The 226007-nt window shown below is 71.5% G+C and carries 210 protein-coding genes and 1 pseudogene (1 of these 211 only partly in view); 85 read left to right on the top strand and 126 right to left on the bottom strand.

Annotated elements, in window-relative coordinates:
* Positions 1 to 12 precede the first annotated feature (12 nt).
* Together M6G08_RS13830 and M6G08_RS13825 are read right to left on the bottom strand one after the other, a co-directional pair.
* A complete protein-coding gene (locus tag M6G08_RS13830) occupies positions 13 to 615 on the bottom strand; it encodes a DNA-3-methyladenine glycosylase I (protein WP_272587463.1) in 603 nt (200 codons plus the stop codon).
* Positions 612 to 992, bottom strand: a complete 381-nt coding sequence (locus M6G08_RS13825) for a DivIVA domain-containing protein (RefSeq protein WP_272587462.1) — start codon at positions 990 to 992, stop codon at positions 612 to 614. The genes M6G08_RS13830 and M6G08_RS13825 overlap by 4 nt, the downstream gene beginning before the upstream one ends.
* A 214-nt stretch (positions 993 to 1206) precedes the next feature.
* Here M6G08_RS13825 and folP point away from each other — a divergent pair, with 214 nt between their 5' ends.
* Complete coding sequence (gene folP, locus M6G08_RS13820; protein ID WP_272587461.1) at positions 1207 to 2067, top strand: dihydropteroate synthase; 861 nt, start codon at positions 1207 to 1209, stop codon at positions 2065 to 2067.
* 105 nt (positions 2068 to 2172) lie between these two features.
* Here the strand turns inward: folP and M6G08_RS13815 are convergent, their stop codons facing one another.
* Complete coding sequence (locus M6G08_RS13815) at positions 2173 to 2931, bottom strand: LOG family protein (RefSeq protein WP_272587460.1); 759 nt, start codon at positions 2929 to 2931, stop codon at positions 2173 to 2175.
* Between the two features lie 108 nt (positions 2932 to 3039).
* On the bottom strand, positions 3040 to 4119 hold the full coding sequence (gene dapE / locus M6G08_RS13810; RefSeq protein WP_272587459.1) for a succinyl-diaminopimelate desuccinylase: 1080 nt from the start codon (positions 4117 to 4119) through the stop codon (positions 3040 to 3042).
* An 84-nt stretch (positions 4120 to 4203) separates the two neighbouring features.
* Here dapE and M6G08_RS13805 point away from each other — a divergent pair, with 84 nt between their 5' ends.
* Positions 4204 to 5193, top strand: coding sequence for a VldE C-terminal domain-containing protein (locus M6G08_RS13805; RefSeq protein ID WP_443048796.1), 990 nt, complete (start codon positions 4204 to 4206; stop codon positions 5191 to 5193).
* A 322-nt stretch (positions 5194 to 5515) separates the two neighbouring features.
* Complete coding sequence (locus M6G08_RS13800; RefSeq protein WP_272587458.1) at positions 5516 to 5947, top strand: ATP-binding protein; 432 nt, start codon at positions 5516 to 5518, stop codon at positions 5945 to 5947.
* Between the two features lie 208 nt (positions 5948 to 6155).
* On the opposite strand, the gene M6G08_RS13795 is transcribed toward M6G08_RS13800, so the two are convergent.
* The gene (locus M6G08_RS13795) at positions 6156 to 7253 is read right to left on the bottom strand and encodes a bifunctional succinyldiaminopimelate transaminase/glutamate-prephenate aminotransferase (protein ID WP_272587457.1); all 1098 of its coding nucleotides are present in this window, start codon (positions 7251 to 7253) and stop codon (positions 6156 to 6158) included.
* 97 nt (positions 7254 to 7350) lie between these two features.
* On the bottom strand, positions 7351 to 7668 hold the full coding sequence (gene fdxA, locus M6G08_RS13790; protein WP_005480604.1) for a ferredoxin: 318 nt from the start codon (positions 7666 to 7668) through the stop codon (positions 7351 to 7353).
* Positions 7669 to 7809: 141 nt separating this feature from the next.
* Here fdxA and M6G08_RS13785 point away from each other — a divergent pair, with 141 nt between their 5' ends.
* Together M6G08_RS13785 and M6G08_RS13780 are read left to right on the top strand one after the other, a co-directional pair.
* Positions 7810 to 8817, top strand: a complete 1008-nt coding sequence (locus tag M6G08_RS13785; protein WP_272587455.1) for a GNAT family N-acetyltransferase — start codon at positions 7810 to 7812, stop codon at positions 8815 to 8817.
* Between the two features lie 30 nt (positions 8818 to 8847).
* A complete protein-coding gene (locus M6G08_RS13780; RefSeq protein WP_272587454.1) occupies positions 8848 to 9738 on the top strand; it encodes a transglutaminase family protein in 891 nt (296 codons plus the stop codon).
* 87 nt (positions 9739 to 9825) lie between these two features.
* Here M6G08_RS13780 and M6G08_RS13775 read toward each other — a convergent pair whose 3' ends face one another.
* From M6G08_RS13775 to M6G08_RS13760, 4 genes are all read right to left on the bottom strand, one after another.
* Positions 9826 to 12078: a hypothetical protein gene (locus M6G08_RS13775; RefSeq protein ID WP_272587453.1), complete on the bottom strand. Its 2253-nt coding sequence runs from the start codon at positions 12076 to 12078 to the stop codon at positions 9826 to 9828.
* A gap of 155 nt (positions 12079 to 12233) precedes the next feature.
* Positions 12234 to 12656 (bottom strand): DUF6113 family protein, encoded by a 423-nt coding sequence (locus M6G08_RS13770; RefSeq protein ID WP_272587452.1) that lies wholly within the window; start codon positions 12654 to 12656, stop codon positions 12234 to 12236.
* The gene (mshB, locus tag M6G08_RS13765) at positions 12653 to 13546 is read right to left on the bottom strand and encodes an N-acetyl-1-D-myo-inositol-2-amino-2-deoxy-alpha-D-glucopyranoside deacetylase (protein WP_272587451.1); all 894 of its coding nucleotides are present in this window, start codon (positions 13544 to 13546) and stop codon (positions 12653 to 12655) included. Before mshB ends, M6G08_RS13770 begins: the two co-directional genes overlap by 4 nt.
* 65 nt (positions 13547 to 13611) lie before the next feature.
* Complete coding sequence (locus M6G08_RS13760) at positions 13612 to 13806, bottom strand: hypothetical protein (protein ID WP_029393692.1); 195 nt, start codon at positions 13804 to 13806, stop codon at positions 13612 to 13614.
* Positions 13807 to 13992: 186 nt separating this feature from the next.
* Between M6G08_RS13760 and M6G08_RS13755 the strand changes: the two genes are divergently transcribed.
* A complete protein-coding gene (locus tag M6G08_RS13755) occupies positions 13993 to 16119 on the top strand; it encodes a S9 family peptidase (RefSeq protein WP_272587450.1) in 2127 nt (708 codons plus the stop codon).
* A gap of 128 nt (positions 16120 to 16247) precedes the next feature.
* Here the strand turns inward: M6G08_RS13755 and M6G08_RS13750 are convergent, their stop codons facing one another.
* The 12 genes from M6G08_RS13750 to M6G08_RS13695 form a co-directional block, all read right to left on the bottom strand.
* Entirely contained in the window at positions 16248 to 17315 is a 1068-nt protein-coding gene (locus M6G08_RS13750; protein ID WP_272587449.1) for an ABC transporter ATP-binding protein, read from the bottom strand.
* Positions 17308 to 18291, bottom strand: a complete 984-nt coding sequence (locus M6G08_RS13745) for an ABC transporter ATP-binding protein (RefSeq protein ID WP_272587448.1) — start codon at positions 18289 to 18291, stop codon at positions 17308 to 17310. Before M6G08_RS13745 ends, M6G08_RS13750 begins: the two co-directional genes overlap by 8 nt.
* An 8-nt stretch (positions 18292 to 18299) precedes the next feature.
* A complete protein-coding gene (locus M6G08_RS13740; protein WP_272587447.1) occupies positions 18300 to 19283 on the bottom strand; it encodes an ABC transporter permease in 984 nt (327 codons plus the stop codon).
* A complete protein-coding gene (locus tag M6G08_RS13735) occupies positions 19276 to 20199 on the bottom strand; it encodes an ABC transporter permease (RefSeq protein WP_272587446.1) in 924 nt (307 codons plus the stop codon). Before M6G08_RS13735 ends, M6G08_RS13740 begins: the two co-directional genes overlap by 8 nt.
* A 9-nt stretch (positions 20200 to 20208) precedes the next feature.
* Positions 20209 to 21837, bottom strand: a complete 1629-nt coding sequence (locus M6G08_RS13730) for a peptide ABC transporter substrate-binding protein (protein WP_272587445.1) — start codon at positions 21835 to 21837, stop codon at positions 20209 to 20211.
* A 240-nt stretch (positions 21838 to 22077) separates the two neighbouring features.
* A complete protein-coding gene (locus tag M6G08_RS13725; protein ID WP_272587444.1) occupies positions 22078 to 23217 on the bottom strand; it encodes an ABC transporter ATP-binding protein in 1140 nt (379 codons plus the stop codon).
* A gap of 27 nt (positions 23218 to 23244) precedes the next feature.
* Positions 23245 to 24306, bottom strand: a complete 1062-nt coding sequence (locus M6G08_RS13720; RefSeq protein WP_272587443.1) for an ABC transporter ATP-binding protein — start codon at positions 24304 to 24306, stop codon at positions 23245 to 23247.
* A gap of 10 nt (positions 24307 to 24316) precedes the next feature.
* Positions 24317 to 25294, bottom strand: coding sequence for an ABC transporter permease (locus tag M6G08_RS13715; protein WP_272587442.1), 978 nt, complete (start codon positions 25292 to 25294; stop codon positions 24317 to 24319).
* Positions 25295 to 25407: 113 nt separating this feature from the next.
* A complete protein-coding gene (locus M6G08_RS13710; protein WP_272587441.1) occupies positions 25408 to 27207 on the bottom strand; it encodes an ABC transporter substrate-binding protein in 1800 nt (599 codons plus the stop codon).
* Between the two features lie 112 nt (positions 27208 to 27319).
* Positions 27320 to 28351 (bottom strand): ABC transporter permease, encoded by a 1032-nt coding sequence (locus M6G08_RS13705; protein ID WP_272587440.1) that lies wholly within the window; start codon positions 28349 to 28351, stop codon positions 27320 to 27322.
* Between the two features lie 853 nt (positions 28352 to 29204).
* Positions 29205 to 31121: a translational GTPase TypA gene (typA, locus tag M6G08_RS13700; protein ID WP_272587439.1), complete on the bottom strand. Its 1917-nt coding sequence runs from the start codon at positions 31119 to 31121 to the stop codon at positions 29205 to 29207.
* A gap of 156 nt (positions 31122 to 31277) precedes the next feature.
* A complete protein-coding gene (locus M6G08_RS13695) occupies positions 31278 to 33629 on the bottom strand; it encodes an ABC transporter family substrate-binding protein (RefSeq protein WP_272587438.1) in 2352 nt (783 codons plus the stop codon).
* 306 nt (positions 33630 to 33935) lie between these two features.
* Between M6G08_RS13695 and M6G08_RS13690 the strand changes: the two genes are divergently transcribed.
* From M6G08_RS13690 to M6G08_RS13675, 4 genes are read left to right on the top strand one after another with little or no spacing between them, the layout of a single operon-like run.
* Positions 33936 to 34226 (top strand): Rv0250c family protein, encoded by a 291-nt coding sequence (locus tag M6G08_RS13690; RefSeq protein WP_272587437.1) that lies wholly within the window; start codon positions 33936 to 33938, stop codon positions 34224 to 34226.
* 28 nt (positions 34227 to 34254) lie between these two features.
* The gene (gene sdhC, locus M6G08_RS13685) at positions 34255 to 35091 is read left to right on the top strand and encodes a succinate dehydrogenase subunit SdhC (RefSeq protein WP_272587436.1); all 837 of its coding nucleotides are present in this window, start codon (positions 34255 to 34257) and stop codon (positions 35089 to 35091) included.
* Entirely contained in the window at positions 35091 to 37052 is a 1962-nt protein-coding gene (locus M6G08_RS13680; protein ID WP_272587435.1) for a fumarate reductase/succinate dehydrogenase flavoprotein subunit, read from the top strand. The genes sdhC and M6G08_RS13680 overlap by 1 nt, the downstream gene beginning before the upstream one ends.
* On the top strand, positions 37049 to 37819 hold the full coding sequence (locus tag M6G08_RS13675) for a succinate dehydrogenase/fumarate reductase iron-sulfur subunit (protein WP_272587434.1): 771 nt from the start codon (positions 37049 to 37051) through the stop codon (positions 37817 to 37819). Before M6G08_RS13680 ends, M6G08_RS13675 begins: the two co-directional genes overlap by 4 nt.
* On the opposite strand, the gene M6G08_RS13670 is transcribed toward M6G08_RS13675, so the two are convergent.
* From M6G08_RS13670 to M6G08_RS13640, 7 genes are all read right to left on the bottom strand, one after another.
* Positions 37816 to 38916: a glycoside hydrolase family 18 protein gene (locus M6G08_RS13670; protein WP_272587433.1), complete on the bottom strand. Its 1101-nt coding sequence runs from the start codon at positions 38914 to 38916 to the stop codon at positions 37816 to 37818. The genes M6G08_RS13675 and M6G08_RS13670 overlap by 4 nt on opposite strands.
* Before the next feature lie 241 nt (positions 38917 to 39157).
* Positions 39158 to 41740 carry a SpoIIE family protein phosphatase gene (locus tag M6G08_RS13665; protein WP_272587432.1) on the bottom strand — a complete coding sequence of 861 codons (2583 nt, stop codon included), beginning with the start codon at positions 41738 to 41740 and terminating at the stop codon, positions 39158 to 39160.
* A 270-nt stretch (positions 41741 to 42010) separates the two neighbouring features.
* A complete protein-coding gene (locus M6G08_RS13660) occupies positions 42011 to 42421 on the bottom strand; it encodes an ATP-binding protein (RefSeq protein ID WP_272587431.1) in 411 nt (136 codons plus the stop codon).
* A 137-nt stretch (positions 42422 to 42558) separates the two neighbouring features.
* The gene (locus tag M6G08_RS13655; RefSeq protein ID WP_272587430.1) at positions 42559 to 42981 is read right to left on the bottom strand and encodes a (deoxy)nucleoside triphosphate pyrophosphohydrolase; all 423 of its coding nucleotides are present in this window, start codon (positions 42979 to 42981) and stop codon (positions 42559 to 42561) included.
* Between the two features lie 31 nt (positions 42982 to 43012).
* Complete coding sequence (locus M6G08_RS13650) at positions 43013 to 43204, bottom strand: SPOR domain-containing protein (protein WP_272587429.1); 192 nt, start codon at positions 43202 to 43204, stop codon at positions 43013 to 43015.
* Positions 43205 to 43573: 369 nt separating this feature from the next.
* Entirely contained in the window at positions 43574 to 44326 is a 753-nt protein-coding gene (locus tag M6G08_RS13645; RefSeq protein WP_217246606.1) for a GntR family transcriptional regulator, read from the bottom strand.
* Between the two features lie 147 nt (positions 44327 to 44473).
* Positions 44474 to 45667, bottom strand: coding sequence for a DUF4190 domain-containing protein (locus tag M6G08_RS13640; RefSeq protein ID WP_272587428.1), 1194 nt, complete (start codon positions 45665 to 45667; stop codon positions 44474 to 44476).
* A gap of 120 nt (positions 45668 to 45787) precedes the next feature.
* Between M6G08_RS13640 and M6G08_RS13635 the strand changes: the two genes are divergently transcribed.
* Entirely contained in the window at positions 45788 to 46984 is a 1197-nt protein-coding gene (locus tag M6G08_RS13635; protein ID WP_272587427.1) for a serpin family protein, read from the top strand.
* 7 nt (positions 46985 to 46991) lie between these two features.
* On the opposite strand, the gene M6G08_RS13630 is transcribed toward M6G08_RS13635, so the two are convergent.
* Both M6G08_RS13630 and M6G08_RS13625 read right to left on the bottom strand, forming a co-directional pair.
* Entirely contained in the window at positions 46992 to 48587 is a 1596-nt protein-coding gene (locus tag M6G08_RS13630; protein ID WP_272587426.1) for a S8 family peptidase, read from the bottom strand.
* Between the two features lie 238 nt (positions 48588 to 48825).
* The gene (locus M6G08_RS13625) at positions 48826 to 49656 is read right to left on the bottom strand and encodes an oxidoreductase (protein WP_272587425.1); all 831 of its coding nucleotides are present in this window, start codon (positions 49654 to 49656) and stop codon (positions 48826 to 48828) included.
* A gap of 97 nt (positions 49657 to 49753) precedes the next feature.
* Between M6G08_RS13625 and M6G08_RS13620 the strand changes: the two genes are divergently transcribed.
* The gene (locus M6G08_RS13620) at positions 49754 to 50680 is read left to right on the top strand and encodes a LysR family transcriptional regulator (protein WP_272587424.1); all 927 of its coding nucleotides are present in this window, start codon (positions 49754 to 49756) and stop codon (positions 50678 to 50680) included.
* A gap of 21 nt (positions 50681 to 50701) precedes the next feature.
* On the opposite strand, the gene M6G08_RS13615 is transcribed toward M6G08_RS13620, so the two are convergent.
* Positions 50702 to 51280: a helix-turn-helix domain-containing protein gene (locus M6G08_RS13615; protein ID WP_272587423.1), complete on the bottom strand. Its 579-nt coding sequence runs from the start codon at positions 51278 to 51280 to the stop codon at positions 50702 to 50704.
* A 185-nt stretch (positions 51281 to 51465) separates the two neighbouring features.
* On the opposite strand from M6G08_RS13615, the gene M6G08_RS13610 reads away from it, so the two are divergent.
* The 3 genes from M6G08_RS13610 (at position 51466) to M6G08_RS13600 (ending at position 53470) form a co-directional block, all read left to right on the top strand.
* A complete protein-coding gene (locus M6G08_RS13610) occupies positions 51466 to 52092 on the top strand; it encodes a class I SAM-dependent methyltransferase (RefSeq protein ID WP_272587422.1) in 627 nt (208 codons plus the stop codon).
* Positions 52093 to 52130: 38 nt separating this feature from the next.
* Positions 52131 to 52631, top strand: coding sequence for a DinB family protein (locus M6G08_RS13605; RefSeq protein ID WP_272587421.1), 501 nt, complete (start codon positions 52131 to 52133; stop codon positions 52629 to 52631).
* A 206-nt stretch (positions 52632 to 52837) separates the two neighbouring features.
* Positions 52838 to 53470, top strand: coding sequence for a DUF6000 family protein (locus M6G08_RS13600; RefSeq protein ID WP_272587420.1), 633 nt, complete (start codon positions 52838 to 52840; stop codon positions 53468 to 53470).
* Between the two features lie 275 nt (positions 53471 to 53745).
* On the opposite strand, the gene M6G08_RS13595 is transcribed toward M6G08_RS13600, so the two are convergent.
* Complete coding sequence (locus M6G08_RS13595; protein WP_272587419.1) at positions 53746 to 55926, bottom strand: DEAD/DEAH box helicase; 2181 nt, start codon at positions 55924 to 55926, stop codon at positions 53746 to 53748.
* A gap of 146 nt (positions 55927 to 56072) precedes the next feature.
* On the opposite strand from M6G08_RS13595, the gene M6G08_RS13590 reads away from it, so the two are divergent.
* Entirely contained in the window at positions 56073 to 56324 is a 252-nt protein-coding gene (locus M6G08_RS13590; protein ID WP_164278816.1) for a hypothetical protein, read from the top strand.
* A complete protein-coding gene (locus M6G08_RS13585) occupies positions 56324 to 56716 on the top strand; it encodes a DNA-binding protein (protein WP_272587418.1) in 393 nt (130 codons plus the stop codon). The genes M6G08_RS13590 and M6G08_RS13585 overlap by 1 nt, the downstream gene beginning before the upstream one ends.
* A 127-nt stretch (positions 56717 to 56843) precedes the next feature.
* Here M6G08_RS13585 and ychF read toward each other — a convergent pair whose 3' ends face one another.
* A complete protein-coding gene (ychF, locus tag M6G08_RS13580; RefSeq protein WP_272587417.1) occupies positions 56844 to 57932 on the bottom strand; it encodes a redox-regulated ATPase YchF in 1089 nt (362 codons plus the stop codon).
* 171 nt (positions 57933 to 58103) lie between these two features.
* On the opposite strand from ychF, the gene M6G08_RS13575 reads away from it, so the two are divergent.
* A complete protein-coding gene (locus M6G08_RS13575; protein ID WP_272587416.1) occupies positions 58104 to 58727 on the top strand; it encodes a DUF6542 domain-containing protein in 624 nt (207 codons plus the stop codon).
* A gap of 30 nt (positions 58728 to 58757) precedes the next feature.
* On the opposite strand, the gene ppgK is transcribed toward M6G08_RS13575, so the two are convergent.
* Together ppgK and M6G08_RS13565 are read right to left on the bottom strand one after the other, a co-directional pair.
* Positions 58758 to 59522 carry a polyphosphate--glucose phosphotransferase gene (gene ppgK / locus M6G08_RS13570; RefSeq protein ID WP_272587415.1) on the bottom strand — a complete coding sequence of 255 codons (765 nt, stop codon included), beginning with the start codon at positions 59520 to 59522 and terminating at the stop codon, positions 58758 to 58760.
* Positions 59523 to 59551: 29 nt separating this feature from the next.
* Positions 59552 to 60568, bottom strand: coding sequence for a 4-hydroxy-3-methylbut-2-enyl diphosphate reductase (locus tag M6G08_RS13565; protein WP_272587414.1), 1017 nt, complete (start codon positions 60566 to 60568; stop codon positions 59552 to 59554).
* Positions 60569 to 60696: 128 nt separating this feature from the next.
* On the opposite strand from M6G08_RS13565, the gene M6G08_RS13560 reads away from it, so the two are divergent.
* From M6G08_RS13560 to M6G08_RS13550, 3 genes are all read left to right on the top strand, one after another.
* On the top strand, positions 60697 to 62100 hold the full coding sequence (locus M6G08_RS13560; RefSeq protein WP_272587413.1) for an APC family permease: 1404 nt from the start codon (positions 60697 to 60699) through the stop codon (positions 62098 to 62100).
* A 409-nt stretch (positions 62101 to 62509) separates the two neighbouring features.
* Positions 62510 to 63718, top strand: coding sequence for an exodeoxyribonuclease VII large subunit (gene xseA, locus M6G08_RS13555; RefSeq protein WP_272587412.1), 1209 nt, complete (start codon positions 62510 to 62512; stop codon positions 63716 to 63718).
* 9 nt (positions 63719 to 63727) lie between these two features.
* Entirely contained in the window at positions 63728 to 63979 is a 252-nt protein-coding gene (locus M6G08_RS13550; protein ID WP_272587411.1) for an exodeoxyribonuclease VII small subunit, read from the top strand.
* Between the two features lie 57 nt (positions 63980 to 64036).
* Here the strand turns inward: M6G08_RS13550 and M6G08_RS13545 are convergent, their stop codons facing one another.
* Positions 64037 to 64252 (bottom strand): DUF4287 domain-containing protein, encoded by a 216-nt coding sequence (locus M6G08_RS13545; protein WP_272587410.1) that lies wholly within the window; start codon positions 64250 to 64252, stop codon positions 64037 to 64039.
* A 487-nt stretch (positions 64253 to 64739) separates the two neighbouring features.
* On the opposite strand from M6G08_RS13545, the gene M6G08_RS13540 reads away from it, so the two are divergent.
* Complete coding sequence (locus M6G08_RS13540; protein ID WP_272587409.1) at positions 64740 to 65330, top strand: malonic semialdehyde reductase; 591 nt, start codon at positions 64740 to 64742, stop codon at positions 65328 to 65330.
* Between the two features lie 95 nt (positions 65331 to 65425).
* On the opposite strand, the gene M6G08_RS13535 is transcribed toward M6G08_RS13540, so the two are convergent.
* Entirely contained in the window at positions 65426 to 65962 is a 537-nt protein-coding gene (locus M6G08_RS13535) for a DUF4245 domain-containing protein (protein WP_272587407.1), read from the bottom strand.
* Between the two features lie 125 nt (positions 65963 to 66087).
* Between M6G08_RS13535 and glpX the strand changes: the two genes are divergently transcribed.
* Positions 66088 to 67119, top strand: coding sequence for a class II fructose-bisphosphatase (gene glpX / locus M6G08_RS13530; RefSeq protein ID WP_073724569.1), 1032 nt, complete (start codon positions 66088 to 66090; stop codon positions 67117 to 67119).
* A 240-nt stretch (positions 67120 to 67359) separates the two neighbouring features.
* Here glpX and M6G08_RS13525 read toward each other — a convergent pair whose 3' ends face one another.
* Both M6G08_RS13525 and M6G08_RS13520 read right to left on the bottom strand, forming a co-directional pair.
* A complete protein-coding gene (locus M6G08_RS13525; protein WP_272587405.1) occupies positions 67360 to 67737 on the bottom strand; it encodes a WhiB family transcriptional regulator in 378 nt (125 codons plus the stop codon).
* 103 nt (positions 67738 to 67840) lie between these two features.
* Positions 67841 to 68545, bottom strand: coding sequence for a DUF1707 SHOCT-like domain-containing protein (locus tag M6G08_RS13520; RefSeq protein WP_443048794.1), 705 nt, complete (start codon positions 68543 to 68545; stop codon positions 67841 to 67843).
* A 172-nt stretch (positions 68546 to 68717) separates the two neighbouring features.
* On the opposite strand from M6G08_RS13520, the gene M6G08_RS13515 reads away from it, so the two are divergent.
* From M6G08_RS13515 to M6G08_RS13500, 4 genes are all read left to right on the top strand, one after another.
* On the top strand, positions 68718 to 70385 hold the full coding sequence (locus M6G08_RS13515; RefSeq protein WP_524540347.1) for a fumarate hydratase: 1668 nt from the start codon (positions 68718 to 68720) through the stop codon (positions 70383 to 70385).
* A gap of 78 nt (positions 70386 to 70463) precedes the next feature.
* Positions 70464 to 71867: a class II fumarate hydratase gene (locus tag M6G08_RS13510; RefSeq protein WP_272587403.1), complete on the top strand. Its 1404-nt coding sequence runs from the start codon at positions 70464 to 70466 to the stop codon at positions 71865 to 71867.
* A 123-nt stretch (positions 71868 to 71990) separates the two neighbouring features.
* Complete coding sequence (gene fomD / locus M6G08_RS13505) at positions 71991 to 72692, top strand: cytidylyl-2-hydroxypropylphosphonate hydrolase (RefSeq protein WP_272587402.1); 702 nt, start codon at positions 71991 to 71993, stop codon at positions 72690 to 72692.
* A 279-nt stretch (positions 72693 to 72971) separates the two neighbouring features.
* Entirely contained in the window at positions 72972 to 75059 is a 2088-nt protein-coding gene (locus M6G08_RS13500) for a SpoIIE family protein phosphatase (protein WP_272587401.1), read from the top strand.
* Between the two features lie 75 nt (positions 75060 to 75134).
* On the opposite strand, the gene M6G08_RS13495 is transcribed toward M6G08_RS13500, so the two are convergent.
* Entirely contained in the window at positions 75135 to 77444 is a 2310-nt protein-coding gene (locus M6G08_RS13495) for a transglycosylase domain-containing protein (protein ID WP_272587400.1), read from the bottom strand.
* Positions 77445 to 77727: 283 nt separating this feature from the next.
* Here M6G08_RS13495 and M6G08_RS13490 point away from each other — a divergent pair, with 283 nt between their 5' ends.
* The 5 genes from M6G08_RS13490 to M6G08_RS13470 all read left to right on the top strand — a co-directional run bounded on the left by M6G08_RS13490 (position 77728) and on the right by M6G08_RS13470 (position 82839).
* Positions 77728 to 78699: an SPFH domain-containing protein gene (locus M6G08_RS13490; protein ID WP_443048792.1), complete on the top strand. Its 972-nt coding sequence runs from the start codon at positions 77728 to 77730 to the stop codon at positions 78697 to 78699.
* Positions 78645 to 79022: a type II toxin-antitoxin system antitoxin gene (locus M6G08_RS13485; RefSeq protein WP_272591336.1), complete on the top strand. Its 378-nt coding sequence runs from the start codon at positions 78645 to 78647 to the stop codon at positions 79020 to 79022. Before M6G08_RS13490 ends, M6G08_RS13485 begins: the two co-directional genes overlap by 55 nt.
* A gap of 204 nt (positions 79023 to 79226) precedes the next feature.
* Positions 79227 to 79751 carry a PadR family transcriptional regulator gene (locus M6G08_RS13480; protein WP_272587399.1) on the top strand — a complete coding sequence of 175 codons (525 nt, stop codon included), beginning with the start codon at positions 79227 to 79229 and terminating at the stop codon, positions 79749 to 79751.
* The gene (locus M6G08_RS13475; RefSeq protein ID WP_272587398.1) at positions 79748 to 80437 is read left to right on the top strand and encodes an ABC transporter ATP-binding protein; all 690 of its coding nucleotides are present in this window, start codon (positions 79748 to 79750) and stop codon (positions 80435 to 80437) included. The genes M6G08_RS13480 and M6G08_RS13475 overlap by 4 nt, the downstream gene beginning before the upstream one ends.
* A 92-nt stretch (positions 80438 to 80529) precedes the next feature.
* Positions 80530 to 82839 (top strand): ABC transporter permease, encoded by a 2310-nt coding sequence (locus M6G08_RS13470; RefSeq protein ID WP_272591335.1) that lies wholly within the window; start codon positions 80530 to 80532, stop codon positions 82837 to 82839.
* Between the two features lie 654 nt (positions 82840 to 83493).
* On the opposite strand, the gene M6G08_RS13465 is transcribed toward M6G08_RS13470, so the two are convergent.
* Positions 83494 to 84432 (bottom strand): LysR substrate-binding domain-containing protein, encoded by a 939-nt coding sequence (locus M6G08_RS13465; protein ID WP_272587397.1) that lies wholly within the window; start codon positions 84430 to 84432, stop codon positions 83494 to 83496.
* 138 nt (positions 84433 to 84570) lie between these two features.
* Between M6G08_RS13465 and M6G08_RS13460 the strand changes: the two genes are divergently transcribed.
* Both M6G08_RS13460 and M6G08_RS13455 read left to right on the top strand, forming a co-directional pair.
* On the top strand, positions 84571 to 85125 hold the full coding sequence (locus M6G08_RS13460) for a peroxiredoxin (RefSeq protein WP_100049627.1): 555 nt from the start codon (positions 84571 to 84573) through the stop codon (positions 85123 to 85125).
* A gap of 6 nt (positions 85126 to 85131) precedes the next feature.
* Complete coding sequence (locus tag M6G08_RS13455; RefSeq protein ID WP_217246645.1) at positions 85132 to 85668, top strand: alkyl hydroperoxide reductase; 537 nt, start codon at positions 85132 to 85134, stop codon at positions 85666 to 85668.
* Between the two features lie 96 nt (positions 85669 to 85764).
* On the opposite strand, the gene M6G08_RS13450 is transcribed toward M6G08_RS13455, so the two are convergent.
* From M6G08_RS13450 to M6G08_RS13405, 10 genes are all read right to left on the bottom strand, one after another.
* Positions 85765 to 87234 (bottom strand): AI-2E family transporter, encoded by a 1470-nt coding sequence (locus tag M6G08_RS13450; RefSeq protein WP_272587396.1) that lies wholly within the window; start codon positions 87232 to 87234, stop codon positions 85765 to 85767.
* 185 nt (positions 87235 to 87419) lie between these two features.
* The gene (locus M6G08_RS13445) at positions 87420 to 88115 is read right to left on the bottom strand and encodes an aggregation-promoting factor C-terminal-like domain-containing protein (protein ID WP_272587395.1); all 696 of its coding nucleotides are present in this window, start codon (positions 88113 to 88115) and stop codon (positions 87420 to 87422) included.
* A gap of 402 nt (positions 88116 to 88517) precedes the next feature.
* Positions 88518 to 89843 (bottom strand): RNA 5'-3' helicase PhoH2, encoded by a 1326-nt coding sequence (gene phoH2 / locus M6G08_RS13440; RefSeq protein WP_272587394.1) that lies wholly within the window; start codon positions 89841 to 89843, stop codon positions 88518 to 88520.
* A 1310-nt stretch (positions 89844 to 91153) separates the two neighbouring features.
* Positions 91154 to 91945, bottom strand: coding sequence for a class I SAM-dependent methyltransferase (locus M6G08_RS13435; RefSeq protein ID WP_272587393.1), 792 nt, complete (start codon positions 91943 to 91945; stop codon positions 91154 to 91156).
* Between the two features lie 74 nt (positions 91946 to 92019).
* Positions 92020 to 92904 carry an LLM class flavin-dependent oxidoreductase gene (locus M6G08_RS13430; protein WP_272587392.1) on the bottom strand — a complete coding sequence of 295 codons (885 nt, stop codon included), beginning with the start codon at positions 92902 to 92904 and terminating at the stop codon, positions 92020 to 92022.
* A gap of 59 nt (positions 92905 to 92963) precedes the next feature.
* Positions 92964 to 93632, bottom strand: coding sequence for a hypothetical protein (locus tag M6G08_RS13425; protein ID WP_272587391.1), 669 nt, complete (start codon positions 93630 to 93632; stop codon positions 92964 to 92966).
* 704 nt (positions 93633 to 94336) lie between these two features.
* A complete protein-coding gene (locus tag M6G08_RS13420; protein WP_272587390.1) occupies positions 94337 to 95695 on the bottom strand; it encodes a putative T7SS-secreted protein in 1359 nt (452 codons plus the stop codon).
* Positions 95692 to 96009: a hypothetical protein gene (locus tag M6G08_RS13415; RefSeq protein WP_272587389.1), complete on the bottom strand. Its 318-nt coding sequence runs from the start codon at positions 96007 to 96009 to the stop codon at positions 95692 to 95694. The genes M6G08_RS13420 and M6G08_RS13415 overlap by 4 nt, the downstream gene beginning before the upstream one ends.
* 105 nt (positions 96010 to 96114) lie before the next feature.
* Complete coding sequence (locus M6G08_RS13410) at positions 96115 to 97158, bottom strand: hypothetical protein (RefSeq protein ID WP_443048791.1); 1044 nt, start codon at positions 97156 to 97158, stop codon at positions 96115 to 96117.
* Entirely contained in the window at positions 97146 to 97808 is a 663-nt protein-coding gene (locus M6G08_RS13405) for a hypothetical protein (protein WP_272587388.1), read from the bottom strand. The genes M6G08_RS13410 and M6G08_RS13405 overlap by 13 nt, the downstream gene beginning before the upstream one ends.
* Positions 97809 to 98077: 269 nt before the next feature.
* Here M6G08_RS13405 and M6G08_RS13400 point away from each other — a divergent pair, with 269 nt between their 5' ends.
* Entirely contained in the window at positions 98078 to 98491 is a 414-nt protein-coding gene (locus tag M6G08_RS13400) for a DUF192 domain-containing protein (protein ID WP_272587387.1), read from the top strand.
* A gap of 46 nt (positions 98492 to 98537) precedes the next feature.
* Here the strand turns inward: M6G08_RS13400 and M6G08_RS13395 are convergent, their stop codons facing one another.
* The 17 genes from M6G08_RS13395 to M6G08_RS13315 all read right to left on the bottom strand — a co-directional run bounded on the left by M6G08_RS13395 (position 98538) and on the right by M6G08_RS13315 (position 111924).
* Positions 98538 to 98918, bottom strand: coding sequence for a VOC family protein (locus tag M6G08_RS13395; RefSeq protein WP_272587386.1), 381 nt, complete (start codon positions 98916 to 98918; stop codon positions 98538 to 98540).
* A gap of 30 nt (positions 98919 to 98948) precedes the next feature.
* Positions 98949 to 99710, bottom strand: a complete 762-nt coding sequence (locus M6G08_RS13390) for a hypothetical protein (RefSeq protein WP_272587385.1) — start codon at positions 99708 to 99710, stop codon at positions 98949 to 98951.
* A 49-nt stretch (positions 99711 to 99759) separates the two neighbouring features.
* Positions 99760 to 100314 (bottom strand): hypothetical protein, encoded by a 555-nt coding sequence (locus M6G08_RS13385; protein WP_272587384.1) that lies wholly within the window; start codon positions 100312 to 100314, stop codon positions 99760 to 99762.
* Positions 100315 to 100323: 9 nt separating this feature from the next.
* Entirely contained in the window at positions 100324 to 100950 is a 627-nt protein-coding gene (locus M6G08_RS13380; RefSeq protein WP_272587383.1) for an OmpA family protein, read from the bottom strand.
* An 8-nt stretch (positions 100951 to 100958) separates the two neighbouring features.
* On the bottom strand, positions 100959 to 101537 hold the full coding sequence (locus M6G08_RS13375) for a hypothetical protein (RefSeq protein ID WP_272587382.1): 579 nt from the start codon (positions 101535 to 101537) through the stop codon (positions 100959 to 100961).
* Between the two features lie 34 nt (positions 101538 to 101571).
* A complete protein-coding gene (locus M6G08_RS13370) occupies positions 101572 to 102171 on the bottom strand; it encodes a pilus assembly protein TadG-related protein (protein ID WP_272591333.1) in 600 nt (199 codons plus the stop codon).
* Positions 102171 to 102365, bottom strand: a complete 195-nt coding sequence (locus M6G08_RS13365) for a Flp family type IVb pilin (protein ID WP_272587381.1) — start codon at positions 102363 to 102365, stop codon at positions 102171 to 102173. The genes M6G08_RS13370 and M6G08_RS13365 overlap by 1 nt, the downstream gene beginning before the upstream one ends.
* A 132-nt stretch (positions 102366 to 102497) precedes the next feature.
* Positions 102498 to 103289 carry a response regulator gene (locus tag M6G08_RS13360; protein ID WP_272587379.1) on the bottom strand — a complete coding sequence of 264 codons (792 nt, stop codon included), beginning with the start codon at positions 103287 to 103289 and terminating at the stop codon, positions 102498 to 102500.
* 41 nt (positions 103290 to 103330) lie between these two features.
* The gene (locus tag M6G08_RS13355) at positions 103331 to 104716 is read right to left on the bottom strand and encodes a sensor histidine kinase (RefSeq protein WP_272587378.1); all 1386 of its coding nucleotides are present in this window, start codon (positions 104714 to 104716) and stop codon (positions 103331 to 103333) included.
* 70 nt (positions 104717 to 104786) lie between these two features.
* On the bottom strand, positions 104787 to 105680 hold the full coding sequence (locus M6G08_RS13350) for a DUF5936 domain-containing protein (RefSeq protein WP_272587377.1): 894 nt from the start codon (positions 105678 to 105680) through the stop codon (positions 104787 to 104789).
* Positions 105681 to 105693: 13 nt separating this feature from the next.
* Entirely contained in the window at positions 105694 to 106638 is a 945-nt protein-coding gene (locus M6G08_RS13345; RefSeq protein ID WP_272587376.1) for a type II secretion system F family protein, read from the bottom strand.
* A gap of 56 nt (positions 106639 to 106694) precedes the next feature.
* Complete coding sequence (locus M6G08_RS13340) at positions 106695 to 108032, bottom strand: TadA family conjugal transfer-associated ATPase (protein WP_272587375.1); 1338 nt, start codon at positions 108030 to 108032, stop codon at positions 106695 to 106697.
* A gap of 19 nt (positions 108033 to 108051) precedes the next feature.
* A complete protein-coding gene (locus M6G08_RS13335) occupies positions 108052 to 108501 on the bottom strand; it encodes a TadE/TadG family type IV pilus assembly protein (protein WP_272587374.1) in 450 nt (149 codons plus the stop codon).
* Positions 108502 to 108553: 52 nt separating this feature from the next.
* Complete coding sequence (locus tag M6G08_RS13330; RefSeq protein WP_217246664.1) at positions 108554 to 108949, bottom strand: pilus assembly protein; 396 nt, start codon at positions 108947 to 108949, stop codon at positions 108554 to 108556.
* Complete coding sequence (locus M6G08_RS13325) at positions 108946 to 110205, bottom strand: CpaE/TadZ family protein (protein ID WP_272587373.1); 1260 nt, start codon at positions 110203 to 110205, stop codon at positions 108946 to 108948. The genes M6G08_RS13330 and M6G08_RS13325 overlap by 4 nt, the downstream gene beginning before the upstream one ends.
* Before the next feature lie 7 nt (positions 110206 to 110212).
* The gene (gene cpaB, locus M6G08_RS13320; protein WP_272587372.1) at positions 110213 to 110920 is read right to left on the bottom strand and encodes a Flp pilus assembly protein CpaB; all 708 of its coding nucleotides are present in this window, start codon (positions 110918 to 110920) and stop codon (positions 110213 to 110215) included.
* Positions 110921 to 111012: 92 nt separating this feature from the next.
* Complete coding sequence (locus M6G08_RS13315) at positions 111013 to 111924, bottom strand: eL19 family ribosomal protein (RefSeq protein ID WP_272591332.1); 912 nt, start codon at positions 111922 to 111924, stop codon at positions 111013 to 111015.
* A 372-nt stretch (positions 111925 to 112296) separates the two neighbouring features.
* Between M6G08_RS13315 and M6G08_RS13310 the strand changes: the two genes are divergently transcribed.
* Complete coding sequence (locus M6G08_RS13310) at positions 112297 to 114036, top strand: chitinase (protein ID WP_272587370.1); 1740 nt, start codon at positions 112297 to 112299, stop codon at positions 114034 to 114036.
* 160 nt (positions 114037 to 114196) lie between these two features.
* Positions 114197 to 114829 (top strand): hypothetical protein, encoded by a 633-nt coding sequence (locus M6G08_RS13305; RefSeq protein WP_272587369.1) that lies wholly within the window; start codon positions 114197 to 114199, stop codon positions 114827 to 114829.
* Positions 114830 to 114886: 57 nt separating this feature from the next.
* On the opposite strand, the gene M6G08_RS13300 is transcribed toward M6G08_RS13305, so the two are convergent.
* Positions 114887 to 115375, bottom strand: a complete 489-nt coding sequence (locus M6G08_RS13300; protein WP_272587368.1) for an ATP-binding protein — start codon at positions 115373 to 115375, stop codon at positions 114887 to 114889.
* A 193-nt stretch (positions 115376 to 115568) separates the two neighbouring features.
* On the opposite strand from M6G08_RS13300, the gene M6G08_RS13295 reads away from it, so the two are divergent.
* The 4 genes from M6G08_RS13295 to M6G08_RS13280 all read left to right on the top strand — a co-directional run bounded on the left by M6G08_RS13295 (position 115569) and on the right by M6G08_RS13280 (position 118587).
* Positions 115569 to 116420, top strand: a complete 852-nt coding sequence (locus tag M6G08_RS13295) for a helix-turn-helix domain-containing protein (protein ID WP_272587367.1) — start codon at positions 115569 to 115571, stop codon at positions 116418 to 116420.
* An 11-nt stretch (positions 116421 to 116431) separates the two neighbouring features.
* The gene (locus M6G08_RS13290; protein WP_210957697.1) at positions 116432 to 116623 is read left to right on the top strand and encodes a hypothetical protein; all 192 of its coding nucleotides are present in this window, start codon (positions 116432 to 116434) and stop codon (positions 116621 to 116623) included.
* An 86-nt stretch (positions 116624 to 116709) separates the two neighbouring features.
* The gene (locus M6G08_RS13285; RefSeq protein WP_272587366.1) at positions 116710 to 117219 is read left to right on the top strand and encodes a SigE family RNA polymerase sigma factor; all 510 of its coding nucleotides are present in this window, start codon (positions 116710 to 116712) and stop codon (positions 117217 to 117219) included.
* A gap of 81 nt (positions 117220 to 117300) precedes the next feature.
* Complete coding sequence (locus tag M6G08_RS13280; RefSeq protein ID WP_272587365.1) at positions 117301 to 118587, top strand: hypothetical protein; 1287 nt, start codon at positions 117301 to 117303, stop codon at positions 118585 to 118587.
* A 24-nt stretch (positions 118588 to 118611) separates the two neighbouring features.
* Here M6G08_RS13280 and M6G08_RS13275 read toward each other — a convergent pair whose 3' ends face one another.
* The 7 genes from M6G08_RS13275 to M6G08_RS13245 form a co-directional block, all read right to left on the bottom strand.
* Positions 118612 to 119940 (bottom strand): Nramp family divalent metal transporter, encoded by a 1329-nt coding sequence (locus tag M6G08_RS13275; protein ID WP_272587364.1) that lies wholly within the window; start codon positions 119938 to 119940, stop codon positions 118612 to 118614.
* 80 nt (positions 119941 to 120020) lie between these two features.
* Positions 120021 to 120611, bottom strand: coding sequence for a hypothetical protein (locus M6G08_RS13270; protein ID WP_272587363.1), 591 nt, complete (start codon positions 120609 to 120611; stop codon positions 120021 to 120023).
* Positions 120612 to 120736: 125 nt separating this feature from the next.
* Positions 120737 to 122302 (bottom strand): AAA family ATPase, encoded by a 1566-nt coding sequence (locus tag M6G08_RS13265; RefSeq protein WP_272587361.1) that lies wholly within the window; start codon positions 122300 to 122302, stop codon positions 120737 to 120739.
* Positions 122303 to 122357: 55 nt separating this feature from the next.
* Positions 122358 to 122921: a DUF4588 domain-containing protein gene (locus tag M6G08_RS13260; RefSeq protein WP_272587360.1), complete on the bottom strand. Its 564-nt coding sequence runs from the start codon at positions 122919 to 122921 to the stop codon at positions 122358 to 122360.
* Positions 122918 to 123154 carry a hypothetical protein gene (locus M6G08_RS13255; RefSeq protein ID WP_272587359.1) on the bottom strand — a complete coding sequence of 79 codons (237 nt, stop codon included), beginning with the start codon at positions 123152 to 123154 and terminating at the stop codon, positions 122918 to 122920. The genes M6G08_RS13260 and M6G08_RS13255 overlap by 4 nt, the downstream gene beginning before the upstream one ends.
* Positions 123151 to 124923 (bottom strand): hypothetical protein, encoded by a 1773-nt coding sequence (locus M6G08_RS13250; RefSeq protein ID WP_272587358.1) that lies wholly within the window; start codon positions 124921 to 124923, stop codon positions 123151 to 123153. Before M6G08_RS13250 ends, M6G08_RS13255 begins: the two co-directional genes overlap by 4 nt.
* Before the next feature lie 59 nt (positions 124924 to 124982).
* Positions 124983 to 125504 carry a hypothetical protein gene (locus M6G08_RS13245; protein ID WP_272587357.1) on the bottom strand — a complete coding sequence of 174 codons (522 nt, stop codon included), beginning with the start codon at positions 125502 to 125504 and terminating at the stop codon, positions 124983 to 124985.
* Between the two features lie 187 nt (positions 125505 to 125691).
* Here M6G08_RS13245 and M6G08_RS13240 point away from each other — a divergent pair, with 187 nt between their 5' ends.
* Positions 125692 to 127665, top strand: coding sequence for a caspase family protein (locus M6G08_RS13240; RefSeq protein WP_272587356.1), 1974 nt, complete (start codon positions 125692 to 125694; stop codon positions 127663 to 127665).
* Here the strand turns inward: M6G08_RS13240 and M6G08_RS13235 are convergent.
* The 8 genes from M6G08_RS13235 to M6G08_RS13200 all read right to left on the bottom strand — a co-directional run bounded on the left by M6G08_RS13235 (position 127646) and on the right by M6G08_RS13200 (position 138426).
* Positions 127646 to 131857, bottom strand: a complete 4212-nt coding sequence (locus M6G08_RS13235; protein ID WP_272587355.1) for a CHAT domain-containing protein — start codon at positions 131855 to 131857, stop codon at positions 127646 to 127648. The two genes, M6G08_RS13240 and M6G08_RS13235, sit on opposite strands and share 20 nt — an antisense overlap.
* Positions 131858 to 131894: 37 nt before the next feature.
* Entirely contained in the window at positions 131895 to 132548 is a 654-nt protein-coding gene (locus M6G08_RS13230; protein WP_272587354.1) for an RES family NAD+ phosphorylase, read from the bottom strand.
* A gap of 58 nt (positions 132549 to 132606) precedes the next feature.
* A complete protein-coding gene (locus M6G08_RS13225; RefSeq protein WP_272587353.1) occupies positions 132607 to 133302 on the bottom strand; it encodes a hypothetical protein in 696 nt (231 codons plus the stop codon).
* Positions 133265 to 134413 (bottom strand): macro domain-containing protein, encoded by a 1149-nt coding sequence (locus tag M6G08_RS13220; protein WP_272587352.1) that lies wholly within the window; start codon positions 134411 to 134413, stop codon positions 133265 to 133267. The genes M6G08_RS13225 and M6G08_RS13220 overlap by 38 nt, the downstream gene beginning before the upstream one ends.
* Before the next feature lie 180 nt (positions 134414 to 134593).
* Positions 134594 to 136081, bottom strand: a complete 1488-nt coding sequence (locus M6G08_RS13215) for a GntP family permease (protein WP_272587351.1) — start codon at positions 136079 to 136081, stop codon at positions 134594 to 134596.
* Between the two features lie 136 nt (positions 136082 to 136217).
* Entirely contained in the window at positions 136218 to 136628 is a 411-nt protein-coding gene (locus tag M6G08_RS13210; protein ID WP_272587350.1) for a RidA family protein, read from the bottom strand.
* Positions 136625 to 137389 carry an IclR family transcriptional regulator gene (locus M6G08_RS13205; protein WP_272587349.1) on the bottom strand — a complete coding sequence of 255 codons (765 nt, stop codon included), beginning with the start codon at positions 137387 to 137389 and terminating at the stop codon, positions 136625 to 136627. Before M6G08_RS13205 ends, M6G08_RS13210 begins: the two co-directional genes overlap by 4 nt.
* The gene (locus tag M6G08_RS13200) at positions 137386 to 138426 is read right to left on the bottom strand and encodes a sugar kinase (protein ID WP_272587348.1); all 1041 of its coding nucleotides are present in this window, start codon (positions 138424 to 138426) and stop codon (positions 137386 to 137388) included. The genes M6G08_RS13205 and M6G08_RS13200 overlap by 4 nt, the downstream gene beginning before the upstream one ends.
* 157 nt (positions 138427 to 138583) lie before the next feature.
* Here M6G08_RS13200 and M6G08_RS13195 point away from each other — a divergent pair, with 157 nt between their 5' ends.
* The 4 genes from M6G08_RS13195 to M6G08_RS13180 all read left to right on the top strand — a co-directional run bounded on the left by M6G08_RS13195 (position 138584) and on the right by M6G08_RS13180 (position 143317).
* Positions 138584 to 139885, top strand: coding sequence for an amino acid deaminase (locus M6G08_RS13195; RefSeq protein WP_272587347.1), 1302 nt, complete (start codon positions 138584 to 138586; stop codon positions 139883 to 139885).
* Between the two features lie 11 nt (positions 139886 to 139896).
* A complete protein-coding gene (locus M6G08_RS13190) occupies positions 139897 to 141507 on the top strand; it encodes an N-acyl-D-amino-acid deacylase family protein (protein ID WP_272587346.1) in 1611 nt (536 codons plus the stop codon).
* A 98-nt stretch (positions 141508 to 141605) separates the two neighbouring features.
* On the top strand, positions 141606 to 142817 hold the full coding sequence (locus M6G08_RS13185; RefSeq protein WP_272587345.1) for a pyridoxal phosphate-dependent aminotransferase: 1212 nt from the start codon (positions 141606 to 141608) through the stop codon (positions 142815 to 142817).
* A 77-nt stretch (positions 142818 to 142894) separates the two neighbouring features.
* Positions 142895 to 143317 (top strand): SCO4983 family protein, encoded by a 423-nt coding sequence (locus M6G08_RS13180; RefSeq protein ID WP_272587344.1) that lies wholly within the window; start codon positions 142895 to 142897, stop codon positions 143315 to 143317.
* 379 nt (positions 143318 to 143696) lie between these two features.
* Here M6G08_RS13180 and M6G08_RS13175 read toward each other — a convergent pair whose 3' ends face one another.
* The gene (locus M6G08_RS13175; protein ID WP_272587343.1) at positions 143697 to 145526 is read right to left on the bottom strand and encodes a phosphoenolpyruvate carboxykinase (GTP); all 1830 of its coding nucleotides are present in this window, start codon (positions 145524 to 145526) and stop codon (positions 143697 to 143699) included.
* A 297-nt stretch (positions 145527 to 145823) separates the two neighbouring features.
* On the opposite strand from M6G08_RS13175, the gene trhA reads away from it, so the two are divergent.
* The gene (trhA, locus tag M6G08_RS13170) at positions 145824 to 146528 is read left to right on the top strand and encodes a PAQR family membrane homeostasis protein TrhA (RefSeq protein WP_272587342.1); all 705 of its coding nucleotides are present in this window, start codon (positions 145824 to 145826) and stop codon (positions 146526 to 146528) included.
* A gap of 235 nt (positions 146529 to 146763) precedes the next feature.
* Here trhA and M6G08_RS13165 read toward each other — a convergent pair whose 3' ends face one another.
* Together M6G08_RS13165 and M6G08_RS13160 are read right to left on the bottom strand one after the other, a co-directional pair.
* Entirely contained in the window at positions 146764 to 147327 is a 564-nt protein-coding gene (locus tag M6G08_RS13165) for a Uma2 family endonuclease (RefSeq protein ID WP_272587341.1), read from the bottom strand.
* Between the two features lie 336 nt (positions 147328 to 147663).
* Positions 147664 to 148044 (bottom strand): annotated as a pseudogene (locus tag M6G08_RS13160) (LuxR C-terminal-related transcriptional regulator); the annotation flags it as partial.
* 2 nt (positions 148045 to 148046) lie between these two features.
* Here M6G08_RS13160 and M6G08_RS13155 point away from each other — a divergent pair.
* Positions 148047 to 148334, top strand: coding sequence for a hypothetical protein (locus M6G08_RS13155; RefSeq protein WP_272587340.1), 288 nt, complete (start codon positions 148047 to 148049; stop codon positions 148332 to 148334).
* A 205-nt stretch (positions 148335 to 148539) separates the two neighbouring features.
* Positions 148540 to 149271, top strand: coding sequence for a Mut7-C RNAse domain-containing protein (locus M6G08_RS13150; protein WP_272587339.1), 732 nt, complete (start codon positions 148540 to 148542; stop codon positions 149269 to 149271).
* Here the strand turns inward: M6G08_RS13150 and M6G08_RS13145 are convergent.
* The 5 genes from M6G08_RS13145 to M6G08_RS13125 form a co-directional block, all read right to left on the bottom strand.
* The gene (locus tag M6G08_RS13145) at positions 149268 to 151706 is read right to left on the bottom strand and encodes a galactose oxidase family protein (protein WP_272587338.1); all 2439 of its coding nucleotides are present in this window, start codon (positions 151704 to 151706) and stop codon (positions 149268 to 149270) included. The genes M6G08_RS13150 and M6G08_RS13145 overlap by 4 nt on opposite strands.
* Positions 151703 to 152896: a glycosyltransferase gene (locus tag M6G08_RS13140; RefSeq protein WP_272587337.1), complete on the bottom strand. Its 1194-nt coding sequence runs from the start codon at positions 152894 to 152896 to the stop codon at positions 151703 to 151705. The genes M6G08_RS13145 and M6G08_RS13140 overlap by 4 nt, the downstream gene beginning before the upstream one ends.
* Entirely contained in the window at positions 152893 to 154542 is a 1650-nt protein-coding gene (locus tag M6G08_RS13135) for an ArnT family glycosyltransferase (RefSeq protein ID WP_272587336.1), read from the bottom strand. The genes M6G08_RS13140 and M6G08_RS13135 overlap by 4 nt, the downstream gene beginning before the upstream one ends.
* Positions 154539 to 155801: a glycosyltransferase gene (locus tag M6G08_RS13130; RefSeq protein ID WP_272587335.1), complete on the bottom strand. Its 1263-nt coding sequence runs from the start codon at positions 155799 to 155801 to the stop codon at positions 154539 to 154541. Before M6G08_RS13130 ends, M6G08_RS13135 begins: the two co-directional genes overlap by 4 nt.
* Before the next feature lie 207 nt (positions 155802 to 156008).
* Positions 156009 to 158039: a thioredoxin domain-containing protein gene (locus M6G08_RS13125; RefSeq protein ID WP_272587334.1), complete on the bottom strand. Its 2031-nt coding sequence runs from the start codon at positions 158037 to 158039 to the stop codon at positions 156009 to 156011.
* 205 nt (positions 158040 to 158244) lie between these two features.
* Here M6G08_RS13125 and M6G08_RS13120 point away from each other — a divergent pair, with 205 nt between their 5' ends.
* Complete coding sequence (locus M6G08_RS13120; RefSeq protein ID WP_272587333.1) at positions 158245 to 158793, top strand: DUF1062 domain-containing protein; 549 nt, start codon at positions 158245 to 158247, stop codon at positions 158791 to 158793.
* A gap of 89 nt (positions 158794 to 158882) precedes the next feature.
* On the opposite strand, the gene M6G08_RS13115 is transcribed toward M6G08_RS13120, so the two are convergent.
* The 4 genes from M6G08_RS13115 to M6G08_RS13100 form a co-directional block, all read right to left on the bottom strand.
* Positions 158883 to 159386 carry a nucleoside deaminase gene (locus tag M6G08_RS13115; RefSeq protein ID WP_272587332.1) on the bottom strand — a complete coding sequence of 168 codons (504 nt, stop codon included), beginning with the start codon at positions 159384 to 159386 and terminating at the stop codon, positions 158883 to 158885.
* 244 nt (positions 159387 to 159630) lie between these two features.
* Positions 159631 to 160440 carry a xanthine dehydrogenase accessory protein XdhC gene (xdhC, locus tag M6G08_RS13110; protein WP_272587331.1) on the bottom strand — a complete coding sequence of 270 codons (810 nt, stop codon included), beginning with the start codon at positions 160438 to 160440 and terminating at the stop codon, positions 159631 to 159633.
* A gap of 1 nt (position 160441) precedes the next feature.
* Positions 160442 to 162859 carry a xanthine dehydrogenase molybdopterin binding subunit gene (gene xdhB, locus M6G08_RS13105; protein WP_272587330.1) on the bottom strand — a complete coding sequence of 806 codons (2418 nt, stop codon included), beginning with the start codon at positions 162857 to 162859 and terminating at the stop codon, positions 160442 to 160444.
* Complete coding sequence (locus M6G08_RS13100) at positions 162856 to 164322, bottom strand: xanthine dehydrogenase small subunit (protein WP_272587329.1); 1467 nt, start codon at positions 164320 to 164322, stop codon at positions 162856 to 162858. The genes xdhB and M6G08_RS13100 overlap by 4 nt, the downstream gene beginning before the upstream one ends.
* A 534-nt stretch (positions 164323 to 164856) precedes the next feature.
* Here M6G08_RS13100 and M6G08_RS13095 point away from each other — a divergent pair.
* Positions 164857 to 168066 (top strand): tetratricopeptide repeat protein, encoded by a 3210-nt coding sequence (locus M6G08_RS13095; RefSeq protein ID WP_272587328.1) that lies wholly within the window; start codon positions 164857 to 164859, stop codon positions 168064 to 168066.
* Between the two features lie 18 nt (positions 168067 to 168084).
* On the opposite strand, the gene M6G08_RS13090 is transcribed toward M6G08_RS13095, so the two are convergent.
* Both M6G08_RS13090 and mca read right to left on the bottom strand, forming a co-directional pair.
* Positions 168085 to 168327, bottom strand: a complete 243-nt coding sequence (locus M6G08_RS13090) for a hypothetical protein (RefSeq protein ID WP_272587327.1) — start codon at positions 168325 to 168327, stop codon at positions 168085 to 168087.
* The gene (gene mca, locus M6G08_RS13085; protein WP_272591331.1) at positions 168320 to 169180 is read right to left on the bottom strand and encodes a mycothiol conjugate amidase Mca; all 861 of its coding nucleotides are present in this window, start codon (positions 169178 to 169180) and stop codon (positions 168320 to 168322) included. Before mca ends, M6G08_RS13090 begins: the two co-directional genes overlap by 8 nt.
* Positions 169181 to 169381: 201 nt before the next feature.
* Here mca and M6G08_RS13080 point away from each other — a divergent pair, with 201 nt between their 5' ends.
* Both M6G08_RS13080 and greA read left to right on the top strand, forming a co-directional pair.
* The gene (locus M6G08_RS13080; protein WP_073724708.1) at positions 169382 to 169780 is read left to right on the top strand and encodes a DUF4307 domain-containing protein; all 399 of its coding nucleotides are present in this window, start codon (positions 169382 to 169384) and stop codon (positions 169778 to 169780) included.
* 181 nt (positions 169781 to 169961) lie between these two features.
* A complete protein-coding gene (gene greA, locus M6G08_RS13075; protein ID WP_272587326.1) occupies positions 169962 to 170459 on the top strand; it encodes a transcription elongation factor GreA in 498 nt (165 codons plus the stop codon).
* An 82-nt stretch (positions 170460 to 170541) separates the two neighbouring features.
* On the opposite strand, the gene M6G08_RS13070 is transcribed toward greA, so the two are convergent.
* From M6G08_RS13070 to ilvA, 3 genes are all read right to left on the bottom strand, one after another.
* On the bottom strand, positions 170542 to 171408 hold the full coding sequence (locus tag M6G08_RS13070) for an ABC transporter permease (protein ID WP_272587325.1): 867 nt from the start codon (positions 171406 to 171408) through the stop codon (positions 170542 to 170544).
* Positions 171405 to 172412 (bottom strand): efflux ABC transporter ATPase subunit, DrrA-related, encoded by a 1008-nt coding sequence (locus M6G08_RS13065; RefSeq protein ID WP_272587324.1) that lies wholly within the window; start codon positions 172410 to 172412, stop codon positions 171405 to 171407. Before M6G08_RS13065 ends, M6G08_RS13070 begins: the two co-directional genes overlap by 4 nt.
* 160 nt (positions 172413 to 172572) lie before the next feature.
* Entirely contained in the window at positions 172573 to 173802 is a 1230-nt protein-coding gene (ilvA, locus tag M6G08_RS13060; RefSeq protein ID WP_272587323.1) for a threonine ammonia-lyase, read from the bottom strand.
* A 168-nt stretch (positions 173803 to 173970) separates the two neighbouring features.
* Here ilvA and M6G08_RS13055 point away from each other — a divergent pair, with 168 nt between their 5' ends.
* From M6G08_RS13055 to M6G08_RS13045, 3 genes are all read left to right on the top strand, one after another.
* Positions 173971 to 174474 carry a MarR family winged helix-turn-helix transcriptional regulator gene (locus tag M6G08_RS13055; protein ID WP_272587322.1) on the top strand — a complete coding sequence of 168 codons (504 nt, stop codon included), beginning with the start codon at positions 173971 to 173973 and terminating at the stop codon, positions 174472 to 174474.
* A 183-nt stretch (positions 174475 to 174657) separates the two neighbouring features.
* Positions 174658 to 175164 (top strand): sigma factor-like helix-turn-helix DNA-binding protein, encoded by a 507-nt coding sequence (locus tag M6G08_RS13050; protein WP_272587320.1) that lies wholly within the window; start codon positions 174658 to 174660, stop codon positions 175162 to 175164.
* A 67-nt stretch (positions 175165 to 175231) separates the two neighbouring features.
* Positions 175232 to 175489, top strand: a complete 258-nt coding sequence (locus M6G08_RS13045) for a hypothetical protein (RefSeq protein ID WP_272587319.1) — start codon at positions 175232 to 175234, stop codon at positions 175487 to 175489.
* A gap of 19 nt (positions 175490 to 175508) precedes the next feature.
* Here M6G08_RS13045 and M6G08_RS13040 read toward each other — a convergent pair whose 3' ends face one another.
* Entirely contained in the window at positions 175509 to 176663 is a 1155-nt protein-coding gene (locus tag M6G08_RS13040; RefSeq protein WP_272587318.1) for a cystathionine gamma-synthase, read from the bottom strand.
* Positions 176664 to 176759: 96 nt separating this feature from the next.
* Between M6G08_RS13040 and M6G08_RS13035 the strand changes: the two genes are divergently transcribed.
* Positions 176760 to 177878: a hypothetical protein gene (locus M6G08_RS13035; protein ID WP_272587317.1), complete on the top strand. Its 1119-nt coding sequence runs from the start codon at positions 176760 to 176762 to the stop codon at positions 177876 to 177878.
* Positions 177879 to 177964: 86 nt separating this feature from the next.
* Here M6G08_RS13035 and msrA read toward each other — a convergent pair whose 3' ends face one another.
* Positions 177965 to 178477 carry a peptide-methionine (S)-S-oxide reductase MsrA gene (gene msrA / locus M6G08_RS13030; protein WP_272587316.1) on the bottom strand — a complete coding sequence of 171 codons (513 nt, stop codon included), beginning with the start codon at positions 178475 to 178477 and terminating at the stop codon, positions 177965 to 177967.
* A gap of 169 nt (positions 178478 to 178646) precedes the next feature.
* On the opposite strand from msrA, the gene M6G08_RS13025 reads away from it, so the two are divergent.
* Positions 178647 to 179282 (top strand): hypothetical protein, encoded by a 636-nt coding sequence (locus M6G08_RS13025; RefSeq protein WP_272587315.1) that lies wholly within the window; start codon positions 178647 to 178649, stop codon positions 179280 to 179282.
* A gap of 18 nt (positions 179283 to 179300) precedes the next feature.
* Here the strand turns inward: M6G08_RS13025 and M6G08_RS13020 are convergent, their stop codons facing one another.
* On the bottom strand, positions 179301 to 179891 hold the full coding sequence (locus M6G08_RS13020; RefSeq protein WP_272587314.1) for a TetR/AcrR family transcriptional regulator: 591 nt from the start codon (positions 179889 to 179891) through the stop codon (positions 179301 to 179303).
* A gap of 179 nt (positions 179892 to 180070) precedes the next feature.
* Between M6G08_RS13020 and M6G08_RS13015 the strand changes: the two genes are divergently transcribed.
* Positions 180071 to 181126, top strand: a complete 1056-nt coding sequence (locus M6G08_RS13015) for an aldo/keto reductase (RefSeq protein WP_272587313.1) — start codon at positions 180071 to 180073, stop codon at positions 181124 to 181126.
* On the opposite strand, the gene M6G08_RS13010 is transcribed toward M6G08_RS13015, so the two are convergent.
* Positions 181110 to 181937: an SDR family oxidoreductase gene (locus M6G08_RS13010; protein ID WP_272587312.1), complete on the bottom strand. Its 828-nt coding sequence runs from the start codon at positions 181935 to 181937 to the stop codon at positions 181110 to 181112. The two genes, M6G08_RS13015 and M6G08_RS13010, sit on opposite strands and share 17 nt — an antisense overlap.
* A 176-nt stretch (positions 181938 to 182113) precedes the next feature.
* Positions 182114 to 183154, bottom strand: coding sequence for an NAD(P)-dependent alcohol dehydrogenase (locus M6G08_RS13005; RefSeq protein WP_272587311.1), 1041 nt, complete (start codon positions 183152 to 183154; stop codon positions 182114 to 182116).
* Positions 183155 to 183321: 167 nt separating this feature from the next.
* Between M6G08_RS13005 and M6G08_RS13000 the strand changes: the two genes are divergently transcribed.
* Positions 183322 to 184203 carry a helix-turn-helix domain-containing protein gene (locus M6G08_RS13000; protein ID WP_272587310.1) on the top strand — a complete coding sequence of 294 codons (882 nt, stop codon included), beginning with the start codon at positions 183322 to 183324 and terminating at the stop codon, positions 184201 to 184203.
* A 13-nt stretch (positions 184204 to 184216) separates the two neighbouring features.
* On the opposite strand, the gene M6G08_RS12995 is transcribed toward M6G08_RS13000, so the two are convergent.
* A complete protein-coding gene (locus tag M6G08_RS12995; RefSeq protein WP_272587309.1) occupies positions 184217 to 185116 on the bottom strand; it encodes a LysR family transcriptional regulator in 900 nt (299 codons plus the stop codon).
* A gap of 219 nt (positions 185117 to 185335) precedes the next feature.
* Between M6G08_RS12995 and M6G08_RS12990 the strand changes: the two genes are divergently transcribed.
* The gene (locus M6G08_RS12990; RefSeq protein WP_272587308.1) at positions 185336 to 186274 is read left to right on the top strand and encodes a ketopantoate reductase family protein; all 939 of its coding nucleotides are present in this window, start codon (positions 185336 to 185338) and stop codon (positions 186272 to 186274) included.
* Positions 186275 to 186421: 147 nt separating this feature from the next.
* On the opposite strand, the gene M6G08_RS12985 is transcribed toward M6G08_RS12990, so the two are convergent.
* Together M6G08_RS12985 and M6G08_RS12980 are read right to left on the bottom strand one after the other, a co-directional pair.
* Positions 186422 to 186742 carry a DUF397 domain-containing protein gene (locus M6G08_RS12985; protein ID WP_272587307.1) on the bottom strand — a complete coding sequence of 107 codons (321 nt, stop codon included), beginning with the start codon at positions 186740 to 186742 and terminating at the stop codon, positions 186422 to 186424.
* Positions 186714 to 187559, bottom strand: coding sequence for a helix-turn-helix domain-containing protein (locus M6G08_RS12980; RefSeq protein ID WP_272591330.1), 846 nt, complete (start codon positions 187557 to 187559; stop codon positions 186714 to 186716). The genes M6G08_RS12985 and M6G08_RS12980 overlap by 29 nt, the downstream gene beginning before the upstream one ends.
* A gap of 132 nt (positions 187560 to 187691) precedes the next feature.
* Here M6G08_RS12980 and M6G08_RS12975 point away from each other — a divergent pair, with 132 nt between their 5' ends.
* Together M6G08_RS12975 and M6G08_RS12970 are read left to right on the top strand one after the other, a co-directional pair.
* The gene (locus M6G08_RS12975; protein ID WP_272587306.1) at positions 187692 to 187913 is read left to right on the top strand and encodes a hypothetical protein; all 222 of its coding nucleotides are present in this window, start codon (positions 187692 to 187694) and stop codon (positions 187911 to 187913) included.
* Positions 187910 to 188317 (top strand): ATP-binding protein, encoded by a 408-nt coding sequence (locus tag M6G08_RS12970; RefSeq protein WP_272587305.1) that lies wholly within the window; start codon positions 187910 to 187912, stop codon positions 188315 to 188317. Before M6G08_RS12975 ends, M6G08_RS12970 begins: the two co-directional genes overlap by 4 nt.
* Positions 188318 to 188524: 207 nt before the next feature.
* Here M6G08_RS12970 and M6G08_RS12965 read toward each other — a convergent pair whose 3' ends face one another.
* Together M6G08_RS12965 and M6G08_RS12960 are read right to left on the bottom strand one after the other, a co-directional pair.
* The gene (locus M6G08_RS12965) at positions 188525 to 189772 is read right to left on the bottom strand and encodes a L,D-transpeptidase (RefSeq protein ID WP_272587304.1); all 1248 of its coding nucleotides are present in this window, start codon (positions 189770 to 189772) and stop codon (positions 188525 to 188527) included.
* Between the two features lie 230 nt (positions 189773 to 190002).
* On the bottom strand, positions 190003 to 190356 hold the full coding sequence (locus M6G08_RS12960) for a hypothetical protein (RefSeq protein ID WP_272587303.1): 354 nt from the start codon (positions 190354 to 190356) through the stop codon (positions 190003 to 190005).
* A gap of 109 nt (positions 190357 to 190465) precedes the next feature.
* On the opposite strand from M6G08_RS12960, the gene M6G08_RS12955 reads away from it, so the two are divergent.
* Positions 190466 to 190792, top strand: a complete 327-nt coding sequence (locus M6G08_RS12955) for a hypothetical protein (RefSeq protein WP_272587302.1) — start codon at positions 190466 to 190468, stop codon at positions 190790 to 190792.
* A 119-nt stretch (positions 190793 to 190911) separates the two neighbouring features.
* Here the strand turns inward: M6G08_RS12955 and hutH are convergent, their stop codons facing one another.
* The 3 genes from hutH to M6G08_RS12940 all read right to left on the bottom strand — a co-directional run bounded on the left by hutH (position 190912) and on the right by M6G08_RS12940 (position 194579).
* Positions 190912 to 192450: a histidine ammonia-lyase gene (gene hutH / locus M6G08_RS12950; protein WP_272591329.1), complete on the bottom strand. Its 1539-nt coding sequence runs from the start codon at positions 192448 to 192450 to the stop codon at positions 190912 to 190914.
* Between the two features lie 93 nt (positions 192451 to 192543).
* A complete protein-coding gene (locus tag M6G08_RS12945; protein WP_272587301.1) occupies positions 192544 to 193692 on the bottom strand; it encodes a GGDEF domain-containing protein in 1149 nt (382 codons plus the stop codon).
* A gap of 86 nt (positions 193693 to 193778) precedes the next feature.
* Positions 193779 to 194579 (bottom strand): enoyl-CoA hydratase/isomerase family protein, encoded by an 801-nt coding sequence (locus tag M6G08_RS12940; protein ID WP_272587300.1) that lies wholly within the window; start codon positions 194577 to 194579, stop codon positions 193779 to 193781.
* A gap of 212 nt (positions 194580 to 194791) precedes the next feature.
* On the opposite strand from M6G08_RS12940, the gene M6G08_RS12935 reads away from it, so the two are divergent.
* Positions 194792 to 195475, top strand: coding sequence for a hypothetical protein (locus tag M6G08_RS12935; RefSeq protein WP_272587298.1), 684 nt, complete (start codon positions 194792 to 194794; stop codon positions 195473 to 195475).
* 36 nt (positions 195476 to 195511) lie between these two features.
* On the opposite strand, the gene M6G08_RS12930 is transcribed toward M6G08_RS12935, so the two are convergent.
* Entirely contained in the window at positions 195512 to 196654 is a 1143-nt protein-coding gene (locus M6G08_RS12930) for an adenylate/guanylate cyclase domain-containing protein (RefSeq protein ID WP_272587297.1), read from the bottom strand.
* 329 nt (positions 196655 to 196983) lie between these two features.
* Complete coding sequence (locus M6G08_RS12925; RefSeq protein ID WP_272587296.1) at positions 196984 to 197850, bottom strand: biotin--[acetyl-CoA-carboxylase] ligase; 867 nt, start codon at positions 197848 to 197850, stop codon at positions 196984 to 196986.
* Between the two features lie 110 nt (positions 197851 to 197960).
* On the opposite strand from M6G08_RS12925, the gene M6G08_RS12920 reads away from it, so the two are divergent.
* The 4 genes from M6G08_RS12920 to M6G08_RS12905 all read left to right on the top strand — a co-directional run bounded on the left by M6G08_RS12920 (position 197961) and on the right by M6G08_RS12905 (position 200680).
* On the top strand, positions 197961 to 199562 hold the full coding sequence (locus M6G08_RS12920) for an acyl-CoA carboxylase subunit beta (RefSeq protein WP_272587295.1): 1602 nt from the start codon (positions 197961 to 197963) through the stop codon (positions 199560 to 199562).
* Between the two features lie 18 nt (positions 199563 to 199580).
* Entirely contained in the window at positions 199581 to 199787 is a 207-nt protein-coding gene (locus M6G08_RS12915; RefSeq protein WP_272587294.1) for an acyl-CoA carboxylase epsilon subunit, read from the top strand.
* Between the two features lie 111 nt (positions 199788 to 199898).
* Positions 199899 to 200027: a morphogenic membrane protein MmpB gene (mmpB, locus tag M6G08_RS12910; RefSeq protein ID WP_079187310.1), complete on the top strand. Its 129-nt coding sequence runs from the start codon at positions 199899 to 199901 to the stop codon at positions 200025 to 200027.
* Positions 200028 to 200059: 32 nt separating this feature from the next.
* The gene (locus M6G08_RS12905; RefSeq protein WP_272587293.1) at positions 200060 to 200680 is read left to right on the top strand and encodes a nucleoside triphosphate pyrophosphatase; all 621 of its coding nucleotides are present in this window, start codon (positions 200060 to 200062) and stop codon (positions 200678 to 200680) included.
* Here M6G08_RS12905 and M6G08_RS12900 read toward each other — a convergent pair.
* Complete coding sequence (locus M6G08_RS12900) at positions 200649 to 201128, bottom strand: hypothetical protein (RefSeq protein WP_272587292.1); 480 nt, start codon at positions 201126 to 201128, stop codon at positions 200649 to 200651. The two genes, M6G08_RS12905 and M6G08_RS12900, sit on opposite strands and share 32 nt — an antisense overlap.
* 428 nt (positions 201129 to 201556) lie before the next feature.
* Here M6G08_RS12900 and M6G08_RS12895 point away from each other — a divergent pair, with 428 nt between their 5' ends.
* Positions 201557 to 203329 (top strand): acetyl/propionyl/methylcrotonyl-CoA carboxylase subunit alpha, encoded by a 1773-nt coding sequence (locus M6G08_RS12895; protein WP_272587291.1) that lies wholly within the window; start codon positions 201557 to 201559, stop codon positions 203327 to 203329.
* A gap of 106 nt (positions 203330 to 203435) precedes the next feature.
* Here M6G08_RS12895 and M6G08_RS12890 read toward each other — a convergent pair whose 3' ends face one another.
* Together M6G08_RS12890 and M6G08_RS12885 are read right to left on the bottom strand one after the other, a co-directional pair.
* Positions 203436 to 204410: a DeoR/GlpR family DNA-binding transcription regulator gene (locus M6G08_RS12890; protein WP_272587290.1), complete on the bottom strand. Its 975-nt coding sequence runs from the start codon at positions 204408 to 204410 to the stop codon at positions 203436 to 203438.
* 180 nt (positions 204411 to 204590) lie between these two features.
* On the bottom strand, positions 204591 to 206039 hold the full coding sequence (locus tag M6G08_RS12885) for an NAD(P)H-quinone dehydrogenase (RefSeq protein WP_272587289.1): 1449 nt from the start codon (positions 206037 to 206039) through the stop codon (positions 204591 to 204593).
* Positions 206040 to 206110: 71 nt separating this feature from the next.
* Here M6G08_RS12885 and M6G08_RS12880 point away from each other — a divergent pair, with 71 nt between their 5' ends.
* The 4 genes from M6G08_RS12880 (at position 206111) to M6G08_RS12865 (ending at position 211246) form a co-directional block, all read left to right on the top strand.
* On the top strand, positions 206111 to 206548 hold the full coding sequence (locus tag M6G08_RS12880; RefSeq protein WP_272587288.1) for a gamma-glutamylcyclotransferase family protein: 438 nt from the start codon (positions 206111 to 206113) through the stop codon (positions 206546 to 206548).
* A gap of 94 nt (positions 206549 to 206642) precedes the next feature.
* Positions 206643 to 207467, top strand: a complete 825-nt coding sequence (locus tag M6G08_RS12875; protein WP_272587287.1) for a purine-nucleoside phosphorylase — start codon at positions 206643 to 206645, stop codon at positions 207465 to 207467.
* A 688-nt stretch (positions 207468 to 208155) separates the two neighbouring features.
* Entirely contained in the window at positions 208156 to 209829 is a 1674-nt protein-coding gene (locus M6G08_RS12870) for a phospho-sugar mutase (RefSeq protein ID WP_272591328.1), read from the top strand.
* 181 nt (positions 209830 to 210010) lie between these two features.
* The gene (locus tag M6G08_RS12865) at positions 210011 to 211246 is read left to right on the top strand and encodes a hypothetical protein (protein ID WP_272587286.1); all 1236 of its coding nucleotides are present in this window, start codon (positions 210011 to 210013) and stop codon (positions 211244 to 211246) included.
* Positions 211247 to 211261: 15 nt separating this feature from the next.
* On the opposite strand, the gene M6G08_RS12860 is transcribed toward M6G08_RS12865, so the two are convergent.
* Positions 211262 to 211963 carry a PH domain-containing protein gene (locus M6G08_RS12860; protein WP_272587285.1) on the bottom strand — a complete coding sequence of 234 codons (702 nt, stop codon included), beginning with the start codon at positions 211961 to 211963 and terminating at the stop codon, positions 211262 to 211264.
* A gap of 170 nt (positions 211964 to 212133) precedes the next feature.
* Between M6G08_RS12860 and deoC the strand changes: the two genes are divergently transcribed.
* The 3 genes from deoC to M6G08_RS12845 are packed head-to-tail and all read left to right on the top strand — an operon-like array spanning position 212134 to position 215427.
* Positions 212134 to 213099 carry a deoxyribose-phosphate aldolase gene (deoC, locus tag M6G08_RS12855; RefSeq protein ID WP_272587284.1) on the top strand — a complete coding sequence of 322 codons (966 nt, stop codon included), beginning with the start codon at positions 212134 to 212136 and terminating at the stop codon, positions 213097 to 213099.
* Positions 213100 to 213104: 5 nt separating this feature from the next.
* Positions 213105 to 214541 carry an aldehyde dehydrogenase family protein gene (locus M6G08_RS12850; protein WP_272587283.1) on the top strand — a complete coding sequence of 479 codons (1437 nt, stop codon included), beginning with the start codon at positions 213105 to 213107 and terminating at the stop codon, positions 214539 to 214541.
* Positions 214534 to 215427 carry an aldehyde dehydrogenase family protein gene (locus tag M6G08_RS12845; protein ID WP_272587282.1) on the top strand — a complete coding sequence of 298 codons (894 nt, stop codon included), beginning with the start codon at positions 214534 to 214536 and terminating at the stop codon, positions 215425 to 215427. The genes M6G08_RS12850 and M6G08_RS12845 overlap by 8 nt, the downstream gene beginning before the upstream one ends.
* A gap of 61 nt (positions 215428 to 215488) precedes the next feature.
* Here M6G08_RS12845 and M6G08_RS12840 read toward each other — a convergent pair whose 3' ends face one another.
* A complete protein-coding gene (locus tag M6G08_RS12840) occupies positions 215489 to 217480 on the bottom strand; it encodes a bifunctional serine/threonine-protein kinase/glutamate ABC transporter substrate-binding protein (protein WP_272587281.1) in 1992 nt (663 codons plus the stop codon).
* 206 nt (positions 217481 to 217686) lie between these two features.
* Between M6G08_RS12840 and M6G08_RS12835 the strand changes: the two genes are divergently transcribed.
* Together M6G08_RS12835 and M6G08_RS12830 are read left to right on the top strand one after the other, a co-directional pair.
* The gene (locus tag M6G08_RS12835) at positions 217687 to 217941 is read left to right on the top strand and encodes a type II toxin-antitoxin system Phd/YefM family antitoxin (protein WP_217161759.1); all 255 of its coding nucleotides are present in this window, start codon (positions 217687 to 217689) and stop codon (positions 217939 to 217941) included.
* Entirely contained in the window at positions 217938 to 218189 is a 252-nt protein-coding gene (locus M6G08_RS12830) for a type II toxin-antitoxin system RelE family toxin (protein WP_272587280.1), read from the top strand. Before M6G08_RS12835 ends, M6G08_RS12830 begins: the two co-directional genes overlap by 4 nt.
* 20 nt (positions 218190 to 218209) lie before the next feature.
* Here the strand turns inward: M6G08_RS12830 and M6G08_RS12825 are convergent, their stop codons facing one another.
* Positions 218210 to 218620 carry a hypothetical protein gene (locus M6G08_RS12825; RefSeq protein ID WP_272587279.1) on the bottom strand — a complete coding sequence of 137 codons (411 nt, stop codon included), beginning with the start codon at positions 218618 to 218620 and terminating at the stop codon, positions 218210 to 218212.
* A 158-nt stretch (positions 218621 to 218778) separates the two neighbouring features.
* On the opposite strand from M6G08_RS12825, the gene M6G08_RS12820 reads away from it, so the two are divergent.
* Positions 218779 to 219414 (top strand): nucleoside/nucleotide kinase family protein, encoded by a 636-nt coding sequence (locus M6G08_RS12820; RefSeq protein ID WP_272587278.1) that lies wholly within the window; start codon positions 218779 to 218781, stop codon positions 219412 to 219414.
* Between the two features lie 258 nt (positions 219415 to 219672).
* Here the strand turns inward: M6G08_RS12820 and M6G08_RS12815 are convergent, their stop codons facing one another.
* The gene (locus M6G08_RS12815; RefSeq protein WP_272587277.1) at positions 219673 to 220425 is read right to left on the bottom strand and encodes a SigE family RNA polymerase sigma factor; all 753 of its coding nucleotides are present in this window, start codon (positions 220423 to 220425) and stop codon (positions 219673 to 219675) included.
* 211 nt (positions 220426 to 220636) lie between these two features.
* Here M6G08_RS12815 and afsQ1 point away from each other — a divergent pair, with 211 nt between their 5' ends.
* From afsQ1 to M6G08_RS12790, 5 genes are all read left to right on the top strand, one after another.
* Positions 220637 to 221314, top strand: a complete 678-nt coding sequence (gene afsQ1 / locus M6G08_RS12810) for a two-component system response regulator AfsQ1 (RefSeq protein ID WP_029394402.1) — start codon at positions 220637 to 220639, stop codon at positions 221312 to 221314.
* Positions 221311 to 222909, top strand: coding sequence for an ATP-binding protein (locus M6G08_RS12805; protein ID WP_272587276.1), 1599 nt, complete (start codon positions 221311 to 221313; stop codon positions 222907 to 222909). Before afsQ1 ends, M6G08_RS12805 begins: the two co-directional genes overlap by 4 nt.
* Complete coding sequence (locus M6G08_RS12800) at positions 222909 to 223529, top strand: hypothetical protein (RefSeq protein WP_272587275.1); 621 nt, start codon at positions 222909 to 222911, stop codon at positions 223527 to 223529. The genes M6G08_RS12805 and M6G08_RS12800 overlap by 1 nt, the downstream gene beginning before the upstream one ends.
* A 240-nt stretch (positions 223530 to 223769) precedes the next feature.
* Positions 223770 to 224321, top strand: coding sequence for a VanZ family protein (locus M6G08_RS12795; RefSeq protein WP_272587274.1), 552 nt, complete (start codon positions 223770 to 223772; stop codon positions 224319 to 224321).
* Positions 224322 to 224417: 96 nt separating this feature from the next.
* The gene (locus tag M6G08_RS12790) at positions 224418 to 224621 is read left to right on the top strand and encodes a PspC domain-containing protein (protein ID WP_064729508.1); all 204 of its coding nucleotides are present in this window, start codon (positions 224418 to 224420) and stop codon (positions 224619 to 224621) included.
* Between the two features lie 114 nt (positions 224622 to 224735).
* On the opposite strand, the gene M6G08_RS12785 is transcribed toward M6G08_RS12790, so the two are convergent.
* Together M6G08_RS12785 and M6G08_RS12780 are read right to left on the bottom strand one after the other, a co-directional pair.
* On the bottom strand, positions 224736 to 225104 hold the full coding sequence (locus M6G08_RS12785; protein WP_073724784.1) for an ATP-binding protein: 369 nt from the start codon (positions 225102 to 225104) through the stop codon (positions 224736 to 224738).
* 138 nt (positions 225105 to 225242) lie between these two features.
* Positions 225243 to 226007 carry the 3' portion of an adenosine deaminase gene (locus M6G08_RS12780; protein WP_272587272.1) on the bottom strand. 405 nt of this gene lie beyond the right edge of the window, so the window shows 765 of its 1170 coding nt (coding positions 406-1170); its start codon lies beyond the right edge, outside the window — the gene reads right to left on this strand; its stop codon occupies positions 225243 to 225245.

Here is a 226007-nt window from a genome sequence, read left to right as displayed (position 1 = left end):
CCGCTCCGGGGGCTACCGCACGCCCCCGGACGGGTTACCGCGCGCCACACACGTCTCCAGGTGGTCGTCCACCAGCCCGCACGCCTGCATCAGCGCGTACGCCGTCGTCGGGCCGACGAAGCGCAGGCCGCGTTTCTTCAGCGCCTTGGACAGCGCCGTGGACTGAGGGGTGACGGCCGGGACGTCGGCGAGGGTCTTCGGGGCCGGGCGGCCGGCGGGGTCCGGGGCGTGGGACCAGATCAGCCCGTCCAGCTCGCCGGGGGCCCAGTCGGCCAGCACGCGCGCGTTGGCGAGGGTCGCATCGATCTTGGCGCGGTTGCGGATGATGCCGGCGTCGGCGAGCAGGCGGTCGCGGTCCTCGTCGGTGAAGGCCGCCACCTCGGCGATCTCGAAACCGGCGAAGGCGGCGCGGAAGCCGGGGCGGCGGCGCAGGATGGTGATCCAGGACAGGCCGGACTGGAAGGCCTCCAGGCTGAGGCGTTCGAAGAGGGCGTCGTCACCGTGGACCGGGCGGCCCCACTCCTCGTCGTGGTACGCCACGTAGTCCGCGGTGGACAGGGCCCAGGGGCAGCGCGGCGCCCCGTCGGACCCGGCGATCGCCTCCCCGGCGCTCACTGCTGCTCCTCGGGGCCCGGCTTCTCCATGGAGACGTGCTGATGACTCTCCATGGAGACGTGCTGGTGGGCGGCGGCCCGGGCGCCGGCCAGCGCCCCCTCCAGGTCGGCGATGCGGGCGTCGCGCTCGGCCAGCTCGGCGCCGAGGCGGCCGAGGGCGTCGTCGACGTCCGCCATGTGGTAGCCGCGGGCGACGAGCGGGAAGCGGAGCCGCTCCACGTCCGCGCGGCCGACCGGGCGGTCCGGGGGCAGGGAGTCCCGCAGCCGCTCGGGCGCGGCGTCGGGCAGCGGCCCGCTGTCGCCGCCGCTCACCACGGCGAGCGTCACCGCGGCGACCACGACGGCCAGCGCGACGACGAGGAACAGGAACATGACCATCGCTGGGCCCCCATGGTCGGGTAGTCGGATCGGGTCCCGGTCCGGTGCGGGTCCGGGTGGACTCGAAGCCGGAGTCGGTTGTGCCGGGTCCGATCGTGCCATGCGAGTCTGACAGTCGGGGCCGCAGGCGGTCCAAGACCAGGTGTCCGGTTCGGTTCGCCGCGCTCGGTTCAGTGGACGTGAGAAGGATGTGGACGAGGAGATGTCACAGGGGATGCTCAGACTGGGCAGGCGTGAATTCGCGGCGCACGAGCCGGTGATCATGGCGATCGTGAACCGGACCCCGGATTCCTTCTACGACCAGGGGGCTACCTTCCGCGACGAGCCCGCCCTCGCACGCGTGGAGCAGGCGGTGGCCGAGGGCGCCGCGATCATCGACATCGGCGGGGTGAAGGCGGGCCCCGGGGACGAGGTCTCGGCGGAGGAGGAGGCGCGGCGGACGGTGGGGTTCGTCGCTCAGGTGCGGCGGCGGTTCCCGGACGTCGTGATCAGTGTGGACACCTGGCGGCACGAGGTCGGCGAGGCCGTGTGCGAGGTGGGGGCGGACCTGCTGAACGACGCGTGGGGCGGCGTCGACCCCAAGCTCGCGGAGGTCGCCGCGCGGTACGGGGTGGGGCTGGTGTGCACGCACGCCGGCGGCGCTCAGCCGCGGACGCGGCCGCACCGGGTGACGTACGACGACGTCATGGCCGACATCCTGCAGGTGACGGTGGGGCTGGCCGAGCGGGCGGTGGCGCTCGGGGTGCCGCGGGAGTCGGTGATGATCGATCCCGGGCACGACTTCGGGAAGAACACGCGGCACAGCCTGGAGGCGACGCGGCGGCTCGGGGAGATGGTGGAGACGGGGTGGCCGGTGCTGGTGTCCCTGTCGAACAAGGACTTCGTCGGGGAGACGCTGGACCGGCCGGTGAAGGAACGGGTGCTGGGGACGCTGGCGACGACGGCGGTGTCGGCGTGGCTGGGGGCGCGGGTGTACCGGGTGCACGAGGTGGCGGAAACGCGGCAGGTGCTGGACATGGTGGCGACGATCGCCGGGCACCGCGAGCCGGCGGTGGCCCGGAGGGGGCTGGCGTAGCGCCGGGGCGCGGTGGCGGGGCTGGGCGGGAGTGCGGGCGGGCGAGAGGGGTTGCTCGCCCCCGCCGCCCTTACCCGCTCCCGTCCCCGGGGGGCTTCGCCCCTTCTAGCGCCCCGCCTCCTTGGAGACCAGGGCCACCGCCTCGTCCACGTCGTCCGTGACGTGGAAGAGCATGAGGTCCTTCTCCGCGGCCTTGCCCTGCGCCACCAGGGTGCCGCGCAGCCAGTCGACCAGGCCGCCCCAGTACTCGGAGCCGAAGAGGACGATGGGGAAGCGGGTCACCTTCTGGGTCTGCACCAGGGTGAGCGCCTCGAAGAGCTCGTCGAGGGTGCCGAGGCCGCCGGGCAGGACGACGAAGCCCTGCGCGTACTTCACGAACATCATCTTGCGGACGAAGAAGTAGCGGAAGTTCAGGCCGATGTCGACGTACGGGTTGAGCCCCTGCTCGAAGGGCAGCTCGATGCCGAGGCCGACCGACGTGCCCTTCGCCTCCAGGGCGCCCTTGTTCGCCGCCTCCATGGCACCCGGACCACCGCCGGTGATGACCGCGAAGCCCGCCTCGACCAGGCCCCGGCCCAGCCGGACGCCGGCGTCGTACTCCGGTGAGTCGACCGGTGTCCGGGCGGAGCCGAAGACGCTGATGGCGGGCGGGAGTTCGGCGAGCGTGCCGAAGCCCTCGATGAACTCCGACTGGATGCGCAGGACGCGCCAGGGGTCGGTGTGCACCCAGTCGGTCGGAGCGCGCTCGTCCAGCAGGCGCTGGTCCGTGGTGCCCTCCTGGACCTGACCCCGCCGCCGGAGGACAGGGCCCAGGCGCTGCTCCTCCGGTGGCCGCTTCTTGCCCTCGGGGTTGCCGGTAGCCATGCGCGCTCCCTCCAGTTGCAGGTTCTTCCACCTCAGCGTAGATCTACGCGGGTTACGTACGAGGGACCTCAGCATGTCCGCCACGCAGCGGGCTAAACCCGCGCTGGATCACGCCGTCAGCCAGGACCGCAGACGCTCCTCCCCCGCGAGGATCTTCGCCGTCTCCACCCGTTCGTCCCGCTTGTGCGCCAAGTGGGGGTTGCCGGGGCCGTAGTTGACGGCCGGGACGCCGAGCGCCGAGAAGCGGGACACGTCCGTCCAGCCGTACTTGGGCTGCGGGGCGCCGCCCACCGCCTCGATGAAGGCCGCCGCGGCCGGGTGGGACAGACCGGGCAGGGCCGCGCCGCTGTGGTCGTCGACGACGAACTCCGTCACCCCGCAGTCCGCGAAGACCTCCCGCACGTGGGCGAGGGCGTCCTCGGGGCCGCGGTCGGGGGCGTAGCGGAAGTTGACCGTGACCACGCACTCGTCGGGGATGACGTTGCCCGCGACCCCGCCCGTGATGCCGACCGCGTTCAGGCCCTCGCGGTACTCCAGGCCGTCGATCACCGGACAGCGCGGCTCGTACGCCGCCAGGCGGGCGAGGATCGGGGCGGCGGCGTGGATGGCGTTGGAGCCCATCCAGGAGCGCGCCGAGTGCGCCCGCTCGCCCGTCGTCTTCAGCAGCACCCGCAGCGTGCCCTGGCAGCCGCCCTCCACCTGGCCGTCGGACGGTTCGAGGAGCACCGCGAAGTCGCCCTCCAGCCACTCGGGGTGCGCCTCGGCGACGTGCTTCAGGCCGTTCAGCTCGGCGGCGACCTCCTCGTTGTCGTAGAAGACGAAGGTCAGATCGCGGTTGGGGGCCGGGACGGTGGCGGCGATGCGCAGCTGCACGGCGACGCCCGCCTTCATGTCGCAGGTGCCGCAGCCCCACAGCACACCGTCCTCGTCCAGCCGGGAGGGCACGTTGCCGGCGATCGGGACGGTGTCGATGTGACCCGCCAGGATCACGCGCTCCGCCCGCCCCAGGTCCGTGCGGGCCACCACGTTGTTGCCGTACCGCTCGACCGACAGGTGCGGCAGGGCGCGCAGGGCGCTCTCGATCGCGTCCGCCAAGGGCTCCTCGGTGCCGCTCTCGGAGGGGAAGTCGACGAGCCGCGCGGTAAGCTCCGCGGCGTCCAGCGTGAGGTCAAGCGGGGTATCGGCCATGGCTCCGACCCTAGCGCCCCCGCCCTTTCGGGCATTGCCCGTACCTGGCGGACACCGATGGCTACCCTCCAGTACCTTGTACGCGTGCTTCAGCCGTCACCCGCCCGCAAACGCCGTGGCCGCCTTCTCCGTTCGGGGGCGGCCTCCATGGTCCTGCTCTCGGTCGCCGGTTACCTGGCGGTGCAGTACGTCACCGGGGGCGGGGGCGCTCCCGGATGCAAGGTGGTCTCCGCCGAGGACGGCGGGGCGACCTACGAGTTCACGCCGGAGCAGGCGGTGAACGCGGCGACGATCACCGCGGTGGGCACCGCGCGCGGCCTGCCCGAGCGGGCGGTGACGATCGCGCTGGCGACCGCGCTGCAGGAGTCGACGCTGCGCAACATCGACCACGGCGACCGCGACTCGCTCGGCCTGTTCCAGCAGCGCCCCTCGCAGGGCTGGGGCACTCCGGCGGAGATCATGGACCCGGCGTACTCGGCGGGCATGTTCTACGACCACCTGGTCGAGGTGCCCGGCTACACGAGTCTCCCGCTGACGGTCGCCGCCCAGCGCGTGCAGCGCAGCGGCTTCCCCGACGCGTACGCCAAGCACGAACCGGACGCCACGCTCCTGGCCGCCGCGCTGACCGGGCGGTCCGCGGCGACGCTGACCTGCCAGGGCCGCCCGGGCGCCACCCGGGACAAGGGGCCCGCCGCGGTCCGCGCGGCGCTCGTACGGGACTTCGGTCAGGATGTGCTCCAGCCGGCCGGCGCGGTGGCGGGCAGCGGCGACGCCGCCACCCCGGAGCCCACGTCCTCGCCGGCCGCCGGCGGCTCCGCCGACGCCGACCGGACCGTGACGCTGCCGGTCGCCGCGGCCGGTTCGGGCACGGAGGCGAGCCCGGAGCGGCGCGGGTGGCAACTGGCGCACTGGGCGGTGGCCAACGCCTCCTCGCTGCACATCCAGCGGGTCTCCTACGCGGGCCGGCAGTGGACGGCGGGGAACACCGACAGCAAGTGGCACCCGACGGGCGAGGGCGGCGCGCGGGGCGCCGAGCGGGCCGCGGGCTCGGTCCGTATCACCACCGCGCGGTAGCGCCCGCCCGTACGACTCGTCACCCGTGGGGGTTACTCGCGGCGGCACCGTGTCGACGTGGCGCCCGCACTTCCGGAGCCTCGGCGCCCCATCCGCCGGAGCCCAGGAAAATCAAGGGCTGTAAGGATTCGGCAGACTTTCCGACCGGCTCCCTTTTGCCCGTTTTTATGGGCACCCGATAATGCGACGCATTACCAACTCTTTACGTTGTGCGTCCGCAACCTTCGCCGTCCTCGAGCGGTAGTCACTGCGTCCGGGCCCGGTCGATCACTCGCCGGGCACGGTCGGATCACCCATCGTTGACTTCCGTCTAAGGAGCATCATGTCCCTCCCCCTGACCCGCCGGATCGCCCGTGCCGCGCTGCTCGTCGCTGCGGGAGCGGCCGCCGGGGTCGGTGCGGCCGGCTCCGCCAGCGCGGCTCCCGAACTGCCCGCCACCCCGAACCTCGGGGGACTGACCGCGCTGGACGGGGCGAACGTCGGCAACACCGTCGACGCCGCGGCCCAGAACGTCACCGAGACCGCGGGCGACACCGGCAGCAAGGCCGTCAAGAAGACGGTGCCGGCCGCGGGCAAGACCGGCGGCTCGCTCGTCAAGAAGACCACGCCGGTGGCCCAGAAGGCCGCCGGGGACGCGGCGGGCTCCGCCGGGGACGTCGTCGGTGACACGGCGAAGACGGCCACCGGGAGCGGGCTGCCGACGGACGCGCTGGGCAAGGGCGGGCTGCCGGTGCAGGGTCTGCCGGTCGGCTAGCGCCGGGTTTGTACGGCGCCGGGTCCCCAGGGGTGCTTCCCTGGGGACCCGGCGTTTTGCGTGCCTACGCCCGTACGGTGGGCGTTTGTTGGCCGGGTGCCCGGCGTTGGGGGCTGTGCCCGCCCTCCCCCGTTGCCTCAAGGGCATGGGAGGTGCCCCCATCGCCCTGCGGAACGACTGCCCACAGCCGGGCCGGGCCGTCAGGCCGTCAGGCCGTCAGGCGGGATACGGCTGCCTGGACTCGCTCATCCGTGGCTGTGAAGGCGACGCGGATGTGGTTGGCGCCCGCGGGGCCGTAGAAGTCGCCGGGGGCGACCAGGATGCCGTGGCCGGCCAGGTGGGCCACCGTGTCCCAGCAGGACTCGTCGCGGGTCGCCCAGAGGTAGAGGCTGGCCTCGCTGTGCTCGATGCGGAAGCCGTGGCCGAGGAGCGCCTCGCGCAGGGCCGTGCGGCGTGCCGCGTAGCGCTCGCGCTGGACGCGGACGTGCTCGTCGTCGCCGAGGGCCGCCACGACCGCCGCCTGCGTCGGCGCGGACGTCATCATGCCGCCGTGCTTGCGGATCTCCAGGAGGGGCCCCAGGACGCCCGGATCGCCCGCCAGGAAGGCCGCGCGGTAGCCCGCGAGGTTGGAGCGCTTGGAGAGCGAGTGGACGGCGACCAGGCCGCCGTACGAGCCGCCGTTGACGTCCGGGTGCAGGACGGAGACCGGATCGGCCTCCCAGCCCAGCTCCAGGTAGCACTCGTCGGAGACGACGAGGACGCCGTGCTCGCGGGCCCAGGCCACGATGCGGGTCAGGTCTGCCTTGGACAGGACCTTGCCGGTCGGGTTCGACGGGGAGTTGAGCCACAGGAGCCTCAGGCCCGCCGGGTCCAGGTCCGTGGGGTCGTCGTACGCCTCGTACTCCGCGCGGGCCAGGCGCGCGCCGACCTCGTACGTCGGGTAGGCCAGGCGTGGGAAGGCCACCCTGTCGCCCGGGCCGAGACCCAGCTGGGTCGGGAGCCAGGCGACGAGTTCCTTGGAGCCGACGATCGGCAGGACGTGGCGGTGGGTGACGTCGCGGGCGCCGAGGCGGCGCCCGACCCAGCCGGTGATCGCGTCGCGCAGTGCCGGGGTGCCCCAGACAGTCGGGTAGCCCGGAGAGTCCGCCGCGTCGACCAGGGCCTTCTGGATCAGGTCGGGGACCGGGTCGACCGGGGTGCCGACGGAGAGGTCGACGATGCCGTCCGGATGCGCGGCGGCCGTCTTCTTGTACGGCGCCAGCTTGTCCCAGGGGAAGGCGGGAAGGCGGTCGGAGACTGCGGACACGGTTGGTGGCTCACTTTCGACGGTACGGCGAACGCCTCGGTCCCGTACGGCGCCGATCGGGTGACCGGGACGTACGGGACCGAGGCGGCGCGGGTGCTTACGCCTGCGGCGGCAGCGCGGCGACGAAGGGGTGGTCGCGTTCGATCAGCCCCAGCTTGCTGGCGCCGCCGGGCGAGCCCAGCTCGTCGAAGAACTCGACGTTCGCCTTGTAGTAGTCCTTCCACTCCTCCGGAGTGTCGTCCTCGTAGAAGATCGCCTCGACCGGGCAGACCGGCTCACAGGCGCCGCAGTCGACGCATTCGTCCGGATGGATGTACAAGGACCGCTGGCCCTCGTAGATGCAGTCGACCGGGCACTCCTCGATGCACGCCTTGTCCTTGACGTCGACACAAGGCTGCGCGATGACGTAGGTCACGCTGTCGTTCCTCCTCGATACGGGCGCTGGCGGGCCTCCTCAGGCTCCGCCGCCTGGCGCGCGGGAGCGCGGCGTCGTCGATGCCCACCCCTAGTATCTCCGTTCTTGGGCATGATCCGAACAGGAGGGGTGCACCGACCCGTGGAAATCTCTGCCGCAGGCCGTCTCGAAGTCCGCATCACCGCTGCTGACGTGGGCAAACGAGTCTCCGTACGACGCTTGAACGATGCTGGTGACGCGGCGGAGAAGTTCACCGACACGGTCGGTGTTCTCACATCATGGGACGATGGTGTGCTGCTGATCACACGGAAGAGTGGCGAGAGCGTCCGCATACCCGAATCCTCGCTGGTCGCGGGGAAGGTCGCGCCGTCCGCCCCGGCGCGTCGGCGCGGTCCCGCCGCCTCCTACGAGGAGCTGGCGCGGGTCGCCTCGCGGGCCTGGCGGCCGGTGGAGAGCGAGTGGCTCGGCGAGTGGGAGCTGCGGGCGGCCGGCGGGTTCACGCGGCGGGCCAACTCCGTGCTGCCGCTCGGTGATCCGGGGATGCCGCTCGACGAGGCGCTGACGGCCGTACGCCGCTGGTACGGCGAGCGCGGCCTGCCCGCGTACGTCCAGACCGCCACCGGTGCCGAGGGCACGCAGGAGCTGCTGTGCGCGGAGCTGGAGCGGCGGGGCTGGGTGCGGGAGGTGACGGCCGAGGTGTGGACCGGCGGGCTCGCGCCGGTCGCCGACCGGGCGGAGGGCGCCGGCGTGGTCCTGTCCCGGGGGGCGGACGAGGCGTGGCTGTCGCGCTATCAGCGCAAGGGCGTGAGCGACGTGGCCCTGCGGGTGCTGGGCTCCGGGCCGTCGGTGTGGTTCGCGACGGTGCCCGGTGCCGACTCACCCGCGGCCATCGGGCGCTGTGTCGTGGACGGGCGGTGGGCCTCCTTCGCGGCCGTCGAGGTCGATCCCGCGCAGCGGCGCCGGGGGCTCGCCACCGCCGTGATGGCCGCGCTGGCCCGGCGGGCGCTCGACGAGGGCGCGTCGGCGGCGTGGCTCCAGGTGGAGGCCGACAACCCGGCGGCGCGGGCGCTGTACACCGGAATGGGCTTCGCGGCGCACCACGCCTACCACCACTACCGGGAACCGGCGGACGCCGGTACGGGCCGGTAACCGATCGCCGTGGAAGGGCACGAGCCAGTCATGCGTCATCCTCGTTCTCCGCAGCCCCCGTCGCCGGAACGCTCCGCCGAGGTGCGGCGGCGGTTCGCCGAAGAGGCGCGTTCCGAGCGGCCCGACCTGTCGGCACTGTGCCTGCTGGTGGGCGCGGAGGCGGACAGGGCGCTGGAGGACGCGGGTCTGGACGCCGCTCAGGTGGAGCTGGACCGGCTGGCCGGGGAGCTGCCGTTCCGGCCGGGTTCGCCGCGGGCCTGGGCGATGGCGCTGCGGGACCTGCTGGGCGAGCGGTACGGGTTCCACGGGGTCGCCGCGGACTACCAGCGGCTGGAGTCGTCGCTGCTGCACGAGGTGCTGCGGCGCCGGCGCGGGCTGCCGATCCTGCTGTCGGTGGTGTGGCTGGAGGTGGCCCGGCGGGCCGGGGCGCCGGTCTACGGGGTCGCGCTGCCGGGGCACTTCGTGGTCGGCTTCGGGTCGGAGCTGGGCCCGGCGTTCGGGTCGGAGGAGGGCGAGGGGCGGGTGCTCGCCGATCCGTTCGACGGGGGCCGGCTGCTCGAGGGGAACGACGCGGAGGTGCTGGTCGCCGGGGCGACGGGGGCGGCGCTGCGGCCGTCGATGCTGGAGCCCGCGGCGCCGCTGGACGTGGTGGCGCGGGTCCTGAACAACATCCGGGCGTGGGCGGCGGGGCGGCCGGAGCAGTCGGCGGCCGGGCTGTGGGCGATCGAGCTGGCGCTGCTGCTGCCGGCGCACCCGGCGCGGCTGCGGTACGAGCGGGCGCGGCTGCTGGTGCAGCGGGGGGAGTTCTCGGCGGGGGCCGGGGAGCTGGAGGCGTACGCGGAGGTCGTGGCGGCGGTGGACGAGGAGGCCGCCGAACGGGTCCGGGAAGAGGCGCGGGGGGCTCGGGCGATGCTGAACTGAACGCCGGGCGGGCCCCGGGGGCGGCAGCCGTACGACGCGAGGGGCGCCCGGCGGGTGCCGGGCGCCCCTCCTCCGCGCGGTGGGCCGTCAGCTGGGGTTGGTCTCGATGACCGCGACGCGGTCGGTCTTGCTCTTCAGGGCCTGGCGCAGGGCGCCGTAGACGTCCTGGGGGGTGACGGGCGTCTTCTCACCGTTGGCGCGGGTGATGAGCACGCCGTCGAACGCCCCGCCGTAGAGCTCTTCGAGGGCGTTCAAGTCGGGCTTGTCGACAAGCTTGCCGTTGACGGCCGTGACCCTGAGGAACTTCCACAGCGACTTCTCCGGGCTCATCGGGACGGAGTGCGCCGGGTCCGTCTGCACGGTCACCTTCGCCGACATCGCCGGCTCGGCGAACTCCTTCATCATCCGGTCGACCTCGGCCTTGGAGACCGTGGGCTGCTGGGTGGTCGTCGGCACGTCCACCGGGGCGGCGGTGCCCGTCTCGACCTGGGCGCGGTACGCCTCCCGCACGGCCTCGGCGGACTTGGCGACGTCGATGCCCTTGCCCGGCTTGCCGTACACGGGGACGGCCTTGCCGGACTCGAACTCGATCGTGCCCTCGGTCACCGATCCGGCGCCGCCCGCGGCGTCCTCCAGGGCGGCGTGCAGCTTCTCCTCGTCGACGGGCATCTCCGGCTCGACGACCCGCTCCTGGCCGAAGAGCGAGCCGATCACGGAGACCGGGTTGTAGTCGCTGGTCGCCGCGTTGCTGGCCGTGGCCTGCGTGTCGAGCTGGAGCCCCGCCTGGTCCGGCTTCAGGGAGACGGTTTCGCCGCCCACCTCGAGCTTGAGCGGCTTGGCCGCACGGGCCCCGAGGGCCTCGTCCAGCTTCTCGACGGCGTCGTCGCGCGTACTGCCGCCGATGTCGACGCCGAGCACCGTGGTGCCCTTCGGCACGTCGGAGCGGTTCATGAGCAGGCCGGCGCCGTAGGTGACACCGGCGACGACGACCAGGCCGCCGACGAGCAGCGGGAGCTTCCCGCGTCCCTTCTTCTTGGCGGGCTTGGCGGAGCTCGCCGGGGGCGCGGAGACCGGCTCGGGCAGCTTCGGGGGCGTGTGCGGCGACGTCCCGCCGACGGGCGCGCCCCGGAACGGCGCGCCGTGGTCCGACGGTACGACGGGGATGCCACTGGTGACGGTGTTGCCGGAGACGTTGTCCGGGTTGCCGTGGCCGCGGGTGCCGGGCTCGGGGGCGGGCTTCTGCGGGGTGAGGATGGCGGTGTCGTCGCTGAGTCCGCCGCCGGGAGCGGGCCGGGCGGTGCCGGGGCCGGCGCCGGGGCCCTGCGGCCCGCCCGGGCCACCGGGGCCCTGCGGCCCGCCGGGGCGCAGGCCGTTGGGCTCGGGACCGCGCTGTCCGCCCGGCACGCCGGGGCCACCGGGCACGCCGGGACCGCCGGCCGGCGGTGCCAGCGGGCTGTCGCCGGTGACCGGGCCGCCCGTCGGGCCCGCGGGGCCCCGGGGGGCGCCGTAGGGGGACTGCCCGTTCGGTCCGTGCTGCCCCTCGCGGGGCCCGGGGGCCCGGCCGCCCTGCCCGTCACCCGGGAAGTACGGCAGGTCGTCGCCGTCCGGACGGGTGCCGTTGCCGTTGCCCAGGGGTCCCGTCGCCAGCGCCTCGGTGACGTCGAAGGAGCCGGTGCCGCCGCCGTGGCCGGGCGCCACCGGTCCGCCGGTCGCACCGGAACGGCCCGCGCCGCCCCCGGAACCGGACCGGGAGCCGCCCGGGGCGTTCATGGAACCGACGACACCACCGGGACGGCCGCTCTCGCCGCCCGGCCGCGCGCCCGCACCGGAAGCACCCGCACCCGGGCCGGAGGCGCCCGGCGCACCGGGCGCGGCCCCCGAACCACCGGCCGTACCGGCGCCGTTGGCGGAGCCGCCGCCCTGAACACCCTTGGCCGGGCCCGACTTGCGCGGGGCGAACCAGTCGCTGGCCGGCTTGTCCTCGGCGGGCCTGGCGTGCTGCTCGGGCTCCGCGGGAGCCTCCGCGGCGCCGGGGGCCGGCCTGGAAGCGCTCGGCTCGGTCCGCCCGGCCGTCTCCGTGTCAGCGGCGTCGTCCTCGGCGCCCGCGACGGGCTTGCGCACGACGACCGGCGGGATGGGACGCGACCCGGGGATGTTGATTTTGATGCGGGTCGTCAGCGTCGTCTCGGTCTTGCGCTCCTCGGGCCGCGGGGCCGAACGGCCCGCGTCCGCACCGGCGTCGGAAGCCGTGGGTGTCCCGTAGGGCGGGGTGCCCGACGGGTAGGCGGCTCCGCCGCGCCCGTGGGGCCCGGAGGACGAACTGTCAGTTTCACGACTCAAGGCAGGTTCTCCCGGTTGGCTCCGCCGCCCGTCACACCTTCAGCGGGCGGCTCGGCGGCGCGCACCACCATACTGGCCGCCTCTCGCGTGTATCCCGGGACCGCTGGGGAAACCCACACCGGACTCGCACGCCGACGCCACGGCGAAGCGGTACGTCACTTGCGAAGTCGGACGGCGTCGCCGTCCGGTTGCCGCACCGGCGCGAGGGTGGCACACATCACAGCGATGGCGATGCCGCCGAGCAGGAAGAGATAGGAGCCGCTGCCGGCGGCGAAGAGGAAGTCGCCCTCCGGCCGGCTGGTGGTGAGCAGGACCACGGCGAGCGCCCAGCCGGCCGCGGGCGCGACGGCTGCGCCCCGGCGTCCCACGGCCCGGCCCGCGCCGAGGCAGAGGCCCGCCTCGGCGGCCAGCGCGAGCAGCAGCCCGCCCGGGAACCACGCCGGCTGCACCAGCGCGCCGGCCACGCCGACCACGGCACCGAGCACGAAGAGCCCGAGGTAGAGGGCGGCCCGCCCGAGGGACGGCGGACGCAGCGGCTGGGCCAAGGCGGAGTTCGTCGGTTCGGTACGGCCGCTCACGACGCCTCCTGGATGCCGGTGCCGTTCTCGATTCCGGCGAAGAGGTCACTCTCGCGCCCGTCGTCACCGTCGCCCGAGCCGCGCTCGCCGCGCACCAGTTCGTAGTACTCGGTGGTGAACAGCGGCTGGGCCAGTTCGTTGGAGAGGACGAAGTACGGCCCGTCCACGGTGATCTGCGTGGCGTGCGCGCGCATGGCGGCGGCCTTGGCCGCGTGCGTGAAGCCCTCGCCGCGGATCTCGGTGGTGATCAGCTCGTCGTCCACGACGCCCGGTACGTCCCCGACGCCGGCCGCCTTCTCGAAGGGCAGGAGCGGCAGCTCCTCGTCCAGGCGGGCGAAGGCGTCCTCGGCGACGGAGCGCGGCACGCGGTTCCAGTAGACCTTGGCGACGGGGCACCCGGCGTCGGCCGCCAGCTCCACCGCCCGCATGGCGATGCGGTGGGCCTGGATGTGGTCGGGGTGGCCGTAGCCGCCGTCCGGGTCGTAGGTGACGAGGACCTGCGGCCGGACCTCGCGGATCACCTCGACGAGCAGTTCGGCGGCCCGGTCGACGTCGGCCTGCCACAGGCAGCCGGGGTCGTCGTTGTCGGGCAGGCCCAGCATCCCGGAGTCCGCGAACCGGCCCGGCCCGCCGAGCAGCCGGAAGTCCTCGACGCCGAGCGCACGCATGGCGGCGGCCAGCTCCTCGCGGCGGTGCCCGCCGAGGGCGGCGCCGGTCAGGTGCGCGAGCCCGGGCGGGATGACCTCGCCCCGCTCACCGAGGGTGCAGGTCACCAGCGTCACGTGGGCGCCCTCGGCCGCGTACCTGGCCATGGTGACGCCGTTGTTGATCGACTCGTCGTCCGGGTGCGCGTGCACCAGCAGCAGACGCCGGGAGGGCAGTTCCGTCATGGGCTCCACCCTATGAGGCCGCCGCCCCGACCACGACACGCCCCGACCGCCGCCGGAGCCGGCCGTCAGAAGTTGATGCTCCCGATCATCCCCGCGATGTTCGTCGTCAGCTCACTGATCGTGGGCGCGACGGTCGAGGAGGCCAGGTAGAAGCCCAGCAGCATGCAGACGACCGCATGCCCCGCCTTCAGACCTGACTTCTTGACCAGCAGGAAGACGATGATCGCCAGCAGCACAACCGCCGAAATCGAGAGTGCCACGGCGGCTCACCTCCAATAGGCCCAGGGACATGGGGAGTCGGACGCAGTCGAACCTCGGGACAGATAAATCCACGCAGCGGGTACCTGGTTGATACCCACTGTGCGCTAGTGATCATAACTATCCGTGCGCGCGCATCTCTCGGCGCACGGCCGCACAAGGGGGCGCATGGCCAATATGGTCGAGGCATGACGACCGAGTCCGACTCCTTCCCCAAACGGCACGCCCGCACCCAGCGGTTCACGCTCGGCGCGCCGCGTTCGTTCACCGTGGCGCCCGACGGTTCACGGGTCGCCTTCCTGCGCTCCGGCTCCGGCACGGACCGGGCCAACTCGCTGTGGATCCTCGACGTCGAGGAGGGCGGGGAGCGCGTCGCCGCCGACCCGCGCGCCCTCCTGGGCGGCGCCGAGGAGCATCTGCCGCCCGAGGAACGGGCGCGGCGGGAGCGCAGCCGCGAGGGCGGCGCCGGCATCGTCGGCTACGCCACCGACTCGGCCCTGGAGCTGGCCTCCTTCGCCTTGTCCGGGCGCCTCTTCGCGGCCGAGCTGCGGGCCGGGACCGCCCGGGAACTGCCCGCCCCCGGGCCGGTGATCGACCCGCGCCCCTCCCCCGACGGCCGGTACATCGCCTACGTCGCCCGGGGTGCCCTGCGGGTCGTCGGCGCCGAGGGCGACGACGACCGGGCGCTGGCCGAGGCGGACGCCAAGGGCGTCACGTACGGGCTCGCCGAGTTCATCGCCGCCGAGGAGATGGGGCGCAGCCGGGGCTTCTGGTGGGGGCCGGAGTCGGACCGGCTGCTCGTGGCGCGCGTGGACGACACGCCGGTGCGGCGGTGGTGGATCTCCGATCCCGCTCATCCCGACCGTGATCCACACCACGTGCCGTATCCGGCGGCGGGCACGGCCAACGCGGACGTACGGCTGTTCGTGGTCGGGCTGGACGGGGGGCGCACGGAGGTCCTGTGGGACCGGGCGCGGTACCCGTATCTGGCGCGAGTGCACTGGTCAGCGGCGGGTGCCCCGCTCCTTCTCGTACAGGCGCGCGACCAGCGCAGCCAGTTGTTCCTGGCGGTGGACACCGAGTCCGGGGCGACCCGGATGGTGCACGCCGACGAAGATCCAGTTTGGCTGGAACTCTTCCCCGGCGTGCCCTGCTGGAGCCCTTCCGGACAGCTCGTGCGGATCGCCGACGAGGGTGGCGCGCGGGTCCTGGCGGTCGGTGAACGCCCGCTCACCGGTGCGCAGTTGCATCTGCGGGCCGTACTCGACGTGTCCGGCGACGACGTGCTGGTCTCCGCGTCGGCCGGTGAGGAGGCGGAGGGCCCCGAGACGGGCGAGGTGCACGTCTACCGGGTGAACGAACTCGGCGTGGAGCGCGTCTCCCAGGAGCCCGGGGTGCACTCCGCGGTGCGCGCCGGGAACGTGACCGTTCTGGTCTCGGCGACGCTCGACCGGCCGGGGGCCCGGGTGCAGGTCCTGCGCGACGGGAAGCCGGCCGCGACCGTCGCCTCGTACGCCGAAGACCCCGGTTTGTCCCCGCGCGTGACGCTCACCCAGGGGGGCGCACGCCGTGTCCCGTGCGCCGTGCTTATGCCAAGGGACTACCACGGTGACACCCCCCTCCCCGTCCTCCTGGACCCGTACGGTGGCCCGCACGGCCAGCGCGTGGTGGCCGCGCACAACGCCCACCTCACCTCGCAGTGGTTCGCCGACCAGGGGTTCGCGGTGGTCGTCGCCGACGGACGGGGCACCCCGGGCCGCTCCCCCGCCTGGGAGAAGGCCGTCAAGGACGACATCGCCGCCGTCGTCCTCCAGGACCAGGTGGACTCCCTGCACGCCCTCGCCGCCGACTTCCCGCTGGACCTGAACCGGGTGGCCATCCGGGGCTGGTCCTTCGGCGGCTACCTGGCGGCGCTGGCCGCGCTGCGCCGGCCGGACGTCTTCCACGCCGCCGTCGTCGGAGCCCCGGTCACCGACCTGCGGCTCTACGACACCCACTACCAGGAGCGCTACGTCGGCCACCCCGACGAGCAGCCGGAGGTCTACCGCCGCAACTCGGTCATCGACGACGCGGGACTCGTCGACGCCGCCGAGCCGCACCGGCCCATGATGGTCGTCCACGGGCTGGTGGACGACAACGTCGTGGTCGCCCACTCCCTGCGGCTGTCCTCGGCCCTGCTGGCCGCGGGGCGTCCGCACGAGGTGCTGCCGCTGTCCGGCGTCACGCACATGACCCCGCAGGAGTCGGTCGCAGAGAACCTGCTGCTGCTCCAGGTGGACTTCCTCAAGCGGTCGCTGAACATGCCGCGGGCCTGACGTCACCCGTGTGCGCCAACCGCTTTAACACGCGGGCAACTTCACCGACGCGGTCCCGATATACGGACGCGGCACGCTGATCGGCGTACGGCCGTGCGGGTGCCGTAAGCGGGCCGGGGAGCGCCATGTCACCCCGGCCCGCTGCCGTCTCCGCCGTCCTCCGTCTCCGGCACCACCTGCTTCTCCTCGGCGAAGTGGCACGCCGAGTCGTGGGCGGCGGGGCCCTGGACGCCCCGGAACTCGGCCGGCACCGCCAGCGCCGGCACCTCAAGGGCGCAGCGCTCCCGCGCCTTCCAGCAGCGGGTGCGGAAGCGGCAGCCGGACGGGATGTTGGTGGGCGACGGGACGTCACCGGCCAGGATGATGCGCTCGCGGTGCTCCCGGGCCTCCGGGTCCGGTACGGGCACGGCGGACAGCAGCGCCTGGGTGTAGGGGTGCGTCGGGTGGTCGTAGATCTCGGCGTCGCGGCCGGTCTCCACGATGCGGCCCAGGTACATCACGCCGACCCGGTCGGAGATGTGCCGGACGATCGACAGGTCGTGGGCGATGAAGATGTAGGAGAGGTCGAACTCGTCCTGGAGGCGGCCCAGCAGGTTGATCACCTGGGCCTGGACGGAGACGTCGAGGGCCGAGACCGGCTCGTCGGCGACGATGATCTCGGGGCGCAACGCGAGGCCGCGCGCGATGCCGATGCGCTGGCGCTGGCCGCCGGAGAACTGGTGGGGGTAGCGGTTGATGTACTCCGGGTTGAGGCCGACCACGTCCAGCAGGTGCTGCACGCGCCCGCGCCGGTCGCCCTTGGGGGCCACCTCGGGGTGGATGTCGTAGGCCTCCCCGATGATGTCGCCGACCGTCATGCGCGGGTTGAGGGAGGTGTAGGGGTCCTGGAAGACCATCTGGATGTTGCGGCGTACGGCCTTCAGGGCCTTGCCCGACAGCCGGGTGATGTCCTCGCCCTTGTAGCGGATCTCGCCGGCCGTCGGCCTCTCCAGGTTGACCAGCATCTTGGCGACCGTGGACTTGCCGCAGCCGGACTCGCCGACGATGCCCAGGGTCTCCCCGCGGGCCAGCGTGAAGTCGACGCCGTCGACGGCCTTCACCGCGCCGACCTGCTTCTTGAAGAGGATGCCGGAGGTCAGCGGATAGTGCTTGACCAGGCCGCGGACTTCGAGGATCGGCTCGGTGGTCTCAGCCATGCAGGCACTCCCTCCAGAAGTGGCAGGCGCTGCCCCGCTCGGCGTCGGACTCGGTCACGTCGTACAGGGGCGGTACGTCGGTGCGGCAGACGTCCTGGGCCATCGGGCAGCGAGGGTGGAAGGCGCAGCCGGGCGGGATGCGGGTGAGGTTGGGCGGCAGGCCCTTGATGGCGTACAGCTCCTGGCCCTTCTGGTCCAGGCGCGGGATCGACTCCAGCAGGCCGCGGGTGTAGGGGTGGGCGGGCGCCTTGTAGATGTCGTGGACGGGGGCGGTCTCGACGATCCGGCCCGCGTACATCACCGCGATCTTGTCGGCGACGTCGGCGACGACGCCGAGATCGTGGGTGATGAGGATCAGGCCCATGTGCAGCTCGCGCTGGAGCTCCGCGAGCAGGTCCATGACCTGGGCCTGGACGGTAACGTCGAGGGCGGTGGTGGGCTCGTCGGCGATGATGAGCTTCGGCTCCAGGGCCATCGCCATGGCGATCATGATGCGCTGGCGCATGCCGCCGGAGAACTGGTGCGGGTACTGCCGCACCCGCTCCTTCGCGGCCGGGATGCGGACGCGGTCCATCAGCTCGACGGCCTTGGCGCGGGCGTCCTTGCGCGACATGCCCCGGTGGACGGTGAACATCTCGCCGAGCTGGTCGCCGACGGTGAGGACGGGGTTGAGCGAGGACAGCGCGTCCTGGAAGATCATCGCCATCTCGGCGCCGCGGACCTTCCGGCGCTCCTCCTCCTTCAGCTGCAGCAGGTCCCGGCCCTCGAAGAGGACCTCGCCGGCGGTGATCCGGCCGGGCGGCGTGTCGAGGATGCCCATGACCGTCTGGGCGGTGACGGACTTGCCGGAGCCCGACTCGCCGAGGACCGCCAGGGTCTCCCCCGCGTCGACCCCGTAGCTGACGCCGTTGACGGCCTTGGCGACGCCGTCCCGGGTGTGGAACTCCACGTGCAGGTCGCGCACTTCGAGCAGCATGCGGCGGCTCACCTCAGCTTCGGGTCGAGGGCGTCGCGCACCGCGTCGCCGAGCATGATGAACGCGAGGACGGTGACGGCGAGGGCCCCGGAGGGCCAGAGCAGGGCGTGCGGGGCGTTGCGTACGTAGGGGGCGGCGGCGGAGATGTCGATGCCCCAGGAGACGCTGGGCGGTTTGAGGCCGACGCCGAGGAAGGACAGGGTCGCCTCCAGGGAGATGTAGGTGCCGAGCGCGATGGTGGCGACGACGATGACCGGGGCGATCGCGTTGGGCGCGATGTGGCGCAGCAGGAGGCGGGAGTTGGAGGCGCCGAGCGCGCGGGCCGCCTGGACGTAGTCGTTCTGCTTGGCGGTGATGACGGAGCCGCGGGCGATGCGGGAGATCTGCGGCCAGCCGAGCAGCACGATGAAGCCGATGACCGGCCAGACGGTGTTGCTGGTGATGACGGAGAGCAGGACCAGGCCGCCGAGGACCACCGGGATCGCGAAGAAGACGTCGGTGATCCGGGAGAGGATCGCGTCGCCGGCGCCGCCGAAGAACCCGGCGAGTCCGCCCAGCACACTGCCGAGGACGGCGACCCCCAGCGTGGCGAGGACGCCGACCGCCACCGACGTGCGGGCGCCGTAGACGGTGCGGGTGTAGACGTCGCAGCCCTGGCCGTTGAAGCCGAAGGGGTGGCCGGACTGGGAGCCCTCCTGGGCCTTGGCCAGGTCGCACTTGAGGGGGCTGCCGGAGGCGATCAGGGACGGCCAGATGGAGATGACGATCAGGAAGAGGATCACCAGGGCCGAGATGATGAAGACGGGGTTGCGGCGCAGGTCGTGCCAGGCGTCGGACCAGAGGCTGCGGGGCTTGTCGCGCGGGTCCGCCCCGTCCGGTCCCGGCGGCTGCTCCAGGGTGACCGCCTCGCTCGCGCCCAGGTCCATCTGCCCGCCCATGCCGGTGCCGGCGACGGCGCGCTCGGGCTCGTAGGGCTGCTGGTGGTCAGGCATAGCGGATCCTCGGGTCGAGTACGGCGTACAGGAGGTCGACGAGGAGGTTGGCGACGAGGAAGACGAGGACCAGGACGGTGACGAAGCCGACGACGGTCTGGGTGTTCTGGCGCAGGATGCCCTGGTAGAGCTGGTAGCCGACGCCGTGGATGTTGAAGATCCGCTCGGTGACGATGGCGCCGCCCATCAGGGCGCCGATGTCGGTGCCGATGAAGGTGACGACGGGGATGAGGGAGTTGCGCAGCAGGTGCCGGGTGATGACCCGGTGGCGCGGCAGGCCCTTGGCGACGGCGGTGCGCACGTAGTCGGAGCGCCGGTTCTCCGCGATGGAGGTGCGGGTCAGGCGGGTGACGTACGCCAGGGAGACCGAGGCGAGGACCAGGCCGGGGACGATCAGCTCGCGGAAGGGCGCCTCGGTGGAGACGGCCGGGTCGATCCAGCCCCACTTGACGCCGAGCAGGAGCTGGAGGAGGAGGCCGGTGACGAAGGTGGGGACGGAGATCACGACGAGGGTCAGGAGCAGCACCCCGGTGTCGACGGGGCGGCCGCGGCGCAGACCGGTGACGACACCCAGGACGATGCCGACGACGATCTCGAAGAGGATCGCCACGACGGTCAGCCGGATGGTGACCGGGAAGGCGGTGCCCATCAGCTCGGTGACCGGCTGGCCGTTGAAGGCGGTGCCGAAGTCGCCGGTGAAGAGGTTGCCCATGTAGGTGGCGTACTGCTGCCACACGGGCTGGTCGAGGCCGAACTCGTGCCGCAGCTGCGCGGCCGTCGCCGGGTCGCACTCCCGGTCGCCGCACAGGCCCGCGATGGGGTCGCCCATCACGTTGACCATCAGGAAGATCAGCAGCGTGGCCCCGATGAAGACCGGGATCATCTGGAGCAGCCGCCGGACGACGTAGCGTCCCATGGCGCCCCCTCAGCCGACCTTGATCTCGTTGTAGACCGGGACGCTGAACGGGTTGAGCTCCACGTCGGACAGCCGCTGCGAGTAGCCGGCGCTGCCGTTCTGGTACCAGAGCGGGATGGCGCCCATCTCGTCCCGCAGGACCTCCTCGGCCTGCTGGAAGAGGTCGATGGCCTTGGCGGTGTCGGTCTCGGCGTTGGCCCGGTCGACGAGGTCGTCGAACTTCTCGTTGGACCACTTGCCGTCGTTGGAGGAGGCGCCCGTGTAGTAGAGCGGCTGGAGGAAGTTCTGGATGAGCGGGTAGTCCATCTGCCAGCCGGCGCGGAAGGGGCCGCTCATCTTCTGGTCGGTGATCTGGTTGCGGAAATCGGCGAAGGTGCCGACCGGGTTGCCGACGCAGGCGCGGTCGTTGTCCAGGGCGTTGTTGATGGAGTTGCAGACCGCGTCGACCCACTGCTTGTGGGAGCCGGTGTCGGCGTTGTACGTGATCTTGACCTGGCCGCCGGGGAGGCCGCCGCCCTCCTCGATCAGCTTCTTGGCCTCGTCCGGATTGAACTCGCACCACTTGCCGCACAGTCCGGCCTTGTAGCCGCCGTCCTCACCGAGGACGGGCGAGGTCCAGTCGGTGGCCGGGGTGCGGGTCTGCTGGAAGATCGTGTCGGTGATCTGCTTGCGGTCGATCGCCATGGACAGACCCTTGCGGACCTTCTCGGAGCCGGGCTTGCTCCAGTCGTTGTCGTAGAACGGGAAGGCGATGGTCTGGATGATGCCGGCCGGGGTGTTGATGTACCGGTCGCCGAGGTCGCTCTTGACGTTCTTGAGCTGGGCGGCGGGGATGTCGTCGACGAGGTCGAGGTTGCCGGCCATCAGGTCGGTGTAGGCGGTGTTGTTGTCGGTGTAGACCTTGAGGTCGACGCCGCCGTTCTGCGCCTTGTCCGGGCCGGGGTACTCCTCCCACTTGCGCAGGGACATCTGGGAGCCGCGGGTGTAGTTGTCCACCATGTACGGCCCGTTGCCGACGGGCTTCTTCAGCCAGGCGTCGTGGTCGTCGAAGAAGGCCCGGGGCAGCGGGGCGAAGGCCGGGTAGCCGAGGGTGTCGGGGAAGGTGGAGAACTTCTGGCTGAGCTTCACGGTGAAGGTGAGCGGCCCGGTGACCTTCAGCCCGGAGAGGGTGTCGGCGCTCTGCTCACCGCTTTCGGGGTGCACCTTGTCGTAGCCGTCGATGTACGCGAAGAAGTACGCGTTGCGCTGGTTGTTCTTCAGGCTCGCGCCGTAGTTCCAGGCGTCCACGAAGGACTGGGCGGTGACCTTCTCGCCGTTGGAGAAGGTCCAGCCGTCCTTGACGGTGACGGTGAAGTTCTGCGAGTCGGAGGTCTCGATCTTCTCGGCGAGCATGTTCTGCGCCTCGCCGGTCTCCGGGTCGTACTTCTTCAGTCCCCGGAAGATCATGTCGAGGACCTTGCCGCCCTGCACCTCGTTGGTGTTGGCCGGCTCCAGCGGGTTCTGCGGGTCGCCCCAGGAGGAGCTGAGCACGGCGCCCGCGTCTCCCCCGCCGCTCCCGCCCCCGCCACCGCAGCCCGCCGTCGCGAGGACTGCCGCCGCCGCGCAAACGGCCCATCTGGCGTGCCCGACTCCGCGCATGGGGTGCCTCCTCGTGCCCTGACCCGTCCGGCTCGTTCCCCGACGCGTCCACTGATCTCTCCGCTGATCCATTACCGGCCAGCATCAGGGGGCGGGCACGAAAACGCCCGTTCGTCCGGTCCGTACGGGTACGGCACTGCTCCGGACGGGGGGTACAGAACACACGGGGACACACGAGAACCGGGGCGGGAGCCCGTGCTCCCGCCCCGGTTCCGGGGTGCCGTGCCGGTGGGCGGCGGCTCAGTCCTTGGCGAGCTTCGCGCCGTCGCCGTCCTCCAGGGCCTTCAGTCCCCGGTCCATCACGACGTCCTCGGCCCGCGCCTCGATGGTGGGCTCCTCCGGGAAGTGACAGGCGGTCAGGTGACCAGCCTTGCTGCCCTCGATGCGGACCAGCGGCGGCTCCTCGGTCGCGCACTTGTCCTGCGCCTTCCAGCACCGGGTGCGGAACCGGCAGCCGGACGGCGGGGCGATCGGCGAGGGGACGTCGCCCTCCAGGCGGATGCGCTCCCTCTTGTCGCCGTCGATGTCGGCTTCGGGCACCGCGGAGAGCAGCGCGTGGGTGTACGGGTGCCGGGGCCGGGTGTAGATCGACTCGCGGTCCGCGATCTCCACGATCTTGCCGAGGTACATCACCGCGACGCGCTGCGAGAAGTGGCGCACGATCGCCAGGTCGTGGGCGATGAAGACGAAGGCGATGCCCATCTCCCGCTGCACTTCCTGCAGCAGGTTCACCACCTGGGCCTGGATCGACACGTCCAGCGCCGAGACCGGCTCGTCCGCGACGATCAGCTTCGGCTCCAGGGCGACGGCGCGCGCGACGCCGATGCGCTGGCGCTGACCGCCGGAGAACTCGTGCGGGAAGCGGTTGTAGTGCTCCGGGTTGAGACCGACGATCTCCAGGAGCTCCCGGACGCGCTTCTCACGGCCGCCGGGCGGGTTGATCCCGTTGATCTCCATCGGGCCCGAGATGATCGTGCCGACCGTCTGCCGCGGGTTCAGCGAGGCGTACGGGTCCTGGAAGATCATCTGGATCTCGGACCTGATCGGTGCCAGCTGCCGCCGGTTGGCGCGGGTGATGTCCCGGCCCTTGTACTGAATCGTGCCCTGGCTGGGCTCGTAGAGCCGGGTCAGCAGCCGGCCGGTGGTCGACTTGCCGCAGCCCGACTCGCCGACCAGGCCGAGGCTCTCGCCCGGGTAGACCTCGAAGTCGACGCCGTCGACGGCCTTGACGTGGCCGACGGTGCGCTTGATCGGGAAGCCGCCCTTGATCGGGAAGTGCTTCGTCAGGCCGCTGACCTTGAGGAGCGGTCCGCCGTCGCCGTCCCGCTGCTGCGGGATCGGGTCGGCCACCGCCGTGGTCGTCTTGCTGTTGTCGCTCATGGTGATGCCCCAGTCGCCGGTTTCCGCTCAGCCCAGCCGGGGCTGAATCTTCTCGATGAACGCCTGCTGCCGCTGTTCCCCCGTCAGATGACAGGCCGCGGCCCGCCCGGCGGCGAGCGTCGGCCGCTCACCGGAGCAACGCTCCCCGGACACCTTGTCGGTGAAGGCGCACCGCGGGTGGAACGCGCAGCCCGAGGGCGGGTTGAGCAGCGAGGGCGGCGACCCGGGGATGGGCAGCAGCGGCTCGTCCACGTCGGACGCGAGCCTCGGCATGGAGCCCAGCAGCCCCCAGGTGTACGGGTGCTGAGGCGTCTTGAGCACCTCGCGCACCGACCCGCGCTCCACGGCCCGGCCCGCGTACATCACGAGGATGTCGTCGGCCATGTTGGCGACCACGCCGAGGTCGTGGGTGATCATGATGATGGCGGAGCCGAACTCCTGCTGCAGGTCCTTGAGCAGGTCGAGGATCTGCGCCTGCACCGTCACGTCGAGGGCCGTGGTCGGCTCGTCGGCGATGAGCAGGTCCGGGTCGCAGGCGAGCGCCATGGCGATCATGGCGCGCTGCCGCATACCGCCGGAGAACTGGTGCGGGTAGTCGTCGACCCGCTTCTGCGGGTGCGGGATGCCGACCTTCTCCAGCAGGTCGATGGCGCGCACCCGGGCGTCCTTCTTGGAGGCGCCGGTGTGCTTCATGAACGGCTCGCCGATCTGCCGGCCGACCGTGTAGTACGGCGACAGCGCGGTCAGCGCGTCCTGGAAGATCATCGCCATCTTCTTGCCGCGCAGCGACTCCAGCTGCTTCTCACCGGCGCCGGTCAGCTCCTGGCCGTCCAGCGTGATCGACCCGTCGATGGCGGTCTTCCGGCGGTCGTGCAGGCCGAGGACGGCCAGGTTGGTCACCGACTTGCCGGAGCCGGACTCGCCCACGATGCCGAGGGTCTTGCCGCGCTCCAGGTCGAAGGAGAGCCCGTCCACCGCCTTGACGACGCCGCCCTCGGTGGAGAAGTGGACCTTGAGGTCGCGCACCGAGAGGAAGGCGTCCCCCGAGGCGGCGGCAGCGGCCTCTTCGGGCTTGGTCTGAGTGGTCACGGTGGTTCTCCTAGGACAGGCGCACGCGCGGGTCGATGACGGCGTACAGGGCGTCCACGATCAGGTTGAAGACGATGATGAGCGCGGCACTGACGAGCATGACGCCCATCAGCATCGGCAGGTCCTTGTTGGTGACGGAGTCCAGCGCGAGCCGGCCGACGCCGGCCAGATCGAACGTCATCTCCGTGACCATGCCACCGCCCATGAGCGCCGACAGGTCGATGCCGAGGATGGTGACGATGGGGATGAGGGAGCCGCGCCAGGCGTAGCGGAAGAAGGTGTAGTTGCCCGACATGCCCTTGGCGCGGGCCGCTCTCACATGCTCTTCCTGCAGCTGCTCGATCATCGACGAGCGGCTCATCCGGGTGTAGTTGGCGGTGAAGATGGTCGCCATGACCAGCCAGGGGATCAGCAGACCCATGAACCAGCCGCCGAGGTCCTCGGAGAAGGGCACGTACTTCGGCTTCTCCAGCCAGCCCGTGCTGTACACGAGCGCCAGCATCACGAGCGGGCCGAGGAAGTAGATCTGCAGGGAGCTGACGACCAGCGAGCTGGAGCTGAAGGTCTTGTCGATCCAGGTGCCGCGGAACTTGGCGGCCAGCATGCCGGCGCCGAGACCGACGATGAGGAAGACGATCATGCTGCCGACGGTCAGCGAGACGGTCAGCGGGAAGCGATCCATGATCGTGTCCCAGACGTTCTGGTCGTTGGCGAAGGAGACACCGAAGCAGGGGGCCGGGCAGTGCCCGACGGCGAAGTCGCGGCCGGCGAAGATCCCGACCATGAAGTCCCAGTACTGGAGCGTGACCGGCTTGTCGAGGCCCAGGTTCTTGTGGATGATCGCCAGCGCGTCCGGAGTGCAGTTCTTGCCACAGGCCAGCATGGCCGGGTCCTGCGGGATCGCGAAGAACATGAAGAACGTGAACGCACTGATCAGCAGGAGGATCAGCGCCGCGCCGAACGTCCGGCGAATGAGGAATTGAAGCATGGCAGACAGCTGCTCTCAGGACGGCGGCAGTCGGGTGGGAGGTCTGGGAGGGGTCCGGGGCCGGTGGTGGGCGCTCCGCCGCGCACCCACCACCGGACTCCCGACCGAGCGGGCTACTTCTTCAGGAAGATCCGCGTGACGTCCACGTAGCTGGTGTCGTGGCTGTAGCGGATGCCGCCGATGTTCGAACCGAAGATCTGGAAGACCTTGGTGTAGTACAGCGGGGCGGCCGGGTTGATCTCCGTGGAGATGTACTTGGCCAGCTCGGCCCACGCCTTGGTGGCCTCGGCCGTGTCCGTGATCTTCTCGATGCGCTTGATCTCGGAGTTCACGTGGTCGTCGTTGATGTGCGAGTAGTTCGACGCGCCGTCCTGGATCTGCGTGCCGTCGTACACCGGCGGGATGACCGTGGAGGCGGACGGCCAGTCCTGGCCCCAGCCGGTCATGTACAGGTCGTAGCCGTTCTTGACCTTACCGACCTGCTCGTACCAGGTGGCGGAGTCGATCTCCTTCTTCTGGATGTCCAGGCCGATCTTCTCCAGCGCGTCGGCGATCAGAACGGCCTGCTTCTGACGGGTCGGCGTGTTGGCGTAGGCGTAGACGAGGCTCTTGCCCTCGAAGCCGCCTTCCTTGATCAGCTTCTTGGCGGCCTCGATGTCGCCGTTGGCCTTCTTCAGCCGGTTGAACGGGTCGAACTCCGCGTCGTAGCCCGGAGTGGTGGGCGAGATCAGCGAGTTGGCGACCTCACCGCCGTAGGCACCGCCGTCGGCCTTGAAGACGGAGTCGGAGGGCATCGCCAGGGTGATGGCGTCACGGAGCTTCTTGTCCTTGACGCGGTCCATGTTGAAGTTGAGCTGCCACACGTAGGGCGCGTAACCCTGGATGGTGCGCTTCATCGCCTCCTTGTCGCTCACCACCTTCTGGAGCTGGGTGGTGGCGACCTGACCCGTGAACATCATGGCGTTCTTGGCGTCGCCCTGGTCGGCGAGGAGGGTCTTGGTCTGGCTCTCGTCGTCGGAGTTCATCGAGATGTTGAAGCCGTCGACGTACTGGTGGCGCACGGAGTCGGACTTCGCGGACCACTGGTCGTTCTTGACCAGCTTCATGGACTTGCCCGGCTTGAACTCGGCGATCTTGTACGGACCGACGGCGACCGGGTCGGAGTCGTACTTCTCCTTGGTGTCCGTCTCCTCCGGGACGACGCTGTAACCGGGCATGGTCAGCATCTGCGGGAGGTCGGGGCGCGGGGTCTTGAAGTGGAAAACGATCGTCTTGTCGTCCGGCGTCTCCAGGACGCTGTCGGGCAGGTGCTTGCCCTTGTCCGGGCCCTGGTACGCGTCGCGGTAGCTGGTGCCGGCGCCGGACAGCCACTGCTGCAGGTAGATCGGACCGTCGGTGATGTAGTTCGAGTACAGGCGCTCGACCGTGTTGCGGATGTCCGCCGAGTTGATCGGGTTGCCGTTCTCGTCCTTCAGGTCGTCCTTCAGGGTGTACGTCCAGGTCTTGCCGCCGTCCGACGACTTGCCCGCGTCGGTGGCGAGGTCGCCCACGACGGTCAGGTTGCCCTGGTCGTCCTCGTCGTACTGGGTCAGGCCGCGGAAGATGAGGCGGCTGAGCAGCTTGCCGTCCGAGACGTAGATCTGGCCCGGGTCCAGGTGCGAGAAGTCCGCCTCCTGGTAGACCGTCACGGTGCCACCCGGCTTGGCGCCCGGCACCTCGGGGGCCGGACCGGTCGACGCCTGCGCATCACCGATCTGGACCGGCTTCGACTGCGACTTGGCGTCCTCCTTGGTCTTGCTCTTGTCCTTGGAGGAGCTGTCGCTGCCGCCACCACCGCAGGCGGTGAGGGTGAGTGCGCCGGCCGCGACCGCGACTATCGCGGCCGTGGCGGTGCGGTTACGGAAGATGCTCATAGGGACGAATCCACCTGCCTGTGAGTAGTGAACACTGCTGGTACGTGGCCGGGGGCCGGGCTGAGCGGCGCCGGGCCGGCCGGGCGGGGTGTGGGGGGATTCCCCTGGGGGATCAGCGGCTCGACTTGGGATCGAAGGCGTCCCGCACCGAGTCGCCGAGGAGGTTGAAGGCCACCATGAAGACCACCATGGCCACTCCGGGGAAGAGCATGTAGTACGGGTCCTGCTCGACGATGTTGGCGCCGATGGCGAACATCCGTCCCCAGTCCGGCGTGGGTTCGACGTAGCCGACGCCCACGAAGGAGAGGAACGCGATGCTCAGGATGGTGCTGGGCAGCGTCAGCGTCGCCTGTACCAGCGTCGGGGTGACGATGTTGGGCAGCAGTTCCTTGCGGATGATGCGCCAGGGCGAGGCCCCGGAGATGCGCGCCGCCTCGACGAACTCCCGGTCGCGCAGGGAGAGGGTGGCACCGCGGACGATGCGGGCCATGCTCATCCAGCCCAGGAAGGACAGGACGATGATGATGGCGGAGGCCCGCACGTAGGTGGGCGTCTCCTTGTCCGGGGCGACGAAGACCGTGGTGATGACGGGCATCGCGGCGACGAAGAACAGCTGGCTGGGCAGGGCCATGAAGAAGTCGGTCACCCGGCCGAGCCAGTAGTCGATCTTCCCGCCGAAGTAGCCGCCGGTGAGACCGATCAGCACGCCCAGGAGCGTCATGATCAGGGTCGCGGCCAGGGCGGTGGCGATCGAGTTGCGCATGCCGTACAGCAGCTGCGTGAACACGTCGCGGCCCAGGCCCGGTTCGATGCCGAACCAGAACTCCCCGGTGATGCCGCCGAACGGGGCCGCCGGCATCGTGAACATGTCCAGCAGCTCGGGCCGCTCCTGCCCGTAGAGCGTGTACGGGTCCTTGCCGTAGACCTTCGAGATCAGGGGCGCCGCGGCGGAGATCACGAAGAAGAAGAGGACGACGCATGCCGAGATGACACCGGCCCGGTCGCGCTTGAAGCGCGCCCACATCAACTGCCCGGGCTTCTGCCCCGCCGGCTCCTTCGGCTTGTCGGCGTCGCCCTTGGGCACGCTCTCCTTGTCCAAGACGGAAGAGGCTTCAGCACCCTCAAGCTCGATTGGACTCGTCATGATTCGTCCGTTTCACAGGTTGGAGGTCGTCGGGGATGCACTGCGGTCCGACGGCCTTCGCACGGCGTACGTCATTCGCAGCGCGCGAGGGGAACAACGACGGAGGGGCGTCACCACCCCTGGGGAACCCTGGCTCGCGGTCGGGGGCTACCGACCGACGTAACGAGTCGTCAAGGGAGTTCGCGACGTCGCGTCGCTACCGCAACCACCGTGACGGCACAGGACGCGCCCGCGGGGCCTTCAGCCGCCATCGGGGACGATGCGACCCATATGGCGCTTGTGGCACCTCGCATGGGTTCCTCCTCATGAATCCGCTGGTTCACCGCAAAGGGGAGCACACGACACATCCCGGCCACCTCGTGGTGCCTGAATTCGTCTGGTGCCCCCGCGCTCGCGAGCCTTCGCCGTCAGCGCGTGACCCGTTTATCCGAGCTCTACGCGCCTAACTATCTGCCATCCGCAGGGGAACGAACCACACTCTTGAGGTCTCGGTTCGATCACAGATAGGGGCTAGATCTTTCAAAATCCGGACAAAGGGTTTGGTGAGAGATCACTGCGAAACGGACTTGTTACACATCTGGCGGTGGTCACTGTCCGCATAGCGAACACCGGTGTGACGAAAAGTGATTGCGCGTAACGCGTCCGCAGTGCAGAGTCCCGTACAGGTCTGTCCTGCGCCCGGCGCACACCGCGACGGCCGGCGTGCCGGGCGGAATGCTTCCGCGGAGGTTAGTGCGGTTCCGGCCGCCCGACGGTGTTTCGCCGCCGAATCGAGGGTTTTCCCTAAAGTTGACCCGAAAACGGCGCCGGGCCCCACGTGAACACGTGGGGCCCGGCGTTTCGGAACGGGATGTCAGCCGTGCTTGGCGCGGCTCGCGGCGCGGGCGCGCTCGCGGGCATCCAGGTTCACCTTGCGGATGCGGACGGCCTCCGGGGTGACCTCGACGCACTCGTCGTCGCGGCAGAACTCCAGCGACTGCTCCAGCGAGAGCTTGCGCGGCGGGACGATCGACTCGGTCACATCGGCCGTGGACGACCGCATGTTGGTGAGCTTCTTCTCCTTGGTGATGTTGACGTCCATGTCGTCGGCGCGGGAGTTCTCACCGACGATCATGCCCTCGTACACCTCGGTGCCGGGCTCGGTGAAGAGCACGCCGCGCTCCTGGAGGTTGGTCATCGCGAACGCGGTGACGGCACCGGAGCGGTCGGCGACCAGCGAGCCGTTGTTGCGGGTCTGCAGCGTGCCGAACCAGGGCTCGTGGCCCTCGTGGATGGAGTGGGCGATGCCGGTGCCGCGGGTCTGGGTCAGGAACTCCGTCCGGAATCCGATCAGACCGCGGGACGGCACCACGAACTCCATGCGGACCCAGCCCGAGCCGTGGTTGGACATGTTGTCCATCCGGCCCTTGCGCACGCCCATGAGCTGGGTGACCGCGCCCATGTGCTCCTCGGGCACGTCGATCGTCATCCGCTCGACGGGCTCGTACGTCTTGCCCTCGACCTCCTTGGTGACGACCTGCGGCTTGCCGATGGTCAGCTCGAAGCCCTCGCGGCGCATCTGCTCGACCAGGATGGCCAGCGCCAGCTCGCCGCGGCCCTGCACCTCCCAGGCGTCCGGGCGGTCGGTGTCCAGGACGCGGAGCGAGACGTTGCCGATCAGCTCGCGGTCCAGGCGGTCCTTGACCTGGCGGGCGGTGACCTTGCGGTCCTTGACGGCCGCCTTGTTGTCCGCGCCCTTGCCGGTGGCGCCGCGGCCGACCAGCGGGGAGGTGTTGGTGCCGATCACCATGGAGATCGCGGGCTCGTCCACCGTGATCAGCGGCAGCGGGACCGGGTTCTCCTGGTCGGCCAGGGTCTCGCCGATCATGATGTCCGGGATGCCGGCGACGGCGCAGATGTCACCGGGGCCGGCCTTCTCGGCGGGCTTGCGGGTGAGCGCCTCGGTCATCATCAGCTCGGAGATGCGCACGTTGCTGACCGAGCCGTCGCGCTTCATCCAGGCGACCGTCTGGCCCTTCTTCAGCTCGCCCTGGTGGACGCGGAGCAGGGCGATGCGGCCGAGGAAGTTGTCGGCGTCGAGGTTGGTGACGTGCGCCTGGAGCGGGGCGTCCGCGTCGTAGGTCGGCGCCGGGATGTGCTCCAGGATGGTGGAGAAGAACGGCTCCAGGTTGGTGGAGTCCGAGGGGACCGTGCCGTCGTCGGGCTTGGTGAGGGAGGCGACGCCGTCCCGGCCGCAGGCGTAGACGATCGGGAACTCGATCTGCTCCTCGTCGGCGTCCAGGTCGAGGAAGAGGTCGTAGGTCTCGTTGACGACCTCGTCGATCCGGGCGTCGGGACGGTCCGTCTTGTTGATGCACAGGATGATCGGCAGCCGCTGGTGCAGCGCCTTGCGCAGCACGAAGCGGGTCTGCGGCAGCGGACCCTCGGAGGCGTCCACGAGCAGCACGACCCCGTCGACCATCGACAGCCCGCGCTCGACCTCGCCGCCGAAGTCGGCGTGGCCGGGGGTGTCGATGATGTTGATCGTGATCGGGTCCCCGCCGTCCTTCGGGTGGTACTTCACCGCGGTGTTCTTGGCGAGGATCGTGATGCCCTTCTCACGCTCCAGGTCGTTCGAGTCCATCATGCGGTCGTCGACGGAGTCGAGCTGGTGCGCGGCGAAGGCACCGGCCTGCTTGAGCATTCCGTCGACGATGGTGGTCTTGCCGTGGTCGACGTGGGCGACGATGGCGACGTTGCGGATGTCGTGACGCGTTGTAGACGCGGCCATATGAGGCTTACTCCCGGAGGGTGTGAGATGGGCCCTCGCGTACGTCCGTGTCACGCGGGCCTGCCGGGCGGTACATGCCACGGCCTCACCCCATCGTACGGGGCCCCGGGGGCTGCGGCTTGCCGGGGCGGGGGCGCACGGGCCGGGGACGCCCGCTCACCTCGACGGACTCGGCTGGGCCTCGGCGCCCCGGGTGCCCTTCTCCAGGTAGCCCATGTCCTCGTAGACCGGGGTCTCGAAGCCGAAGGCGCCGGCGTTGGCGAGGTTCTCGCGGGCCGCCACGAGCTGGGGACGCTGGTAGAGGGGGATCGAGCCGGCCGCCGCCCAGATCCGCGAGTCGGCCTTGCGCAGCAGGTCCCGTGCCTTGTCCTGGTCCAGGGTGCCCAGGGCCTGGTCGAAGAGCTGGTCGACCTGGTCGGTGCCGACCCGGGTGTAGTTCTGCGCCACGTTCAGGGAACCGTCGGCGGCCGGGACGGGCTTGGCGTAGATGGGGCGGGCGTCGGTGGCGGGGAAGGCGGAGGCGGGCCAGGAGTAGAGCGCCAGGTCGTACTCGCCGGAGGCGACGTGGTCCTGGAAGTAGCTCTCGTCCGGGACCTTGGTGATCTCGGTGCCGATGCCGATCTTCTCCAGCATGTCCGAGATGCGGTCGGCCACGGTGCGCAGGGCCTGGGAGCCGGGGCCGGAGGGGACCACGAAGCTGAGGGTGAGCGCCTTGCCGTCCTTGGCGACGGGGGCCCCCGCGGCGCCGGCCGGGGCGGCGGTGCCCTTGGGGGCGTAGGCGCCGGGGGCACCGCCCTGCGCGGTGTTCTTGCCGCTGCTGTGCCTCTCGCCTGTCTCCTGGTCGCTGTCGCCGCTCTCGTCGCCGTCCTTGCCGTCGGCGGCGTCGGCGTCGGCGTCCTTCTCGTCCGTGTTCTTGCCGTCCGTGTTCTCGCCGTCCGGGTTCTTGCCGTCCGCGGCCTTGTCGTCCTCGCCGACGATGTACGTGCCGTCGTCGCCGCCGTCGGACTTCTCCTCGTCCTTCCCGTCCGCGGACTTCTCCTCGTCCTTCCCGTCCGCGGACTTCTCCGCGCCGGCCGCCTTCTCGCCGTCCTCGGTCTTCTTCACCGGCCCGCCGGGGACCCATCCCGCGTCCGCCAGGAGCGCCCGCGCCTCCTTGGCGTCCACGTCCCCGAGGGCGCCGCTGCCGTCGGCGTAGACCGGCTGGCCGGACAGCGCGAGGTGACTGCCCACCGGCTCGGCGGGCAGGCCCAGCGGCTTCAGCACCGCCTCCGCCAGCTTCTCCCGGTCCAGGGCCCGGGCCACGGCGCGGCGGACGCGTTCGTCGGCGAGCGGGCCGTCGGCGCCGTTGAGGGCGAGCTGGGTGTAGGCGGGCTCCAGTGACTTGCGGACCTCGAAGCCGCTCAGGGCCTTGCGCCGCCGTTCCGCCTTGGCCTCGGCCTCGCGCCGCTTCTCCCTGGCGAGGACCTCCTCCTCGGCCGCCTCCTCGTCGGAGCCGTTGGCGATCGCCCAGGAGCGCAGCGCCTCGGCGGCGGACCTGCCCTGCGGGCCGGGGAGCGCGGAGCTGCCCGAGCCCGGGGCCGGGGTGCCGTCCGGGCCCATGAGCGGGGTGCCGGTGCCGGCGTCCCGGGGGCCCGCGGCCACGGCGACCTGTTCGGCGGTGTCCGGGTCGACCTCGGCCAGGTCGAGCTCGCCGGCGACCAGCTCGGAGACCCGGTCCTCGCGCGGCACGGCACGCAGGACGATCTTGTCCAGCTTGGCCGGCTCTCCCCACCAGCGGGGGTTGCCGGTCAGGACCACCTCGTCCGCCTTGGTGTCGACCTTCTTGACGGTGAAGGGGCCGGCGGTGACCTCGAGCTCTCGCCGGGCGCCGTCGTTGAAGGCGTCGGGGGTGCCCGTGACGTCCTTCGGGTACAGCGGCGTGAACAGCGACTTCCAGTCGGCGTAGGGCCGGTCGAAGGTGACCCTGACCTCCAGGTCGTTCGCCCCGCGCTCGATCTTCTCGATGCGGTCGTAGCCGGCGTTGCGGGCGGTCCAGTAGGCGGTGTCCTTGCCGGACAGGGCGCGCCACTGGGCGGCGAAGTCGGCGGCGCCGATCTCCCGGCCGTCGCTCCAGACGGCCTGCTGGTTGAGCTTGTAGACGACGACCTGCTTGGGCTCGGTCTCGACGACCTCGGCCGACTCCAGGTAGTCGGGGTTGCGCACCGGGCGGCCCCGCTCGTCCGTCCGGTACATGGAGGGCAGGACGGCCTGGGCGACGCGGGTGGTGGTGGCGTCGGCGTCGGACTGGAAGGTGTTCAGCGTCTCCGGCACGGAGTCGACGGCCCAGCGCAGGGTGCCGCCGTCGGCGATCCGGGCCCGGGCCGCGGCGGCGACGTCCTGTTCGGCGAGTGGCTTGCCCGCCGGGTCCTCGGAGGTGCAGCCGGCCAGCGCGGGGAGGGCGAGCGCACCCGCGGTGAGGAAGGCGACCGAGCGCATGACCGCTCGCGGTCCGACGCGGACGTGGGACATCACTGCTACCTCCGGAAGGCCGCGGGCGTGGTGGTCGCTTTTGGCGGTATTTGGAGTTGATCATTTGTATTCGGGCGGGGATGCGGCCACTGAAGAGGAAACGGTTCGGCCACGCCGGGAGACACGGCGGTGACGGTGCGTAAGCCCACCCGTGCGGCGCAACACCACCCGCGGTGCACCGACACGCCCCGGCCAATCGGTGCACGTCCCTTCCCAGCGGCGGGTGTGACGCGCGACACTCTCAGGCGCATGAACGTCACCACCCAGGCCGTTCCGCGTCGCGGTCGGCGGAAGCGAGGTCACGTCATGTCCGTGCACGACGACCTGTCATCGATCCAACGCAGTCTCGACGACCTCTCCCGGTCGGTGGCCCGGCTGGAGCAGCGGCTGGGCAGCGGCGGCCTGGAGGTCCGCCGGGTCCGCACCGACACCGACCACCTGCGCGACAGTGTCGCGCTGCTGCGGGCGGCGGCGGCCTCCCCGGACGCGCCCAGGCGTCCGGACCTCGTCACGATCCCCGACACGCCGTACGACGGCTCGCTGTGGACGGACTCGGACGACGAGGGCCTCGGGGCCCGCGACCGCCGCGCCCCCTGAACCCGACCCGACCGACCGGAGTCGCCCAGTGGCCACTGGTACGGAACCCCCAGCCACCGACCCCCATCCCCCGGGCGGCGGCGTCCACGCCCCGACGCGCGCCGCCATCCGCGCCCCGCACCTGCGCACCGACCGCTGGTGGCTGGCACCGGCCGCCACCGCCGCCGGACTGCTGGCCTTCGTCGTCTACTCGACCTGGCGGGCGTTCGCGGGCGCGGATTACTACGCGGCCCCCTATGTCTCGCCCTTCTACTCCCCCTGCCTGGCGGAGAACTGCGAGCCGATGCGCGCGGGGCCCAACTGGGAGGTCTTCGGCAGCTGGTGGGGCATCTCCCCCGCGATCATCATCCTGGTCTTCCCGCTCGGCTTCCGCCTGACCTGCTACTACTACCGCAAGGCCTACTACCGGGCCTTCTGGGCGTCCCCGCCGGCCTGCGCGGTGGCCGAGCCGCACAAGAGGTACTCCGGCGAGACCCGCTTCCCGCTGATCCTGCAGAACGTCCACCGGTACTTCTTCTACGCGGCCCTCCTGGTCGCGCTGATCCTCACCTACGACACGGTGCTCGCCTTCCGCGACGAGGACTACGCGTGGGGCCACATGGGCCTGGGCACCCTGGTGTTCCTCGTCAACATCGTGCTGATCTGGGCGTACACCCTCTCCTGCCACTCCTGCCGGCACATCGTCGGCGGCAAGCTCAAGCACTTCTCCCGGCACCCCGTGCGCTACCGGATGTGGCAGTGGGCCGGGAAGCTCAACGCCCGCCACATGCAGCTCGCCTGGGCGTCGCTGGTGAGCGTGGCGCTCGCCGACTTCTACGTGTATCTCGTCGCGTCCGGTGCCTTCGACGATCCGAGGTTGTTCTGATGTCCGTGGTCGACCGGCAGGAATGGGACGTCGTCGTGGTGGGCGCGGGCGGCGCCGGGCTGCGCGCCGCCATCGAGGCCCGCGAGCGGGGCGCCCGTACGGCCGTGATCTGCAAGTCGCTGTTCGGCAAGGCGCACACCGTGATGGCCGAGGGCGGCATCGCGGCCGCCATGGGCAACGCCAACTCCGGTGACGACTGGCAGGTCCACTTCCGCGACACCATGCGCGGCGGCAAGTTCCTCAACCAGTGGCGGATGGCCGAGCTGCACGCCCAGGAGGCGCCGCAGCGGGTGTGGGAGCTGGAGACCTGGGGCGCGCTGTTCGACCGTACGGACGACGGCCGGATCTCGCAGCGCAACTTCGGCGGCCACGAGTACCCGCGCCTCGCCCACGTCGGCGACCGCACCGGCCTGGAGCTGATCCGCACCCTCCAGCAGAAGATCGTCTCGCTCCAGCAGGAGGACTTCCGGGAAACCGGCGACTACGAGTCCCGGCTGAAGGTCTATCAGGAGTGCACGGTCACCCGTGTCCTCCAGGAGGGCCGCCAGGTCTGCGGCGTCTTCGGCTACGAGCGCGAGTCGGGCCGCTTCTTCGTGCTCCAGGCGCCCTCGGTGGTGATCGCCACGGGCGGCATCGGCAAGTCCTTCAAGGTGACGTCGAACTCGTGGGAGTACACCGGCGACGGCCACGCCCTGGCGCTGCTGGCCGGGGCGCCGCTGCTCAACATGGAGTTCGTGCAGTTCCACCCGACGGGCATGGTCTGGCCGCCGTCGGTGAAGGGCATCCTCGTCACCGAGTCGGTGCGCGGCGACGGCGGCGTACTGAGGAACGCGGACGGCAAGCGGTTCATGTTCGACTACGTCCCGGACGTCTTCAAGGACAAGTACGCGGTGACGGAGGACGAGGCCGACCGGTGGTACGACGACCCGGACCACAACCGGCGGCCCCCGGAGCTGCTCCCCCGGGACGAGGTGGCGCGGGCCATCAACGCCGAGGTGAAGGAGGGCCGGGGCTCCCCGCACGGCGGCGTCTTCCTGGACGTGTCGACCCGGATGCCCGCCGAGGTGATCAGGCGCCGGCTGCCGTCCATGTACCACCAGTTCAAGGAGCTGGCCGACGTCGACATCACGGCCGAGCCGATGGAGGTCGGGCCCACCTGCCACTACGTGATGGGCGGCATCGCCGTCGACTCCGACACGGCCGCCGCACGCGGGGTGCCGGGGCTGTACGCGGCCGGTGAGGTGGCCGGCGGCATGCACGGCTCCAACCGGCTCGGCGGCAACTCGCTCTCCGACCTGCTGGTGTTCGGACGCCGGGCGGGCCGGCACGCGGCCGAGTACGCGGCGGGGCGGGACGACGGGGCGCGGCCGCGGGTGGCCGACGCCCAGGTCGACGCCGCCGCCGCGGAGGCCCTGCGGCCGTTCTCGGCGGAGGTGTCCACGGAGGCGGAGGCGGGGGCGGCGGAACCCGACGACGGCCCGCCCGAGAACCCGTACACCCTCCACCAGGAACTCCAGCAGACCATGAACGACCTGGTCGGCATCATCCGCCGCGAGCCGGAGATGAAGCAGGCCCTGGAGAAGCTGGCCGAGCTGCGGCTGCGGGCCCGCCGGGCGGGGGTGGAGGGGCACCGGCAGTTCAACCCGGGCTGGCACCTCGCCCTGGACCTTCGCAACATGCTGCTGGTCAGCGAGTGCGTGGCGCGGGCGGCGCTGGAGCGCACCGAGTCGCGCGGCGGACACACCCGTGAGGACCACGCGGCGATGGACCGCGCCTGGCGGGGCGTCAACCTGCTGTGCGCCCTCACCGACCCGACCGGCGGTCTGGCGGCCACCGACCCGGTGCGCGGCCAGATCACCCTGACCCGCGAGGCCACCGAGCCCATCCGTCCCGACCTGCTCGCCCTCTTCGAGAAGGAAGAGCTGGTCAAGTACCTCGCCGAAGAGGAGCTGTCCGAATGAGCGGCTACGAGGCCCGCTTCAGGGTGTGGCGGGGTGACGTGGAGGGCGGCGGCCTGGAGGACTTCCGTGTCGAGGTGAACGACGGCGAGGTGGTCCTCGACATCATCCACCGCCTCCAGGCCACCCAGGCCCCCGACCTCGCCGTACGGTGGAACTGCAAGGCGGGCAAGTGCGGTTCGTGCTCGGCGGAGATCAACGGGCGTCCGCGACTGCTGTGCATGACACGCATGTCCGTCTTCACCCGAGAGGAGACGATCACCGTCACACCGCTGCGGGCCTTCCCGGTGATCCGGGACCTGGTGACGGACGTCGGCTTCAACTACACCAAGGCCCGGGAGGTCCCGTCATTCGTCCCGCCCGCCGACCTGGGGCCGGGCGAGTACCGGATGATGCAGGAGGACGTGGACCGCTCGCAGGAGTTCCGCAAGTGCATCGAGTGCTTCCTGTGCCAGGACACCTGCCACGTCGTCCGTGACCACGAGGAGAACAAGCCGGCCTTCGCGGGCCCGCGTTTCCTGATGCGCGTCGCGGAGCTGGACATGCATCCGCTGGACGCGGCCGGGGAGACCGGCCTGGACCGTGGTCGCACGGCCCAGGACGAGCACGGCCTCGGCTACTGCAACATCACCAAGTGCTGTACGGAGGTCTGCCCCGAGGGCATCAAGATCACGGACAACGCGCTGATCCCGCTGAAGGAACGGGCCGTGGACCGCAAGTACGACCCGCTGGTGTGGCTGGGGTCGAAGATCCGGCGCCGGTCGTCCTAGTTCTCGTCCTGGCGGACCCAGCCCTCCCGGTACTCCTTCCAGTTCGTCTCCGTCGCCGCGAAGTCGATGTACGGGGCGACGCCGAAGAGCTCGCGGTCGGCGTCCGTCCGGGAGAGGCCGAGGCGGGCGCCGCGGACGGCGGCTTCGACGGTCTCCGCGTGACCCCAGTGGTCGAAGTTGCTCTCGTGGTAGAAGGGCAGGCCGATCAGCAGGTGGGTGGTGGGAGGGGTGACCTCCAGCGCGAGGGACGTCTGCTGGGCCACGTAGCCGCCGTAGGTGCCCTCCAGGGGCTGCGCGGTGTCGTACGACATCACCGCGATCTGGTCGACGCGGCGGGCGACCTGGCCGAAGAACTCCTGCGACCACCACTTGGGGTTCTCGGTGAAGACACCGAAGACCTCGTGCAGGGCGGGCAGCGGGTCGATCTGGTGGGCGGCGACCGACAGCTGGGCGCCCTCCGCGCGGGTGACGGCGCGCAGGTCGTCCAGGAGGGAGAGGTAGTTCCGGTCGTCCGAGTGCAGGGGCTCCAGGTCGAGGTGGACGCCGTCGTAGCCGGCGGCCAGGACCTGGCGGGCGGAGTCGACGACGGCGGCGCGGGTGTCGGCGCGGTCCAGGTGCATGCCGTCGGGGCCCTCGGTGACGAGTACGTCGCCCAGGAAGGCCTGGACGCGGACGCCGGGCAGTTCGCGGTGCACGGCGTCGATCAGCCAGCGGGCCTTGGGGTAGCGGGCCTCAGGCAGGGTGCCGTCGTGTTCCAGCGGGCCGGTGTGGACGTACAGGTCGCGGATGCCGGTGGTCTTCAGACGGGCGGCGAAGGCGGCGAGGTCCGCGTCGTCCTTGCGGCCGTCGACCCAGGCGTGACCGAGCCACATCGCGTCGCGGTTACGGGTGTGGGTGCCGTCGGCCGGGTCGCCCATGTAGTTGACGCGGAGCGCGGTCTCGGCGGTGAGGAGGGGGAGGAGCAGGACGAGGAGGGCGGCCAGGACGATACGGCGTGTGCGACGCAGTCGCCCCCTCCTCTGCTGTGGGGGCTGATCGCCGTCGGCGGCTTTCCCGTCTGCTTGCTGGTCGGTGTTTCTCGGCTCCGTGTCCTCCACGGTGTCCCCTCCCTGTGGCCCGTCCCCGGTCGCGGTGGCCGGTTCACGTGCATACGCTCGCTGGGTGTTGCCAGCGGGGACGACTCGAACCGGTGTTCCGGTTGCGGTCGGGGGTGCGTGGCGGTGATCTCCGCCGATCTGGTGCCGCCCCTGGTCGCGGCCGGGGCGGCCCTGCTGCTGGCCGGCTACGGCCGTGCGCGCCGCACCCGGCGGGCCCGCAACCGTACGACTCCGGGCCGGGTCAGAACAGGCTCAGCAACGCCTCCGCCGGGTCGGTGAGCCGGGTGTCGTCGCCCGGCAGGGGCAGCTCGAACCAGACCGTCTTGCCGTGCGGCGTACGGCGTGAGCCCCAGGCCGCGCTGAGCAGGCCGACCAGTTGCAGGCCCCGGCCGCCCTCGTCGGTGTCGCGGGCGCGGCGCCTGCGGGGCTGGACCAGGCCCGAGTCCCAGACCTCGCAGACCAGGGTGCGGTCGAGGAGGAGCCGGAGCCTGATCTCGCCCTCGCCGTACCTGAGGGCGTTGGTGACCAGTTCGCTGACGAGCAGTTCCGTGGTGTCGACCAGCGGTTCCATGTCCCAGTCGAGCAGCTTGGCGCGGGCCAGTTCGCGGGCCCGGCCGACGCTGCGCGGCTCGCGGGGCAGGGTCCAGTCGCCGACGGACTCGCTGGGCAGCCCCTGGACGCGGGCCATGAGCAGGGCGATGTCGTCCTCGCCGTGGTGGCTGCCGAGGGTGTTGAGGACCTGGTCGCAGACGTCCTCCAGGGGGCGGGCGGGGTCGGTGAGCGCGCCGACGAAGGCCTGGAGCCCCTCGTCGAGGGGGTGGTCGCGGCTCTCGACCAGGCCGTCGGTGTAGAGGGCGAGCAGGGCGCCCTCGGGCAGTTCGACCTCCACCTCCTCGAAGGGCTCCCCGCCGACGCCGAGCGGCAGGCCCGGCGGTACGTCCAGCATCAGCGCGGGCTCGCCGGGCTCGACGAGGACGGGCGGCAGGTGGCCGGCGTTGGCGAAGGTGCAGCGCCGGGTCACGGAGTCGTAGACGGCGTAGACGCAGGTCGCCAGGTAGACCTCGGAGAGGTCGGCCTCGCGGGGGCGGCGGGCGGCCCGGGTGGCCTGCTGGACGCCTCCGGGCGCGCCGAGACCGCGGGCGATCTCGTCGAGCTGGGAGAGCACTTCGGCCGGTTCGAGGTCGAGTCCGGCGAGAGTGCGGACGGCGGTGCGGAGTTCGCCCATGGCGACGGCGGCGCGCAGGCCGCGGCCCATGACGTCGCCGACGACCAGCGCGGTGCGGTGGCCGGGCAGTTCGATGACGTCGAACCAGTCGCCGCCGACCTCGCTGGGCCGGCCGGTGGCCGCGTTGCCGGGCAGGTAGCGGCAGGCGATGTCGAGGCCGGACGCCTCGGGGTCGCCGGGCGGGAGCAGGGACCGTTGCAGTATCAGCGCGCGTTCGTGCTCGCGCCGGTAGAGGCGGGCGTTGTCGATGCAGACGGCGGCGCGCGCGGCGAGTTCCACGGCGAGGTCGCGGTCCCGGTCGCCGAACGGCTCGCTGCCCTTGGCGCGGGCGAACTGGGCGAGCCCCACGACGGTGTCGTGGGCGACCATCGGGACGGCGAGCGTGGACTGCACGAGACCGCCGTCCTCGGCGGGGACCGTGCGCGGCCGGGCGGTGCGCAAGGCGTCCGCGCAGGGCGAGTTGAACGGGTAGTGGTGGACGGCACCGAGCTTGACCCGCTCACCGGTGCCGTGGAAGGGCACCTCGGAGACGGCGCTGGAGAAGGCGACGCGGCGCAGTTCCGCGCTGCCGTCGGCGAGGCCCGGCGGGGTCTCGTCGCCCACCAGCAGGCCCTGGTAGAGGTCGACGGTGGCCAGGTCGCAGAAGCCGGGGACGACGACGTCGAGGAGTTCGCGGGCGGTGGTCTCCAGGTCGAGGGAGTTGCCGATGCGGGCGCCCGCCTCGTTGAGGAGGGCGAGGTTGCGCCGGGCGGCGGCGGCCTCGCGGGCGGCCTCGCGGCGGGCGGTGACGTCGGTGCCGAGCCAGGCGACGCCGATGGGACGGCCGGAACCGCTGTGCACGCGGTAGAGGTTGACCGACCAGTGGCGGCGGTCCTCGGTGCCCGGCGTGAAGCCGGTGACGTGCATGTCGGTGATGGATTCGCCGGTCTCCAGCACCCGGCGCAGGGTGGCGGAGACCCGGTCGGCCTCGGCGCGCGGCAGGTAGTCGTGGACGCCCTTGCCCCGGTGGGCGTCCGGTGTGCCGCCGAAGACGGAGGCGAACCGCTCGTTGGCGCGGCGCACCCTGAGGTCCGGGTCGATCAGGAGGAAGCCGAACGGAGACTGGCCGAATATGGCCTGCGAGGCGGCGAGGTCGGTCTCGATGCTGCGCAGCACGCGGACGTCGACGACGATGCAGACGGCGGCCTTCTCCCCGTCCTCCGTCCGCGTCGGCATGACGTACACCTCGGCGAGCCCGCGTTGTCCGCGGCGGCCGCCGTCTCCGGCGCGGCCGTCCGGCACCCGGAAGGGGACCACGCCGGTCCACTCCCGCCCGTCGAGGATCTCGGCCATCTTGCGCTGGCCCCGCTCCCGCAGGTCGGGGTCGATGAAGGCCTCGATGGGGTCGGTGCCGACGGCCTGCTCGGCCCGGATGCCGAGCAGTTGCTCGGCGCGCAGGCTCCACTGGTCGACGAGACCGTCGGGGCCGATGGAGAAGGACGCGACCTTGATGTAGTCGTAGATGGAGCCGGGCGGGCTGCTCTGCCACACCGCGTCACCGAACGGCCCGCCGTCCGACGGGCCCTCGGACCCCGTGGCCCTCGCTGGTATCTCGCTCACGCGAACCGTCCCCTCCAGCTCACCGCGTCCGGCACCGGTCACCGGCAGCGGCTGCCCGCAGTATCCAGCACTACGGCGCCGCACGGCACGGTGTTCACGATCACAGCACGGTCCCGATGGTTTTCGGTCCGGACCGTGACAACACTTCCAGTCTTCTAACCAGCGGACACGGCATCGAATCACCCAGTTCGACAACTGCCACTGGCCTGAACCGGTTGGTGGGCGGAAAACGGAGCGTCACCCGGTCGTTCGGTACCCCGGGCCGTTCGGTCACCCGGGCACGGCGAGTTCGAACCAGACCGTCTTGCCCGCCTCTCCGGGCCGGGTCCCCCAGCGGCGCGCGGAGGAGGCCACGAGTTGCAGGCCGCGGCCGTCCTCGTCGCCGGGCCGGGCGACGCGGGCGCGGGGCGGGTCCGGAAGCGGGTCGGAGACCTCCACCAGCAGGACCCCGTCCGGCCCGGCCCGGTGGCGCACCAGGCGGACGCCGATGGGCCCGGTGGCGTGCCGCAGGGCGTTGGTGACCAGCTCGCTGACCAGGAGGGCGGCGACGTCACCGAGGTCGTCGAGGCCCCATGCGCGAAGGGTGCCGCGGACGCGGGAGCGGGCGGTCCGCACGGCGTCCGGTGCCGCGGGAAAGACCCACTCGGCACAGCCGTCCTCGCTGTCGATCACGCCGATCACTTCCCCGGCCGGCGACCCCCACTCATGTCCGGTTTCGTGGGGTTAATGGGCACATACCCGATTCACGGGCGCCGGTACCGTCGGAGAGGGCGCACAGTTGCACTCACGGCGTACGAGGCGCTCGCACCGGGCCGTTCTCACGCGCCGCGCGCGTCCGGTGCCCCCAGTCCGAGGTGGGCGAGCGCCCGCTCGACGGCCGGTACGTCCTGGTCGAGCCACGGCACGTCCCAGACCTCGGCGGGGGTGAGCCAGCGCAGGTCGTCGTGGTCCTCGAGCGGTACGGGGGCCGCGGAACCGGGGAGCAGACGCGCGGTCCACACGTGCAGCACGAACGGGGCTCGCAGGGGCCACTGCCCCGGGACCCGTTCACCGGGCTCCGCCGTCACACCCAGCTCCTCGCGCAGCTCGCGCACGAGGGCCGCCTCCGGCGCCTCGCCCGCCTCGACCTTGCCGCCGGGAAGCTCCCAGCGTCCGGCCAGCTCGGCCGGTGCGCTGCGGCGCGCGGCGAGCAGGCGCCCGCCGTCGACCAGGGCGGCGCCCACCACGATCCGTTCCGTCATGTGCGGGAGCCTACGGCTCTTTCCGGGGCGGTCAGTCCGCCGAGCCCGTGCCGCCCGCGCCGAGCTTCTCGACCCAGTAGAGCTGCTGATGGCCGCGACCGTCGAGGGTGTCCGCGATCCTCTGGGCCTCGGCCCGGGTCGCGTACCTGCCCACGCGGTAGCGGTTGCCGTTGTCGTCCTGCCGGAAGACCAGCCAGGGAAGAGTGCCCGTGCCGTCGTTCATCGCGCCCCTCCACTTCCCGTCCACGGCCGGCGCCGTGCCCCGCCTGCTAAGGAAACCGCAGTCCGCATATGCCCGAGCCTACGCCTAACCTTCACGCAGCGAATACGGCTTTACACAAAGAGGTACCCAACCGGCCAGATTGGAGGGAGCGCACAATTCGGAGTGCGCCGGGCACGCGCCGATGCTTCGGGTCGGAGCCATGCCGAGCACGCGGAGACGACCTGCGGGAACGGCCGGATCGCCGCATCACGCGGACGCCGGCGAGGGGCGGGACGCCTGCGCGGACACGGAAAAGGGGCGCGGGAGGCGCACGAGAGGCGTGCGCCATCTCACACCACCGGGGACGCGCGAAGTCCCCCGGCGGCGCCGCTACTTGACGGGCAAGTGGTACGCCACCCGGTAACGGTCGGCGGGGACCACCACGTCGGCCGTCTCGACGGCCCGGCCCGAGGCGTAGAAGGTGCGCTGGACGACCAGCACCACGTGCCCGGGGACGCCGCCGAGCGCGAGCAGCTCCTCGGCGAGGCCGGGGCGGGCGCCGACCTCCTCCGTCACGTTGTCGACGACCACGTCGATGGCGGCCATCCGCTCGACCACGCCCATGCCGCCGAGCGGCCCCTCCTCGGGCAGCATCACCGGTGTGCGGCCGGTGAGGTCCAGCGGCTCCCAGGAGGTGGAGAGCATCATGGCCTCGCCGCCGTCCCGGAAGACGTACCGCGTGCACATCACCCGGTCCCCGGGTTTGATCCCGAGCCGCTCGGCGACGGCGCCGCTCGCCTCGGCCTGCTCGCTGCGCGACTCCCACGTGCCACGCGCCTCACCGTCGGCCTGCTCCTGCCTGAAGGGCGTGGCACCGCCCGCCGGCCGGAACCCGGACCGGGCGACGCGCCGGGGCACCGGCCGCTCCCGCACATACGTCCCGGAGCCGGAGCGGCCCTCGACCAGCCCCTCGGCCATCAGCACCTTGCGCGCCTCGAGCGCGACGGTGTCCGAGACGCCGTACTCCTCGCGGATGCGCGCCTGTGACGGAAGGCGGGTGTGGGGCGGCAGCAGTCCGTCGGTGATCTTCTTGCGGAGATCACCCGCGACGCGGAGATACGCCGGCTGCTCACCGAATGTCACTGGCCGCTCCCATCAGGTTGTACAGACAGCAACAGCGTGGCAACCGTAGGTTGTGCCAGGCAAGCAAAGGCCAGAGAATCACTCGAAGTGATGACTTGTGCCGTCGGAGGGCTTTACGCAGGCACTTTCTCCCCGCTATAGCCGCCGTCACACCTCCTTGCCGGGGCTCTCTCCCCCGCCGTCACCGGACTCGTCGTAGACCGGCGGCGTGGTGTCCAGGCCCAGGGACTCGCGAGCGGTCACCGTGCTGTCGCCCTCGATGAGCGAGAGGGCCTTGTCGAGGTGGAGGTAGTACGTGCCGGCGTCGGCCGCCCCGGAGGCGAGGCCGAACTCCTCCCGGGCGGTCTCCAGGTCCTCGACCAGGCCGGCGACCGGCTGCTCGGCGCCGGCGTGCCAGCTGTGCCCGCGAAGCATCCCGGTCTCCCGTTCGAGCGCCGCCGACATGCGCGCCGCCCAGTGCTTGTATCCCGCGAGGTCCTGCTCGACCGCCCGGGTCACGGGCATTTCGTCCATCGCCAGGTTGAGCTGGGACTCCGCCGACAGATAGGTGTGCTGGTCGGGGTCGAGCGTCGTACCGTCGTTGCGCAGGGAGCCGGTCAGCGTGCCCCGCTCGTCCGTGCTCCCGAACAGGCAGGTGACCTCCCGGTCGCCGCCGCGCCAGCTCCGCGCGGTCGGCGTCAGGTAGTACACGTCCACGTCGGCCGGCAGGGCCCAGCGGTCCATGGCGTAGGAGTCCTGGAGGGCGTAGCACCGTTCGTCGGCGACCCGGGTGATCTCCGCGTCGCCGGGGTAGGCGCCGCCCGGCAGGTCGAAGGCGGCGAACACCTCGCCGTCGTGCTCCCGCGCGCACGGCACCTGGTCGACGTCGTACGTCACCCCTTGAAGGGAGCCGCTGGGGGTGGTGAAGCACTCGCCCTTCTCGAGCGCGTACGCGGTGCCCTCGCCCCGCGCGGCGTCCCGGAAGCCGTCCCAGAAGTCGGCGGCGGCACCAGTGGAGAGCGTCACCGCCCACAGGACCAGCCCCACGGAGGACAGCACGGAACCGGCCACCGCGAAGCCCTTGCCCCGCTCGCCCCGCTTCCTGATGCGGGCCAGCGCGACCAGGCCCAGCACCAGCCCGACCGCGGGCACGCAGCACAGGACGCCCAGCACGAACGCGGCGATGGCGAAGCCGTTGACGGGCGGCTGCCGGGGGTGGGCCCCGTAGGGCTGGCCCCAGGCTCCGCCCGGGTACTGCGGCTGGCGCGGCGGGTACGCGTACGGGCCCTGGTGGTACCGCTGCTGCGGGTACTGCCCCTGGGAGAAGGGATCTTGGGGGCCGGGCGGCGGCGGTATGGACACGTGTACCGTGCTCCTGTTTCGGGCGGTGACGCTGAGGCGCCGCGAGGCTGGGGGCGGGCCTCCCTCGGGTGGCCGGCCGATCACTGAGCGCATGGTAAGCGCGCGGAGGGCGGGGACTGCATGCGGGTGAGGAGCACGACGGTCCGGGCGGTGAACGGGCTCACGGCACGCTGGGCGGCCGGCACCGGCGGGGGCACGGTGTTCTCGGCGGTGGGCGTGTGGCCCCTGCTGGCCCTGCTCGCCGACGGCGCGGCGGGCGCGGCCCGGTCGGAGCTGGAGGAGGCGGTGGGCGTGCCCGCCGGCCGGGCGGCCCCGGCGGCCCGCGAACTGCTCACCGGCCTCGGCTCCGTACGCGGCCTGGAGAGCGCCCTGGGACTGTGGACCAAGCGCACGCTCGAGCTGCGCGAGCGGTGGGAGGCCGGGCTGCCCGCCGACGCGCACGGCGTGCTCACCGGTGACGCGGAGGCCGACGGGGCGGCGCTGGACGCCTGGGCGGCGAAACGCACGGGCGGGCTGATCGAGCGCATGCCGGTGCGGACGACGCGGGACACCGAGATGGTGCTGGCGAGCGCGCTGGCGCTGCGCACCCGGTGGCTGAAACCCTTCGACGAAGGGTCGCTCACCCCGGAGAGCGGCCCCTGGGAGGGGCGTGAGCTGGCGGGCCTGTGGCGCCGCAGCGCCCTGCTCGACCGGATCGGCGTGGCGGACACGCCGGCCGGCCACGTCACCGAGCTGAAGGTACTGGGCGACACCGCGGTGGACGTCCATCTGCTGCTCGGCGAGGAGGGCATGACGCCCGGACAGGTGCTCGGGGCGGGGATCGGCGTCCTCGCGCGCCGGCACCCGGTGACGCCGGGTTCACGTCTGCCGTACGGGGACGCGGGCCCGGGGGTCGAGGTCGTGCGGGAGCGCACGATGGAGCCCGAGCCGCCGGCGCTGGACGTGACGCTGCCGCCGTACGCGGTCACGTCCGAGCACGACCTGCTGGATGGCCCGGAGCTGTTCGGACTGACGACGGCCGTGCGGCGCGTGCCCGGTCACTTCCCCGGCGTCAGCTCGTACCCGCTGTGTGTCGAGTCGGCCCGGCAGGCCGCGCTGGCCCGGTTCGGCGCCCGGGGGTTCGAGGCCGCCGCGGTCACGGCGATGGGCGCGGCGGGCGCCGGGATGCCCGAGCTGCGCTGGCTGCACACCACCGTACAGGCCGTCTTCGACCGCCCCTTCGGCTTCCTCGCCGTCCACCGGCACACGCGCCTCGTCCTCGCGGCGGGCTGGGTCACCGACCCGGAGCCGTTCCGCGAGGACGAGGATCAATACTGACCGGAGGTCAGAACTGCAGGGCCCAGGCGTCGATCCGTCCGGTGTCCCACGACGCGTTGTCGCTGACGCGCAGCTTCCACGTGCCGTTGGCGCTCTCCGAGGAGGCGTTGACGGTGTACGTGGTGTTGATGTCGTTGGCGCTGCCGCCGGTGCCGTACGCCTTGAGCGTGTACGCCGTGCCGTCCGGGGCGACCAGTTGGACCCGGAGGTCGCCGATGTAGCTGTGGACGATGTTCACGTCGACGGAGAGCGCGGAGGGGGCGTTGCCCGAGACCCCGGAGACCGTCACCGGGGACTCGACGGTGGCGTGGTCCCGGATGGTGTAGTCACCGGTGTTCTCGAAGCGGTCGCCGGTGGGCGGGGGCGTGGTGCCGCCGTCGCCGACGTTCAGCAGCCGGTTGGGCGAGCCGCTGCCCGGGTCCGAGACGACGCCGCTGGTGGCGGCGGACGTCAGCGCGGAGGCGACCTGGGCGGGGGTGGCCGAGGGGTTGTCGGCCAGGTGCAGGGCGGCGGCCCCGGCGACGTGCGGGCTCGCCATGGACGTACCGGAGATGGTGTTGGTGGCCGAGTCGCCGCTGTTCCAGGCCGAGGTGATGGACGAGCCGGGCGCGAACAGGTCGAGGACCGAGCCGTAGTTGGAGTAGTAGGCGCGGGCGTCGCTCGAGGTGGTGGCGCCGACCGTGATCGCCTCCGTCACCCGGGCCGGGGACTTGGTGGAGGCGTTGGTGGACTCGTTGCCGGCCGCGACGACGAAGGTGACGCCGGAGGAGATGGCGTTGCGGACGGCCGTGTCCAGGGCGCTGTCGGCGCCACCGCCGAGGGACATGTTGGCGACGGCGGGCTTCACGGCGTTGCGGGCGACCCAGTCGATGCCGGCGACGACCTGCGCGGTGGTGCCGGAACCGGAGTTGTCGAGGACCCGGACGCCGACGATGTCGGCCTGCTTGGCGACGCCGTACGCACCGCCCGCGACGGTTCCGGCGACGTGGGTGCCGTGGCCGTGGCCGTCCTGGGCGGTGTTGTCGTTGTCGATGGCGTCGTAGCCGTAGGAGGCGCGGCCGCCGAAGTCGTTGTGGGTGATGCGGACGCCGGTGTCGATGACGTACGCCGTCACGCCCTGTCCGGCGCTGTCCGGGTAGGTGTAGGAGTCGTCCAGCGGGAGGTTCCGCTGGTCGATGCGGTCCAGGCCCCAGGAGGGCGGGTTGGGCTGGGTGCCGGTGACGTGGAAGGTGCGGTTCTGGACGACGGAGGCGACGGCCGGGTCGGCGGCGAGACGTTTCGCCTCCGTCTCCGAGGCCTCGACCGCGTAGCCGTTGAGGGCCTTGGTGTAGGTGCGCTCGATGTCGGCGCCGTACTTCTTCGCGACGGCGCGGCCCTCGGCGGAACCGGACCTCGCCTCGTCGGCCTTCAGGGTCACGATGTAGCTGCCGGCGACCGCGTTCGCCGCGCCCTGGTACTGGATGCGGCCCTCCGCGGCGGCCGGGGCGGCACCCGCGGGGAGCGCGGAAACGAGGCTCGCGGCGAGGGCCGCGGTGGCCGCGGCGCTGACGGCGGCCAGTCTTCGCCGGGTGGTGCGGTGGGGGTCGTGACGCAGCACTGCCATGTGAGGGGTCCTCCTCGGTGGGGGTGGTGCATGGTGGGGTTCGTGCACGCCGAGCAGGCCGCCCGCGGGACACGGACAGGACACGGGTAAGTCATGCCCATGACAACGCGAGGCGGCTTTTGTGCGTCAGCCGAAAGATTGAGGCTTCCAGAGGAATTACACAAGGGCCCTGCACGGATGTGCGGGCCCTTGGCCGTTTGAGCGGGCCGCCTCACGCCCCCTCTTGCTGACCCGCCGTTCAGTCCCCGAAGGCGGTGGCCCGGGCGCGCTTCTCCCACGCCTCGACGTCCTCTCGGACCTGGTCGAGATGGCCGAGAACCGCGCTGACGCCGTCGTCGCCGAGGGGCAGGCGCAAGGGGGTGCGCTCGGCCGCCAGGGCCGCGAGGACGAGGGCCGCCGCCTTGGCGGGGTCGCCCGGCTGGTTCCCGTCGCCGCCGGCGACGAGCCCGCGGGTTTCGGCCACCTTGGCGTACACGCCGCTGTCCGCGCTCATCCCGGCGCTGCCGGCCCCGAACAGTCCGGTCCGGAAGGCCCCCGGCTCGACGATCAGCACCTTGATACCGAACTCCCGCACCTCGTCCGCGAGCCCCTCGGACATCCCCTCCAGCGCGAACTTCGTCCCGCTGTACGCCGAGAAGCCCGCGAAGGACAGCTGCCCGCCCATGCTGCTCATCTGCACGATGGCCCCCGAGCGCCGCTCCCGCATATGCGGCAGCACGGCCCGGGTCAGCGCGGCCGGCCCGAAGACGTGCACGTCGAACAGGGCGCGCAGTTCGTCCTCGCCGGTCTCCTCGAAGGCACCGACGTGCGTGCGACCCGCGTTGTTGACCAGGACGTCGATCCGCCCGTGCCGCGCGACCACGTCCCGCACCGCGTCACCCGCGGCGGCCGTGTCGGCGACGTCCAGGTGCAGCGCCTCCATCTGGTCGGGGTGCGCGGCCACGAGGCCGTCGAGCGCCTCGGGCCGGCGCGCCGCACCGACGACCACGTCGCCGTCGGCGAGGGCCGCCTCGGCGATCGCCCTCCCGAAGCCGCTGCTGGCACCGGTGATCAGCCACACCTTGTTCATGCCGACTCCCTCGTCCTCGCCTCTGCGTCCGTATCGTCAACTACCTTTCCCAACAGCTGGGTTGCGGGTCCAAGACCCGTGGTGATAGCCAGCGGTTATGACGACGACGGACGTACACGTGCGGGAGTTGCGGTACTTCGTGGCGGTGGCCGAGGACCTGCACTTCACGCGGGCGGCCGAGCGGCTGTACGTGTCCCAGCCCGCGCTGAGCAAACAGGTCCGGGCGCTGGAGAGGCAGTTGGGCACTGACCTGTTCCGGCGTGGGCCGCGGGGCGTGACGCTCACCGGGGCGGGCGCTGCCCTGCTGCCGCACGCTCGTCAGGTGCTCGCCGAGTGGGCCGCGGGCGCGGCGGCCCTGGACGCCGTGCTGGCCGAACGGCGCGGCACGCTGACCGTCGGCATGAGCACCAGCCCGGGGCGCGGAGGCCTGCTGCCCGCGATCCGTTCCCGCTTCACGGCCGCCCACCCCGACACGGTCGTCCGGCTGCGGCAGATGAGCTGGGAGGACCCGACGGCCGGGCTGGCCGACGAGACGTCCGACCTCGCCTACGTGTGGCTCCCGCTGCCCGGGGCCGACCGCTACGCGTGGACCGTGGTCGCCGAGGAACCGCGCCTGGTCGCCCTCCCCGACACCCACCCCCTGACCGCCCGCCCGGAGGTCGACTTCGCCGACCTGGCCGACGAGCCGTTCCTCGCCCTGCCGCCGGAGGCGGGCGTCCTGCGCGACTTCTGGCTGGCGCTGGACGAACGGCGCGCACTGGGCGGCCCCGCGGCGGTCCCACCGCGCGTCGGCGCGGAGATCGCCGGTACGGAGGAGACGTACGAGGCCCTCGTCGCCGGCCTCGGCGTTTGCTTCGTGGCCACGGGCAACGCCCCGCTGATCACCCTGGGCGGCGTGACCACCCGTCCGGTCCGCGGCCTGAGCCCCAGCCGCTACGCCCTGGCCTGGCGCCGGCGCGACGAGGGGCGGGCGCTGGTGCGGGGGTACGCGGAGGCCTGCCGGCGGGTGGTGGAGCAGGGGTGACGCGGGAGACGACGTCCCCGCTCAGCCGCCGCCGCGCACATGCGCCCGTACCCCTTGCAGCCCAAAGAGGACGAGCAGTTCGACCGCGCCACCGTCGGCGCTGCCCAGCCAGTGCGGCAGGGAGGTGTCGAACTCGGCCGCCTCACCGGGCGACAGGGTCAGATCCCGCTCCCCGACCAGCAACCGCAGCCGGCCGCTGAGCACGTAGAGCCATTCGAAGCCCTCGTGGGTCTGCGGGGTCGGTTCGAGCGGTGCCGGGCGGCTCGGAATGATCATTTTGAAGGCCTGCGTGCCGCCCGGCCGCCGGGACAACGGCACGAAGACCATCCCGAACCGCCGGATCGGCTTCAGGTGGATCCGGGGATCGCCGGTGCGCGGGGCGCCCACGAGGTCGTCCAGCGGGACGTCGTAGATCCTGGCCAGCGGCAGCAGCAGTTCCAGGGTCGCCCGGCGCTGTCCGCTCTCCAGCCGGGACAGGGTGCTCTCGGACACGCCGGTCGCCGCCGAGAGGTGGGCGAGGGTGATGCCCCGCTCCCGGCGCAGGGCACGCAGACGCGGGCCCACGGCATCGAGTACGTCGTCCGTTCCGGCGTCGCCCATGGGGCCAGCTTGCCACAACGGCAAGTTCGCGTGCCGGGATCCGGGGCGGGTGGTGAGACTGGCCGCGTCTCCTCCCCCCTGCCCCCGCCTTCTCCCTCCCTCTCTTCTCCCCTTCCTCCCTTCCTCCCTTCCTCCCTTTCTTCCCTTCTCCCTTTCTTCCCTTCCATCCTTCCGAAGGAGTTCCGATGAGCGCGACGGACGCGATCGCCTTCTGGGACGGCCTGTACGCGGCCCGCCCGACGGCCACCGACCCCCGCCCCAACGCCCGGCTCGTCGAGACCATCGCGGACCTGCCGCCCGGCGAGGTGCTGGACCTCGGCTGCGGCGACGGCGGCGACGCGCTGTGGCTCGCCCGCCGCGGCTGGCGCGTCACCGCCGTCGACATCTCACCGGTGGCGGCCGAGCGGCTGGCCGGACGGGCCCGCGCACACGGTCTCGGCGACCTGATCGACGCCGCACCGCACGACCTGCGCACCTCCTTCCCCGGGGGCCGCTTCGACCTGATCTGCGCGCACTACCTCCACACCCCCTTCGAGCTCGACCGGCCGGCGGTCCTGCGCACGGCCGCGCACGCCCTGCGCCCCGGCGGGCGACTGCTGGTCGTCGACCACGGCTCGACCGCGCCGTGGTCGTGGGACCAGGACCCGGACGCCCGGTACCCCACCGCGCGGGAGGTCGCGGCGGACCTCGGTCTCGACCCGGCGACGTGGCCGGTAGAGCGGGCGGACGCACCGCGGAGGACCGCGACCGGCCCGGGCGGACGCACCGCGGAGGTCATCGACCACGTCCTGATCGTCCGCCGCGACGGCTGACGCGTACGCCCCGCCGCCCGCCCCGCAAGGAGGCCACCATGCCCAGCACGCCCCGTCCCGCCAGCCGCCGGGACACCCCTCCGCCCCGCACCGGCAGCAGCGAGGCCGAGACCCTGCGCGGGTTCCTCGACTACCTCCGGGACTCGATCGCCGCCAAGGTCGACGGCGCCCCGGAACCGCGGGTCCGCACGGCCGCGGTGCCGTCCGGCACGAATCTGCTCGGGCTGCTCAACCACCTGACCCATGTCGAGCGCGCGGTCTTCCTCGGGGCGGAGGTGCGGGACTGGCCGGCGACGTTCCGCGCGGCGCCGGACGACACCGTGGCCGAGGTCGTCGCCCGCTACCGGGAGACCGTCGAGCACGCGAACCGGGCACTCGACACGTGCGCCGACCTCGGCGCACCGCTCCCCCGCCCACGCCCGGGCCGCCCCGCCCCCAGCGTCCGCTGGGCCCTCACCCACCTGATCGAGGAAACCGGCCGCCACGCGGGCCACGCGGACATCCTGCGCGAACTGATCGACGGGACGACGGGACGGTGACTGCGCGGCTACGGCACGGTACCCACGTCGGCCGCCCGCGACATGCCGACGTTCGCCTGGGGAAGTTCCCGCGCCGGGTGACGGAGGGCGGCCGGCTCCCGGCACGGCGCTGGACGGGGTGGCGGCGTACCTGAGCTAGTGAGAGGGTGCGGTTTCCTTGATACCGCTGTTCACGGGTGTCCGACCTGCACCCGGAGAGGTGATCCATGCCGTCCCGGCACCCCGCGGAAGTCGGCCACGGCCACGTGGTCGAGACCTACGTGACGAGGACGTACGGCGGCCTCCCGCGCTATTTCGTCCTGAATGCCGGGCGGTTCCTGGGCCCCCGGTGGTGGTGGCACACCGCACGCTTCACCCGGCACCTGATCGCTGACGCCGCCGCGATCAACGACGAGGAACTGGAAGCCCTGCTCGGGTACGAATGGCGCTCGCGTCTCACCGCCGGCTGGCTGATCGGCGTCGACCGCCGCGAACGGTTCCGAGCACGCGTCGGCGACCTGCTCCTGGCCAGCGAGGTCTGCTACTCCGGCGGCGCCTACTGCTTCGCCCTGGCCCGATTCGGCACCCACGCCGACGCCGAGATCCTCACCGCCTACCTCGACCGCTACCTCCCCCGCACCGACCTCCACTACGACCAGCCCGCCGCCCTGGGCGCCCTCCTCCGCCTCGACGCCCTCCTCGGTACCCGCCAGGCCGACCGCTTCACGGAGCCCGACGGCCTCTGGGACGAGTGGACCAAAGGTGTGGGACGCCTCGGTTACCCTGCCCGCACCCCCACCGAGCAGCGCCGCCGGACGGACCTCGCATGCGACTTCGCCAACGGCTGGACCCTGCCCTAGCCCGCACGACACGCCGCTCCCCCACGTGCTGACCGAAGTCAGCTCGCTGCGGACTCCGGTACGCACCGCAGAGGCCTCCCAACCCACTCCCTCGCAGGTCAGACGGCCTCTCGCCGGACGTGTCAGACGTTGAAGCGGAATGTCTGGCGCCAGATCCTGACCTGCGGCGGAGCCCCGCGCAGGGGACTTACCTGGGGTTTCCTGGTTGGCGTGCGTTGGCTCCCGACGGCCGTTTACGGGTGTCCTGCGGACTGGCCGCGGACCGGAGGGCACCCTCACTCGGCCGACATGAGCCTCTCGTCCGTCATACCCAGACGTGCCTGTTCCTCCTCGACGATCCGACGTGCCAGCTCGGTGTCCGACACGTCGACCGCGTCCGGGGTGGCTTCTGCCACGGCGCTGCGGCGGGCATAGGCATCGAACAGGTGCGTCTTGGCTTCCAGCATCTTCACCATGCGTTCGTCCACGCCTCCGGTGGCGAGGAGACGGTGCACGCAGACCGGCCTGACCTGGCCCATACGGTGAGCCCGGGCCACCGCCTGATGCTCGACGGTCGGCTTGATCTGGGGTTCGCAGATCACGACTACGGAGGCAGCCTGCATGTTGAGGCCGACGCCCGCTGCCTGGATCTGCCCCAGGAGCACGGCCGGGCCCTGGACACCGGCGAAGTCGTCGACGATCTCTTGGCGACGCTGGGCCGGAACGCCGCCGGTCAGCGGGCCGAACACCGGAGTGGCCCTGGCGGTTCCGGCCGCGAGGGCCCCTTGCACCACGCCCAGTACGTCCTTGAAGTTGGAGAAGATCACCGTCTTCTGCCCGTTCTCGCCGGCCTCCTGAACGATCTCCCGGAGCCGGTCCAACTTGGCCGACTTCTCGGGGCGCATGTACGCGGCCCTGCGCATGGCCATGAAGTTGCCCGCGCGCACGGCTTCGCGGTACGCCTCCTCGTCCGAAGCGCTCAGCTCCTCCCACTCGTCGGTCTGCTGGAGGCTCGGGAGTTCCGTCAGCACGTCCTCCTGGTTGCGCCGCAGGTAGACCGGGGCCACCGCCTTGCGGAAGGCGACCGATCCGGCCAACGCGTCCCGTTCACCGAGGGAGTCCGCGACGTTGCCGTCGAGCATCTGGACCAGGTTGCGGAACTCCACGACCCGGTTCTCCATCGGGGTTCCGGTCATGAAGAGGCTGCGCTCACAACGCTCCGTCCACAGGGCGACCGACTGAGACCGCTTGGTCTTCGGGTTCTTCACGGAGTGCGCTTCGTCGACTACCAGCAGCCCGACCTCCCGGCCGCCCGGTACCGGAAAGCCGCGCAGCGCGTCGAACGTGGTCACCCCAACGCCGCCCCGCTCTTTCCAGTCGGTGAACGCGTAGTGCCGGTCGGAACCATGGAGCACCATGACGCGCAGGGCGCTGCGGGCCTCGATCTCCCGTGTCCAGTTCACGAGGACGCTCGCCGGGCAGACGACCATGAAGTGACTCTGCCCCTCGGCGGCCAGGTGCGCGAGGACGGCGATCGCCTGGATGGTCTTCCCGAGGCCCATCTCGTCGCCGAGTATCACCTTGCGCTGCGCAAGCGCGAACCGTGCGCCGAACGACTGGTAACCGCGCAGGGAGACCCGCCGGTGCGTGTCGTCGAGGTGCTGGGTCCGTACCCGCTCCGCAATCTCGTCCGGCAGAAAGCCCTCTGCGGCAGCCGCATCCGGCAGCCGCCCGGAAATCTCGGCGAGCAGGCTGTAGTACTCGGCGGAGCGGAGTTCGAAGTCCACCCAGGCCGCGACGTCGGACGAGAGCCCCCGGAGCAGGTCCACCGACGCCTGGGCGAGCAGCTCTGGCAGGCCGGCCCGCTCCGCCTCGTCCACCAGCGACCGGGTCTCGGCGACCGCCGCCCACGCGCGAGCCTTCTTCTCCCGGCCGGCCAGCAGCATCCGGACCCTTCCGGCGGCGGGCCCAGCGTCGGCCAGCAGCGGACCGAGCCGTTCCGCCAGGATGGTGGCCTTGTCGACCGCACGCCGGGCGTCCGGGCCGGCCTCCACCAGGACATGCAGGGCCATGACGAGCGCAGTGGTGCTCGGTTCCGGCCGGTCCACGTCGATGTGGACGGCCACGGTCTCGTGCACGGCCTCGGAGAGCCGGCGGGCGGCGGCGAGCATCTGGTCGACGGTGCGCTGCCCTACACCCGGAATCTGCCGCAGCCGGTAGGGGCCCGCTTCGAGAACACCGCCCACGGTGCGCAGTCCGCTCCTCTCGACGCTCCCCAGCCGCAGCCGTCCTTCGGTGACGTCCTGCAGCCGGGCGACGGGAATGGCGTCGAGCTCCCGCTTCACCACCGCATCATGGATCGGCTTCAGTGCCGCCCGTACCGCCTCCACTGCCCGTCCATGGTCACCGACCACTGCCTGCGCCGCCTCGTACAGTCGCGTTCCCCTCGCGACTGTGTCCCGCTCGCCACGCCCCACGCGTCCCGCCCCTCTCTGGCCCTCCCCGTATCTTTCCACCGCCCACACGGGACCTCGACGGGCATTCGCAGCTCCACGCTGATCAACCGAACCACGGGGCAGTCATTCACACCCCCAGACTTACGACCACCGGTAGGATCGGCACCATGAGCGGTAGTAGGAAGTATTCGATCAGCCTGCCCGAGGATCTCGCCGAGGCCGTACGCGCCCATGTCGGGCCCGGCAGTTTCTCCGCCTACGTCGCCGAGGCTCTCGAACAGAGGGTCGCCATGGACAAGCTGCGGGAGATCGTCGCCGACTTCGAGACCGACAACGAAGCTCTCACCCGCGAGGAGGTCGAGGCCGCCCGGGCGCTGCTTCGCCACGACCACCGGCAGGCCGGCGGGGCTGCCGCCTGATGCCCGGTACCCTCCTGCTCGACAGCGAAGGACTCTCGAAGCTCTACCGCAAGGACCGCACGGTGGTGGCCCTGGTCCAGGCGGCGTCGGAGGAGAACGTCCGAGTCGCCACCAGCGCCATGACCACGCTTGAGGCCGACTACGAGCGCATTCACCCGGCCCGCATCAAGTGGGTCCTCTCCCGCGTCGACGTCCACGACGTCACCAAGGAGATCACCGACCGGGCCGCCGTCCTCCTTCGCACTCATCACCTTCACGGCCACAAGTACGCCATCGATGCCGCTCTCGCCGCCATCGCCCGCAACGCACCCCAACCGGTCACCGTCCTCACCTCCGACCCCGAGGATCTGACACTCCTGTGCGGCCCTTCCGCGGGGGTCGTCAAGGTCTAAGACCGCGTCGCTGCCACGCCGCCCCGCCAAACGCTGTCACCGCATCGCGGGATCGGGGACTCACTGCGGACACACAGCTGTGCCCGACCCACCAACAGGAGGATCGGGCACAGGTATTGACACAGCGTCAGACGTTGAAGCGGAACTCCACCACGTCCCCGTCCCGCATCACATAGTCCTTGCCCTCCATGCGCGCCTTGCCCTTCGCGCGGGCCTCGGCGACCGAGCCCGTCTCGACCAGGTCGTCGAAGGAGATGACCTCGGCCTTGATGAAGCCCTTCTGGAAGTCGGTGTGGATGACACCGGCGGCCTCGGGGGCGGTGGCGTCCTTCTTGATGGTCCAGGCGCGGGATTCCTTGGGGCCGGCCGTCAGGTAGGTCTGCAGGCCGAGGGTGCGGAAGCCGACGTGGGCGAGGGTGGCGAGGCCGGGCTCGTCCTGGCCGACGGACTGGAGGAGTTCGAGGGCCTCGTCCTCGTCCAGCTCGGCGAGGTCCGCCTCGAGCTTGGCGTTGAGGAAGATCGCCTCGGCGGGGGCGACCAGGGCGCGCTGCTCGTTCTTGAAGTCCTCGTCGGTCAGCTCGTCCTCGTCGACGTTGAAGACGTAGAGGAAGGGCTTCGTCGTGAGGAGGTGGAGGTCGTGGAGGAGCTCGTTGCGCTCGGTGCCCTGGACGATGCCGTGGGCGAAGAGCGTGTCGCCCTTCTCCAGGATCTCCTTGGCCTCCTCGACCGCCTTGACCTTCGGCGCGACGTCCTTCTTGATGCGCGACTCCTTCTGGAGGCGCGGGAGGACCTTCTCGATGGTCTGGAGGTCGGCGAGGATCAGCTCGGTGTTGATCGTCTCGATGTCGTCCTTGGGCGAGACCTTGCCGTCGACGTGGACGACGTTCTCGTCCTTGAAGGCGCGGATGACCTGGCAGATCGCGTCGGACTCGCGGATGTTGGCCAGGAACTTGTTGCCCAGGCCCTCGCCCTCGCTCGCGCCGCGCACGATGCCCGCGATGTCGACGAAGTCGACGGTGGCCGGGAGGACCTTCTCGGAGGAGAAAATCTCGGCCAGCTTCGCCAGGCGGGGGTCGGGGACGCCGACCACGCCGACGTTGGGCTCGATCGTGGCGAACGGGTAGTTGGCCGCGAGCACGTCGTTCTTGGTCAGGGCGTTGAACAGGGTCGACTTGCCGACATTCGGCAGACCGACGATTCCGATCGTGAGCGACACGTTGCGACTTCCCGTACGTGAGGGTGCGGAGGGGGCGGGCCAGGCGGGCCGATCCACCAGTCTACGGGGTGGCCGGTACGGCCGGTGCGCCCTGTCGAACGCTTGGCCAAGCTCTCCCCCACGGCGTGTCTGTCGGCCTATTCGGCACATAAACCGACCTAAGTTGGTCCAGTGGAGCAACACAGGACGCGACCTGCGCAGTACGGACCGCGACGGGGCCGGACGCCGCTGCCCCCGCAGGGGCGGGGGCCGGCGCGCGGCGGGGTGCGCAGGCAGACCTCCGCGCGTCCGGTCCCGGCACGCCCCGTGCCGGCACGTGGGCCGGCGGCGCGGTCGGCACCGCGGCCGGGTCCACCGGTGGCGCGGGCGGTGCGGGCCCTGCGCCGGATGCCCAATCCGCGGCTGACCGGACTGGGCAGCGGACTGTTCTGCGCGGCGGTGATGCTGGTGCTCGGGTTCCTCGACCAGGTTCTGTTCGGTGGGTCCCTGACGGTCTACGGCGTGTTGTTCCTGCCGGTGTGCCTGCTCACCGCGCTCTGGGTGCGGCGGGGGGACCTGCTCACCGCGCCCGTCGTGGTGCCGATCGCCTTCGCCGTGGGGCTGGTGGCCGTCGCCGAGAGCGGCAAGGGGGTGGGCGGGCGCCTGATGGGGCTGGTGACCGCCCTGGCCACCGAGGCCGGCTGGCTGTACGGCGGGACCCTGGTCGCCGGGTCGACGGTGCTGGTGCGCCGGGTGCGGATGCTGCGGCGGCGCCGAGCCGCCGCCCTCGCCGCCCGGGGTCGTACGCCCGCGTGACGGCGGGGCCACGGCGCCGGCGCGGCCGGCTCAGTCGGCGGCGGGACGGCCGGCTCTCTCCGCGGCGCGCATCGCCGCGCCCACGATCCCCGCGTTGTTCTGCAGCTCGGCGGGGACGATCTCCGCACGGATGCCCTCGATGTGGTGCAGGAACTTGTGGGACTTGCGGCTCACCCCGCCGCCGATGATGAAGAGCCGCGGTGAGAACAGCATCTCGACGTGGGCGAGGTACTTCTGCACGCGGTGCGCCCACTGCTCCCAGGACAGGTCCTGGTCCTCCTTGACCTTGCTGGAGGCGCGCTTCTCCGCGTCGTGGCCGTCCAGCTCAAGGTGGCCCAGCTCGCTGTTGGGGACGAGGACGCCGTCGGTGAAGACGGCGCTGCCGATGCCGGTGCCGAAGGTGAGCAGGACGACGGTGCCCTCGCGGCCGCGGCCGGCGCCGAAGTGCATCTCGGCGACGCCCGCCGCGTCCGCGTCGTTGACGACCGTCACGTCGAGCCCGCCCAGCCGCTCGCCGAACAGGGCTCTCGCGTCGGTGTCCACCCAGCTCTTGTCGACGTTGGCCGCCGTGCGGACCGTGGCACCGTCCGTCACCACGCCCGGGAAGGTCAGCCCCACCGGCCCGGTCCAGCCGAAGTGCCCGACGACCTGCCTGACGCCGTCGGCCACGCCGTCGGGGGTCGCCGGGTGCGGGGTCAGTACCTTGCAGCGCTCCTGGGCCAGGTCGCCCCTGTCGAGGTCCACAGGGGCGCCCTTGATCCCGGATCCGCCGATGTCCACGCCGAAGATCTGCATGGCACCACGTTACGGCCTGCGACTGACAGTCACGCCCCGGCCGTACCGGAGCCGCCCCGCTCCGCCACCAGGGACGCGGCCTCCTCGCGGAGGTCCCGCCGGAGTTCCTTGGGCAGCGAGAAGACGATCGACTCCTCGGCGGCCTTGACGATCTCCACGTCCTCGAAGCCACGCGGCGACAGCCACTCCAGGACCTGCTCGACCAGCACGTCCGGGACGGAGGCGCCGGAGGTGACGCCGACCGTGGTCACGCCCTCCAGCCAGGCCTCGTCGATCTCGTCGGCGAAGTCCACCAGGTAGGCGTCACGCGCGCCCGCCTGCTTGGCGACCTCGACCAGGCGCTTGGAGTTCGAGGAGTTGCGGGAGCCGACGACGATCACCAGGTCGGCCTCGGCGCCCATCTGCTTGACCGCGAGCTGGCGGTTCTGCGTGGCGTAGCAGATGTCGTCGCTCGGCGGGGAGATGAGCTGCGGGAACTTGTCCTTGAGGGCGTCGACGGTCTCCATGGTCTCGTCGACGGAGAGGGTGGTCTGGGAGAGCCAGACCACCTTGGACGGGTCGCGGACCTCGACCTTCGCCACGTCCTCGGGGCCGTCGACGAGCTGGATGTGGTCGGGGGCCTCGCCGGAGGTGCCGATGACCTCTTCGTGGCCCTCGTGGCCGATCAGAAGGATGTCGTAGTCGTCGCTTGCGAAGCGGACGGCTTCCTTGTGCACCTTGGTGACGAGCGGGCAGGTGGCGTCGATGGTGGCGAGCCTGCCGCGCTCGGCCTCCTCGTGGACGACGGGGGCCACGCCGTGCGCGGAGAACATGACGATGTTGCCCGGGGGGACCTCCTCCGTCTGCTCGACGAAGATGGCGCCCTTCTTCTCCAGGGTCTGGACGACGTACTTGTTGTGGACGATCTCGTGGCGGACGTACACCGGAGCACCGTACTGCTCCAGGGCTTTCTCGACGGCGATCACGGCGCGGTCCACACCCGCGCAGTAACCACGGGGGGCGGCGAGCAGGACACGGCGGCCAGGCGAAGCAGTCATGGCACCCATCGTAAGGCCGCGTTCGGCGGGTCAGAGATCGCGTGGGTGCGGGTTCACCGGAGAGACTGACGGGGACGTGGACGGGAACGTTCCGAGGCGGAGTCCGGGGCGGAGTCCGAGGCGCTGGCGGAGGCACGATGTCCGAGACCGGTACGGCGGCCCAGGGGCCCGGCGGCGAGCATGACGGGCGCCGGGAGCCCCAGCAGGAACAGCGGCTGAAGCGCAGCCTGGGCTTCAGGGACCTGGTCGTCTACGGGCTGCTCTTCATCGCGCCCATGGCCCCGGTGGGCGTCTTCGGCACCCTGGACGCCAAGTCGCACGGCGCGGTGGCGCTCGTCTACGTCGTCGCCACGATCGCGATGGCGTTCACCGCGTTCAGCTACGCCCAGATGGTACGGGTGGTCCCCCAGGCGGGGTCGGTGTTCGCGTACGCGCGCGCGGGGCTCGGGAACGGGGCCGGGTTCGTCGCCGGCTGGATGGCGATGCTGGACTACGTCCTCATCCCGGCCGTGGCCTACCTCTTCTCCGGCATCGCGATGGAGGCGCTGGTCCCCGAGGTGTCACGGTGGGTGTGGACGGCGCTCGCGGTGGTCGTCACCACCCTGCTGAACCTGTGGGGGGTCCGCGCGGCGGCGCGAGTGGGCTTCCTGGTGCTCGCCATGGAGATCGTGGTCCTCGTCGTCTTCGTGGTGGCGGCGATCGTGGTCCTCGCGCGGGACGGGGCGGCGCGCGACTGGCTGTCGCCGCTGACCGGGGACGGCACGCAGGGGGCGTTCGCGCTGTCGGCGGTGGTCGGCGCTGTGTCGGTGGCGGTGCTGTCGTACCTGGGCTTCGACGCGATCGCGACCTTCGCGGAGGAGGTCACCGGCGGCTCGGCGAAGGTCGCGCGGGCGCTGCTGTTCTGCCTGGCGCTGGCGGGCGTGCTCTTCGTGGCGCAGACGTATCTGGTGGCGCTGCTGGAGCCGGTGTCGTCGGCGCAGCTGGCGGCGGAGCCGGAGCGGCAGGGCTCGGCGTTCTACGACGCCGTGGACGCGTCGGTCGGGACATGGCTGCACGACCTGGTGGCGGTGAGCAAGGCGATCGGCGCGGCGTTCGCGGCGCTGGCCGGGCAGGCGGCCGCCGGGCGGCTCCTGTTCGCGATGGGCCGCGACCGGCGGCTGCCGAGGGTGCTGTCGCGGACGGATTCCGGGGTGCCGCGCGTGGCGCTGCTGGTCTCGGCGGTGATCACGATGGCGGCGGCGGTGTGGGCGGCCCGCCGGGACGACGGCCTCGACCACCTCGTGTCGGTCGTCGACGTCGGCGCGCTGACCGCGTTCACACTGCTCCACGCGAGCGTGGTGGGCTGGTTCGTGGTCCGGCGCGGCGGGGGCCCGGTGAGCTGGTGGCGCCACGCGCTGGTGCCCGTGCTCGGCGCGGCGATCACCGTCGCCGTGATCGTGGAGGCGTCGGGTACGGCCCAGGTGGTGGGGGCGATCTGGCTGGCGGTGGGGCTGGCGGTACTGGCGGCGCAGGCACGTGGGAGGCGGACGGCGGGGGTGTGAGGCGGGGTTGGGACCGGCGGGGCCGGTGGGCGCGTCCGGCGGGGCGGGACGGGGCCCGGCGGGCGGCGTGGGAACCCTCCGGGCGGGTGCAGGAGGGCACGCGGCCACCCACCGCGCGGAGAGACGGCCACCGAGGCGAAGCAGGCCCCGGTCCGACCGGGCGCGCACGGCGGAACAGGCGAGGCCCCTCCGAGCGGGTTGCAGGAGGCCGCGCGGTCGCGCACTGCGTGGGAAGGGAAAGGAGCGGCGGGCGACCGCGCGTCGCCGTGTTCCGGGCCGTGCCTTGCGGCGGCCCCGGCCACGGGATGCGGGACGCGGGACGCTGCGAGCGCGTACGGCACGGTGCGCGGGCGGTGGCGTCGCGGCCGGCCGGCCGGGGTTGTCGTACCCGGCCGTTACGCTCGGGCGCATGGCTGTTAACTCGACTCCCGAAAGCCCGCTGCCCGTGGGTGAGGTGTCACGGCTGATCGGGGGCTGGATCGACCGGCTCGGCGCGGTGTGGGTCGAGGGGCAGATCACCCAGTTGTCGCGGCGGCCGGGCGCCGGGGTCGTGTTCCTGACGCTGCGCGACCCGTCGTACGACGTCTCCGTGAGCGTGACCTGCTACCGGCAGGTGTTCGACGCGGTGGCGGACGTGGTCGGCGAGGGTGCGCGGGTCGTCGTGCACGCCAAGCCGGAGTGGTACGCCCCGCGCGGGCAGCTGTCGCTGCGGGCGGCCGCGATCAAGCCGGTGGGCGTCGGGGAGCTGCTGGCGCGGCTGGAGCAGCTGAAGAAGGCACTCACGCGGGAGGGGCTGTTCGCGGCGGAACGGAAGAAGCCGCTGCCGTTCCTGCCGCAGCTGATCGGGCTGGTGTGCGGGCGGGCCTCGGCGGCCGAGCGGGACGTCCTGGAGAACGCCCGGCACCGCTGGCCCGCCGTCCGCTTCGAGGTGCGTAACGTCCCCGTGCAGGGCGTGCACGCGGTGCCGCAGGTGGTGCAGGCGGTGAAGGAGCTGGACGCGATCGACGACGTGGACGTGATCGTCGTCGCCCGCGGTGGGGGCAGCGTGGAGGATCTGCTGCCGTTCTCCGACGAGCAGCTGGTGCGGGCGGTCGCCGCCTGCCGTACGCCGGTCGTCTCGGCGATCGGCCACGAGCCGGACAGCCCCCTGCTGGACCTGGTCGCCGACCTGCGCGCCTCCACGCCGACCGACGCCGCGAAGAAGGTCGTGCCGGACGTCGGCGAGGAGTACGAGCGGGTGCGGCAGCTGCGGGACCGGGCGCGGCGGTGCGTGGCCGCGTTCGTCGACCGGGAGGAGCGGGGGCTGGCCCACGCGCTCGCCCGGCCGTCGATACAGGACCCGCACCGGATGATCGACGAGCGGGCCGAGCAGGTGACGGCCCTGCTGGAGCGGGGCCGCCGCACGCTGCGGCACCATCTCGACCGGGCCGACTCCGAGCTGACGCACACGCACGCGCGCGTGGTGGCCCTCTCCCCCGCCGCGACCCTGAAGCGCGGGTACGCCGTGCTGCAGCGGGCCGACGGGCACGCCGTCCGTGACCCCGGCGAGGTGGAGCCGGGCGAGGCCCTGCGCGCCCGCGTGTCCGAGGGTGATTTCTCCGTACGAGTCGATGCGTAAGGTGAGTGGATGACCAGCGAGGTGGAGCAGCCGACGGCCGTGTCCGAGGCGCTCGGGTACGAGCAGGCGCGGGACGAGCTGATCGAGGTCGTACGGCGGCTGGAGGCCGGCGGTACGACGCTGGAGGAGTCCCTCGCCCTGTGGGAGCGGGGCGAGGAACTGGCGAAGGTCTGCCGCCGCTGGCTGGACGGCGCCCGCGCCCGCCTGGACGCGGCGCTGGCCGAGGAGGCGGAAGCCGAGGCGGAGGCGGACACCCGCTAGCCTCCTGGCCTCCTGGCCTCCTGGCCTCCTGATTCTCCCTGGCCGCGCGGGGCGCGGTCACTTCCCGCTGTTCTCGGCGAGCGTGTGCGCGACCAGCGCGTTGGCGTGTCCGTGACCCAGGCCGTGCTCGGTCTTGAGCCAGGAGACGAGCTCCATGTGCTTGGCGAGCGGTGAGGAGCGGATCAGTTCCTTCCATTCCGCGATCGGGCGGCCGTACTTCTTCTCGATCGACGGGAAGTAGGAGGCGGGGCCCTTGGCGGCGCTGCTGGTCATGTTCCGTCTGCTCCCTCGGTGCCGTTGACGGTGTGCTGCCCATTACGACCGCGCCTCTCGGGAGAAGTGATCGCCCGGAGCGGGTGACCTGCGTCACTACTCAGGTCGGCGGCGGGGTGACGTTCCGCATGGCCTCCAAGCGCTGGATCCTCCCGTCCAGCCCGATCGCGGGCCCGACGGCCGCGGCCGGTCCGCGCCGTCGGGGAGGGCCGCGGTGAAGCGTTCGCGCGGCAGCGCGCGGAGGGCGGGCACTGGCCAGGCGCAGTGCCCACGCGCACCACCAATCACTGGAGGCGGGAGTGGGGACCTGCGGCACCGGCTGCCGCTGCCACGTCACGGCCGCCGTCACGCGGGCGGTCCTGTGAAGCGGATCACCGCATCTCTCGTTTGGTTGAAGCTTGAACTTCTTTGGCGTAGCGTCGTCCCCGTCAACGGCTCCCCGCCGACCGGTGCGGAGCCGACGCACACCCCCCGAGGAAGATCACGTATGTCTCTCGTCCTTGACCCCGCCGCCCAGAACCTGCTGTTCCGCGAGGCCCGCACCGCGAACACCTTCACCGACGAGCCGGTGACCGACGAGCAGGTGCAGGCGATCTACGACCTGGTCAAGTACGGCCCGACCGCCTTCAACCAGTCGCCGCTGCGCATCACCCTGGTCCGCTCCCCCGAGGCCCGCGAGCGCCTGGTCCAGCACATGGCCGAGGGCAACCGGCCCAAGACGGCCGCCGCCCCGCTGGTCGCGATCCTGTCGGCGGACAACGAGTTCCACGAGGAGCTGCCGCAGCTCTTCCCGCACTTCCCGCAGGCCAAGGACGCCTTCTTCAGCGAGCGCCCGGTGCGCGAGGGTGCCGCGACCCTGAACGCCGCCCTTCAGGCCGCCTACTTCATCGTCGGCGTCCGCGCCGCCGGGCTGGCCGCCGGCCCGATGACGGGACTGGACTTCGAGGGCGTCCGCAAGGAGTTCCTGGACGACGACCACACCCCGCTGATGGTCGTCAACATCGGCCGTCCCGGCCCGGACGCCTGGTTCCCGCGTTCCCCGCGCCTGGCGTTCGAGCAGGTCGTCACCACGGTCTGAGCCCGGCCCCGGCCCGGCGCGGACACGACGAAGCCCCCGGTACTCCACCGGGGGCTTCGCCGTGTCCGCGCGGTCGTGCGGAGTACGGCGTCGGCTCAGGCCAGCTTCAGCGCCGCCGCCATCCTGCCCAGCTGCTCGAAGGATCCCGTGCCGGCCACGACCGTCGTCGCGCCCTTCACGCCGTCGGTGTCGTGCAGCACCAGCGCCTCGTACCGGCCGCCCGTGTACCGGGTCCACGTCCGGCCGCCGATCTCCTCGGTGGCCTCGGTCTTCCGGGCACCCTGGCTGGCCTCCTCGATGAACTCGGCCGGCTTCCCCGTCGACTGCTCGACCGCCACGTACTCACCGTCGGGGGCGTGGTAACCCAGGTGCCAGGCGTTGTCCTCGGCGCCGCGGTAGCGGACGGAGGTGGGCTTCCACTCCTGGGACAGCCCCTCGGGCGCCGCCACCGGGTACGGTGCGGCGCGGCGTGCGGTGGTCAGCTCGACCGTGTAGTCGACCCGCTTGAGGTCGGGACCGCCGTCGTCGTCGTGCGGGATGAAGAGATACATGACCAGTCCCGCGAGAACGATGACGCCCAGGGAGAGCACCATGTCCCGGGCCGTCTTCTGCTTGCCGTTCGTACCTGCCACGCCCCTATCGTCGCAGGTCCCCGATGTGCTCATACGTGGGGTCCCCTGCTCATTTTGTCGGACTGACGATAGAGTCATGGCCACACCCTCATCCGGCCGTCGTCGTATCAGAAAGGTGCGTTCCGATGACCGAGCATCATCTGCCCTCCGAGCTGGACGTTCCCTCGGAGGCCCCTGACCGCAACCTCGCCATGGAACTGGTGCGGGTGACCGAAGCCGCTGCGATGGCCGCCGGCCGCTGGGTCGGGCGCGGAGACAAGAACGGCGCCGACGGTGCCGCGGTGCGCGCCATGCGGACCCTCGTCCACACCGTCTCGATGAACGGCGTCGTCGTCATCGGCGAGGGCGAGAAGGACGAGGCCCCGATGCTCTTCAACGGGGAGCGGGTCGGCGACGGCACCGGCGCCGAGGTGGACATCGCCGTGGACCCGATCGACGGGACCACGCTGACGGCCAACGGCATGACCAACGCCATCGCGGTGCTGGCCGCGGCCGAGCGGGGCTCCATGTTCGACCCGTCGGCCGTCTTCTACATGGACAAGCTGGTCACCGGCCCGGAGGCCGCCGACTTCGTCGACATCAACGCCCCCGTGTCCGTGAACATCCGCCGGATCGCCAAGGCCAAGCGGCGCACCCCCGAGGACGTCACCGTCGTCATCCTCGACCGGCCCCGCCACCAGGGCCTGATCAAGGAGGTCCGGGAGACCGGCGCCCGCATCAAGCTGATCTCCGACGGCGACGTGGCCGGCTCCATCCTGGCGCTGCGCGAGGGCACCGGCATCGACCTGCTTCTCGGGGTCGGCGGCACGCCGGAGGGCATCATCTCGGCCTGCGCGGTGAAGTGCCTGGGCGGCACCATCCAGGGCAAGCTGTGGCCCAAGGACGACGAGGAGCGGCAGCGCGCGATCGACGCCGGGCACGACCTGGACCGGGTGCTGACCACCGACGACCTGGTCTCCGGGGACAACGTGTTCTTCGTCGCGACCGGCATCACCGACGGTGAGCTGCTGCGCGGGGTGCGGTACCGGTCCGAGACGGCGACGACCGACTCGATCGTGATGCGGTCGAAGTCGGGGACGGTGCGGCGGATCGACTCCGAGCACCGGCTGAGCAAGCTGCGGGCGTACAGCGCGATTGATTTCGACCGGGCGAAGTGACTCCGTCGGTCGTGCGGGGCGCCCTCTGAAGCGGGGGTGACCGTTGTTCGGCGGGTGCGGGCGCGTCGTGGCTGGTCGCGCCCTCGCGGCGGAGCCGCAAATTGGACACAGCCCCGCGCCCCTGGGTTGGCTGTAGCGACCGGCATGAGACAGACGCCGCAGATCGGAAACAGCCCCGCGCCGCCCGTGCGAAAAGGGCACCCTCTGTGCGGAGAGGGTGCCCTTTCGTCTGCCTTGGTGTCAGCCGGCCGCCGCTATGCGGCCCGTGGCGCTGGCGGCCTTCTTCAGTTCCAGGTCGCGGCGGCGGCGGCGTGCCAGGACCACGCGGCGTTCGGCGGCGGTGAGGCCGCCCCAGACGCCGTAGGGCTCGGGCTGCAGGAGGGCGTGCTCGCGGCACTCGACCATGACCGGGCAGCGTGCGCAGACCCGCTTGGCCGCCTCCTCGCGGGAGAGGCGGGCCGCGGTGGGTTCCTTGGAAGGGGCGAAGAACAGTCCGGCCTCGTCGCGCCGACACACCGCCTCGGTGTGCCAAGGAGCGTCCTGGTCCCTGTGCCGCACAGGCACCCGCTGGGCCGGAACGGCAGCTACCTGCAGGGACGAAGGCGGCGGTTGCAGCACGGTCTACTCCTGACGACGGCTTCGCGAGCGAGAGACGATGCGTCAGGCTTACCCGTTGTACGCGCGCCTATGCACAGGGTCCTCAACCGGCGCGCGAGTCGCGTTACAGGTGCTTGCCCAAACCCTTTTCGACCTTGCGGTGCACCCGGCCGAGGATGTCCGCGACGAGCTTGCCCCGCTTCGGCCGGGCCTCGACGCTGCCCAGCACCGCCCAGCCGTCCACGTACACGACGGGGGCGTCGGTCTCGGCGGAGTCCAGGGCGTCCACCTCGAAGCTGCCGAGCACGCCGCCCCCGGCTCCGCGCAACGACGCGTTCTCCGGGACCCGCACCTCGACGCTGCCGAAGACGGAGAACGCCTTGATCACGACCTGCTGGTGTTCGAAGATCGCCTCGCTGAGGTCGATCTCGACGCTGCCGAAGACCGCGTACGCGTGGATGCGGCGGCCCGCCCGCCAGCGGCCCTTGCGGACGGCGCCGCTGAAGACCGCGACCACGTTCTCGTCGGGGTCCGCCGGGACGGTGCCGGCGGCGGGGCGGTGGGGAGCCGGAGCGGCGCTGGGCCGGCCCGCGTGCGCGGCGGGCAGGTCGCGCACGAAGGCGTCCAGCTCGCCGACCGTTCTGGCGGCCAGCACGCGCTCGACGCGCTCGGCGTGCTCCTCGGCGGTCAGCCGCCCCTCGGCGACGGCGTCGCGGAGGATGTCGGCGATACGGTCGCGGTCGGCGTCCGAGGCGCGCATCTCGGAGACACTCGGCGCGGTGCCGCGCGGTACCGCGTCCTGCGTTGGGGCGTGCTTGTGAAGGTCCACGGCAACAGGGTAGCGAAACGCGATAGATCGCGACTAGCCCTGTGGGCAACCTTCTCGTGGCACGGTCGCGGACCTACTGAGCCTTACCTCACAGGCTCGGCGCCGCGGGCAGGTTTTACGCTGGTTGGCGCTGCCAACGGAGGCCAGCCATGTCTAGTGAGGAATGGGCGAGATGCCTGAGTTCGCGTACACCGATCTGCTCCCCCAGGGTGAGGACACCACTCCGTACCGGCTGGTGACCGCCGAGGGTGTGTCCACCTTCGAGGCCGACGGGCGGACGTTCCTCAAGGTCGAGCCGGAGGCGCTGCGCAAGCTGGCCGAGGAGGCCGTCCACGACATCCAGCACTACCTGCGCCCGGCCCACCTGGCGCAGCTGCGCCGCATCATCGACGACCCCGAGGCGTCGGGCAACGACAAGTTCGTGGCGCTGGACCTGCTGAAGAACGCGAACATCGCGGCCGCGGGCGTGCTGCCGATGTGCCAGGACACCGGCACGGCGATCGTCATGGGCAAGCGCGGGCAGAACGTGCTGACGGCGGGCGGTGACGAGGAGGCCCTGAGCCGGGGCATCTACGACGCCTACAAGAACCTGAACCTGCGCTACTCGCAGATGGCCCCGCTCACCATGTGGGAGGAGAAGAACACCGGCTCCAACCTCCCGGCCCAGATCGAGCTGTACGCGACCGACGGCGGTGCCTACAAGTTCCTCTTCATGGCCAAGGGCGGCGGCTCGGCCAACAAGTCCTTCCTCTACCAGGAGACGAAGGCCGTCCTGAACGAGTCCTCCATGATGAAGTTCCTGGAGGAGAAGATCCGCTCGCTGGGCACGGCCGCCTGCCCGCCGTACCACCTGGCGATCGTGGTCGGCGGCACCTCCGCCGAGTACGCGCTGAAGACCGCGAAGTACGCCTCCGCGCACTACCTGGACGAGATCCCCGCCGAGGGCTCGGAGCTCGGGCACGGCTTCCGGGACAAGGAGCTGGAGGAGAAGGTCTTCGAGCTGACGCAGAAGATCGGCATCGGCGCGCAGTTCGGCGGCAAGTACTTCTGCCACGACGTGCGCGTGGTGCGCCTGCCGAGGCACGGGGCGTCCTGCCCGGTCGCCATCGCCGTGTCCTGCTCGGCGGACCGGCAGGCGGTCGCGAAGATCACCGCCGAGGGCGTCTTCCTGGAGCAGCTGGAGACCGACCCGGCGCGGTTCCTGCCGGAGACCACGGACGAGCAGCTCGACGAGTCCGGCGACGTCGTCAGGATCGACCTCAACCAGCCGATGGACGCCATCCTCGCCGAGCTGACCAGGCACCCGGTCAAGACCCGGCTGTCCCTGACCGGCCCGCTGGTCGTGGCCCGCGACATCGCGCACGCCAAGATCAAGGAGCGGCTGGACGCGGGCGAGGAGATGCCGCAGTACCTGAAGGACCACCCCGTGTACTACGCGGGTCCGGCCAAGACGCCGGAAGGGTACGCCTCCGGGTCCTTCGGACCGACCACCGCCGGGCGCATGGACTCCTACGTGGAGCAGTTCCAGGCGGCGGGCGGCTCGAAGGTGATGCTGGCCAAGGGCAACCGGAGCAAGCAGGTCACCGACGCGTGCGACACGCACGGCGGCTTCTACCTCGGCTCGATCGGCGGTCCGGCGGCGCGCCTCGCCCAGGACTGCATCAAGAAGGTCGAGGTCGTCGAGTACGAGGAGCTCGGCATGGAGGCGGTCTGGAAGATCGAGGTCGAGGACTTCCCGGCGTTCATCGTGGTGGACGACAAGGGCAACGACTTCTTCCAGGACCCGGCTCCGGCGCCCACCTTCACGTCCATTCCGGTGCGCGGTCCCGGACTCGCCTGAGCCCCGGCCGTGACGATCCGCCTCCACGGGGAACAGTGGTCCCGGCGCGGACGCTGTGACACGTGGAGGTGATCGTCGATGGCCGACGAGCAGGACAGGACCGAATACCGCACCGAGCACGACTCCATGGGCGAGGTGCGGGTGCCCGCCCACGCCAAGTGGCGGGCCCAGACGCAGCGGGCGGTGGAGAACTTCCCCGTCTCCGGGCAGCGCATCGAGCGCGCGCACATCGAGGCGCTCGCCCGGATCAAGGGCGCGGCGGCCAAGGTCAACGCCGAGCTGGGCGTCCTGGACGAGGACGTCGCGGCCGCGATCCAGGAGGCGGCCGGCGAGGTCGCGGAGGGGAAGTGGGACGCGCACTTCCCGGTGGACGTGTTCCAGACGGGCTCGGGCACCTCGTCCAACATGAACACCAACGAGGTCGTCGCCACCCTCGCCAGTGAGCGGCTCGGCCGCGACGTGCACCCCAACGACCACGTCAACGCCTCGCAGTCCTCCAACGACGTCTTCCCGTCCTCCATCCACATCGCCGCCACCGCCGCCGTCACCCGTGACCTGATCCCGGCCCTCGACCACCTCGCCGGCGCCCTGGAGCGCAAGGCGGAGGAGTTCGCCGACGTGGTGAAGTCGGGGCGCACGCACCTCATGGACGCCACGCCGGTCACGCTGGGGCAGGAGTTCGGCGGGTACGCCGCCCAGGTGCGGTACGGCGTCGAGCGGCTTCAGGCGTCGCTCCCCCGGCTCGCCGAGCTGCCGCTGGGCGGCACCGCGGTGGGCACCGGCATCAACACCCCGCCCGGCTTCTCCGCCGCCGTCATCGCGGAGGTGGCCCGCGTCACGGGGCTGCCGCTGACCGAGGCGCGCGACCACTTCGAGGCGCAGGGCGCCCGGGACGGCGTCGTCGAGACCAGCGGACAGCTGCGGACCATCGCGGTCGGCCTGACGAAGATCGCCAACGACCTGCGGTGGATGGCGTCCGGGCCGCGCACCGGGCTCGCGGAGATCTCGCTGCCCGACCTTCAGCCCGGGTCGTCCATCATGCCCGGCAAGGTCAACCCGGTGATCCCGGAGGCCGTGCTCATGGTCGCCGCCCAGGTCACCGGCAACGACGCGACCGTCGCCGCCGCCGGAGCGGCCGGCAACTTCGAGCTGAACGTGATGCTTCCGGTCATCGCCAAGAACGTGCTGGAGTCGGTGCGGCTGCTCGCCAACGTCTCCCGGCTGCTCGCCGACCGGACCGTCGACGGCGTCGTCGCGCACCGGGACCGGGCCCGGGAGTACGCCGAGTCGTCGCCCTCCGTCGTCACGCCGCTGAACAAGTACATCGGGTACGAGGAGGCCGCCAAGGTCGCCAAGAAGGCGCTCGCGGAACGGAAGACGATCCGTCAGGTCGTACTGGAGGGCGGGTACGTCGAGCGCGGCGACCTCACGCACGAGCAGCTGGACGAGGCGCTGGACGTGCTGCGGATGACCCACCCGTGACCGGACGGGCCCGGCGGGCCCGGCGAACCTGAACGGTCCGGACGGGCCCGGCGGCCGTCCCGCGCGGGGGTGCTCCTCGCGATCACCGGCGCGTCGGATGGCCGGGGCACCTAATATCTGCCCATGGCAGACGGTGAGACGGTGAGCGCGGCGGAGGCGGACGGGCCGGCGGCCCCCACGGAGTTCTGGACGCCCGGGAGCCACATCCTGTGGCGGTACCGGGAGAACGGCGGCCCGCACGTGCACATCGCGCGCCCCGTCACCGTCGTACGGGACGACGCGGACCTGCTCGCGGTCTGGCTGGCGCCCGGCACCGAGTGCGTGAAGCCGGTCATGGCCGACGGCACGCCCGTGCACCTGGAACCGCTGGTGACGCGCTACACCAAGCCGCGCACCGTGCAGCGCGACCGGTGGTTCGGCACGGGCGTGCTGAAGCTGGCGCGGCCCGGTGCCCCCTGGTCGGTGTGGCTGTTCTGGGACCCGGGCTGGCGGTTCAAGAACTGGTACGTGAACCTGGAGGAGCCGCTCGCCCGCTGGGAGGGCGGCGTCGACTCCGAGGACCACTTCCTGGACATCTCCGTGCACCCGGACCGCGGCTGGCACTGGCGGGACGAGGACGAGTTCGCGCAGGCCCAGCGGGACCGGCTGATGGACGCCCGACTGGCCGAGCGGGTGCGGCAGGCGGGGCGGGCGGCGGTGGCGGAGATCCGCGCCTGGGGGTCCCCGTACGCGGACGGCTGGGAACACTGGCGACCGGATCCGTCCTGGGAGGTACCGTCGCTCCCCGGAGACTGGGACCGCACACCCGAGCATGTGTCCTCATGAGACCCTTGATGCGCCCCCGGGCAGGAAACGTAGGATCGTCCTCCGCAACCAGCAGGGCAGCAACCAGCGGGGCGTGCACCGTGCTTGACCGATCGTCACCGAGGGGCGGCAGGACGTGAGCGAGAGGTACGCAGACAACACGGGCACGGGCCGCGGACGGTCCGCCGGTGACACAGGAACAGCCTCTGACCACGCGGGAATCCCGTTCCCGGGGCACGTATTGCGGGTATCGGGATTTCTGCGGGACGAACTGCACGCGCCGCGCGCAGTCCCGGACGGATGGATTCGACACGCGTGACGGAGCACCCGACCTCCTTCGACCGCCCGACGGCGGGCGGTGACCCCGCGGACCCCCGCGGGGCGCTCCTGCGTACCCCCGTGCCGCCGCGCGCCTCCGGGTCCGCGTTATCGGCACAGGGGCGCGCCGGCCAGACGCCGCCGACCTCCGGCACGGGCGCCTTCGAGCACTCCCAGCCCGGCACCGGACCGGCCACCCATTCCGACACCCACCGCCCCCGGCCCACGCCCGACGGCGTCCCGGTGCAGCCGGGCGGCGCGCAGACCGGTGCGGGAGCCGGGCCCGAGCCCGACGGTGCCGGGGCACCGGCGCGGGCCGAGCGCCGTACCGGGCAGGTCACCTCGCCCGGCCGGCCCACGCCCATGCGGCGGGACGGGGACCGGCTGCGCTTCGTGGGGGCCGCGACCCGGCGGATCGCGCGGGGCATGGACCTCGACGAGATCGTGATGGGGCTGTGCCGGGCCACCGTGCCGACCTTCGCGGACGCGATCCTCGTCTACCTGCGCGAGCCGCTGCCGGTCGGCGACGAACGGCCCACCGGCCCGCTGGTGCTGCGGCTGCGGCGCACCGACCGCATACCGGCCGAGCGGGACACCGAGAGCGGGTTCACACCCGCGGTCCAGCCCGAACCGTCGGAGCTGGAGGCGGTCGGCTCCGAGCTGTGCGAGGTGCGGCCGGGCAGCGCCCTCGCCGAAGTGCTGCGCGGGGTGCGGCCGGTCTTCACGGACACCCCCGCGGCCCGCGCCGCCCTGCCCGAGCTGCTCGGGGACGGCGGCGGCTTCGCCGTGCCCGACGGGCAGCGGGCGATCCTCGCGCCGCTGCGCGGCCGGCGCCGGGTGATCGGGGCCGCCCTCTTCCTGCGCGGCCCCGAGCGCATCGCCTTCGAGGCCGACGACCTGCTGGTCGCCGCCCAGCTGGCCACGCACAGCGCGCTCGGCATCGACAAGGCGGTGCTGTACGGCCGTGAGGCGTACATCGCCGACGAGCTGCAGCGCACCATGCTCCCGGAGAACCTGCCGCACTGCACCGGCGTGCGGCTCGCCTCCCGCTACCTCCCGGCCGCCGAGACCGCGCGGGTCGGCGGCGACTGGTACGACGCGATCCCGCTGCCCGGCAGCCGCGTCGCACTGGTCGTCGGCGACGTGATGGGCCACTCCATGACGTCGGCGGCGATCATGGGCCAGCTGCGTACCACCGCGCAGACCCTGGCCGGGCTCGACCTGCCGCCGCAGGAGGTGCTGCACCACCTCGACGAGCAGGCCCAGCGCCTGGGCACCGACCGCATGGCGACCTGTCTGTACGCCGTGTACGACCCGGTCACGCACCGCATCACCGTCGCCAACGCCGGCCACCCGCCGCCCGTACTGCTCCACCTCGGCGGTCACGCGGAGGTGCTGCGGGTGCCCGCGGGCGCCCCGATCGGCGTGGGCGGCGTGGACTTCGAGGCCGTGGAGCTGGACGCGCCGGCGGGCGCCACGCTGCTGCTCTACACCGACGGGCTGGTCGAGTCCCGCCTGCGCGACGTGTGGACCGGCATAGAGCAGCTGCGGGAGCGCCTCGCCGTCACCGCGCAGCTCACCGGCCCCGACCATCCGCCGCCCCTGGAAGCCCTGTGCGACGAGGTGCTGGACATGCTCGGGCCGGGCGACCGGGACGACGACATCGCGCTGCTCGCCGCCCGCTTCGACGGCATCGCGCCCAGCGACGTGGCGTACTGGTTCCTGGAGCCCGACGACACCGCTCCGGGACGGGCCAGGCGGCTGGCCCGCCGCGCCCTCGGCCGCTGGGGCATGGAGGACCTGACCGACTCCGTGGAGCTGCTGGTCAGCGAGGTCGTCACCAACGCCGTGCGGTACGCCACCAAGCCGGTCACCCTGCGGCTGCTGCGCACGGACGTGCTGCGCTGCGAGGTCGGCGACGAGGTGCCCCAGTTGCCGCGGCTGCGGCAGGCGCGGGCCACCGACGAGGGCGGGCGCGGACTGTACCTGGTCAACCGGCTGGCCCGGCGCTGGGGAGCGACCCGGCTGAGCACCGGAAAGGTGGTCTGGTTCGAGCTGAACCGGGGCTGAGCCCGCGTTCACGTGGAAGGGCGCCCGGTGCTCGCCGGGCGCCCTTCCACGTACCTGCTTCCGCCGCCTGCGTCCCTACCGCTCCTGCCGGTCCCCGTCCGGGAAGAGCGGGTTCTCCGGATCCGTGGGCTCCCCGCCGGTGGGCGGTGCCTCCGACGACGGGCTGCCGGACGGCGACTCGGACACCGACTCCGACGGCGACTCGCTCACCGGCGGCTCGGACGTCGGGTCCTCCGTCTCCGGCTCCTCGCTCTCCGGCGGCTCGGGCGACTCCTGCTGGGACGGCGACTGGGACGGCGACTGGCTCGGCGACGGGGTGGTGCTCGGCTTCACCGCGTTGCCCTGCTTGGTCTCCAGGTCGAACTCGGTCACCTCGTCCATGACGCCGAAGGTGTACGCGGCCCAGATCTCCGCCGGGAAGCCACCGCCGTTGACGCGGTAGTCGACGCCGCCGGCCTTGTACATCGGGACCTGGGCGTGGGTCTTCGGGTCCTCGCCGAACAGGCCGACCGAGGTGACCAGCTCGGGCGTGTAGCCACTGAACCAGGCCGACTTGTTGTCGTCGGACGTGCCGGTCTTGCCGGCGACCGTCTGGCCGTCGCGCAGCGGGTTGTTCCGCACGGACGTCCTGGCCGTACCGTCGTCAACGACGCCGGTGAGCACGGAGGTCACCGTGTCGGCGGCCTCGCGGCTGATGACCTGCTCGCCGGTCGGCTCGGGGAACTCCACCGTGCGGTCCTTGTGCTCGACCGACTTCACGACGGCCGGGGTGACCTTCTTGCCGTGGTTTTCGAGGGTGGCGTAGACGCCGGCCATCTCCAGCGGGCTGGCGCCCATACTGCCCAGGGTCTGGGCGGGCACGGCCTGGTCGCCCTCGGTGTTCATTCCGAGGTCGCCGGCGACCTTCATGACCTGGTCCATGCCGACGTCGATGCCCATCTGCGCGAAGACGGAGTTGACGGACTTGTTCATCGCCTCCTGGACGGTGATGTCCCCGTAGCTCCTGTCGTCCTCGTTGGGCGGTGCGAAGCCGACCTCACGGCCACCGTCCACGACCGGGCGCTCGCTGGTGCCGTCGTAGATCGTGTTGGCCGTGATGGGCTCGCCGTCCTGGGTCTCGGCGTCCTGCTCGACGGCCGCGGCGAAGACCACCGGCTTGAAGGTGGAGGCGGGCTGGTAGTCGTCGCGGGTGGCGTTGTTCGTGTAGTGCTTCACGTAGTCCACGCCGCCGTACATCGCCACGACGCCGCCCGTCTTCGGGTCGACGGAGACCGCGCCGGCCTGGACGTCGGCGTCGACGTCGCGCTTCTCGGGGTCGAGCTTGCTGGTGAGCTTGGCCTTGACGGCCTTCTCCAGCTCCGCCTGCTTCTTCTTGTCGATGTTGAGAGTGACGGTGTAGCCACCGAGGTCCAGGAGGGCCTTGGCCTGCTCCATGTCCTCGGCCGCGCCCTGCTCGACGAGCTGCTTCTTGATCTCGTAGTCGGCCGCGGTCACCAGGTACCCGGTCTGGCCCTGCATTCCCGCTGCGGCCTTGGGCTCCTTCGGCACCGGGAACTTCATGCCCTGGCGTTCGGACTGGTTCAGCCAGTCCTCCTCGACCATGTTGTCCAGGACGTAGTTCCAGCGCTCCTGGACGAGCTTCTTGCCGGTGTCGCTGGCGATCGCCCAGTCGTACTGGTTCGGCGCCTGGAGCAGCGCCGCGAGGTACGCGCCCTGCTCGACCGTCAGGTCCTCGGCGTCGACGCGGTAGTAGGCCTGCGCCGCGGCCTGGATGCCGTAGGCGCCGCGGCCGTAGTAGCTGGTGTTGATGTAGCCGGCCAGGATGTAGTCCTTGGACTTCTCCCGGTCCAGCTTCAGGGAGATGACCAGCTCCTTGAGCTTGCGCGTGACCGTCTGTTCCTGGGACAGGTAGTAGTTCTTGACGTACTGCTGGGTGATGGTCGAGCCGCCCTGCGCACCCTTGCCGGAGAGCGTGTTGAGCAGGCCGCGCGCGGTGCCCTTGAGGTCGACGCCGGAGTCCTTGTAGAAGGTCTTGTTCTCGGCGGCCACGAAGGTGCGCTGGACCTCCTTGGGCACCCTGGCCAGGTCGACGATCTCGCGGTTGCGGTCGCCGGTGCGGGTCATGATGCTGCCGTCGCTGTACTTGTAGACGTTGCTCTGCAGCTCGGCCTCGGGGTTGCCCTCGGGGATGTCGATCACCATGTACAGCACGATGAAGGCGCCCATGCCGAGCAGGCAGAGGCCGAAGAACGTGCCGAGGATCTTTTTCCAGGTGAAGAACCTGCGTATGCCGCTCTTCTGGCCGGCCCCCGACGAACGGCGGGTTCTCGGCGCCGCGCGGCGGCCACCGCGCTGTCGCGCTCTTCTCTCATCCGCTCGTCCCATGGGTCCGATCCGCTCCGCTTCCTTCATCTGTGGGCACGCTCTGCTCAGGTGTCACACAGGTTCGTCGCTCAGGTCAGCTCAGAAAGCTAACACCGGGAGATAAGACAAACGCGTGCCGATCCGGCCTTGTACGGACGTGAGAATCAGCACCTGTTCCCTTGGAACCGACGTACGAGAGGGGTTAAGGGTTGCAGTTCGGGGGTAAAGTGCTATCACTTAGATAGGTCGATGATAGACAGACGGGCGCACTCGGGAGCGGCCCGGCGAGAACGGGGGACCCACCGTGTCCACACACGACGCACAGAAGACTCCGCAGGTCACGGCAGACGTACGGGCGGACGTACGGGCGGACGTACCGGAGATGCCGGTGCCACGGGTGCGCGAGACGCAGGCGCACAGCATCGGTGGCGGGATGGCGCTGCTGCTGGGCCTGGCGGGGCTGGTGGCCGGAGCCGGACTGATCGCGGCCGCCACCGCGGTCTCGTCGGCCGGGGGCAAGGCGGCGCTGATCGTCGCGGGGATCGTGATCGCCCTGGCCGCCTTCCTCGCGATGTGCGGGCTGAACATGGTGGCACCGGGCGAGGCCCGGGTGGTGCAGCTCTTCGGGCGGTACCGGGGGACGATCCGGCAGGACGGGCTGCGCTGGGTCAATCCGCTGACCACGCGCACCAAGATCTCGACGCGGGTGCGGAACCACGAGACGGCCGTCCTGAAGGTCAACGACGCCTACGGCAATCCCATCGAGCTGGCGGCCGTGGTGGTCTGGCGGGTGGAGGACACCGCGCAGGCCACCTTCGAGGTGGACGACTACGTCGAGTTCGTCTCCACCCAGACCGAGGCGGCCGTGCGGCACATCGCGATCGAGTACCCGTACGACGCCCACGAGGAGAACGGCCTCTCCCTGCGGGGCAACGCCGAGGAGATCACCGAGAAGCTCGCCGTCGAGCTGCACGCGCGCGTGGAGGCGGCCGGCGTGCAGATCGTCGAGTCCCGCTTCACGCACCTCGCGTACGCGCCGGAGATCGCCTCGGCCATGCTCCAGCGGCAGCAGGCCGGCGCGGTGGTCGCCGCGCGGCGGCAGATCGTGGACGGGGCGGTCGGCATGGTCGAGGCGGCGCTCGCCCGGATCAGCGAGCAGGGCATCGTGGAGCTGGACGACGAGCGCAAGGCGGCGATGGTGTCCAACCTGATGGTCGTGCTCTGCGGGGACCGCGCCGCCCAGCCGGTCCTGAACACCGGGACGCTCTACCAGTGACGGCCCGGTCCGAGGGCACGCCGCCCGAGCCGCCCGGGGAAGCCCCGCCCGAGGGGCCCGGCCCCGGCGGCCCGGCCGCCCCGAAGCGCAGGCCGCCGCAGCAGCGCAAGCAGGTGCTGCTGCGGCTGGACCCCCAGGTGTACGAGGCGCTGGCCCGGTGGGCGGGCGACGAGCTGCGCTCGGCCAACGCCCAGATCGAGTTCCTGCTCCGCCGGGCCCTGGCGGAGGCGGGCCGGCTGCCCGGCGACGCCGGACCGCTGCCCCGGCGGGGGCGCCCGCCGCGACGCCCTGGCCCGGGGTCCACGCCACCGCCACCGCCGTAGAGAAGTCGGCGAAGCCGCGTCACACCTGTCCCGAAGCCGCGTCACACCTGTCGCGAAGCCGCGTCACCGCACACTGCGGAGGCGCGGCTTCCGTCGTAGCGGAACCGTGACAAACGCCTCCGACCAGGGCTCCCGTACGCGCGGCCACGATCTCTGCACCGCGCGTATACATGGCGCGTATACACCGTGTGTAGAGTGCTCGGCATGTCCATCGGTCACACCCTCCTCGGGCTCCTGGAGTCCGGGCCGCGCCACGGTTACGACCTCAAGCGCGCCTTCGACGAGAAGTTCGGTCACGACCGGCCGCTCCACTACGGCCAGGTCTATTCCACGATGTCCCGCCTGCTGAAGAACGGCCTCGTCGTCGTCGACGGCATCGAGACCGGCGGCGGCCCCGAGCGGAAGCGGTACGCGATCACCGACGCGGGGATCACCGACGTACAGCGGTGGCTCGCCACGCCCGAGAAGCCCGAGCCGTACCTCCAGTCGACGCTCTACACGAAAGTCGTCCTCGCGCTGCTCACCCGGCGCGACGCCGCCGACGTCCTCGACACCCAGCGTTCGGAACACCTGCGCAGCATGCGCATCCTGACCGACCGCAAGCGCAAGGGCGACCTCGCGGACCAGCTGATCTGCGACCACGCCCTGTTCCATCTGGAGGCCGACCTGCGGTGGCTGGAACTCACCGCCGCGCGCCTCGACAAGCTCCGTGAGGCGGTGGCCCGATGACTCCTCCCGCAGGTTCGCTGCTCTCGGCCGAGCAGCTGCGCAAGGCCTACGGCCCGACCCTCGCCCTCGACGGCGCCGAGTTCTCCATCCACCCCGGCGAGGTCGTCGCCGTGATGGGACCCTCCGGGTCGGGCAAGTCGACGCTGCTGCACTGCCTCGCCGGAATCGTCACGCCCGACTCGGGCACGATCATGTACGGCGGGCGGGAGCTGTCCGCCATGGGCGACGCCGAGCGCAGTGCGCTGCGCCGCTCCGACTTCGGGTTCGTGTTCCAGTTCGGGCAGCTGGTGCCGGAGCTGACGTGCGTGGAGAACGTCGCCCTGCCGCTGCGGCTGAACGGCACCTCCCGCAAGGCGGCCGAGCGGGCCGCGCTGGCCTGGATGGAGCGGCTGGAGGTCGACGACCTGAGGAAGAAGCGGCCCGGTGAGGTCTCCGGCGGCCAGGGGCAGCGGGTCGCGGTGGCACGGTCGCTGGTCACCGACCCGCGTGTGCTCTTCGCCGACGAGCCGACCGGCGCGCTGGACTCCCTCAACGGCGAGCGCGTGATGGAACTCCTCACGGACGCCGCCCGCTCCACCAACGCCGCCGTCGTGCTGGTGACGCACGAGGCACGGGTGGCCGCCTATTCCGACCGCGAGATCGTCGTGCGGGACGGCAGGTCCCGGGACATGGAGCGGGTCGTATGAGCGCGCCCACGCGCGAGCGGCCGCCGAGCCTGTCCACCGGAGAGGTCCGGCGCGAGCGGGGCCGGGGCCGGGCAGCCGCCGCCGACCTGGCCATGGGGGTCCGCTTCGCCTTCACCGGCGGGCGCGAGGGGTGGACCCGGGCGGTGCTGACGGCGGTCGGCGTCGGGCTCGGCGTGGCGCTGCTGCTGCTGACGACGGCGATCCCCAACGCGCTCGACGTCCGGCACGAGCGGGAGGCCGCGCGCACCGACATCACCTTCACCGACGAGCAGCCGGCCAAGGCGGACGACACCCTCGTGGTCGCCAACGTCGGTACGGACTTCCGCGACGACACCGTCCGGGGCCGGGCCCTGGAACCCGAGGGGCCGCGGGCGCCGCTGCCGCCGGGGGTGGAGAGGTTCCCGGCGAAGGGCGAGATGGTGGTCTCGCCGGCGCTGAAGGAGCTGCTGGAGTCGGACTCCGGCGCGCTGCTGCGCGAGCGGCTGCCGGACCGGATCATCGGCACCATCGGGGAGGAGGGGCTGATCGGCTCGGCCGAACTCGCCTACTACCAGGGCGCCGAAGGGCTCGCGCCGCACATCGACGGCGGCCGGGTCGCCCGCATCGACGGGTACGGCAACCCGAACGCCACCTCCGAGCGGTCCGACCCGGTGCTGCTCCTGCTGATCCTCGTCGTCTTCGTGGTGCTGCTGATGCCGGTCGCGGTCTTCATCGCGGCGGCCGTGCGGTTCGGCGGGGAGCGGCGGGACCGGCGGCTGGCGGCGCTGCGGCTGGTGGGCTCCGACAGCGGGATGACCCGGCGGATCGCCGCCGGTGAGGCGCTGGCGGGGGCGGTGCTGGGGCTGGTCTTCGGTGCCGGGTTCTTCATGATCGGGCGGCAGCTCGCGGGAACCGCCGAGGTGTTCCGCATCAGCGTGTTCCCGAGTTACCTCAACCCCTCGCCGCTGCTCGCCCTGCTGGTCGCGGTGGCCGTGCCGGCGGCGGCGGTGCTGGTGACGCTGTTCGCGCTGCGCGGGGTCGTCATCGAGCCGCTCGGCGTGGTGCGCGCGGGCCGGCCGCCCCGGCGCCGGCTGTGGTGGCGGCTGCTGCTGCCGCTGGCCGGCCTGGTGATGCTCTACCCGATGATCGGCAACGGGCGGGACAACGGGGAATTCAACCAGTACCTGGTGACGGGCGGCGTCGTCCTGCTCCTGGTCGGCGTGACCGCGCTGCTGCCGTGGATCGTGGAGGCCGTCGTCGCCCGGCTCGGTGCCGGTGGCGTGGCCTGGCAGCTGGCCGTGCGCAGGCTGCAGCTGAGCAGCGGTACGGCGGCACGCATGGTCAACGGCATCGCGGTGGCCGTCGCGGGCGCGATCGCGCTGCAGATGCTCTTCGCGGGCGTGGAGGACGACTACACCCGGCCCACCGGGCAGGACGTGTCGTTGGCGCAGATGGAGGTGGCCCTGCCGGACGGGATGCCGGTGACGCGGGTGGCCGACAAGCTCCGTGACACCGAGGGCGTGAAGGCGGTCTACGGCTACTCCGAGGGCTACCTCGGCGACCGCGCCCTGGAACCGGAGGCGATGACGTCCGTGACGGTGGGCGACTGCGCCGCGCTGCGGGAGATGGCCGACCTGCCCTCGTGCACCGACGGGGACGTGTTCGCCGTCCGCGGCGCCGAGTGGGACACCGGAGTCGACATGGCGAAGCTGGCCGAGCCGGGACGGAAGCTGTACCTCGACCCGTCGTACGAGGGCAGCCCGAGGAGCCTGGAGATCCCCTGGACGGTGCCGCAGGGCGTGAAGGCGGCCGAGCCGCGCCGCGGTCTGCTGGCCGGGATCGACCGGGGCGGTTTCCTGATCACGCCGGAGGCGATGCCGGACACGCTGGTGCCGGCCCTGGCCGGGCACGCCTACCTCAGGCTGGACGAGTCGGTGCCGGACGTGCACGACCGGGTACGGAACACCACGGCGGCCGTCCACCCGCTGGCGGACGCCATGGTGTGGGCGGCGACGGAGCGCACCGGCCGGTTCGACGCCATCCGCACCGGTCTGTTCGTCGGGGCGGCGTGCGTGCTGGCGCTGATCGGGGCGAGCCTGCTCGTCTCACAGCTGGAGCAGCTCCGCGAGCGGAAGAAGCTCCTGTCGGCCCTGGTCGCCTTCGGCACCCGGCGCCGCACGCTGAGCCTGTCGGTGCTGTGGCAGACGGCCATCCCCATCGCGCTGGGCCTGCTGCTGGCCATGGTGGTGGGCCTGACGCTGGGCACGGTCCTGCTGAAGATGACGAACACCCCGGTCGGCGTCGACTGGACCGGCGTCCTCGCCATGACCGGCATCGGCGCGGCGGTCGTCCTGGTGGTGACCCTGCTGAGCCTGCCCCCACTGCTGCGGCTGATGCGACCGGAGGGGCTGCGCACGGAGTAGGGCCGGGCCCGGGGCGGGGCTTCCCGTCCGGGGCCGCCTGCCCGGGGTCGGCAGTCCGGGGGCGGGCAGTCCGGGGCGGAGGCTCCGAGGCTGACGGTCCGGGGCGCACGGCCCGAAACTGACGGTGGCGGGCGATCCGGGGCGGGCAGCCGGAGCCGGGCGCTCCCAGCCGTCCGCCCCGGGGCGGACGGCTGGGGCGCACGATCCGAATCGGACAACCCGAGGCGGGCCCTCGGGGCAGGCGCCCCGAGGCGGACGGCCCGATGCGCACGGCCCGGTGCGCACGGCCCGAGACGCACGACCCGAGGCAGGCGGTCGTAGGCGGACACCCTCGATCGCCCGACCCACATCGGACAGCCCGGAACACACAAACCCAGGCAGACAACCCGAAACCGACGACCCAGGACGCACGAACCGATACGAGCAACCCTGGGCAGGCAGCCCCACACACAACCCGACACACGACCCGCCCCAGGCGATCGCAGGCAGACACCCCCGATCGCCCGACCCACATCGGACAGCCCGGAACACACAAGCCCAGGCAGACAACCCGAAACCGACGACCCAGGACGCACGAACCGATACGAGCAACCCTGGGCAGGCAGCCCCACGCACACGACCCGAGACGCACGACCCGAGGCGGGCGGGGCCGGTTCAGGCCCCGAGTGTCCGCACCGGCAGGTCCGTCATCGCCTCCCGCAGCGCCGCCGCCAACTCCTCGTACTCCGCGGAGCGGGCCGCGCCCGTGCGCATGGCGAGGGCGATGCGGCGGGTGGGGGCCGGGTCGGCGAAGGAGCCGGTGAGGAGCTGGCTGGAACGGGAGGTCTCCACGCGGACCGCCGTGCGCGGCAGCAGCGTCACGCCCAGGCCTCCCGCCACCAGTTGCACCAGCGTCGCCAGCCCGGCGGCCGTCGTGGTCGCGGGGACGTCCGCGCGGCCGGCCTCCCGGCAGATGTCGAGCGCCTGGTCGCGCAGGCAGTGTCCCTCGTCGAGGAGCAGCAGGTGCAGCTCGCGCAGCACCGAGCGCTCGATGCCCTCTCGCCCGCCGAGCCGGTGGTCGAGCGGCGTGACGAGCACGAAGTCCTCGTCGAAGAGGGGGAGTTCCGTGACGCCGGGGACACCGAGCGGCACCGCCAGCAGGAGCAGGTCGAGGCGCCCGGTGGACAGCCCCTCCAGCAGGCTCGCCGTCTGTTCCTCGTGGACCTGGAGGTCCAGGTCCGGGTAGCGGCCCTGGACCAGGCGCAGCACGGTGGGCAGCAGGTACGGCGCGACGGTCGGGATGACGCCGAGCCGCAGCGCGCCGGTGAACGGCGCACGGACCGCCTCCGCCTCCTCCAGCAGCGCGCCCACCTCCGCCAGTACCGCCTTCGTCCGCACCGCGAGGCGTTCCCCCGCCGGAGAGAGCAGCACCTTGCGCGTCGTACGCTCCAGGAGGGTGACACCCAGTGCCTCCTCCAGGGCGGAGACGGCGCCCGAGAGCGCCGGCTGGCTCATGCCGATCGCGGCGGCGGCGTCGCGGAAGTGCAGATGCTCCGCGACCGCCGCGAAAGCCCGCAGCTGGGCGAGACTGGGCTGCCTCTTCCTGCCCGACATTAATAGCCACCTCCGATCAACTCGACCGAGTGTAGCTATTTCCGTAATCAATGCACGCTGTGCCAACATCAACACCGTCCAACCCATGGGAAACACTCGCAAAACGGGTGTTTTCTCGCTGCGTTTTTTGGAGAGCGTGTGCTCACTGTCGGTGACAAGTTCCCCGAGTTCGATCTGACTGCCTGTGTCTCGCTGGAGAAGGGCAAGGAGTTCGAGCAGATCAACCACAAGACCTACGAGGGCAAGTGGAAGGTCGTCTTCGCCTGGCCCAAGGACTTCACCTTCGTGTGCCCGACCGAGATCGCCGCCTTCGGCAAGCTGAACGACGAGTTCGCCGACCGTGACGCGCAGATCCTCGGCTTCTCCGGCGACTCCGAGTTCGTGCACCACGCCTGGCGCAAGGACCACCCGGACCTGACCGACCTGCCCTTCCCGATGATGGCCGACTCGAAGCACGAGCTCATGCGTGACCTCGGCATCGAGGGCGAGGACGGCTTCGCGCAGCGCGCGGTCTTCATCGTGGACCAGAACAACGAGATCCAGTTCACGATGGTCACCGCCGGCTCCGTCGGCCGTAACCCCAAGGAGGTCCTGCGGGTCCTCGACGCCCTGCAGACCGACGAGCTCTGCCCGTGCAACTGGAGCAAGGGCGACGAGACCCTGGACCCGGTCGCGCTGCTGTCGGGGGAGTGAGCTGACGTGTCCCTCGACTCCCTGAAGTCCGCCGTACCGGACTACGCCAAGGACCTGAAGCTCAACCTGGGCTCGGTCATCGGCAACTCCGACCTCCCGGCGCAGCAGCTGTGGGGCACCGTGCTGGCGACCGCCATCGCCTCGCGCTCCCCCATCGTCCTGCGCGAGCTGGAGCCGGAGGCGAAGGCGAACCTCACGCCCGAGGCGTACTCGGCCGCCAAGTCGGCCGCCGCCATCATGGCGATGAACAACGTCTTCTACCGCACCCGGCACCTGCTGTCGGACCACGAGTACGGCACCCTGCGCGCCGGACTGCGGATGAACGTCATCGGCAACCCGGGTGTCGACAAGGTCGACTTCGAGCTGTGGTCGTTCGCGGTGTCCGCCATCAACGGCTGCGGCATGTGCCTGGACTCGCACGAGCAGGTGCTCCGCAAGGCCGGTGTGGACCGCGAGACGATCCAGGAGGCGTTCAAGATCGCCGCCGTGGTCGAGGCCGTCGGCGCCACGCTGGACGCGGAGGCCGTGCTGGCCGCGCAGTAGTCCCCGTGCGGGCCGCCTCCCCCAGCGGGAGGCGGCCGCGCGCACGACGACGGGCCCCGCTCACCGAGTCGGTGAGCGGGGCCCGTCGCGTCGCCGCTAGCCGGGTGAGGCGCCCGCGGGCGGCCCGTCTCCCGTGTCCCTCGCCGTGTCGTTCGCCGTGTCCTTCGTCATGGTCCTCGACACGTCCTTCACCGGCGCTTCCGTGCCCGCGCCCGCCGCGGCCCCGGAGCCCCCGGACCCCCCCGACGTCGCCGGGGACGTGTGCGTGGACGTCGCGCCGTGCGGCTTCGGCGCCTGTCGTACCGCGGCCTCCCGGGAGTACGCCCGCAGATAGCCGACGACCGTGTTCGTCACCGCCACCAGCGGTACGGCGACCACCGCGCCGCCGATGCCGGCCACCATGCCGCCCGTGGCCACCGACAGCACCACCGCCAGCGGATGGACCCGCACCGCGCGCCCCAGGATGAACGGCTGGAGGATGTGCCCCTCGATCTGCTGCACCGCCAGCACCACGACGAGCGTCATGACGGCCGCGAACACGCCCTGCGTCACCAGCGCCACGACCACCGCGAGCGCTCCCGAGATCACCGCGCCGACCAGCGGGATGAAGGCGAACAGGAAGATGAACACGGCCAGCGGGACGGCCATCGGCACGTCCAGGAAGTAGATGCCGAGACCGATGAAGATGGCGTCGATCAGCGCCACGATCACCGTGCCGCGCACGTACGCGGTCAGCGTCCGCCACGCGCGCGGGCCGGCACCGGCCACGCCCGGCCGGGCCGCCGCCGGCACCAGCTTCAGCGTCCACTGCCAGATGCGCTTGCCGTCGTAGAGCAGGAAGAGCGTCGAGAACGCGGCCAGCAGGATGCCGGTGAGCGCCTCGACGACGACCGTGACGCCCTCCAGACCGGCGGACGTTATCTGGTCGGTGTTGGCGCCGACCGCCTCGCGCAGGTTCTTGGCGATCTCGTTGATCTGCTTGTCGGTGACGTGGAAGGGGCTGTTCAGCAGCCAGTTGCGCAGCTCGTCGATGCCGTCCTGGACCTGGTCGGAGAGGTTGTCGATGTTCTCCATGACCTGCCAGGTCACGAACCAGCCGATCAGCCCCATCACCACGAACCCGAGGATCGCGGTGAGCGCGGTGGCCGGCCCCCGCGGCACCCCGAGCCGCCGCAGCCGTGCCACGGTCGGCTGGAGCAGCGCCGTGATCAGCAGCGCGGCCACGAACGCCAGCACCACCAGCTGGACCGCGCTGATCACCCGCATCAGCACCCACACGGTCCCCGCCAGGACCAACAGCCGCCACCCGGCCTCCGCCGCGACCCGTACGCCCCAGGGGACGGCCTGCGCGGGATCGGGACGGCTCTGGGCCACGAGCTGGTGCTGCGGTGCGGTGGCGTGCTCCGGGGACGGGTCCTGCCGCGACGTCGGCGCGTGGTGGGCGGCCGGTGACGGTTCGCCGTCGGGGCCCTCTCCCCGCGCCTCCTCGCGGCGCTGCTCCAACCGCTCGCTCATCTGCGTCAGTCCGGCGCCGAGCCGGCCGAGCCACCCTGGCACTCGCGACATGATCCGTCCTCTTCCCCCGTCTTTCCCCACCACTCCCCCCTGGAGTCGTTTCGGTCCGACCGTACCTCGCGGGCACGCGAAAGCCCCTCACCGAAGGACGGTGAGGGGCTTCGCGAGGTTGAGCGACGGGGCAACCGGTCTGTGCCGGGCGGTGCCGGACGGAACCGGACGGAACCGGGCGGGACTCAGTACCAGTGGTTGGCCTGCCAGAAGGCCCAGGCGTCGCACGGGCTGCCGTAGCGGTTGTCCATGTAGTTGAGGCCCCACTTGATCTGGGTGGCCGGGTTGGTCCGCCAGTCGGCGCCCGCCGAGGCGTACTTGCCGGCCGGGAGGGCCTGGAAGAGGCCGTAGGCACCGGAGGAGGGGTTGACGGCCTTGTAGTTCCAGCTGGACTCGTGGTCCACGATGTTGCTGAAGCACTGCCACTGGCCGCTCGGCACCATCTGACGGGCCATCGCCTGGATCTGGCTGATGCTGTAGGAGCTCTGGACGGAGAAGCTGGTGGCCTCGCGCTGGGCGTCGCGGCTGGCCGCTTCCTTCTCCGCCTCGCGCTTCTTGGCCTCCTCGGCCGCCTTCTTGGCCTTCTCCTGCTTGGCCACGGCGGTCTCGGCGGCTGCCTTGCGGGCCGCTTCCTCCGCGTCCTTCTTGGCGCTCGCGTCCGCGGCGATGGCCTGCACGTCGGCCTGCTGCGTCAGTGACGCGGTCTGCACCTGCGCCTGCTCGCCCATGGGGATGTCCGCAAGCAGCGTCGTGCCGGCTGCGGTGGCTTCCGCGTCGTTGTTCTGCGCGGTGCTGCCCGAGGCAACGCCGACGACACTTCCGACAGCGGTGACCGCCGTGGCCGAGGCCACTGCGAATCCCCGGACCGAGATCCGGCTCACACGGTTTCCTTCCAGCATCGCCCGCTTCGGTGACCCTCGCGGACGCAATCGTGCCCCTGACACTGGCCTCCCCAACTACGGGTCACGGGAGGCACGGGCCCGGTGGACAACTCCCCGTGGAGGGAGCGCCGCGTGGTGCTCGGGCGGCATACGACGCTGCTATGGAGTTGAGACTGGTGCTTCTGTCGTGCTGCCGTACCGCTGGGGATACAGCTGTGTCGTATGCGGGGCCTGACAGGAACGAGACTCTGCCGTAACCCGACGGGGTGAGGCAATTCTGTGTTGCGTGTGAAAGCTCACATCTCGTTTGGCCCAGGGGATTCTCGGAAAGCCACACACGCCGAGGCGCCGCCCGGCTAGGCTCTTCGCCTTCCGGACGGCGCCCACGTCACGCGTCATGCCTCAGATGTGGCCGTCCTCCAGCATTTCGGTCACGAGTGCCGCGATCTGCGACCGCTCGGACCGGGTCAGGGTGACGTGCGCGAAGAGCGGATGCCCCTTCAGCTTCTCGACGACGGCGACGACACCGTCGTACCGCCCCACCCGCAGGTTGTCCCGCTGTGCGACGTCGTGGGTCAGCACGACCCGCGAGTTGGCCCCGACGCGGGAGAGCACGGTCAGCAGGACGTTCCGCTCCAGCGACTGGGCCTCGTCCACGATCACGAACGCGTCGTGCAGCGAGCGCCCCCGGATGTGGGTGAGCGGCAACACCTCCAGCATCCCGCGCGCGGTCACCTCCTCGATGACCTCCCGGCTGGTGACCGCCGACAGCGTGTCGAAGACCGCCTGCGCCCAGGGGCTCATCTTCTCGGCCTCGGAGCCGGGCAGGTAGCCGAGTTCCTGCCCGCCCACCGCGTACAGCGGCCGGAAGACCATCACCTTCTGGTGCTGCCGCCGCTCAAGCACCGCCTCCAGCCCCGCGCACAGCGCCAGCGCCGACTTGCCGGTGCCGGCCCGGCCGCCCATCGACACGATCCCGACGTCCGGATCGAGGAGCAGGTCGAGCGCGATCCGCTGCTCGGCGCTGCGGCCCTTGATGCCGAACGCCTCGCGGTCGCCGCGCACCACGCGGACGCTGCCGTCGGGCGTGACCCGGCCGAGGGCCTTGCCGCGCTCCGACTGGATGGTCAGCCCGGTGTGCACGGGCAGCTCGGCGGCCTCGGGGACGTAGACCCGCCCCTCCTCGAAGAGGATGTCCACCTGCTCGCCGGGCAGCGTCAGTTCGGACATGCCGGTCCAGCCGGAGGCGTCCGTGATGGCGAGCTCGGCGCGGTACTCCTCGGCGAGCAGGCCGACGGAGGACGCCTTGATCCTCAGGGGGAGGTCCTTGGACACGACGGTGACGTCGTATCCCTCCGCCTGGAGGTTTCGGGCGACCGCGAGGATGCGGGAGTCGTTGTCCCCCAGGCGGTAGCCGGTGGGCAGCACGCTGGGGTCCGAGTGGTTGAGCTCGACACGGACGGTCCCGCCGAGATCACCGATCGGGATGGGGGCGTCGAGGCGACCGTGCCGCACCCGGAACTCGTCGAGCAGGCGCAGGGCCTGCCGGGCGAAGTAACCGAGTTCGGGATGGTGCCGCTTGGCCTCCAGCTCCGTCACCACGACGATGGGGAGCACGACCTCGTGCTCGTCGAAGCGGTTCAGGGCGTTCGGGTCGGCCAGCAGGACGCTGGTGTCGAGTACGTAGGTGCGCCTGTCTGGCTTGTGGCGCTTTGCGCTGGTCACCACGGAAGGACGTACCCCCTCGGATGAGGTCGGGGAGCGACGGAGTGGACGCTGGGCCGGGAGAGCGGGAACGAACCGGCCGGCCGACGGCCGCCCTGCACTGACGAGTCGGCCGGTCGACGGCCGCCCCGGACGGGCGCGGGCCGCGAACCGGCCCTCCGCCGCGTCTTCCGTGCCGTGACCGCACGGTGGGGCTGGTGCAAAGGGCCTCCCGGGCGGACGGCTCCGTGCCGTCCGCTGAGATACGACACCCGTGGTTCGGGCGTCGACCTGCTTGGTTTATGCCCTCGAACAAGCGCCGCCATGCCCCGGCACAGGACGACGCACCGGTGAACTCCTCATGACGCGCGCCCCTCGGGCGTCCGCCGGGCGACCCCGCCGGGAGACCCCGCCGAATGCGGGCAGAAAAAACGGGCCGGTCCGTGGGGGGGGGGAGACGGACCGGCCCGAGGGGGGGTTTCCACCATAACCCTTCGTAAGGGATGTCGTGTGCATCGGCATGCCACAACTACTCTCCGAAATCGCCCGGCAACGCCCGGGTAGGCATGGAAGCACTCATTCCGCCGTGAATCATGGCCGGAACAGAGCGGACGGGAGACAGAAAACCGCGCCCCGGCGCACCGGAGGGGCGACCTGGCAACGCCCCGCGCACACCGGCGCCCGCACGGCGGACCGCCCGCGCTTCCCCCCACCGGGTGACCTCACCGGCGAACCCTCGCTTGACCAGGCACCGCGCAGCCCCCTCCACTGCGCGGTGCCACACGCGCAGCTTTGCTCACGCGAACTACCTGGCACCGAACTTACGTGATCGGACCGGGCAGATTCGACGCGGTAAGGGCAACGATGAATAACGATGTGGAAACCCCGTGAGGATCGCCGGAGGATTCCGCACCCTCCCTCCAGGCACAGAATATTCACGGATATTTGCGAAGGTGCGCCATGTATGCCCAGAAGATCCCGCACAACCCCGCCCCCGCGGAAGCCACCGCCGATTCCGTCGAGGCCGCTCACTGGCCTACCGCTCCCCTGACGCTGCCTCATGACGAAGAGGGCGGCGATCGCTTGGGAGGCAGCGGGCGCACGATGCCTCGAACGGCAGTTCCTCGCCAACTCCGCCCGAACGGGCGCGCCGGTCGCCGAAGCGGCCGGCGCGCTGCCCGGCGTCCACACCCGGGTCCCCTCCGCGGCGGAGTCGTGGGTCGGCATCCGGGTCGACGGCCCGCCCCTGACGGACGTACGGACCATCGGCGACGCCGGGGACTCCCCGTCGCTCCTCTCCGTCGCTCCTCCCCGTCGCTCCTCCCCGTGGCTCCCTACTGCCGCGGCTTCCGGACCTCGAAGAGGTGCCGTGCGCTGTGGGCCACGAAGGGCCCCTCCGCCTCGATGCGCTCGTGCATCTCCAGCAGCCGGTCCCGGTAGGCCTCGACGGTGAACCCCGGGACCATCCACACGACCTTGCGCAGGAAGTGGACGACGGCCCCGACGTCATGGAACTCCATCCGCAACCGCTCCACCCGCAGATCGACGACCTCCAGCCCGGCCCCCTCGGCGCCGGCCCGTTCGCGGTCAGGGTGGCGATGGTTCCGGTTCTCCTCCGGCTGCGGCCCGAGAAAGAACTCGATGACCTCGAACACGCTGGCCGGACCGACGTGCTGGGCGAAGTACGTACCGCCGGGCGCGAGGACCCGGGCGATCTCCGACCAGTGCGGCACGACGGGATGCCGGCTCACGACGAGGTCGAAAGCCCCGTCGGCGAAGGGGAAGGGCTCGTCGTCGGGCGAGGCGACCACGGGGACGCCGCGGGGGCGGAGCAGTTCGGTGGCCTTCGCGACGTTGGGCGGCCACCCTTCGGTGGCGACGAGGAGGCCGGGCCGCGCGGGCGCCGCTGCCCCGAGGGCGAAGTCCAGCACCTCCCCTCCCCCGGTCTGCACGTCCAGCACGGCACCGGCCCCGGCGAGCCGCCCGCCCATGGCACGGGCGTACCCCCAGGAAGGCCGCGCCTCGGTGGCCCGCCCCTCGAACCAGGAGAAGTCCCACCCTTCGGTGGGGACGGCGGCGCCTTCGGTCACGAGGTCGTCGAAGGCGCGGGAGGCTGGGGGTGCCATGGGGGTCCTATCGGTGTGTCGGTGCGAGCGGGGAACGGCCGAGGGGAGGAGAGGGGAGGGGAGGGCGACGATGTCTACGCCACCAAGGGGCGGACCTCTTCGGCGGCGAACCGTACGAAGCCCTCCGGGTCCGGCTCGTCGCCCGTCGGCTGGAGAATCACGGAGTCCGCGCCAGCCTCGGCCAACCGCCGTACGGCCGCGGCAACGGCCTCCGCGTCCCCGGCCACACCAAGCCCCGGAACCCCGTCGTCCCCCTCGGCGACCAGCTCGGCCCGCAACCGCTCGTGGGCGCCGGCCCCGGTGGCGGCGAGTAGATAGACGACCACCTTGTGCGCCTGTGTCCGCCCGGCCGCCGCACGCCCCTCGTCGATCAGCCGCCGGGCCCGGCGTACGCCGTCCGGCGGGGTCGACGCGGTGAGAACGGTCCCGTCGGCGGCCTCACCGGCCAGCCGCAGCGAACGGGGGCCGGTGGCCCCGGCGAGTACCTCGACGCCCTCTCCCGGCGGCCAGTCCAGCGCCACGCCGTCGAGCCGGACGTACCGCCCCTCGGTCGTCACCCGCTCCCCCGCCAACAGGGCCCGCAGGGCGAGAAGATGCTCCCTCAGCAAGGTGACGGGCGACTCCACCCGCGCCCCGACCTGCCCCATCCAGTCCTGTACACCGTGGCCGACGCCGAGGATCGCGCGGCCGGGGAACATCCGGTGCAGAGTGGCAGCCTCCATCGCGGTGATCGCCACGTTCCGCAGGGGCACGGGCAACAGCCCGACCCCGACCCGCACCCTCTCGGTCCACGCGAGCGCGGCGGCGGCGGTGGAGATCCCACCCTCACGGAAACAGTCCTCCCAGAGCCACAACTCCTCCAGCCCCGCCTCGTCGGCGACACGAGCGACGGCACGCAGCCGCTCGGGGGCAAGCTGGGGGCGGAACACGGCGCCGAGGGCGGTCGTCTTGGGCGTCATGGGAGGCATGGGGGTCATGGAGGTCTTCCTACCTGCGCCTCCGGCGGGGGACAACCGCTTTACGGGGCGTTCCCCAAGGGCTTCTCGAAACGGACCGTCTCCACCACTTGGCGCAGGATCGCCCGGTACTCCTCCCTCCGGGCGGTGGCTGTGGTGCTGAGGGTGAGGACGGCGAGGCGGGTGCAGTCGGGGTGGGGGAGGTGGGCGTGGATCTGGAGGAGGGGAAGCGGCGGGAGGCCACTTCCTTCGGCACATTTCAGCGTGGTCTCGCTCAGAACACCCGGCCCGCATGGCAGTTCGAGGAGGGTGACATGTGTGCGCCCCTTATCCGACGTGACCACCCGCGCCGCTGTGACACCGCGCGGAGCCACGCTCGATTCACGCCATGAGATGGTGAAGAGGGAGAGCAGCGGGGAACCCGCCTTGGTTGAATCGACGTCGTCGAGATGCAAGCCCAGCGAGCAAAAGACGGTGCCTGCTTCGCATAGGGCTGCCAACATCTGCTGTCCCGCCGCGAACTGCGCGATGAACCGTTGGCGCTCTGCGCCATCCGACATCGATTCGAGCAAGGGAGCGACAGTCTCTTGCATCATCACGGCGGCAGACGAATCAGGCTCGGCAAGCAGGACGTCCAATGGCAGTGCCATGAAACCGGCTGGTTCGGCAAACCACAGCTCTGCGCAGAGGTCTTCGACGGACTCGTGAAGGACGATTGGCGGGGTGCTCACGGCAACCTTCTCTCCGCGGTGCGAGGAGCGACCGGGCGTACGCCCGCGCGTCGGCCCCGCTCGATGTCATCTGCCGTCGCGCACCAGTCACTGAACCGCTGACCACTCCGCTCACCGATTCGCTGCTCGACAATGTGCAGGCGTCGCGGTGTGGTGCCCTTCCCAGCGGGAGCAGCCACAACCCCAACGAAACGACAGTCACCGGCAAACCAAACAGTTTCGATTTCCGCCTTCGAGCGAGAGTTCGCATGAGGAACCATGCGTCTGACCCACCACCGAGTGCGGAGGTGTGTCGAGAAAACCATGGGAAGCCACTGATCCTCACGCGCCGGATTGGGGAACTCAAACCATCCGAATTGACTACCCTCCACCTCTGGTCGATCGATAATACCCCGCGGCACGTCACACATGATTCGCCAGGAGTACGTACGAAGAATTCGCCGCATCATCAACGCTTCGAGGACGTTCTTCACCTGGGCGGCCACTCGATAAGGACCATAGATAAAGTACGGCATGAAAACCCACACCACCCATTGAGGCGTGTAGGTAGAGATACTCAGTAGCAGAATCCAACAGGCTGCCCAACCTGAAGCTGCGAGGACACTACTCATGACGTGCCAGGCCCAGAACCGTCGCGTCGGAGGGTGGTCCCAAGCAGAAGGGTAGAGGGCAGCGTGCACAGTTTGGTTCTCCACTCAATGACCTCAGAAGACGTGTCGGACCAGACCAATGATCCCGCCGCTATCGAGGATGAGACGAGATCCGTCGATTCCCGCGACAGTGCCACTCTTGATACCGTCTTCCTCTGCATCAAGCGCCTTGCCGTACAACCCAAAACCGCCAGTGACTACGCCGGTCACAGCCGACGTCGCGACTACGGCGTTTGCCGCCTTAGCAGGATCACTGAACCCACTTACGGCTCGCGCAACGAGCGGATTTCCCAGTCCAGCAATGTGTCTCGCCTCCTCAAAGGACTCCGATCCGTAAGTGGCCGCCTTCTGCCAGAACCCGATCGACTGACTGCCCGTCCGGACGGTGCGAGTAGCCTTGATGCTGCCGTTCAGCACCGCCCCCAGCCCTGGCAACGCGCCCACAGAATCCGCCCCCACGGAGACAGCGTTGCTCCAGAAGTCGGCATCGAACTCTCCCTTAGTGAAACCATCCAGGAGCGAAGCTCGGATCTCCGGATCGCTCAACCGAAGAACAAGTGCTGTGATGCTCAACCCCGAAGCCGTGAGCATCAGCGCCGCTGCGGTCGCCAGGCCCCACCCCAGTGGTCCCGACAAGAGAAGAGCCACCACACCGATAAGTCCCGCCGTGAAGCTCAGGATGTCCGGCAGGTTGTCGCCCAGCCAGTCCAGTGCCTCGTCGAACCACCCAGGCTCCTGTGGCGCCAGCTTCTCCGTGGCGTCGCGGATCTTGCCGGCCCGGTACCCGGCCTTCTCCTCGTGCTCTTCGGCCAGACTCTTCGCCTTGCCGATGATCTTCCGAAGTTCGGCCTCGGCGTCGTCCAGGTCACCGTTCGCGCGTGTCAGCGCCTTCTGCGCGGCCTCACGGTCGGCACCCCCCGCTTTGAGGTCGGGGTCCTCACCCGCCTCGTCCGCCAGCCCCCGTGCACGGTCGACCGCGGCCCGGGCTTCCTTCGCGTCCTCCTCCAGCCTCTTGGCACGCCGCTGGAAGTCGTCGAGTTCGCCCTCCCACCGGCTCAGCTGCGTGGCAGCCTTGCGGATGGAGTGTGCCGCGTTCTTGAGGTTGAGCGGCAGTGGGCCGCCCTCGAGCTGCTCGCGGAAGGCGACCGCGGCATCGCCCTTCCAGTAGCTGCCGTCCAGCAGCTTGGTGACCGTGTCGTAGGTGTCCTGAAGGACCTTGGCGCAACCGCTGAGCTTCTTCTGCAAACCCCGCACGGTCTCCGTGTCGCCCGGTACGGGGTTGAAGCCGAGGTGCGGGTAGTCGGGGTTGGGGATGCGCGGGGCCGACTTGAGGCCCTGCGGCTTGCCCAGATCGGCTCGGGAACGCGGGTCCAGGGCGGCCCCGTCCTGGTCCTGCCCGGCGATGGCGGTCACTTCTTGCCGCCGCCCTCGGCCTCGCGCGACTTCCGCACCGCCTCCTCGAGCGCCTTGTCGACCTCGAGGTAGCTGTCCTTGCTCTTGCCGATGATGTCGGCGAGATCCTCCGTCTGCTTGCCGATCTCCTCCGACCCGTACTTCCAGTCCTCCTGGAAGGCCTCGCACGCCGAGTCGAGATCGTCGGTGCCGAGGCCGGTGATGCTCGCGTCCGACAGCGCTTTGCGGACCCCCTTGAGCGATGTCGACGAATTCCTCAGCGACTTCATGAAGCGCCCGAGCTCGTCACCGTCAACGGCAAGCCGCCCCGCCATGTGTCCGCTCCCTCTCCGGTCCATCTACACCGAAGAGGGGAACGACAGCATCCGGTTTTCGTGGCGTGCGCAGGGGCGCTTACGCACAGAGGGCTGGCGCCGACGTCAGCGGTTGACGGCCTGGATCTCCTGGACGACGACGTCCTGGGTGGCACCGAACGTGCCGTCGGGAAGGTCGCCGCCCGCGCCGCCGCTACCGGTCCAGTGGATCTCCCAGGTGACCGTCGCCTCGAGCGGGAACGAGCCGTCACCCGAGGACCGGAGGTACTTCACTCCGCACGGCGGTGTGTCATTCGCCCTGCCCTTCTCGTACGGCTCACCGATACGGCCATCATGGATCTGGCAGACACCCGAGGCCGGGTAAACCTCCGCGTCCGGGGTGCCCGGCTCGATCTCCAGCGAGACCGGCTCTGCCGTAGCCGTCGCCTCGACACCGATCTCTTCCACGGACGCGGTGACGGAGACCGGCTTGAACTCGGCACCGTCGAGCCATGCCCATGTCGGAAGGTTCACTTTGGTTGCTTCCTCGGGGGCCAGCGTCACCTCCGTGCCGGGGACACGGATCTCCGCGTAGGCGAGTTCCGCGAGGACCTCGGGTGTCACCGCATTCTCGATGTCGGCGGGAGGGGCGTCACCCGTGTCCACCCAGAAGTAGTCCTTGTCGCAAGAGTCCCAGCCTGGTGGGTAGTTCTTGTTGACGTACGAGCCCCACCAGTAGCCTTCGCCGGTCTTGTCCTTGTTGAAGCCCTTTTCCTCGTCGCCGGCGTTGTACTTCTCCCGCTGCTCGGCGTCCCACTGGTACCCCGTGGAGCCGGCTTCCCAGATGGGCTCCAGGTACTTCTGCAACTGTTCCGGGGTGTACTTGGGGGCGTACCAACAGGGAGGTGGGCTCCAGGACGTGGATGACGTCAAGGACCCGGCGGAGTCTCCGCTGCCGTTCTTCGAGTGATCGAATACAACGCCACCAACGGTCACAGACACCGTGCCGTCGTCGCTCGCATCCGCACGCTGTTCTGTGCCCGAGTTCTGCGTATTTCCGTCCAAGATGTCATCGGCGCGTGCCGTGCCAGGGCATACAAGAAGTGACAAGCAAGCGCCGACCAAGACGGCAACCGGCAGCCCGTTCACCGCACGTGTCAGGGTTGGCACTTGGGACTCCCGCTCTGCGACGTGATCTTCTGGATCTCCCACACACCTTCGCTGTTCTTCTTCAGCGACGTGTGGTAGATGACATAACTCTTCTCAGTCACCTCGGTCTTTCGAACCTTGTTGGTTTTGAGGTACTTCACGTACGCCTTCCCTTGATCCTCACAGTAAGTGAAGGAAGCAGTTCCGTATTTGTCTACGGCTACTTCGGGAGCGTAAAATCGATACTTTCCGGTGATGCCGGCCTTCTGATCAACGTAGTTCTGAATGAACTCCTGTGTACCGGCAGCGGCCTCACCCTCGTAGTAGTAGAGATACGCCTCGTCGAGAGCGTCCTGGTTGGTGATCGCCAGGTCCACCGCCTTGATCGATTCCTTCGTATCTGCAAGTACAGCGTCCTTTTCCTTGTCGCCCGTCTTAGGCCACTCAAAGGTGTAGGAGAGATCGGAGGGCAACTCGATCTTGGGGCGATCGGTCTGCTGTGCCCCCGTCTCGGCCGGGGCAGCCGACGGCGTGGAACTGCCCGTGTCCGCTCCCGCGATCTTGTCATTGTCGCCGGAGGCGCTGTCGTCGCTTCCGCACGCGGACAGCGTCAGCGCCGCTGCGGCGGTCAGCGTGAACGCTGTGAGGAGGGTGGGGTGGCGGCGATTCACGGTCGACTCCTGGTGGGACGTGGCTTCTCTCGAGCGAAGCCACGCTATCCAGGGGGATCGGGCGGCACCAGGGTGGTGCCTGTCTCCCCACGGGGTTCACGGGACTCAATCAGCCTTACGTGTGGCCTTTTGAGCAGCAACGGTTGCGTAACGCGTGAGCGTTGCCGCAAAGGAGCCACGTGGTCGGGTCGTGACCGATACGTTCGGTCGGTTGGTCGGCCGGCCGGCCGACCGGGGTAACCAGCTGTGGGGTACGGGAGGAGTTCGGTATGGGGCGGCGGTGGCGGGACGGGGCGGCAGAGTTGGTGGTGGGCGGGGAGACCGGGGGCAGCGGTGTCCGCGTCCCGTTGGAGATCGCCGGGTCGTACCGTGCCCGTAGGCGAGGGCTGTTGGGGCGCGGCTCGCTCGACGGGGCGATGCTCCTGTCTCCCGCCAACAGCATCCACACCTTCCGGATGCGGATGCCCATCGACGTCGCCTACCTCGACCGGCGACTGGTCGTTATCGCGGTGCGCACCATGCGGCCGGGCAGGCTCGGGCTTCCCCGGGTGCGTTCCCGGCATGTTCTGGAGGCGGAGGCCGGGGTGATGGCCGGGTGGGGTATCCGGGTCGGCGTGCGGGTGGGAGTAGAGATCGCGGGGGCCGGCGAAGCACACGCGGAGGCTGGTGCGGGGGGCGGGTGAGGCGGTGGGGTCGGACGTGTGAGCACGCCCGGAGACAACCGCGCCCTCACGGCCAGACGGTGGCCCGCGCCGCGAAGACTTCCCGCGCGCTCTCCACTGGCAGGACGCAGACCAGGTGGCCGCCCGGTACACGCAGGACGCGGCACTCCTCCCACTGCGAGACCTGCTCCGCGCCCAGGGCGGTCAGACGCGCGGTCTCGGCGTCGGGATCGTCGGTCTCGATGTCCAGGTGGATACGCGGTACGTCGTCGACTGCCTGCACCGCGGTGACCAGCCCGGGCAGTGCCTGGTGAAGCGTGGTGAACTGCGGTTGTGGAGGGAAAGGGGCGGCCTCCACGCCGGGGGCCCCTGCCCAGAACCGCGCCGCCCGCGCGGCCTCCGCTTCCGGCGCGTCGATCAGAAGGGCGTACACACGGCTTCGGTGCATGCTTTGCCTCTCTCCATATGACGGGTCGTGTCACGGGCGCGGGCGCATCAAGCGCAGGTCCTCGCCCCAGTCGTCCAGGACCGGCCCATGACCTGCCTCTCGTGCCACCGCCTCGACCTGGCCGAACAGACGTCGTTGCAGGTCCGTGTCGCTGTCTGCCGCGATTCGGCCGATCGTGGCCAGAAGTCCGGCGGCGTCCCAGCGCGGTAGCGGGAACCTTTCGAGTTCCCAGGTCAGGTACTTGTTGTACGGGCGGGGGCGACGGTAGAGGGCGAACAGGAACTCCAGCAGGAAGCCGCTGCTGTCGGCCGCGTCGAGGTGGGCGGCGAGCAGGTGGCCGTCCCGGGCGTTCTTCACCGACCGGTAGTGCGAGTTCGCGTAGGCGTCGAGCCAGCCGGTGGCTGCACGGGACGCCTCACCGGCTTCCAGGTGGCCCTTCGCGGCGACGATCGACGCGATCTCACCGTCCAGCCGGTCGAGCAGGACTCGGCCCCGAGCGATTCCGTAGCGTTCCAGGCCGTCGAGCCGTCGGAAACCCTCCACCGTCACGACGACGAGATCCAGATCGGCGGTACGGCAGTCCGCGAAGCCTTCGAGGGCGGCTTCCCGTTCGTCGGAGACGATGGCGTACACGTCGTGGTCGGAGTGCTGGGTGGCCGTGCCGTCGTGTGCGTGGGAGCCCTTGAGGACGAGGCCCAGGACGGTGGGGGCCGTGGAGGCGTGCGCCAACAACGCGTCGTAGGTGGGGAGGGTTCGTGGAGTGGGGGCCGTGTTCTCCGGAAGGTTCGGCACCTCCGGGACGCTATCCGCTTCGGTCGGTCGCGGCAGCTCGTTTTCGGCGTCAGGGAGTGACCACGTGCAGGAGTGCCGTGCCGTCCGGGCCGGTCGATGCCTGGATGACGACCGCACCGGGCCGAGCGCTCGGTCGGGTACCGCTCATACCGCCGCAGGAGGTGCCGCTGCCGTTCTCCCGAAGCGCGGTGACGCAGCCCTGACCTGCGCCGGTCGTGCCACCCTTCGTCTGGCCGTTGCCCGACTTCACCTCGTACTCGATCTTCTCCTGGCCGACCTCGGCGATGGACAGCGCCACCGTGCCGCCTGGTGCCTGGAAGCGGACGGTCGCGGGCCTGGTCACCGCGACCTCGCAGTTCCCGTCGGCGCAGGCGCCGATGTCCGCTCCGTCCGCCGCCGAGATGGAGGGTCCGGGCGCTTCGGTGCGTGGCTGCGGGGTCGCCGGGGACGCCGGGGACGCCGGGGACGCCGGGGACGCCGGTGAATCGTCGGCCGGGTGGGAACTGCCGCACGCGGTCAGGCTCAGGGTGGCCGTCAGCGCCGCGAGGAGGGTGGCAAGGGTCGGCCGGTGCCGTTCGCCGTTTCGGGTGGTCCTGTTCGGCATCGCTCTCCGTCAGTCCTCCGTGCGCGGGAAGGAGACTTCCACCCTGCGGTTCTTCTTGCGGCCGGCTTCGGTGGAGTTGTCGGCGATGGGGTACTGCTCGCCGTAGCCGCGGACCTCGTAGGTGATGCCGGCGTCGTTCAGGGTCTCGGTGAGGATGTCGTGTACGGCGTTGGCCCGCTTCTTGGAGAGTACGTCGCCGTGTGCCGAGGAGCCGAGGTTGTCGGTGAAGCCGAAGACGCGGATGCGGGTGGCGTTCTGGGTCTTGATCTCCTCGGCGATACCGGTGATCCGGGACTTGGCCTCGGCGCCGAGCTTCGCGCTGTCCTTGCCGAACAGCACCTCTGCCTGTAGCGCGAAGGTCACGCTGGTGTTGGTGTCCTCGCGACGCTCGTCGCCGCTCTGGTCCTCGACGACCGACTTGATGTCCAGCACCTTCGCCTGCGCGAGCGTGGCGCCGTCGGGGAGTTTGAGGTCCGGGTCGGCGGGGTCGACCTTTACGGGGGCGGCTGCGGAGGGGTCGGTGCCTGGGGGGTCGTTCGGGTCGTCGTCGGCGGCGTGGGCCGACGTTGTTCCCACGATGCCCGTTGCGATGAATAGGGAGGCAGTGACGAGCACTGTCAGGCGGTTGTGGGTCATCGGTGGCCTCACCCGGAGATCTCAATGGGAGCGGCCGCGAAGGTCGGAAGCTGGAAGGTGACCTTCGTCGTATCGGCAGGTGGTGCCGGGAACTGCATGAAGACGGGGATGGAAGCGCCGGGTTTGATTCGGGGCATATCCGTGGTCGTCAGAGGGCGGCCGTCGGTGTCACGCAAGACGTAGTAGCGCTTCTTATTGCCGGAGTCTACGAGGGTTGCTCCACCGAGCGATCCGCCATGCCGCATGATCTCCGTCTCGTCACCTCTGGTCTGAATCGGGACACGAGCCGCTTCTGCACCGTCGTTTTTGATCTCGCCACTCACGGTCACGAATCCGCCCGCGTCTCGTGCTGCAGAGCTGATCGTTAGGACCAAACCATCCTCTCCCTTAACCTCGGCCAGGGAATCGTCAGTGCCCTGCTGGGCACTAGGGCCCGACTCGCCGCCTGATGACGCAGACGACGATGCCTCTGGCTTCTTGTCGTCGTTGCCGCCACCACCGCAGCCAGCAACACCGAGGGCCAGCCCAGCGACAACGGTCAACGCGGCCATCCCCCTGCGGGTCTTCGCTGTGCACCGAATGCTCATGACTCCGCTTCCTTCGTCTCTCGTCGCAGGCTTGTCAGTCGGTCAGGTGTACGTCGAACAGATCCTGAGGCTCTGGCAACTCAGGAAGATCGTCCAGGTCCAGGTCCCAGGCCTGCTCCTTGCAGGTGAGCCGCGGGAGCGCATCATCAGCTTCCGCACCCTCTTCGGGAAGCTCGAACGTGCAGTTTGACTCGATCACCGCGACGGCTGACGCCTGCGCGTAGTCGTCCTCCGTACCCGGCACAATCGAGTCCCCGACCGGCTCGTCCGACGTGACCTCGATCGAGTAGCGGAGCGGACCGTCCATCGTGCAGTCGTCGATGTGTGCCGCGTTCTGCGCTGCAAGTTGATCCGCTCGCCAGCATGAATCATCGAGACCGGTCACTGCTCCGTCGAAGATGGCGTCCCAAGAGGCCGGATCTCCAACGTTCTCCGCCCACTCACCAGCCAGCTGATCCCTGGTTTCCTGTGCCGCCGCGAGCGCCGCCGCATCAGCCGCCGTTTGCGCTCCGTTACGGTTTGTTGCGGCTTGCCCGACCGCGAGATACGCGAACGCGAGAAAGAGCAGACCTGCCACCACCGTGATGTAGATGGGGAAGGCCTGCCCTACGTCATTACGGTGAGGCTGCGAGATCAGCCGATGAGTTCGTCGATCTGGTCCGTGATGGCGTTGTAAATGGTCTCCCCGATATCCGTCCCCGTAATAGCCAACACAATCGCCACCACCACCGCGATGATCCCCAGGTACTCCACCGCCGTCTGCCCCTCGTCGTCGCGGGCGGTGCGGGACTGAAGGTGGGCGGCGATGGTGTGGAGCCAGTTGGTCATGGTGTTCCCCTCCAGGGTGGGCGGTGCCGCGGTGGTCGTCTGGAAGGTACGGCTGGAGGGTGTTGGGGGCCGAGGGTCCGTGGGCCCAATCGGGGGCCCAATCGCGGGGCGGGCGTCGGTTGTTCATCGCGGTCACCCCAGGCCCAGCCACTTGGCGGTGGCCTCTGAGCGGCTGGTGCTGTGGAGCTTGGCGAAGATGCGGTTGATGTGGTTCTTGACCGTCTTCTCGCTGATGAAGCAGGTGCCGGCGATCTGCTGGTTGTTCATGCCGGACGCGATCAGATCCATGATCTCCCGCTCCCTCGCGCTCAGTTGGAACCTCGACCTGTCGGGCGTACCTGAGGATGACTGTGCCATAGATGGTTGCAGTTGCGAAAGGTTTTGGGGCGAAGAGGGCCGTCTGAGCTCACTCTCGGGGGGTGTTGACGCGTTGCGTGCGTGTGCTGTCGCGTTTGCTTTAGGCGTCCCCCGCAACTGCTCCAGCAGGGCCCCCGCAGCCGCCGGAGTGAAGTGGGCCCTGCCCAGTCTCACGTCCCGCACCGCCGTCACCAGCTGCTCCGCCGTGAACTCGCCGTGGACCAGGTAACCGCCCGCCCCGCGTCGCAGGGCCTCCTGGATGATGTCCGACTCCCTGCTGTACGTCAGCATCATCACCGGAGCGATGTCCACCAGGTACGGGAGGGCCGAGATGCCGTCCACGCCGGGCATGCGTACGTCCAGCAGGACCACGTCGGGCCGGTGCCGCCGGGCGGCCTCGCAGGCCGCGCGGCCGTCGGCGGCCTCTGCCACGACCGTGATGTCCGCGCGTCCGGAGAGCAGGGCGGTGAGGCCGGCGCGGACGACCGGGTTGTCGTCCGCCACGACGACCCGTAGCGGTGCAGGGGGGTCGGGGGTGGTGGTGGCCGGTAGGGGCTCGTCGCGCATTGGGGGCCTCCCTTCGGGCGTGTGGGGTGGTGCGGTGGTGGTCACGGGATGCTCCCGGCCGGTGTCAGCGCGGCCAGGGGCAGGTCCACCCGTACCTCCGTGCCGTGCGCGTGCTCGCCCCGGCCGATGCGGATACGGGCGCCCACTGAGGCGGCCCGCTCGACCATGCCGACCAGGCCGAAGTGGCCTTCCTTGCCCAGCTTTTCCAGGCTCGTTGCCTCGGGGAGGCCCCTGCCGTCGTCGTACACGCTGATGCGCAGGTGACCGCCGTGGACGCCCGCGCGCACCTCGACGCGGGTCGGTGAGGCGTGGCGGTGGGCGTTCTCCATCGCCTCCGAGGCGATCGTGAGGAGTTGGCGGGCCACGGAGGGAGGGATGGGGGGTACGGGTACAGCTTCCGTGTGTGCGAACGTGGCAGGGACGCCCGTGCGGGTCGTGAAGTCGGCTGTGCGCGCGGCCAGTTCCGCCCGTACGTCCGTGCCGTGGGCCGGGTCCGTCTCGCGGCGCAGGTCGGTCAGGAGTTCCCGGGACTCGGCGGCCGCCCTGCGGGCCGAGCGTGCGATCAGTTCGGCCTGGCGGCGTGCGAGTGCCGGGTCCATGGCGTCGGTGCTCGCCGTGGCGGCCAGGCCCTCGGCCGCCAGGGCGACGCCGTGCAGGGTCTTGGCCACGGAGTCGTGCAGCTCCCGGGCGAGACGGGCGCGTTCCGCGCTCACCGCCTCCGTGACGGCCAGGCGGGCCTGGACCTCGGTCAGGGCCCGGGTGGCGGCGCCGAAGCGGAGCAGCAGGTTGCGGAGGGTGGAGCCGATGGCTCCGGTGATGACGCACAGGCCCGGAAGCAGGAGGGACTCCGCGGGGCCGGGGTGCGGGTGGTCGTCGTTCAGGGTCGCGTGGACCAGGAGCAGGAGGAGCATCTGGAGGGAGGCGAAGAACGCCGCGCCGCGCCAGCCGTAGGCCAGGCCCGCCAGGAGCGGGGTGCAGACGCTGACGTACGCCAGCGTGGTGTCCGGGCCCGCCGAGATGAGGAGCAGGAAGCCGAAGAGGGTGTCCACCGCCAGGAGGGTGGGGTGGCGCAGGAGCAGGGGGCCGAATCGCTCCCAGTCCCGGAAGAGGACGTACGAGCCCATGAAGGTGACGACCACCGCGGCGCCGACCAGCTTGACGCCCAGGCCGGGCCCCGCGTTGAGGAGGGCGGCGGGGGCGGCGACAGCGATCATGGCCAGGCGGAAGCCGAAGACCTGTCGGCACAGGGCCTGCAGGGCGTTCACCTGGAGGGGGATGGCCGGGGGCGCCTGCCCCGCGATCGGGGAGCTGCGTGGGGCGCTGCCCGGCGAGGGGTGTGCCGCCGGGGTGGGGGTCGGCGGCTGCGGTGCGGCTTCCCATCCCGGTGGGAGAGTCGGGAGTGCCATCGGTGGGTTCGTGATCGTCATGCCGTCCTCGTCCTCCTTCCCTGCTCACCCGTGTCCCGTGTCCGTCGTTCGTGTCGTTCGTTGCGGGCGGTTACTCGCCCGTGATCGTTCCGAAGTCCGTTCCCGAGCCCAGGATCAGGCCCGCGCCGAGGAGGAGCATCGTGGCCGGGACCATGAACGTCGTGATCATCATCGTGGCCTTGGGGACGGCGCGGGCCGCCTTGCGGCGGGCGTTCTGGGCGTCGGTGCGGCGCATGTCCTTGGCCAGGGAGACCAGGGTGTCGACGATGGGGGCGCCCAGATCCTCGCCCTGCTGGAGTGCGGTCACGAACATCGCCACCTGTTCGGAGTCGTTGCGCCGGCGCAGTTCCGCGAAGGCCTGGCGGCGGCCCATGCCGAGGTCCATCTGGCGCAGGGTGATGCGCAGTTCGTCGGCCCAGGGACCCTCGTAGCGCGTCGCCACGCGGTCCAGGGCCTGGCGGAAGCCGAGGCCGGCGCTGACCACCACCGCCAGGACGTCCAGGAAGTCGGGGAGCGTGCGCTCGATCTCGTCCTTGCGGATGCGGATCGCCGACCAGATGCCGACCTCGGTCCAGAAGGCGCCGAAGGCCAGCAGGAGCAGGGCGACGATGAACTGGCCGCGCAGGAGGAAGACCAGGAAGCCGACCGCGCCCAGGAAGCCGTAGACCGCTCGGCGGGCGGCGTAGCGGTCGATGGTGAGGCCGCCGGGGTTGCCTGCCAGGTCGATCCTGCGGCGGTACTTGGCAACCAGGGCGGGGCCCATGACGCGCAGTACGGCGGGGGCGTAGCGCATGCCCATGCGGTCGACCAGGGAGTCGACGGCGCCGGTGCGGGTGGAGCCGACCTCCAGGGCGAGGGCGAGGTCGCCGGGGAGCTTCGCCTCCGCCCGGTACATGCGGATGCCGGCGAAGACGCCCCACACGCTCAGGGCCGCCAGCAGTGCGAGGAGCGGTCCGATACCCATTGCGGCTCCCTTCTCAGACGTCGATGCGGGACAGGCGGCGGATGAGGACGAAGCCGACGGCGTAGAGCGCGAAGGCGACGACGACGGCGACCTGGCCGGCCGGGGAGCCGGTCATGCGTTCCAGGGCGCCGTCCTTCACCCCGTTCATGAGGAACAACGAGCCGATGCCGAGGGCGGGGACGGCGTACGAGGTCATGCTGACCTGGGAGAGTTGGGTGCGGACCTCGCGCCGGGTCTCCTTGCGCTCCTCCAGGGTCTCCGTGAGGTTGCGCAGGGCGCTGACGACCTGGCCGCCCGCCCGGTTGGAGAGGACGAGTGTGGTGACCAGGACGACGAGTTCGCGGGAGGGGAGGCGGTCGGCGAGTTCGCCGAGGGCGTCGTCCATCGAGGCGCCGATGGCGAGCTGGTCGGCGACCTTGCCCAGTTCCTCACCGGCGGGGGCCTCCAGCTCCTCCGCCGCCATGCCGATGGCGGTGCGCAGGGCGAGGCCGGCCTGGGTGGCGTTGGCGAGGATGCGGGCGAGTTCGGGGAGCTGGCTGATGAACTTCTCGATGCGTTTCTGGCGTTGCCAGTTGAGGAACTGGATCGCCGCTCCGATGCCCAGCAGGCCGGCGAGGGGGCCGAAGAAGGGGGCCAGGGCGGCCTGGCCGATCAGCCAGAGGCCGGCGACGGTGGCGACCATGTAGGCGAAGAACTCGCCGGGGGTGAGGTCCAGGCCGGTCGCCGCCAGGCGCAGTTCCAGCCTGCGGCCGAGCTTGGTGCGGCGCAGACGGCGGTCCAGGGCGCGGAAGCGGCGTCTGCGGCCGGCGGGTGGGAGCTGGCCGGTGGCGGAGAGGCGGTCGACCAGGGCCTGGCGCTGGGCCTTGCCGGCGGCGTAGGAGTGCACGCCGGCGACCGCGAGGGCGCAGGTCAGCAGCGTGATGCCGGTGGTGAGGGTGACGAGGGTGTCGAGTTCCATCGGGCGGTCCTACCTGGTTTCCGTCTCGTTGCGCTGCCTGGTTGTCATCGGCGGTCCTACCTGGCTTCCCGGGTGGCGAGCTGGTCGGTGGTGTGGGCGACGCCGAAGGCCTGGGGGACGGGCTGGTTCGCCATGTGGAGGCGCTCGGCGGTGCGGCGCGGGAGGGGGTGGTACTCGAAGGCGCCGTGGATACGGCCGTCGGGGGTCATCGGGCGGGCGCCGAAGCGGGCGACCGTGGCCAGGCGGTACGGCTCGCCGCCGTGGCTGTCGAGCAGCGCGATCTCGGTGATGCGGCGGGCGCCGTCGGCGAAGCGGGTGAGCTGGACGATGACGTCGACCGCGCTGTTGATCTGGTCGTGCAGGGCGACGAAGGGGACCTCGACGTCCGACATGGAGGCGAGGGTCTGGAGCCGCATCAGGGCGTCCTCGGCGCTGTTGGCGTGGACGGTGGCGAGGGAGCCGTCGTGGCCGGTCGACATGGCCTGGAGCATGTCCAGGGACTCGCCGCCGCGGACCTCGCCGACGACGATGCGGTCGGGGCGCATGCGCAGGGAGTTGCGGACGAGGTCGCGGATGGTGACGCGGCCCTGGCCCTCGACGTTCGGCGGGCGGGACTCCAGGCGGATCACGTGGGCCTGCTGGAGCTGGAGTTCCGCCGAGTCCTCGATGGTGATGATGCGCTCGTGTTCCGGGATGAGGCCGGAGAGGGCGTTGAGGAGGGTCGTCTTCCCGGTGCCGGTCGCGCCGGAGACGATGATGTTGAAGCGGGCCTGCACCAGGCCGGCCAGCAGGTACAGCATGTGGTCGTCGAGCGAACCGAGGCCGATCAGTTCGTGGAGGGTGAAGGAGCGCGGGAAGCGGCGGATGGTGAGGGTCGCGCCGGTGAGGGAGAGCGGGGGGATGATGACGTTGACGCGTTCGCCGGAGGGGAGGCGGGCGTCGACCATCGGGTTGGACTCGTCCACGCGGCGGTTGACCGTCGAGACGATGCGCTCGATGGTCTGCATCAGCTGGTCGTTGGAGGCGAAGCGGAGGGGGAGCTGTTCGACCCGGCCGCCGCGTTCGACGAAGATCGCGTCGGGGCCGTTGACCATGATCTCGGTGATCGACGCGTCTTCGAGCAGGGGTTCCAGGATGCCGAGGCCCAGGGCCTCGTCGACGACCCGGCGGATGAGCTGGGAGCGTTCGACGGTCGACAGGACCGGGCCCTCGCGGCTGATGATGTGGCCGAGGACGCGTTCCAGGCGGGCCCGGCGCTCGGCCGTCGCCAGCGAGCTCATCTCGGCGAGGTCGATCTCCTCGAGGAGCTTGGCCCGGTAGGAGGCGACGAGGTGTCCGTCCTCGCCCCGGCTGCCGTGCTCCTCGGGGGAGTGGATGCGTGCGCGCAGGCTCATGCGTCCTCGGGCTCCTCGGTCAGTGGTCGATCGGCATGGTGGCGGTCTTGGTGGCGTTCCCGAAGTCCCAGCCGGGGACGATCGACGGGATGTCGACGGTGGCCGTGACGGTGACCTCGTCGCCGCCCTCCGCCGCCCCGCAGTCCGTGCCGTCGGCCAGCCAGTCGCTCACCGCCGCGTCGCAGGCCTGCCCGGCGCCCTCGTCGAGGGAGGCGCTGCGGGCCCCGGCGCGGGCGGCGGTGCCGGCCTGCTGAGCGGTGTAGGCGATCAGGCCGAGCTGTACGGCGGCCAGGGCGACGATGATCAGGATCGGGAGGAAGCCGAGGTACTCGATGGCTGCCTGGCCACGTTCTCGGTCGGCCCGGCCACGTTCTCGGTCGACCCCGCCACATGCTCGGTCAGCCCCGCCACGTTCTCGGTCGGCCCCGCCCCGGCCCCGGTCCCGGTCCCGGTCCCGGTCCCGAGTCATGCGATCCCGGCCCCGTTCCCCCGCGCGGCACTTCCGTGAGGAGTACGGCATCTCAGTCGGTCTCCTCCTCCACGGCCCCCGCGTGACCCCGCACGTCGAAGGGGAAGCTGACCGTGCCCGGGAAGAGGATCGGGACCCTGATCTCGACGTCGGCCGTGACGAAGCCGCCCGCCGTGCCGCAGTCCACACCGGCGCCCCCCTCCCACGCGCCCGGCAGCTTGTCGCGGCCCGCCTCCTCGCAGGCGCCCTGCCGTGCCCCCCGTTCGGCGGCCGTCGCCGCCCGTACCGCCTCGTCGGCAGCATTACCCGCGAGCGTGAACGTGTATCCCACGAGTACGAGCTGCCACAGCACCACCAGCGTGACGATGATCGTCGGCAGCATGCCGAGGAACTCGACGGTGACCTGACCCGAGTCCCGCGCCCTCCCCCGTCCCGGTAACGCGCTCATCCCGCACCGTCCTTCCGCCGCCGGAAGCTCACCGACCCCCGGTCGCCGCGGAACCGGCCGCCGCCCTTCCTGTGGTCGGCCTCCGGCGCCTTGACCAGGCGCAGTTCGCCCGCGAGGGCCCACAGGGCCTGCTTCACCGTGCTCTTGGCGTCCAGTTCGTGGACGCGGCCGGCGTCCACGGCGCCCTGGAGTTCCTTGAAGTTGGCGGGGACGGTGGTCCCGGCGACCGGCGTGCCGGTGATCTTCTCGATCAGGGCGGGCTGGATCTCGGTGCCCCGTGTGTGCCGGTTGACGACCACGGTCGTCTCCTCGGCCTTGCGGATCTGCAGCCGGTCCCACATCCGCACCGCCCGCTTGGCGCCCCGTACGGCGACCACGTCGGGGGTGGTGACCAGCAGCGCGGCGTCGGCCATCTCCACGGCCGCCGCGCCGGCCCCGCCGAGTTGGGCGCCGCAGTCGATGACGACGACCTCGTAGCGGGAGCGCAGGGCGCTGACGATCTGGCGGGCGGCGCGGTCGGTGACCTCCTCGCCGCGTTCGCCCTCGCCGGGGGCGAGCAGCAGGGCCAGACCCGTGTCGTGGCGGAAGACCGCGTCGGCCAGTACGCGCGGGGAGATGTCGTTGATGGTGGCCAGGTCGGCCACCGAGCGGCGGAACTGGACGTCCAGGTAGGAGGCGACGTCACCGGCCTGGAGGTCCATGTCGACCAGGGCGCTGGGTCGGCCCGACGCCTGTGCGGCCAGCGCCAGCTGGATGGCCGTCAGGGTGGCCCCCACCCCGCCCTTCGCGCCGCCGACCGTGACGACGGTGCCGCCGACGCCGGTGAAGACGTCGCCGCCGCTGCCCAGGTGCCGGCGTACCCCGACCGACCACTGGGCGACCGCCTGGACGCGGCTGGCGAGTTCCTCGTAGCTGAGCGGCAGGGCGACCAGGCCGCGGGCGCCGTAGTCCATGGCGGCCTGGAAGAGGCCGGGGCCGGGGTCGGAGGTGACGAGGATGACGCCGACGGCGGGGAAGCGGAGCGCGACCTCGCGGATCAGCTCCAGGGCCGGGACCGGGCCGATGCGCTCGTGGACGACGACGACCTCGGGCAGTTCGTCGACGGACTCGGCGGCGAGGCGGGCGAGGGTGTCGACGAGCTGGGTGGAGTCGACGACCGGGGCGACGGGTTCGGCGTCCGGGAGCTGGCTGAGCAGGGTCGTGATGGACCGTACGGCGTCCGCGTCGCCGACCGCCGGGAGAATCCTCGTGGGCATACGGGGCTCACTTGTCCTTCGCGAGTTCGTACGTCCGGTCCTCGTCCGGGACCGTGGTGTCGCTGCCGGGCGCCACCAGCGCGAGCCGGACCCGCTGGGCGAACGACTCGGCGTAGGTGATGCGCTGGGCGTCGATGGTGGACAGGGCGAAGGTGATCGGGACGGCGTCGGTGGGTTCGCGGTCGCGGCTGTTCGCGTCGGGCTGCAGCGAGGTGAGGTCGCCGACGTCGATGACCTTGGCGTTCGTCACGATGATCTTGGACTGGGCGGGATCACCCTCCCGCTGCCCCTCGAAGGTGGCGTACACGTTGACGGAGGAGCCCGGTGTGATCTTGCCGGCGACGCCGGTCGCCGCGTCGATCATGATGGCGACCTCCTGCTGCCCCGGCTGCAGGGCGGGCTGCTTGACGATCATGTCGCTCTGCAGCAGTGAGCCCGCCTTCAGCTTCGTCACGGCGATCTTGCCGCGGACCTGGCCGAGATCCGTGACGGCGTTCTCCGACAGCCAGCGCTCGGGCATCTCGATCTTCTCGAACTGCCGCGCGTTCAGCGGCGTGTAGGGCTCGACGTCGTCCTTGAGCCGGTACGCGGTGACCTCGGGTCCGACCTTCGACTTCACGTCGTTGACGACGGACAGCACGCCGGCGAAGACGCCGAGGGCGCAGAGGACCGACAGGATCAGCAGGATGATGCCGCGGCGCTGACGGGAGTTCATGTGCCGTGCAACCTCATTGGGGGAATCGGTCGAGCCGGATCGGATGGCGGGGCGGGCGGGGCGGTACGGGCCTACCCCGGTGGCGGTACGGCCTACCCCGTGAGGGCGCGTCTCTCACGGCGCCGGCCGAGCGCGGGGCCACGGCGCTCACCGGGGCCCCCACGCTCACCGAGGGCGCGGCGCTCGCCGAGAGCCCGACCCCGGCCCGGGTCGGCGTCGTACTCCGGCGGCGTCGCGGAGCAGAACACGCACCGGTCGCCGATGACGTCGATGCCGCACCAGTGGCACCTGCTCTGCCGCACGGACGCGACCAACTGGTAGAGGACCGACAGGTCGGGCAGGTAGGCGCAGAACTCGGTCAGCTTGCCGGTCCCCCACCAGCCCGGGGAGTCGGCGGGCAGCGGCAGCTCGCGCAGGCCCTGCACCCGCCAGGACGGGGCGAGGGTGCCGGTGACCCAGTCGGGGGCGAGCTGCCCCTTGGCGACCAGCAGCCACGTCCCGAACTCGGGTCCGTCGAGGGCGGCGTCCGGCCCGATCCGCACCAGCTGCGGGACGGGGTGGGCGACGACGCCGAACTGGCTTCCCGGCATCCACGACCGGGCGTGCGACTTGAGCCCCACGGGGACGTGGTCGAGCCGGGCGACCGAGCCGAGGAGCGCGCCGGCGTGGATGTAGTGGGTGAGGAGGCGGCCGGCCGAGGCGAGGACGCCGGGGCTGAGGTCGCAGGAGGCGAGCTGGCGCAACTGGCGGGCCAGCACCGCGAGTCCGAGCGGGGGCAGCGGCGGCCGGAACAGGGCGATCCGGTCGGTCTCCAGGAGGGCGCGGACGGTGTGCAGCCGGCGTTCCACACTCTCCGGGAGGACCTGCGAGCACACCACGATCACGTGGCCGTGCTGCTCGACCAGCCCCTGCAACTCGGCCAGCACCTGCTCCAGCGGACGCTGGTCGACGTCCTGGAGCACGATCGCGGGCAGCGTCCGGTCGTCCTGCGGCGGCAGTGCCATGTCGGCACTGGTCACGGCAATGGCAGTTGGCACGCGCGGCTCCCCGTCTCCCCATGCCCGTCGGCGTGCCGGTGTTACTCCGACACACCCGGATGACTTCACTGCGTGACTACCTGAGCACTGTATCCACGCGTCTGTGACCGGAGAACAGCGTTTCTGTAGCTGTGGAACAACTTGTGTGGCACAAGTTGCGCCAAAACGGGACAGGTTGAGCATTTCTCGGTCACAGCTCGGGCGGCGCGCGGCCTCATCCCGGACGTCGCCAAGTCCGCGAGACGGTACAGAACTTGGTCCGTACCTACCTCTTGACACCTTCAATTGGTCTGGACCACCTTGTACCTCACTGCCCCCATCTCCCCACCGGAGGCCCCCATGGACCCCGTACGCCGACGCACCGGCAGACAGATCGGCAGACAGTTCGGCAGGCGGACGAAGTTCTGGGCGGGTGCCGTCACCGCCGCGCTCGCCCTGTCCGTCACCGCCGTCGGCCAGGCGTCCGCCGCCGACGTCAACAACGCGAAGAACGCCGGCTTCGAGGCCGGGCTGACCGGCTGGACCTGCTCGGCGAACAGCGGTACGACCGTCTCCTCCCCGGCACACGGCGGCTCCGCCGCGCTGAAGGCGACGCCGAACGGCCACGACAACGCCCGCTGCTCCCAGACGGTGAAGGTCAAGCCCGGCTCGACGTACGACCTGAGCGCCTGGGTGCAGGGCGGGTACGCCTACCTGGGCGTGACCGGCACGGGCACCACGGACGTCTCGACGTGGACCCCGGACTCGGCGTCCTGGAAGCAGCTGCGGACGACCTTCACCACCGGCTCCTCCACCACCTCCGTGACGGTCTACACGCACGGCTGGTACGGGCAGTCCGCCTACTACGCCGACGACCTGTCCGTCTTCGGCCCGGACGGGGGCGGCGGCGACGACGGCGGCCCCGAGCCCACGGTGCCGGCCGCCCCGGCCGGCCTGAGCGTCTCCGGTACGACCTCCTCCTCGGCGTCCCTCGCCTGGAACACGGTCTCCGGCGCCACCGGCTACAACGTCTACCGCGACGGCACGAAGGTGACGGCGGTGACCGGCACGTCGGCGACCGTGACCGGCCTCGCGGCCTCGACGTCGTACTCCTTCCAGGTCACGGCCACCAACGCGGCCGGTGAGTCGGCGAAGTCGGCGGCGGTCACGGCCCGCACCACGGCGCCGGACGACGGCGGCGGCGACGGCGGCGACCTGCCCAAGCACGCGGTGACCGGCTACTGGCAGAACTTCGACAACGGCGCGGCGGTCCAGCGGATCTCGGACGTCTCCTCCCAGTACGACATCATCGCGGTGGCCTTCGCGGACGCGACCGGCACCCCGGGCGCGGTGGACTTCAACCTCGACACGGCCGGCCTCGACGGCTACACGGTCGACCAGTTCAAGGCGGACGTCCGGGCCAAGCAGGCGGCCGGCAAGAAGGTCATCATCTCGGTGGGCGGCGAGAAGGGCACCGTCTCGGTGAACGACGCGGCCTCCGCCACCAACTTCGCGAACTCCGTGTACGCGGTGATGCAGGAGTACGGCTTCGACGGCGTCGACATCGACCTGGAGAACGGCCTCAACGCGACCTACATGACGCAGGCCCTGCGCGCCCTGTCGGCGAAGGCGGGCCCGGACATGATCCTCACGATGGCGCCGCAGACCATCGACATGCAGTCGACGTCGGGGTCGTACTTCCGCACGGCGCTGAACGTGAAGGACATCCTCACCGTCGTCAACATGCAGTACTACAACAGCGGCACGATGCTGGGCTGCGACGGCAAGGTGTACGCGCAGGGCACGGTCGACTTCCTCACCGCCCTGGCCTGCATCCAGCTGGAGAACGGCCTCGACCCGTCCCAGGTGGGCCTCGGCCTCCCGGCCTCCACCCGCGCGGCCGGCGGCGGCTACGTCGCCCCGTCGGTGGTCAACGCCGCCCTGGACTGCCTCACCAAGGGCACGAACTGCGGCTCCTTCAAGCCGTCGAGGACGTACCCCGACCTGCGGGGCGCGATGACCTGGTCCACGAACTGGGACGCGACGTCGGGCAACGCGTGGTCCAACGTGGTGGGTCCGCACGTGGACGCGCTGCCGTAGTTCAGGCCGACATGCCGTTCCCCTCGCCCCCGGAAGACGGGCGAGGGGAACGGCATGTCGCCGTCACCCCACCCGGGCCCGGCCTCTGCGGACGGCCCCTGCACCGCTCTTCCGCCCTGCTCACTAAAGTCGGACCCCTCGGCGAGTCAGGGGGAGCAACGTGACGTTGGCTGTGGGCATCTTCGACCTGTTCACCTACGGGATACCCGGCGCTCTGCACCTGTCCCTCATCCTTTACCTGCTCGCACGCTTGGAGATCCTTGACCTCGCGAGTCTGGCCTCGGCTCCGTCGGCACTGCAGTTGGTCGCGGCCGCCGTTGCCAGCTACCTTCTGGGCCACCTCACCTATCCATTGAGCGCCCTCCTGGACAAGCTGGCACCGAGCTGGAACTGGAGCGCCGACCACGCTCGGTCGGCCTTCGTGACCGCGGTACCCGAGGCCCGGGACCGACCCTTCGTGCACTCCGACATGCCGCTCCTGCTCGCGGCGGCGGAACTCCACGACAAGGAGGCAGCGAGCGAGATCACCCGGCTGCAAGGGGTCGCGTTGATGCTGCGGAACTCCGCCCTCGCCCTGACGTTCGCCTGCGTCGCGGCGCTGGCAGAACTCGCCGTGGGACCCGAGCGCGTATGGGCGGCGGTCTCCTCGGCACTGCTGCTCGCCGCTCTGATCGCCGCGGTCAGGCACGGGCGCCGCGTCCGGCACTGGGACCGCCTGAAGACGTTGGAGATCTGCTTCTGGATCCCGGGCATCGACGACAGCTTCGCCACCCGTCGGCCGGGACCCGGCTGAAGACGGCTCCCATACGGCCGGAGGCCGGTGGACACACGGGCCGTCGGCACGGTTCCCTCAAGGCGCCCCGTACGCCGCCGCGCTCGCCCTCGGCAGGGTCGCCCACATGCGTGTGCCGCCGCCGGGCTCCCTCGCCTCGCCGAAGCCCCACGTGCCGTCGCAGGCGCGGCAGACGCAGGCCAGGAGGCGGAGGGCGGCGCGGCGGCGGGTGTCGCAGGCGGTGGCCAGGTGGGGGCTGGTGTGGCGGGGGTGGCTGTCGTAGGCGATGACCCGGAGGGTGGAGAAGCGGTAGCGGAGGGTCAGGTAGTAGTCCACCGACTCCGTGAACCGGCACGCGACGGCGGTGAGTTCGCCGACCGCTTGCAGCGCCGGGTCCAGCATGTCGGTCAGGCCGTGCGTCCGGAGCACGTGGCGTGCGGTTGCCCTTGCCAGGGCGGGGCTGGAGAGGGCGGCGGGGAGGGTGAAGCTGTAGGCCAGGGTTTCGGGGATGGGGGGTGTCGGGTCCGCCGGGTAGGCGGGGGCGACGGGGCAGTGGGACGGGGGCATGGCGACTCCTTTGTCGGGGGCGGTCGGTGGCTCCGTCGCGCGGGCAGGCTTGCGCGATGCACTTCCAATCGCCGTGTGTAGCGTGTGCGGTACCGAATGTATCGACGCGAGTGCCTAATTTGGCACCATGAAGTGAAAAGTGCGCTCGATCGTGGGTGGCAGGCTGCTCACGACGGCAGGCGGAGGGAGCGGTGTGGGAGCGAGGACGTCAGCCACAGCACGTCAGAAACGGCTCGGGATCGAGGTCCGTCGCATGCGTACGTCGGCGGGGATGTCCGCGGAGTCCGCCGCGGGGCTGCTGGGGGTCGACCGTGGCACGATCTCGCACATCGAGTCGGGGGTACGGGCGGTCAGCCCGGAGCGGGTGCGCACCCTCGCCTGCAACTGCGAATGCCCGGACACCGAGTATGTCGAGGCCCTGGTGAGCATGGCAGCAGGCGGCCGGCGCGGGTGGTGGGAGAGGTATCGGGGATCCCTTCCCCAAGGGATGCTGGACATCGCGGAGTTGGAGGCGCACGCAGTTCGCATGCGGGCCGCCTACTCCATGCACATTCCAGGGCTGTTGCAGACCTCCGACCACGCGATGGCGGTCTTCCGTGTCGTCATTCCGCAATTGCCCGACCACGAGGTCGCCCTGCGCCTGGCACACCGCGTGGAGCGTCAGCAGGTGCTGGACGGCAAGGATGCGACGCCGTTCGTCGCCGTCGTGCACGAGGCGGCGCTCCGCATGCAGTTCGGTGGACGCCACGTCGCCAAGGCGCAGTTGCATCACGTCCTGGAGAAGTCGGAGCAGGAGAACGTGACCGTCCTGGTCATCCCCTTCGCCGCCGGCGCCTTCCCGGGGGCCGGACAGACCGTGCTGTACGCGGAGGGTCCCGTTGCCCAACTGGACACGGTGCAGATCGACAGCTCGCACGGGCCGGACTTCCTCCACGCCGACGCCCAGCTGGCGAAGTACCGTGCCCACCTGGACTGGATGGAGCGCATCGCCCTGTCGTCGGCGGCATCACGCGACTTCATCCGCGAGATCGCCAACGACCTCTGAGGAGATGCCTGATGAGCGACATCACGTGGGAAGACCCCTTCTGCGGCGAGGGGAACTCCTGCTTCCGCCTCGGCACAGACACCACCGGCAACGCCTACATCGCCATAGCCGGCGAGGAGGACACCCCCCTCACCGACAGCCGGGACGCCCTGCGCCGCATGATCCTCGACATCAAGGCGGGCAAGGCCGACCACCTCCTGTGAAGTCCGTATGAAACATTTCCCGGGGCCCACCGCATCAGTGAGGTGAAGGCAGTACACGACAGCGGTGAGTACGGGGGAACGCGGGTATGAGACAGGCGCGGGCGGACGAGTACGCCGAGTTCGCGGTGGCGCGGGCCGGCCACCTGTACCGGTCCGCCTGTCTGCTCACCGCCGGGGACACGCACCTGGCCGAGGACCTCGTCCAGGAGACCTTCGGGCGGCTGTACGTCCGCTGGGGACGCGTCTCCCGGGTGGGGAACCCCGCCGGGTACGCGCAGACCGTGCTCACCCGGGCCTTCCTCGCCCACCAGCGGCGGCGCAGCAGCCGGGAGCGGGCCACGGACGTGTTCCCGGACCTGCCCGGCGCCGGGGACGGCGACGCCTCGCTGCGGCTGACGCTGCTGGACGCGCTGGCGCGGCTGCCCGCCAAGGACCGGGCCGTGGTCGTCCTGCGGTACTGGGAGGACCGGTCGATCGAGGAGACCGCCGACGTCATGAACGTCAGCTCGGCGGCCGTGCGGACCCGGTGCTCCCGGGCGCTGGGCCGGCTGCGTGAACTGCTCGGCGAGGATCTCGCGGAGTACGCCAGATACTGACGTAACCGATCTCGTTCCCCCGTTCCCACTCCCCCACTTCGGCTCTCACTTCTCCCATCCATGCGGAAAGGGTGGTTCGCCATGCCCGAAAACCAGGACCAGGAAATCTTCGAGGAGCGGCTCTCCGCCGCCCTGCACCAGACCGGCGGGGGTTTCCACGCCGACGGTTCGGCCCTCGTCACCGGCGGGCGGGCCCGCGGGCGGCGGGCGCTGACGCGGCGCCGGGCCGGGGTGCTGGGCGGGGTGGCCGGGGTCGCGCTGGTCGGGGTGGGCGGGGCGATGCTGCTGCCGCAGGGGAACTCCGGCGGGCGGGACGTCTCCTCCGCGACCACCGGGGCCACGTCACAGCCCTCGGCCTCCGCCACGACGCCCGCTCCGCCTCCCGTCTCCGGCGACACCGTCCTCGGTCAGCTCAAGGAGCTGCTTCCCGAGGGCGAGTTCAGCCAGGAGGACGCCCGGGGGTCGGCCGACCAGCCCTCGCCGTACGCGTATGTCGTGTACGACGACGGGGAGGGGGCCGCCGCGATCAGCATGGGCCTGTATCGGGTGGAGCCGGGCAGTGCTCAGGTCCGCCAGCTGATGGAGTGTCCCGACGAGACGTTCGTCCCGCACGACTCCTGTTCCTCCACCCGCCTGCCCGACGGCTCGCTGCTGCGGCTGTTCAAGGGCTACGAGTATGCGGACAAGCGTGTCGACACCAAGCTCTGGTCCGCCGACCTGGTCACGGACCAGGGGCAGCACGTCAGCCTGAGCGAGTGGAACGCGCCCGCGCAGAAGGGCGCGCCCGTCTCCCGTGCGGAGCCTCCGTTGTCGGCCGAGCAGCTGAAGGAGGTCGTCACGGCCGAGGTGTGGCGCCAGGTCGTGGACGCGATCCCCCCGAACCCGAAGTCCGCCGCGCCCACCAAGGCCGCCCCGCCCGCCGACGAACCGCCTGCCCCCGTCTCCGGCAAGGACGCCAACGAGACGCTGGTCGGGCTGCTCCCGGAGGGGCTGGACGTGGTCAAGGAGGGTGGGCAGGAGAGCGGGTTCACCTACGTCGTCGTCGATGACGGGCAGGGTGAGAGCCTCGTCCAGGTCAACGTCCAGTACGGGATGGACGACGTCGCCGACCAGCTCTACGGCGGTGGGGAGGAGCTTCCCGACGGCACCCTGGTCAAGACCCGGCAGGGAATCGGCGACGACCGTGTCCCGGGGGTGCTCATGTGGACCGCCGACACCCTGCGGCCCGGCAAGGACGGCTTCCGTGTGGTGATCAGCGCCTTCAACAACGGGGCCGCGCACGCAGAGCCGTCCCGTGCCACTCCCGCGCTGACCATCGATCAGCTGCGGGAGATGGCGCTCAGCCCGGAGTGGGACAAGCTTCGGTAAGGACGGCGACGGTCCGGGCGGCGGTCAGAAGAAGCTGGCCCAAGGCTGGTCCCAGATCTCCTTCACGCACAGCACCAGGAACAGCAGGCCCGCGATCGTGAGCATGCCGTTGCTGAGCCAGCCGTTGCGCCACTCGGCCGGTGTGCGGGAGGAGTTGAGGAGCCAGACCAGGGTCAGGGCCAGGAAGGGCATGAAGGCCGCGCCCAGGACGCCGTAGATGATGACCAGGCGGAAGGGTTCGCCCTGGAAGAGCAGGACGATGGGCGGGAAGGTCAGCCACAGGAGGTACGCGCGGAAGGGCCAGGAGCGCTCGTGCTCACCGGTGGCGATCTCCTTGGCCTTCCCCGCCCGCTTGTCCCGCAGCCGGGACACGAAGTCGGCGAACATCAGGCTCACGCCGTGCCACACGCCGATGAGCGAGGTGAACGACGTGGCGAAGAAGCCGATCAGGAAGAACTTGGCCGTCACCGTGCCGTACTCGTCCTCCAGGATGTCGCCGAGCTGCACCAGGCCCTTGCCGCCGCCGGAGAGCGCGATGTTCGCGGCGTGCAGCAGCTCCGCGCCGACGAAGAGCATGGCGACGACGAAGACGCCGGTGGTGATGTAGGCGACCCGGTTGTCCAGCCGCATCACCTTCATCCAGCCGGTATTGGCCCAGCCCTTGGCGTTGACCCAGTAGCCGTAGGCGGCGAGCGTGATCGTGCCGCCCACGCCGCCGATCAGGCCGAGGGTGTTGAGGACGGAGTCCTCGCCGTCGGGGATGACGGGGAGGAGGCCGGCGAAGGCGTCGCCCAGGTTGGGGGCGACCCGGATCGCCAGGTAGACCGTCACCACGAACATGACGCCGACCAGGACCGTCATGACCTTCTCGAAGACGGCGTACTTGTTGAACCAGACGAAGACCAGGCCGACCACGCCGCAGGCCACGCCCCACCATTCGAGGTCCATCACGCCGGGGAAGAGGGCCTGCAGGGGCAGGGCGCTGGACGACATCGCCGCCGCGCCGTAGGAGAAGCCCCAGATCACGACGTAGACCGCGAAGAACCACGTCGTCCAGCGGCCCAGGCTGGCCCAGCCGTCGAAGAGGGTGCGGCCGGTGGAGAGGTGCCAGCGGCCCGCCGCCTCGGCCAGGGAGATCTTGACCAGGCAGCCGAGGACCGCCGCCCACAGCAGGGTGTAGCCGAAGTTGCTGCCCGCGATCAGGGTGGCCACGAGGTCGCCGGCGCCGACCCCGGTCGCCGCGACGACGATGCCGGGGCCGATGTAGCGCCAACTGGATTTGCGGGGTGCCGAGTCGGAGCCGTGGGGTGTCCCCGTGGCCCTGTCACTGGTGTTGCCCGTGGTGTCCGCCATGCGGGCCAAGAAAGCCCATGCCGGGCGACGGGACAAGAGGGCGTGCGGGGATCTTCACCCGAAGGTGCCCAACCCAGGCCCTACTTCGCGTCGGCTGCTTCCTGCTCCTCGGTCGTGTCCCGTTCCTCGGTCGTGTCCTGTTCCTCGGTCGCCTCGACCTCCGCCTCGCCGTCCTCGAAGTACGCGTCCAGGACCTCGTCCAGGGCGGCTTCCCACTCCTTGAAGCGGCTCCGGGACGTCGCCTCGATCTCGATCGGGTACCAGCGGCGGTCCGGCGTGTGCACCGTGACGGTGAACCGCTTGCCGAAGCGGCCGGTCTCCGTCTCGACGGCGCCGACCTCGTCCCAGCGGAACTCGCAGCTCTGGTCGTCGAGGGCGAGGCGTACGCCCTTGTGGTCGGCGACGATCCGGGCGCGGCGGTCGGCGGCCTCGAAGACGGGGCCGTCGGGGGCCTCGTCCTCTTCCTCCTCCGCTTCCTCCTCCGCGTCCCCGGCCTGGTCGACAGGTTCCGCCGTGGTCTCGTCCGCGTCGCGGACGGCCTCGGTCTCCTCCTCCGCCGGTCTCGCGTCCTCCGGCTCACCGGTCACGGGCGCGGTGAGCCCGGGGATGAATGCCGGGTCGAATCCGGCGCCTTCCAGGGGCTGGCTCGTCGATCCTCTGCGCTGCTCCACACCGCAGGAGTATGGTCGACAAACCTGTGCCCGACACAGCCAGCCCCCAACTTTGTTATAAGACGCCAACACGGGTCCCACGGCTCACAAGCTCACGGGCTCACGGGCTCACGGGCTCGCCCAGTTCACTCGTCCATGAACACGATCCTTCGCGACGGCGTCGCCACGCCCGCGCCCGCCGTCGTCGCCGCGCGGCCGGCCGGCACCGCGCGCTCGCGGCCCCAGGCGCGGATCTCCTCGATCTGCTCCGGGTTGACCCGGCTCAGGGGCACCGTGTTGGCGAAGGTGTCCAGGAGGAAGGACGGCCTGAGGCGCTCGGCGCCGCCGCAGCGGTACGCCTCCTCGCCCACGTCGTGCAGGGTCGACTCGATGTCGGAGCCCGCGAAGCCCTCGGAGAGATCGACGAGCCGGTCCACCTGCTCGGGCTCGGGGCCGACCTTCAGGTAGCGGCGGTAGTAGAGCTCGATGATCTCCCTGCGGTCCTGGCTGTCGGGCAGGTCGACGAAGAACAGTTCGTCGAAGCGGCCTTTGCGCAACAGCTCGGGCGGCAGGCTGCGGACGTCGTTGGCGGTGGCCACGACGAACGCCCGCGACCGTGACTCCTGGAGCCAGAACAGGAACTGCCCGATGATCCGCTGCGGTACACCGGACATGTCGTCCTTGCCCGCGAGGCCCTTCTCGATCTCATCGATCCACAGGATGCAGGGGGCCACCCGGTCCGCCATCGCCAGGGCCTCCCGGAACCGGCCCTCGGACTCACCCAGGTACTTGCCGTGGATGCTGGCCATGTCGAGCCGGTAGAGCGGGAGCTGCCACTCGTGGGCGACGGCCTTGGCGGAGAGGGACTTCCCGCAGCCGGGCACCCCCACCAGCAGGACGCCCCTGGGCGGCCGCAGCTCGGAGTCGCGCAGGTCGGCGTGCATCATGTCGTGCTTGCGGTTCAGCCACTCCCGCAGGCTGGTCAGTCCGCCGACGGTGTAGTCGCTCTCCTTCAGCTGGACACGTTCGAGGCCGGTCAGATTGCTGAAGATGCGGTCCTTGGCCTGGGCGAGGCCGAGGACGTCGGCCTTCCCGATCGAGCCCTTGGCCGTGATGGTGGCCATCAGGTTGATGCACTCGGCCTCGGTGACACCGCTCAGGAACTCGGCGGCGCGGCGGGTGTCGTTCTCGTCCCACTCGATGGGGATGTGCCCCCGGTGGTCGGCCAGGAAGCCGGCGAGGGTGCCGTACATCTCCTCGGCGTTCGGCAGGTCCAGCTGCAGGCTCATGCCGAGCCGCTGCAGCCCGCTCCAGATGGGCGCGTCCGTGATCAGGACGATGCTGCCCATGTTGTTGTCGGCGAGCCGGGCGAGTTCGGCGATGTGCCGGGTGACGGGGGTGTCGTCCTCCAGGTGGTCGGGGTCGACGAAGACGACGGTCGCGTTGGCGCGGCTGCTGAACTGGGCGGCGGCGAAGTCCATGGCCCCGGTCAGTGACCGGTCGTCCTGTACGGGTGCGTTGGTGCGCAGGTCACGCAGGCCGGTGGCCCTGGTGTAGATCCAGAACGGCATGCTGCTGCGGCGGTGCTGAAGGGCCGCGTCCCTCAGGAGGCGAAGAGCCCGCTGCTGCTCGATGGTGCGCATGCCGATCACTGGGACACGGGCGGAGATGTAGCTGTCCAGGTGATGCAGGCTTTCGTTGTAATTCGACATACGGGCCTTCGGATCGGTTTTCGGATGCCTCTGGTGCCTGCCCGGTCGCGGTTCTTCAGTCCGTGACGACGCGACGGCGGGGACGGTCTGCGGTGTGTGTCCGCGCCCATGGATCGGCCGTGCCGGTGTTCAAGGGCGAGAGCGTTGCGGTGAGGGCGTTGTCGCGGACCGTGCGGCGGCGTTGTTCCACCCAGCGGGGATCGGAGCCGTTCGCGGCGGCAAGGTCGTCCAGCCGGCGTTCCAGTTGCTGTTGGAGGTCCGTGATCTGGCCGTCGACGAGTTCACGGAACCTCGTCCTCAGTGTTTCGGGCAGGCCGGGGTGCCCCGCCACCGCCCGTACCGTCAGGAGTCCTGTCCGCGCCTGGGCCAGTTCGCGGCCCGCGGAGAATTCGTCCGGGGCGGCGAGGACCGCCTCGGTGAGCCGGTCGGCCCAGGACTTCAGCCGGGTGTCGAGGGCCTCGCCGAGATGGAGGGCGAAGCGCTCCCAGGTCTCGCCCGGGAAGTCCTCCTGGGCCAGCGGCGGCAGGGCAGCGGGGTCGGGGTTCTCCTCGGCGGCCCAGCGGCGCAGGAAGTCCACCCAGGTCTCGTAGGGGCCGCCGTGCCCCCAGTACGTGCTCACGTCACGCCGCCCGGCCTGCGGACGACGGTTTCACCGGGGGGCAGGGGTTCCCAGTCGGGCAGCCCTTCGGCGATCTTGCGCACCCGGCTGGTGGCGCGCTCTCCGGTGGGCCTGCGCGAAGCGCCCCAGGGCGAGTCCTCGGCGGGGGTGCCGGGCGTGGACCACTGGGGGTCTCCCGGGGGTCTGCGAGGCGGTGGCGGGACCGCCGGGTGCTGACCGGGTGCGGTGCTCATGACGCGGTTTCCTCCTTGGCCACGGTCCGGCCCTCGAACGGCGAGCCGCCCCGGGAGGCGGTGCCGAGGGATTTGATCAGCTCCCGGCACTGGGGCTCGACGGCGTCGGCGGCGCGCTGCTTGGTGTTCCAGTCGGTGAGTTCGGCGGAGGCCGCGCGCAGATGGTGCAGGGACTCCAGCTTGGCCTGCTGCAGGATCTGGCGGGCATTGTCCTGGAGGCGTTGCGCGGCCTGTGCGCCGTTGCGCAGGACGAGTGCCCAGACGCCTCCGACGACCGCGGCGGTGACCAGCGCGGTGGCGATGGAGAAGGCCCCGATGATCACCAGGATGCCGACCAGGACCAGGGCGGGCAGCGCCAGCTTCTTCCCCCAGGGGAAGGCGTATCCGGCGATGAACGGCTCCATGTGCTGGTCCCAGTGGGCGGACAGCGACACCTCGAGTTCGGTCAGCGGCCGAGTGAACGACCCGTGCCAGGGCGGCAGCTGGAAGGTCTGGGCGGCAACCGTGTACGCGGTACCGAACCGGGCCTGCACGTCCTGCGGCACGCCGGCCCGGTAGTCGCGGGTGAACCCGGCGTGCGCCTGCAGGAACCACTCCTGGCAGGCGGCGACGGAGAGCCGCTGGGTGGCGGGCGAGGTGCCGATGGCGGCCGGGTTGAGGGCGGCCGTGGTCTGCACGGTCAGGTAGTCGAGGGTCTCCTCGTACGAGGCGGAGTCCGCGTCGGCGGCGTGGCGGGCGGCGTCCAGGTCACCGCCGTGGTCGATCACCGCGTGGTTGAACGCCAGGTCGCGGCGGAGCGGCAGCTCCTCGTTGTCGTACTCGGAGACAAGCCGGTCGAGGATGTCGTCGACCGCGTCCTCCAGCCGGTCCGAGGGCTGGAACTCGCGGTCCATGAGCGCCCGGTACTTGTCGAGCACCACCTGCTGGGTGCGGGCCCGGGCCAGCACCCAGTCGAGTTGCAGCCACTGCGGGCAGACCTGGACGAGGCGCGGAAACTCGGCGGCCGCGGAGGGCTGCACGAGGGAGTCGATCTCCTCGCGCCAGCGGGTGATCTGCTTCTGCTGGCCCTCGGCGCTGTCCATGAGCGTCTCGCGCCAGCCGGCCAGGGTGTTGTTCAGCAGCTCACGTCCGGCGAGCCCGAAGGCGCCCTGGGCGATGGACTCCAGGATGACCGCGAACTCCCGGCCGAGCGCCGCCGGGTCCTGGGCGAGCAGGTAGTGGCGCAGCCAGCGCACGGACGCCTCCCTGCGGTTCTGGCGGCGCAGCACCAGGGCGAAGAACAGAGAGGTGCGGTCCGGTGAGCGGCGGAACGCCTCCTCCACCGCCTTCTCGCACAGCGTGCGGTCGTCGGCCGACCAGGACGCGAGTGCCACCAGGGCGGGTGCCAGCCAGTAGCGGGGCGTCTGGATCATCAGCTGGTCGCCGACCGTGCGGACGTTGTCCTCGGACACCAGCCCAAGGTCGAAGGCCTGGAGCATGCCGACGGCGGTGCGCCGTACGGTCTTGTGGTGGCCGAACTCGTGGTCGACCTGGTCCTGGATCACGCCGACGCGGGTCTCGGCGCGCTGGACGTTGGCGGTGAGCTGCGCGGTCCGGACGAACGCGAGGAACTCGTCGCGCAGATCCTTCAGTTCACTGCGGGTCTGCTGCTGGTTGACCTCGACGGCCTGTACCTGGCCGGACACGGAGCCGACCTGCTCGCTGAGTCGGACCACGAGGTTGCTGACCTGCTGCATTTTCTGGTGCAGCGCGTAGTCCACCTCGGACATTCGCTTCTCCGATCACATGGGTCTGTGGCGTGGTCACGCGGGTGTGGGATGTGCGGGGCTCAGGGGCGTACGACCGTCCCGTCGTCGAGGACCGGCAGGAGCAGGCCTCCGGAATAGACCTCGACGAAGGCGTAGCCGCCGGAGCGCACCAGCATCCGGGCGCCCGAGAACGGCTCGGGGACCGGGTCGGACGGGGCGAAGTGGCGGACGATAACCTGGAACAGGTTGAGTTGGTGGTCCACGTAGGGCGGGCCCAGGTAACAGCGGGCGAAGAAGCCGAGCGGGGTCTCGCCGTAGTTGGCCCGGTACTCCTCGCCGATCCACTGGGCCAGTTGCCTGCGGGCGTGCTCGTCCAAACCCGCGTCGAGGCGGCCCACCGCGTCGCGCAGGCCCTGCGGGCGCGGGGCGAGGCGCTCGCGGCGCAGTGGTGCGGCCGGGCCGGGCGCGCCGACGGTGCGGCGGGAGCCGGCCCCGGCGGTGGGGCCCTGGTCCGTGCGGCGCAGGGCGTCCGAGGAGGTGGACGGCGTCCCGGCCGGTCCGCCCGGCTGCACGATGCGACGAGGCCGCTCCAAGTGGCTCATGTGTCCCCCGACGTGAGTGCAGCGTTCCGCGAGAAGTGAAGAGTAATGACGTCGAGTCAATACTGCGAGTATTCACGCCACTTGTGATCCGAAAAACCCGCTTCGGACCCGAACTCGCCCCGCACTCGCCCCGTTCCCGCCCGGTTCACCCATGTCACGGCCCGGTACGGCTGACACACTGCCCGGCATGGGGTCGATCTACACGTTCATGGCGGGCATCAACAACTACCGGTCGGAGATCGCGACGCCGCTGGCGGGGTGCGTCAACGACGTCACCGAGGCCCAACGGCTGGTGACGGACCGGACGGCGGGCGGAGCGAAGGTGCGGACCGTGCTGAACGGCGCGGCGACCGTGGCCGCGGTCGAGGAGGGGATCCGCACGTTTCTGGGGGCTGCCGGGCCCGGTGACACGGCGATGTTCTGGTTCTCCGGGCACGGCTCGCAGTCGGCCGCCTCGGGCCCGGACCTGCTGGTCGAGGCCACCGGGTGGAACCAGGCGCTGGTGTGCGCGGACGGTCCGCTGCCGGACAAGCGGCTGGGCGCGCTGCTCGACGCGGTGGCCGCGGGCGGGGCCCACGTGGTGGCGGTGCTCGACTGCTGCTATTCCGGGGGCGCCACCCGGGGGGAGGCCCCCGAGGGGCTGACCGCGCGGTTCGCGCCGCCGCTGCCCGGCTGGCGGCCGGTGAGCGGGCGGGACCTCGCGCTGCCCGAAGGGCCCCCGCGGCATGTGCTGCTGGCGGCCAGCCGGCTCGACCAGTTGTCGTACGAGGGAGTCTTCGAAGGCCGGCGGCACGGGGCGTTCACGCACGCGCTGCTGGGCTCGGTGCAGGCGGCCGGGCCGGACGCCACCTACCGGCAGCTGCTGTCCGCGGCCGGTGCGCGGGTGCAGCGCTCCGGCAGCCGGCAGCGGCCGGTGCTGTTTCCCGAGGTGCCGGGCGGCACCGCGGATCTGCCGTTCCTCGGGGGCGCGGTCGCGGGAGTCGCCGGTGAGCATCTGCTGCGCTTCGCGGCGGACGGCTGGGAGGTGGACTGCGGCAGCGGTCACGGCCTGCGCGGCGGGGACGGTGCCGAGAGCACGGAGTTCGGCGTGGTCGGGCCGCGGGGGGCGGCGCCGGGTGCCGTCGTGCGGGCCCGCGTGGTGGGGGCCGACCGGACGCTGGTGGATCCGGTCGGCTGGGCTCCGGACACCGAGCGGGTGTACCCGGTGAGCCTGACCGCGCTGACCACCCCGCTCGCGACGGTGACTGTGGACGACACCGGCCGGCCCGGGGCGGCGGCCCGGCTGCGGGCGGCGGTGGCGTCGTACGGCCCCGGGGGCGGGCCCGCGCCGCTGGTACGGGTCGTGACGACGGCCGAGGAGTACGGGGACCTGCACGTCAGAGTGGTGGTGCGGGACACCACCGCGCGGGTTCTGGGGCGGGACGGGACCGAGTTCGTGAGGCCGCTGCCGTTCGCCACGGACGCCGACGCCCGGCGGGTCGTGGACTGCCTGTCGCATCTGGCCCGCTGGTACCAGCTGCGGGACCTCACCTCGCGGCCCTCGGTGCTGGACAACCTGGTGCAGGTGGAGGTCGTCCCCTGGGACGCGGCCGACGACCGGGCCCTCCTGCCGGACGGGAGCGGTGACCTGGTCTGCTCGTACGCGCCCGACGGCGCACGCGGGCCGCGGGAGCCGTGGGTTTCCATCCGGCTGCACAACCGTTCGCCGCACCGCTCGCTGTGGTGCGTGCTGCTCGACCTCACCGACCGCTACGCCGCCGACCCCGCGCTCTTCCCCGGCCACTTCATCGGCCCCGGCAGCACCGGCTACGCCCTGGACGGCGACCCCGTGCAGCTGTCGCTGCCGGTGGGCCGGGCGGCCGTACCGGGGGCCGAGTGCCGGGACTGGCTCAAACTCATCGTCGCCGAGGGCGAGCTGAGTACGGCGCCGTTCCGGCTGCCGGCATGGGACCCGGACGGCTCGGGGAGCCGGGAGGCCGACACGGCGGGCGGTCCGGACGCCGAGGGGGTGCTACGGTTCGAAGCCCCCGCGACACCGGCCGGGGATCGTGAGGCCGGCGCGGTGACGCAGGGTGCGCCCGGACGGTGGGCGACCCGCACGATCGCGGTGCGGACGGTCGTACCACCGCTGCCGACGGCGGCTACTGGCCGAGGTGTGTGAACCCGGCCCAGGCACTCAAGTCGTCCGGGTCGATGTGCCGTGCCCGTTCGGCGAGCCGGGCGGGCAGGCCGGGGGGCAGTTCGCGCTCGGGGTCCAGCATCCACAGCTGGGCCCGGCGCAGCGCCTTGGCGGGCGGTTCGTCCTCGGTGCGCAGGAAGTGATGGGTCAGGAACATCAGGACCGAGGTCGCGTCGTCCGGGACCGGCCACAGCGAGCCGACGACCGAGCGGGCGCCGGCCACCAGGAAGGAGGTCGCGAGGCTGTACGCCTCGTTGTGCCCGCGCCCCGACACATGGCTGCGGCATGCGGCGAGCAGCACCAGCCCGAGCCTGCCGCGCCCCCCGCCGACCGCGTCGGTCAGCTCTTCGGCCGACAGCTCACCGCCGTGCAGGGAGAGATGGGCGGTTCGCCCGGCGGTGCGCGCGACGGAGGCGTGACAGGCGAGGTGCAGCACGCCGCCCTCCACCGCGTGGTCCGGGTCGTCCGGGTCCGCGCCGGTCAGCCAGGACAGCACCTCCTGCGGGGTACCGGGCCCGTCGGCGGCGCCGTCCTCGCGCCGCCCGAGGAACCGGCCGCGCGGGTAGAAGGCCCGCTGTACGGCGTCGGCCTCCGCGCCCGCCCACCCGAGATCTCCGGTGGGGTTGCCCACGACGAGCGCGGCCCCCGAGTGCGCGGCCTCCGGCCGGTCGGCCACGTCGCACAGCAGGCGCGCGGAGGCGGCGTACGAGATTTCCGCCTCGTGCAGCGCGTAGTGGCGCCGTCCGCCCGGCTCCAGCTCCCAGGCCGCGTGCCAGGGCACCAGACCCAGTGTCCCCATCGGTACGAACACCAGCCGGGGCGCCCGCCCGCTCCGGGTGGCGAAGACGTCGAGCAGCGGCCGCATCCCGGCGTACCAGGCCCATCCGCACAGCCGGTCGAGCCGCTGCCGCAACGACGGGGTTCCCGGCCGGGCGGTCGCCTGGGCCCATCCGGGGACGGGCCCCATGTCCCGCCCGTCCGGCCCGGGCTCGCCGAGCCGGAGGGCGCCGGGTGCCGGTGCGTGGACGTACTCGCGCAGTGGTGCCGCGTGCTCGGTGAGGGTCGGCAGGGGCACGGAGTGCACGGCGCCGGTGGTGGTGACGACGACGGCCGTGCCCGGGGTGTCGTCGCCGGCCGGGACCAGGTAGACGAGGGCGTCCTTGCGCAGGGTGCGCAGCGCGGCGGCGATCTCGTCCGGCGCCGGAGGTTGCAGGAGGCGGTCGTGCAGCAGGTCACCGCCCGTGAGGGCGGCCAGGACCCGGCGGCGCAAGGCGCTCGGGACGGCCAGCGGCGCCTGCACGGAGGCGAGCGGGTCGGCGGGTGCGGCGGCGAGACCCGCGGCCCGCCACTCCTCGGCCAGGGCGTCGTGGCCCGCCGCGACGAGACGTTCGGGCACCGTACGGGACGTGGTCGCCGCGTGCAGGAGAAGGCCGCGGCAGGCGTCGAGGGCCTGGACGGCCTCGTCCAGGGCGTGGTCGCGCAGACACCAGCCGACGATCTCCAGGGCCGTCGTGGTGGCCTGCTTCACGGCCTGCGCGGCGTGCTCGGTGCCGGACTGCAGCAGCGCCGCCCAGGCGAGCCCGCGCAGCGCGTCGAGCCCGGTGCGGCGGCCCGTGCCCTTGTCGTCGCGGCGCAGTTCCCCCCGGGCGCGGTAGGCACGGCCGAGGGCGAGCCCGGCGGCCGCGTAGAGCCGGTGCTCGGGGCCCCCGGCGGCCCCGAAGGCGGACTCCAGCAGGGTGATGCCCTGAGCGAGGTGGCGGGCGCGGGCCGTGGGGAATCGCTGCACCTCGGCCAGTGCGCAGTGGCCCGAGCCGAGGCAGTAGGCATAGCGCAGCCAGCTGTCACTGCCCTCGTCGACCAGGTCGTAGGCCTCTTGGAGCAGCTCCATGGCCTCCGTGAGCCCGCTCGCGTCCCGGGCCCGCAGGAACCGGGTGATGCCGTTGTCGCCGAGTACCCAGGCCCGGTGGTCGCGCGGCAGTTCACGTGCCGCCCGTCGCAACTGGGCCGTCGAGGGACGCCCGGTCAGGGGTGGTGCGGGCGACGCGCCCAGTTCGTCGGCGAGGCGGTCGCGGGCCGAGCGGGCGTTCTCCAGCAGCGTCCACAGCTCGATGCGTGTCGAGTCGTCGGGGTCGAGGTCCGCGTGCACGGCTTGCAGCTGGGCGATGTGGTCGTCGGCCGCCGCGAGGTCGCCGCGCTGGACGGCGGTCTGGGCGTCGAAACCGGCCTGCTGGGCGGACATGACCCGGCGGTGATAAGGAGTCAGGCGGGGGTCGTCGCGCAGCTCGCGCCACAGTGCGCCGGCCGCCTCCATGTCGTCGGCGGCACCGGCGGTCTGCCCGCGGTAGGACATGGCGGCGAACCGGAGAAGGCCCACGCCGTGCCCGAGACCGTCGTCCGCGCCCCCCGCCGCACCCGCCGCCTCGGCCTGCGTGAGGTGGTCGAGGACCGCGTCCATGCCGCGGCCCGAGCCGCTCAGCTCCTCGCGCAGCCGGGCCTGGGCGACGACGGCGTGCGCCTTGCGCTGCCAGGCCGGATCGTCCTTTCTGTGGGACAGGACGAAATCGATCAGTTCCGCCCTCTGCGCCTCGGTGACGTGCGTGCCGTGCGGGTCGAGGAGCAGGCCGTGGGAGAGCAGGTTGAGGGCGAAGAACGCGCGTTCGCTCCCCTCTTCCAGGGCCGCGAAGCGCTCGTACCCCAGGTCGAAGGCCTCCGCCCCCCGGGCGATGCCGTCGATGCCCTTCATGATGCCGGGCAAGTCGTCGTCGGTGTCGCTGAAGTCCAGGAAACCGCGCCCCTCAACGATGTCGTCGAGCATCCCGAGGTAGGTGCTCCTTGCGTTCTCGACGCGCATCGCTTCCGGGATGTCCTCCGGGGTTCCAGGAGAGATGCCATGGTCCTGCTCCAGAGTGAGCCAGGCCCAACCGCCCATCCCCTGGGCCATCTTGTGCATACTGCCGGTGACGTCCTCTTCCTGGAGGATCAGCGCGCAGGCCTCGGTGACGTCGTGGAGCCGCAGCGGATCGGGGTCCTCCCGGTACCGGCTCAGCTGGAAGACCGCGAGGAACATGGCGGTGACGGTGACCACGCCGTCGCGTTCCGGCGTCCAGATGTCCATCGCCCGCCGGATCAGCCCGATCGCCCGGTCCTGAGCTGCGCCGTCGCCCCGCGCACTCGCCCGCTCGTACAGCAGGCGCCCGAAGCTGTCGAGGAAGACCGGGGTGAGCCGCTCGACATCGGCAGGGTCGGCGAGCAGTCCGGTCAGCTCCACCTCGGCCGCGGCGGCGTGTGCCTGGTCCTTCCAGTGGGCCCAGATGAGAAAGCGGATGAGGGCGCTGCGGATCCCGACCTCCCAGGCCCAGGACGGCTGCTGTCCGGTCACCTGCCGCGCCTCGAGCAGCGCGGTGCCGAACTCCTCTCGGGCCCGCTCCAGTTCATCCCGGTCGGTCCGCGCCCTGCCGTGCACCATGAGGGCGACGCCCAGGCTGTAGCGGACGAGGGGGAGATCGCTGGTGGGCAGCCCGGCGTCGAGCACGGCCCGGTAGTGGACTGCCGCGGCCTCGGCGTCCGCCGGGTCGCGCAGCAACTCGCTGCGTTCCAGGTGGAGATAGCCCCGCGCCTCCGTCAGGTCGACGGCCTCCTCGCTGCCGGGCTCCAGCATCCCGGCCACCGCCTCGTGCCGACGCAGGGCCTCGTCGACAAGCCCGACACGCTGCGGGACGGGCCCGTCGCAGTGCAGGTAGCGCTGCTTGGCGCAGGCCGCGAGCAGTTGCCGCCCCAGTCCCCTCACGAGGTCGTGCTCGGCATCGTCCTCGGGCAGCGCCGCCATCCCTGCGGTGAGCAGCTCCCACACCGCCTCGAGGAGTTCCGCACCGGGTTCGCTGTCGTACTGGAAGGCCCGGACGTGCCCGAACATGATCCGCCAGGCTGCCCAGTCCCCGCCGTCTCCGGGTGCCTTGAAGGCGAGTTCGAACGCCTGGGCCGCCAACCGGAGGTCGTCCTCGTCGCCCTCCGTGACCAGGTGCAGCCGGTAACTGAGTTCGCCCGCCAGTGCGCACAGCGCGGGCGTCTCCGGGTCGCCGGACTCCATCGTGGCGAGGGTGTCGAGGAGCTCTTCGCGCCTGCCACGGAGTTCGGCGACGACGGCGTCGTCCGGGTTCGGGGCTTCAACGGTCACGGGGCGAGCTTTCCAGGTTTCTCGTGAACGCACGCCGTCAGGGCGCGAGTTGGACGTAGTAGGGCAGCAGCACCGAGTTGAGCCAGTCCCGCCCCTCGGCCGTGTCGAAGTCCACGGCGCCGTCCTCCTCGCAGAGCAGCGCCCCGTCCCGGCAGCGGTCGCCGAACAACACCACCGTCCGGTCCGCCGGTTCCCGCTTGGACGACCACACCAGTCCCTGCGCCCACGGCTCGGTGTGACGGCGGATCCAGTGCGCCCAGTCGCGGGTGTACGGGTATTCCTGGGCCTCCGTGTGCACGAGCCAGGTGTCCTGGTGCACCGCGGCCAGGTCCCGCGCGCTCATCAGGGGCAGCACGCACAGGTCGGCGGTGAGCCGCAGCGTGCTCAGGCGGCGCCCCTCGACGGCGGCGCGTTGCAGCAGCCGGGGCCCGCCGAGGGGGTCGAAGGGCAGCGAACGCAGCAGCGTCTCGCACACGGCGGCGGCCGCACTCAGCCCCGTGTACAGGTAGCCGTAGGGATCGTGCGTGGTGGCGTCGAAGCGGCCGCCTCCGTACAGACAGTGCGAGGGCTTCGGGTTGAAGTCGGCGGCGCCCCGGTGGGAGCCGTGGACGCGGTACAGCAGGGTGCCGCGGGCCAGCGTGACCTTGCCGGGGTCGCCGGTGAGCTCCTCGGGCGGCCGGTAGTTGGGCACGGCTACTCACTCTCCCCTGAGCACGGCACGGCTAGTAGTCACTCTCCATACGGCACGGCTAATAGTCACTCTCCATCAGGAACCGTGCGGTCTCGACGAGCTGGGCGTCCCGCCCGGTGCCGAGCAGCCGGACGGGGCTGGTGCCGAGCCAGGCGTTGGCCGACAGCCACCAGTCGGCCGCGCCCCAGGGATCGTGGTCGGCGTCCAGCAGCGCGTTGACCTCCAGGACGGCCAGCCAGGGCAGGGCGTCCTCGGAGAACTGGAAGCTCGGCAGCCGAAGCCGGCCACCGGTGCCGCGCAGCCGGATCAGGTCGGGCGCGTAGGGGGAGCCGCCCTGCCGCTCGACCGTCTCAGGGGCCAGCGCGGGCTCCACCAGCAGCCGTTCGCGCACCGGGCGGAGGAGAGGCCCGACCATGCGGTGCCCGTCGATCAGCAGCACGGCCAGATCCTCGGTGGCGAACCCCTCCACGGTCGGCGGTCCGCCCGGGGTCTCGTGGACGGCGACGAGCCGCGCCTGCCGGCCCTCCCCGAACTCGTCGGGCAGTCGCTCCCGCAGCAGCCGGGCGGCCCGGTCCGCCGCGCGACGGGCCTGTTCGTCCTGCTCCGGGGCACGGACGAGGGCGAGCAGCTCGGCCAGCAGGGCACGGAGCTCCGGCCCCAGCCGCCCCGAGAGACGGTCCCAGCGTGCCGCGGCGGCGGCCAGGACGACGTGCGGATCAGACGGGTCCTCCCGGCCCGGCCGAAGCGATGCCATCACTCCTCCTCCCTGCGGTGGCCAGCAGCCGTTCCAGCAGATCGGCGCGGGCGTGGCGGCGTACGACGAAGTGGATGTCCCAGTCGGCGCCGCGCGCCAGTTCCGCCTCCACGGCCGTCCACAGCGCGCCGAAGCTCTCCAGGGCCGGCAGGCCGCCGCGGCCTGCCCCCAGCAGGGGCAGGCAGATGGAGGTGAGCGGCGGATCGTGGCGCCCGGACTCCTCGGCGAGCAGCCGGAAGGCCCGGTCGACGGCGCGGGTGATGTCGGCGGACTGGACGTCGTAGTCGTTGGTGCCGGGGCGGGGCACGGCCACGGCGAGGTGGTAGATGCGGCGCACGCCCTGGTCGGCGAGGGCGCCGGCGGAGGTGACGGCGACCGTGCCGGGCAGGGCCGCCCGGCCGGGGACGCCGTGGCGCGCGGCCCAGTCGCGCAGTTCGTCGTGTACCCGGTCCTCGACGACTCCCCCGGTCGCGTCAGTGCGGGCCCCGGCCCGGCGCAGCGTCGCCGCGACGGAGGCCTTGTAGGGCGCGGGGAGCGCGAAGTACGTGTTGGAGGGGGAGATCACGACGTCGACGTCCCGCAGGAGGTCCACCGAGTGGACGTGCAGGGTGACCGGGACGACGCGGCCGTGGACGCGGGGCTTGACCACGCGGTGGGCGGCGGCGAGTCCGGGCCGTCCGGCGGCCACCGGGCCCTCGTCGAGCGACACGACCGCGGGAGTGTGGCCGGCCAGGCCGAGGATCTGCTCGGTGACCTGGTCCAGCACCATCAACTCGTGGTGCTTGCGGAACCGTTCGACGCTGACGCCGTACACCTCGGCGGCCCGGCGCCGCCGGTCGGCCGGGGGCCAGTCGCGGGTGCCCTGGGCGAGTCCGAGGGTGTACTCGGCGGCCGCCTGCAGGGTGCCTCCGCCGATGCCGGTGACCGCGTCTCGGAGTAACCGCTCGACCGCCGGACCGGTCGACTCCCCCAGGGCTCCCGGGCGTTCGCGGGCGATGCGGAGAAGTTCCGGGACGGCGAGCCCGCGGAGCCGGACGACTCCGGCCCGTCGCACCGCTCTCACCTCGGCGAGCACCGCCGCGTGATCGGGCTGGTGAGGGGGATGCGGCATGGCGTCAAGAATCCCATTGCCGCCTCCCTCCTCACAAGCCCGATCCGGTGCTCCCCCCGGTCCTTCCATTGCACCGCACGGCCCGGTCGCGGCCGGGTCTCTTTCCGGGCGGTTCCGGGTCGGCGCCCCGAGAGCACCGGAATACCCGTGCCGAGCCCTGCACGACACCCGTGCCGGGACCTACACGAACAGGCTCAGTACCGCCGCGACCACGAACCCGGCGACCGACAGCACGCTCTCCAGCACGGTCCACGTCTTGAGCGTGTCCCGTTCGCTGATGCCGAAGTACTTGGCGACCATCCAGAAGCCGCCGTCGTTGACGTGCGAGGCGAAGATGGAGCCCGCCGAGATGGCCATGATGACCAGGGCGACGAACGCCTGCGAGTGGTCGCCCTCGGCGAGCAGCGGCGCCACGATGCCCGCCGTCGTCACGATGGCCACCGTCGCCGAGCCCTGCGCGACCCGCAGCACCAGGGAGATCAGGTAGGACAGGACGATCACCGGCAGGCCGACGTCGTTGAAGGTGTCGGAGAGTGCCTGGGCGACGCCGCTGGCACTGAGGACGGCACCGAAGACGCCGCCCGCGCCGACCACCAGCAGGATGTTGCCGACCGGCTTCAGCGAGGCCGTCGAGACGGTCTCCAGGGACTTGCGGGACCAGCCGCGCCGGATGCCGAGCAGGTAGTAGGCGAGCAGCAGGGCGATGGTCAGGGCCACGAACGGGTTGCCGAAGAACTCGATCACCGAGCGCAGCGTGGACTCGTCCAGGGCGATGGAGGAGAAGGTCGCGGCGAGGATCAGGACCAGCGGGGTGCCGATGATGCCGAGGACCGTGCCGAGCGCCACGGGGCTCTCGTGCGGTGCGACGCCGGCCTTGGACTGCTCGTCGACGACGGCCTGCTTGGCCTCCTCGGCGGCCTCGACCATGTCCTGCGGCACGGGCACGAAGATGCGGCGGCCGATCCAGGCGGAGAACGCCCAGGCGGCGAGCACGGCGGGGATGCCGCAGACGATGCCCATGAGGATGACCCAGCCGAGGTCCACCTTCAGCAGTCCGGCGGCGGCCACCGGGCCGGGGTGCGGCGGCAGGAAGGCGTGGGTCATCGACAGGCCGGCCAGCAGCGGCAGGCAGTAGAGCAGGACCGACTTGCCGGAGCGCTTGGCGGCGGCGTAGACGATCGGCGCGAGGACGAAGATGCCGACGTCGAAGAAGACCGGGATGCCGAAGATGAGGCCGGTGAGGCCCATCGCGAGCGGGGCGCGCTTCTCGCCGAAGAGGCCCAGCAGGCGGGAGGCCAGCACCTGGGCGCCGCCGCTGACTTCGAGGATGGCGCCGAGCATGGTGCCCAGGCCGATGATGATGGCGACGTGGCCGAGGATGCCGCCCATGCCGGACTCGATGGTGGAGACGGCGTCGGACTTCTGGACGGTGCCGAAGAGTTCGGTGACCGAGAGGCCGGCGAGCAGGCCGACGGCTATGGAGACGGCGAGCAGCGCGACGAAGGGCTGCAGCCGGACCTTGATGATCAGGAAGAGCAGGAGCGCGATGCCGATCGCGGCGACGGTGAGCAGGCCGGCCGTGCCGTCGATCAGGGTGAGCAGGCCGCCGGTGTGCGGTGGGGTCTGTGGGGCGGGGGAGGCGGCGAGCTGGAGGGATGGAAAGGACATACGGGGGTCCTCTGGGTAAACACATACTGCTTTCGGGCAGGGCGGGGCGCGGCACGGCACCCGGGTCCCGATCGGGGGAGGGCGCCGTGCCGTGCGACAGGTGAAGAAGAGAGAAGGTGCGGCCGGGGGGGGCGGGTCAGCCCAGGACGGCCAGCGCGTCGATCTCGATGAGGAGGCCGGCGGGCAGACCGACGTAGACCGTCGTGCGGGCCGCCGGGGGCTGGGTGAGGCCCTGCTCCTCGAAGTAGGCGTTGTAGATCTCGTTCATCTCCGCGAAGTGGTCCACGTCGGTGAGGTAGACGCGGAGCATCATCACGTCGTCCCAACAGGCGCCGCCCTCCTCCAGGATCGCCTTGACGTTGGCGAGGGTCTGGAGGGTCTGCTCGCGCAGGGTCGGGCCGGCCGGGGTGGGGGCCTTGCCGTCCTCGTGGGGGAGGAAGCCGACCTGGCCGGCGACCTGGAGGATGTTGCCCTTCTTGACGCCGTGGCTGAACTTCGCCGGGGGGACGGTGTGGGTGGCGGGGGTGAGAGCGATCTTGTCGGTCATGCGGTGACTTCCTTGACTGGGGTCCTGCCGGAGTACTCGCCGCTGATCGCGTCCGCCGTACGGCGCACCAGCGGGAGCAGGGTGAGGAGTTCGTCCGCGGTGACGACCACGTTCGGCGCGGAGACCGACATCGCGGCGACCACCCGGCCGTCGGCGCCCCGGATGGGCGCGGCGACGCAGTTGATGGACTCCTCGTGGCCACCGAGGTCGGTGGCCCAGCCCTGTTCGCGCACCTTGGCCAGCTCCGCGAGGAAGCCGTCGGCGTTGGGTGTCGAACGGGCCGTGTACATGGGGTAGTCGAGCTTCTCGACGACGGCTCGGCGTTCGCTCTCGGGGAGGTCGGCGAGGAGCAGCTTGGCCACGGCCGCCACCGTGATGGCGACGGGCTTGCCGATCCGCGAGTACATGCGGACCGGGTAGCGGCTCTCCACCTTGTCGATGTAGAGGACCTCGTTCTCCTCGTACACGGCGAGGTGGACGGTGTGGCCGCACTGCTCGTTGACGCGTACGAGGTGGGGGTGGGCGATCTCGCGGACGTCCAGGTTCTCCATCGCCTCCTGGGCGAGGGCGATGAGGCGGGCGCCGAGGCGGTAGCGCTGGTCCTCCTGGCGGTAGACGAAGCCGTGTTCGTGGAGGGTGCGCAGCAGGCGCAGGGCCGTGGACTTGTGGACGCCGAGACGGTCGGCGACCCGGCCCAGGTCGGCGGGGCCCTCGGCGAGCAGCGGCAGGATGCTCAGCGCGCGGTCGACGGTCTGGCTCATGGGGTGCGTACCTCCTCCTCGGCCCTCGCGTCGGCCTGTGTCCAGCCGGGGCCGAGTCGAAGTGTCCCCCACGCGTCGTCGTCGAGGGCGGCCAGGCGGTCGGCGTGGCCGCGGGCCGGGGGTGTGGCGAGGTCGCCGGGGACGGTGAGGGTGGCGGCGGCCATCAGGTGGCCGTGGCGCAGGCGCTCGCGCACGGGCAGGTCGCGCAGGGTGGCGGAGAGGAACCCGGCGGCGAAGGCGTCGCCCGCGCCGACGGCGGCGACGACGTCGACGGTGAGGGCGGGGACGGAGACGGCCTTCGGCCCGTGGAAGGCGGTGGCGCCGCTCGCGCCCTGCTTGACGACCAGCACCTCGGGTTCGGGCAGCGCGGCGCGCACGGCTTCCGGTCCGCCCAGGTCCCAGGCCTCGTCCTCGCCGACGAAGACGAGGTCGGCGCCCCGGGCCAGCTCCAGCAGCACCCGCGCGCCGTCGGTGTCGCCGCGCCACAGGCCGGGGCGGTGGTTGACGTCGAAGGAGACGAGGGGCCGGCCGGGGCGGCGGGCGGTCAGCTCCCGCATCAGCTCCAGGCAGTCGGCGGAGAGCGCGGGGGTGATGCCGGAGAGGTGGAGCACGCGGCCGGAGCGGATCGCGTCGAGGTCCATGGTGCGGACCGACATCGCGGAGGCGGCGGAGCCCGCGCGGTAGTAGGCGACCTCGTGGGCGTCGGTGGCGCGGTCCCCGGCGGTGCGGAAGTAGACGCCGGTGGGGCGGGCGGGGTCGCGGCGCACGGCGGAGACGTCGACCCCGTAGGCGCCGATCGCCTCGACGAGGTGGTCGCCGAAGCCGTCCGCGCCGACCCGGCTGATCCAGCGGGCGGTGTGTCCGGCGGCGGCGAGCACGCAGGCCACGTTGGACTCGGCGCCGCCGATGGCGCGGTCGAAGGAGGGGACGTCGGCGAGGCGGCCGGGTACGGAGGGGAGGAAGGTGACCATGGACTCGCCGAGCGCGACGACGTCCACGACGTCGGGGGTGGTGCCACGGGGTCGTTCGACGGTCACGATGGTCTCGGCTCCTGGTCGCGTCGCTCGGGCGGGGGCTCCGTTGACCCCGCGTTCGCCGAGATGTTAGACAGCAGTAAGCGATATGCGCAACGGTCGTTGCAGATACTGCAACGCGTCCGCGACGCTTCAGATCAGGTTCAGATCAGGAGGCTCCATGGCCCTCGACACCGGCTCCGCGAACGGCAGCGAAGCCCTCGCCCGACTGGCCGAGGAGCACGTCGACCACCGCTTCAAGGGCCTCCCGCCGGACGCGTACGGCCTGACCGTCGCCGAGCTGGCCGGACAGCGCCGCAGCCTCTTCACCGGCGGCTTCACCACGCCCGTGCTGGCCCTGTCCGCCGAACGCCTGGAGCACAACCTGAGGCTCATGGAGACGTACTCCGCCCGGCACGGCCTCGCCTTCGCGCCGCACGGCAAGACCTCCATGGCCCCGCAGCTCTTCCACCGCCAGATCGAGCACGGCGCCTGGGGCATCACCCTCGCCGTGCCGCACCAGGTACGGGTGGCGCGGGCCTTCGGCATCCAGCGGGTCTTCCTCGCCAACGAGCTGGTCGACGCCGCCGCCCTCAGCTGGATCTCCGCCGAGCTGGACGCCGACCCGGACTTCCGCTTCGTCTGCTGCGTCGACTCCGTGCGGGGCGTCCAGCTGATGGACGCGGCGCTGGCAAAGGCGGGCGCCTCCCGCCCGGTGGACGTCGTGGTGGAGCTGGCCGCCGGTGCGGGCGCGCGGACCGGCGTGCGCACCGAGGCCGAGTGCGCGGCGGTCGCCGACGCCGTGGCCGGGGCGCGCACGCTGCGGCTCGCCGGTGTCGCCGGGTACGAGGGCGAGGTGCCGGACGCCGACCCCGAGAAGGTGCACGCCTGGCTGCGGCGGCTGGTCGCGCTCGCCGTCGACTTCGACAAGGGCGGGCGGTTCGACGGGCTGGAGGAGATCGTGGTGAGCGCGGGCGGCAGCGCCTGGTTCGACGCGGTGGCCGACGTGTTCGCCGAGGTCCCCGGTCTGTCCCGGCCCGTGCTGAAGCTGCTGCGCTCGGGCGCCTACGTCTCCCACGACGACGGGCACTACCGCGAGCTGACCCCCTTCAACCGGGTTCCCGAGGAGGGCGCCCTGGAGCCCGCCTTCCGCCTGTGGAGCCAGGTCGTCTCCCGCCCCTCCCCCGAGCAGGCCTTCACCAACGCGGGCAAGCGGGACGCGGCCTACGACCTCCACCTGCCCTTCGCCCAGGTCGTGCGACCCGCCGACGGCGGCCCGGAGCGCCCGGCGGCCGGCATCACGGTGACCGGCCTGTCCGACCAGCACGCCTGGCTGCGCACGAGCGCCGAGGCGGACCTGGAGGTGGGCGACTGGCTCGGGACCGGCCTGTCGCACCCGTGCACGTCCTTCGACAAGTGGCAGCTCATCCCGGTCGCCGAGGCGGACGGGACGGTCGTCGACTACATCCGCACGTTCTTCTAGAGGAGGCTCCGGTGGAAGAGCTGGTCATCAGGGACGCGGACGTCGTCGACGGCTCCGGCGCGGACGCGTACCGCGCCGATGTCGTGGTCGACGGCGGCCGGATCGTCTCGATCGTCAAGGAGGCGGCGGCCGCCGGCTGCCAGCGCCCCAAGGCGCGCCGCGAGCTGGACGCCGAGGGCCTGGTCCTCTCGCCCGGCTTCGTCGACATGCACGCCCACAGCGACCTGGCGCTGCTGCGGGACCCCGACCACAGCGCCAAGGCCGCGCAGGGCGTCACCCTGGAGGTCATCGGCCAGGACGGGCTGTCGTACGCGCCGGTCGACGACCGCACCCTGGCCGAGGTGCGCCGCGCGATCGCCGGGTGGAACGGTCCCGGCGACGACGTCGACTTCGACTGGCGGTCGGTCGGCGAGTACCTGGACCGGCTCGACGCGGGCATCGCGGTCAACGCCGCCTACCTGATCCCGCAGGGCACGGTGCGCGCCCTCGCGGTCGGCTGGGACGACCGGGAGGCGACCGAGGCGGAGCTGGAGCACATGCGGCGGCTGGTCGCCGAGGGCATGGAGCAGGGCGCCGTCGGCATGTCGTCCGGGCTGACCTACACGCCGGGCATGTACGCCAAGGACGCCGAGCTGACCGAGCTGTGCCGGGTGGTGGCGTCGTACGGCGGCTACTACTGCCCGCACCACCGCTCGTACGGGGCCGGCGCGCTCCAGGCGTACGAGGAGATGGTGGAGCTGACGCGGGAGGCGGACTGCCCGCTGCACCTCGCGCACGCCACCATGAACTTCGGCGTCAACAAGGGCAGGGCCCCCGAGCTGCTGACGCTGCTGGACGGCGCGCTCGCCGCCGGCGCCGACATCACGCTCGACACGTACCCGTACACCCCCGGCTGCACCACCCTCGTGGCGCTGCTGCCGAGCTGGGCGAGCGAGGGCGGCCCGGAGCAGATCATGAAGCGGCTGGCGGACGACGACACCGCCGAACGCATCCGCCACCACGTCGAGGAGATCGGCTCCGACGGCTGCCACGGCGTGCCCATGGAGTGGGAGACGATCGAGATCTCCGGCACGGGCGACCCGGCGCTCGGCGAATACGTCGGCCGTACGGTCCTGGAGTCGGCGCGGCTGCGCGGCGAGACTCCGTGGACGGTCGCCCGGCACCTGCTGCTGGCCGACCGGCTGGCGCCGACCATCCTCCAGCACGTCGGCCACGAGGAGAACGTCCGCGCGATCATGCGCCACCGCGTCCACACCGGCGGCTCGGACGGCATCCTCCAGGGCGCCAAGCCGCACCCGCGCGCCTACGGCACCTTCCCGCACTACCTCGGGCACTACGTGCGCGAGCTGGGCGTGCTGTCGTTGGAGGAGTGCGTCGCGCACCTCACCTCCCGCGCGGCGGCCCGGCTGCGGCTGCCGGACCGGGGGCTGGTCCGCGAGGGGTACCGGGCCGACCTCGTGCTCTTCGACCCGGCGACGGTCGCGGCGGGCAGCACGTACGAGAACCCGCGCGTGCTGCCGACGGGCATCCCGTACGTGCTGGTCGACGGGCGGTTCGTGATGGAGGACGGGCGGCGCACGGACGTGCTGGCGGGCCGGTCGGTGCGGCGCGCTCCCCGGTAGCGCGGACCGCGCGGGGTGACGAAACCCACCCAAAGCACACGTCTCAAGTGGCGGATACCACCACCCATGGAACGTAACCGGGCCGTAAGCTCACGCACATGCAGGTGATCCAGTCGACCAAGCTCGCCAACGTCTGTTACGAGATCCGGGGCCCGGTGCTCGAGGAGGCGATGCGGCTGGAAGCGGCCGGGCACCGCATCCTGAAGCTGAACACCGGCAACCCGGCCGCCTTCGGGTTCGAGTGCCCGCCGGAGATCCTGGAGGACATCCTCCGCAACGTGTCCACGGCCCACGGCTACGGCGACGCGAAGGGCCTGCTGGCGGCGCGCCGGGCCGTGGTCATGCACAACCAGACCCTCGGCATCGAGACGGACGTCGAGCACGTCTTCATCGGCAACGGCGTCTCCGAGCTGATCGTGATGGCGATGCAGGGCCTGCTGGACGACGGCGACGAGGTCCTCGTCCCGGCGCCCGACTACCCGCTGTGGACGGCCGCCGTGTCGCTCTCCGGCGGCACGGCGGTGCACTACCGCTGCGACGAGCAGTCCGACTGGATGCCCGACCTCGCGGACGTCGAGCGGAAGATCACCGACCGCACCAAGGCGCTCGTGATCATCAACCCGAACAACCCGACGGGCGCGGTCTACGACGAGGCCATGGTGCGCGCGCTGACCGACATCGCCCGCCGCCACAACCTCCTGGTCTGCTCCGACGAGATCTACGACAAGATCCTGTACGACGAGGCCACGCACACCCCGACCGCCGCGGTCGCCCCGGACCTGCTCACCCTCACCTTCAACGGCATGTCGAAGGCGTACCGGGTGGCCGGCTACCGCGTCGGCTGGATGTCGATCTCCGGGCCCCGGGCGCACGCCGAGTCCTACATCGAGGGCCTGACGGTCCTGGCCAACATGCGGCTGTGCGCCAACATGCCGGGCCAGCACGGTGTGGTCGCCGCGCTCAGCGGGCGGCAGACCATCAACGAGCTGGTCCTGCCGGGCGGGCGGCTGCGGGAGCAGCGGGACGCCGCGCACGAGGCGTTGACCAGCATCCCGGGCGTGACGTGCGTGAAGCCGAAGGGGGCGCTGTACCTCTTCCCCCGGCTCGACGCCAAGGTGTTCAAGATCAAGGACGACCGGCGGATGGTCCTGGACCTGCTGCGCCAGGAGAAGATCATGGTCGTCCAGGGCACCGGCTTCAACTGGCCCGAGCCCGACCACTTCCGCGTGGTGACCCTGCCGACGGCGAGCGACCTGCGCGAGGCCGTGGGACGGATCGGGAACTTCCTGGACGGGTACGGCCAGCCCTGAGCCCATCTCCGACGATCGTCAACTTTAGATTCAATCTAATGTAGGATGGTTTCCTGAAGCGCTCAGGAGGCCGTCCCATGTACGAACCGATCCGCACCAGGTCCGTCCACAGCACGACGGCCGGCGACACCTCGGACTTCCCCCACCGGTCCCGGGAGGAAGAGCTGGACATCCAGCTCGCGGGCCACCTCGCGGCACTGCTCGCCGTCACGGACGAGCTGCGCACACTGGCGCCCGACACCGATCTGGACACCGCCGCCGACCGGCTCGCCGCGCAGGTGGCCCGGCTGCGGCAAGGCCAGGCGCCGGTCCGCGTGCCGGTGACCGCGGCCCGCCCCTCGCCCCACCTGGCGGCCCTGCACCGCCGGGCGCACACCCTGGCGGGACGTGCCCTGGTGGTGGCGGCCTCCCGCGCCGACACGGCGGCCGCGATCCTGACCGCCGAGCGCATGGACGCGCACGCCGCGGCCGTCGAGCCGCGCGAACTCGCCTCCCACTGAGCCCTCCGGGCTCCCCCCGTACGGCCCCGGCCCGCGCGCACCCGCAGCGACGCGCGGGCCGGGTGCCATTCACTGCGTTGGCCTTGGCTGGATCGCTACGGCGCCGTGGGGCGGCCGGCGGTTGGCGGCTTTCCGTTGCGGGTGGTTGCTCGCGCCGTTCCCCGCGCCCCTTGGGGCGCGAATCCCGCCGGCGTTTTGAAATGGTGAAGGGCCGGGTCGTCCGCACGCCGTTGTGCGGGGACCCGGCCCGGGTGGGAGCTCCCCGTGCTCCGGGCACTGCTGAGCTACTGGAGCGTGGGGAGGTCCCCTCGTGGCCGGCCTTCGTGACGACTTCGCGGGTCAGGGCTAGTCGGACCGGCCACGGAGACTGCGGGGGACGTCAGCCCAGGCGCTTCACCAGGGCCCGGTACTGGTCCCACAGCTCGGCGGGGGTGTGGTCGCCGAAGGTGTTCAGGTGCTCGGGGACGAGCGCCGCCTCCTCGCGCCACACCTCCTTGTCGACGCTGAGCAGGAACTCCAGGTCGGCGTCGGCGAGGTCGAGGCCGTCGGTGTCCAGGGACTCCTTGGTCGGCAGCACGCCGATCGGGGTCTCGACACCGTCCGCCTTGCCCTCCAGGCGCTCCACGATCCACTTCAGGACGCGGCCGTTCTCACCGAAGCCGGGCCAGACGAACTTGCCGTCGTCGTCCTTGCGGAACCAGTTGACGTAGTAGATCTTCGGCAGCTTGGACTGGTCCTTGTCCTTGGCCACGTCGACCCAGTGCCCCATGTAGTCGCCCATGTTGTAGCCGCAGAACGGCAGCATGGCGAAGGGGTCGCGGCGCAGCTCGCCGACCTTGCCCTCGGCGGCGGCGGTCTTCTCGGAGGCCACGTTGGCGCCGAGGAAGACGCCGTGGTTCCAGTCGAAGGACTCGGTGACCAGCGGTACGGCGGTGGCGCGGCGGCCGCCGAAGAGGATCGCCGAGATCGGCACGCCCTTGGGGTCCTCCCACTCCGGCGCGATGATCGGGCACTGCGCGGCGGGGGTGGTGAAACGGGCGTTGGGGTGCGCGGCCGGGGTGCCCGACTCGGGCGTCCAGTCGTTGCCCTTCCAGTCCGTGAGGTGGGCCGGGGTCTCCTCGGTCATGCCCTCCCACCACACGTCGCCGTCGTCGGTGAGGGCGACGTTGGTGAAGACGGAGTTGCCCCACAGGGTCTTCATCGCGTTGGCGTTGGTGTGCTCACCGGTGCCGGGCGCGACGCCGAAGAAGCCGGCCTCGGGGTTGATGGCGTACAGGCGGCCGTCCTCGCCGAAGCGCATCCAGGCGATGTCGTCGCCGATGGTCTCCACGGTCCAGCCGGAGATCGTGGGCTCCAGCATGGCGAGGTTGGTCTTGCCGCAGGCCGACGGGAAGGCGGCGGCGACGTACTTGGGCTCACCGGTGGGCGGGGTCAGCTTCAGCACCAGCATGTGCTCGGCGAGCCAGCCCTCGTCGCGGGCCATGACGGAGGCGATGCGCAGGGCGTAGCACTTCTTGCCGAGCAGGGCGTTGCCGCCGTAGCCGGAGCCGTAGGACCAGATCTCGCGGTCCTCGGGGAAGTGCGAGATGTACTTGGTGCTGTTGCACGGCCACGGAACGTCCTCCTGGCCCTCCTCCAGCGGGGCGCCCAGGGTGTGCACGGCCTTGACGAAGAAGCCCTCGTCGCCCAGCTCGTCCAGGACCGGCTGCCCCATGCGGGTCATGGTGCGCATGGAGACGGCGACGTACGCGGAGTCGGTGATCTCGACGCCGAGCGCGGAGAGCGGGGAGCCGAGCGGGCCCATGCAGAAGGGCACGACGTACATGGTGCGGCCGCGCATGGAGCCGCGGAACAGGCCGCCTTCGCCCTTCTCACCGGTGAAGATCTCCCGCATCTCGGCGGGGTCCTTCCAGTGGTTGGTCGGGCCGGCGTCCTCCTCCTTCGCGGAGCAGATGAAGGTCCGGTCCTCGACGCGCGCGACGTCGGAGGGGTCGGAGGCCGCGTAGTAGGAGTTGGGGCGCTTGATGGGGTCGAGCTTGCGGAAGGTGCCCTTCTCGACGAGCTCCCCGCACAGGCGCTCGTACTCGGCCTCGGATCCGTCACACCAGACCACTTCGTCCGGCTGGGTCAGTTCGGCGATCTCGTTCACCCACGAGATCAGCTCCTGGTGGTCGGTGGGGACGGGGGGAGCAGCGATGTCGCGCGCCACGATTGCTCCTAGATGAGGGGTTTTTTGTTTGGGGGCCCCGTGGGGGCTGCGACCCGGATGCGTGACGTTGTCCTCTTGGGCGCTCATCCGGTGTCGACCGCACTCATTTGATCATCCGACGTAAGCGCCCATCTGTCCAGAGGGCGTCACACCTGAGCGGCGTGAGGATCGCCACGTGTCCACATCGGGGATTTTGGGGGGATGCGCGGCCGGGTACCCCGTGAGACGATGACCACTCAGGAACGTCCAGGCTCCGTACTGACACGTAACTTACGGTCCCGTAGGTACGATGCGCCCATGACTGCGTCCGTCCCCGACGCGCCCGAGGACACGCCGGCCGCCGGCCGCGGTCCCGTGGCGCTCTCCCTGCCGCATCCGGTCAAGCCCAAGCTGCGCGGCTGGCTGCACCTCGGCATGTTCCCGGCCGTGCTGGTCGCGGGCCTGGTGCTCACCGCCCTCGCCGAGTCCCCCGAGGGCCGCATCGCCTGCGGGATCTACGTCCTGACGGCCTGCCTGCTGTTCGGCGTCAGCGCCCTCTACCACCGGGGCAACTGGAGCCCGCGCATGGACGGCGTCCTGCGCCGTCTCGACCACGCCAACATCTTCCTGATCATCGCGGGCACCTACACACCCCTCACGATGCTCCTGCTGCCCGAGGCCAAGGGCCAGTGGCTGCTGTGGGGCATCTGGGCGGCCGCGGCGGCGGGCATAGTCTTCCGCGTCTTCTGGGTCGGCGCCCCACGCTGGCTCTACACCCCCTGCTACCTCGCGATGGGCTGGGCGGCCGTCTTCTACCTCCCCGAGTTCATGCGGGCGGGCGGCATCGCCGTCCTGGTCCTGGTGGTCGTGGGCGGTCTGCTCTACAGCGCGGGCGGCGTCATCTACGGCATCAAGCGCCCCAACCCCTCACCCCGCTGGTTCGGCTTCCACGAGGTCTTCCACTCCTTCACGCTGGCCGCCTTCATCGCGCACTACGTGGGGATCTCGCTGGTCGCGTACTGATCCGTCGCCGCAGGTCGGGACGGCACGGCGGGGGAGCTGCCGCCCCGTGGCCGTGCTTCGCGCAGGCGAGCGGAACGCCGCTATGGCCCGGTCCGTGAGCAGGACCGGCGGAACGCCGTGCGCCTCCAGGCGGTGCTGCGGGTTGGCCGCCGGCGCGCCCAGTCACGCGGCCATCATGCGGACCGGCAGCAGGCCGGGCGCTTCGGTTGCCGTCAGCGTTGCCGTCATGCGACATCTACTGGCGAGAGAGTCCGGCCGGATCGATCGCAACAGGGAACGGGGTGTCCAGGTCAGTGGTCGCGCCTGCGAGTGCGGTCGCCCGCTCCACGTACCGGCCGCCTTCCAGCTCGTAGACCACGAGCATGGGCGCGGGGTCGAATTCGAGTCGCCAGAAGTGCGGGATGGCTGCCTCGGCGTAGAGCATCGGCTTGAACTTGCGGTCCACGGTGCGGTTGCCGGGAGAGACAAGCTCGACCACGAGCTGCACACCGTCGGCATCGACACCGACGCCGTCCTCGGCGGTCGCGCCGGCGTCGGTCACCACGAGGTCGGGGACGACAAGACCGGAGGGCAGGATGACGTTGATGGCTTCCAGCACCTCGACCGGGGCCTTGGCGGCCTGGGCCGCCGCATGGAGGATCATGGCGAGGCGGAGCGAGGCCCGCTGGTGACGGATGCCGGGCGCGGGGGACATTACGAGGGACTCCCCCAGCAATTCGTACCGCATGGTGCGGTCTTCGGGCAGGGCGAGGACGTCGGCGACGGTCCAGGGCCCTGTGTGGTCGATGGCAACGCTCATTCCCTTTCACCTCCTCGTCCGCCCGCAGCCGTAGAAGGCCAGGCAGGCGGCACACGGCCAGCATACGGGCGCTCTCACCTGCTGACATCGGTTTCGTCACCCTGAGCGATCCCACGGACGCACGTGCCGGGAATCCTCTGGCAGTGGTGGCGCCGACACGGGTCTCGCATGGCTGCCCCTGGGTGCCGGGTCCTGACGCACGTCAGTGGCTCCTGCGGTCGACTGCTGATCCCGGGGGCCCGCCGTGCCCGACCAGGGGCCGGTCCGGGCGGCGGGTCCACAGGCTGCGGGGCGTAGCCCCAGGCACCGGCACTGACACTCGTCTTGGTCGGAGCCCTAACCGCGCGTCGTCGGCGTCACCAGCCCCAGCTCATACGCCAAGATGACCAACTGCACCCGGTCTCGCGCGTCCAGTTTTGTCAGCAGTCTGCTCACATGGGCCTTGGCGGTGGCCACACTGATGTGCAGCCGCGTGGCGATCTCCGCGTTGGACAGTCCACGACCGACGAGGGTGAGCACTTCCCGTTCGCGGACGGTGATGCCCTCCACCGGTCGCGGGGGCGGCGGTGTGGCATCGGGGCGGGCCGAGAACTCCGCGATCAGGCGGCGTGTCACGCTCGGTGCGATGAGGGCGTCGCCCGCGGCTACGACCTCGATCGCGGTGAGGATCTGGTCCATGTCCATGTCCTTGACGAGGAAGCCGCTCGCCCCTGCACGACATGGCGCGCGACCTGCCTGTGCTGATCGACGAGTCGGTGCAGGCGGTGCACACCAGTACCGGGGAAGGGCAGCGGCTGGCCTACGAGTGCCTGGCGGAGACGTTCCGGTGTGTGTTCACCGTGGTGCATGCGGTAGCCATCGCCTCGGAGGCTGACGACTTCGGGCGGGCGATCGAACTCGCGGACAAGGTGCGAATCCCGCGCGGCTCGTGGATCGCATGCAGACACGCGGCTGGACCCCCGACGGCCCCGTCGAGTCCTTCGACAACGAGCCTGCCGGGAACATGAGCATGACTACGTCGAGTCCGGCAAGTACCGCGTTCTGCTGGGAACGGCCCCCGTCCCCCGGAGGTCAAGGAAGCGTACGCCCCGAACCAGGGAACGATCACCCTCAGCGCCAACTGGTCCTGCCGCAAGAACTGAACGAATCGTTCCACCCCCACGTACGGAAACCTCCAGGCCCGAGCCCCACGCCCCGTGGCATCCTGACCGGGTGAACGGACCCGAGATCCACGTCGAATTCGCTCCCGAACTGCACCTGTTCGTCCCGCGGGCCCGCCCCACCGGCGCCACCCGCGCCGCCACCGACGGCGTCTCCACCCTCGGCCACGTCGTCGAGTCCCTCGGCGTCCCGCTGACCGAGGTCGGCACGCTCCTCGTCGACGGCCGTGAGGTGGCCCCCGGACACGTGCCGGCCGGCGGCGAGTCGGTGAGCGTCCGTGCCGTCGAGCGCCCGCAGCGGGTGCCGGGCGCTCCCCTGCGTTTCCTGCTCGACGTGCACCTGGGCACCCTCGCCCGTCGGCTGCGACTGCTCGGCGTGGACACGTCCTACGAGTCCACCGACCTCGGCGACCCGGCGCTCGCCGCGCTGTCGGCGGCCGAGAAACGGGTCATGCTCAGCCGCGACCGGGGCCTGTTGCGCCGCCGCGAGCTGTGGGCCGGCGGTTATGTCTACAGCACCCGGCCCGAGGACCAGCTCCGCGAGGTGCTGGACCGGTTCCGGCCCGAGCTGCGCCCGTGGACGCGGTGCACCGCCTGCAACGGACTGCTGAGGAAGGCGACCAAGGACGAGGTGGCCGACCAGCTCAAGGGCGGCACCCAGCGGTCGTACGACGTGTTCGCGCAGTGCCGGGAGTGCGGGCGGGCGTACTGGAAGGGCGCGCACCACGAGCAGCTGGAGGCCATCGTGGAGCGCGCCCTCACCGAATCGCGGCGCGAGCCCTAGCGCTTGCCGCGCACGTCGCCCTTTCCGCAGGCCACGCCGTCGCGGTCGCGGTCCAGCTTCAGCGGGTCGTCCTTGCCGTTGACCTTCAGGGGGCCGTAGTCGTGCTCCTTCAGCCAGGTGCAGCGGTCGGCCGTGGTCGCCTTCACCTCCTCGGGGAAGGCGGTCGGCACGCACACGTTGGCGGAGCCGTAGTGCCGGTCGCAGCCGGAGACGGAGGGGCTGACCGGCTGCGAGGACCGCTTCTTGCCCGCCTCGGTCACCTTGCCCTTCGGGGCGTCGGCGAAGGAGTGGACGTGGGCGGAGGCGTCCTTGGTGCTGAGCGCCTGCGGACCGTCGAGGTGCACCCACTCGGCCACCGAGGGCACGCCGGCCGCGTCGACCGCGAAGAGCATGTACCAGCCGGGCGGGGCCAGGTTGGGGTTGCTCGTGACGTTGAGGTCGACGTTGTCGCCGTCGACGGACAGCGGCAGGTCGACGAAGCGCTGGTTCGGGTCGGAGGAGTGGGTGACGGCGGCGGGGCGGATCAGCTCGGCCTTGGCGATCGGCCGGTCGACGGTGATCCGCTGGGTGTCGCCGTAGTTCCACTCGGTGTCGATGACCGAGGTGATCGTCGGACGCTCGCCCTTGAGCAGGTAGGGCGGGGTGTAGATCGACACGTCGTGGTTCCAGGAGCCGTTGCCCGGGTTGTCACCGGTGGTCATCACGCGGCCGTCGGGGAGGAGGAACGCCGAGGAGTGGTAGCCGCGGGCCTCCGGGTCGACGGCCACCGGGTCGAAGGTCTCGGTCGCCGGGTCGAAGATCGACGTCTCGTACACCGGGTTGGCCCGGTTGTGCAGGGCGCCGCCGGTCTCCAGGACCTTGCCGTCGGGCAGCAGCACCGCGGAGACGTACATCTTGCCCTGGTCACCGGTCTGCGGGACGGGACCGTTGCCGAGGTCGACGGTGCCCTGCGGGAGCGGCGGGCCGGCGACGTACGCGGGGTCGGGCTGCTTGAGGTCGATGATGTCGGTGAGGCGGTTGGCGTCCGGGTTGGAGTCGATGTTGCCGCCGCCGATGGTCAGCACCTTCTGGTCCTGCGCCGGGGGCAGCAGCACGCTCATCGACTGGTCCCGCTCGTCCTTGCGCTGGAGGCCGGGGACCTCGGTGATGGTGTTGGCCTCGTAGTCGTAGATCGCCGAGCCGGTGCCGGGGATGTTGTTGCCGAAGACGTGGCTGCCGGAGTAGAAGAGGCGGCCGTCCTGCATGAGGATCATCGACGGGTACAGGCCCCAGTACGACCAGGTCTGGTTGACCTGCCAGGTCGGCAGCCACTTCTGCTGCTCGTCCGACCACAGCTCCGCCGTCACCGAACCGGTGGAGTCCTCGCGCAGGCCGCCGAAGGAGATCACGTCGCCGTTGCCGAGGATGGTCGCCGACGGGTACCAGTGGCCGTCGTTCATGTCGTTGGTCTTGGTGTAGGTCTCGGTCTCCGGGTCGAAGACGTACGAGTCCTTGTAGCCCTGGTAGCCGATCGTGCCGTCCGCCGACGGGTAACCGGCGTTGCCGCTCATCACGAGGACGCGGCCGTCCTTGAGCTGGACGTGCCCGGCGCAGAACATGTCCTTCGGCGTCGGGATGGTCTTGTAGTCGCCGGTCCGCGGGTCGTAGACCGCCGAGGTGAAGGTGCCCGCCTCGAACATCTCCGGGTCGTTGCCGGAGCCCGCGATCAGCAGCACCTTGCCGTTGTGCAGGACGACGGAGTGCATGGAGCGGACCGGGTTCTCGGTGGGCAGCACGTCCCAGCGTCCGTTGGCGCACTCCTCGGCGGTGGCCGCGCACTCCGGGTCCGGGACCGGGTCGGCGACCTGCTCCATCGTGTAGTCGTCGGTGGTCACCGAGCCGGTGCCGTAGACGGAGACGCCCCAGCTGATGCGGTCGGTGCCGGCCGGGACCTCGGGGGTGCGGACGCCCGTCTGCGTCCAGCCGGCCGCCATGTCCAGGGTCTTGAGGTCGGTCCAGTACTGCCAGCCCGCGGTGGTGTCGTGCCGGAAGAGGGTGAGGGAGGCGTCCGGGGTCGTCGACTTGTACCAGAGGGACAGGTCGTACTGCTTGCCCTCCGTCACCACCGGCGCGCACTCGGCGGACTCGGTGATCAGCGCCTTGCGGTCGCCGTCGGTCCGGCGGGTCAGCCCGACCTTCATCGCCTTGGTGCCGGAGTGGGCGTCGGCGACCGTCTCGAAGGTGAAGTCGTTGTCGCCCCAGCCGGACTTCTCCCAGCAGTACGGCATGTCGCCGGTGCCCGCGGTCTCGAAGCCGGGGTTGGTGATCAGGTTGGCGGCGGAGGCGGACTGCGGCGCGGTCAGGAGGAGGCCGCCGGTGAGGGCGGACACCGCCAGGAGGGCGGAGGTCCGGCGTCCAGGGGTCCGGCGCGCGAATCTTCGCGGTCTGCTTCTCATGCGTCACTCCTTGCTGTGCGGGCGGCCGTACGGCGTCGGCGCGGCAGGTACACGAGCGCTTCGGTCCCGGCGAAACGCAGGACGAAGGTGATGACGAGGGCCAGCGCGGTGGCCGGCAGCACCGCCAGCCCGAACTGGCCGACGAGCAGGGCGATGAGCGGGATGCGCAGCACCAGGTCGGCGTTGGCGATCAGCGCGAACCGCGCGGTGCGGTCGGCCCAGTGCCGGTGCCGGCGCCGGTCGCGGAAGAGCAGCCGCTCCAGGAGCAGGAAGTTCCAGGCCACGCCGAACTGGTTGGCGGCGATCTCGGCAGGCAGGTAGTGCACGCCCGCCTCGGTGAACGCCCACAGGGCGGCCAGGTTCGGTATGAAGCCGCTCAGCCCGATCAGCCCGAAGGCCACCATGCGGGCCAGCGGGGAGGCGGTGCGCAGTCCGGCCAGGTGGCGCAGGAAGCGCACGCCCTCCCGCGCCGTGGACTTGGACTCGCCCGCGAAGCGCTCCTCGAAGACGAACGGCACCTCCGTGACGGTCTGCGGACGGCTGCGGACGGCCAGTTCGAGGAGGATCTTGTAGCCGAGCGGCTTGAGCACGTCGGCGGTGACCTCGCTGCGGCGGATGGCGAAGAAGCCGCTCATCGGGTCGCTGATGCCGCGCAGGCGGCGCGGGAAGAGCGCCTTGGTCAGCCAGGTCGCCGCGCGCGAGACGGCGATCCGGTAGCCGCCCGCGAGTCCGGCGCGGCTGCCGCCCTTGACGTAGCGGGAGGCGACGACGAGCCCGGCGTTCGCCCGCTCCCCGGTGGCGACCAGCTCCGGGACCAGGGACGGCGGGTGCTGGCAGTCGCCGTCCATGACGACGATCCAGTCCGACCCGGCCGCCCGCATGCCCTCGACGACGGCGCCGCCGAGCCCGCCGGAGGGTTCGTCGCGGTGCAGGACGGTGACCGGGAAGGGGCAGTCGGGGGCCGCCGCGCGGATCACGTCCGGGGTGTCGTCGGTGGAGTCGTCCACGAAGACGACCTCGCAGGGCAGCCGAGCGGGCACCGACTCGGTGATCAGGCCCAGCAGCCGCCGTACGTTGCCGGACTCGTTGAAGGTCGGTACGACGATGGTGACGGCGCCCGGCTCGGGCACCTCCGAGGCGTCGACGGCCGGGTTCCCCAGCTCGCCGGGGACGGTGGACTCGTGGCTCATCGGGCGGCTCCGGCAGGCTGGACGCGGCGGATCTCGATACGGTCCGCACCGGTGCCGAAGACGGCGACCGGAGCCGAGTGGTTCATGGCGGCCTTCACGTTGGGCAGGTCGACCGCGTCGCGCCGCACCGTCGGGGAGGCGACCACGTAATCGATGTCCCGCCAGCCGCCCGGCATCGTCTCGGTGACGGCCGGGTCGAGGTCCGCCTTGTAGAACCAGATGACGCCGAGCCCGGGTTCGTACCCGGCGTGCACGAGGTCCAGCCAGAGCGCGTCGTCCACGAGGACCCGGGTGTCCTCCGGGTTCTCCACCTCGGTCGCCATCCAGTCGGCGGCGGCCTCGTAGGGCGCGTTGGCGTCGGCGGTGACGGCGGTGCGGTCGCCGTCGTACCAGCGGGGTACGACGTAGGCGCCGGCCGCGAGCACCAAGGCCGCGGCGAGGGCGTACCGGCCGAGGGTGACGCCCCGTTTCTCGGCCTGAGTGCGCCATCTGCGCAAGACGGCGTGGGCGACGCTCGCGGCGCCGCCGGCCAGCACCAGGGCGAGGAAGGGCAGGGCCTGGATGACGTACATGGCGGGCAGGTAGCCGGTGGGGCGCAGGGCGAGGGCGGCGAGGATCGCGACGGTCAGGGCCGGTCCGGCCAGGGCGCGGGCGGTGACCGACCAGCGCCAGGTGGCGAGCAGCAGCAGCGCGCCCGCGAGGCCGCCGAGCGGGAGGACCCGGTCGTAGTACAGCCAGGACTGGAGGACGCCCCACGAGCCGGAGCCCTCGTCGAGGATGAAGCCGGAGCCTGGGCGGGTGAGCTGGTACTCGATGCCCTCCCACAGGGACACGTGCCCGCTGCCCGGCAGCAGCTCGCCCTTGAGCAGGGCGAACAGCGGGTACGAGAACCCGATGAGCGCGCAGGCCGTGACGGCTCCGGTCAGCGCGAACTTGCGGGTGTCCTGGTGGCTGTGGCGCCAGGCGGTGACGAAGAGGGCGGGCAGGACGACGAGCATCGTCTCCTTGGTGAGCACGGCCGTGGCGGCGGCGACGCCCGCGCCGAAGTGGTGCCACAGGTGCTTGCTCGGGGAGGCGGCCAGCGCGAAGGCCAGCAGCGTCCACATCACCGCGAGGTTGTCGAGGAAGATCTCCCGCTGGAGGACCACGGACAGCGGGGAGAGGCCGAAAAGGGCCATGGCCAGCCCGGCCGCCCAGCGGGGCAGGGACATGCGGCGGGCGATGACGTAGACGAGGACCGCGGAGACGGCGCTGATCAGCAGCATGACGCCGCGCATGGTGCCGACGGTCATCGACTCCGGGCTGAGCAGCGCGGGTATCCAGGTCAGCACGGCTATCTGGATCCAGCCGAGCGGCGGATGGTCGTACCAGTAGGTGTAGTGGGCCAGGCCCTCGCCCTGCTGGACGGCCCAGGCCTGGGCGAGGTAGGTGCCCTCGTCGTCGCTGAGGGTGGGGTAGGCGGAGATGTTCCAGCCCTGCACGAGCATGATCGCGGCCAGGAGCGCGCCGCAGAGCAGGAGGTCGGAGCGCGAGGAGCGCAGCCGGCCCGGTGGTGCCGCCCGCCGGGCGGGCGGGTCGGTGTCGTGGGCAGGCCGGCGCTGCGCGGGGACCTGGGTGCCGGTCGCCGCGGGAAGGGTGGAGGTCACGCGGGAACGTCCTCTCGGTCCACCGGCGCGAGATGGGCGCCGACATGGCTGGTCAACTCCCAGTCGGTGCGGCCGCGCTGCTCGCGCCACACGGCGCGGACGGCGGCCCCGGCGAGGAGGACCTGGTAGAAGGGGCCGCCGACGATCAGCTTCACGTAGTGCGTGAAGCGGACGCGCAGGCCGTACTGCTTGCCGAAGTCGTGCAGGCCGACGACCTCGAAGACGAAGGTGACCAGGGCGGTCACGGCCGGCAGGAAGGTCACGAAGGCGATGCCGACGGGCACGTCCAGCAGCAGCGCGACGGCCACGTTGAGCGGGATGATCACGCCGCTGAACGCCTGGAAGAACGGCGTCATCAGGGTGTAGCGGGCCAGCAGCCGCTGGGTGAAGGTGGGGAGCTGCTTCCAGTCCTTCTTCCGGTACACCTGGAGGAAGCCCTGGTTCCAGCGGGTGCGCTGCTTCAGCAGGGAGACCAGCGAACCCGGGGTCTCCTCACGGGTGACCATGTCGGAGTCGTAGGCGACGACGACCTTCTTGCCGGTGCTGGAGAGCCGGACGCCGAGGTCGCAGTCCTCGGCCAGGCACTCGGGGTCCCAGCCGTCGGCCGCCCGCAGCACGTCCGTGCGGACGAAGACGGTGTTGCCGCCGAGCGGGATGAACCCCTTCTGCGCGTGCAGGTGCAGCCGCGAGCGGAACCAGAAGAAGTACTCCAGGCAGTTGCGCAGGCTGTACCAGCTGGAGTGGAAGTTGATCAGCTGGACGCCGCCCTGCACGACGTCGGCGCCGGTGGTGCGGAAGGCGTGGTCGACGTGGGCGAGCAGCTCCGGGTGGACCTGGTCCTCCGCGTCGAAGACTCCGACGACGTCGCCGCGGCAGTGCGGCAGCGCCGTGTTCATGGCCTTCGGCTTGTTCTTCTTCTCGTGGGTGTCGACGACGACCCGCACGCGCGGGTCACGGTCGGCGGCCCGCTCGGCGACGGCGGTGGTCTCCGGATCGTCGTGCCCGACGATCACGATGATCTCGAAGTCGGTGTGGGACGAGGTCAGCAGCCGCTGGATGGTGTGGTCCAGCACCGCCTGCTCGTGCCGCGCGGGCACGAGCAGCGAGAACGACACGTGCTCGTCCCCGTCCGGCGGGCTGAACCGGGTGGAGGCGAGAACCTCCGGCGTACGCCAGGCGTGCATCTGCCACCACAGCGTGAACGCCGCCATCCAGAAGAGCGCCAGTGAAACGGCAGCGATGAACACGGACGTCAGCAAAAGATCCCCCCAGATCCTTGAACTCCCCCTGCCGCGGCGGCGCGCCCGAACCCGGGCGACCGCTCAGCCGCGACACGGTGAAGAGGTTAGGGGTAATCCGTGAAACACATAAGGTGGTTGGGTGAAGAGCGTGTTTCCTCACAACGCGGACCGGGTCTGAACATTTCACCCACCGGTCTCGTTCCCGTTCTTTCTCCTTATGTCGTTTCAGCTGTTCAGGCGGGCACGCAGCCGTTCCGGATCGGTGGTCGGCGCGTCACAGGTGAAGTTCCGGCAGACGTACGCCGCCGGCGCCCCGCCCACCAGCGGTCGGCCGGCGAGCAGGGGGAACTCGTCGCTCCCCTCGACACCGAAGGCGACCACCGCACCGGGCGCCGTGCCGAGGAGCGCCGTACGGTGCAGCCCCCGGGTGGCGGCGTCGCCCGGCTCCGGCCCCACGACGGCCACTTCGCGGGGACCGTCGAGCAGCGCCTCGGCGGCGGCCAGACCCCAGCCGATGAAGCGCGGGACCCGCGGTCCGAGCGCCTTCACCACGCCGAGCGCGTGCTCGGCCGCGCTGCGGTGGGCCTCGGAGCCGGTCTGGGCGGCGTAGGAGAGCAGGGCGTTCGCGGCGGCGGTCCAGCCGGACGGGGTGGCGTTGTCGGTGGGGTCCTGGGGGCGCCGGATCAGCCGCTCGGCGTCGGAGGCGGTGTCGTAGAGGGAGCCGGAGTCGTCCCGGAAGCGGGTGAGGACGTGGTCGAGCAGCAGCCCGGCGAAGTCCAGCCAGACTCCCTCCCCGGTGACCGACGCCAGCGCGAGGAACCCCTCCGCCACGTCGGCGTAGTCCTCCAGCACCCCGGCGTGGGCGCCCGCGCGGCCGTCCTTGCTGGTGCGGAAGAGCCGGCCGTGGTCGTCGAGGTGAAGCCGCACCAGCAGGTCGGCCGCGCCGACGGCGGCGTCCACCAGATCGGGGCGCTCGAAGTAGGCGCCGGTCTCGGCGAGCGCGGCGATCGCGAGCCCGTTCCAGGCGGCGACCACCTTGTCGTCGCGGCCGGGTGCCGGGCGGCCGTCCCGGGCGGCCAGCAACCGCTCCCTGACCGAAGCGGTCCGGGCGGCGTCGAAGACACCCTCCTGCTGCGGCAGTTGCAGCACGGAGGACCCGTGCTCGAAGGTGCCCTCCACGGTCACGCCGAAGTACTGCGCGGCGAGCTCGGCGTCCTCGGCCCCCAGCACCTCGGTGAGCTGCGCGGGCGTCCACACGTAGTAGGCGCCCTCGACGTGCCGGCCCGTCCCGTCGTCGCTGTCGGCGTCCAGCGCGGAGGCGAAGCCGCCCTCGGCGGTGCGCAGTTCGCGGACCATGAAGTCGGCGGTCTCCAGGGCGACCCGGCGGGCCAGGTCGGAGCCCGTGGCCCGCCAGAGGTGGGCGTAGACGCGGCACAGCAGGGCGTTGTCGTACAGCATCTTCTCGAAGTGCGGCACGACCCACTCGCGGTCGACGGAGTAGCGGGCGAAGCCGCCGCCGAGCTGGTCGTAGATGCCGCCGCGCGCCATCCGCTCGCAGGTGTCGGCCGCCATCTGGAGCGCGCCCTCGGCGCCGGTGCGGGCGTGGTGGCGCAGCAGGAACTCGACCACCATGGACGGCGGGAACTTCGGTGCCCCGCCGAAGCCGCCGCGCTGCGGGTCGTACTCCCGGGTCAGTCCGAGCAGCGCCTGCCCCAGCTCCGCCTCGCCGGGCGCCTGCGCGTCGCCGTAGGAGATCTCCCGCCCTGCGAGGTCCCGCACGATCTTCCCCGCGACCTCGGTGACCTCGCCGCGCCGCTCCGCCCATGCCTGGTGGACGCCCTGGAGCACCTGCCGGAAGGAGGGCATGCCGTGGCGGGGCTCGGGCGGGTAGTAGGTGCCGAAGTAGAAGGGCTCGGCGTCCGGGGTGAGGAAGACGGTCATGGGCCAGCCGCCCTGCCCGGTGGCCGCCTGTACGGCCTCCATGTAGACGGCGTCCACGTCGGGCCGCTCCTCGCGGTCGACCTTGACGGACACGAAGTGCCCGTTCATGAACGTGGCGGTGTCCTCGTCCTCGAAGGACTCGTGCGCCATGACGTGGCACCAGTGGCACGCGCTGTAGCCGACGCTCAGGAGGACGGGCACGTCGCGCCGCCGGGCCTCCTCGAACGCTTCGGCCTCCCACGGCCACCAGTCGACGGGATTCTCCGCGTGCTGGAGGAGGTACGGGGACGTCGCCTGCGCAAGTCGGTTGGCCATGCCTCCATCCTCGCGCACGTGCCCGCGAAAACCGGTGGAAGGGCGCCGCCGCGCCCCCTTACCGTGCTGGCTGACCGAGTCGTCTGAGTGAGGACGTGCCGTTGTACACCGTGTGAGACCTCCCGAGCGCTGATCTGTCGCGCGTCGCGCCTGCGCGCCGCGCTCCTTTTTGCTGCGGATTTCTCACTGAAACCGGTGTACTCCTGTGCTCAACGAATGGGCCGTCGTGCCCACCTGCCCGCCACTCGTCCGCCGCCGTTGCCGCACGTGCGCGTCCGGCCGCTTCCGGGCGAACGGCAAGTTCCGCGTCAACGCCAACCACAAGCTCATCGACGCGTGGCTCCTCGTCCTCTGCACCGCTTGCGGGAACACCGCGAAGCTCACGGTGCTGGAGCGGGCGAACGTGCGTTCCGTACGGCCCGGACTGCTGGACCGGATGCACGACAACGACTCCGCTCTGGCGGCCGAGCTGCTCCGGGAGCCGGTCCTGCTGCGCCGCAATCGCGTCGCCCTCGACTGGGACGGCGCCTGGCGCCTCGACACCGGGGGGTCGGATCACCTGGACCGCGAGGTGATCGACGTGGCGGTCCGCTTCGGGGCGCCGATACCCGTACGGCCGGTGCGGCTGATCGCTGAAGGGTGCGGTCTCTCACGAGCCGCGGTGGAGCGGCTGGTCACGGAGGGGAGACTCGTGTCGGCGGTCCGGCTGAGCGGCCGGATCCGCGGGGACTTCACGTTCACGCTGAAGCGCTGACGTGCTGAAGCTCTGAGTCCCGGCTCGGCGACCGGTGGCCGCACGTGGCAGGACGTGCGGCCATCGCTCCGTGCGAGGGGGACGGCCGGTCAGTAGTCGATCCGGTCCGTCTTCGCGATCCAGGCGTCGAACGGCTGGGTGCGGTGGGGCAGGTCGAGGTGCTCGACGGACATCGGCCACAGCTCCTGGGGCCGCTTCTCGAACAGGTCGTAGAACTTGCGGTCGTCGAAGCCGGCCACGGCGGCGTCGTGGCGGTCGGCGGAGTAGATCAGCCGGTCGACGCGCGCCCACAGGGAGGACGACAGGCACATCGGGCAGGGCTCGCAGGACGTGACGAGGGTGCAGCCCTCCAGGCTGAAGGTGCCGAGCGTCTGGCAGGCGGCGCGGATGGCGCTGACCTCGGCGTGCGCGGTGGGGTCCAGGCTGGAGGTGACCTTGTTGTTGGCGAGCGCCACGATGTCGCCGTCCTTGGCGATGAGCGCGCCGAAGGGGCCGCCGCCGTTCGCGACGCTGGTGGTGGCCAGCTCGATCGCCTGGTTCATCCAGGCGCGCTCGTCCTCGCGGATGCCGGTCTCGGCGATGTGGGTGGTCATGGCGGCTCCTCGGCTGGTGTGTGGTGGACCTGCGGCTGCAACCCGTACGGGGAGTACACAGGCTGCGGGCCAATACCGGCCAGGGACCGAAGGCACGAACAACGAGCGGGCTGCCGTCAGCGCTTCGTAGGTTCACACAAAGGCTATTCATGCTTGCGGCGCCGGCCCCCGAGGACGCCGAAGGGGTGCCCCGCCCGCACGGTGCACGCGGGCGGGGCACCCCCTGAAGACCGGCCGGGGGGGGTCAGTCCCCCGTCGACTCGAAGGTGCGCAGCAGGTCGGCCGCGACGCTCACGGCGATGGTCGCGGGCTCCTTGCCGTTGATGTCGGACAGCCCGATCGGGGTCTTGATCCGGTCGATGGCGGCGTCGTCGTGACCGCCCTCGGTGGACAGGCGCTTGCGGAACCGCGTCCACTTCGCCGCCGACCCGATCAGCCCGATGGAACCGAGGTGGCCGGTGCGCAGGGCGGCGTCGCACAGGGCGGCGTCCTCGGCGTGGTCGTGGGTCATGATCAGGACGTGGGTGCCGGGCGGCAGCTCGGCCAGCACCTCCTCCGGCAGCAGCGGCGTGTGGTGCACGTGCACCTGCGCCACCGCGTCCGCCAGCACGCCGAGCCGTTCCTCGGCCAGGAGGTCGGCGCGGCTGTCGACCAGGTGGAGGTCGAGGTCCTGGCGGGCCAGGATGCGGGCCAGTTCCAGCCCGACGTGCCCGACCCCGAAGACGGCCACCGCCCGGACCACCGGCAGCGGTTCCAGCAGCACCGACACCGTGCCGCCGCAGCACTGCACGCCGTGCTGGTTGGTCACCTTGTCGTTCAGCGCGAAGTCCATCAGCTCGGGCTTCGGATCGGACGCGTCGATCATCTCCCGGGCCCGGTCGATCGCGACGGCCTCGACGTTGCCGCCGCCGATCGAGCCCCACGCCCCGGTCCGCCCCACGACGAGTTTCGCACCGGCGTCGCGCGGGGCGTGGCCGCGCACGGTCGCGACGGTCACCAGCACGCCGGGTTCCCGGCGTGCCCGCAACCGCGCGACCGCGGCGATCCACGTCATGTCAGGCACCGCTCAGCGCTTCCGCGCCGGTGCGGACACCGCCGGCGCCGGCGGCCGCGCTCCGGGTCCCGTCGTCACCGGCCGTGCCGGCCTGCCGGGCCGCCTCGATCGCCCAGTACACCGCCTCCGGCGTCGCGGGCGAGGCCAGCTCCACGCTCACCCCGCTCGGCCCGAACGCGGCGGCGGCCTGCCGCAGCGCCTCCCGCACCGAGAACGCCAGCATCAGCGGGGGCTCGCCGACCGCCTTGGAGCCGTAGACCGCGCCCTCCTCGGTGGCGTTCTCCAGCAGGTGGACGTTGAACTCCTCGGGCATCTCCGAGAAGCTCGGCAGCTTGTAGGTGCTGGCGGCCTGGGTGAGCAGCCGGCCGCGGTGGGGGCCGTCGCCGGTGTCCCAGCGCAGGTCCTCCAGGGTCAGCCAGCCCGCGCCCTGCACGAAGCCGCCCTCGACCTGACCGATGTCGATCATCGGGGAGAGGCTGTCGCCGACGTCGTGGACGATGTCGACCCGCCGGATGCGGTACGCGCCGGTGAAGCCGTCCACCTCCACCTCGGTCGCCGCGGCGCCGATCGCGAAGTACTTGAACGGGGAGCCCTGGAAGCTCTTCGCGTCCCAGTGCAGCCCCTCGGTCCGGTAGTAGCCGGCCGCCGAGAGCTGGACCCGCTGGAAGTACGCGGTGTGCACCAGGTCGTCCCAGGCCAGCTCCTTGTCGCTGCCCAGGGCGCGGGCGACGCCCTCGACGATGCGCACGTCGGAGGCGTTGGCGCCGAGCTGCGAGGCGGCCACCTGGAGGAGCCGCTCGCGCAGCTGCTCGCAGGCGTTCTTGATCGCTCCGCCGTTCAGGTCCGCGCCGGAACTGGCCGCGGTGGCCGAGGTGTTGGGCACCTTGTCGGTGCGGGTCGGGGCGAGGCGCACCTTGTGCAGGGGGATGCCCAGGGTGGTCGCGGCCACCTGGAGCATCTTGGTGTGCAGGCCCTGGCCCATCTCGGTGCCGCCGTGGTTGATCAGGACGGAGCCGTCCTTGTAGATCAGGACCAGTGCGCCGCCCTGGTTGAAGGCGGTGAGGTTGAACGAGATGCCGAACTTCACGCCGGTGACCGCCAGGGCCCGCTTGGTGTGCGGGTGCGCGGCGTTGAAGGCGGCGATCTCGCGCTTGCGGTCGGCGATGCCGCCGTTGTCCCGGACCTGCTGCCAGACGGTGGAGATCCGCTCGGGCTGGGTGACCGGCTGCCCGTACGGCGTGGTCTGGCCCTGACCCGGGCGGTAGAAGTTGCGCTCGCGCAGCTCCATGGGGTCCAGGCCGAGCCGCGGCGCGCAGCGGCCGAGGATGTCCTCGATCACCAGCATGCCCTGCGGTCCGCCGAAGCCGCGGAAGGCGGTGTTGGAGACCGTGTTGGTCTTGGCGATGCGGCCGGCGACGCGCGCGTTGGGGATCCAGTACGTGTTGTCGATGTGGCACAGCGCCCGGGCCAGCACCGGCTCGGACAGGTCCAGGCTCCAGCCGCCGTCCGCGGTCAGCGTGGCGTCCAGGGCCTGGATGCGGCCCTCGGCGTCGAAGCCGATCTTCCATGTGGCGTGGAACCCGTGCCGCTTGCCGGACATGGTCAGGTCCTGGGTCCGGTTGAGCCGGAACCGGACCGGGCGGCCGGTCAGCCTGGCACCGAGCGCGGCGACGGCCGCGAAGCCGTGCGGCTGCATCTCCTTGCCGCCGAAGCCGCCGCCCATCCGCAGGCACTGCACGGTCACCTCGTGGGAGGGCACGCCGAGCACGTGCGCGACGATCTCCTGGGTCTCCGACGGGTGCTGGGTGCTGGACTGGATGAACAGCTGCCCGTTCTCGTCGACCTGGGCCAGCGCCGCGTGCGTCTCCAGGTAGAAGTGCTCCTGGCCGGAGAACTGGAACTCGCCGGTGAACACGTGCGCGGAGTCGGCGAAGCCGGCGTCGGTGTCGCCGTGCGTCATGAGGGGACGGGCACCGTGGTAGCTGTCCGCCGCGATCGCGTCCTGCAGCGTGATCACGGAGGGCAGTTCGTCGAGCTCCACCTCGACGGCCGCCGCACCGAGCCGGGCCGCCTCCAGGGTCTCGCCGAGCACCCAGGCGACGGCGTGGCCGTGGAACATGACCTCGTCGGGGAAGAGCGGCTCGTCGTGCTTCATCCCGGCGTCGTTGAGACCGGGCACGTCGGCGCCGGTCAGGACGCGGACCACGCCGGGCACGGCGAGCGCGGGGGCGGTGCGCAGCGCGGTGACCCGGCCGCGGGCCTTCATCACCTGGACCGGATAGGCGTGCAGCACGTCCTTGGTGCGCTGGACGAGGTCGTCGGTGTAGAGCGCGGTGCCCGTGACGTGCTGGTAGGCGCTCTCGTGGGGCAGCGAGACGCCGACGGCCGGCTTCTCGGGACGCTCGGACAGGTGGCTCATGACGGCACCGCCTCGGTGGTCTGGGCGTACAGCTTCAGCAGGCTCTGGCCGAGCATCGCGGAACGGTAGAGGGAGCTGGCGCGATGGTCGTCCATCGGGGTGCCCTCTCCCCGCAGCACCCGGGCCGCGGCCTCGGCGGTCTCCGCCGTCCACGGCCTGCCCTCCAGGGCCGCCTCGGTGGCGAGCGCGCGGACCGGGGTGGCTGCCACGCCGCCCAGGCCGATCCGGGCCTTGCGGACGACGCCGTCCTCGACGTCGAGGGCGAAGGCGACGGCGACGCTGGAGATGTCGTCGAAGCGCCGCTTGGCGATCTTGTGGAAGGCGGTGACCGGCGACAGCGGCAGCGGGAGGCGCACCGCGCGGATCAGCTCACCGGGACGGCGCACGCTCTGCCGGTAGCCGGTGAAGTACTCGGCCAGCGGGACCTCGCGCTCACCGTCGGCGTCGGCGAGGACCAGCGACGCCTCCAGCGCGAGCAGCACCGGCGGGCTGTCACCGATGGGCGAGCCGGTACCGAGGTTGCCGCCCAGGGTGGCGCCGTTGCGGATCAGCCGGGACGCGAACTGCGGGAACAGCTCCGCCAGCAGCGGTACGGTGCCGTCGAGGCGGCGTTCGATCTCGGTGAGCGTGAGGGCCGCGCCGATCTCGACGCGGTCGTCCTCGACCCGCAGTTCCCGCAGTTCGGGCAGCCGGTCGACGGCGACCACGCAGTCCGCGCGGCGGGAGCGGATGTTGACCTCCACGCCCCAGTCGGTGCTGCCGGCGACCACCACCGCGTCGGGCCGCTCACGCAGCAGCCGCAGGGTCTCGGCCAGGGTGTCCCGGCGCAGGAACGCGGTGTCGTCCTGGGTGTACTCGGTGGCCACGGCTGCCGGCGGGGCCTGCTCGCGGCGCTGGGCCAGCGGGTCCTCGTCGGTGGGCGCGCCGACGGCGAAGGCGGCGTCGCGGATCGGACGGTAGCCGGTGCAGCGGCACAGGTTGCCGCTGAGCGCGTGCAGGTCGAAACCGTTGGGGCCGTGCTCGGCGTCGGCCGTCTCCTCGGCGGCGCCCGTGTGCTCGCAGCGGCCGGGCCGGTAGTACTCGGCGGCCATGCTGCACACGAACCCCGGTGTGCAGTAGCCGCACTGGGAGCCACCGCGGACCGCCATCTCCTCCTGCACCGGGTGCAGGGCGGCCGGCGCACCCGGCTCGCCGGCGGTGGCCAGGCCCTCGGAGGTGACGACCTCCTGGCCGTCGAGCGCCGCGACCGGGACCAGGCAGGCGTTGACCGCGACCCAGTCGGTGGGCTTGTTCACGCCGGGGCGGGCCACCAGGACGGAACAGGCACCGCACTCGCCCTCGGCGCAGCCCTCCTTGGTGCCGGTGAGACCGCGCTCGCGCAGGAAGTCCAGCACCGTGGTGTGGGGCGCGACGGGAGCGATCGGTTCTTCTTTCCCGTTGACGGTGATGCGTGCCGCTACCATGCCAGGCCTTCATTTCGGTTTCGGGCAGGTCGATTCATCATGTTCGCCAATTCAGGCAGCTTTCTGTGTTCGGAACGCGCCGCGTCAGGGCGCGGGCGCACACCGGCACGCGACGGGGGCATGCCGTGAAGTGAAGAAGGGGAAAACCCGAAATGTGCCACGCGGAGGCACAGCGGAACGGCTACTCAGCAGCCGTGCGCGACCCGACCGGAAACCCAGACCGTACGGCGGGCGAGGCGACCGAGATCAGAGTTGATGTACATCTGCCCGTCGCCTCCTTTCGATGAATATGGGTCTGCTTCCTTCGCAAATTAGTGGCTGCGGTCACCCGGGTCAAGGGGTGCGGAACAACACGGGACAACGGGACACCGGGACGCCCGAACAATCGGGACGACGCGGGGTCTCCCCGCGGCCTCCCCCGCGCAGGACACTTGACCGGCGCACAACCGGGGAAGGACCCGGGATGGGCCGGGAGAGCTCCCCAGTGGTCCGGGGGCACCCGGGTGACACCGATGCCGCCGGAGGGGGCGCGACATGCGGGACAGTCATCGGTCGGAGGCCGAGCGGCTACTGGGGCGGGCCGTGGAGGAGGAGGTACGGCGCTCGGGCGGGCGCACGGACGGCAAGGTGCTGCTGTCCCGGGCCCGAGCCGCCCTGGACGCGATGGCGGGCACGGCCGCCGAGGAGTACGAGGCCTACACCCGCGCACTGGACGAGGCGGCGGCCGGCCAGCTCACCTTCCGGCAGCGGTACGCCCGGGAGGGCGCCGGCACTCCCCTGCTGGTGGCCGCCGTGGCGGCGGTCGCCGCGGCGGTGGCCGACATGGCCCTGGGCACCGGTGCGGGCACCGCGGTGGGCGCGGGCGTGACCGTCGGGGTCGTCGGTGCCGCGGCGACGGTGGTGAAGGTCGTCGGGTCCCACGTGCCGGCCGCCCACCACCGCGCCGGTGCCGTCAGCCAGCCCGGCGGGCCCGAGCAGCTGCGGTTGCAGTGGCTGACGGCGCTGGAGGTACGGGGCATCCGGCCGTTCCTGGACCAGCAGCGGATGCTCGCCGCGTCGACCGGCCCCAAGAAGGCCGGGCCCAGGCTGCGGGGCGCCGACAAGAGCGCGGCGGCCCGTGGACGCAGCGCGCTGGAGCAGTCGTTCGCGCAGCTGCCGGAACCGGAGCCCACCTTCGCGGGCCGGCGGCAGGAGATGGCCCGGCTGCGGCAGTGGGTGCAGGCGGCCCGCGCGAGCGCGCAGACGCAGCCGACGGTGGTGGTGCTGCACGGGACGCCGGACAGCGGCCGCACGACGCTCGCCGTACGCGCCGCCCACGAGCTGCGGGACTACTTCCGCGGGGCCTGTGTGGTCGACCTGCGCGGGGACGGCCCGGTCTCGGGCGGCGAGTCCCCGCTGAGCACCCGGGACGCCCTGCTGCACCTGCTGAACCGGCTCGGGGCGCCCCGCGAGCAGCTGCTGTTCCGGGAGCGTTCCTCGGCGGCCCAGCAGGTCAAGCGGCTCAGCGAGCTGTACCACCAGCACCTGACGGACGTACCGGTCACCATCGTGCTGAACGACGCCTCGGACCCCGAGCAGGTGCGCACCCTGGTGCCGGAGCGGTCGGACAGCCTGGTGCTGGTCACCGCGCGGGAGCCGCTCCGGCTGCCGCCCGACCTGCCGGCGCGGGTGTACGACCTGCCCGTCGGGGCGCTGGACGCGGCCGGCGCGGAGGAGCTGCTGTCCGCCTGCGCGCAGGACGGCTCGGGGCCCTACGACGCCGACTCCAGCGACCGCGTCCGGGAGCTGTGCGGCGGGCTGCCGCTGGCGCTGCGTGTCGCGGGGTCGTCGCTGGGCCCGCGTTCGCCGCGCGCCCTGGCGACCGACCTGGGCGCGTACGGGCCGGTGGAACCGGCGGAACGGGCCCTGTGGCTGCGCTACACCGACCAGCCGGAGCCCGCCCGGCGGCTGCTGCGCCGGCTGGCGCTGGCCGGGCGGACCTCGCTGGGTGCCCCGGCCGCCGCCGCGCTGCTGGCCACGGACGAGACGGAGGCGGCCCGGCAGCTCGCGGAACTGTCGCGGGCGGGCCTGCTGGACCACGTCCGGGGCAACCGCTACCGGCTGCACGACGTCGTGCGGGCCTTCGCCCTGGCCCGGCTCGCCGACGAGGAGGAGCCCGGCGAGCGGGCCGCCGCGCAGGAACGGCTGATCGCTAACTACGCCGAGCTGGCCGACTCGGTGCTGCGCATGGTCGACGGCAACATGTCGACCCGCTCGGACCGGTTCGGGCAGTACGGCTTCACGTCCCTGGACGAGGCGCTGCGCTGGCTGGACGACGAGTCGAGCTTTATCACGGCCGCGCTGCGGCACGCGGAGGGCGTCGACCAGGGCGCGGTGCTGAACCTGCTGGGCGCGCTGTGCGACTACTGCCTGCTGCGCGGCGACCTGTACCGGCTCGGTGAGATCAGCGAGCTGGCGCAGTCCGTGGACCAGGGGCTGCTGGTGCGTTCGGTGCAATGGCGTACCGGTATCGCGGCGCGGCAGCTGGGCGAGCTGGACACGGCGCGGACGACCCTCAGTTCCGTGGTCGACCTGTACATGGAGGCCCACCACGACGCCGGGGCGGCCCGTGCCCTGTGCTCGCTGGGCATCACGCTGCACCACCAGGGCAACCTGACCGAGGCGGCGGCGAAACTGCGGGAGGCGCTGGACCTCCAGGCCCCGCCCGGGCTGGCCACGGACCGGGCGTGGACGCTGCACGCGCTGGCGGCGGTGGAGCGGGACCGGGCGCGGCTCGCGGAGGCCATGGACCTGCTCACCCAGTCCCTGGTGCTGCACCGCGCGGGCGAGTCGGTGCACGGCCAGGCGTGGGCCCACTTCCAGCTCGGCCAGCTGCACCTGCGCATGGGGGACGTGCCGCGGGCCGAGACGGACCTGCGTACGGCCCTGGATCTGTACGGCCGCACCCAGGACGCCCGCGGCGAGGCCTGGGCACTGACCCAGCTGGCGCGGGCCCGGCTGGTGGCCGGTGACGTGTCCGCGGCGGTGGAGGAGCTGCGGCGGGCGGCGACCCGGCACCGCGAGAACGAGGACGCGCGCGGCAAGGCGTGGAGCTTCTACTACCTGGGCCAGGCGCTGGAGGAGACGGGCGCCCTGGACCAGTCGGTGCGTGCGCTGGAACGCTCCCGCACGATGTTCTCGCGGATGCGGGACGCGTACGGCCTGGCCTGCGCCCGGCACCACTCGGCGCGGGTGACCCGTGACCAGCGCGCCGCCCAGACGGGCTCGCTGCGCAACTCCGGTTTCGCCCGGCAGCTCCTGGTGGACGCGCGCGCCGACTTCCAGCGCATCGGCGTCGGCCACGGCGAGGCGTGGACCTGCCTGGAGCTGGCGGTCGTGGACGCGGGCAACGCCCGTACGCCGCAGGCACTCGCCCTGTGCGACGAGGCGGCGGCGCTCTTCTCGGCGTACGGCGACCGGCGGGGCGACGACTGGGCCCGCTTCCTGCGCTGCACGCTGCTGCCGTACGCCGCTGCGGGGGGCGTGGAGATCGGCACGGCGGTGGCGCAGGAGGAGCTGGCCCAGCTGTCCCGCGCCCGCCATCCGGCCCGGGACACCAAGCTGGACGACTACATCGAGGCCTACCAGCTGCTCCTGGAACGCGGCGTCCAACTGGAGTCCGGCTGGCAGGCCTGGCGCCTGGGCATGGTCCCGGACCGGCAGGCCCGGGAGGTGATGGGGGTGGCGGTCACGGCGACGCCGTGACCGCGGGCCGGCCCCGGGTCACCCCTTCTGCGGCTCCGCCCGGCCGGAGGTCCCGGCCTCGGCGCCCGGCTCCGGCGACTCCTTGAAGTCGACCTTCCCCATGTGCCGGCTCATGGAGCGCATCAGCCCCCACACCGCCAGGGCCATCACCGCGAAGACGATGAACCCGAGGACACCCGGCGTGACCTTGTCCTCGTCCAGCTCGGCGAGAGTGACGAGGTGCGTCATTGCCATGCTTGCGCTTGCACTCATGTCAGGCATTGTCCCGGACGCCCGCGAAGAGGTCGTCCTCGGGGAGGGAGGTTTCCACGAGGGACTTCGCGAGCTCGTACTCCTCGGTGGGCCAGACCTCCTTCTGGATCTCCATCGGGACCCGGAACCAGCCCCCGTCGGGGTCGATCTGCGTGGCGTGCGCGATCAGCGCCTTGTCGCGGATCTCGAAGAAGTCGGCGCAGGGCACGTGCGTGGTGAGCGTGCGCTCCTTGCGCTCGAACTCCGACCACCGCTTGAGCCAGTCCTCGTAGGGCGACTCCAGCCCGCGCTCCAGCAGAGCGTTGTGCAGCGCCTCGGTACGGGGGCGGTTGAAGCCCTGGTTGTAGTAGACCTTCACCGGCTGGTACGCCGCCCCGTACTCCGCCTCCGGGTACTTCTCGGTGTCGGCCGCGCCCTCGAAGGCCACCATCGTGATCTTGTGGGTCATGATGTGGTCGGGGTGCGGGTAGCCGCCGTTCTCGTCGTAGGTGGTGATCACCTGGGGACGGAAGGAGCGGATCTTCCGCACCAGCTCGCCGGCCGCCTTGTCGACGTCCTCCAGGGCGAAGCAGCCGTCCGGCAGCGGCGGCAGCGGGTCGCCCTCGGGCAGGCCGGAATCGACGAAGCCGAGCCACTCCTGCCTCACGCCCAGGATCTCCCGGGCCTCGTCCATCTCCTTCTTGCGCACCTCGTGGATGTGCTCCTCGATGTACGCGTCGCCCTGGAGCTTGGGGTTGAGGATGGAGCCGCGTTCCCCGCCCGTGCAGGTCACCACCAGCACGTCCACCCCCTCGGACACGTACTTCGCCATGGTGGCCGCGCCCTTGCTCGACTCGTCGTCGGGGTGGGCGTGGACGGCCATCAGTCGCAGCTGGTCAGTCAAGACTCAATCCTCGGTCAGTCGGCGCCCTCATACAGCGGCGCAATCCAATAGGTGCCGCCCCGGAGGGGCGTCCGTAAGGGGCGGCGGTCGGGAGGCGGGTGGGAGGCTTCTATAGTGACCGAATCGGGGGCGGAATAATTCCGCGACCCGGGAGGACCGGCGTCTGCCGAGAGGACGATCATGAGTACGGCGAGCACACGAGCGCCCGAGAGCCGCTACGGCCGCTCCTCGGACGAACGGGCCGACCGCACCCTCAAGATCGTCGGTGCCGTCCTCGGCGCGGTCCTGCTCGCCGTCATCGGCTGGTTCGGCTACCACTACGTCGGCCAGAACAAGATCAGCGGTGAGCTGATCGGCTTCGAGCTGGCGGAGGACTCGGTGCAGGTGCACCTGGAGGTCCGCAAGGATGCCGGAGTCAGCGGCTACTGCACGGTCCGCTCCCAGGCCGAGGACGGCGGCGAGGTCGGCCGGGCCGACTTCCGCTTCGACGGGGACGGCACCCGCATCGACAAGGTGGTCACCCTGCGCACCAAGGCCGCGGGCACCACGGCCGAGCTCCTCGGCTGCCACGCCGACTGACCCCACAGGCCCCGCCCGCCGCCAATCCGTCGGCTCTGACCTGCGGTGTCATGAATCTGGTGGCTTATGTCCTCCCCCTTTGGCCACTCAATTGTTAGGCTCGTGGTTTCGCCCTTCCGTGAAGGAACATCCTTCTGGGTAGGGCGTTGATTTGTATTCCCAGTACCAACGAGGAGCACCCGTGACCCAGACCAGCGAGAACGTCACCTGGCTGACCCAGGAGGCGTACAACAAGCTCAAGGAGGAGCTTGAATACCTTACTGGTCCTGCGCGCACCGAGATCTCTGCCAAGATCGCCGCGGCGCGTGAGGAGGGGGACCTGCGTGAGAACGGCGGGTACCACGCGGCGAAGGAGGAGCAGGGCAAGCAGGAGCTCCGCGTGCGCCAGCTGACCCAGCTGCTCGAGAGCGCCAAGGTGGGTGAGGCCCCGGCCGCCGGCGGCGAGGTGGCGCCCGGCATGGTGGTCACGATCGCCTTCGACGGTGACGAGGACGACACGCTGACCTTCCTGCTCGCCTCGCGCGAGTACGCGAGTTCGGACATCGAGACCTACTCGCCGCAGTCCCCGCTGGGCTCGGGCGTCATCGGCCACAAGGTCGGCGAGGACGCGGAGTACGAGCTGCCGAACGGCAAGATGGCCTCCGTGAGGATCCTCAAGGCCGAGCCCTACAACGGCTGACCCGGCGAGCGGCGCGGGCCGGTGCGCCCGGCCATCCGCTTCCGTACGAGCCCCCGGCGTCCTGGTGACGCCGGGGGTTTCGTCATGCGGCGGCCGAGCGGTACTTGCGCACCGCCAGCGTGCGGAAGACCGCGATGATCAGCACGGACCAGATGATCGACGCCCAGACGGGATGCTGCATCGGCCAGGCGTCGGACTGCACGACGCCCGGGTTGCCGAACAGTTCGCGTGTGGCCTGCACGGTCGCGCTGAACGGGTTCCACTCGGCGATGTGGCGCAGCCAGGGAGTCATCTTGCTGGAGTCCACGAAGGCGTTGGACACGAACGTCACCGGGAACAGCCAGATGATCCCGCCCGAGGTCGCCGCCTCGGGGGTGCGCACGGACAGGCCGATGAGTGCCCCGATCCAGGTGAAGGCGTAGCCGAGCAGGAGGAGCAGGAGGAAGGCGCCCAGGACCTTCCCGGCGTTGGTCGGCTCGGCGGATCCGGTCCGCCAGCCGACGAGCAGCGCGACGATCGCGAGGACGAGCACGGTGATGCACGTCTGCACGAGGTCGGCGACGGTCCGGCCTGTCAGCACCGCACCGCGCGCCATGGGCAGTGACCGGAACCGGTCGACGAGCCCCTTCTGCATGTCGTCGGCGATGCCGGCGGCGGACCCGGCGGTGGCGAAGGTGACGGTCTGGGCGAAGATGCCCGCCATCAGGAAGTCCTTGTAGACGTCCGGGTCGGTGCTGTTCCCGATCTGCATCGAGCCACCGAAGACGTAGGTGAACAGGACGACGAACATCACCGGCTGGATGACCCCGAAGAGGACCATCTCGGGGATCCGGGTCATCCGGATCAGGTTTCTGCGGGCGATGACCAGCGAGTCCCGCAGGGACTGGCCGACGGAACTGCCGGAACCGGCGGGCGCCGCGGTCTGGGCGGCTTCGGTGGCGGCGCTCACTTGGCGGCCTCCTTCTCGGGCTGGTGACCGGCGTCCGCCTCGGTGTCGCCCTCTTCGGCCCGGGTCTCGGCCGCGTGGCCGGTCAGGGAGAGGAAGACGTCGTCGAGGGTGGGGCGGCGCAGGCCGATGTCGTCGATCTCGATGCCGCGTATGTCGAGCTCGCGGATGACCTCGGCGAGCAGCTTGGCGCCGCCGGTGACGGGGACGGTGAGTTTGCGGGTGTGCTCCTCGACGGTGGTGGAGCCCTTCCCGAAGCCGGCGAGCACTTCGGCGGCCGTCGCCATGTGCTCGCGCTCGTGGACGACGACTTCGACGCGCTCCCCGCCGGTGCGGGCCTTGAGCTGGTCGGAGGTGCCGCGGGCGATGACGTGGCCGCGGTCGACGACCGCGATGTCGTGCGCGAGGTGGTCGGCCTCCTCCAAATACTGCGTGGTCAGCAGCAGGGTCGTGCCGCCGGAGACCAGCTGCTTGATGACTTCCCAGAGCTGCTGGCGGTTGCGCGGGTCGAGGCCGGTCGTCGGTTCGTCCATGAACATCACGGGCGGGGAGACGACCAGGGCGGCGGCCAGGTCGAGCCGTCGGCGCATGCCTCCGGAGTAGGTCTTGGCGGGACGGTCGGCGGCGTCCGAGAGGTGGAACTGCTCGAGCAGCTCGACGGCGCGGGCCTTCGCCGCCTTGGCCCGCATCTGGTAGAGCTGGCCGACCATCTGGAGGTTCTCCCGGCCGGTCAGATACTCGTCGACCGCGGCGAACTGGCCGGAGAGGCCGATCGAGCGCCGGACCTCGTTGGGGTGTTTGAGTACGTCGATGCCCGCGACGACGGCCTTGCCGCTGTCCGGGCGCAGCAGGGTCGTCAGGCAGCGGACGGCGGTGGTCTTGCCCGCGCCGTTCGGCCCGAGCAGGCCGAGGACGGTGCCCTCGGGAACGTCGAGGTCGACGCCGTCCAGAGCCCTTACGTCACCGAAGGTCTTCACCAGGCCTTCGGCATAGATGGCGCCTGGCATATGAGTCTCCACGTCGTCGGGGAATCTTCGAAAAGCCTAGGTTTGTGCATTTCGCTCGGCTCAGCGAGCGATTTACCGAACACCATAACGCGATGTATCGCGTCTCACAATGCGATTGCCCGCACTGTTACTCGAACGAGTGACGAAGCGGTGGCCCGGCTCAGCCGATGACGGGATACCCCGCCTCGTGCAGCGCCCGGCCGACCTCGGCACAGTGCTCCGGGCCCTTCGTCTCCAGGTGCAGCTCGACCTCCGCCTCCGTGAGCCCGAGCCGTGGGTCGGTCCGCACGTGGCTCACGTCGAGGACGTTAGCGTCCACCACTGACAACACCCCGAGAAGCGTGGCGAGGGCACCGGGACGGTCCGTCAGCCGCAGCCGGACCGCCAGGTAGCGGCCCTGCGCGGCCATGCCGTGCCGCAGCACGCCCTGCATCAGCACCGGGTCCACGTTCCCGCCGGACAGCACCGCCACGACCGGCCCCGCGAAGGCGCCGGGATCGCTGAGCAGCGCCGCCACCGGGCTCGCCCCGGCCGGCTCCACGACCAGCTTGGCCCGCTCCAGGCACAGCAGCAGGGCCGTGGACAACTCGTCCTCGGACACCGTGCGCACCTCGTCCACCAGATCGCCGACGATCCCGAACGGCACGTCACCGGGCCGCCCCACCTTGATGCCGTCGGCCATGGTCGACGGGTTCTCGACGGCCACCGGGCGCCCGGCGGCCAGCGAGGGCGGGTACGCCGCCGCTCCCTCGGCCTGCACGCCCACGATCCGCACGTCCGGCCGCAGCGCCTTCACCGCGACCGCGATCCCGGCCACCAGCCCTCCCCCGCCGATGCCGACCACGACGGTCCGCACCTCGGGGCACTGCTCCAGGATCTCCAGCCCGACCGTGCCCTGCCCCGCGATGATGTCGGGGTGGTCGAAGGGGTGGATGAACACCGCGCCCGTCCGCTCCGCGTACTCCTGCGCCGCGGCCAGCGTCTCGTCGACCACCTGGCCGTGCAGCCGCACCTGAGCGCCGTACTCCCGGGTCGCGCTGATCTTGGGCAGCGGCGCGCCCTTCGGCATGAAGACCGTCGAGTCCACCCCGAGCAGCGACGACGCCAGCGCCACCCCCTGGGCGTGGTTCCCCGCGCTCGCCGCGACCACGCCGGCGGCCCGCTGCTCGGGCAGCAGACCGGCGATACGGACGTAGGCGCCGCGCAGCTTGAACGAACCGGTCCGCTGAAGGTTCTCGCACTTGAAGTGCACCGGCGCGCCGACCAGCTGCGTCAGGTGCCTGCTGCCCTCCATCGCGGTCACCCGCGCCACTCCCGAGAGCATCTTCTGCGCCCCGCGCACGTCGTCGAGGGTGACGGGCGCGGCAGGGGTGACCGTGCGGTAGCTCATGTCTCCAGCATCGCAGTTCACCGGCGTCCGGGTCCGTTGTGACCAACCTCCGAGACCCGCTTTGCCCGGCGCAGGTACGGCTCACCGCCCGGCCGCGTACCCTGTCCCCCAATTAGCAGCCCTCCACGAAGTGAGCCCCCGGCCATGCCCACAACACCTGGAATGTCGATGGACATGACGACCGCCGGTGAGACCGGTCTTCTCGAGACGCTCCAGCACGAGGTCGCACTCTTCGCCCGTCGTGCCGAACAGACCCGGCTCGGCGGCGTCGGGCAGGTGCGCAACTCCATGGACCGAGCCGCCTACCTGCTGCTCAACCGCCTCGACAAAGAGGGCCCGATGGGCGTGAAGGCGCTCGCCGCGAGCATGGGGATCGACTCGTCGACGGTCACCCGGCAGGTGGCCCCGCTCGTCGACACCGGCCTCGTCAAGCGGACCTCGCACCCCGAGGACGGCCGTGCGGTGGTCCTCCAGCTGTCCCCGCGCGGCGTGTCGCGCCTGGAGGAGGTCCGCTCCTCCAGGCGTCAGCTCATGGCCGAGCTGACCCACGACTGGGCGCCGGAGGAGCGCGAGGCGTTCTGCGCGCTCCTCGCGCGCTTCAACGGCGCCCTGTCCGCCCGTATGGCCCCGTCGGGCGTGACGGCGGGCCAGGAGGCCCCGTCGTCCACCTGAGACCGCCGCCAGGGCTTTCGCGAGCGGATCGCACCGGACTCCTGACGGGACTCTTGACCGGCGGGCCACCCCTGTCCTGATATGAGACCTCAGGGGTCGTACACAACACCTCAGGAGCCGTCCAGGAGGCTCAGGGTCGTCGTCGAGTCCCGGAGGCCCGTCGCTCTCCGGGCGGGAGGCGCGGTGCGAGACAGGCAGGCGTCCCACAGCGCCCGCCGGGCCCGCGAGTTCGAGGCGTTCGTCGCGGGCGCGGCAGGGCGGCTGCTGCATGCCGCCACCCTGCTCACGGCCGAACCGCCGGACGGCAACCCGCGCGCGCGGCGCCTGCTCGCCCTCTCGCTCGCCCACACGTACGCGTCCTGGGACCGGCTGCACGGCGAGGACCCGTACGACCTCGCCCGCCAGTACCTGGCCGCCCGTTTCGCCCGCGGGGCCTGGCACCGGCACGGCGCCGTCCTCGCCCGTGCCCGCAGGCGCCCCGCCGGCCCCCTGCGCGGACTCGCCCCGCAGGAGCGCCTGATCCTGGTGCTCAGGCTCTGCGAGGGCGTCGCGGAGGAACAGACGGCGGCCCTGCTGGGCCTGCCCGTGGAACGCGTACGGACGATCTGCGAACGCGCCACGGCCGCGCTGCTGCGCCCGCCCGCGCAACGGTCCCGCCCGGTGCCGGAACCGAAGGCGGCGACGCCATGACGGGCGCGTCCGCGCGGGAAGCGGCCGGTGCGGCCGGCACGCCCGTGCGGCGGACGGGGAGGCTGCGGTGAACCCGCTGCGACGAGAGGCGGCGGCTCGGCGGATCATGGAGCAGTCGCCGCCGCCGGTGCCGCCCGGGCTGTACGCGGACGCCGTGCGCCGCGGGAGCCGCATGCTGCGCCGCAGGACGGCCGTCCGCCGCGTGATGTGGCTGCTGCTGTGCGCCGCGGCCGTGGCGTTCACCGTGTGGGCGCTGACCGTCCAGCCCTGGGTGGAGCCGCCGTCGGAGACGACCCCACCCGTGACGGGCTGGGAGGGCTGGTGAGCCGTTCTCCCGGCCAGGGTTAGCCCAGCGCCTGCTGGAGGTCGGCGAGCAGGTCGTCGACGTTCTCGATGCCGACCGACAGCCGCACCAGGTCGGCGGGCACCTCCAGGGCCGAGCCGGCCGCGGAGGCGTGCGTCATGCGGCCCGGGTGCTCGATCAGCGACTCGACGCCGCCCAGGGACTCACCGAGCGTGAAGACCTTCGCGCGGTTGCAGACCTCGACCGCCGCCTCCTCGCCGCCCTCGACGCGGAAGGACACCATGCCGCCGAACGCCTTCATCTGCTTGGCGGCGACCTCGTGGCCCGGGTGCTCCGGCAGCCCCGGGTACAGGACGCTCGTCACGCGCGCGTGCCGGGTGAGCATCTCGGCGACCTTGGTGGCGTTCTCGCTGTGCCGGTCCATGCGCACCGCGAGGGTCTTGGTGCCGCGCAGCACCAGCCAGGAGTCGAAGGGGCCGGCGACGGCGCCCATGGCGTTCTGGTGGAAGGCCAGCTCCTCGCCCAGCTCCTGGTCGTTCACGATCAGCGCGCCGCCGACGACGTCCGAGTGGCCGCCCATGTACTTGGTCAGGGAGTGCACGACGACGTCCGCGCCGAGCGCCAGCGGCTGCTGGAGGTACGGCGTGGCGAAGGTGTTGTCGACGACGAGCCGCGCGCCGGCGTCCCGGGCGACCTGGGCGACGGCCGCGACGTCGGTGATGCCGAGCAGCGGGTTGGACGGCGTCTCCGCCCACACGGCCTTGGTCTTCGGCGTGAGCGCCGCGCGGACGGCCGCCGGGTCGCTCGTGTCGGCCACGGACCACTCCACGCCCCACCGCGTGGCGACCTTGGCGAACAGCCGGAAGGTGCCGCCGTACGCGTCGTTGGGGATGACGACGTGGTCGCCGGGGCGCAGCAGCGCCCGCAGCAGGCAGTCCTCGGCCGCCAGTCCGGACGCGAACGCGAGGCCGCGGCGGCCGCCCTCCAGGGCGGCCAGGTTCTCCTCCAGGGCCGTGCGCGTCGGGTTCGCGCTGCGGCTGTACTCGTAGCCGCCGCGCAGCCCGCCCACGCCGTCCTGCTTGTACGTCGACACCTGGTAGATCGGCGGGACCACCGCGCCGGTCTGCGGATCGGCGGTGTTGCCCGCGTGGATCGCGAGCGTCTCGAAGTGCTGACTGATGTGCCTGTCGCTCATGGGGCCGAGCGTAGCGGCGCGGACGGCTCCGTGGGTTTTCCACAGGCTCACGGGGCAGGTTGGCCAATTGTCGGCGCGGTCTGGTTCGCTTGAGACATGGAGATTCTCTGGGTCCTGATGGCACTGGCCATGCTGGCCGTGGTGCTGGTCCCCCTTCTGCGGCGCCGGCGGGGCGCGGTCGGCCTGGTCCCGCCCGGCCACCCCGACGCGGCGGATCCCGCGAACTACGGCTTCGCCCGCGAGGAGGAGCTCGACATCCGCATGCCCGGTCCCGACCAGGACCTGCTGGAGGTCCTGGACCTGGTGCAGCGCACCCAGGACTACCGGGGGGCCCAGCAGCTCCTGGCCGGCACGGAGGCCGAGGGCGAGCGGCGCTGGCAGCGTGTGCAGGCCTTCGCCGGCGCCGCGTCGCTGGAGCTGGCGCAGCGGCCCGGCGGTGTCGGTGAGACGCCGGGCGGCCAGTGGCTGCGGGTGTGGCGGGCCGAGGCCCCCAAGGACGCCGGCGGGGCGGCCGTGCAGGCCGAGTTCCTGGTGCAGCAGGCGTGGCGGACGGCGACGCCGGGCACGGACGAGTTCCGGATCATCATGGAGGAGGCGAGGACGGCCTGCGGGGAGGCGGCGCTGCTCGCCCCCGGCGACCCGGTCCCCTACATCGTCGAGCTGTCGGTGGCCCGCGGGCTCGGCTATCCGCGCGAGGAGTTCGAACAGCTCTGGCTGAAGATCCTCGACCGCGCCCCGAACCACATGGGGGCGCACCTGGCCGCCCTGCACTACTGGTGCGAGAAGTGGCACGGCTCCCGCGAGCTGGCGTACTCCTTCGCGGAGGCCGCGGCCGCCCGCGCACCGCACGGTTCCCTCCTCGCGGCGATGCCCCTCTTCGCGGTCTTCGAGCACCTGCCCGAGATCACCATGGTCCGCAGTTTCCACCAGAGCGAGGTCGTCACCAAGGCGGTGCACGGCGCGCTGCACGCGGTGCACTCGGCCCGCCCCGACGACCCGATGCAGGCGCACGTCCGCCATCTGCTGGTGTTCTTCCTGGTCCGCGGCGAACGCTGGTCCGAGGCCATGAACCAGCTGATAGTGATCGACGGCCACGTGGGCGCGCTGCCCTGGACCCTGTCCCCCGACCCGGCCGGGGAGTTCGCCGTCTACCGCGCCCTGGCGGTGGCGGGCTACGAGGCCAACGGCGGGAGCCCGGCGACACTCCCCCACTGACGGCCCGGGCACCGGCGACCCGACGCGGGAGGACGGCCCGGCGGCATCACCGCCGGGCCGTCCTCCCGTTTGACTCTCCGGTCCCGTCAGCCCTCGGAGCGGGCGGGCAGCCGCCATCCCGGGCGCGGGAAGTGGCAGGTGTAGCCGTCCGGGTACCGCTGGAGGTAGTCCTGGTGCTCGGGCTCGGCCTCCCAGAAGGGGCCGACCGGCTCCACCTCGGTGACGACCTTCCCCGGCCACAGCCCGGAGGCGTCCACGTCCGCGATCGTGTCCTCGGCGACCCGCTTCTGTTCGTCGTCCACGTAGTAGATCGCCGAGCGGTAGCTCGTGCCGATGTCGTTGCCCTGGCGGTTCTTGGTGCTCGGGTCGTGGATCTGGAAGAAGAACTCCAGGAGCGTGCGGTAGTCGGTCTGCTCGGGGTCGAAGAGGATCTCGATGGCCTCCGCGTGCGTACCGTGATCGCGGTACGTCGCGTTCGGCACGTCACCCCCGGTGTATCCGACCCGGGTCGCCGTCACGCCCGGGAGCCGCCGGACCAGCTCCTCCATCCCCCAGAAGCATCCGCCCGCAAGCACGGCCCTCTGCGTCTGCGCGGCCATCGCGGCCCTCCAATTTTCCGTCACTCTGATCACTGGGGCTACTCGGCTCGCACACCGACATCCCACGTCCACCTTCCTCAACGCGTGAACGCCGCGGGCGATTCCGCGCCACCTCGGGGGCATGCGGCAATCGGCACGGCTCTCCCGCCCAGTCATGGATCATGGATCCGTGACGGAGTGGACGAAGGAGCCGGAACTCACCGCCCACCAGCGGTCGCTGCGGGACCGGCTGCTCGCGGCGCCCGTGGTCGCCGCACCCGACCCCTGGCGGCCCGTCTTCGAGTACCGGTACGGCGTGCCCGTCGGCGGTCTGCTCGGGATCGGCTTCGCGACGCATCCGCACACCGGTCAGGATCTGGTGATGGTCGTCTCCGATGACGGGCACGGCCTCTTCGACGCCGTCACCGGCCAGAAGATCGCCAGGGACCGCGACCCCGATCCCGAGGACAGCACCCCCGACGCCGTCGCCGACCTGTCGTGCCCCGGACTGGGGCCCGCCGCCGGGAACCGCGTACGCATCGCCGGGCTCTTCGGCGGCGGACTGCACACCACCACCGGGGACGGCTGGTGCCTGGACGTGGTCACCCCGGCGTGGCCGCACGAGCGCGTCCTGCTGTCCAGGGGCGACGGCTTCCACACCGGTCCGCACGGGGAGCGCTGGTGGCACATCTTCCACTCGCACCACTCGACGTTCCGTGCCGCCGGCTTCTCACCCTCCGGTCGCACGCTCGCGGTGGCCACGAGCAGCGACCTCTCCCTGTGGACGCGCGGGACGGACACGGAGCGCCCCGGCGGTGCCGAGTGATGTCCCGCGGCTTTCCGGTCACTCCCCCCGCCGCAACCCCGTCACCAGCACCCCCACCAGGCGCCGGGCGTCGTAGCGCGGGTCGTTCTCCGCGCCGATGCAGAGGTTGCCGACGCCGCGCATGAGTTCGTAGGCGGACAGGTCGGAGCGGATCTCGCCGGCGGCGGCCGCGGTGTCGAGGAGGCCGGTGCAGACCGGCACCAGGCGGTCGAGGAAGTACGCGTGCAGTGTCTCGAAACCGGCGTCGCCGGACTGGAGCACGCCGGCGAGGCCGTGCTTGGTGACCAGGAAGTCGACGAAGAGGTCGATCCAGCGCGCGAGAGCGGTGTACGGGGTCGGACTGCTCGCCAGCAGCGCGGGACCGGCCTCGGCGCAGGCCTCCACCTGATGCCGGTAGACGCCGATGATGAGGTCGGCCCGCGTCGGGAAGTGGCGGTAGATCGTGGCCGTACCGACGCCCGCCTCGGCCGCGATGTCCCGGACCGGTGCCTCCACGCCGGACCTCACGAAAACCGCGGCGGCCGCGTCCAGGAGGGCCTCCTGGTTGCGCCGGGCATCCGCCCGTTTGGGGCGGCCGGTGCGTCCCGCGGCCTCGTCGGCGTCCACCATCGCTTCGTCCCTCCAGATCCCGGCGTTGCTAAACGGGACACCGTTCCGTATCGTCAAACGGGACGGCGTTCCGGTTGCCCATGATGCCAGAGCCCGGAGCCGTCGTGCCGTGCCGTGCCATGCCGTGCGCCCGCGCGCACCGCTGCGCCGCCCCCTTCCCTCGACGGAGGAACACGATCATGCAGTACCGCACCTTGGGCCGTACCGGCGTCCAGGTCAGCTCCCTCGCGCTCGGCGCCATGAACTTCGGCGCCATCGGCCGCACCACCCAGGACGAGGCCACCGCCATCGTCGACGCCGCCCTGGAGGCCGGGGTCAACGTCATCGACACCGCCGACATGTACGGCCGGGGCGAGTCGGAGGAGATGGTCGGCAAGGCCGTCGCCGGCCGCCGCGAGGACATCGTGCTGGCCACCAAGGCGGTCATGCCGATGAGCGAGGAGCGCAACCACCGGGGGGCCTCGCGCCGCTGGCTGGTCACCGCGCTCGACGACAGCCTGCGCCGCCTCGGCGTCGACCACGTCGACCTGTACCAGGTCCACCGGTGGGACCCGGAGACCAGCGACGAGGAGACCCTGTCGGCACTGACCGACCTCCAGCGCGCGGGGAAGATCCGCTACTTCGGGTCCTCGACCTTCCCCGCGTACCGCATCGTGCAGGCCCAGTGGGCCGCCCGCGAACACCGCCTGGGCCGTTACGTCACCGAGCAGCCCAGCTACTCCGTCCTCCAGCGCGGGATCGAGAGCCACGTCCTGCCGGTGACCGAGGAGTACGGGCTCGGCGTGCTGGCGTGGAGCCCGCTGGCGTCGGGATGGCTGTCGGGCGCGGTGCGGGCGGGCCGGGAGATCACCACCCACCGGTCGGCGTTCATGCCGGAGCGCTTCGACACCTCGCTGCCCGCCAACAAGGCCAGGCTGGACGCCGTCGAGCGGCTGGCCAGGGTCGCCGACGAGGCCGGACTGACCATGATCCAGCTCGCCCTCGGCTTCGTGACCGCGCACCCCGCCGTGACCAGCGCCCTCATCGGCCCCCGCACCCTGGACCACCTGCACGCGCAGCTCGCCGCCGCCGACACCGTGCTCCCCGGCGACGTGCTGGACGCGATCGACGAGATCGTCGCGCCCGGCACCGACCTGGCGGCGCACGAGAAGTTCGACACGCCGCCCGCGCTGCTCGACCCGTCGCTGCGGCGGCGCCCGGCCCCGGTCCCGGCCGGGCTCACGAACGCGCGGTAGCCGACGCGCCCTCCCGCGCCCGTCCGGCCCGCTCCTTCAGGAACTCCTCCCACGTCCGCCGGCCCGTCCGCGCGCCCTCCAGCGTGAGGTTGGCGCCCGCGCGGTAGGCGCGGCCCGCCTTGCCGGGGATGCGGACCGGCAGTTGCGGGCGGCGGCGTCGGCCGTGCAGGGCCAGGTAGGGGCGGACCAGGGCGGGCAGGTCGTGGACCTCGGGGCCGGTCAGGTCGGGGACGCGGCCGGCGGGGGCCGCGAGGGCCAGTTCGGCCATGCGGGCGGCGACCTCGCGGGAGTCGACGGGCTGGAGGCGCAGGCCGCCGGGGACGGGCAGTACCGGCAGCTTGGCCATCTTCTCGATCATCGTCAGGGTCAGCTCGTGGAACTGGGCCGCCCGCAGCACCGTCCACCCGATGCCCGACTCGGCGACGGCCCGCTCCGACTCCAGCTTCGTCCGCAGCCACGCCAGCGGGACGCCGTCCGCACCGACGACCGAGATGTACACGAGGTGCCGTACTTCCGCCCCGGCGGCCGCGCGCACCAGGGTGCGGGTCGCCTCGTCGTCGCCCTTGGGGCCGCCCGCCAGGTGCAGCACCGTGTGCACGCCGGCGACGGCGGCCTCGACGCCCTCCCCGGTGAGGAGGTCGCCGGTCATGTACGTGACGCCGTCCGCGTCGGGGCGGGGGTTCCGGGTGAGGATCCGCACCTCGCGGCCGGCCGCCCGCAGCAGCGGGACGACGTGGCCGCCGAGGGTGCCGGTGCCACCGGTGACCAGGAGGGGGGTGGCGGGCTCGGAGGGGGTCGAGGGGTACGTCATGGCTGCTGCTCCCGGGGTCCTGGCGTCCGGGGGAGCGGGTGTGGGTCCGCCCCGCCCGGACGTCCGCCTTGTGTGTCCGTGGCGGTATGACCCGGGGCGGGGCGGCAGTGTGACAGGGAGGGCGAGATTTTTTCCGAGGCCTCTTCCTCGTCTCTTCGCGGGGCCCTCCCCCGGCGTCAGATCGTCGCCGTGTCGATCACGAAGCGGTACCGCACGTCGCTCGCCACGACCCGCTCGTAGGCCTCGTTGATCTCGGACGCGGCGATCAGCTCGATCTCGGCCCCGAGGCCGTGCTCGGCGCAGAAGTCCAGCATCTCCTGGGTCTCGGCGATGCCGCCGATCATGGAGCCGGCGAGGGTCTTGTTGCCGCCGATGAGCGAGAACAGGTTCAGCGCGATGGGCTCCTCGGGGGCTCCGACGTTCACCAGGGCGCCACCGGTCCTGAGCAGACCGAGGTAGGCCCCGAAGTCGAGCGGCGCGGAGACCGTGGAGAGGATCACGTCGAAGGTGCCCGCCAGGTCCTTGAAGGTCTGCTCGTCGCTGGTCGCGTAGTAGTGGTCGGCGCCCAGCCTCAGGCCGTCGTCCTTCTTGCGCAGCGACTGGGACAGGACGGTGACCTCGGCGCCCATCGCGTGCGCGATCTTGACGCCCATGTGGCCGAGGCCGCCCAGGCCGATCACGGCGACCTTCTTGCCGGGGCCGGCGCCCCAGTGCTTGAGCGGGGAGTACGTGGTGATGCCCGCGCACAGCAGCGGCGCGGCCACGTCCAGCGACAGCCCGTCGGGAATGCGGACGGTGAAGGCCTCGGCGACGACGACCTGCTGCGAGTAGCCGCCGTAGGTGGGCTCACCGTCGTAGCCGACGGCGTTGTACGTGCCGACGCTGCCCTTGAGGCAGTGCTGCTCCATGCCGGCCTTGCAGTTCTCGCACTCGCGGCAGGAGTCGACGAGGCAGCCGACGCCGACGCGGTCGCCGACCTTGAACTTGGTGACACCGGGGCCGACGGCCTCGACGACACCGGCGATCTCGTGGCCGGGGACCATCGGGAAGATGGCCTCGCCCCAGCCCTCGCGGGCCTGGTGGATGTCGGAGTGGCAGATGCCGGCGAACTTGATGTCGATCAGGACGTCGTGCTCGCCCACCTCGCGCCGCTCGATGGTGGTGCGCTCCAGCGGAGCCTTGGCGGCGGGTGCTGCGTACGCGGCGACAGTGGTCATGCCGGGTTCTCCGGGATTCTCTTGGCTTGACTGGGTGATGCCTCCACCCTGCCTGTGACCTGCGGTTCCACCCAGACCACGCCTTTGCGTACGACCGGCGTGCGTACCACTGGCGGGGACAGGCTCATGTGCGTACGACCGGGAATACGTCCGGCGATACTGGAAGCATGGATGGACAGCTTGACCGGCGGGCCGAACTGAGCGAGTTCCTGCGCACCCGGCGGGCCCGGCTGAAGCCGCAGGACGTGGGCCTGGAGTCCTTCGGGCGGCACCGCAGGGTACCCGGGCTGCGGCGCGAGGAGCTGGCACAGCTGGCCGGGGTCTCGGTGGCGTACTACACGCGCCTGGAGCAGGGCAACGGGCAGAACGTGTCGGCGGAGGTCCTGGACGCCATCGCGCGTGCCCTGCGGCTGACCGACGCGGAACAGGCCCACCTGACGCATCTGGCGAGGCCGAAGCAGCAGCGCCGACGGGCCGGGGCCCCGCGGGGCAAGCAGCCGGTGCGGGTGGCGCTGCTCCAGTTGCTGGAGTCGATCGAGACGGTGCCCGCTTACGTGACGGGCCGCCGCTCGGAGATCCTCGCCTGGAACCGGATGGCGGCGGCCCTCTTCGGCGACTGGGGCAAGCTGCCGGCCGCGGAGCGGAACTGGGCGCGGCTGGTCTTCCTGAACCCGGACTACCGCGATCTGTTCGTGGACTGGGACCAGAAGGCGTACGACATGGTCAGCTTCCTGCGCATGGACGCGGGCCGGCACCCGGACGATCCGCGGCTTTCCGCGCTGGTCGGCGAACTGTCCGTGAAGAGCGAGGAGTTCCGGCGGCTGTGGGCCACGCACGACGTCAAGGAGAAGAGCTACGGCGTCAAGCGGATGCGGCACCCGCTGGTCGGTGACCTGACCCTGTCCTTCGAGGCGTTCCGCCTGGTCGACGACGAGGAGCAGTGCTTCGTGACGTACCACGCCGAGCCGGGCTCGCCGTCGGCGGAGGGACTGCGGCTGCTGGCCAGTTGGGGGACGGACGCGGCGGCCACCACCACGGTCACGCCGTGAACGTGCCCTGATTTCAGCGCCGCGACGAAGGCACGTCTCCCGCGACGATGTCGGCGAAGGCCCGGGCCGGCGGCGACAGCGCGTCCCAGCGGCGTACCGCCCAGCCGACCGACAGCGGCGGCAACGCCGGGATCGGGACCAGGCGCAGCGGCCCGTTCTCCTTGGCGGCGGGCAGACCCGGTACGGCGGGCACGACGGCGTGTCCCAGGCCGAGTTCGGCGAGCAGCAGGGCGGTGTCCCAGTCGGCGACGCTCGTGTTCGAGCCGGTCCCGACGCCCAGTTCCCTGAAGGCTTCCTCCAGCAGGCCGCCCGAGGTCGAGTTCGGGGGCAGGCGGACGAGGTGGCTGTCGACGAGGTCGGTCACCTCGACGTGCCCGCGCGCCGCGAGCGGGTCGTCCGCCCGGGCCGCGAGCACCCAGGGCAGGTCGAGGACGGGCCGCTGCTCTATCCCGCGTACCGAACCGCCGATGGTGATCCAGGCCAGGTCCAGGTCGCTGGAGAGCAGTGCGTCGAAACAGTTCCGGCTGGAGGTCTCGGTCCGGAACTCCAGGCTCACCCTGGGGTACCGGTGGCGGAAGGAGACGATCGCCTCGGCCATGAAGTGCCGCACGGTCGTGCCGCCGGTGGTGACCCGTACCGAGCCGCCTTCTCCGTCGACGAGGTCTTTGAGGCGGCGCAGCGCGAGATCGAGACCGGAGATCCCGTCGGCGGCGGCTTCGCACAGGATGCGCCCCGCGGCCGTGGGCACGACTCCGCGTGGCCGGCGTTCCAGCAGGCTCGCGCCGCTCTCCCGCTCCAGCCGTTTCACGTGCTGGCTCACCGCCGACTGCGTACAGCCCAGGTCCCGGGCCACGGCGCTGAGGCTCCCGGCCCGGCACACGGCGACGAACACGCGCAGGTCGTCCAGGGTCATGGACCCAAGGTACAGCTTGGGGACAGCGAGCAATTCCCAGGATTGACTGGGGTATTGCGGGCCATCAGGATCGTACTGCGGTCCAGGCGGCAACCCGTCCGGTGCCCTCGCTCGGCTCCGGACCGAGCGACGGCGCCGTCCGGGTGCCGACCCGGCGACCGCCCTGCCGCCCCGTCTGCCGTGCAGCCGGAGGCCCGAGCCGCCGGAAGGACCTCGCCCATGCCCACTTCTCCCGTACGTCCGGACGCGCCCGCCCCCGCACCGCCGTGGACCGTGGCCGTACTCGGCCCCGGTGGGGTCGGCGGACTGCTGGCCGCGCTGCTCGCCCGTGCGGGGCACCGGGTGATCTGTCTGGCGGGTCCGGCCACGGCGGCCGTCCTGCGCGAGGACGGGCTGCGCGTGCGCAGTGCTCAGTTCGGCGACTTCTCCGTGCCGGTGGAGGCGGCCGCCGAGCTGCGGGAGCCGGTCGACCTGTGCCTGGTGACGGTCAAGAACACGCAGTTGGAGGAGGCTCTGGGGAGGGTCCCGCGCGGGTTGCTCGGCCAGGGGCTCGTGCTGCCGCTCCTGAACGGTGTGGAGCATCTCGCGGCGCTGACCCGGCACTTCGGGGAGGGCCGGGTGGTGCCGGGCGTCATCCGGGTCGAGTCGACCCGTGTCGCACCGGGGGTCGTCGAACACGGCAGCCCGTTCACCGAGATCGACCTGGCCGGCCCCGCCGAACGGCTCGGGACGCTGCGCGCGGTCCTTCGGGCCGCGGGCGTGACCGTCGAAGCAGCCGGTGACGAGTCCGCGCTGCTCTGGACCAAGCTGGCCTTCCTCGCGCCGTTCGCGCTGCTCACGACGTGGTACGGGATGACGATCGGCGAGGTTCGCACCGAGCGCCGCGCGGAGCTGGTCGCCGTCCTCAAGGAGGCAGCGGCGGTCGGCGGAGCCTGTGGTGCGTCCGTCGATGTCGCCCGGTCCCTGGCGCTGTACGAGGCGTTCCCGTCCGACGCCAGGTCGTCGATGCAGCGGGACGCCGAAGCAGGGCGCCCACTGGAGCTGGACGCCATCGGGGGCGCGCTTCTGCGCGCCGCCCGGCGACACGGCGTGTCCGTCCCGGTCGCAGCACGGCTCGTGGCGGACCTGGAACGCCGCCACCGTACGGTCGCGCAGTGAGGGTGCCGGGCGCACGTACCTTCCCGAAAAGCGTGAGCAGTCGGGGGGAGAGTGTCATTTGGGCGCTCAGATGAGCGGGGTGAGGACAGAAAGCGTCCTAGTGTTCACGCTTTTCGGGGAGGGCTACGTGCGAGGGGCGTCCTCGCCTCACACGGTGAGGCCGCCCCGGCCCAGCGCCGTGACGAAGGGCACCCAGGCGCGGGCGGTGAGGAGGAGGACGGGGCCGTCACCGTCGCCGTCGCCGTCGCCGTCGCGGGAGATTTTCGAGTCACGGACGGGAACCAGGCCGGGGATACCGTCGGCGACTTCGACGCGCTCGCCGCCGTCGTCGTTGCTGTAGGTCGATTTGCGCCAGAGGGCGGCGCCGGGGAAGTCGCTCGCGACCTCGACGCAGTCGCCACCGGAGCCGTTGCTGTAGCTGCTCTTCGCCCAGAGCGCGTCACTCAAGTCGATCCGGTTGCTTGCCATTTCGGTAATCCCCTGCCGCTGCCTCGATCCGGGCCAGGGACGTCTCCGGTGACAGTGCGACGGCCCTGAGCCGATCGTACGACTTGCGGTACTCCTCTACGAGCGCCGGATCGTCAAGGGTGACACCGTTGTGCAGCGACTCCGTGTAGACGAGCGGGGGAGCGTCCGGAAAGGTCATCAGCTTCGCGCTCCCGACCATGAAGGGGTGCGGGCCGCATGTCCGCGAGAGGATCTGCGGAACGATGCGTCGGCGCTCAGACAGCTCCGCGATCCGGCCGAGCTGTTCGGCCACTTCCCCGGACGGCACGATCGGCTCAAGCAGCAACGATTCGTGCAGGATCACCCAGTACGTCGGAGTGTGGTGGTCCTCCTCGAAGAGGCTGGCACGGGCCATCCTCGCGCTGACCTTAGGCTCGACGTCTTCGTCGAGAGCCAGCGGGTGGGTCGCCCGGACGACGGCCCGCGCGTACGCCGGGGTTTGCAGCAACCCGGGGAAGAGACTGGGACACCACTCCTCGATGGTTTTGGCGCGCTTCTCCGCCTCCAGGACCTGTTCGAAGTAAGCGGCGTGACCGGCCCGCCGCGCCTTCCGCACATCCTCACACCGCCGCTCGAAGAACCCGTCCGTCCCCAGCGTCCGGTCCACGTGCCGCGCCAGGTCCGCCGGCATCCGGCGCTCCCCGCGTTCGATGTCGCTCAGGTGCGACTTGCCGTAGAAGCTGCCCTCCACCAGCGCCTCCAGCGACAGCCCCGCCCGCTCCCGCTGCCATCTCAACTCCTTGCCGTAGAAGGTCGGGACGCTCGTCGAGCCGTCGATGTCCTTGCGCTGTGCCGTGGCGTTGCCTCTTCCGCACTCCGGGCTGCCGACGCGAGATCCCTTTCACGGTAGGGCGATCAACGCCAACGTGTGAGGGGACCGTCACAGAGCGCACACGGAAGGTGTACGTCCATGACCCAGTCCTCCGGTCCGGAAGACGACATGACCCGCTGCGTGGAGGGACTCCGCGCAGCACTCGCCCTGCACGGCATCACGCTCCCCTCCCTCGGCCTGGACCTGCCGACGTTCGCCGGAACGTACGCACCGGCCACCGGTCTCGTCTCGCTCGGCAACTGCAACACCGCCGCGGCGCGCGCCCTCACCGCCGTACTCCGCGAGGCGGCGTCCTCGTGACCGTCGAGATCAGCCTGATCGCCACGCCGAAGGCGGTCCCCGAACTCCGTCGCCTCCTGCGGCACCACGTCCACGACGTCCGCCTGTGCGCGACCGAGCTGCTCACGAACGTCATCGACCACGTGGGCGAGGGCACTCCCGCAACCGTCCGCGTCATGAAACTGCCCACCGGCCAGGTGCGCGTGGAGGTCACCGATCCCGACCCACGCGCCCTGCCCCTACTCGTCCGGCCGGCCGGCGCCACCGCCGAGTCCGGGCGCGGCCTGGCCCTCCTCGACGCGCTGGCGCTTCGGTGGGGCGTGGAACAGCACGAGCACGGCAAAACGGTCTGGTGCGACCTGGAGGGGGAGCCGCCGCACGACACCGTTCACGAGCTCGCCGCCCCGACCCGAAGTGCGCGGTAGGCGTCCGCGATGTCCGCGAGGGGCGTCGCCCCCGCTGTAGCCGCTGTTGACCAGGGCGTGCAGTCCGAGCGCCAGGCGTCGGCGGCGGTCGGGTCGTACCGCACCGCAGGACAGGGTGTCGTGGGGAAACGGCGAGCGCCCGCCGCCCCCGGGTGAGGGGGTGACGGGCGCCCGGTCAAGTCGCGGCGGGAGGGCGTGCGTTCGGGGTCAGACCGCCGAACCCGCCTTCCACTGGGCCCAGTCCATGTTCCAGCCGTTGAGGCCGTTGTCCGGGGCGATGGTCTTGTCGCCGGTGTTCTGGACGACGACCACGTCACCGACGATGGAGTTGTCGTAGAACCAGGCGCCCGGCGTGTTCGGGTCGTCGGCGCCCTGGGCGTCGGCCAGGCCCACGCAGCCGTGGCTGGTGTTGGCCTTGCCGAAGATGCCCTTGCCCCAGTAGTTGCCGTGGATGAAGGTGCCGGAGGTGCTCAGGCGCATGGCGTGGGGCACGTCCTTGATGTCGTACTCGCCCTCGCCGTCGTCGTCGGTGAAGCCGACGGTCGCGCCGTTCATCCGGGTCTCCTTGAACTTCTCGGAGATCACCATCTGACCTTCGTAGGTCTTGTTCTCGGGGGAGCCGGCGGAGATCGGGATGGTCTTGATCGTCTTGCCGTCCTGCGTGACCTTCATCTGCTTGGTCTTGGCGTCGACGTACGAGATCTGATTGCGGCCGATCTTGAAGGTGACCGACTTCTGCTGGACGCCGTAGACGCCCTCGGCGCCCTCCACCCCGTCGAGCGCCAGCTTGAGGGTGACGGTGGAGCCCTCCTGCCAGTAGTCCTGGGGGCGGCAGTCCATGCGCTGGGTGCTGAACCAGTGGCAGGCGACTTCCTGGCCGCTGCTGGTGTTGACCGTGATGCCCTTCTGGACGGCGGCCTTGTTGGTGATCTCCTTGTCGAAGTTGATCGACACGGGCATGCCCACGCCGACGGTGGTGCCGTCGTCCGGGGTGAAGGTGCCGATGAAGCTGTTCTTCGGGGAGACCGTGGTGAACGACGCGTTCTCGTGGGCGGCGCGTCCCTCGGAGTCGGTGGCGGTCGCCGTCACCTCGTAGGTGGTGGCGCGCTCCAGCTGGCCGCTGGGCTTCCAGCTCTTCTTGTCGGCGGATATCTGGCCCTCGACCGCGGTGCCGTCCTTGGCGGTCATCTTGACCTCGGTGAGCGTGCCCTTGCTCACGGTGACGGCGGCCGAGTTGTTGATGGAGGCGTTGTCGGTGCCGTCCCCAGGAGTGATCTTGATCTGGGCCTCGGACGACTTCTTGGCCGCCGCCTTGTCGGCCTCGGCCTGCGACGTCTTGCCGTCCCCACCCGCGGAGGTGTCGGCGTCGCCACTGGAACATGCCGAGAGCACCAGCACACCGCCGAGCAGTGCGGACGCGGCCGCCAGGCCCTTGCGCCGCTTACCGTCCGTCATCACACGCTTCTCCATCGTCGCCGATTCCCGTGACCCCGAGATTCCCCGTCAAGACTTTCAACGCTACGACCGGTTCATCCCGTTCCACATCGGTCTCCGGTGTGGGGCACACCACGTTTCCTCGGGAGGCGGTGGTGTGCGGCGGCACGGGGGCGGTACGTGCGTCCCGTGAGACGACGAAACCCCGGACGGCGGTTGCCGCCCGGGGTCACGAATTTCCCCACACCGCGTCAGCCGACCGTCATTTCATCGTCCTCCGGGTCGTTCTCGTCGCCATCCTCCTCGTCCAGGTCCCACTCGGGCGAATCGGGGTCGTAGTCGATCTGCTCACTGCTCCAGGAGGCCTGCTGGAGCTCCACCCCGGGCACCTCGCCGACCAGGTCGAACGGGTCGACGAGGTAGGCCAGGGCCTCGGCGGTGTCGTCGGTCACAGCGCTCTCGGCGTGCGCCCGTTCGGCGTCGGACAGGTCGGCGTCGCCGGCGACGGCCTGCAGGGCGGCACCGGTGACGGCCTGTTCGTCGTCGACCTCGAGGACGAGGTCGACGCGAATCCGCACAAAACGTGATGTCTGAGGAGTGCTCATGCCCGGAGCGTAAGGCCGACCGCTCCCGTGACTTTCCTGTGACCCGCGCCTTTCACTAACATCTGCCCACACGGCCAATTCGCCAGCGCCACAAGGGGATCGATATTCCGTGTCATCCGCTCGTCGTCCGTTGCTGACCGCCGCCGCCGCGGGCGGTCTGCTGTGCGCCCTGTGGTTCGTCCCGTCCGCGAACGCGACGCCGGAGACACCGGTGCTCGAGTCCGCCGCCGCGAGCCCGTCTCCGCAGGTCACCGCGCAGGCCAGAGCCGCGTCCACGGGCACCGCGGCCACCGGTGAGGAGACGGCCCGCCTGGCCGACACCGGAAGCTTCGACAGCACGCCCTACGTCGTCGGCGGCGCCCTCTGCCTCGGGCTGGGCGTCGGCTTCGTCGGGTACTCGGTGCGCCGGGAACGCCTTGAGTTTTGGAAGGCTTGACGTTCTTTTGGGATTCTTGACCAAGTGAGGCCAGGTGAGACCACGGAGGGGGTCCCCGTCACTCCGACGGGGACCCCCTCCGTGCTCGCCGGGTCTCACTCCCCGTTCGGGGGGAATCGCTAGCGCAGGGGTCCGGTGACCGTCTCCGCCGCCGCGACCAGGCTCCCGTCGCGCACGAACGCGTCGGCCGCGGCGAGGTCGGGTGCCAGGTAGCGGTCCGGGCCGGGGCCTTCCACTCCCGCCGCCCGTACGGCGTCGATGACGGCCTGGGACGCCGGGGCCGGGGCCAGGCCCTCGCGGAGCTGGATCGCGCGCGTGGCGGCGTACAGCTCGACGGCGATCACCCGGGTGAGGTTGTCGACGGCCGTGCGCAGCTTGCGCGCCGCCGACCAGCCCATCGACACGTGGTCCTCCTGCATCGCGGAGGACGGGATCGAGTCCGCCGAGGCCGGCACGGCGAGCCGCTTCAACTCGCTGACCAGCGCCGCCTGCGTGTACTGGGCGATCATCAGGCCGGAGTCGACGCCGGCGTCGTCGGCGAGGAACGGCGGCAGGCCGTGGCTGCGGTTCTTGTCCAGCAGCCGGTCGGTGCGCCGCTCGGCGATGGAGCCGAGGTCGGCGACGGCGACGGCGAGGAAGTCGAGGACGTAGGCGACCGGGGCGCCGTGGAAGTTGCCGTTGGACTCCACCCGTCCGTCGGGCAGCACGACCGGGTTGTCCACGGCCGAGGCCAGCTCCCGCTCGGCGACGAGACCCGCGTGGGCCATGGTGTCGCGTCCGGCGCCCGCGACCTGCGGGGCGCAGCGCACCGAATAGGCGTCCTGGACGCGGGGGGCGTCGTCCTGGTGGTGCCCGGTGAGGCCCGAACCCTTGAGTACGGCGGCCATGTTGGCGGCGCTGGCGGCCTGCCCGGGGTGCGGGCGGATGGCGTGCAGCTCGGGGGCGAGCACCTTGTCGGTGCCGAGCAGGGCCTCCATGGTCAGCGCGGCGGTGATGTCGGCGCTCTTGTAGAGGGTGTCGAGGTCGGCGAGGGCCATGATCAGCATGCCGAGCATGCCGTCGGTCCCGTTGAGGAGGGCGAGGCCCTCCTTCTCGCGCAGCTCGACCGAGGCGATCCCGTGCTCGGCGAGCAGTTCACCGGCGGGCCGTACGGCGCCGTCGGGGCCCTCGGCGTCGCCCTCGCCCATGAGGGTGAGCGCGCAGTGCGAGAGCGGGGCGAGGTCGCCGGAGCAGCCGAGGGAGCCGTACTCGTGCACGACCGGGGTGATCCCGGCGTTCAGCACGTCGGCCATGGTCTGTGCGACCTCGGGGCGGACGCCGGTGTGCCCGGAGCAGACGGTCTTCAGCCGCAGGAACATCAGCGCCCGGACCACCTCGCGCTCGACGCGCGGGCCCATCCCCGCGGCGTGCGAGCGGACGATGTTCCGCTGGAGCTGCGCCCGCAGGTCGGGGCTGATGTGCCGGGTCGCCAGGGCACCGAAGCCGGTGCTCACGCCGTACACGGGGTCCGGCTTGGCGGCCAGCGCGTCCACGATGCCGCGGGCGGCGGCGAGGGCCGCCACCGCCTCCTCGGAGAGCTCGATCCGGGCGCCGTCGCGCGCCACGGCGAGGACGTCGGACACGGTGACCCCGGCCGTCCCCACCACCACAGTGTGCATATCCATATTCAGGAGCGTACGCAGTGAATTCGATGATGTCACGAGGGGATGCGTCACGGATGCGCGCCGGTTGCACCCCTTACCGCGCCGACCCTACGGAGCATGCCGCCCCCGGAACCGCCTGCGTTCCCCGCCCTCCTCCCGCGTCGGTTCGTCCGCCAGCCGTACGACGGGGTCGTCGGGCCCCTCGCGCCCCGCGACGACCGGGCCGGCCGCCCGTTCGGCCTTGGCCCGGTACTGGGCGGCGTCCGCGAGCCGGAACAGGCGGCGGGCGGAGGGAACCGGTCCGACGGGGTCCTCGGTGGACGCGACCCCGCAGGCCACGCCGTCGCCGAGCTCCAGCTCCGCCGCCCGGCGGCACAGCTCCTCGGCCGCCTTGACCACCGCGTCGGCGGGCGGGCCGACCGCGAGCAGGCAGAACTCGTCCCCGCCGAGCCGCGCCGCGAGGGCCCCCGGGAGCATCGCCCCGCACAGCGACAGCACCGAACCGAAACGTTCCAGCAGCCGGTCGCCGACCGCGTGCCCGTGTGTGTCGTTGACCCGCTTCAGGCCGTTCAGGTCGCAGACGACGAGACTGACGGCGACGTGCTCCGCGCGGTGCCGCTCGACGGCCTCGTCCAGCGCGGCGTCCACCGCGCGGCGGTTGGCCAGCCCGGTGAGCGCGTCCGTGTAGGCGAGGCGCCGGACCTCCTCCAGCCGCTCGGTCTGCGCGATCCCGGCGGCGACCACCGAGGCCAGCACGGTGGCGAAGTCGGCGTCCGCCCGCTCGAAGACCCGCGCCCCCACCGGACGGGCCACGTACAGCTCGCCCCAGGCGCGGCCGTGCAGCACGATCGGCGCCACCACACAGCAGCCGCGCCCCCGGCGGCGCAGGGCGGCGACGCGCTGGTGGACGTACCCGGGCCGCCCCGCGGCGGGCCCCTTTGCCGTCTCGACCCAGGCGTCGGGCTCGCCCCCGCCGGCCCACCGCTCGTGCAGGAACTCGGTGATCTCCGCGAACTGGTGCACCGGGTAGGACTCGTCCTCCGGGAACTCCTCCTCCCCCTCGGCCCGCTCGCCCACGTTCACCAGGACCCGCAGCCGGCCCAGCTCGCGCTCCCACACCGACAGCGCCGCGAAACTGCCCCCCAGTGCCAGGCACCCGCCCAGGGCCGCCGCCCGCCACGCCTCGCGCGTGCTCTGCGCGGCGGCCATGCCCTGCGCCAACGCCACCACGGCCGTGAGCCGCCTGTCCTCACCCATCACTCCAGGCTAGGGAGTTTTATGGAGAAAGGGGACTCAAGTGGGTCGAAACGGGGCGCCGTCCTGAGGGACGTGAGGGCGCGGCCTCACTCCCCCGGCCAGCGGGGCGCGCGCTTCTCGTTGAACGCCGCGACGCCCTCGGCCCGGTCACCGGAGAACGCCACCGAACGCCACGCGGCGTCCTCGACCTCCAGCCCGGCCCGCAGGTCGAGGCCGTGCCCGAGCCGCAGCGCCCGCTTGGCCGCCCGCAGCCCCACGGGCGAGTTCGCGGCCATCCGGGAGGCCAGCTCCAGCGCCTCCTCCCGGTCCCGGCCCTCCTCCACGAGCCGGTCCACGAGCCCCAGCTCCCGCGCCTCGGCAGCCTCCACCCGCCGCGCCGTGAACACCAGCTCGGCGGCGCGCGCGGCCCCCACCCGGCGCGGCAGCAGCTGCGTGCCGCCGCCGCCGGGGATCACGCCGACGGACACCTCGGGCAGCCCCACCACCGCCGTCGGGTCGGCCACGATCACGTCGCAGGACAGCGCCAGCTCGAAACCGCCGCCCAGCGCGAACCCGTGCACGGCCGCCACCGTCGGCACCGGCAGCTCCAGCACCGCGGTGTACGCGCCCCGCGTGACCGGGCGCTGCCGCAGCAGGTCGGCGTCGGAGAAGGAGTTGCGCTCCTTGAGGTCGGCGCCGACGCAGAACGCCCGCTCGTGGGTGGAGGTCAGCACCACGACCCGTACGCTCCGGTCCTCGCCCAGGGCCGCGCAGGCCGCGCCGACGGACCGGGCCATGGCGGTCGAGACGGCGTTCATGGCCTTCGGCCGGTCGAGCGCGAGCTCCGCGACGTGCCCGTCCCCGTGCCGCCGCACCAGGACGAACTCTCCGAACCGCTCCTCGCTCATGACACCCTCCGGTTAACGCGGGTTAACAACTGGACGGCCCGATCATCGCAGGCGGACCGGTTCGGGGAAAGGCCGGGCGCGCCCACGTCCCCGCACCCTCCCCGCCCACCCGTTCGAGTGACATCCGGCCGACCGCCGTGTCCCGGCCACCGACGGAGCGTAGCGTCACTCCGCCACGGCGCAGGGGGGCGCGTGCGCACCGGGGAGGGCCCATGCAGCAGACCGGTACGGCCGGTACGACCGGCACACCGACGGCCGGTACGGCGGCGAAGCCGCGCCGCCCGTGGGACCACCGTGGACGGCACCGCCGGCCGCGCCCCCGCACGGCGCTGCTGGCCACGGGCGGCCTCGCCCTGGCGGCCGGCGCCCTGAGTCTCGTACGGCTGCTGCCCGGTCCCGGAGGCACCGGCGAGGACGGGTTCCGCACCGAGGCCGGGCCGCGCGCCGGGGCGGGCTCGGGGCAGGACACCACGCCGGACCCGGCCTCGGCGTCTGCCGCCACGAGCACGGCCGGTCCCCCGGAGGCGAGCCCGTCGGCGACCTCGGTCCCGGGAGGCCTGGGCGGAGTTCCGGGACCGACAGCCGGCGCGTCCACCGGCGGCCCTTCGGACGCGCCACGGCCCTCGACGACCGTCCCGGACGCCACAGAGACCCCGGACACCTCGGACCCGGACGCCCGGACTTCACTCCCTCGCACACCACAGTCCCCGCGACCGCCGCGTTCCCCCGGGCCGCCGTCGGCCACCGGTGCTCCCGACCCGCACCCCGCCCCGACTCCGCCACCGGCCCGCGGCGCGCCACCGAGGTCTCCCGCGCCGTCCCCGGAACCCGACGACCCGGGCCTGTGCGTGCCGGTCATCGGCCTCTGCGTGGGCCTGCTCGGCGACGACGGCTGACGCACTCGCGCCGTCCCGGGCACGGCACAGCAGGGCTTACGACTCCTCGCCGCTCCCCCGGCGCGAGAGCAGCCACGGCTCGACCACGCCGAGTCCGCGCACCGGCCGCTGCCACATCGGCTGGAGCGTGAAGCGGTACGTCGGCGGCTCCTCGCCCTCCTTCTCGGCCGCGGCGGTCTCCTCGGCCGCCGCCGCCTCCGAGGCCGGGGCGTCGCGGGTGCGGATCAGCTCCTCCGCGAGCGCGGCGTCCACGAGGACGGCGTCGCGGGGAGCTATCGAGGTGAGCCGCGAGGCCAGGTTCACGGTCGAACCGAAGACGTCGCCCATCCGGGTGGTGACCGTGCCGAAGGCGATGCCGACGCGCAGTTCCGGCATGGTCTCGTCGTTCGCCATGGTCTCGACGAGGAGCAGCGCGATCTCGGCGGCCGTGCCCGCGTCGTCGGCGGCGTAGAGCACCTCGTCGCCGAGGGTCTTGATCAGGCGTCCGCCGCGCGCGGCGACCAGGTCGGCGGCGGTGGTCTCGAAGGCCTCGACCAGTTCGCCGAGCTCCTCCTCCTCCATCCGGCGGGTCAGCCGCGTGAAGCCGACCAGGTCGGCGAAGCCGACCGCGAGCCGCCGGTCCACCATCTCCTCGTCGTCCCCGGCCTGGACGACCCGGCCGGCCGAGGCGGCGAGCTGGCGCCGCCAGACGTAGACCAGGAACTCCTGGAGCTCCGGCAGGAGCAGTTCGACGATCGGGTACGTCACCTCGGTACGGGTCATCCCGGGCTCGGGCGGCTCGGTCAGCCCCTCCAGGAAGGAGTCGATCTGCCACTCGGCCAACCGGGCGGTGGTCTGCCCGGTGGACCGCGCCACCTGCACGGCCATCGCCTCGCTGAGCAGTCCCGCCTCGACCAGACCGGCCAGCCGCCGCAGGGCGAGGACGTCCGCCTCGGTGAGCGCCTTGGCCTGGCCGATGTCGGCGAAGCCCATGGCCCGCCAGAACCGGGAGGCCAGCTCCATGGAGACGCCCGCGCTGCGGGCGGCCTGGAAGGGGGTGTAGCGGCGCTCGGCGCCCAGGATGAGCCCTTCCAGGCGCAGTGCGAGCGGGTCCTCGCCGGATTCGGCGGAGTCCGGGGCGGGCTCGGGGTCCACCCGGCCGTCCCCGTCCGCGCCGGAGCCCGTGTCGTCGACGGTCACGCCTGCTGCCCTTCCGATCTGCCGCGGTCAGGTTCGACCGGCCCCAACTTTACGTCAGGTGTGCCCCAGCTCACTCCCGCTCGACCCGCCCACCGGACCCGCCCGGGCCGTACCCGCGGCGCTCTCCCCGGCCTCACTCGCGAACCCCACCCGAGCCCCCACACACGGACCCCACCCGGCCCGCACTCGCCAACCCGACCAGGGCCGCACTCACGGACCCCACCCAGGCCGTACATACGGTCCCCACCCGTACTGCGCTCACGGCCCCCACCCGGCCCGCGCTCACGGACCCACCAGGGCCGTACACACGGACCCACCCGCCGCCCCGCTCACGCCAGCCGCAAGTGCACGATGTCGCCCGCTCCCACCGGCTCCTGCACGCCCGCCCCCGTGGCCAGCACCAGCCTGCCGTCGCCGTCCACGGCGACCGCCTCGCCCACCAGCGACCGGTCGCCGGGGAGCTCCGCCCGCACCATCCGGCCGAGCGTCGCGCACCCGGCGGCGTAGGTCTCCTGGAGCCCGCTGGCCGCCGGGTCGCCGCCGGCCTCCCGCCACCGCCCGTACCAGTCCTCCAGGGACCGCAGCACGCCCCGCAGCAGCGGGTCCCGGTCGGTGTTCACCGCGCCGGCCAGCGCCAGCGACCCGGCCCGCGCGACCGGCAGCTCCTCCGCCCGGAGGCTGACGTTGACGCCGACGCCGATGACGACCCCGTCGTCGCCGGCCCGCTCGGCGAGGATGCCGCCCGCCTTGCGCTCCTCGTCGCCGACGGTGACGAGGAGGTCGTTGGGCCACTTCAGGGCCGTGTCGACGCCCGCGACCCGGGACAGCCCGGTCGCCACCGCGACGCCGGTGAGCAGCGGCAGCCAGCCCCAGCGCTGCACGGGCACCTCGGCGGGCCGCAGCAGTACGGAGAAGAACAGACCCGAGCGCGGCGGCGCCGACCACTGCCGGTCCAGGCGTCCCCGCGCGGCGGTCTGCTCCTCCGCGACGAGGACCGCCCCCTCCGCCAGGTCTCCCTCCGCGGCCCTCGCCACGAGGTCGGTGTTGGTGGACCCGGTGCGCCGCACGACGTCCACCCGCCGCCACAGCCCGCCCTCGCGCACCAGTCCCCGGCGCAGGGCCGTGGTGCTCAGGGGCGGCCGGCTCAGGTCGGACCACGGGCTGCCGGAGGGGTCGGAGGCATCTTGGGGCGTCATGCAACCCACCCTAGGTGTGGGAAAGACCGCACTGCCGAACGGAAGGCCCCCTACTACTCTACGAACGAGTAACCGTCCCCCCTTTTGAGCAGGCAGGGAGCCGCATCCCGATGTCCGAGCCGGAAGAGCAGCAGCCCGACATCCACACGACCGCGGGCAAGCTCGCGGACCTGAGGCGCCGTATCGAGGAAGCGACGCACGCCGGTTCGGAACGCGCCGTCGAGAAGCAGCACGCCAAGGGCAAGCTGACGGCCCGTGAGCGCATCGACCTCCTCCTCGACGAGGGTTCCTTCGTCGAGCTGGACGAATTCGCCCGGCACCGCTCCACCAACTTCGGCCTCGACGCCAACCGTCCCTACGGAGACGGCGTCGTCACCGGCTACGGCACCGTCGACGGCCGTCCGGTCGCCGTCTTCTCGCAGGACTTCACCGTCTTCGGCGGGGCGCTGGGCGAGGTCTACGGCCAGAAGATCGTCAAGGTGATGGACTTCGCGCTGAAGACCGGCTGCCCGGTCATCGGCATCAACGACTCCGGCGGCGCCCGTATCCAGGAGGGCGTGGCCTCGCTGGGCGCGTACGGCGAGATCTTCCGCCGCAACACCCACGCCTCGGGCGTGATCCCGCAGATCAGCCTGGTCGTCGGCCCGTGCGCGGGCGGCGCGGTCTACTCGCCCGCGATCACCGACTTCACGGTGATGGTCGACCAGACCAGCCACATGTTCATCACCGGCCCCGACGTCATCAAGACGGTCACCGGCGAGGACGTCGGCTTCGAGGAACTGGGCGGCGCCCGCACGCACAACTCCACCTCCGGCGTGGCCCATCACATGGCGGGCGACGAGAAGGACGCCATCGAGTACGTCAAGCAGCTGCTGTCGTACCTGCCGTCCAACAACCTCTCCGAGCCCCCGGCATTCCCGGAGGAGGCGGACCTCGAGGTCGGCGACGAGGACCGCGAGCTGGACACGATCGTCCCGGACTCCGCGAACCAGCCCTACGACATGCACGCCGTCATCGAGCACGTCCTCGACGACGGCGAGTTCTTCGAGACGCAGCCGCTGTTCGCGCCGAACATCGTCACCGGTTTCGGCCGGGTCGAGGGCCGGCCGGTCGGCATCGTCGCCAACCAGCCGATGCAGTTCGCCGGCTGCCTGGACATCACCGCCTCCGAGAAGGCGGCCCGGTTCGTCCGCACCTGCGACGCCTTCAACGTGCCCGTGCTGACCTTCGTCGACGTCCCCGGCTTCCTCCCGGGCGTGGACCAGGAGCACGACGGCATCATCCGGCGCGGCGCCAAGCTGATTTTCGCGTACGCCGAGGCCACGGTCCCGCTCATCACGGTCATCACCCGCAAGGCCTTCGGCGGCGCCTACGACGTCATGGGCTCCAAGCACCTGGGCGCCGACCTCAACCTCGCCTGGCCCACCGCCCAGATCGCCGTCATGGGCGCCCAGGGAGCGGTCAACATCCTGCACCGCCGCACCATCGCCGAGGCGGAGGCGAGCGGCGAGGACGTCGAGGCGGTCCGCGCCCGCCTGATCCAGGAGTACGAGGACGCCCTCCTCAACCCCTACGTCGCGGCCGAACGCGGCTATGTCGACGCGGTGATCATGCCCTCCGACACCCGCCGCCACATCGTCCGCGGCCTGCGTCAGCTGCGCACCAAGCGGGAATCCCTCCCCCCGAAGAAGCACGGCAACATCCCCCTCTGAGCCCGGTAAGGAGCCGCTGTGATCAAGGTCGTACGGGGCAACCCGACCCCGGAGGAGCTGGCCGCCGCCCTGGCGGTGGTCCGCGCCCGCGCCGCGACGGCGACCGCCGAGCCGTCCGGCGCCGAGCCCCCGCGGGACGCGTGGTCCGACCCGTCCCGCATCGCGGCGGCCCACCTGCCCCACCCGGGCCCGGCGTCATGGGGCCGCACTTACTGGCCGAGCTAGGAACAGCCACCCAGGGGCGCGGGGAGCCGCGCACGGAGGAGCGAACTCCGCGCCCCGATCTAGGTACCGATACTCAAGCGCCGCCCCGCCACCAAGCCGCACGCTAGTGGCATGCTGTGGTCCGACCCCGAGAACGAGCCGCCCGAAGAGCTGCGGGACATGCAGCACATGCTGCGGCGGCTGAGCGTCCTCCTGGCCACGGCCATGCTGCTGGCGATGATCGTGCTCGGCCTGAGATGAGCCGCCCCGGCACCGGTGGCTAACCTGACCCCATGACCGCTCAGCGCCGCAGGCGACTCGTCCTCGCCTCCCAGTCCCCGGCCCGCCTCGGCCTCCTCCGTCAGGCCGGACTCACCCCCGAGGTGCTCGTCAGCGGCGTCGACGAGGACGCCGTCACCGCGCCCACCCCGGCCGAGCTCGCCCTGGCCCTCGCCGAGGCGAAGGCCTCCGTCGTGGCCGCCAAGCCCGAGGTGCACGGCGCGCTGGTGATCGGCTGCGACTCGGTGCTGGACCTGGGCGGGCAGGCTCTCGGCAAGCCGGCGGACGCCGAGGAGGCCGCCGCCCGCTGGAAGGCGATGCGCGGCCGCGCGGGCACCCTCCAGACCGGCCACTGCGTCTGGGACACCGCCTCCGGCCGCCACGTCTCGGCCACCGCCTCCACCGTCGTCCGCTTCGGCGACCCGACCGACGAGGAGATCGCCGCCTACGTGGCCTCCGGCGAGCCCTTGTACGTCGCCGGGGCGTTCACCCTGGACGGCCGCTCGGCCCCGTTCATCGACGGCATCGAGGGCGACCACGGGAACGTGATCGGCCTCAGCCTGCCCCTGCTCCGGCGCCTCCTGGCCGAGCTCGGGGTGGGCATCACGGAGCTGTGGGCGCCGGCGGAGGGGTGACCGGGGAGCCGTCGTCCCCCTCGCCGTCGCCGGTCCGCCCGGCCGCGGCCCCGTCCCGGGCGTCGTAGGTCATCAGCAGCAGCACGACGAGGCCGAGGACGAGGATCATGGCCAGGAAGGCCTGCCGGCCGACCAGACCCCAGGAGAACGCGCCGAGCAGCCCGTGCACCACGGCCACGCTGATCAGGAGGGCCCGGCCGAGGCCCGCGGGCGACCGGTCGCGCACCGCCACCAGCAGGGCGACCAGCCCGCACAGCGCGAAGTAGAGCCCGAAGACGACCCCGCCGATCTTCGAGGACAGGGACATCACGTCCGGGTCGAGACCGGCCAGGGACATGTCCTGGCGGTCGACGACGGTCGCGATCAGCCAGTTCAGCGCCGCGACGCCGACCGCCTCCGCGAAGAGCACGACCGCCACGGCCCACGCCACCGGCCTGCGCACTGTCACCGGTCCCCACCCACTTTCGACCGCTGCCGCACAGGACAGCTGTTACCCCAAGTACGCCCGCCCGTCACCCGACCACCACCCCTCAAGGAGGCCCTTCGGGCCATGCACCTTCTTCAGCGACCGGAACGCTACTAACGGGTAAACCTCGCGACAAGGGTTCTGCCGCGAGCAAAGAATCATTGGGCCATTCGTAGGGACTCCACAAAGAAACGGAGTGGCCCGCAGCACCCTCTTACAGAGACCTTGCCCACACCGGGGGGCTAGGGTTTCCCCGAGGAGTCCTGCGTATCGCGGTACGGCAAGGGCTTTCGCGGGTCGAGCGAGCCTCGAATCACGCTCCGTGTGGGCAAGCTCACCACTGGGGACGGGTCGAAGTGCCGTGTCGGCAGTCCCTAAACTCGGCTTGTTTCAAGGAGGGAGCCTCAATCGTGCGCAAGGTGCTCATCGCCAACCGTGGCGAAATCGCTGTCCGCGTGGCCCGGGCCTGCCGGGACGCCGGGATCGCGAGCGTGGCCGTCTACGCGGACCCGGACCGGGACGCTCTGCATGTCCGCGTCGCTGATGAGGCGTTCGCCCTGGGTGGTGACACCCCTGCCGCCAGCTATCTGGACATCTCCAAGGTCCTCAAGGCCGCGCGGGAGTCCGGCGCGGACGCCGTCCACCCCGGCTACGGCTTCCTCTCGGAGAACGCCGAGTTCGCGCAGGCGGTGCTGGACGCGGGCCTGATCTGGATCGGCCCGCCGCCGCAGGCCATCCGCGACCTGGGTGACAAGGTCGCCGCCCGGCACATCGCCCAGCGGGCCGGCGCCCCGCTGGTCGCGGGCACCCCCGACCCGGTCTCCGGCGCCGACGAGGTCGTGGCGTTCGCGAAGGAGCACGGCCTGCCCATCGCGATCAAGGCCGCCTTCGGCGGCGGCGGGCGCGGTCTGAAGGTCGCCCGCACCCTGGAAGAGGTCCCCGAGCTCTACGACTCCGCCGTGCGCGAGGCGGTCGCCGCCTTCGGCCGCGGGGAGTGCTTCGTCGAGCGCTACCTCGACAAGCCCCGGCACGTGGAGACGCAGTGCCTGGCCGACCAGCACGGCAACGTGGTCGTCGTCTCCACCCGTGACTGCTCCCTCCAGCGCCGCCACCAGAAGCTCGTCGAGGAGGCCCCCGCGCCGTTCCTCTCCGACGCCCAGACGGCCGAGCTGTACTCCGCCTCCAAGGCGATCCTCAAGGAGGCCGGCTACGTCGGCGCCGGCACCGTGGAGTTCCTCGTCGGCCTCGACGGCACGATCTCCTTCCTGGAGGTCAACACCCGCCTCCAGGTCGAGCACCCGGTCACCGAGGAAGTCGCCGGCATCGACCTGGTCCGCGAGATGTTCCGCATCGCCGACGGCGAGAAGCTCGGTTACGACGACCCGGTGCTGCGCGGCCACTCCTTCGAGTTCCGCATCAACGGCGAGGACCCCGGCCGGGGCTTCCTCCCCGCCCCCGGCACGGTGACCACGTTCGCCCCGCCGACCGGCCCGGGTGTCCGCCTGGACGCCGGCGTCGAGTCCGGCAGCGTCATCGGCCCGGCCTGGGACTCCCTGCTCGCCAAGCTCGTCGTCACCGGCCGCACCCGCAAGGAGGCCCTGCAGCGCGCCGCCCGCGCCCTGGAGGAATTCACCGTCGAGGGCATGGCCACCGCCATCCCCTTCCACCGCGCGGTCGTCACCGACCCGGCCTTCGCTCCCGAACTGACCGGCTCGGCCGACCCGTTCACCGTCCACACCCGCTGGATCGAGACGGAGTTCGTCAACGAGATCAAGCCCTTCACCTCTCCCGCCGACGCGGAGACGGACGAGGAGGCGGGCCGCGAGACCGTGGTCGTCGAGGTCGGCGGCAAGCGCCTGGAGGTCTCCCTCCCGTCCTCGCTGGGCATGTCCCTGGCCCGCACCGGACTGGCGGCCGGCGCCAAGCCCAAGCGCCGCGCGGCCAAGAAGTCCGGCCCCGCGGCCTCCGGCGACACCCTCGCCTCGCCGATGCAGGGCACCATCGTCAAGATCGCCGTGGAGGAGGGCCAGGAAGTCCAGGAGGGCGACCTGATCGTCGTCCTGGAGGCCATGAAGATGGAACAGCCCATCAACGCCCACAAGGCCGGCACCATCAAGGGCCTGGGCGCCGAGATCGGCGCCTCGGTCACCTCCGGCGCCGCGATCTGCGAGATCAAGGACTGATCACCCGCACCGCAGCACACGACGGGGCGCCCGGCGGACACCGACACACTCGGTCCGCCGGGCGCCCCGTCATCGCTGCCGGGGACGCGACGGACCGTACGAACGATCAGCGTCGGCGCAGATCCGCGACGCGTGCCCGTTCCGCACCGGCGTTCTGCTCACCCATGGCCGCGGCCTGCCGCAGCCCCGCGGTGGCGCCCGGGACCTGACGGCGCGGCCCCGGAAGCGGCACGTCCCGGCGCTGCTGCTGACGTGCCGGGACGGATTCACCCCCCGGGGTCCCGGAGCTCCCCGCCGCACCGGATCCCGCCACGGCGATCTGCACGCCCTGGTCCGCCAGGGCCTGCAGCTCGGTGGCGCAGCGGTCGTCGTGGCCGGGCGGTTCGTCGGTGACCAGGCGGGTGATGACGTCCGTCGGCACGGTCTGGAACATGGTGTCCGTGCCCAGCTTGGAGTGGTCGGCGAGCACCACCACCTCGGCGGCGGCCTGCACCAGCGCGCGGTCGACGGAGGCCGACAGCATGTTGGACGTGGACAGCCCCCGCTCCGCCGTCAGCCCGCTCCCGGACAGGAAGGCCTTGGACACCCGCAGCCCCTGGAGGGACTGCTCGGCGCCCGACCCGACCAGGGCGTAGTTGGATCCCCGGAGCGTGCCTCCGGTCATCACCACCTCGACCCGGTTGGCGTGGGCGAGGGCCTGGGCCACCAGCAGCGAGTTGGTGACGACGGTCAGCCCGGGCACCCGCGCGAGCCGGCGCGCCAGCTCCTGCGTCGTGGTCCCCGCCCCCACCACGATGGCCTCGCCCTCTTCGACGAAGCCCGCGGCGAGGTCGGCGATGGCCGTCTTCTCGGCGGTCGCGAGATGTGACTTCTGCGGAAAGCCGGATTCCCGCGTGAAACCGCCCGGCAATACCGCACCGCCGTGCCGGCGGTCGAGGAGTCCTTCTGCCTCCAGTGCGCGCACGTCCCGCCGTACGGTCACTTCGGAGGTCTGGACGACGCGGGCGAGCTCACGGAGCGACACGGCCCCGTTCGCTCGCACCATTTCGAGGATCAATTGGCGACGTTCTGCAGCGAACACGAAACTGACAGTAACCCCAACGACCGTCTGCTTTCAGCAGTATGCGCCGAATAACAGAAGTTGTTCGCACGGCAGAGGCGGAAGTGGTATACGTGCCTACCCGAACCGCCTATGCCGCCCGCAAGCACCGCAACTCCCCGTGACCGGCGGGGATTCGATTCCGGCCGCGACGACCGGCGCTCAGCCCTCCCCGCCGGCCTTCCGCGTGTGCAGTTGCCGCGCGACCTCCGCGATCGACCCCGAAAGAGACGGGTAGACGGTGAAGGTGTTCGCGATCTGTTCGACCGTCAGGTTGTTGTCGACCGCGATCGAGATCGGATGGATGAGCTCCGAGGCCCGCGGCGCCACCACGACACCGCCCACCACGATCTCGGTACCGGGCCGGCAGAAGATCTTGACGAAGCCGTCCCGGATGCCCTGCATCTTGGCGCGCGGGTTGCGCAGCAGCGGCAGCTTCACCACGCGGGCGTCGATCTTGCCGGAGTCGACGTCGGCCTGGGAGTACCCGACGGTGGCGATCTCGGGGTCGGTGAAGACGTTGGCGGAGACGGTCTTCAGGTCCAGCGGAGTCACGGCGTCGCCCAGGAAGTGGTACATGGCGATCCGTCCCTGCATGGCGGCCACCGAGGCCAGCGCGAAGACGCCCGTGACGTCACCGGCGGCGTACACGCCTGGAGCCGAGGTCCGCGACACCCGGTCGGTGCGGATGTGCCCGGAGTCCTTGAGCTTGACCCCGGCCTCCTCCAGCCCCATCCCCTCGGTGTTGGGAATGGCACCGACGGCCATCAGACAGTGCGACCCGGTGATGACGCGCCCGTCCGACAGCGTCACCTCCACCCGGTCCCCCACCCGCTTGGCGGACTGGGCCCGGGACCGGGACATGACGTTCATGCCGCGCCGCCGGAAGACGTCCTCCAGGACAGCGGCCGCGTCCGGGTCCTCACCGGGCAGCACCCGGTCCCGCGACGAGACGAGCGTGACCCGCGACCCGAGCGCCTGGTAGGCACCGGCGAACTCGGCACCGGTGACACCCGAACCGACCACGATGAGCTCCTCGGGCAGCTCGTCGAGGTCGTACACCTGGGTCCAGTTCAGGATCCGCTCGCCGTCGGGCCGCGCGTCCGGCAGCTCGCGCGGATGCCCACCGGTGGCGATCAGCACCGCGTCCGCGGTCAGCGTCTCCTCGCTCCCGTCGGCGGCCCGCACCACGACCTTCCGCGACCCGTCGAGGGCCTGCATGCCCTCCAGCCGCCCGCGCCCGCGCATGACCCGCGCACCCGCGCGCGTCACGGAGGCGGTGATGTCGTGCGACTGCGCCAGCGCGAGCCGCTTCACCCGCCGGTTGACCTTCCCCAGGTCGACGCCCACCACCCGGGCGGCCTGCTCCAGGGGCGGGGTGTCGTCGGCGACGATGATCCCCAGCTCCTCGTAGGAGGAATCGAAGGTGGTCATCACCTCAGCCGTGGCGATGAGGGTCTTGGACGGCACGCAGTCGGTCAGCACCGACGCCCCGCCCAGACCGTCGCAGTCGACGACGGTCACCTCCGCGCCGAGCTGAGCGGCCACGAGCGCCGCTTCGTATCCGCCGGGTCCGCCGCCAATGATCACGATCCGAGTCACGTACTCCATTGTCCCGCACCCTTCAACGTCGGGCCGCCCGGGGGCGCAGTCGTTACAAGAACGGCGCGTACCCTCTCCCCATGTCGCTCTACGCCGCGTACGCCGGCAACCTCGACGCGCGGTTGATGACCCGCCGCGCCCCGCACTCGCCGCTGCGCGCGACCGGCTGGCTGAACGGGTGGCGGCTGACCTTCGGGGGCGAGCACATGGGCTGGGAGGGCGCGCTGGCGACCCTCGTGGAGGACCCGATCTCCCAGGTCTTCGTCTCCCTCTACGACATCGCCCCGATGGACGAGGACTCCCTGGACCGCTGGGAGGGCGTGGGCCTGGACGTCTACCGCCGCACCCGCGTCCGCGTCCACACCCTGGACGGCGAGGAGCAGGCCTGGACCTACGTCCTGAACGCCTACGAGGGCGGCCTGCCCTCCGCCCGCTACCTGGGCCAGGTGGCGGACGCGGCCGAGTCGGCCGGCGCGCCCCACGACTACGTCATGGAACTCCGCAAACGCCCCTGCTGAACGAGCCTCTCGTCAGAAACAACAAAACAACAATCACAATCCCGTGAGCTCCGTCATCTACGCGCGTAGGCGTAAACCGGCTACCCTCTTCGGCGTGAACGCATCTCTTCTTCCGGACGACATCCAGGGCGACCCCTACGCCGCCGCCGACGCCGCCGCGGCCCGCCTGCGCGAACTCACCGGCGCCGAGTCCCACGACGTAGCCCTCGTGATGGGCTCCGGCTGGGCACCGGCCGTGGACGCCCTGGGCGCCCCCGAGGCCGAGTTCCAGGTCACCGAACTGCCGGGCTTCCCCAAGCCCGCGGTGGAGGGGCACGGCGGCAAGATCCGCTCGTACGCCCTCGGCGACAAGCGCGCGCTGGTCTTCCTGGGCCGCACCCACTACTACGAGGGCCACGGCGTGGCCGCCGTCTCCCACGGTGTCCGCACCGCCGTCGCCGCCGGCGCCAAGACCGTGGTCCTGACCAACGGCTGCGGCGGTCTGCGCGAGGGCATGCGCCCCGGCCAGCCGGTCCTGATCAGCGACCACATCAACCTCACCGCGACCTCCCCCATCATCGGCGCGAACTTCGTCGACCTCACCGACCTCTACTCCCCCCGCCTGCGGGCCCTGTGCAAGGAGGTCGACCCCACGCTGGAGGAGGGCGTCTACGCCCAGTTCCCCGGCCCGCACTACGAGACGCCGGCCGAGATCCGCATGGCCCGCGTCATCGGGGCCGACCTGGTGGGCATGTCGACGGTCCTGGAGGCGATCGCGGCCCGCGAGGCCGGCGCGGAGGTACTGGGCATCTCCCTGGTGACCAACCTCGCGGCGGGCATGACGGGGGAGCCGCTCAACCACGAAGAGGTCCTGCAGGCGGGCCGCGACTCCGCCGCGCGGATGGGCGCCCTGCTGACGCAGGTGCTGGGGCGGCTGTAGTCCGGGGCGTTGCCCTCGCGGGAGGGGCGGAGTGGGTGACGTCACCCGGCGCCCCCTCCGCGTCCGGCTCGGGCGCCGTCATCCCGGGGGCACTTCGCACCCGGCGTGGGCGTGGGCGCCGGGGTGGGTCGCGGCCCGGCGCTGCGGGGTTCCTCCCCCCACTCTCGGCTTCTCCCCCACGCTCGGCTTCGCTCGCGCGGGAGGGGCCCATGAGCGGGAGGTGCCCCCACCGCCCACCCTCCCCCACTCTCGGCTTCGCTCGAGCGGGGGGACCACCATCGCCCTGGGGGTACCTCCCAGGCCGTTCAGGCACTGGGGGAGGCACGACTGCCCGCAGCGAGACGGGACGGGGCCCGCAGCTGGGGCGGGACGGCCCACAGCTGGGCGGGACGTGCCCGCAGCCGCGCACGCTGGCGTGGCGCCCGCCCGGTGGCTGGGCCGCCCCGCGCGGGCGGTTAGCCGCGTACGGCGGGAAGGGGACGTGTCAGGAGGTGTCCGCCCCCAGCGGTTGGCGCGTCCGCGCCGCCCACCCCCGTAGCCGACCGATTCCGCGCCGTTCCGAGGACGGAGACCCCCGGCGCGGCCCCGACCCACCACCGAACCCACCGCGCCACCCGCACCCCCACCGAACCCGCAGCGGCGCCGCAGGCACCCGCACCCCCACCCACCGAACCCGCACCACGAGAGGCTGACCGACGTGCACGACGACGACCTCCTCGCCCGGGCCCACGCATGGCTGGCCGAGGACCCCGACTCGGACACCCGCGCCGAGCTCGCCACGCTCATCGACGCCGAGGACCGCACCGAGCTCACCGCGCGCTTCGCCGGCACCCTCCAGTTCGGCACCGCCGGCCTGCGCGGCGAACTCGGCGCCGGCCCCATGCGCATGAACCGCGCAGTCGTCATCCGTGCCGCCGCCGGCCTCGCCGCGTACCTCAAGAAACAGGGCGACGAGAACGGCCTCGTCGTCATCGGCTACGACGCCCGCCACAAGTCCGAGGACTTCGCCCGCGACACCGCAGCCGTCATGACCGGCGCCGGCCTGCGCGCGGCCGTCCTCCCCCGCCCGCTCCCCACCCCCGTCCTCGCCTTCGCCATCCGCCACCTCGGCGCAGTCGCCGGCGTGGAGGTCACGGCGAGCCACAACCCGCCCCGTGACAACGGCTACAAGGTCTACCTCGGCGACGGCTCCCAGATCGTGCCCCCCGCCGACGCCGACATCGCCGCCGAGATCGACGCCGTACGCTCCCTGAACGACGTCCCCCGCCCCACCACCGGCTGGCAGACCCTCGGCGACGACGTCCTCGACGCCTACCTCGCCCGCACGGACGCCGTCCTCGCCCCCGACTCCCCCCGCACCGCCCGCACCGTCTACACGGCGATGCACGGCGTCGGCAAGGACACCCTCCTGGCCGCCTTCGCCCGGGCCGGCTTCCCCGCCCCCGCCCTCGTCACCGAGCAGGCCGACCCCGACCCGGACTTCCCGACCGTCGCCTTCCCCAACCCGGAGGAGCCCGGCGCGATGGACCTCGCCTTCGCGAAGGCCCGCGCGACGACCCCGGCCCCCGACCTGGTCATCGCCAACGACCCCGACGCCGACCGCCTGGCCGTCGCCGTTCCCGTCCCGGCCCCCGAGAAGGCCGGCGACGGTACCGACTGGCGCATGCTCCGCGGCGACGAGGTCGGCGCCCTCCTCGCCGCCCACCTGGTCGCCCGCGGAGCGCACGGCACGTTCGCCGAGTCGATCGTGTCCTCCTCCCTCCTCGGCCGCATCGCCGAGAAGGCGCACCTCCCCTACGAGGAGACCCTCACCGGCTTCAAGTGGATCGCCCGCGTCGACGGCCTCCGCTACGGCTACGAGGAAGCCCTCGGTTACTGCGTCGACCCGGAGGGCGTCCGCGACAAGGACGGCATCACCGCGGCCCTCCTGATCACGGAACTGGCCTCGACCCTCAAGGCACAGAACCGCACCCTCCTCGACCTCCTCGACGACATCGCCGTGGAGCACGGCCTGCACGCCACCGACCAGCTCTCGGTCCGGGTCGAGGACCTGTCCCTGATCGCCGCCGCCATGCACCGCCTGCGCGCACAGCCCCCGACCCGCCTGGCCGGCCTGCCCGTCACGAACGCGGAGGACCTCACCCGGGGCACGGACACGCTCCCGCCCACGGACGGCCTGCGCTACACGCTCGACGGTGCCCGGGTGATCGTCCGCCCGAGCGGTACGGAGCCGAAGCTGAAGTGCTACCTGGAGGTGGTCGTCCCGGTCACGGCCCACGCCGACCTCCCGAAGGCCCGCGCGACGGCGAGGGACCTGCTGACGGCGCTCAAGCAGGACCTGTCGACAGCGGCGGGCATCTGACCGCACGGCCCTCGCGCCCCTCCCGCCCCCGTACGTCACCCGATCCCCATGGGGTGCCCCACCCGGCGGCACCCCATCGGGTGATATCCCGCAGCTCATTGACGCACCCTCGCCTTACCTGGCCGCCCTCCGGGCAACGGTGGACCGGAACCGCACCGCCAAGAGCCAGGGAGCCGCCGCCGTGTCCTCGACCGCGCCCAAGACCACGCCAAACGGACACATCCCCGGCACCCGGCGCCCCCGCACCCCGCCCGCCCCCACGTCACCCCGCAGCCGGCAGGCCCGCGCCCGGCACCTCCTGCGCACCCTGCGCGAAGCCGCCCGGCACGCCGCCCCCGCCCTCGCCGCGTACCTCGCCGTACGCCTGACGGGCCTCGCGGTACTCGCCTTCTGGGCCCCCCGCCGCCACCAGGACCTGTGGGTCAACCTGGCCGCGCAGTGGGACTCGGACTGGTACCTGGGTATCGCCGAGCACGGCTACACCGACGAACTCGGCACCGCGCCCAACGCCAACAACCTGGCGTTCTTCCCGCTCTATCCGGTCCTGGTGAAGGCGGTCGCGGTCCTCACCCCCGGCTCCCGCGCCTCCACGGGCCTCGGTCTCGCGGTCGTCGCCTCACTCGTCGCGGCCTGGGGCGTCTTCGCCGTGGGCGACCGCCTGCACGGCCGTCGCGTCGGCGTGCTGCTGGCCACGCTGTGGGCGGCGTTCCCGGTCGGCGCGGTGCAGTGGATGGGCTACACGGAGTCCCTGTTCACGGCGTGCGCGGCGTGGTCGCTGTACGCGGTGCTGACGGGCCGCTGGCTGTGGGCGGCCGGCTGCGCCGCGCTGGCGGGCCTGACCCGCCCGACCGGCATCGCGGTGGCGGCCGCGGTCACGGTGACGGCCCTGCTGCACCTCGCCCGGCACCGCGCCCCGGCACCGCGCGTCGTCGCGGCCGCGGTCCTGGCGCCGCTGGGCTGGTGCGCGTACCTCGCCTGGGTGGGGCTGCGGCTGGGCCGCTGGGACGGGTACTTCGCGGTGCAGCGGCTCTGGTACAACGAGCTGGACGGCGGCCTGCGCACCCTGCACCAGTTCCGGTGGCTGCTGTGGCGCGACCCGACCCCGCAGCTGTTCCTGGTGATGGTGACGCTCACGCTGGTCGGGGCGGTGGTGCTGTTCGGCCTGTCGGCGTGGGACCGCCAGCCGCCCGCGCTGCTGGTCTACACGGGCGTGGTGCTGGTGATCGTGCTGGGCAGCGGGGGCGTGTACTTCCCGCGCGCCCGGTTCCTGCTCCCGGCCTTCCCGCTGCTCCTGCCGCTGGCCCTGCACCTGTCCCGCGCCTCCCGGCGCCACCGCGCGCTGGCGCTGACGACAGCGGTGCTGGGCTCGGCGTACTGCGGTGCGTACATGCTCCTGGTGTGGTCGGCGGCGCCCTGAAACGCCCGGCCACGGTCACCCGGTGGCCGTCAGCACCGCCAACAGCACCGCCCCCACCGCCGCCGGCGCGAGGATCTCGTAGGCCCACCGCACCGTCACCTCGCCCTGCGAGGTCTCGGCGGGCTTCCGCGCCTCCAGCAGGTCGCGCAGCTCGTCCATGATCTTGTCGGCCTCGGCGCGCACCGGCCGGTCCACCGCCGCGTCCGGCTCCGCGCCGTCGATGTCGGTCTTGGCCGCGGACTGCCCGAAGCCGCCGAGCACGCGCCCCCTCCCCCGGCCGACCCCGGCGGCCCGCCGCGCCTCCTGCCGTGCGGCCTTCTTGCGGCCGCGCAGCGAGACCGGGATGGACCACAGCTGGTACTTGTCGCCGCCCTCGGTGAGGACCTCGTTGGAGTACGCCGACCGGAACGAGGCGACCTGCCCCCAGGGCACCACGATCACGCGGAACGGATTGCGCACGCGCAGCCGGTCGTCGTTGGCGAAGACGGCGGGCCGCACGGTGTAGGTGGCGATGAGCGGCACGAGGAACAGCAGCGCCGCGAGCGCCAGCCAGGGGGTCCGCCCCTCCCCGGCGACCACGGCGTCGATACCGAGCCAGAGGGCGAGGGCGAGCAGCAGAACGCCACCGGCGATGCCTGCGGGCGAGCGGTAGGCCCGGTCCTTGGACACGGGTACCGGAGGCTGCGGCGACGGTGACTGGGGCTCCGGGGTCGTCATGCAGCCGATTGTGCCCGACGCCCCGCACGGGACCGACGCACGGGGCTGACCCGCGGGGCTGACGGGGCCGACCGGCGGTGCCGGACCGCGACCGCCGACCGTGCCGCCCGCCGAAGAACCGCACGGGACTGTACAGCCGCTACGCGCGTAGATATGCTCGCCTGGTGACCATGCCCACCACTGCATCCGCTGCTCCCGCACACGGACTCGCCGACGTCACCGCGTCCGACAGCACGCTGCGCCGCTTCCTCCACGGGCTGCCCGGCGTCGACGCGGTCGGCCTGGAGGCGCGCGCCGCCTCGCTCGGCACCCGTTCCATCAAGACCACCGCGAAGGCGTACGCCCTCGACCTCGCCATCTCGATGGTCGACCTGACGACGCTGGAAGGCGCGGACACCCCGGGCAAGGTCCGGGCGCTCGGCGCGAAGGCGGCCCACCCCGACCCGACCGACCGCACCGCCCCCACCACGGCGGCCGTCTGCGTCTACCCCGACATGGTGCCCACCGCGAAGGAGGCCGTCGCCGGTTCCGGCGTGAAGGTCGCCTCGGTCGCCACCGCGTTCCCGGCGGGCCGCGCCTCGCTCGCCGTCAAGCTGGCCGACGTGCGCGAGGCCGTGGCGGCGGGCGCCGACGAGGTCGACATGGTCATCGACCGCGGCGCCTTCCTCGCCGGGAACTACATGAAGGTGTACGACGAGATCACCGCCGTGCGCGAGGCCTGTGGCACGTCCGCCCGCCTGAAGGTCATCTTCGAGACCGGCGAGCTGTCGACGTACGACAACATCCGCCGCGCGAGCTGGCTCGGCATGCTGGCGGGCGCCGACTTCATCAAGACCTCCACCGGCAAGGTCGCGGTGAACGCCACGCCCGCCAACACCCTCCTCATGCTGGAGGCGGTCCGCGACTTCCGCGCGCAGACCGGTGTCCAGGTCGGCGTGAAGCCGGCCGGCGGCATCCGCACCGCCAAGGACGCGATCAAGTTCCTGGTCCTGGTCAACGAGACCGCGGGCGAGGACTGGCTGGACAACCACTGGTTCCGCTTCGGCGCCTCCTCGCTCCTGAACGACCTGCTGATGCAGCGCCAGAAGCTGGCCACCGGCCGCTACTCCGGCCCCGACTACGTGACGGTGGACTGATCACCATGGCACCTGTTTTCGAGTACGCACCGGCGCCCGAGTCGCGCGCGGTCGTCGACATCGCGCCGTCGTACGGCCTGTTCATCGACGGCGAGTTCACCGAGGCCGCCGACGGCAAGGTCTTCAAGACCGTCTCCCCCTCCACCGAGGAGGTCCTCTCCGAGGTCGCCGAGGCGGGCGAGGCGGACGTCGACCGCGCCGTACGGGCCGCCCGCAAGGCCTTCGAGAAGTGGTCGGCGCTGCCCGGCGCCGAGCGCGCGAAGTACCTCTTCCGCATCGCCCGGATCATCCAGGAGCGCAGCCGCGAGCTGGCCGTCCTGGAGACCCTGGACAACGGCAAGCCGATCAGGGAGACCCGCGACGCGGACCTCCCCCTGGTCGCCGCGCACTTCTTCTACTACGCGGGCTGGGCCGACAAGCTCGACCACGCCGGCTACGGCGCGGACCCGCGCCCGCTCGGCGTCGCCGGCCAGGTCATCCCCTGGAACTTCCCGCTCCTGATGCTGGCGTGGAAGATCGCCCCGGCGCTCGCGACGGGCAACACGGTGGTCCTCAAGCCCGCCGAGACGACCCCCCTGTCCGCCCTGTTCTTCGCGGACATCTGCCGCCAGGCCGGGCTGCCCAAGGGCGTAGTCAACATCATCACCGGTGACGGCCGCGCCGGAGCGGCGCTGACCGCCCACCCGGACGTGAACAAGGTCGCCTTCACCGGCTCCACGGCCGTCGGCAAGGAGATCGCGCGCACGGTCGCGGGCACCCGCAAGAAGCTCACGCTCGAACTGGGCGGCAAGGGCGCCAACATCGTCTTCGACGACGCCCCGATCGACCAGGCCGTCGAGGGCATCGTGAGCGGCATCTTCTTCAACCAGGGCCAGGTCTGCTGCGCGGGCTCCCGCCTGCTGGTCCAGGAGTCGATCCACGACGAACTCCTCGACTCCCTCAAGCGCCGCCTGTCCACGCTCCGCCTCGGCGACCCGCTGGACAAGAACACCGACATCGGCGCGATCAACTCCGCCGAGCAGCTGGCCCGGATCACCGCGCTCGCCGACCAGGGCGAGGCGGAGGGCGCCGAGCGCTGGTCCCCGGCCTGCGAACTCCCCTCGACCGGCTACTGGTTCGCCCCGACGCTCTTCACGAACGTCACCCAGGCGCACACGGTCGCCCGCGACGAGATCTTCGGCCCGGTCCTGTCCGTCCTCACCTTCCGTACGCCGGACGAGGCGGTCGCCAAGGCCAACAACACGCCGTACGGCCTGTCGGCCGGCATCTGGACGGAGAAGGGCTCGCGCATCCTGGCGGTCGCGAACAAGCTCCGCGCGGGTGTGATCTGGTCCAACACGTTCAACAAGTTCGACCCGACCTCGCCGTTCGGCGGTTACAAGGAGTCGGGCTTCGGCCGCGAGGGCGGCCGCCACGGCCTGGAGGCGTACCTCGATGTCTGACCGACTCAGCGTGCTGAAGACCTACAAGCTGTACGTCGGCGGGAAGTTCCCGCGTTCCGAGAGCGGCCGGGTGTACGAGGTGACCGACGCAAAGGGCAAGTGGCTGGCGAACGCCCCTCTCTCCTCCCGCAAGGACGCCCGTGACGCGGTGGTCGCCGCGCGCAAGGCGTTCGGCGGCTGGTCCGGCGCGACGGCGTACAACCGCGGCCAGATCCTCTACCGCATCGCCGAGATGCTGGAGGGCCGCCGCGACCAGTACGTCGCGGAGGTCGCCGACGCCGAGGGCCTGTCGAAGTCGAAGGCGGCGGCGCAGGTGGACGCCGCGATCGACCGCTGGGTCTGGTACGCGGGCTGGACCGACAAGATCGCCCAGGTGACCGGCGGCGGCAACCCGGTGGCGGGCCCGTTCTTCAACCTCTCCTCCCCGGAGCCGACCGGTGTCGTCGCCGTTCTGGCCCCGCAGGAGTCGTCGTTCCTGGGCCTGGTCTCGGTCGTCGCCCCGGTCATCGCGACCGGCAACACGGCGGTCGTGGTGGCGTCGGAGAGGTCGCCCCTGCCCGCCCTCTCCCTGGGCGAGGTCCTGGCCACCTCGGACCTGCCCGGCGGCGTGGTCAACATCCTCTCCGGCCGTACGGCGGAGCTCGCCACGCCCCTCGCCGCCCACCAGGACGTCAACGCGATCGACCTCGCGGGCGCCGACGAGACGCTGGCGAAGGAGCTGGAGATCGCGGCGGCCGACAACCTCAAGCGCGTCCTGCGTCCACAGCCTGTGGACGGCGCGGACTGGTCGGCGACGCCGGGCACCGACCGCATGACGGCGTTCCTGGAGACGAAGACGGTCTGGCACCCGACGGGCTCGCTGGGCGCGTCCGGCTCGTCGTACTGAGCCGCACCGACAGGGCCGCGGTCCCTTTCCGTCCGAAGGAGCCGCGGCCCGCCGGGATCACTCACTCACCCGAGCACGGCACCAGTTCCGGCTTTCTCGGCGCGGTCTTCCGTCCCGTCAGCGGGGCCAGGTCCTTCATATACATCTCTGGCCAATCTTTTCCGGCCAGAATCTCCTGGAGCCCCGAGCACACCTTGTTCTTCAGGAGAAGGTCACCCTTCCGCATCGCCACCCCGTAGGGTTCCGTGCCCTCGCCGCTGGGCAGCAGTTTCAGACGCGCCGGATCCCGCTGGGCGTACCCGGCGAGAAGAACGTCGTCCGAGGCGACCGCGTACACGTCCGAGCGCTTGTCCAGCAGCCTTTCCACGCACTCCTCGTAGGTGTCGGGCTGCCACTTCCCGGTGGCGTACCCCTTGCTCCGCAGGTAGTCCGCGTACGTGGAATCCCGTGCCGTGCACACCTTGACCTGGTGCCTCTCCACGTCGGCGGCTTCGTCGAGATCGTATTTCGCGGAGTTCCTGCGCACGAGGAAGCTTCTGCCCGCCATGTAATAGGGGCCGACGAAGGTGATGCCGTCCTTCTTCTCCCGCTCGGGCGTCATGCTGTACGAGGCGATGACCAGGTCCACTTCCCCGTTCTTCAGCTTGCTCGCCCGGTTGGCCGTGGTCACCCCGTAGAAGTCGACCTGTTCCCTGCCGTAGCCCAGTTCGCCGGCGAGGGCGTAGGCGATGTCGATGTCGAATCCGCTCCACACGCCGGTGTCCTTGTTGTGGAGGCTCAGACCGGGCTGATCCTCCTTGGCACCGATCGTCAGCCTCTTCTTCCCGTCCCGCCATTGCTCCCACGCCTGCTCCGCGTCACCACCGGTGGATCCCGCACCCTGCGCCGAGGAGGCGTCGCCCCGCTCGCCCCCGGGCCCACCCCGGGAGACGAGCCAGCCACCCCCGGCCAGCAGAACGACGCACGCGGCGGCCACAGCCGCCTTCCATCCCCGGAACGGCCCGCCGCCCCGGCGCGGCGCCGACGGTGGAGGCACGGACGGAACACCTCCGGAAGGACCGCCTTCGGAAGGAACGGCGTGGGAGGACGGGACGGCTCCTTCGGCGGAGGACAGCGCGGGCGTCGGTAAGGGCGCCGTCGGCACGGGGTGCGGGGTGGGCGTGCCCGGGTCCGCGAGGACCTCCCGGAGCATCTCCTCCACCGCGGCCGCGTCCGGGCGGCGGCCGGGGTCCGTGACCAGCAACCTCCGGATGACGGGGCCGAGGGGGCCGGCGTACCGGAGGACGGGGTCGGGCGACAGCCGGACGTTCTCCTGCACCCCTGCCATCTCGTTGCCGCCGAAGGGCAGGCGTCCCTCGACCATTTCGTAGAGGGTGACTCCCAGCGCCCAGAGGTCGGAGGCGGGCGTGGGACCGGAGCGGACGGGGGGAAAGAGTTCGGGCGCCAGGTAGGGAGGCGTGCCGATGATGCCGCCGTGCCGGGTGACCCGGTCCGCGCCCTCGAAGGTGGCGATGCCGAAGTCCACCAGAACCACCTGGCCGCCGTCCCGCACCAGGACGTTGCCCGGCTTGACGTCGCGGTGCAGGACCGACGCCTCGTGGACGGCCCGCAGGCCCTGGGCCATCTGGAGGCCGATCTCCGCGGCCCTGGGCACGCCGAGGACCCGGTCACGTCTCAACAGGTCGGCGAGCGAACGCCCTTCGAGCAGCTTCATCACGATCCAGACCTGGTCGGCGGTCTCGATCTGGTCGTGGACCGTCACGACGTTCTCGTGCTCGATCTTGGCGAGCGCCTCCGCCTCACGGCGGGCCCGCTGCATCGCGTCCTTCTGCGTGTCCGGGGTCATGGCCCTGCGGTCGAGGAGTCCCTTCACGGCGACGAACCGGCGCAGCCGTCGGTCGTGGGCCTTCCAGACCTCGCCCATTCCGCCGCTGCCGATGGGCTCCAGCAGCTCGTAGCGACCCTCGATCACCGCGTGGGGGGCTGAAGCACGATCTTCGGGATGCCCGCCGGCGCCGCCACCGGTCCCGTTGATTCCGTCGTCGTTGTGCACCCGGCCCCCTGGCACCTCTTGCGCGAAACGTGGTTCACCAAGATTAGACGGCCGCGGTGCCGGGCCGTGGGGTCCTCATGACGAACAGTCACGGCGGACCGGCGCGGCGAACCGTGGGGCGCCTCGCCGGTCCGGGATCGTGTGCCCCTCGGCCAGCAGTCGGTCATGAGTTGCACACTAGATTAACCTTCTGTCAATATGTGAGCATGACTGAGATCGCCATCAGCGCCGCCCGTTCCCAGCTCGGCGACCTCGTGCGCCGCGCCGCCCACGGCCGCGAGACCATCGCGCTCACCGACCATGGGCACGTGGCCGCCCTTCTGGTGTCGCCGCAGGTGATAGAGGATCTGGAGGACGCGCTGGCAGTAGCGGACTACCAGCGGCGCAAGGCGGAGGGGACCCTCGGAGAGGGCATCCCCATGGCCGAGGTGCGCAGGCGGCTGGGGCTCGAGCAGAAGTGACCTACGAGATCAACTTCGAGCCACAGGCCCTCAACGCCGCCGCCCGGTTCCTTGAGGACGACCCGAGCGGCCTCACTGTGGTACTGGACACCATCGACAAACTGGCGGAGGACCCCCGACCCGCTGGTTCGGTTCCGTACGGATCAGCCGACATCCGACGGCTGCGTATCGGGGAGTACCGGGTTCTCTACGCCATCGACGTCGCCGTTGTCCGCATCCTGGTGACCCACCTCGGCCGCACGGCCTGACCCCCGCCGGGCCGGTCGCGTCAGCGCAGCAGTTCCGTCGCCTGCCCCACCACCGGCACGGCGCCCAACGACCGCGCCTGGGCGACCGGCCCCGTCAGGGACGTCGAGGTCAGCGGCTGGAAGTCGGCGACCTTCGTGCCGACGCCGTTGTGGAGAGGGTCGACGCCGGTACCGGCCAGCGGGTTGGGCTTGAGGTCGGCGACCGGGCCGGTGACGTAGCCGACGATGCCGGTCACCGCCTGGACGCCCGCCTGCGGGTCGATGTTGCCCATCGAGGTGGGGCGGGTGTGGGCCAGACCGGCGATCGTCTCGCCGCCGCCTTCCGCCGCGGAGGCCGTGGCCGCACCCGCCCCCAGGGCGGCCCCCGCGGTCGCGAGCAGGACCAGGGCGCGGTGGACGGTGGTGGTGTGGGGGGACGCGTGTCGGGCCATCGGTGAGCCACCTCTTGGTGTGGATTGCTACGGACTGCCCTGATAACAGCGCACACCGTGATCAGGTCACCCGCGCGGCGCGATCGGGATGTGACGCCTGCGGCAAAGTCCCCCGCGGGGTCGTACGGCGGCCGCCGGATGCCTCAGACTGGTGTCCCGTGAGCTCCCATCCGCCCATACCGACCCGAGTCGTGCTGCTCTGCGGCCCTTCCGGCTCCGGCAAGTCCCTCCTCGCCGCCCGCTCCGGCCTCCCGGTGCTGCGGCTCGACGACTTCTACAAGGAGGGCACCGACCCGACGCTGCCGCTGGTGCCGCAGAGCTCCGACATCGACTGGGACCACCCGGGCTCGTGGGACGCGGACGCGGCCGTCGCCGCGATCGCGGAGCTGTGCCGGTCGGGCCGTACGCGGGTGCCCGTCTACGACATCTCGCTGAGCGCGCGCACCGGCGAGGAGGCGGTCGACATCGGGCGCACCCCGCTGTTCCTCGCGGAGGGCATCTTCGCCGCCGAACTCGTGGCGCGCTGCCGGGAGCTGGGCGTGCTGGCCGACGCGCTGTGTCTGAGCCGGGGCCCGGTGACGACCTTCCGCCGGCGCTTGGCGCGGGACCTGCGGGAGAGCCGCAAGTCGGTGCCGGTCCTGCTGCGCCGCGGCTGGCGGCTGATGCGGCGGGAACGGTCGGTCATCGCACGGCAGACGGCCCTGGGCGCGCACGCCTGCGACCGGGACGAGGCGATGGGCCGGCTGGCGGCCGCGGCGGCGGGACGGTGCACGACGGCCCGTACGGCGGCGTAACGCGCCCCTCGCGCGCACCCCCGTACGCGGTACACGCGAGAGCGGGACTGGACGGACCCCCCGGCCCTCCAGCCCCGCTCTCTTCCCCCGTGCTCCCCCGTTTCCCCGTTCCCCCCGTGCTGTTCCCCCGTGTCCCCCGTTGTTCCCCCGTGGTGCTTCCCCGTGAGTAAGAGCCCGGTCCCCTCCCCCTGATACACCCCGGCTCGAACTTTTTTCACGGGTCCTTCCGGAGGTCCCCCCCCCCGGACCTCCTGGCCTTCAGGCGACGAGCTCGCCGAAGGCGTCCTCCCGGTCACGGCCGAAGCTGAGGACCTCGTCGTCGCGCAGCCGGCGGAGCGACCGCCAGATGCTGGACTTCACCGTGCCGACACTGATGCCGAGGATGTCCGCGATCTCCGGGTCCGTGCGGCCCTCGTAGTAGCGCAGGACCAGCATGGTGCGCTGGAGTTCGGGCAGCCGGGCCAGCGCCTGCCACAGGACCGTGCGCAGTTCGGTGCCGCGCATCGCGTCCGTGTCGCCGGCCGTCTCCGGCAGCTCCTCGGTCGGGTACTCGTTGAGCTTGCGACGCCGCCAGGCGCTGATGTGCAGGTTGGTCATGGTGCGGCGGAGGTATCCGCCGACCGCGGCCTTGTCGCTGATCCGGTCCCACGCCCGGTAGGTCGAGAACAGCGCGCTCTGCAACAGGTCCTCGGCCTCGAAGCGGTCGCCGGTCAGGTGGTAGGCGGTGGCGTACAGGGAGGCGCGGCGCTCCTGGACGTAGGCGGTGAACTCCGCCTCCGACAGCGAGCGGCGCTCCCCCTCTGCCTCCCCGTACGCCGTTCCCCCGTGCGTTCCCCCCTGGGTTCCCCCCTTGGCGGCGTCCACCACCGTCATGTAGGTGGTGTGCTGCCGCCCGGTGCCGCGAGCGCACCCCCGCCCGCTCACGGCACCGGACTTCTCGGACCGGTGTGTGTGCACGTCGTGCAGACGCGTGACCACTGCGCTGGTGCTGGTGCCGTGCAGCGTGTTCATCTCGCGCCTCCCGTCGTGGACTTCCGGTGTTGCCTGTGCCGAGAAGCTTGCCGGGGCGACTTCATGGCCGTGTCCGCCGACTGTCACAGACCTGTCACAGGGGTCCGTCACCGGGGCCGCACGGTTCCTTCACAGGGTCCGGCGGCGGGGGCGGGCACCGTTGTGGACCCACAGGTCGAACCGCACCCCCTCCATGGGCCAGAATGAGCCCGTGCCTTCCCTGTTGCTGATCGAGGACGACGACGCCATCCGCACGGCCCTGGAGCTCTCACTGACGCGCCAGGGTCACCGGGTGGCCACCGCTGCCAGCGGCGAGGACGGTCTGAAGCTGTTGCGCGAGCAGCGGCCGGACCTGATCGTGCTGGACGTGATGCTGCCCGGCATCGACGGGTTCGAGGTGTGCCGGCGCATCCGGCGCACCGACCAGCTGCCGATCATCCTGCTGACCGCGCGCAACGACGACATCGACGTGGTCGTCGGTCTCGAGTCGGGCGCCGACGACTACGTGGTCAAACCGGTCCAGGGCCGGGTGCTGGACGCCCGTATCCGGGCCGTGCTGCGGCGCGGGGAGCGCGAGTCCAGCGACTCGGCGAGCTTCGGCAGCCTCGTCATCGACCGCTCCGCGATGACCGTGACGAAGAACGGCGAGGACCTCCAGCTGACGCCGACCGAGCTGCGGCTGCTGCTGGAGCTGAGCCGGCGGCCGGGCCAGGCGCTGTCCCGGCAGCAGTTGCTGCGGCTGGTGTGGGAGCACGACTACCTCGGCGACTCCCGGCTGGTGGACGCCTGCGTGCAGCGGCTGCGCGCCAAGGTCGAGGACGTGCCGTCGTCCCCGACCCTGATCCGTACCGTGCGGGGTGTCGGCTACCGGCTGGATCCGCCTCAGTGACACAGGAACACCAGGGGGGTTCACGCGGCTGGGCCGCGGCTCGCAGGGGAGTCTGGTCCGGGCTGCGCTTCACCAGTCTGCGGCTCAGGCTCGTCCTCGTCTTCGGTCTGGTCGCGCTCACCGCGGCCGTCTCCGCGTCCGGCATCGCCTACTGGCTGAACCGGGAGGCGGTGCTGACCCGTGCCCAGGACGCCGTGCTGCGGGGCTTCGAGCAGGAGATGCAGAACCGCGCGGGCGCGCTGCCGGAGCACCCCTCGCAGGACGAGTTGCAGCACACGGCGGGGCAGATGGCGAGCAGCAGCCAGCGGTTCAGCGTGCTGCTGGTCGCCGAGAACTCCGACGGGAAGACCGTGTACGGCAGTTCCGGCGGGCTGGGCGGCTTCTCGCTGGCCGACGTGCCCGAGTCGTTGCGCACCGCGGTGAACAAGGAGCAGGAGCTCACCTCGGCCAACAAGCACCCGTACCACCTGTACTGGCAGCGGACCACCGAGGACGGCACCCCGTACCTCGTGGCCGGAACGAGGGTGATCGGCGGCGGGCCGACCGGCTACATGCTCAAGTCGCTGGAGCCGGAGGCCGAGGACCTGAACTCGCTGGCCTGGTCGCTGGGGATCGCCACCGGGCTCGCGCTGCTCGGCTCCGCGCTGCTGGCCCAGGCGCTGGCGACGACCGTGCTCAAGCCGGTGCACCGGCTGGGGGTCGCGGCGCGGCGGCTCGGCGAGGGCAAGCTGGACACCCGGCTGCGTGTCTCCGGCACCGACGAACTGGCCGATCTGTCCCGGACGTTCAACAGCGCCGCCGAGAACCTGGAGAAGCGGGTCGCGGACATGGCCGGCCGGGAGCAGGCGTCGCGGCGCTTCGTGGCGGACATGAGCCATGAGCTGCGCACGCCGCTGACGGCGCTCACCGCGGTGACGGAGGTGCTGGAGGAGGAGCTGGAGTACGAGGGTGAGGGCGAGGGCGGGAGTTTCGACCCGATGGTCGAGCCCGCCGTGCGGCTGGTGGTCAGCGAGACGCGGCGGCTGAACGACCTGGTGGAGAACCTGATGGAGGTCACCCGCTTCGACGCCGGCACCGCCCGGCTGGTCCTCGACGACGTCGACGTGGCCGACCAGATCACCGCCTGCGTCGACGCCCGGGCCTGGCTGGACGCCGTCGACCTGGACGCCGAGCGCGGCATCCACGCGCGGCTCGACCCGCGCCGGCTGGACGTCATCCTGGCCAACCTGATCGGCAACGCGCTCAAGCACGGCGGGTCGCCGGTGCGGGTGTCGGTGGCACGGGCGGACGACGAGATCGTCATCCGGGTGCGGGACCACGGGCCCGGCATCCCCGAGGACGTCCTGCCGCACGTCTTCGACCGCTTCTACAAGGCGAGCGCCTCCCGGCCCCGCTCCGAGGGCAGCGGGCTCGGCCTGTCCATCGCCCTGGAGAACGCGCACATCCACGGCGGTGAGATCAGCGCCGAGAACCATCCCGAGGGGGGTGCGGTGTTCGTGCTGCGGCTGCCGCAGGACCCGACGCCGCCGACGGACGGCGACGACGGCTCCCCGGACGACGAGAGCAAGGGCGAGGACCCGAAGGGACAGGTCTGATGACCGTACGCCGTCGGCCGGTACCGCGCTGGGCGGTCCTGTGGGCCGTGCCGGCCCTGCTGCTCACCGGGTGCGGCATCCGTGCCACCGAGGTGCCCACGGACTTCGGTCCGGCGCCCTCGCGGGCACGCTGCTCGCTCGCCGGGCCGGACACGGCGGAGCGGGCCGCGCCCGGGATGCCGGTGCGGGTGTTCCTGCTGTGCGGCTCGTCCCTGGTGGCCGTCGACCGGACGGTGCGGGTGCCGGAGGCCGCGGCGGACTCCGGGCGGCGGGCGCGGGTGGCCCAGGGCCTGCTCGACGAGCTGGCCCAGTCGCCGTCGGCCGCGGAGAAGCAGGCCGGGTACACGACGGACGTGCGCGACGGGATCACCGTGAGCGGCCCGCGGCCGGGCGACCCCGACGACACGCTGCGCCTGGGCACCGCCCCCGCCGACCTCACCTCGTACGCGCTCGCCCAGGTGGTGTGCACCTTCTCCGACTCGGCGGCGGCCGAGGGCGACGGCTCCGTGATCCTGGCCGGCCCCTCCGACGCGCCCGCCCGCCGCTACTCCTGCACGGACGAGGTCCGCGCCCGGCCGGGCAGCAACGAGCCGCCGTCCACTGAGGTCACCGACGGCTGACGGGCCGCAGGGGCCGTGCGGTGCGGGCCATACGGTGTGGACCGTGCGGTGTGGGGTCGTACGGTGTGGGCCGTACGGTTGGGCCGTACGGTGTGGGGTCGTACGGTGTCGGCCGTACGGTTGGGCCGTACGGTTGGGCCGTACGGTGTGGGCCGTGTGGTGTGGGCCGTGTGGCGCAGGACTCACCCTTGCGTGGGAGGGGCCGGAACCGCGCGCGGCGGCGGCCGCGTCTAGGGGGGCGTGCAGCGTCATGGGTTCCTCGGCGGCAGCGCCGCGCTCCGCATCCGTGTGACCGGAAGTGTCCTCCTGGTCGCACATCTCGCGTTCGTCGCCTGGTACACGCTGCGGCCGCTGGACGTGCCCTGGGTGCTGCCGCCGAACCTGCGCCCCTTCGACGGCATCCGCGCCGATCTGGCGCTGGGCTGGCCCGCGGCGGCCCGGGCCATCGGCGGGTCGCTGGCGCTGCTGGCGCCGCTGGGCGTGCTGCTGCCGGTGGCGGGCGGCCGGCTGGCCGTCTCTCCGCTGGGCTCGCTGCTGCGCACCACGGCCGCGGCGGCGCTGCTGTCGCTGGGCATCGAGCTGTTGCAGACCGGGGTGCCCGGCCAGGTCGTCGACGTCGACTCGCTGCTGCTGAACACGGCGGGCGTAGCCCTCGTGCACCTCGCCGTCGTGCCCGCGGGCCGCGCCCGGGTCCGTCGCTGGTCCGAGCGGGCGCCGCGGGAGGACGTCCCCCAGGAGGAGCCGGCTCAGGGGCGGACCCCGACGATTCCCAGGGTCGGTATCGCCCCGTAGAGCGACGCTTTGTTCCGTTCGTCTCCGTAGCGTGGAGGGCAGATGAAGGGGAAGCCGACAGGGCAGATCCCGCAACACGCTGACGAAGGAGCCGCGATGTCCCGCCTCGCCCGCCCCACCCACGGCCGCATGATCGGCGGAGTGTGCGCCGCGCTGGCCCGGCGCTTCGGCACCTCCACCACCACGATGCGGGTGATCTTCGTGGTCTCCTGCCTGCTGCCCGGCCCGCAGTTCCTGCTCTACCTGGCGCTGTGGCTCCTGCTGCCGTCCGAGGAGAAGGCCGCGCGGACGGCCTGGTGACCGGCCCGCGCCGCAGGTGACGGCGCCCGATTGACGTACCTCCCCTCTGGTACGCCGAAGGGGCGCACCCGGCGACACCGGGTGCGCCCCTTCCGGCGCGTGGGGAGCTGTGGGTCAGCCGCCGATCGGGAGGCCGTTGACCGGCAGGCCCTGGGTGGGCAGGCCCTTGGCCGGCAGACCGCCGAGGAGCCCGGCGACCGGCTTGGTCGGGCCCTCGGAGAGCTGCTGCTCGACGACCTGCTCGACGACCGGCTGCGCGGCGGTCAGACCCGTGGCGGAGACCTTCCGGCCCTGCTCCACGATGTTGCCGGCGCCGGGCACCACCTGGGAGACGGTCTCCGCGGGGAGCGTCCGGGCGACGGAGTCCACCGTCTGGGCGGTGTCCGGGAGCGCGGGGGCCGCGGTGGCCGCACCCGCGCCGGCGGCGGCGAAGGCGGCACCGAGGGCGGCGACGCCGAGGGTCTTGGCAGCAGACTGCTTCATGAAATGCGTCCTCGAATGGGGTGACGGGGATGTGAGCGGTCCTTGACCGTAAACACGTACCGCCCCCGACGGCAAACATCGAAATGCGGACGGATTGTGAAAGCCCGTCCGCATTTCCGTATTACCGTCCTCCCTCGATCAACCCTCGTTCTCGACAAACGTGCTGGTAGAAGCGGTCTGCTGGAACAGCCATTCGGACTTCAGCTCCGCATACCCGGGCTTGATGACGTCATTGATCATGGCCAGTCGTTCATCGAAAGGAATGAACGCTGATTTCATCGCATTGACGGAGAACCACTGCATGTCGTCGAGCGTGTAACCGAACGCGTCGACAAGGTGCTCGAATTCACGGCTCATGCTGGTGTGCGACATCAGCCGGTTGTCCGTGTTCACCGTGGCACGGAAGTGCAGCCGGCGCAGCAGGCCGATCGGGTGCTCGGCGTACGAGTCCGCCGCGCCGGTCTGGAGGTTGGAGCTGGGGCACAGCTCCAGGGGGATGCGCTTGTCCCGGACGTACGAGGCGAGCCGGCCGAGCTTGACCGTGCCGTCCTCGTGGACCTGGATGTCGTCGATGATGCGCACGCCGTGCCCGAGCCGGTCGGCGCCGCACCACTGGAGGGCCTGCCAGATGGACGGCAGCCCGAAGGCCTCACCCGCGTGAATGGTGAAATGATTGTTCTCCCGCTTGAGGTACTCGAAGGCGTCCAGGTGCCGGGTGGGCGGGTAGCCGGCCTCGGCGCCCGCGATGTCGAAGCCGACGACGCCGAGGTCGCGGTAGCGGTTGGCGAGCTCGGCGATCTCCAGGGCGCGGGCGGCGTGCCGCATGGCGGTGAGCAGGGCGCCGACGCGGATGCGGTGGCCCCCCTCCCGGGCCCGTCGCTCGCCCTCCCGGAAGCCCTCGTT

It is taken from the genome of Streptomyces sp. M92 (genome assembly GCF_028473745.1).
Classification (GTDB): Bacteria; Actinomycetota; Actinomycetes; order Streptomycetales; family Streptomycetaceae; genus Streptomyces.
Note: the sequence above shows the minus strand (reverse complement) of the source record. Positions and strands in the feature narration are given on the sequence as shown.

Coding starts and splice junctions, on each gene's coding strand:
- mca (WP_272591331.1), bottom strand. CDS start 169,180: ATGGCCGTCCACGCCCACCCCGACGACGAGTCGAGCAAGGGCGCGGCC.
- xseA (WP_272587412.1), top strand. CDS start 62,510: ATGGCTGTTAACTCGACTCCCGAAAGCCCGCTGCCCGTGGGTGAGGTG.
- M6G08_RS12925 (WP_272587296.1), bottom strand. CDS start 197,850: ATGACGCCCCAAGATGCCTCCGACCCCTCCGGCAGCCCGTGGTCCGAC.
- M6G08_RS12880 (WP_272587288.1), top strand. CDS start 206,111: ATGTCGCTCTACGCCGCGTACGCCGGCAACCTCGACGCGCGGTTGATG.
- M6G08_RS13730 (WP_272587445.1), bottom strand. CDS start 21,837: ATGCGCGGAGTCGGGCACGCCAGATGGGCCGTTTGCGCGGCGGCGGCA.
- M6G08_RS13510 (WP_272587403.1), top strand. CDS start 70,464: ATGGCCGACGAGCAGGACAGGACCGAATACCGCACCGAGCACGACTCC.
- xdhC (WP_272587331.1), bottom strand. CDS start 160,440: ATGACGTGGATCGCCGCGGTCGCGCGGTTGCGGGCACGCCGGGAACCC.
- M6G08_RS13745 (WP_272587448.1), bottom strand. CDS start 18,291: ATGCTGCTCGAAGTGCGCGACCTGCACGTGGAGTTCCACACCCGGGAC.
- mshB (WP_272587451.1), bottom strand. CDS start 13,546: ATGACGGAACTGCCCTCCCGGCGTCTGCTGCTGGTGCACGCGCACCCG.
- M6G08_RS13780 (WP_272587454.1), top strand. CDS start 8,848: ATGCGTCATCCTCGTTCTCCGCAGCCCCCGTCGCCGGAACGCTCCGCC.
- M6G08_RS13355 (WP_272587378.1), bottom strand. CDS start 104,716: ATGACGATCACGAACCCACCGATGGCACTCCCGACTCTCCCACCGGGA.
- M6G08_RS13550 (WP_272587411.1), top strand. CDS start 63,728: ATGACCAGCGAGGTGGAGCAGCCGACGGCCGTGTCCGAGGCGCTCGGG.
- M6G08_RS13010 (WP_272587312.1), bottom strand. CDS start 181,937: ATGACGTACCCCTCGACCCCCTCCGAGCCCGCCACCCCCCTCCTGGTC.
- M6G08_RS13635 (WP_272587427.1), top strand. CDS start 45,788: ATGCGGGTGAGGAGCACGACGGTCCGGGCGGTGAACGGGCTCACGGCA.
- M6G08_RS13590 (WP_164278816.1), top strand. CDS start 56,073: ATGAGCGGTAGTAGGAAGTATTCGATCAGCCTGCCCGAGGATCTCGCC.
- M6G08_RS13065 (WP_272587324.1), bottom strand. CDS start 172,412: ATGCCAGGCGCCATCTATGCCGAAGGCCTGGTGAAGACCTTCGGTGAC.
- M6G08_RS12975 (WP_272587306.1), top strand. CDS start 187,692: ATGACCCAGTCCTCCGGTCCGGAAGACGACATGACCCGCTGCGTGGAG.
- M6G08_RS12940 (WP_272587300.1), bottom strand. CDS start 194,579: ATGAGCGAGGAGCGGTTCGGAGAGTTCGTCCTGGTGCGGCGGCACGGG.
- folP (WP_272587461.1), top strand. CDS start 1,207: ATGCTCAGACTGGGCAGGCGTGAATTCGCGGCGCACGAGCCGGTGATC.
- M6G08_RS13755 (WP_272587450.1), top strand. CDS start 13,993: ATGACGACCGAGTCCGACTCCTTCCCCAAACGGCACGCCCGCACCCAG.
- deoC (WP_272587284.1), top strand. CDS start 212,134: ATGCCCACCACTGCATCCGCTGCTCCCGCACACGGACTCGCCGACGTC.
- M6G08_RS13330 (WP_217246664.1), bottom strand. CDS start 108,949: ATGAGCGCGTTACCGGGACGGGGGAGGGCGCGGGACTCGGGTCAGGTC.
- M6G08_RS13565 (WP_272587414.1), bottom strand. CDS start 60,568: ATGGGTGCCATGACTGCTTCGCCTGGCCGCCGTGTCCTGCTCGCCGCC.
- M6G08_RS13750 (WP_272587449.1), bottom strand. CDS start 17,315: ATGGCTGAGACCACCGAGCCGATCCTCGAAGTCCGCGGCCTGGTCAAG.
- M6G08_RS12995 (WP_272587309.1), bottom strand. CDS start 185,116: ATGACCCTGGACGACCTGCGCGTGTTCGTCGCCGTGTGCCGGGCCGGG.
- M6G08_RS13610 (WP_272587422.1), top strand. CDS start 51,466: ATGAGCGCGACGGACGCGATCGCCTTCTGGGACGGCCTGTACGCGGCC.
- M6G08_RS13000 (WP_272587310.1), top strand. CDS start 183,322: ATGGATGGACAGCTTGACCGGCGGGCCGAACTGAGCGAGTTCCTGCGC.
- M6G08_RS13365 (WP_272587381.1), bottom strand. CDS start 102,365: ATGACCAACTGGCTCCACACCATCGCCGCCCACCTTCAGTCCCGCACC.
- M6G08_RS13155 (WP_272587340.1), top strand. CDS start 148,047: ATGGCGCGCGACCTGCCTGTGCTGATCGACGAGTCGGTGCAGGCGGTG.
- M6G08_RS13240 (WP_272587356.1), top strand. CDS start 125,692: ATGGGGTCGATCTACACGTTCATGGCGGGCATCAACAACTACCGGTCG.
- M6G08_RS12860 (WP_272587285.1), bottom strand. CDS start 211,963: ATGACGACCCCGGAGCCCCAGTCACCGTCGCCGCAGCCTCCGGTACCC.
- M6G08_RS13340 (WP_272587375.1), bottom strand. CDS start 108,032: ATGAGCCTGCGCGCACGCATCCACTCCCCCGAGGAGCACGGCAGCCGG.
- M6G08_RS13415 (WP_272587389.1), bottom strand. CDS start 96,009: ATGGCGGGGCGGCTTGCCGTTGACGGTGACGAGCTCGGGCGCTTCATG.
- M6G08_RS13380 (WP_272587383.1), bottom strand. CDS start 100,950: ATGACCCACAACCGCCTGACAGTGCTCGTCACTGCCTCCCTATTCATC.
- M6G08_RS13145 (WP_272587338.1), bottom strand. CDS start 151,706: ATGAGAAGCAGACCGCGAAGATTCGCGCGCCGGACCCCTGGACGCCGG.
- M6G08_RS13015 (WP_272587313.1), top strand. CDS start 180,071: ATGCAGTACCGCACCTTGGGCCGTACCGGCGTCCAGGTCAGCTCCCTC.
- M6G08_RS13560 (WP_272587413.1), top strand. CDS start 60,697: ATGTCCGAGACCGGTACGGCGGCCCAGGGGCCCGGCGGCGAGCATGAC.
- M6G08_RS13100 (WP_272587329.1), bottom strand. CDS start 164,322: ATGGTAGCGGCACGCATCACCGTCAACGGGAAAGAAGAACCGATCGCT.
- M6G08_RS13255 (WP_272587359.1), bottom strand. CDS start 123,154: ATGAGCACCGCACCCGGTCAGCACCCGGCGGTCCCGCCACCGCCTCGC.
- M6G08_RS13360 (WP_272587379.1), bottom strand. CDS start 103,289: ATGCGCGACGAGCCCCTACCGGCCACCACCACCCCCGACCCCCCTGCA.
- trhA (WP_272587342.1), top strand. CDS start 145,824: ATGACTGCGTCCGTCCCCGACGCGCCCGAGGACACGCCGGCCGCCGGC.
- M6G08_RS13740 (WP_272587447.1), bottom strand. CDS start 19,283: ATGCCTGACCACCAGCAGCCCTACGAGCCCGAGCGCGCCGTCGCCGGC.
- M6G08_RS13695 (WP_272587438.1), bottom strand. CDS start 33,629: ATGTCCCACGTCCGCGTCGGACCGCGAGCGGTCATGCGCTCGGTCGCC.
- M6G08_RS13480 (WP_272587399.1), top strand. CDS start 79,227: ATGTCCATCGGTCACACCCTCCTCGGGCTCCTGGAGTCCGGGCCGCGC.
- M6G08_RS13285 (WP_272587366.1), top strand. CDS start 116,710: ATGAGACAGGCGCGGGCGGACGAGTACGCCGAGTTCGCGGTGGCGCGG.
- M6G08_RS13620 (WP_272587424.1), top strand. CDS start 49,754: ATGACGACGACGGACGTACACGTGCGGGAGTTGCGGTACTTCGTGGCG.
- M6G08_RS13325 (WP_272587373.1), bottom strand. CDS start 110,205: ATGCCCACGAGGATTCTCCCGGCGGTCGGCGACGCGGACGCCGTACGG.
- M6G08_RS13345 (WP_272587376.1), bottom strand. CDS start 106,638: ATGGAACTCGACACCCTCGTCACCCTCACCACCGGCATCACGCTGCTG.
- M6G08_RS12935 (WP_272587298.1), top strand. CDS start 194,792: ATGCAGCAGACCGGTACGGCCGGTACGACCGGCACACCGACGGCCGGT.
- M6G08_RS13540 (WP_272587409.1), top strand. CDS start 64,740: ATGTCTCTCGTCCTTGACCCCGCCGCCCAGAACCTGCTGTTCCGCGAG.
- M6G08_RS13210 (WP_272587350.1), bottom strand. CDS start 136,628: ATGACCGACAAGATCGCTCTCACCCCCGCCACCCACACCGTCCCCCCG.
- M6G08_RS12800 (WP_272587275.1), top strand. CDS start 222,909: ATGACCGTACGCCGTCGGCCGGTACCGCGCTGGGCGGTCCTGTGGGCC.
- M6G08_RS12990 (WP_272587308.1), top strand. CDS start 185,336: ATGCCCACTTCTCCCGTACGTCCGGACGCGCCCGCCCCCGCACCGCCG.
- M6G08_RS13220 (WP_272587352.1), bottom strand. CDS start 134,413: ATGCCGCATCCCCCTCACCAGCCCGATCACGCGGCGGTGCTCGCCGAG.
- M6G08_RS13450 (WP_272587396.1), bottom strand. CDS start 87,234: ATGTCGCGAGTGCCAGGGTGGCTCGGCCGGCTCGGCGCCGGACTGACG.
- M6G08_RS13675 (WP_272587434.1), top strand. CDS start 37,049: ATGAGCGGCTACGAGGCCCGCTTCAGGGTGTGGCGGGGTGACGTGGAG.
- M6G08_RS13495 (WP_272587400.1), bottom strand. CDS start 77,444: ATGGGACGAGCGGATGAGAGAAGAGCGCGACAGCGCGGTGGCCGCCGC.
- M6G08_RS13710 (WP_272587441.1), bottom strand. CDS start 27,207: ATGAGCATCTTCCGTAACCGCACCGCCACGGCCGCGATAGTCGCGGTC.
- M6G08_RS13690 (WP_272587437.1), top strand. CDS start 33,936: ATGTCCGTGCACGACGACCTGTCATCGATCCAACGCAGTCTCGACGAC.
- M6G08_RS13725 (WP_272587444.1), bottom strand. CDS start 23,217: ATGAGCGACAACAGCAAGACGACCACGGCGGTGGCCGACCCGATCCCG.
- M6G08_RS13500 (WP_272587401.1), top strand. CDS start 72,972: ATGGATTCGACACGCGTGACGGAGCACCCGACCTCCTTCGACCGCCCG.
- M6G08_RS13515 (WP_524540347.1), top strand. CDS start 68,718: ATGCCTGAGTTCGCGTACACCGATCTGCTCCCCCAGGGTGAGGACACC.
- M6G08_RS12790 (WP_064729508.1), top strand. CDS start 224,418: ATGTCCCGCCTCGCCCGCCCCACCCACGGCCGCATGATCGGCGGAGTG.
- M6G08_RS13815 (WP_272587460.1), bottom strand. CDS start 2,931: ATGGCTACCGGCAACCCCGAGGGCAAGAAGCGGCCACCGGAGGAGCAG.
- M6G08_RS12835 (WP_217161759.1), top strand. CDS start 217,687: ATGACTGAGATCGCCATCAGCGCCGCCCGTTCCCAGCTCGGCGACCTC.
- M6G08_RS13630 (WP_272587426.1), bottom strand. CDS start 48,587: ATGGCAGTGCTGCGTCACGACCCCCACCGCACCACCCGGCGAAGACTG.
- M6G08_RS13020 (WP_272587314.1), bottom strand. CDS start 179,891: ATGGTGGACGCCGACGAGGCCGCGGGACGCACCGGCCGCCCCAAACGG.
- M6G08_RS13470 (WP_272591335.1), top strand. CDS start 80,530: ATGGGGGTCCGCTTCGCCTTCACCGGCGGGCGCGAGGGGTGGACCCGG.
- M6G08_RS13625 (WP_272587425.1), bottom strand. CDS start 49,656: ATGAACAAGGTGTGGCTGATCACCGGTGCCAGCAGCGGCTTCGGGAGG.
- cpaB (WP_272587372.1), bottom strand. CDS start 110,920: ATGAACTCCCGTCAGCGCCGCGGCATCATCCTGCTGATCCTGTCGGTC.
- M6G08_RS13400 (WP_272587387.1), top strand. CDS start 98,078: ATGGGGCGGCGGTGGCGGGACGGGGCGGCAGAGTTGGTGGTGGGCGGG.
- M6G08_RS13290 (WP_210957697.1), top strand. CDS start 116,432: ATGAGCGACATCACGTGGGAAGACCCCTTCTGCGGCGAGGGGAACTCC.
- M6G08_RS13705 (WP_272587440.1), bottom strand. CDS start 28,351: ATGACGAGTCCAATCGAGCTTGAGGGTGCTGAAGCCTCTTCCGTCTTG.
- M6G08_RS12960 (WP_272587303.1), bottom strand. CDS start 190,356: ATGAGCACTCCTCAGACATCACGTTTTGTGCGGATTCGCGTCGACCTC.
- M6G08_RS13465 (WP_272587397.1), bottom strand. CDS start 84,432: ATGTCGGGCAGGAAGAGGCAGCCCAGTCTCGCCCAGCTGCGGGCTTTC.
- M6G08_RS13035 (WP_272587317.1), top strand. CDS start 176,760: ATGGAGATTCTCTGGGTCCTGATGGCACTGGCCATGCTGGCCGTGGTG.
- M6G08_RS13275 (WP_272587364.1), bottom strand. CDS start 119,940: ATGGCGGACACCACGGGCAACACCAGTGACAGGGCCACGGGGACACCC.
- M6G08_RS13680 (WP_272587435.1), top strand. CDS start 35,091: ATGTCCGTGGTCGACCGGCAGGAATGGGACGTCGTCGTGGTGGGCGCG.
- M6G08_RS13005 (WP_272587311.1), bottom strand. CDS start 183,154: ATGACCACTGTCGCCGCGTACGCAGCACCCGCCGCCAAGGCTCCGCTG.
- M6G08_RS13385 (WP_272587384.1), bottom strand. CDS start 100,314: ATGCCGAACAGGACCACCCGAAACGGCGAACGGCACCGGCCGACCCTT.
- hutH (WP_272591329.1), bottom strand. CDS start 192,450: ATGCACACTGTGGTGGTGGGGACGGCCGGGGTCACCGTGTCCGACGTC.
- mmpB (WP_079187310.1), top strand. CDS start 199,899: ATGCTGTGGTCCGACCCCGAGAACGAGCCGCCCGAAGAGCTGCGGGAC.
- fomD (WP_272587402.1), top strand. CDS start 71,991: ATGGCAGACGGTGAGACGGTGAGCGCGGCGGAGGCGGACGGGCCGGCG.
- ppgK (WP_272587415.1), bottom strand. CDS start 59,522: ATGCAGATCTTCGGCGTGGACATCGGCGGATCCGGGATCAAGGGCGCC.
- M6G08_RS13300 (WP_272587368.1), bottom strand. CDS start 115,375: ATGCCCCCGTCCCACTGCCCCGTCGCCCCCGCCTACCCGGCGGACCCG.
- M6G08_RS13615 (WP_272587423.1), bottom strand. CDS start 51,280: ATGGGCGACGCCGGAACGGACGACGTACTCGATGCCGTGGGCCCGCGT.
- M6G08_RS13185 (WP_272587345.1), top strand. CDS start 141,606: ATGCAGGTGATCCAGTCGACCAAGCTCGCCAACGTCTGTTACGAGATC.
- M6G08_RS13090 (WP_272587327.1), bottom strand. CDS start 168,327: ATGCCTGACATGAGTGCAAGCGCAAGCATGGCAATGACGCACCTCGTC.
- M6G08_RS13715 (WP_272587442.1), bottom strand. CDS start 25,294: ATGCTTCAATTCCTCATTCGCCGGACGTTCGGCGCGGCGCTGATCCTC.
- M6G08_RS13335 (WP_272587374.1), bottom strand. CDS start 108,501: ATGACTCGGGACCGGGACCGGGACCGGGACCGGGGCCGGGGCGGGGCC.
- M6G08_RS13180 (WP_272587344.1), top strand. CDS start 142,895: ATGTACGAACCGATCCGCACCAGGTCCGTCCACAGCACGACGGCCGGC.
- M6G08_RS12785 (WP_073724784.1), bottom strand. CDS start 225,104: ATGAAGCAGTCTGCTGCCAAGACCCTCGGCGTCGCCGCCCTCGGTGCC.
- M6G08_RS12965 (WP_272587304.1), bottom strand. CDS start 189,772: ATGACGGACGGTAAGCGGCGCAAGGGCCTGGCGGCCGCGTCCGCACTG.
- M6G08_RS13825 (WP_272587462.1), bottom strand. CDS start 992: ATGGTCATGTTCCTGTTCCTCGTCGTCGCGCTGGCCGTCGTGGTCGCC.
- M6G08_RS13195 (WP_272587347.1), top strand. CDS start 138,584: ATGGCCCTCGACACCGGCTCCGCGAACGGCAGCGAAGCCCTCGCCCGA.
- M6G08_RS13350 (WP_272587377.1), bottom strand. CDS start 105,680: ATGGGTATCGGACCGCTCCTCGCACTGCTGGCGGCCCTGAGCGTGTGG.
- M6G08_RS13545 (WP_272587410.1), bottom strand. CDS start 64,252: ATGACCAGCAGCGCCGCCAAGGGCCCCGCCTCCTACTTCCCGTCGATC.
- M6G08_RS13600 (WP_272587420.1), top strand. CDS start 52,838: ATGCCGTCCCGGCACCCCGCGGAAGTCGGCCACGGCCACGTGGTCGAG.
- M6G08_RS13655 (WP_272587430.1), bottom strand. CDS start 42,981: ATGACGGAACGGATCGTGGTGGGCGCCGCCCTGGTCGACGGCGGGCGC.
- msrA (WP_272587316.1), bottom strand. CDS start 178,477: ATGGCCGCGCAGACGCAGAGGGCCGTGCTTGCGGGCGGATGCTTCTGG.
- M6G08_RS12920 (WP_272587295.1), top strand. CDS start 197,961: ATGTCCGAGCCGGAAGAGCAGCAGCCCGACATCCACACGACCGCGGGC.
- M6G08_RS13650 (WP_272587429.1), bottom strand. CDS start 43,204: ATGAACGACGGCACGGGCACTCTTCCCTGGCTGGTCTTCCGGCAGGAC.
- M6G08_RS13430 (WP_272587392.1), bottom strand. CDS start 92,904: ATGACGCCCAAGACGACCGCCCTCGGCGCCGTGTTCCGCCCCCAGCTT.
- M6G08_RS13125 (WP_272587334.1), bottom strand. CDS start 158,039: ATGGCCAACCGACTTGCGCAGGCGACGTCCCCGTACCTCCTCCAGCAC.
- M6G08_RS13735 (WP_272587446.1), bottom strand. CDS start 20,199: ATGGGACGCTACGTCGTCCGGCGGCTGCTCCAGATGATCCCGGTCTTC.
- M6G08_RS13165 (WP_272587341.1), bottom strand. CDS start 147,327: ATGAGCGTTGCCATCGACCACACAGGGCCCTGGACCGTCGCCGACGTC.
- M6G08_RS13375 (WP_272587382.1), bottom strand. CDS start 101,537: ATGAGCATTCGGTGCACAGCGAAGACCCGCAGGGGGATGGCCGCGTTG.
- M6G08_RS12825 (WP_272587279.1), bottom strand. CDS start 218,620: ATGGCCCGACACGCGTCCCCCCACACCACCACCGTCCACCGCGCCCTG.
- M6G08_RS13245 (WP_272587357.1), bottom strand. CDS start 125,504: ATGAGCCACTTGGAGCGGCCTCGTCGCATCGTGCAGCCGGGCGGACCG.
- M6G08_RS13040 (WP_272587318.1), bottom strand. CDS start 176,663: ATGAGCGACAGGCACATCAGTCAGCACTTCGAGACGCTCGCGATCCAC.
- M6G08_RS13140 (WP_272587337.1), bottom strand. CDS start 152,896: ATGAGCCACGAGTCCACCGTCCCCGGCGAGCTGGGGAACCCGGCCGTC.
- M6G08_RS12905 (WP_272587293.1), top strand. CDS start 200,060: ATGACCGCTCAGCGCCGCAGGCGACTCGTCCTCGCCTCCCAGTCCCCG.
- M6G08_RS12885 (WP_272587289.1), bottom strand. CDS start 206,039: ATGGAGTACGTGACTCGGATCGTGATCATTGGCGGCGGACCCGGCGGA.
- dapE (WP_272587459.1), bottom strand. CDS start 4,119: ATGGCCGATACCCCGCTTGACCTCACGCTGGACGCCGCGGAGCTTACC.
- M6G08_RS13800 (WP_272587458.1), top strand. CDS start 5,516: ATGTCCCTCCCCCTGACCCGCCGGATCGCCCGTGCCGCGCTGCTCGTC.
- M6G08_RS13115 (WP_272587332.1), bottom strand. CDS start 159,386: ATGACCACCCACATCGCCGAGACCGGCATCCGCGAGGACGAGCGCGCC.
- M6G08_RS13205 (WP_272587349.1), bottom strand. CDS start 137,389: ATGAGCCAGACCGTCGACCGCGCGCTGAGCATCCTGCCGCTGCTCGCC.
- M6G08_RS12815 (WP_272587277.1), bottom strand. CDS start 220,425: ATGAACACGCTGCACGGCACCAGCACCAGCGCAGTGGTCACGCGTCTG.
- M6G08_RS13395 (WP_272587386.1), bottom strand. CDS start 98,918: ATGCACCGAAGCCGTGTGTACGCCCTTCTGATCGACGCGCCGGAAGCG.
- M6G08_RS13315 (WP_272591332.1), bottom strand. CDS start 111,924: ATGGCACTGCCGCCGCAGGACGACCGGACGCTGCCCGCGATCGTGCTC.
- M6G08_RS13310 (WP_272587370.1), top strand. CDS start 112,297: ATGGACCCCGTACGCCGACGCACCGGCAGACAGATCGGCAGACAGTTC.
- M6G08_RS13605 (WP_272587421.1), top strand. CDS start 52,131: ATGCCCAGCACGCCCCGTCCCGCCAGCCGCCGGGACACCCCTCCGCCC.
- M6G08_RS12945 (WP_272587301.1), bottom strand. CDS start 193,692: ATGGGTGAGGACAGGCGGCTCACGGCCGTGGTGGCGTTGGCGCAGGGC.
- M6G08_RS13055 (WP_272587322.1), top strand. CDS start 173,971: ATGGACATGACGACCGCCGGTGAGACCGGTCTTCTCGAGACGCTCCAG.
- M6G08_RS13475 (WP_272587398.1), top strand. CDS start 79,748: ATGACTCCTCCCGCAGGTTCGCTGCTCTCGGCCGAGCAGCTGCGCAAG.
- xdhB (WP_272587330.1), bottom strand. CDS start 162,859: ATGAGCCACCTGTCCGAGCGTCCCGAGAAGCCGGCCGTCGGCGTCTCG.
- M6G08_RS13080 (WP_073724708.1), top strand. CDS start 169,382: ATGAGTACGGCGAGCACACGAGCGCCCGAGAGCCGCTACGGCCGCTCC.
- M6G08_RS13435 (WP_272587393.1), bottom strand. CDS start 91,945: ATGGCACCCCCAGCCTCCCGCGCCTTCGACGACCTCGTGACCGAAGGC.
- typA (WP_272587439.1), bottom strand. CDS start 31,121: ATGGCCGCGTCTACAACGCGTCACGACATCCGCAACGTCGCCATCGTC.
- M6G08_RS12985 (WP_272587307.1), bottom strand. CDS start 186,742: ATGGCAAGCAACCGGATCGACTTGAGTGACGCGCTCTGGGCGAAGAGC.
- M6G08_RS12850 (WP_272587283.1), top strand. CDS start 213,105: ATGGCACCTGTTTTCGAGTACGCACCGGCGCCCGAGTCGCGCGCGGTC.
- M6G08_RS13265 (WP_272587361.1), bottom strand. CDS start 122,302: ATGTCGAATTACAACGAAAGCCTGCATCACCTGGACAGCTACATCTCC.
- M6G08_RS13225 (WP_272587353.1), bottom strand. CDS start 133,302: ATGGCATCGCTTCGGCCGGGCCGGGAGGACCCGTCTGATCCGCACGTC.
- M6G08_RS12845 (WP_272587282.1), top strand. CDS start 214,534: ATGTCTGACCGACTCAGCGTGCTGAAGACCTACAAGCTGTACGTCGGC.
- M6G08_RS13585 (WP_272587418.1), top strand. CDS start 56,324: ATGCCCGGTACCCTCCTGCTCGACAGCGAAGGACTCTCGAAGCTCTAC.
- ilvA (WP_272587323.1), bottom strand. CDS start 173,802: ATGAGCTACCGCACGGTCACCCCTGCCGCGCCCGTCACCCTCGACGAC.
- M6G08_RS13215 (WP_272587351.1), bottom strand. CDS start 136,081: ATGTCCTTTCCATCCCTCCAGCTCGCCGCCTCCCCCGCCCCACAGACC.
- M6G08_RS13250 (WP_272587358.1), bottom strand. CDS start 124,923: ATGTCCGAGGTGGACTACGCGCTGCACCAGAAAATGCAGCAGGTCAGC.
- M6G08_RS13280 (WP_272587365.1), top strand. CDS start 117,301: ATGCCCGAAAACCAGGACCAGGAAATCTTCGAGGAGCGGCTCTCCGCC.
- glpX (WP_073724569.1), top strand. CDS start 66,088: ATGACCGAGCATCATCTGCCCTCCGAGCTGGACGTTCCCTCGGAGGCC.
- M6G08_RS13095 (WP_272587328.1), top strand. CDS start 164,857: ATGCGGGACAGTCATCGGTCGGAGGCCGAGCGGCTACTGGGGCGGGCC.